A 230,686-nucleotide genomic window follows, 5' to 3' on the forward strand; every position below is an offset into this window, starting at 1 on the left:
GATGTTCAGCGTCTTTCTCGGTAGCGTCGGCTTTCCGGTTCTCTACACGCTCTCGCGTCACTACTGGCACGTCTCGCGGTGGTCGCTCCACGCTAAGCTCACACTCATCACCACGTCGATTCTTTTTGTCGCTGGCGCACTCGCCTTTCTTGCTCTCGAATTCAACAATCCGAGAACCTTCGGCGGAATGGATGCCGTAGATACGACCTTTCAGGCGTTCTTCCTCTCGGCGATGACCCGCTCTGGTGGTTTCTCCGTCGTCGACATCGGAGAACTCCACGGATCATCGCTCGTGGTCGGCTCCATGTTGATGTTCGTCGGTGGCGGGTCAGCCTCGACCGCAGGCGGTATCAAAGTCACGACCCTCGCGATCCTCGCCCTCGCGGTCTTCTCAGAGGCAAAAGGACGTCAGTCTGTCGAGGCATTCGGCCGCCGCATCCCGAGCGACGTGCAGCGTGTCGCGCTCTCCGTCGTCGCATGGGGAGCAACGATCGTTGCGCTTGCGACGATCACCATCGCTCAGATCACAATGGCGCCGATCGCCGAAGTGCTCTTCGACGTGATCTCAGCGTTCGGCACCGTGGGCCTGTCAACCGGGCTGACAGAAACTCTGCCGGATCCGGCGATTTACGTCATGGCACTGACAATCTTCATGGGACGCATTGGTACAGTGACACTCGCCGCAGCAGTTGCGGCATCCTCGCGTTCGCAGTTGTACTCCTTGCCGGTGGAAAGGCCAATCGTTGGTTGAACAGATCCGCAGCGATGCGCCCGTTCTTGTCGTAGGACTCGGTCGATTTGGTGCTGCGTGCGCCGGCGAACTCGATCGTCTCGACCGCGATGTGCTTGCCATCGATGGCAGCCTTGACCTCGTCCAGAAGTGGTCCGAGCGCGTCACTCACACGGTTCAAGCAGATGCCCGCAACATCGAGGCGCTGAAACAGATCGGTGCGCAAGACTTTCAGGTCGCTGTCGTGGCCGTCGGCTCATCGATCGAGGCATCCGTTCTCATCACAGCGAATCTCGTCGATCTCAAAGTTCCCCAGATTTGGGCCAAGGCAGTATCGCAATCGCACGGAAAGATCCTTGCGCGCGTCGGCGCCAACCATGTGATCTATCCCGAGCGTGAAGCCGGCGAGCGCGTCGCCCACCTCGTGAGCGGCCGAATGCTCGACTTCATTCGGTTTGACGATGATTTTGTACTCGCAAAGATGTACCCACCAAAGTTCATTCGCGGTGTAGGCCTCAACGAGTCCGGCGTGCGCACCAAGTACCACGTGACCGTCGTCGGTGTGAAGAGCCCAGGCCGACCCTTCCGCTATGCCGAAGCCGACACTGTCGTCACCAACCATGACTTGATCATCGTGTCGGGAACGAACAGCGACATCGAGCGGTTCTCGTCGCTCGACCGCTAGACGCCGGGCATTAACCGGCCGCGAGTTCTTTCGCTCGCGCAAGCGCCGCGTCGGTTGCCGCGCTGAAGGTCGCTGCGAGTTCAGCCTGCTGCAGCACGGCTACTGCACGCTCGGTCGTGCCCTTCGGGCTTGTGACCCTCCGGCGCAGTTCCGAAGGCTCGTCGCTGGACGCATCGAGAAGCGCTGTCGCACCCGAAAAAGTTCCTTCGACCATCAGGCGGGCCTGCTCTTCGGAGAAGCCTTTGCCCACAGCGGCTTTTGTCAGTTCTTCGATGAGCAAAAAGACGTATGCCGGCCCCGACCCGGAGATCGTCGAAAGAGCATCGATCTGCGATTCGGGGACTTCGATCACGGAGCCGACGGTGTCGAACAACGCGTGAACGAGAGCAGTGTCAGTTGCCGTAGCTTTTGTGCCGGCAGCAAGGCCCGTAACACCCTTACCCACGAGAGCGGGCGTGTTCGGCATCGAACGGAGCACAGCAATGTCAGCGCCAAGAATCTTCTCGAACGTTGCGATCGTGACGCCAGCGGCGAGGCTCACGACAATCGTCCCCGGGCGAAGCGATGAGGCAATTTCACGCAGGAGATCAGGCACCATCGCGGGCTTCACACCGATGAGCACGATGTCGGCCCCAACCGCGGCGCTCTGGTTTCCGTCCGGCCTGTGCTCGAGGGCAATGCTCGTCACCCCGGGTAAAGCGTCGAGTTCGTGTGCCTTCGCGGCAGAGCGATTTGTCACAGTGATGCCGCCGACAGCGAGACCGGATGCCGCAACTCCCCGCAATACCGCACCACCCATCGAGCCAGCACCGAGGATTGCAATGGGCGGCAGCGAGCGAGAAGCATCCGAATTCATGCAGCAATCCTATGGGCGAGCTCTCACATCACTGCAGTTCTAGCGAGGCGCGTGGCCGCACACGTCGCCACGTCAATAGACTCACGGTATGAGTGCTTCCGGCGGCGGTAAGGCGATCATCGCGGCGTTTCTTGCGAACATGGGCATCGCGATTGCCAAGTTCGCGGCATGGCTTGTTTCAGGTTCGGCGTCGATGCTCGCTGAAGGCATCCACTCCCTCGCCGACTCCGGCAACCAGCTGCTTCTGCTGTTCGGTGGACGACAGGCCAGAAAAGCCGCCGACGAAGAACACCCGTTCGGCTACGGGCGCGAGCGGTATGTCTACGCCTTCGTAGTTTCGATCATTCTTTTCTCCGTAGGTGGACTTTTTTCCATCTACGAGGGAATCGAAAAGCTGACGAATCCGCACGAACTCGAGAACGCGTGGGTTCCGCTCGTCGTGCTCGTGATCGCGATCGCGCTCGAATCTTTCTCGCTCCGCACCGCCGTTAAAGAGTCGAATCTCGTGCGCACCAAGGGCCAGTCGTGGGTGTCATTCGTGCGGCACGCGAAGGCTCCCGAACTCCCCGTTGTGCTTCTCGAAGATGTTGCAGCTCTCACCGGACTCGTTTTCGCCATGCTCGGAATCAGCCTGACCGTCATCACCGGCAACTCAACGTTCGATGCTGTCGGAACTCTCATGATCGGCACGCTGTTGATCCTCGTGGCGATCGTGCTCGGCGTCGAGACGAAAAGTCTGCTCGTCGGTGAAGGAGCCACCGCCGCCGACCGCGAACTGATTGTCGCCGCGATCAACTCGAGCCCCGAAATCAAGAAGCTCATCCATTTGAAGACGCTCTACCTCGGCCCCGACGAATTGATGGTTGCAGCAAAGGTTGGCTTCGCCTCCGACAAGACGCTCGGAATCGTCGCGTCAGACATCAACGCGGTCGAAGCTCGCATCCGCGAGGCTGTGCCGATAGCGCGAGTCATCTACGTCGAGCCCGACGTCTATCGAAACAACAAAGCGAACCCGCCCACCGAGGCGATCGTCATCCGTTCTGCCGACTAATCGGAGCACCCCGTGGAATACTGCCTTTTCGTCGAGCCCCAAGAGGGATTTTCTTACGACGACCAGCTCGCTTTTGCACAGGCGACCGAGGCGCAGGGGTTCGACGGATTCTTTCGCTCAGATCACTACATGCGGATGGCCCCGGGGTCGCCGCTGCCGGGTCCGACGGATGCCTGGACAACACTCGCGGGCCTCGCACGAGAGACCTCCCGCATCCGCCTCGGCACACTCGTTTCGTCGGTGACCTACCGCACGCCCGGTGTGTTCGCAGTTCAGGTCGCTCAGGTGGACGCCATGTCGGGCGGTCGCATCGAGATGGGGCTCGGCACCGGTTGGTTCGAGGCAGAGCACCGGGCCTACGGCATCCCGTTTCCGGAACGTCGCTTCGCGCTTCTTGAAGAGCAGCTCGAAGTGATCACGGGGCTCTGGCAAACCCCGATCGGCGAGAAGTACACGTTTGAGGGTGCGCACTATGCGCTGACCGATTCACCGGCACTGCCGAAGCCCGCGCAACAGCGTGTGCCGATCATCGTTGGCGGAGGCGGAAAATCACGCACACCGGCTATCGCCGCACGGTTCGCCACCGAGTTCAACATCGGTTTTCAGTCTGAATCTGTGATCGCCGAGAAATTCGCGGGTGTTCGCGCTGCATGCGAGCGGATCGAGCGTGACCCGAAATCTCTCAAACTCTCGGTCGCGCTGCCCACGCTTGCCGGTGAATCTGAGGCCGACATTGAACGTCGTGCCGCCACAATCGGCAAAGACCTCACCGAGTTTCGCGGCGACATCAACATTGTCGGTGGCGCCGAAGAGATCACGGCAAAGGTCGAGCGGTTGCGCGATCTCGGCGCCGAGCGGGTCTATTTTCAGCTGATGGACATGCGCGACCTCGACCAGGTCGCCTACCTCGGCAGCGAGGTTCTCCCCGCGCTCCCCAGGTAGCCCCTGAACCGATCAGGGCGAGCGGTGGGTAGACTCGGGCATCGCGCGAGCGGATTCCCCTTCCCCTGTCGAAACGATCGACGCAGCGCACAAATTGGCCACAGCACCGGCCATGTTCTTGGAGCGTCATGACTGCCATCACCCCAGCCCCGGATAACGCGTCGCGCTATCGCATCGAGCCGACGGTGTTTCAAGCGCTCAAGAGCCCACGGCTGCTCACACGAGAGGTCCTCGCTGGACTCGTCGTGGCCCTGGCTCTGATCCCCGAGGCCATCGCGTTCTCGATCATCGCTGGTGTCGACCCGCGCGTTGGTCTCTTCTCGTCATTCGTCATGGCTGTCGCTATCTCTTTCCTCGGCGGCCGGCCTGCGATGATCACCGCAGCCACCGGTGCCGTCGCACTCGTGATCGCTCCGGTGGTCGCCGATTATGGCATGGACTACTTGATCGCGACCGTGCTTCTCGGTGGACTCATCCAGATCGTGCTCGCCGTGCTTGGCGTCGCAAAACTGATGCGATTCATCCCTCGATCGGTGATGGTCGGTTTCGTCAACGCGCTCGCGATCTTGATCTTCACTTCTCAGGTGCCGCAGCTTCTCGGCGTGCCTTGGCTCGTTTACCCGCTCGTCGTCATCGGGCTGCTCGTGATGTACATCATGCCGAGGTTCACGAAGATCGTTCCGGCGCCGCTCGTGGCGATAGTGCTCCTCACGGGAGCCGTGATCGTGTTCGGCATCAATGTGCCGAACGTCGGCAGCCAGGGCGAGCTCCCGGACAGCCTCCCGGGCCTGTTCATCCCCAACGTCCCCCTGACGTGGGAGACGCTCCGTATCATCGCTCCGTATGCGCTTGCGATGGCGGCGGTGGGGCTCCTCGAGTCGCTCATGACGGCGAAGCTTGTCGATGACATCACCGACACACACTCGCGTAAGACCCGTGAGGCGTTCGGCCAGGGCGCGGCAAACATCCTCTCGGGCGCCTTCGGTGGCATGGGTGGGTGCGCCATGATCGGCCAGACCATGATCAACGTGAAGGCCTCGGGTGCGCGCACCCGTATATCGACCTTCCTCGCGGGCGTCTTCTTGCTGGTGCTGGTGCTGGCGCTCGGAGACATTGTCGCGATCATCCCCATGGCCGCCCTCGTCGCGGTAATGATCGTTGTTTCGGTCGGAACGTTCAACTGGCACAGCGTTCGCCCCGCAACGCTCCGTCGGATGCCGATCAGCGAAACGATCGTGATGGTCATCACCGTGGTTGCCACCGTTTGGACCCACAACCTCGCAATCGGCGTCGCCCTCGGCGTACTCGCCGCGATGGTGTTGTTCGCGCGTCGCGTTGCTCACCTCGTGTCGGTGACGCGGACACTCCCACAAGACGAGATCGTTCCCACCGCGGTGTACACGGTCAATGGCGAACTGTTCTTTGCATCCAGTAACGACCTCACGACGCAGTTCGCGTATGCCGAAGATCCCGAACGTATCGTTATCGACATGTCGGGCTCTCACATTTGGGATGCGTCAACGGTTGCTGCCCTCGATGCTGTCGTGACGAAATACGAGCATCACGGCAAGCGGGTCGTCATCGAAGGCATGAATGAGTCAACGAGTGCGTTCCATGACCGCCTCAGCGGCAACCTCGGCGAAGGCCACTGAAAATCGCCTAACGCTTGGGCGTGAAGAATGCGCGAAGCAGAGCGGATGCTTCAGCCTCGCTGACTCCGGCGATCACTTCAGCCCGCACCGGCAGCCGCCGGTCGCGCACGACGTCGTAGACCGATCCCGCAGCGCCCGCCTTCTCGTCCCACGCGCCGAACACAAGTCGAGAAACGCGAGACTGCAACACAGCCCCCGCGCACATGACGCACGGCTCGAGCGTGACGACGAGCGTGCACCCCTCGAGATTCCAGGTGCCGAGGTGCCGAGCCGCACGTCGAAGAGCGACGACCTCGGCGTGAGCGGTCGGGTCCCCCGTGGCCTCGCGCTCGTTGCGACCCTCGCCGATGATGTGGCCCAAGGCATCCGTCACAACCGCCCCGACCGGAACGTCTCCCGCGGAACTTGCTTCTTCGGCGAGCTCAAGAGCGCGCGCCATTGCGGCACGGTCTTCGGCGGGAGCAGCAATCGTCACAGTGCCAGCGTATGCCGTGCTCTAACCTGGAAACATGCGCTTGCACATCGCCGATCACCCCCTCATCACCCACAAGCTCACGGTGTTGCGCGATAAGCGCACCCCGTCACCTGTCTTTCGGCAGCTGACCGAAGAGCTTGTGACCCTCCTTGCATACGAAGCGACCCGATCGGTGCGCGTTGAGCCCATCGAGATCGAGACGCCGGTCGTCAAAACAACCGGCGTTGCGCTCAGTACACCTCGCCCGCTCGTTGTGCCGATCCTTCGCGCCGGTCTCGGCATGCTCGAGGGCATGGTGAAGCTTGTGCCGACGGCCGAGGTCGGTTTTCTCGGGATGGTGCGCGATGAAGAGACGTTCCAGCCGACCACATACGCGGAGCGCCTGCCCGACGACCTGAGTGATCGGCAGTGCTTCGTGCTCGACCCGATGCTTGCGACCGGTGGATCACTGGGCGCGGCAATCGAATTCCTCTTCAAGCGCGGCGCACAAGAGGTCACAGCTATCTGCCTTCTCGGAGCCCCCGAAGGTGTCGCCGCTATCGAGAAGCAGGTCGCCGGACGCGACGTCACTCTCGTTCTCGGCTCGCTCGATGAGCGTCTCAACGAGAAGGGCTACATCGTGCCCGGTCTCGGTGATGCGGGCGATCGCCTGTACGGCACGGTCTAGAGCGTTCGACTCGGGCAGCGCCGGTCAGCCAGCGCAAATCAGCAGTCGTCAATCAGAACCGACGAGCCTCGCGAAACCGCTCAGGCGAGTAACTCCGTCGGGTGTGCGCGGAAAGTCATCGAGCACTCCTGGCGAGTACACGAGGAAGGCGGCATGCTGCGCCCGTGAGATCGCGACGTTCAGCCGGTTCTGCAGCAGCAGAAACTCAAGGCCCCGCGGAGCATCTCGACCGCTCGACGCCGCAAGCGACACGATCGAGACGACTGCCTCCTGACCCTGAAATTTGTCGACAGTACCGACGCGCACACTCTCAAATCCGGCAGCGGCAAGCGCTTCTTCGACCATCACTTGCTGCGCGTTGTACGGCGTGACAACGATGATGTCGCGCTCTGTCAGCTCTCTGGGCGGAACACCGACAATCTCACCGTCTACTACAGCACTGTTTGTCCACTGGCGGCCGAGCAGATCACCCACGAGTCGAACTACCTCATCGGCTTCCTGGGGCGACTGAGTCGCATTTGCTGTGTGCGAAACGGCAATCGGGTGAAGTCCGGGCGCGATCCCCTCAAGCGAGCGTTCTGCAGTGAGCGGATGAGCCGCCAGTTTTCCGGCGTACGAAAGCCTCGAAACAACAGCTGAGACCTCAGGATGCATCCGCCATGTGCGCGCCAGAAAGTAACCACGGTCGGGCGCGATGACAGCTTCGCCCGCCATCACCCAGCCGAGTGCCGATGTGTCGACGGGCTGCGGGTGCGTGCCCTGGCTCACTTGCGGCAGTTGCTGTGGATCTCCCAACAGCAGCAGGCGAGCAGCCGAAACAGACACCGCGATGGTCGATGCGAGCGAAAATTGACCTGCTTCATCGATGACAAGCAGATCTAGGGAGCCGCGCGGCACTCGGGCTGGGTGGGCTAGATCCCACGCTGTGCCACCGATCACGTACCCACGCGATGCCCGCTCCGAGGTGAACGCAGCCACCCCGTTCTTTGCGATCGGTGTGAACGCCACCGACTGGGTGGGATCTTTCAGCGCTTTACCGACCAGGTGCGGCGGTACGCCCGCAGCAACGATCCGATCGAGCATGTGCTCAACGACCGCGTGCGACTGGGCAACAACCCCGATGCGGTAGCGATGCTTCGCGATGAGCTCAGCAATGACATGCGCGCCGACGTAGGTTTTGCCGGTACCGGGAGGCCCCTGCACGGCGAGATAGCTGTGATCAAGATCCAGGATGCTCCGCACAATCGCTGAGGCGTCATCTGTCTCGACGGGCGCGAGGCGTCCGGAACGCGTGCGGGGCGGCACGCGCCGGAAGATATCCGTTGCGGCGTCTTCTGGAAAACCAGGTGCCGCGTCGATCAAACGATCCGCCCACTCATCGATCGCTTTCTGCTGGTTGCCAGCCGGTGGCGGCGAGGCTGGCGTGATCGCAATCGGAAGCTCGGTCCAGGTGAAGCCGTCAATCGCAATTTCTTCGACGAGAGCGCCGTCATCGAGGACCTCAAGTATCTTCACCCGGTGATCTACGTGCACCCATCGAGGGGATGCGTGCACCGGAAAGGGCGCCGGCATCGCGTAGACAACCGACGGGCTCGATCCTTCACTCAATCGAGTGCCAGGGGCGGGTTCGCCGCGAAGTTCGAGGATGCGCCGATCGGCACGCTGCCCATCACCGCGATGCCAGTCGCGTCGCACTTCGCACCGCGTAGCGTCGAGCACGACGACATCCCGGGTGTCTTCCCACACCGATACCGGTTCGCGCAGGCGCAAAAAGTGGTTGGCCCAGAATGTCTTGGCTTCGCGCGGGTAGTAGTCGATCGCCGCGGACCCCAACCGGAGTGCTGCGATGTCGGCTTCGGCTTCGGCTTCGGCTTTGACAGCGAGCGCATCGCCCCTCGCTGTCAAAGCGAGCGCTCGCGGGGACGGTTCGTAAAACGAGTCCGTCGGTTCGATGTCGATAGACGGGTGAAGCCCCGCATCACGTGCCCGATCAACCAGCCAGTCACGCAGCCTTCTGGTGGACACGCAGTCGTAGCGGTTGTAATCGGCGAGGTCATCCAGGATTTCGCGCGAGCCTTCGGCATCGCCGCTTTCGGCGCGCACCCGAGCTTCGACGTATTTAACAATCGAATCGTCGCCGCGCTGAACTGTGCTTTCGCGCACCTCTTCGCCCATGTAGAGCGGCTCGAGCTTTTTGATGGAGTACGAGCGTGATCCGACCCGCACTGACCTCTTGACGATCGGGTAGAGATCCACAAAAACACCCTCGCGCAGCAGCTTGTCTACGTCGGCCTCGCGCACGCCATACCGCGCAGCCATCTGCAACAGGTGGGTCGGCTCGTAGGGCGCGTAGTGGTAGACATGCATGGCCGGGTACTCGGCGCGGCGGATCTCGATGAGGTCAAGGAAAGTCTCGAGAGCGCGTTTCTCTTCTGCGAACGAATGCGCCCAGAGCGCTGTGTACTCCTCGCGTGTGTCGACCCACCCGAACAGGTAGTCGATCCCCCAGAGCGTCGCTTGCTCCCCCGTCGGCTGCTCGGTGTAGAGCGGATCTCCCTCGAAGTCGAAGAAAAGATCACCATGGTCTGGACGCGGCAGCGCCCCAAGACCCCGCGGAAACACGACCTCGTATGTGGGCACGGCAGACGAAGACGCGTTTTCAGTAGCCGGATCAGGCACGCCCGCGGGTGAGGTGAGTTGCAGGCGTGCTTGAGTGACGAGCCCGTTGAAGGTGTCGGGGCTCATACCACTCGGTGGAACCGCGGCCGTCCCCAACTGGTCGATGGTCTCAATGCCTGCGGCGCGCAGCCGCTCCCGCTGCAGGGGCCTCATGCTCGCCACCAGCAGCAGGTCACGATGGGCCGTCACCTCGGCATCGCAGGTCGCACAGCGTCCGCAGGCGACAACGCCCAGCACTCCGCGCGAATCGCCCCATGCGATGGGCTCGCCCGCTGCTCCCGTCGACAAATCACGGTCTGCGACGAGCGACCGAAGGCGAGCCCGTCGCAGATAAAACATCGGCAGAAGATCGGATGCCTCGTGCACGCTGACGCTGCCATCACCCAGCAGCAGTTCTACGCGATCTGCGCGCGCCACGTCGAGGGAATCGAGCTGATCCAGGTAAGCCGCGAGCTGCATCAACGCCGTGACGCGCGCCTGGCGCGCAAGCTTCGTGTCTTGCACGATCCAGCGACCGTCGTCATCTCGCACGAGAAAGTCAGCAAAACCGACGAAATCAGACGTAGAAAACGCGGCCTGGTACAGCACTTTCGCGGCGGGGTCGGCGAGCGCTACCCGCGTTGCTTCTGCCGCTGCAGCGAGGCCCGCAGCATCCGTCGAGCGTGTTTCTGGGATCTCGACGACACCCTCGCCGTGCGACTCGCGGTAATTTTCGAGCACGCGCTGTTCGTGCAGAGTTCCGAGGCGGGCGGCACGCGCGAGCGTCGCGTCTTCGGGTTCGTCGACGCGTGGGACACGCTTGAGCTTTGCGTCGATAGCGCGGAGCCAAGCGAATTCGCACTCGGCCGACGCCTTCAGGTCGCTCGCGCTCCATACGATCCGCCGTTCCTGCTCGATGTAACGCATTGCTCCCTTTCGCTCCTTCGACCCTAACGAGCCCCGCCGACATCGCCCTGACCTGGCACACTGGTCGAGTGAGCCACAAACTGCCGTTCGAAAGCGCCTACCGTCATGGTTTCGCGCGCGTCGCGGCCAGCACGATCCCCATCGCCATTGCCGATCCCGCCACTAACGCGCAGACGGTACTAAAACAGGCACAGGCATTGCACGAGCAGGCAGTGGCTGTTGCGGTGTTTCCCGAACTTTGCCTGAGTGGCTATGCGATCGAAGATCTCGTTTTGCAGGATGCCGTTATCGACGCCGTTGAAGAAGCTCTGCTGACGATCGTCACCGCCTCCGAAGATCTGATGCCAATGCTCATCGTGGGCGCTCCGCTTCGCACCGGAAACCGACTTTCTAACTGCGCTGTTGTGATCCACCGTGGCGAAGTTCTCGGCGTCGCTCCCAAGTCTTACCTGCCGACATACCGCGAGTTCTACGAGCGTCGCTGGTACGCCGCGGGTGACGAAAGCGCAGTCGACTTCATCCGTATCGCTGGCATCGACGTGCCATTCGGATCGGACCTCATCTTCGAGGCTCTCGATGTGCCGGGTCTCACAGTGCACGCTGAAGTATGCGAAGACATGTGGGTGCCGGTGCCGCCGTCTTCGGCCGCAGCGCTCGCCGGCGCCACAGTGCTGGCAAACCTCTCGGGGAGCCCGATCACCATCGCGCGAGCTGAGGATCGCCGCCAACTCGTCCAGGCCCAGTCGCTTCGGTGCCTAGCGGCTTACGTCTACGCGGCCGCAGGCTCCGGTGAATCAACGAACGACGTCTCATGGGACGGCCAGACAATGATTTACGAGGGTGGAACCCTCCTCGCCGAGACCGAACGGTTTCCGGACGGCCCCCGCACGAGTATCGCTGACGTCGATCTCGATCGCCTCCGGCAAGATCGCGGCCGCCAAGGAACGTTCGACGACAACCGTCGCAGCATCGACCCGAAAGCGCGGACGATCTCTTTCAAGCTGAATCCGCCGGCACAGAACATTGGACTTCGGCGTGACGTCGCCCGGTTCCCGTTCGTGCCCAGCGACCCGGCTCGTCTCGCCCAGGATTGCTACGAAGCCTTCAATATTCAGGTCTCCGGTCTCGTGCAGCGCCTGCGAGCGATCGGAAACCCCAAGCCTGTCATCGGCGTGAGCGGCGGCCTCGACTCCACGCACGCTCTCCTCGTCGTCGCGCGTGCAATGGACCGGATGGGACGAGACCGGAGCGACATCCTCGCCTACACGATGCCGGGGTTTGCCACGAGCGACCACACGCGCTCGAATGCCATCGCCCTCGCCGAGGCGCTCGGGGCCACGATCGAAACGATCGATGTGCGACCGGCCGCAACAGAGCTTCTGCAGGGAATCGGCCACCCGGCAGCCAACGGTGAGCCGGTCTACGACGTGACATTCGAAAACGTGCAGGCCGGCATCCGGACCGACTTCCTTTTTCGGCTTGCGAACCGCAACGGCGGCATCGTCATCGGCACTTCCGATCTGTCCGAGCTCGCACTCGGGTGGGCGACCTACGGCGTCGGTGACCACATGAGCCACTACTCCGTAAACACGGGTGTTCCGAAGACTCTCATTCAGCACATCATCCGCTGGGTCATCGCCCATCGCGGTGGTGCTGACGATCCGTCAGAGCTCAGCGACAATGCCGTAGCCGTGCTGCAATCGGTGCTCGACACCGAGATAAGTCCTGAACTTATCCCTGCCGATGCTGACGGCAATGTGCAATCAACCGAAGACAGCATCGGTCCGTACGCGCTGCATGATTTCACGCTCTTTCATGTGCTCCGCTATGGATTCCGGCCCTCCAAAATCGCATTCCTCGCCGAGCATGCCTGGGCCGATGCTGAAACCGGGTCATGGCCCGCAGGTTTCCCAGACGACGAACACATCGCCTACGACCGTTCTGAGATCGTGACGTGGCTCCGGGTCTTTCTTCGCCGCTACTTCGGCTTCGCACAGTTCAAGCGAAGCGCGCTGCCGAACGGGCCGAAAGTCTCCGCCGCAGGTTCACTTTCGCCGCGAGGAGACTGGCGCGCACCATCCGATGGCAACCCTGGGGTGTGGCTCGAAGAGTTGGATGCGGCGCTCGCATCCTGAATTCGGTCACGGCGCGGGGTGCGAGTACGCAATCGTGATGAGAAAGCCGTTCCGCGACACGTCCGCGACGTTGTAGCGCGCCGGGCGATCGGGAATCCACCCACGATTTAGCCCCATGTCGAGACGAACGGCCTCGGGCCGAATGCGCGTGCCGCGCCCGTCGGCCGCGATGACTGCTTTCACGTGCACCCAGTGCCGCAAGAAGTCGGCTTCGCTTGAGCCGTCCCACAGGTGCGAATGACGGTGCATTTCTTGCGCTTCGAGCTTGTCGAGGTGAGTATCACGCAGATCAATCCCGAGCGTAATTCCGGGATCTGCCACGGCGACGATCGTGGCTGCACGAAACGACGTGGTTCGAATTTGAAGCGGCAGTTCGGCCCCATCAAGCTCAGCGAAAAGTTGCGTGTGATGACCGAAAACGGTGGGGGCTTCTCGTTCTACCCGCACGGCTTTGGCATCAATGCCCAAGCGATCCGACACGAGCTCCCGCGAAAGAAGGCGCCGACGATCGTGCTCACTCACGCGCGGATCCCACGCGAGGCGCGCATCGATTCCGCTGGGGGTGTCGAGAAGTACGGTTTCCATCAGTAATCCCTTCTGGGTGGCGACTGTCATGCTCTGCGGGTATCGGGTTTCCCGAATGCACCGCGTGATCCCAGCATCCTCCTTTCCGCCGCGCAGTGTTTCTCCAAGAGCCGTCAAAAGTCCCATGAGGAACCCGCAGTGCTGTGCGAGATCGATAATGGAGGCATGACGCGTATCGGCACCAGCAACCTCGACGCTCTTCCTCTCTGCCTCGGCGGCAACGTTTTCGGATGGACAGCTGATCGCGAGACATCCCTCGCCGTGCTCGATGAATTTCACGCCGGAGGCGGCACTTTCATCGACACCGCAGACGGTTACAGTGCGTGGGCGCCGGGGCACGTGGGTGGCGAAAGTGAGACGATCATCGGCGAGTGGTTGCAGAGCCGCACACCGAGCGATGTCGTCATCGCGACAAAAGTCGGGACGCATCCGGAATTCAAGGGACTTTCATCTGCGAACGTCCGCGCCGCTGCAGAAGCCTCGCTGAAAAGGCTCGGTATCGACACCATCGATCTGTACTACGCCCATTTCGACGACCCGGAAGTGCCGATGGCTGAGATCGTCGAGGCATTCGGTGCGCTTGTCACCGACGGCCTTGTGCGCAACATCGCGATTTCGAACATGTCACCCGAGCGCATTCGCGAATGGATGAATATCGCTCAGTCAACGGGTGCGGCGCTTCCAGTAGCGATCCAGCCGCACTATAACCTGGTGCACCGAAACGACGTGGAAGAGTCGATCATTCCTCTTGCAGAGGAGTACGGCATGAGCCTCGTGCCCTACTACGGCCTCGCTTCGGGGTTTCTCACCGGTAAGTTCCGCGACGCGGAAACGGCGGAAGCAACCGCGCGCGGTCGATCGTCGGCGAAGTACATCACTCCGCAGGGCCTCAAGATCATCGACACTCTAGAGCGCATCGGCGCCTCCCACGGTGTCTCCGTCGCGACCATCGCACTCGCTTGGCTACGGTCGCAGCCGACGGTCGTTGCCCCGATCGCGAGCGCATCACGGCCCTCGCAGGTCGCTGACCTGTTGGCGAGTGCGACAGTAAAACTCAGCGCAGACGAAGTCAGCGACCTCGACGCAGTGTCGTCGTGGACGCCGACGGCATAGCAGCAGACAACGTTAGAATCGCGAGATGACAACTCCGGGTCGAGATCCCAAATCACCATCGCCCGCGCGCATCGGCATCTGGGTTGTCGTTGGGGCGGTAGGTATCTACATGGTTGCATCCGGCGTCATCGGCATTATCAGCGGAGGCAGCTGATAATGAGACTGCTCGTCGCCGCGATGGACGTCGAAATGGTCGCGTTCACCGAACCCATCGACGGCTTCGACACGCTCGTGACGGGGCTTGGCAAGCTACAAGCAGCGGTCGGTCTCACAAAGGCCCTCAGCGCGCAGACGTACGAAGAAATCGTGGTCGTCGGAACCGCAGGTGCGTTGGACCCTGAGCTTGAGGCATCCGTGTACGAAGTCGTTTCTGCGCTTCAGCACGACGTAGCCGACCTCGATGGTGTCGTCGGCCAACACGTCGCGCTGCCGGCCACGGTCGGTTCCTCACGTGATGGGCTCACCATAGCCACGGGAGACCGATTCATCGACGACGCGGATACCGTAACTCACATTCGCGCGCTCGGGGCAAGCCTGGTCGATATGGAGACCTACGCCTACATGTGGACAGCCGAAAGTTTCGGCGTTCCCATCCGCGTATTCAAGGCCGTCTCAGACCGAGCTCAAGACGGAGCCACCGAGCTGTGGGATGTGACAGTGACGCGCTGCAGCGGCTGGCTCCGCGAGCGTATCCGCGTTGAGTACGGCGTCTAGGCGGTCTTCGCCGACTTTTTTCCGGCTTTTTTCGCGGCTTTTTTACTGCGCGAGCTGAGATCGATGGCCGCAATGACGAGCGCAATGGCGATACACACCGCGACAGCGATCATGCCGTAACCGTAGGCGTCGTGGTACACAACGATGTCGGCGGCGGTGTCGGTTTCGCGATAGATCGTTGCGTAAAACAGTGCGAGCGCGATCGCGCTGCCGACCGCTGTACCGATGCGCTGCCCCAACTGGCCGACCGAACCCGCCAATCCACCCTGTTTGACGGGGATGTCGGCCAGAGTAAGCGTCTGGTTTGGCGATATAACGAGCCCGCCGCCCATACCGCCGAAGAAGAGTGCGACCGCCATCATGTAGGGCGTCACTTCAGGAGCGGAGAAAAGCGCTGTGACGACGAGTGCCGCGACGCACAACAGCACGATCGCGAGCCCCCAGACGACAACGATGCGGCCGTACCGGGTCACGAGAGTGCCACCCACCCACGAGGCAACGGCGCTTGTGAGCGCAAAGCCGATAGTGACCATGCCAGCAAATACCGGCTCGATGTTCAGCCCGCCCTGCAAAAACAGCGTCGTCAGCAGGAACATCGCCGGAAGTGCGGAGAAATAGATCGCCTGCAGCATCGTTCCGTTTCGATACGACGAAATCCGGAAGAGGCCGAACGGAATCAGCGGCACCCGCCCCTGTCCCGCGTACCGGCGTTCCCAGGCGTAGAAGGCGCCCGCGAAGAGTACGAAGATGACGAGGAACCACCAGCGGCTGGGATTGTCGCTCGGCGAACCCGTTGTGAAAAGGAACGGCAGCATGAGAGCTACGATCGTGACTCCGAAGAGCACAACGCCGACCGGGTCAAGCTCAAGTTTTCGTTGCGAGCGCCCGCGCGTTGCAGGGAGCAGCCAAATCGCGAGAGCGATGGCGATGAGGCCGAGTGGTAGGTTCATCCAGAAGATCCAACGCCATCCGTCGGTTGCGCCACCGATAGCGATGAGGAAGCCACCGATCGTCGGGCCGAAGGCTGTTGCGACGCCGATCGTTGCTCCGAACAGGCCGAAGGCCCGCGCACGCTCTTTACCCTGGAAGAGCTGCTGGATGAGCCCCAAAACCTGGGGCATTTGGGTTCCGGCCGCCATGCCCTGGATGAGTCGAGCAATCAGGAGGGTCGTGGTGTCGGGTGCCATGGCGCACGCGACGCTCGCGAGCGTGAACACGGTGAGCCCGATAATGAACAGGCCACGTCGTGAGCGTTGGTCGCCGATCCGTCCCATCGGCACGAGAAAGAGCCCGAAGGTAAGCACATAGCCAGAAACAATGAGCTGAAGTTCGGTCGACCCAGCGCCTAACGCTGACTCAATCGAAGGCAAAGCGACGTTGACCTTCGAAAGGTCAAGAATCGTGATGGCGGCAACCGTCACGCACACCGCGAATGCCCGCCACTTCTGCGGGTCCGTTAGCTGAATGTTCTGGGTCGCGGGGTGGGCGCCGTCCGGCTTTCTCGCCATGCGTTCAGGAGGCCGAGTCGCCGCGCGCGAAAGCCGCGCGCAGCAAGAAGAACACGATCACGGCGACGACCGCGACAACAAGAAGCTTGAAGATGACCGCCAACACCGAAAACAGGATGTTAACGAGAATCCAAGCGATAGCGATAGCGGCGATAACGCCGACGACAGTCCATACAGTGCCTTTATTCACTGTCCTACCCTACGACCGCGAGTGGCTTCCCTGCCGGACTACGCTTGGGCCTTGCGCACTCGCCGTGACTATGATCTGCGCGGGAAGCTGTTCTTTCATCACCTCAACGTGACTGATGACGCCGACGGTTCGTCCCCCGGCGCGCAGCTCATCGAGAGTGCGCATCGCTGTCTCCAGCGTCTCCGAGTCGAGCGAGCCGAACCCTTCGTCGATGAAAAGCGTGTCAAGACGGATGCCGCCCGCTTGAGCTGTGACCACTTCGGCGAGGCCAAGAGCTAGCGCCAACGAAGCAAGAAACGTCTCGCCGCCGGAGAGAGACTGGGGTGGTCGCGCCTGACCAGTGTGGGCGTCGAGGATTTCTAGCCCGAGGCCCGATGCCGCGTTTCTGCGCGCGAGAGCATCGGTGTGCTGCAACCGGTAGCGCCCCGACGACATCGCCTGGAGTCGAAGATTTGCCGCGATCACGATGTCCTCGAGTTGAGCGGCGAGCACAAACGTCTCCAGCGTCATTCGGAGTGCGTTGGGCGCGCGACCAGCGACCGTGTTCGCGAGGCGGGCAATCACCGCATGCGCGGCTTCTGCCTCGGCGCGCTCAGCATGCAGCGCCGCGGCACGGGTCACGAGCACGCTCAGACGACTCGAAATTTCAGCCGCCGTTGCTGCCGCGGCAACGGCGGCTGTCCACAGCGTGATGGCGGCCGCTTCTGCCGCTTCCGCCGCGGGCACGTCGATAGCGAGGCCTGTAGCTGTAGCGAGAACTTCGTCGAGCTCGACAAGACGCTCGGTTTCGCGGCGCAGTGCAGAGTCGTACTCGGCAATCATTGAAGCTAGCCGTTCACGTTCCGTCCGAGGCCGAAGCGCAGCACTCGCCGCATCTTCCGAAACGAATCCAGCTTCGGCAACAGCGCTGTCACGGTCGCTCACAGCAACACCAGCCGCGCGCTCTTGCTCAGCCAGAAAAGCCGCAGATTCCGCGATATCCTTCGCGCGTTGTCGGCGCAACACGAGGGCATCGAGGCGTTCAGCAACAGTTTCGTAGTGCCCTCGCGCAGCCTCGACAGTCGCTGACGCAGCGGCCAGACGATCAGCCGCACGAGCGATGTCGATTTCAACATTGGCTCGTTGTTCCTGCAGGTGGATGAGTTCGGTACTGACTTCCGAGACGTCAGCCTCGGCGCTTTCACGCTCACTATGCGCGCGTGCAAGCGCCGCCACCGCTTCCTCGACTCGTGCAAGCTCGGCCTCAGCCTCGTGGAGGGAGATGGCGAGGTCGTCGACGCCGACACCGCCCGCGCGCGCAGACGCACGTGCGTGCGCTTCACGGGCAGACTTCGCACTATCACCGGCGCGCTGCTCAGCCTGCTGCGTCGTCGCCCGCCGCTCTTCAGCTGTCGCCACCATGTCATCGGTCACGGCCTCGCCTGCCACGGTGTGTGCCGGGTCCGGGTGAACGAGAGAGCCGCAAACCGGACAGGGGTCATTTTCGCTCAGACTCTCAGCAAGCTCTCCGGCGGCCCCCAGTAAGCGTCGCTGCAACAGCTCACCAACTGCACGACTCGCCTCCTGAGCGAGAGTGTTCGCCGCGACATAACCCGCATCAGCGGCCTCGGCTGCTCTAAGAAGCTCCTGGGCTTCTTGCGCAGCCAAAAGCCGATCGCGAACGTCGCCATCAGCTGCCCGCGCGGAAGACTCGAGCGCTGCGACCTTCGCGAGCTCACCCGCGGTTTTCGTGGCCTCGGCGACGCGCAGATTGGCGCCATCCCGTCGCACGATTGCCTTCGCTTCTGCTGCCGCGACAGCGGTGTGCTGATTCTTAAGCGCGTCTTGCTCGGTGAGAATTGTCCGAATCTGCCGCTCGACGGCGCGCGCCTCTTGCGCGAGTGCGATGTCGCCCGTGAGCGCATCGACGATTTCACGGGCACCGCGTTCATCAACCGGGCGCTCACCGACATTCGACCACGCATCCGCGGCCGACCGAGCCGTTTCACGCGCGAGAGTCACCCGCTCATGCGCATCGCGCACCAGCGTGAGAAGAGAGCGCAACGGCTCGGCACGCAGAGCATCACCGAGTTCGGTGCGTGCCCGCTCAGTGGCCGACGAGCGGTCACCAAGGTCCGCCAATATGCGCTCAGCGCGCACGCGCCGTTCTTGCGCGTCACGCAGGGTGGTGTGGATCTCACGGTGACGACTTGTCGCGTCGCGTTCGCGCTCCGCCGTTTTTGCGTCGTCCGCGCGAGCTGCAGCTCTTTTTTTAGCCTCGACTGCGGCCTTCGCCGCTATCTCAACACGAGCCTTCGCACTCGACGCGTCCCCCGCGCCAAGGTCCGAGAGAAGCTCATGTTCTGCGATCAACGACTCAACGTCGATGAGAAGGTCTTCCAAACGTTCCCCACCGCGCTGCAGCAGTCGTTCTGCGTCTTTCCTGCGCTGCTCGAGGATGCGCTCATAGTCTTCATAACTCTTCGTTCCGAAAAGCGTTCGAAGCAATCGCTGACGCTCGTCATTTTTCGCAAGAAGAAACTGTGAAAAGCGGCCCTGCGCGAGAAGGATGACCTGCAGAAACTGCTGTTGCGAGAGTCCAAGGATTTCATCCAGCGCGAGCCCGACATCACGCGGACCCGCAGCACGACCGATCCACTCGCCGTCAACCAATTCATCAAGCTGCGCCTCGGCACCCACGCGCGTTGTGCCAAGACCGCGCTTCTTCGGCCGGTCAAATTCCGGCATCCGGCTCACTCGCCAGCGTGCCTCACCGATCGTCAACTCGAGAGTTGCACTAGTGGGATCGTCCGGAGAACAGTGGTCGCTCCGCACTCGCTTGTCGCCGCTTTCATAGCGCGGCACTCCGCCGTAAAGCGCGAAGCAAACCCCGTCGAGGATGCTTGATTTTCCCGCGCCTGTTCGGCCGGTAATCAAAAAAATACCGTCATCAGAGAACGAGTCAAAGTCAATATCTTGCCGCGAAAGAAACGGGCCGAAGCCTTCAAGTTCAAGCCGGTGCAGCTTCATTTACTCGCCTCTGCTGCTGCCTGCTCACCCAGCGTGTTGCGCAGGATTTCGGATTCAGCATCCGACGCGCCCTCACCCTCGCGAACGTGGGAAAGAAAAGCATCGACGAGTTCTAGGTCGCTCCGCGCGGCGCGGACGCGACCCGAGTACGTCAGTTCACTTTTCTCTCTGGTCACCGCTGGCACGTGCGCGACGCTGGCACACCACTGAAAGCGCGACTGTAGCCGACGCATCGTGTCTGGTTGCGGGGCGGCATCGGTGTATTCGGCCGCTACCCACGACTGCTCGTCGGTGTTGAAACGCGCGTCGCCGAGCAACTCATCGAGGGGCGCACGAAGCGTCGTCAATCGCCGCGGCACAGCCAGCGGGAGCCACTCGACGGACGTTTCGCCGGCGGCATCCATTTCTACCAACCACGACCCACGCGGTTTGTCTGCTTCGCCAAAGCTGTAGTGCAGCGGAGCACCCGAATACCGCACCCGCGGCGACAGCTGCTGCCGCCCGTGAATATGGCCCAAGGCCGCGTAGTCGACGCCGTCGAACACAGAAAGCGGCACGACATCGAGCCCGCCCTGTTGAATGTCTCGCTCGACTCCCACGGTCGCCTCGACACCCGCGGTGAAGCAGTGCGATATCGCGACGGAGCGCCCGCCGCGCTGAGCGAGATCGGCTCGAACGAGGTTCATTGCGTGCGTGAGTGCTTGTTCGTGTGTCCGCACCTCCACGTCTGGCCAGAGATGGCGCACCAGAGCGGGTTCCAGAAACGGGATGCAATAGAACTGCACCGGCCCGTCAGCATCCTCAATTGTGATGGGCGAATCCACGAATGCCGGATCGGTGCGAACAGCGATCTCTTGACGCAGGAGCCGTGCTTGAAATCCGAGCCGAGCGGCGGAATCGTGATTTCCGCTCGTCATGACAACGCGGGCGCCGGCATCTGTGAGCGCCGCGAGAGTTTCAGTGAGAAGCTCATAACAGGATGCCGCCGGAGCCGCCGAGTCGAAAACGTCACCGGCAACGATCACAACATCGACGTGGCGCTCGCGCACTTGGTCCACCATCTCGAACAGCACTGCGCGAAGTGCGGCAAGCGTCGAGTGCCCATGAAAGGTGCGCCCGATGTGCCAGTCGGAGGTGTGGAGAATGCGCATATTCCCACGCTATGCCGCGGCGCCGACATTGCTGGCCAGGCATGCCACAGCGCTTCAGCTCTGCCACACACCCGTAACAAACCGGGCGTAGCCTGCGTCCATGAGTTTGCCCGAAGTGTGCGCCGTCTACATGCTGCGCCCCGCCGCAGGTGGCGGCACCGAGGTACTGCTCGGCCATAAGCGCACGGGTCTCGCGCTCGGCCGCGTTGTCGGCATCGGGGGAAAGATCGAACGCGGCGAAACCGTAGTCGAGGGCGCTGTCCGCGAGGTGCAGGAAGAAACTGAGCTGTTGGTCGAGGCATCCGACCTCGTGGCGGTTGGAGTGCTCGACTATCTCTTTCCGTCACAACCGACGTGGTCGCAGCGCTCGCATGTTTTCACATGCACGGTGTGGGACGGCGAACCGGTTGAGACCGAAGAAATTGTCCCGAGATGGTATTCGATCGACAACGTGCCGTTCGATCGCATGTGGGACGACGCCTGGCGCTGGTTGCCCGGAATATTGCGTGGCGAATCAGGACTCGACGCAATCTTCACGTTCGGCGATGACCTCGCCACAGTGGTCAACGAGGCGCCTCGCGCCGTGGCGTAAGCCGCGCTAGATCTTTACGCGTTGAGCGAGTTCTACGAGGAGCTCCTCAGTGAACGCCGTCCCGCTTTGTTCGAATCGCTGGCGGAGCACACCTTGGATTCGCTCGAGACTCTTGTCACCGACATCGGCGCGAGTCTGATCCACGATTCCGTCGATTCTCTCTTCGTCGGTCGATGTGTGCATGTCCATCGCTGGCTCGTTCTGCACGTTCCGCGGATCGACGGCCGGTTCGTTGTTATCGCTCATCGTGGGTTCCTGTCGTTTCTTCGCGCCAGAACGAGCTAGCGCACTGCGTTGTTATAAGCATGGCGCGTTTACAGCGCCCACCGGCCGCCCTTGACTGAGAAAGTTACCGAGGCTAGGAACGCTCAGCGGCTTCGCGTGGCGCAAGCACGCCTGCTCGCTCAGGGTGGGCGTCAAACCATTCGGCGACATACCAGCACACCGGGCTCACAGCACGAACTCCGGATGCCTCAACGTCAGTGACCGCGCGCTCGACTATGTCAGCCGCGTAGCCCTGACCCCGGAATGTCGGGATTGTGTAGGCCCGCGTCATAGCCAGGGTGTGCCCGTCGTCGCGGTAATCAAGCACGCTCACAAGGTCGTCGCCGCGGCGGAGCGTGTAGCGGGACTCATCGGGTTCATTCGTGAAAGTCATCGTCGTCACCCCGACAGGGTACGCCTGCCAGCTCACTGCTCGGGTCAATCACTCGGGAAGTGAGCAGGATGCGTGGTTTCACACCGACTGTGCACAGAAAACTGATTGATTTGACTCATACCGACACGATCGGTCATAATCGCGACATGACTGACTTCGCTCGTTCCCTGTCCGCCCTGGAGGCGAACGGAACAACCGGCATGATGATGCCGGTACGCGCTGTCATGTGTTGTCGAATGTGCCGCTGATTCGGTAATCCCCGATGGGCACACGCGCTTCTTCTGAACGAAGTGCTAAGCCCCCGAGCACCGAGAGCCATTTGGTTAACGGAGCTTGCACCCGGTCCCCACCCAAGACCGCGAACGATGACACACACTTGAACCTGTTACTGGCAGCATCGCCCAGGTTCCTTTCCGCAAGGACACGCACTCTCATGTCGAATACCGCCCTCCTCGAGCGCCCCACTACTCCTCCCCGCCCGAACCTTCGCGTCGTGACAGATTCTGATGTTGCCCCCGTGGCTCAGTCTCCGGCAGCGCCCTCCCGCGGCTTGCCCGCAGGCACCGCACCCCGCGGCTTCGCCCTCTACGTGGGCTTCGACGAGGTCAAGGCTGCGGCATCCGGGGTATCGCTCGGAACACTCGTAGAAGCTCTTCGCCGCACCCTCGGCGAACTTGCCCCCGACGCCGAAACCTACGCGACCGTAGCCCTTGCACCGGCGTCTGCCGGTGGGCGGAATGTTGATGTCGTTCGGCTGGCACTTCACGAACCCGCGGCGACCGCCCGCGCGAAAGAAGTGCCGGAAGAAATCGAAGACGATGCAACGACCGGTGTTGTCGTTGACATCTCGCGTAAGCGCGTGCTGATCGATGGAAGCTCCGCAGCATTCACCTTCAAAGAGTTCGAGTTGCTGCAGTACCTCGTGCTGCGCGAAGGCAGCACGATCGAACGCACCGAGTTGGTGTCGTCGCTGTGGAGCCAGGGCGATCTGGACGCGCCAGGCGAACGCACCATCGATGTGCATGTGCGACGGCTGCGCGCAAAACTCGGCCGTTACGAAGACATCGTGCGCACGGTTCGCGGCGTTGGCTACCGCTTCGACCGCCACGCCGACGTCGTCATTCGCTACGGCCACGGCACGCCGTCGCCCGACCGTTTCTAGAACTCCGGCACCTCTACAGTGCTGAGATCCTCGTGCGATGTCAGCAGGGCATCGTAGGGTGAGCGCATGAACCGCGACGCGCGGCCCCAGCATGGCGTGCCACTCGAGACCGAGTACCGTCCGCGGCATGCGCTCGACTTCCGCCGCACTGTGTTGTTTCTGCGCCGCGGCCACAACGACCCCACTATGACGGTGGATGGCCCTGTCGTCTGGCGCGCGAGCCGCACACCTTATGGGCTCGCAACGCTTGCGCTGCGCCAGTCCAGCGCCGGTGGAGTGAGGGCCGCAGCCTGGGGTGCGGGATCGGAATGGGCGCTCACGCAGCTACCGGCGCTCTGCGGTGCCGACGACGATGTCGACGAATTTGATGCCTCGCTGCATCCGCTCATCGCTCACGCCCACCATCAGAATCCGGGGCTCCGCCTCGCGCGCACTGACATCGTGTTCGACGCGCTCGCGTGCGCCATCTTCGAGCAGAAGGTCACCGCAATGCAAGCTTTTGGCGCGTGGCGCCGCATCGTCACCTGGTTCGGTGAGCGCGCACCCGGCCCAACTCCGCACCCGATGTTCGCTCCCCCAACGATCGAGGGTTGGCGCCATATCCCCTCGTGGGCCTGGCATCGGGCGGGCCTTGAGCCGCCCCAGTCACGCACCGTCGTAGAAGCGGCTCGCCGCGGCGATTCACTCGCGCGGGCATCCGCCGCTGTGCACACCGGGTCAGAGCGCGACCGCGTGCTCACGAGCGTTCGCGGAGTAGGCCTGTGGACTGCAGCGGAAACCCGCATTCGCTCGCTCGGCGATGCCGACGCCGTCAGTGTGGGCGACTACCACCTCGCGCACGAGGTCGGCAACGCGCTCACCGGTAGCCGCACTGATGACGACGGGATGCTCGAACTCCTTGCCCCATGGACAGGCCACCGTCAGCGGGTCATTCGCCTCATCGGGGCAAGCGGAATGCGCGAGCAGCGGCGCGGCCCAAAGCTACACCCGGAAGACCACCGCGCCAGATGAACGCGACCGCGTACGCTGTGACCATGGCAGCTTCAAAAACCGGTTGGCCCCGCGGCCGCTCAATGTGGATCCTCGGAACAGTCGTTCTGATCGTGGGTGGTGCGCTCATCGGCCTCGCGCTCGGAAACCTGTGGATCGGGCTTGTTTTGGGAGCTGTACTTTCGATCGGCTGGCTCATCGCCTACGAATCATGGCGTGGGCAGAACGTCGGTATTTACGACCGCGACGACAACGGCGCGCAGCTCTAACCACGGTTTCTCACCGCACAGGCTCTTGTGCGCCCGCGCTCTCAAGAGCACACTGTTTCCGTTGCGACAGCGACGACACACACATTGAGACGACGGGAACATCGATGCTCCTAAATCCGTACATCAACTTTCGCGATCAAGCGCGTGCAGCAATGGAGTTCTACCGCACTGTCTTTGGCGGGGAGCTCACCATCACGACCTTCGCCGATTTCAATTTCGCGCAAACCCCCGAAGACGAAAACCTGGTCATGCACGCACAGTTGACCACCGACGACGGTTTCACTCTCATGGCTTCCGACACACCGAGCCACATGGTGGCTGCAACTCCCGCCGGATTTGCCGTCTCGGTAAGCGCAGATGACGAAACAAAGCTCGAACACATCTGGAACGGACTAACTGCCGGCGGCACCATCGACGAGCCTTTCGAGACGCCTCCCTGGGGCGGCAGGTTTGGAATGCTCACCGATAAATTCGGAATCGAATGGATGCTCAGCGCCAACGCATCATCGGATGGTTCCTGATTCACATCTCTTCGTGAGTGTTGGGGTCGCCGCCCCACATGCGTCCACGCTCAAGGGCCGAGATGACGGCTACCTCGTCGTCGGTGAGCCTGAACCCGAAAATGTCGGCATTCTCGCGCTGACGCGATGGCGTCGCTGATTTCGGAATCGGTGTCGAGCCCAATTGCACATGCCAGCGCAGGACGACCTGCGTCGGTGTCACGCCGTGGGCTGCCGCCGCGTCAACGATGGGCTGCTCGCCGAGGAGTTCTCCACGCGTTGCGAGTGGGCTCCAGCTTTCGGTGCGGATGCCGTGCGCCCGGTGGTACGCGCGCAACTCGCCCTGCGGAAAGTAGGGGTGCAGCTCAACTTGGTTGACAGCCGGAGTAACGCCGGTCTCGTCGTCCAACCGATCGAGCATCTCGCTCGTGAAGTTTGACACTCCGATGCTTCGCACCCAGCCGCGACTTTGGGCTTCGATGAGGGCGCGCCAAGTGTCGACGTACTTGTCGACGCTCGGGTTGGGCCAGTGAATGAGGTGTAGGTCGATGGTCTCAATGCCCAGTCGCTCACGTGATCCATCGATGCTCGCGAGAGCCTCGTCGAAGCCGTGATCGCGTCCGGGGATCTTCGTCGCGATGAGAAGCTCCGACCGATCGACGCTGCTTCGGCGAACAGCCTCGCCCACTTCGCGTTCGTTCTTGTAGTTCACAGCGGTATCCAGAAGCCGATATCCCGCCTCGGTCGCCGAGACGATGGCGTCCACACCCTCCTCGCCGGTGAGCTTGTAGGTACCAAAGCCGATCTCAGGGAAAGAGAAGCCGTCGTTCAAAGTGAGAGTGGGAATCGTAGGCATGCCTTCATCCCATCACCTTTGGGGTCGTCGTGATCTGTCTCTACCGATAGCGTGGCTCACGTGACAGAATTCTCTCCGGCAGTGGCTGCCGCGCTCGACATACATGGCCTTTTCAAGAAATTTGGCGACAAGGTTGCGGTCGCCGGGATTGATCTCACCGTTCCCGTGGGTTCTTTTTACGGACTTGTCGGACCGAACGGTGCTGGCAAGACCACAACGCTCTCGATGGCAACGGGCCTACTGCGTCCCGACTCGGGCTCAGCAGTCATTCACGGTGTCGACGTGTGGGCCGACCCGGTTTCGGCGAAGGCAATGGTCGGAAACCTCGCCGATGGCGTGCGCCTGTTCGACAGATTGACCGGCGAGCAACTCATCACCTACACCGGGATGATGTTCGGGCTGAGCCGCGACGATATCGCGGCGCGCACGGCTGACCTCTTGCAGTTGATGGATCTGACCGCGGCTGCAGGGACTCCCGTAGTCGACTACTCGGCGGGCATGACGAAAAAGATCGCTTTGGCCTGCGCACTGATTCACGCACCACGCCTTCTGGTGCTCGACGAGCCGTTCGAGTCTGTCGACCCGGTCTCGGCGGCGAACATTGAAGATGTGCTCCGCAGTTATGCAACGACCGGCGGCACCGTCATCGTCTCAAGCCACTCAATGGATCTCGTACAGCGCATGTGCGACCACGTCGCCGTCATTGCCAACGGAACCGTACTCGCCGCGGGAACTGTCGACGACGTGCGCGGCGCTGGTTCACTGCAGGACCGCTTTATTGAGCTCGTCGGCGGTCGTCACCACTCTGAGGGGCCGTCATGGTTGCGACAGTCCTAAAGCTCCGTTACCGCATTCTCGGCAATACTCTCGCGTCGAGTCCCTGGCAGCTCATCGGCTTTATCGTCGGCTCGCTGTGGGCACTTTTCATTCTGCTGGGAGTGACCGCGGGTCTCATTGCGCTCAGTTTCACAAGCCTGGATGCCGTGCGCTCAGTGATCACCGCGGGCGGCGCGGTGCTGACACTCGGGTGGATTCTGGGCCCGATTTTTGTTTCCGGTCTCGATACGACTGTCGATGCTGGCCGACTCGCGCCGTTCCCGATCAGCACAAGACAGCTCATGGTGGCTCTGACCGCAGCAGGATTTGCGGGTGTTCCCGGAATCGCAACCACTCTCGGCGCCCTCGCAACCTTCGCCGCATGGTGGCGGTTTCCCGCTGCCGCTCTCGCGGCGATCGTGTGCGTTCCCCTCGGCGTGTTGGTCTGCGTCGTGGCGTCTCGCACTATGGGTGCGTTGGCCGCGGGGTCTGGCGGCAGTCGCCGAACGAAAGAACTCATCAGCATCGGCGCGTTTTTGCTGCTTGCGCTCGCGGGTCCGATTTTGGTCGGCATCCTTAATCTCGCTGATGCGGCCACTTCGACATCTTCCGGCGGGTTTGATCTCATCGCGCCAGTCATTTCTGGAATCTCCTGGACACCGATCGGTGCCGCGTGGGCGGTGCCCGGCGACCTGGCGGCCGGCGCGCTTTTGCCCGCACTCGTAAAGTTCGCCATTGCGCTCGCAAGCGTCGGCCTGCTCTGGTGGCTTTGGCAGCGAAGCCTCGCGGCATCCCTCGTTTCCCCACCGCGCTCCGCGACGAAAAAGTTGGCCATCGGATCCCTCGGGTGGTTCGGGCGATTCCCGAGTGGCGGTGCCGGCGCAACACTCGCGCGCAGCATCACGTCATGGACCCGCGACCCGCGCTACCTCAGGCAGCTTCTTGTCGTGCCGCTGATACCAGCACTGTTGCTCTTCTACTCATATGGCGACCTATCGAGCCCGTTCCTGACGTTTTCGGCCGTGCTTGTGGCCTTTCTCCTCGGATCGATCCCCTACACCGATGTCTCTTACGACGGCACAGCGTTTGCCGCCGTCTTGGCCGCCGGCGTCCGCGGGCGCGACGATCGTGCCGGCCGGATGCTGGGGGCAGCGTTCGTCGGAGTGCCGGCGATCATCGTGATCGCTGTCGCCACGATTGCGCTCAGCGGCAACTGGGCTCTTCTGCCGGCAATACTCGGCGCCAGCCTCGGCGCGCTGCTCACGGGGTATGGCATGTGTGCGGTCAGCTCCGCGATCCTTGTCGTCCCGGTCGCAGCTCCCGGCGACAACCCGTTCAAGAGAGTCCCGGGGCAGACGTTTCTGCAGGGCCTCGCCTACGTGGGTTTTTGGGCAGCATCCGGGGTCTTGTCGCTTCCCGCGTTTGCTCTCGCGGTCGCGGCCGCTGTCACCGGCAACGCACTGTTCGGTTGGGTAGCGCTCGGTGTCGGTGTCGTACTCGGCAGCGTTCTTTTTTGGATAGGTGTCGTCGTCGGCGGGCATGTCTATGACCGCAACGCTCCGAAGCTCCTCGAACGGTTGCACACCTTCAAGGGAATGTAACCGCGCGATATGTCGTTGTCGGCACGTATGACAACAGTAGGAATTATCGGAGCAGGAAACATCGGCGGCACTCTGGCGCAGGGACTCGTCGACCGCGGCTACGACGTCGTGATTGCGAACTCTCGCGGCCCCGAAACACTCAGTGAGCTCGTGGCGAAGCTCGGCTCGCACGCGCGTGCCGCGACCGCACAAGAAGCAGCAGAAGCTGCCGAATGGGCCATCGTCACGGTGCCGCTTAAAGCTCTCGAAGATGTACCTGTTGACGCTCTCGCGGGCAAGATCGTCGTCGACACGAACAACTACTACTGGGAGCGGGATGGCCGCATTGCCGAGCTCGAAGAGGGCCGGACGACCACCTCTGAGATGGTGCAGCGACACCTTGCCCAGTCGAAAGTTGTGAAGGGGTTCAACCACATCGCGGCGGGCACTATCCTCACCGATGGAACCCCCGCTGGCACCCCGGGGCGCCGGGCTCTCGTCGCCTCAAGCAACGACCCTGATGCCGTTGCTTTCATGACCGGCCTGTACGACCAGTTCGGGTTCGAGACGGTCGATGTTAGCCCGCTCTCCGAAAGCTGGCGCGCTGAGCGTGATCGCCCCGCGTACGTTATCCCCCAGAACGCCGAAGAGCTGAAGGCGAACCTCGCCCGCGCCGAGCGTTGAGCCTTACGGAACGAGCATCTCGAGAACCGCGATCACACCGTGGTCGCGGTTCGACGGCGCCCGGTAGCGTGCACGTTCGACGATGAGCGGATGCGCGTTGGCCATCGCAAATGAGTGGTCAGCGGCATCCATCATTTCAAGATCGTTGAGGTAGTCGCCGAACACCACGGTCTGCGCTGGTGTCACCCCGAGAACCTCTTGCAAGCGGCGGAGGGCATCGCCCTTGTTCACTCCCGCGTTCATGACATCAACCCAGTGCTCGCCTGAGACAACGACCTGGTGAGTGGCACGTAGGTGCTCAAGAGCCGGCGCCGTGGTCTCTTCGGCGTGGCCGAAGTCGAAGACCGCGATCTTCAACACGTCGTCGTGAACGTCGACGAGGTCTGGCACGACCTCGAGCCGTGCGTAATACTTTGACGCCTCAGACCGGAACGCCTCGTCGTCGCGTTCAATGTAGGCCGACTCCTTACCGCAGACCACGACGCCGATGTCATGCGGAGAATCGCGGAGGTGTCGCACGAGATCGTCCACGAAGGCGCGATCCATCGGTGCGCTGCTCACTTCATCTTCACCCCGAAGCACGAATGTGCCGTTCTCGGCGATGAAGACCATGCCGTCGCTGTGGCCTTCGAACTCGCGGCGAAGCGTGGCGTATTGCCGGCCACTCGCCGGAGCGAAAGCGATACCGCGATCGGCGAGCCTCGACAGCATCGGCCAGAGGCCCGGCGGCACGACACCGTTTTCGTCGAGAAGTGTGCCGTCCATATCGACGGCAACGAGCCGAATGTCGGGGGTTCGGGCGGCGAGCGCTTGAGCATCAGCGAGATAAGTCATCCCGTCTATTCTCTCGCCCTTCTCTCCTCTCACTGCCCCTCCGCCGAAACGCTGCTGTTCGGGGGTGACACGCCGGGTGCACCTCACTGTGAACGGAGCGTCGGGCGGGCGCAGCAGCGTTTTGGAGAATGACGGATGCTGGGGGCGACAGGTTTCGGGATAACCCGAAGCGGGGTTTCGGGATGCCTCGGCTGCCTGTCCGAGCGCGCGCCCCTAGCGTGGAGTCATGACCACAGAAACCCTCGCGGCGCCGCCACCGCCCGTTGCCCCCGCCCCTTCAGCACAGCAGCTGAACACTCCTGCCCGTGTGCTCGGAGCTATCGCTCAGCTGGCAGCGCTCGGCATCCTGGGTTCCGTCGCCTTCGGGGCTCTGGCCACCCTCCTGACACTCGGGTTGAGCCTGTTGCCAATACTCGGAATCGGTCTACTTTTCCTTCTCGGTTTTGTCTACGCACTCTTCGCCCTCGGCTGGCTCGAAACCGCACGGGTCAGCGGACTTTACTCGCTCGGCATCCCTCCGCTTTCTCGTCGGCGCCGCCAGAAGCCTGGTTTCAGCGGCTTCCTCCGGATGGTGTGGCACCAGTTCATTGACGTGGCGATGTGGCGAGCGGTCGCAAGCTTTGCAATTTCAGCGATCCTCGGCTTCGTCGTCTTGGCTCTCCTCAGCAGTGTCGGACACTCGACTGCCCTCGCGTTCGCTCCGCTCTACCGTGGCTCCGGCACGAGCTCCGACCTCTGGGGCAGCACTCTTACGATCGCGACCGAGTGGGCGCCGTTGGTGGGCATACTGATGGCGCTTGCGGCGCTTGCCGGCGTTATCGGCATCGCCATATTGCACGGCGTCATCGCGCGCGCTGTCGTGGTGCCGTCACTTGAAGCGCATTTTGCCGAGCAAGCTCGGACCTCGAGTGAGCAGCGAGCGGGCGCCATCCGTGCGTCAGAAGTCGAGCGCACGCGCATCGAGCGCGACCTGCACGACGGCGTTCAGCCACGGCTCGTTTCGATCGGCATGACCCTTGGCATGGCACAGCAAAAAATCGACGACGATCCCGAGGCCGCAAAAGCGCTCGTGAGCGAGGCCCACACCTCGACAAAGGCCGCGATTACCGACCTTCGACAGCTGGCTCGCGGCATCCACGCGTCTGTTCTTGATGACCGCGGCCTCGACGCTGCGCTCTCGGCCCTGGCTGGGCGATCGCATATCCCAGTGCACCTTGATGTGCGTCTCGACGGGCGCTGCAGCAAAAATGCCGAGGCCGCCGTGTACTTCGTCGTGGCCGAAACCCTCACCAATGCCGCGAAGCACTCGCGTGCAAGCGAAGCGCGAGTGGTAGTGCGCTTGCGTGACGCCGACGATATTGACGGCGCAGCTGGTCAAATGCTGTGGGCCCGCGTCGAAGACAACGGCATCGGTGGTGCACGCGTAGTGCCGGGAGGCGGCCTCGACGGAATCACAAACCGCGTGCTTGCCGCTGGCGGTACAGCCCGACTTGAGAGTCCGATCGGCGGACCAACGTCACTGGAGGTGAATGTGCCATGCGCATCTTGATCTGTGAAGACTCAGTGCTCCTCCGCGAGGGACTGGTGCGCCTGCTCGAAGATGCGGGTCACGACGTTGTAGCGGCCCTTCCCGATGCGACAGAACTCGATGTCGCAGTCACCGAGTCGACCCCTGACCTCTGCATCTTGGATGTGCGGCTTCCTCCGACATTCACCGATGAGGGCATTGGGGCAGCCGTCAGGATCCGCGCGGCGCGGCCTGCACTTCCGGTGCTTGTGCTGTCGCAATATGTCGAAGAGCGCTATGCGAGCGAACTCATCACGGGCTCGGGTGGAGCAATTGGATACCTCCTGAAAGACCGCGTCGCCGACGTCACAGAGTTTCTCGATTCGGTCGCTCGCATCGGTTCTGGCGCGACAGTGCTCGACCCCGAGGTCGTCGCACAACTGCTGTCGCGGCGCACGCGAGACGACAGGATACAGCGCCTCACCGACCGCGAACGCTCGGTGCTCGCCCTTATCGCTGAGGGGCGGTCGAATCACGCGATCGCTGCGGCACTTTTCGTCTCGGAAGCAAGCGTTGAGAAGTACATCACCGCAATCTTCCAAAAGCTCGGCCTCGAGCCAGACGAGTCCGGAAATCGGCGCGTGCTCGCAGCACTCGCGCACCTTGAACACGGCAACAACACACCCCAGACAGGAACTGTGAAATGAGTACCCCCACCACCACGTCAACGACCGGCAAAGCGGTCGCCATCGTGACGATCGTCTTCGGAGCACTGGTCATCGTTGCAACGGTTGTCAGCGCCGGGTTCTCGACGATCTTTTCCCCCGCTGCCGCATCGAATGCGACCTCGTCGCAGTCGATCGCAACCTCGGGCGTAACTGAGCTTGTCGCTGAGGCATCCGCGACAGAACTCACAGTGCGCTTCGCCGATGTGCGTGAAGCAACCCTCGACACCGAGGGTTCGGGTGCGGCGGGCTGGACCTTCGAACGCAACGGCAGCTCGTTGAAAGTTGAGTCACCCTCGCGCAGCGGAGTGTCGCTCTGGTTCTCCAGCGGAATCGGGAGCGCCACTCTCACGCTGCCGGAGAACATTTCGGGGCTCGACACCACCCTCACGTTGAACGCGGGAAGCCTGAACGCCGACGGTGATTTCGGAGACCTCGACCTGACGATGAACGCGGGATCGCTGACGGTGGCGGGTTCGGCCGAAACCGTCACAGCGGTTGTCAACGCCGGGAGCGCTGAGGTGAATGTGGCTGCGGCATCCGCTATTGATCTTTCGGTCAACGCTGGCGAGTTCGATGCTGAGTTCAGCGGTTCGGCTCCCGAAGATGTCACGCTCGCTGTGAGTGCCGGAAGCCTCACAGTCGGCCTCCCCGATGGCTCCTATGCGGTCAGCACTGACGTGTCGTTGGGTTCGCTCACCAACGAGCTCACGACAAGCCCGACGTCACGCAACCTGGTGTCGGTGACTCTTGAAGCCGGCAGCGTCGCGCTTCACCCGACAGACTGAGAGCCGGTTTTAATCCACTTCCCGGGACGCTGCTTCTCCGTACCGACACGCTGGGCTCTTACACCAGAGCCCAGCGTGTTCTGTGCTGAGAGCAGCGTTTCGGCAGGTGGTGTGGGTCGGGTCAGTGGTGTGGTGTGGGTCGGGTCAGTGGTGTGGTGCGGGTCAGTGGTGTGGGTCGGGTCGGTGGTGTGGGTCGGGTCGGTTGTGTGGGGCGGTGGGTGGTGTGGGTCGGGTAGAGAGGTCGAACGCCATCCGGTTCGCGCGGGGCTCCGAAGCACCAGAGAGCAACACCGGATGCCGTGATGCACACACGGGCAACAGCACAAGAAAGCAGCCACATGCAGGAGTCCTCCACGAAGCTTCGCGTTGAGGTAGACGCGCACCAAAACGTGACCGACCTTTTGGTTCAGCGCGCAGCCGATGCGCCCGAGCACGCAGCATTCGACGTGCCAGCAAGCAGTTCGGGCCTCTGGACTCAGGTGACGACCGCGCAGTTTCTCGCCGACGTCAGGGCGCTCGCGAAGGGACTCATCGCGAGCGGCATCGGTGCTGGCGAAGCTGTCGCCATCATGGCGCCATCCCGCTACGAGTGGGCAGTCGCCGACCTCGCGATTTGGTTTGCGGGCGGCGTCGTCGTTCCGATCTACGACACATCGTCGCAGGTACAGGTCTCGGCCATCGTCGCCGATGCCGACGTGCGACTTGCGGTTGCGGGGTCTCCCGGCCAGGCCGAGACGCTGCGCTCAGCCTTCGATGAAACTGGTGCCGGCACGCTCGGCATCTGGGCGATGGATGCCGCAGCCACAGGCAGCGAAACCGGCACTCTCGCGAAGCTCACAGCTCGCGGCAACCACATCAGCGACGCCGACCTCGAGCACCGTCGGCAATCTGCTGGCCTCGATGACACGGCTACGATCGTCTACACCTCCGGCACGACAGGCGAGCCGAAGGGCGCGGTTCTCACTCACCGCAACTTTCTCGGGCAGGTACTGAACATTGCCGCGGCCTACCGCGAAGTCGTGCACTCCGGGGGAAATACGATCATCTTCCTTCCGCTCGCTCATGTGCTGGCCCGGGGCCTGCAGCTGATCTGTCTGGCGAGTGGGATGCGCATCGCGCACATCTCGGATCCGAAAGCTGTCATCACGAACCTGTCGGTGCTGCGCCCTACTTTCTTGGTGGCCGTGCCCCGCGTGCTGCAAAAGATCCGCGCCGCGGCGTCAGCGAAAGCCGCGGGCGCTGGCCTCACTCGGGTGTGGGATGCGGCATCCGCTACTGCCGTCGAGTGGGGCAGCTACAGCGAACAGCACGAGAATGCTGATGCCGCGGGTGCGTCGGTCAGCCTGCGGCTTCGCCGCACCTTCTACAACGCCCTCTTCTTCACGCGCCTGCGCGCAGTCATGGGAGGGCGTGTCGACTACATACTCTCGGGCGGTGCCGCGCTCGAAGCCGAACTTTCGCTGTTCTTTCGAGGGATCGGCGTGCCCGTTATCGAGGGGTACGGCCTCACCGAGACCACGGCGCCACTCGCTGGCAACCTACCCGGGAATATCCGTTCGGGCACAGTCGGGCTGCCGCTCCCGGGCTCTACGATTCGCATCAGCGATGAGGGCGAAATTCTCGCGCGAGGTATCGGCGTCTTCGCTGGCTACCGGAACCCCCGCCACAACGATGATGCTTTTGTCGATGGATTTTTTCGCACCGGAGACCTCGGCGCTCTCGACGCGGACGGCCGTTTGATTCTTCGAGGTCGAGTGAAAGACGTCATCGTGACCTCTGGGGGCAAGACCATAGTGCCGATGCCGTGGGAAACGTCCGTCGAAAAAAGCCCGCTCGTCTCGCACGCGGTCATGGTCGGCGAGGGCAGATCTTTTCTGTCGGCGCTCATCATTCTCGACCCGGACGAAACCCGAGATTGGGCGCTCGCAGCCGGCTTCGCAATCGATGAGCCGCAGGGCGCTGATCTGGCCAGAGTGGTCGATGCGCGCCTTCGTGCCCACATTCAAGAAGTCGTAAACAGCGCAAACGTGCGCGTTGCGCGCAGCGAGCAGGTGCGCAAATTCACGCTGATCTCCACCGACCTCGGCGACAGTTCGCTCATCACCCCGACCCTCAAAATCAAGCGTCAAGTCATCCTCGAGCGCGGTGCTGACGCTGTCGAAGACCTTTACCGTTAATCCCAGAAAGTTTTGCCCATGGATAAGCAAAAACTCGTTTCCCTCGCCACCGTCATCGTGGCGGTCGTGATCGGAGCGCTTGTCGCATTCGCCGGCAGCCAGGGCGGTGCGACCGTCGCCGGTATCCCGCTGTTTGCCCTGGCCGTAGCTGCGGCGTTCCTCATCCAGGTGCTGGTCTATGTGCCCTCAGCTGCGCTCAAAACAGAGCGCTTTTTCGACCTCACTGGCAGCCTCACGTTCATCATCGTCTCGATTGGCATCGTGCTGATGGCACCGAGTGTTGACCTGCGCGGCGTCGTCCTCGCCCTGATGGTTGTAATCTGGGCGATTCGCCTCGGAAGCTTCCTATTTGTGCGCATCCATAAGTCCGGATCCGACGATCGATTCGACGAACTGAAGACCTCAAAAATCCGCTTCTTGCAGGTGTGGGTGCTTCAGGGGTTATGGGTAAGCCTCACCGCCGCTGCTGCGTGGATCGCGATGAGCAATGGCAGCAGTGGAGCGCCGATCGGTTGGGTTGGGGCTGTCGGTATCGCCATCTGGGCGCTCGGGCTGGCTATTGAGATCATCGCCGATGCGCAAAAGACGGCGTTCAAAGCCGACCCTGACAACGAAGGCTCGTTTATTCGTTCCGGACTATGGTCACGCTCACGGCATCCGAACTACTTCGGAGAGATCGTGCTGTGGGTCGGCGTCGCGATCGTTGCGGCCCCCGTGCTGAGCGGCTGGCAGTGGGTCGCGTTGATCTCACCGATCTTCGTCGTTCTTCTCCTCACGAAGGTGAGTGGTGTGCCGCTTCTTGAGGCCAAAGCCGACAAGCGGTGGGGCGGACAGCGTGCGTACGAGAACTACAAGAGCCGTACCCCCGTGCTGATCCCTCGGCTTTGGGCCTAGCCGGCATCCGCTGTTCTTTTTCTTCTTCTCCTCGCCGAAACGCTGCTCTTTCGCCCGACACACCGCGCCTTTCAGCGAGTCTGCGGGGTGTCGAGCGCCATGAGCAGCGTTTCGGCAAAAGAAGACAGGAGAAGACAGAAGAAAAGGAACAGCAGACAACAGGGCAGGATGCCTCGGCTAGGCGAGCAGAGTCTCTCCGATGTAGCCGCCCTTGGCGCAGCCGGGCGGAATGGCGAAGACCGCTGATCCGATCGGAGTTGTCCACTCGTTCAGCAGGTCGAGGTCAGACAGCCGCTGCTGAATCGGCGCGAATTGGCGGTCAACGTCGGCTTGGAATGCCACGAAGACCAGCCCAGAGTTCGACACTGTGGCATCGTCTGGGCGTTCGTCGTAGTTGTATCCACGCCGAAAGATGCGCTCAGCCTCGTTGTCACTGCGTGCTCGCCGCATGTGCGAGAACTCCGGAATCACCGGGAATCCGATCGATGTCTTCGCATCGAAGTCGGGCTCGTCATGCTCGGCGCTTCCGGTGAGCGGTGCGCCGTTCGACATATATCTGCCGACCGACTGTTCGCGACCGGTGCGGTCGAGTTTGTCCCACTTGTCGAGGTTCATTTGCGTGCGACGGATGACGGCGCTGGTACCTCCCGCAAGCCACCCTTCTTGGTTCCACACGACCCGATCAAACTCCGATGTACCCGGGCTCGGGTTGGCCGTGCCGTCGACCTGGCCGAACAGGTTCCGCATCGTCGTGCCTGGTGCCACCGAACCATATGCGCGGCGAAACCCACGCTGGGTCCAGCGCACAGTGGCAAAGCTTCGGGTGTCTTTCAACAGCATTCGGGTTGCGTGCGCGACGGTAAGCGCGTCATCCGATGCGATCTGCAGCAACAGATCACCATCGCCGTATTCGGGCTGCAATTGGTCGATGCTGAAGGACGGCAACGGCTTCAACCACGACGGCGCTGTGCCCTGTGCGCGAGAAACGAACTCTGGCCCGAACCCGAACGTCACGGTGAGGCGCGCAGGCGCAACAGCGAGTTCAGGCTCTGAGTCCGCGAGCGCCGATTCGCCCGCGGTGAGACGTGCCGCGTCATCGGTAAGCACGCGCATCATTCGGCGGAGCGCATCCCGATCGGTAGTCGCGAGCAGGTCGAGTCCGATGAACGCCGCGTGCGACTGGGCATCGGTGTCAATGCCGGCCTGGTGCGCGGAGTAGAACGGTACGACCTCTTCGCCATTGAGCGGAGCGGATGCCGCGGCATCCGATGGCTGCGGGGAGTTCAGTGCGTAATCGACGCCAATAGCTGCGGCCGCGCCGACGCCGGCGACAGCACCTCCGAAGAGGAACTGCCGCCGGGTTGCGCCGGCGCGACGCTTGGCGCCCTTGTCGGGCGCTGCCATTAGTTACCCATGTCCATGTCGGAGTCGGTACCCATGTCCATGTCGGAGTCTTCATAGTTCTCGTTGGCGCCGGAGTAGTCCTTCACGGGGGCCGTGAATTCGTAGGTCGAGTCATCCGAGAACGTCACCGTGAAGCTCACGTCGTCGCCCGCGACGAGCGGGTCGGTGAGATCCATGAGCATGAAGTGGTTCCCGCCTGGCTCGAGCGTGAAGGTACCGCCAGCGGGGATGACGAAACCGCCATCTTTTTCTTGCATAACCATGTCGCCCGAGTCGTTTTCGACAGTTTCGTGGAGCTGCAAGCTCGTGGAAGCGTCGGAGCTAATCGAAACGATCGTGGCGTCGGCGGTTCCTTCGTTGGTGAGTTCTCCGAATGCTGCCGACATTCCAGAATCGGCGGCCTTGACCCAGGCGTCCGAAATGGCGACGACGTCTCCAGCCGGAGCGGCTGACTCAGCAGTTGCAGTATCGCCGGTTGACGCGCAACCGGTGAGTGCGAGAGCTGCGGCCGCGAGCAAGAGTCCGAGGCGGGTAGCGGTGGTGGTGCGAGTGATCACAGATGTGCCTTTCAAAGTTTGTCCGACGGAGCAGCTGGCTCATCGTCGGTGCCGCCGGCGCGAGCGCGGCGGCGGAAGAAAAGGATGACGGCAAAGATCGCGACCGCTGCGGCCGCGCCGATGACGCCGATAACGATGGGGCGGAAGGCCCCGTCGTCTTCTGAAGTGACCTGAATGTTTGTTGTGGCCGCGGGAGTTGGCGTTTCCGAAGGGCTCGCCGAGGCGCGCACAAGCGGCGCGGCATCACCGATCGTGAACGGAATAACTCCCGAAATTGGGTGGCCGTCTGACGAGACGACCCGCCAACGCACTTCGTAACCGGCATCCGGCATGTCAGCTTGCAGACCGACGATGACGCTCTCACCCGAAATTTCGGGTTCACTCGCCACCCAGTCAGTGTCGTTTTCGTCTGCAACGATCACGACCGCACCCATTTCGAGCACGTCGGCCGAGAAGGTCAGCGTGATCTCGGTGGGCGCGGCATCCAACTGAGCATGGTACGCCGGACTGCTTTCTAACAATTCATCGTGAGCGGATGCCGGAACCGCTGTGGCGAGAATCACCACAGCACCTACCAACATGCCGGCCGCGAGGGTACGAATTTTGCGCATGACAAACCTCTCTTCGCGCCCGGACGACCGAGCGCTCACAACACGGATTCAGATCACGTGTGCAAGAGGAGGCCCGCGCCTGCGGACAGCAGCGAGATGAACGCGTTGAAACAGAACCGGTACTGTCGAGGCCGCACGTTGGCGGACAGTGGCGGGAGGCGCGAGGGGCGCGAGAACAACGACGACTCGCCGCTGCACCCACAGTACGATGTCGACCGCAAGGGCGCGCATCTGAGCAAACGTACGTTCGCCGCGGTAGAGAGCTGCGGTCGTGACGATGGCAGCGATCGCGTGCCAAACCCACATGGTGGAGTCACCGTGAACCATCGTGATCACGTCGCTGGTGCTCACCGTCACGACGGCTGCGGGCGCGCCCATGTCGTGGTTGTGGTGCGCGGTAGAGACCCCTGGCGCGAAGAGCCCAAGCACGAACAAGGTGTGGAAGAACAGTTGGCTGAGCGCGACTGCGACGCTCATGCGCACAAGCGAAAGCGCGCGACCGGCAAGAAATGTGCAGACGACGAACGAAAGCAGCCCCGGTACGGCGATTCCAGCCCATCCGGGCATAGTCCCGCCTCCTGCGATGTGCGAAAGCAGAGCAACGAATGTCGCGACGGAAGCCGCGATCGACCCACGCAGAAGGCGGGGAGCTCTGGACGAACGCACAGAACCATTGTTGCAGTTGTGTACGTCAGTGCGCGCCCGATGCGCACGCACGATGGGATGATCAGACCCATGGCGAGCACATTTGAGGTGGTGACGACGAGCTCGGCGACTGTTGAGGAGCTCTTCGAGATCTCACTGGACATCGATGCGCACCTCGCGTCGATGGCAGGATCCGGCGAACAAGCCGTCGCCGGTGTGACGAGCGGCAGCATTGGTCTCGGCGAGACCGTCACGTGGCGAGCTCGCCACTTCGGCATCTGGTTTCGCCTGACGACAAAGATCACCGCGCTCGACCGTCCGGCACGCTTTGTTGACGAGCAGGTACGTGGCCCATTCGGTTCATTCCGTCACGTGCATACTTTCGAACCGACTGCGAGCGGTACCCGGATGAGAGACACGCTCACCGTGGCCTCCCCCGTGTTCGGCGCTCTCATCGAACGCACGATCCTCGTGCCATACCTGCGGCGGCTCATTAGCCAGCGGAACGCTCATCTGCTCGCACACCTTGAGTCGAGGTAGGGGCCCGCTGCGCATTTACCCGCCAGCGCTGCTACTCGCGGCCGTCTTCGAGCGGGATGAGCATCGTGCGGAAGTCACCAGCCTCGGCATGCAGCTGCCAGATGCGGTCAGCGACATCATCGATGCCGTTCGGAAGCTGCAGCTTCGGAATGCCTCCCGGGATCACGAGCTGCGCAACACGGATGCCTTCATCTTTCAGCGCGTCATGAAGCATCTCGCCATAAGCGCTCTCGGCCGGAAACGCGACCGATGTGCCCGCAAAACCTGCCCGCGCCTTGACCGATGTTCCACCGTTGATCAAAATGATGCTGCCCTCGCCGGCATCCCGCATTCGGGGGAGCACGGTCTGTGCCGCGTGGATAAGCCCGAGCGCTGAGAAGCTCAACGCTTCGAGCGCGAGCTCTGGCGTGAGGTCGAGCACGGGCTTGAGGTAGTCGCGCGACGGGAGCGGGCTGTACTGCAGCGCCGTGACAGGGCCCAGTTCTGCTGCCGCACGCGCAAGGGCATCTTCGAGTGCGGAGGGCTCGAGCACGTCTGCGGCGTAACCGCGAGCAGTGAGTCCCTTCGCGCTCAGCTCGTCAGCAATCGCGTCGAGCTTTTCCTGGTCTCTCGAGATGAGAGCGATCGAAAAGCCCTCCCGGCCAAATCGCCGCGCGACAGCGGCTCCGAGTCCGGGTCCAGCTCCGACGATGGCGATAACAGACACAGTTCTCCTCGGGTTGATAACGTTGTTTCCGACCGTAGTGCGGCCGCGCTTTTGCTCCCTAGGGCTTGAGTTTCGGGTAATCCGTGTATCCCACGGCGCTGCTGCCGTAAAGAGTCGCCGGGTCGACCGGAGTTTCTTCCGCCCCCGACTTCCACCGATCGGCCAAGTCGGGGTTCGAGATCAGTGGGCGCCCCACCGCGACAGCGTCGGCTATCCCGTCGGCGATGAACGCTTCGGCATCCTCCCGGGTCGTGATCGCGCCAAATCCGGTGTTCACAACGAAGGCGCCTGCGAACTCTTGCCGTATCGACTGCACGAGGTCTCCCGCGGGCTCGGCATGCAAAATGCTGAGGTACGAAAGACCCAACGGGCGGATGCCTCGAACCAGTGCCAGATAGGTCGACTTCACATCGTCGGGGTCGGTCTCGACAATGTCTTGGATGTTGTGCGAGGGAGAGATACGGATGCCGACGCGGTCAGCGCCGATTTCAGCGACGACGGCCTCGGCAACTTCGATGACGAACTTCGCGCGTGCGTCGGGCGATCCGCCGTAACCGTCCGTACGCTGATTAGAGGACGGTGCGAGGAATTCGTGCAGGAGGTATCCGTTTGCCGCGTGGATCTCGACTCCGTCAAGGCCAGCTGCGACCGCACGACGAGCCGTCTCGACGAACTCTGCGCGCACTTCGGCGAGTTCGTCAGTCGTGAGCGCGTGAGGTGTGGGGAATGGCGTGCGTGATCCATCGGCCAGACGCACCTCACCGTTGATCGCAATCGCGGAAGGAGCAACGATGCGGTCAGTGTCGGTGATCTTCATGTGGGCAACGCGTCCGCCGTGCATCAGCTGCATGAAGACGCGACCGCCCTCGGCGTGCACCGCGGCAGCGACATCTGCCCACCCCTGTTGCTGGGCATTCGTCACGATTCCAGGCTGCCCCGGGTAGGCGCGAGATTCACTGCTCGTGAAAACTCCCTCGGTGATGATGAGACCAGCGCCCGCGCGCTGCGCGTAGTACTCGGCAACGATTGCGCCGGGAACGCCGTCTTCACCGGAGCGAGTGCGCGTCATGGGTGCCATGACGATGCGGTTGGGAAGAGTTAACGCTCCGAGGTCGAGAGGAGTGAAGAGCTGCACGTGAAAATCCGCCTATCTGCGAGTCGTGTGACCCACCCCAGAGACAAGGCGGAGGAGCGCGTTGGCATTCCCACCGCGGCGTGATCGACGCGTTCAGCAGCATCGTTGCGCGACGTGACGCGAGGTGAAAGCGCGCTCACTTGGCTCTACGGCGTCCCGCTGAGCGCGGTGGCGCTGCACGAAGGTGTTCGCCGACTCGTCCAAGGATTCGAGCGAGAGCCTCAGCATCCTCTTCGGTTAGCGGGGAGAACAGAAGCCCATGCACAGTCGCGATGTGTCCTGGAAAAACAGCCCTGAGGATGCCACGTCCAGCGTCCGTAATCGTGACGACGGTACTTCGCTCATCGTCAGGCGATGGATAGCGCGTAATGAGTCCGCGCTGCTCGAGCAATTGCGCCTGATACGTGACACCGCTCCGACTGTAGACAATCCCATCGGCGAGATCTGTCATGCGCTCGTGGCCCTCAGGCGTGTCGCCGAGTCGCGCCAATAGTTGGAACTGGACGTAGCTCAGTGCCCCGGCGTCGCGGAGTTGCTTCTCGACAGCCGGGCGGAGGAGCGCACCCACCTCGGTGAACGCGAAGTATGCAGCAAGTTGGGCCTGCGAAAGCGATTTGAGTTCTTTTGTCATGATTTTCATTCTATTCATTGCTTCGAGTTCGAAACACTGCTAATTTCTCAGCTATGCTTCAACTTCGAAGCATCTAATGAAAGGTAAAGATCATGAAGGCAGTTCAGTTCCACAAGGTGGGTGGTCCCGAAGTACTCGAATACGGCGACGTAGCGAAGCCGACCCCCGAAAGTAGCCAGGTGCGATTGCGAATCGCAGCATCGGCTTACAGCGCCGCCGATAACGGCATGCGAGCAGGCTTCCTCCCCATCCCGATCTCCCTCCCGCACATCCCCGGTTACGACGTATCCGGAACTGTCGACGCAATCGGCAATGATGTCTCTGGTGTGAAGATCGGTGATGAGGTCATCGCTTTTCTTCCGATGGAAGAAAATGGCGGCGCCGCCGAGTACGCCATCGCCCCCGCGGATGCCGTAGTTGCCGCGCCGAAAACAATTCCTCTTATCGACGCCGCAGGGCTCCCCTCTGTTGCGCTCACGGCCTGGCAGGCGCTTTTCGACGACGGAGAGCTTCAGGCGGGGCAACGCGTACTGATCGTCGGCGCAGGTGGCGTCGTCGGCAAATACGCTGTTCAACTGGCCGAGCGCCACGGAGTGAACGTGATTGCCACGGCGAGTCCGCGGAGCATCGACGCCGTGCGCGCCGCCGGGGCCACGCAGGTCATTGATCACACCACCACAAACCTCCTCGAGGCGATCGATGGAGATATCGACGTGCTCCTCAACCTGGCACCGCTCGACCCGGAACAGTTCGCGGCCTATGTGACAGTAGTGCGCGACGGCGGCATCGTTGTAAGCACAACCGCCTTCTTGGCAACCCCCAGCGACGAAAAACGGGGGGTGCGTGCAGCTACAGTTTTCGTGCGCCCGAATCGCGACCGCCTCGCCGAACTCGTGTCTCTCATTGATGACGGTGCGCTCACCATTGAAGCGACGAAACGCATCCCGCTACAAGAACTACCGGCTCTGCATGCCGAGGGAGCCGCTGGTCGAGTCGTCGGCAAAGTCGTCGTCACCAGCTGACGCAACCCTCATCCGGAAGTCGTAAAGGAAGCCGAATTCAACGCTCAGCCAAATCATCACAAAAAGATAACGGCGAAAGCTTCCCTTCTGTTATCTCTTCGTTATACAGTGATGTCAGGTCGTTGTTTTGCTGTGGCGGCGACCACATGTGATTGCAGGACACTCTTGGTGCAAAGGGACAAGGGCCGGCCGGAAGCCTCTCCGACCGGCCCTTCTGCATGTTCTGGCCTCGGTTGCTGATCTCGAAGTAATGTCGGAGGTTGGTGTCATGCTTTCGGTATGAGCATCGAACCTCTCAACGATCCTGCACCGGACGGCTATGGCCGCGCCGAGGCATCGGCATCGGCCTCGGTGTCGGTGACGGGTGTTGATCTGCAGGCTCTGAACGTGATGATCGATGGTCTTGCGCATGCGCGGCGTGCGGTTGCGGCGTATCAGGCGCTTGAGGCAACACTCATGGCGGCGACCGTTGATCTTGCCCGCGGCAGCTCGCACTCCGGGACTGCGGAATTGCCCATGCGAGAGGTGACAGCAGAAGTGGCTGCGGCGTTGCGCGTGAGCGACCGGACCGTGCAGGCCCAGTTCACCTCGGCGTTGACCCTCGTCGAAGATTTTCCCTCCACACACCGGGCGTTGCAGAGCGGGGAGATCAGCCGGTCGCACGCAAACGTGATCACAAGCGAGGGTGCGCTGATCACCGATGCCACGGTGCGCACACAATACGAAGACCTCGTTCTGGAGCGAGCCCGTGTGGAAACCTCGGGGCGACTGCGCGGTATCGCGAAAGCGATTGCCGAGAAGCTCACCCCGCAATCGTTGGCGGAGCGCCACCGGGACGCGTTGGGTGGGCGACTGGTGTGGGTGACAGATCTTGACGATGGGATGGCTGAGCTCTCCGCAATCGGTTCTGCGGTGCTCGTCCACGGGGTCTTCGACCGGTTGTGTCAGTTCGCCCGCACCACACTCGACGCCGAAAAAACCCTCAATGCAGCGAAAACTCCCGATGCCGAAACCCTCAATGCTGCGAAAGCTTTTGACGCGGAAACGACAACTGGACTTGAGAGTGACCGTGCACCGTTGCGGACAATCGATGAAGCACGCACGGATGCGTTCTTCGACCTGCTCCTCACCGGCGACGCGTGCGTACACGGTCAAGACGCATTCGAGGGGATCCGGGCACACGTGCAAGTCACCGTTCCCGCGATGACACTTGCGGGGGTTTCGGATGCTGCGGGCGACCTGGCGGGGTACGGGCCCGCCGATTGCGACACCCTGCGGGATCTTGCCGGCCGGACAGCCACCTGGGATCGGGTGTTGACGGATCCCGTATCGGGCGGGGTTGTTGCGGTGGAGACATACCGGCCGACGGCGGAAATGCGACGGTTTTTGCGGGTGCGGGATGAGCACTGCCGGTTTCCGGGATGCCGGATGGCACCGTGGCGGTCAGATATCGACGACACGATCGATGCCGCGCGGGGAGGTGCGACAGTGCACACGAACTTGGCGCACCTCTGCCGACGACACCACGTGTTGAAACACCAGACCACGTGGAGCGTGACCCAACTCGATTCGGGAAAACTCAAATGGGTCAGCCCGACCGGTCGGGCCTACATCGACACGCCCACACCGATGCTCCGATTCATCCCCGACCCAGACCCAGACCCAGACCCAGACCCAGACCCAGACCCAGACTCGGCACCTGATCCGCCACCGTTTTAGGGCACGGTTTCACGGGGTGAATCTTTGGGTTTGTTAAGAAACTTCGCCACACGGCACGATCTACGCGTGCTGCGTTATCTTTTCGTTATACAGTGATGTCAGGTCGTTGTTTGCTGTGGCGGCGACCAACATGTGATTGCAGGACACTCTTGGTGCATAAGGGACAAAGGGCCGATCAGAACTCATTCTGACCGGCCCTTTCTTATGCGCGAATTTGCGCCCCTATGCGCAGTCCGCGCCAGATCAGCTCGCCATGTGCGCTTCGCGCGGTGAGACATCCACCGAAACTCGCAGCTTCGACTTCTTCGCCTGGGTGAAAATCACGCCCTTCACCGGCGTCACGTCGGCGTAGTCGCGTCCCCACGCCACAGTGACGTGGCGGTCAGCAATCCACTGGTCATTCGTCGGGTCGATTGCCAGCCACTGGTCGCTGCCCGGCAACCACACCGACAACCAGGCGTGCGAGGCATCCGCTCCAACGATTCGCTCTTTGCCGGGCGGCGGCTGCGTTGCCAAATACCCGCTCACGTATCGTGCTGCCACGCGATGCGAACGCAAACAAGCGATCGCCAAATGTGCAAAGTCTTGGCAGACACCGGCTCGCTTCTCCAGCACATCCGGCACCGTACTTGTCACTGTCGTGGCGGTGCTGTCGTAGTCGAAGTCCGTGTAGATCCGATGCATGAGGTCGGTAACAGCCTCACCGATCGGCCTTCCGGGCATGAGCGACTCGGCCGCGTAATCGCTGGCTGCGGCAACCTGCTGCACTTTGGGGGATGCCATAGCGAAGTCTGCTGCCTGCCACGCTCCAGGAGTCGACGGCGAGACCAGCGGCCGCGAGTCTTCCCACGGTGCCGCGAGCGATTCCGCAGCGTACTGCGGCGGCTCAACACTCACCGACGTTGACGCTGCGATCGTCAGCGTGCGGTGGGGTGCCGTCACATGAAAGTAGGTCGCCGTGTTGCCATACGTATCGATGTGCTGACGCTGCTGACTCGCACCCGGGTCGATGTTCACTTCGTGGGAGGCCACGTGCTGCCACGGCAACACGCGCGGTGTCACGTGCGCGAAGCCAAGGCTGTTGCGAACGTCGTCGTCGTACGAGTAGATCGTCTGATGCGAAACGCGATACTTCACAGCCGCACCATCCGCTCTTCAATGAGCGACAGCGACGAGATCGGCTGCGGCAACGGATCGCTTTCGAAGTGCAGCTGCGCGATTGCGTCCGACAGCTGACGCAGCTCAAGACCCACGCTCTCGAGAAACTCCGCGAGGTGGGTTCGCTCGCCGTCAACCTGCTGCGACAGCGTCAAGATATCGATATCTGCGACCTCGTTCTCGAGGTCCTCGAGCAGTCGCTCCGGGCGGCTCGACCCGGTCGATGCGGGAAGCGCCGCCACATGCTCACGCACCGCCGCCAGCGCGAACGCCACCGACCGCGGGTTCTCGACATCCGTGATCAACAGCTCCAGCGCGCCGGCTACCCGGACAACCCCGCGGTTCCGACGCCGGTGAGTCACCGAACTTTCAGCGGCACGCAACGTTCCTTCGAATACTGCCCGCTCAGCGTCGGCGTCGCCCGTCACCACGGCGGTTGACGCCAAGAGCGACACAACCTGCAGCGCCCGTTCGACAAACCGCCCGATCTCGATCATGCGCCAGCCTGGATCGCGCACCATGTTGGCAGTCACACCCTGCAACGACAGGATGCCGGTGAGCATCCGCCCCGCAACATCCGGAATCTGTTGTGCGTGACGCGATCCACGGAGCGTTCGCGCAGCGCGATCCACAGTGCCGAAGACACGCCATGTGTCACCCGACAGCTGGTCACGCACTCCCTCGAGAGCATCGCGGAGCCCCTCGAGCGAGTGCGCTGCCGATCCTGGGCGCTTGCGCTCAAGCAACAACGCACGAAGTTCTTCGGCCGAGCTCTCCGAGTCGCGACCGGCAAGCGCCTCAATGGCGGAATGCAGGGCACTCACAGCTCGCCCTCCCGCAGCGCTCGTCGAATAATCGAGTTCTTCCGCATATGCCCGCGTCGTAATCACGAGGCGGAGCATGTCTTCGGCACGTTCCGCGTAGCGCCCAGCCCAGAACATGTCTTCGAGCGCGCGCGGCGCCAACATCGGCGTGGCAAGAGCGAGCTCGCGCGGCGGCGCGATCTCGAGGCCCTGATCCGGATCCTCCGGCGCACCTTTCAAGACCCACACGTCTTTCGTCACGGGCACTTCGCCCGCGTCTGCCGCGAGGGTTGCAAGACCCCCGATCAACGGCCGATAGACCGATCCGTCTCGAATCGTGAATGAACGCAGCATCACCTGACGAGGCACCGCACGACCGCCTGCCCGCTCGGCAGCACTCCACGCTGGAATCTGTGACAGCGGCAAGCGCTCGCGAGCCACGAACCGGTGCGGTGCAGCAAGAATCATCGCCCGAAGATCATCCGCCGACGCGTCGGCAAGCGTCGCAGTCCTGCCGTCGAGTTCGCGGATGTTGAGAGTCGGCGATCCAGCATCAGCCAACGTGCGTTCAAGCCCTTCTGGCTCACCGCACCACCACGCATCAACCGACGGCAACCGCAGTTGCTCACCCAAGAGTCGCTCGCTCACTGCTGGCAAAAACGGCATCAGCGCCGGGTTCTCCAGCACTCCCGCTCCGAGACCGTTCACGAGCTGTACGCGACCACGCGCGACCACCTCGACGAGACCTGCGACGCCAAGCTGCGAACCCGACCGCAACTGCAGCGGATCACACCACTCGGCATCCACTCGGCGGAGAATCACATCGACGCGTTCTTCGGGAGCCCGGCGCGGGTAGCCCGCGGGTTTCATCCATACCCAACCGTCACGCACGATCAGGTCACTCCCCTGTACAAGCGGGAAGCCCATCACGTTCGCAAGGAACGCCTGGTCGTAGGCCGTCTCCGAGTGTGTTCCGGGAGAAAGCACGACAACCCGCGGATCCGCGACGTCAGCGGGAGCGGACTGAAGAAGCGTCGACCGAAGTGCCGAGAAGTAGGGCTCCATACGGTGCAAGCCTGCTTCGCGATACATATCAGGCAGCACACGGGAGATGACACGACGATTTTCCATCGCAAAGCCGAGGCCCGAGGGCGCCTGCACGCGATCAGCGAGCACACGCCATTCCCCTTCGGCGTCTCGCCCAAGATCTGCGCCCGAGATGATCAATGGGTGCGGATCGGGAAACTCCGGCCGCACGAGCGGCCGCAAGAATCCGGAATGCCCGAAGATGACAGGGGACGGGATGATGCCTTCCGAGAGCATCCGCTGATCCCCGTAAATATCGCTCAGGAGCGCGCTCAACAACTCAGCTCGCTGCGCGAGCCCGACTTCGAGACGTGACCAGGTTGCGGCATCCAACACCAGAGGCATCGGGTCTAGGTTCCACGGCAACGATCCAGCTTCAGGATGCTCGTACGTCACGCCGTCGTCGGCCAGCAGTGAAGCGATCTCGTCTTCGATGCGGTGCAGTTCTTCGGCGGTGAGGTCGAACGCTACCTCGGCCATCGCTTTCCACGAAGGCCGCAGAGTGCCGTCGGGTGCGACAACCTCATCGAACCGCAGCTCGCCGGGTTCATTCCCCGGCATCGGGAGCGTCTGCGACGCTAAAGACGCGGCATAGTCACGAATAAGACTCATGCGCGCTGGCATCCGCTCAAGAACATTGGCACGGAACCACTCTGGCACGTGCGCAGGCACTCGGGCGGCCCTTTGACAGCTTTTGCGAGCGGGTTGTTCGCCCCGAACACCCTTGGGCGCAGATACTCTTGTCGGCATGACTGACCGACGCCTCGCTATCGCCGCGTGGGAGAGCCTGTTTCGCGCGCAGCACGAGGTTTTCGGCGAACTCAGCTCCGACTTCGCCGACTCGGCTCTCAGCCAACCCGAATACGACGTGCTTCTCACCGTCACGCGCAGCCCAGAAATGACCGCACGACTGCGTGACATTACATCCAACATGCTCGTCAGTCAGCCGAGCGTCTCTCGACTTGTCGACCGCATGGTGACGCGCGGACTCATCACCAAATGCGAGGATCCCGAAGACCGCCGCGGTGCTCTCGTGCACGCAACCGAGGATGGTGCAGCGCGATTCCGCAAGCTCGCCGCCGAACACGGGCGCTCGATCGCCGAACGGATGTCGCGTTTATGTGATGACGATCTGCAAACGCTCTTGGATTTGACGTCGAAGCTGCGCGATCGATCACCCGGGTAGCATGCCGGTGCGCGCGAGTTGCGCGTACCACTTACCGCTGTCTTTCAGCGTGCGTTCAAGACTCTGGAAGTCGACACGGACGATTCCAAACCGCTTTGCGTACCCAAAGCCCCATTCGAAGTTGTCGAGCAGCGACCACACGAAATACCCGCGCAGATCGACGCCACGATCAATCGCACGATGAGCGGCAGTGAAGTGGCGGCGCAGATAATCGAGTCGTTCGTCATCGTGTATTGAGCCATCGGATGACACCACGTCAGCGAACGCAGCGCCATTCTCAGTGACCATCAGAGGTTGATTCGGGAACTGTTCACCAAGCGAAACCAACAGCTCTTCGAGGCCGTCGGGAGCGATGTTCCACCCCATCTCGGTGTAGGGCCCGGGCTGTTCCATGAACTCGACGACAGTGTCGCTTCCTGGCCACGCTGTGCCGCCTGCGGCGCCCTTATGTCCGTCGTTTTGCTGGCGAGGAGAACTACCGTCCCACATCTGCACAGTCGCCGTCGAGTAGTAGTTCACGCCCAAGACATCAATGGGTTGGTTTATCGTCTTGAGATCACCATCGGCGACGAATGACCAATCGGTCACATCGGCCGTGTCTGCCATCAGATCTTCGGGGTACTCGCCTTTCAGTAGCGGGTGTGTGAACGCGCGATTTGCGAGTGCGTCTATTCGGCGCACCGCTTCGCCAGAATTCTCACCGACCCCACGCAGTACATGAAAATTGAGTGTGATCGAATAGTCCGGTGTTCCCGTGGAGGTGGCCCGCAAAGCCTGAACGGCACGCCCGTGCGCCAGGTTCAGGTGGTGCACCGCTGTCAACGCTGCGGCAGGCTCATGCCGACCGGGCGCATGCCCGCCCTGTCCATAACCGAGGTACGCCGAGCACCACGGCTCATTCAACGTGGTCCAGGTATGCACCCGGTCGCCTAGAGCTTCACCCATGATCGCGGCATATTCTTCGAAGGCGTCAGATGTCGCACGGTTCGCCCAGCCTCCTTCATCTTCGAGAGCCTGTGGAAGATCCCAGTGATAAAGGGTGGCGACGGGACGGATACCACGCTCTCGTAACCCGTCGACCAGGCGAGAATAGAAGTCGATTCCTTTCGCGTTGACCGCGCCGCGACCAGTGGGAACTACCCGAGGCCACGCAATTGAGAAACGATATGCCCCCAGCCCCATATCGGCCATGAGATCGAGGTCGCTCTCCCAGCGGTGATAGTGGTCACAAGCAACGTCACCGCTATCTCCGTTCCATACTTTTCCGGGTGTCTTACTGAAGGTGTCCCAGATCGAGGCCGCACGTCCATCTTCATTTGCCGCCCCTTCCACCTGATAAGCCGCAGTTGCCGACCCGAAGGTGAACCCGGGCGGAAACACAAGTCCGGAATCTCGGTAGTCGACGGCTCCCGTAATGGTTGCGTTCATCAGCGCGTCACCTCGTCCAGGTTTACCTTCAGCGTCTCGGTGCGCCCATCGGGCGTCGTGACACGTACAGTACGCTCGCCCTCTTTGCCGGAAAAGACACGCAATCTGAGTCCATCAAGGTAGTCGTAGTCGGGCCTGTCATCGCGCGCGCCCCACGGGATGACAGCGCCGGGACGTGCGTACAACGGGATGCTGGTGAAACTGTGCTTCTCGGTGCGCCAAGCACCACCGGTCACTTCCTCGCCCGTTAGCACGTTCGTCCAGATACCAGCGGGCAAATAGAAATTCACCTCCCCCTCCGTCGAGAAGACGGGTGCGACCAGTAGCTCAGATCCCAGCATGTACTGCCGGTCGAGATGATCCGCACTCGGATCGTTCGGAAACTCCAACTGCATTGGTCGCATGATCGGGGCCCCGGTTTCGGCTGCTTCGATCCCGAGCCGGTACAGGTAGGGCATCAAACGCATTTTCAAGCGTGTGAATACCCGCGTGACTTCTACCGCTTCCTCGTCGAATTGCCACGGCACCCGGTAGCTGCTCGAACCGTGGAAGCGAGAGTGACTCCCCAGTAACCCGAAAGCCGTCCAGCGCTTGTACACGGCGGCATCCGGAGTCCCTTCGAACCCGCCGATGTCGTGACTCCAATATGCGAAACCGCTGAAGGCAAGCGAAAGCCCCCCGCGGAGAGTTTCGGCCATCGAGACAAAGCTCGATGTACTGTCGCCACCCCAGTGCACCGGCATGGTCTGTCCACCAGCAGTTGCAGAACGCGCAAACAGCACTGCCTCGTTCGCACCCTTGGCCGCTGCGAGCACGTCGTACACGGCTTTGTTGTAGAGCTGAGCATATTGGTTGTGCATGCGCATCGGGTCGGACCCATCGGCCCACGTCACATCGGTCGGAATACGCTCACCGAAATCTGTTTTGAAGCAGTCGACACCTTGGTCTACCAAGGCACGCAGCTTGGACTGGTACCAGGCTGTCGCTTCTGGGTTCGTGAAATCTACTAGCCCCATTCCGGCTTGCCACATGTCCCACTGCCAGACCGAGCCGTCAGCTCTCGTTACCAAGTACCCGTGAGCGGCAGCTTCCGAGAACAACGGCGAGCGCTGTCCAATGTAGGGATTGATCCACACACAGACCTTGAGGTCTTTTTCATGCAGGCGCGCAAGCATTCCCGTCGGATCAGGAAAAACACGCGGGTCCCATTCGAAGTCACACCAATTGAACTCGCGCATCCAGAAGCAGTCGAAGTGGAAGACCGAAACTGGAAGCTCGCGAGTGGCCATCTCATCGATGAACGAGCTGACAGTCGCTTCGTCATAATCAGTCGTAAAACTCGTCGATAACCAAAGCCCATAAGACCACGCAGGAACGACGGGGGGCCGCCCCGTGAGCGAGGTGTAGCGCGCCAATACATCTTTCGGAGTGGGGCCCGCGAAAACGAAATACTCGAGCGCCTCCCCCTCCACCGAAAATTGCACTCGTTCGACGGCCTCAGAACCAATCTCGAAAGAAACGTGCCCGGTGTCGTTAACAAGCACGCCATAACCTCGGTTGGTCAGGTAAAACGGCACATTCTTGTAGGCCTGTTCACTGGAAGTTCCGCCGTCGGCGTTCCACACATCCACGGACTGACCGTTCTTCACGAGGGGGCCGAACCGCTCACCAAGACCGTAGACGAGTTCGCCGATACCAAGTTCGAGCTGCTCGTGTACGTAGGATGGCGCCAGCGCAACGTTGGCACCATCCCGCTGTGTACCCACCCGTCCGGGATCCACCTGAGCGTCGGGTGCAACCTGGATGTACCCCTCCGACTTGTGCCCGCTACCAGTGACCCGACGCCCGTCTACCTCGAAATCGAGCGACCACGGGCCGCTACGGCCCACACGCACGCTGAGAGATCCGGTCGAGAGAACCGCCGCGGTCTCATCGATCGATGTCTCGGCGACGCCGGTCACAGCGCCCGGGAGTTCAAAACCGCCGTGCCACTTACTTCCAGCATGATGAGTGACTCGCACCCGCACCACCCCCTCGGCCGGAGAGGAGAGTGTGGTGGTTAAAACGGGTCGATTCAACGTGTCGCCGCGTCCGTGGATGACCGCAGCGGGCGCGGTCACGACGAGACCGCTTCCGTCCGGCGTATCGTCCGTTGCCCACACGTCGTATGCCTCTTGCGCATAGAGGGCGGTGACGCCCGGACGTGTCTGCCAAAAACCATCGGTGAACTTCATTACTTGACCGCTCCTGCCGTGATGCCGCGCGTAAGAGTGCGCTGGAAGATGAGGAAGAAGATGAGTGTGGGGATGATGCCCAAAAGCGCTGACGCACTCGTGGTCGTGACGTCCATGAGCCGGTCGCCCTGAAGAACGCTAATCGCCACGGGCACCGTCTGGTTGGCATTGGATGCGAGAAAGGTCAGCGGAATGAGAAACTCGTTCCACGTCCAGATGAAGAAAAAGATGAGGAGAACCGACAGTGTCGGTCGACTGATCGGGAACACGACGCGCCACAGAATCTGCCAGCGTGTTGCCCCATCCAACGAGGCGGCCTCGAGTATTTCTTTCGGGAAAGTACCGAACACCGACGAAAGGAGGTAGGTGCCGAACGCAGCTTGGATCACGGTGAAAATAATGATCACCGACCAAATATTGTCGTAAAGACCTATTTCTTTGAACATGTAATACAACGGGAAGAGTAGGGCTTCCTGCGGCAGCAGGTTCGCCATCAGAAACAGCAAAACGATCCACGATCGCCCACGCACTCGGCCGATACCGATCGCGAAAGCATTAAGCAGTGAGATCAGCACCGCCAAGGCGGCTACCAAACTCGAGATGAAAATCGAGTTCCATAGTTTCTCTGGAAAATTTACTCGTTCCCAGAACGCCGTGAGGCCGCTCAAGTCGATGCTCTGCGGCAGCGCCAGCGGACCCGAGTTCGCGTAGTCAACGGGAGACTTGAAGGAGTTGACCAAGATCAGATAAAACGGTGCGATCACAAGGAGCGCACCGAGGGCGATGAGCGCCAGCACGAGCCAGTCCACCCCGCGCGGTTTACTCATCCCTCCTCGCCTGATCGAGCTTTTCTTTCCTCGTGTGACAATGGCGGTCGTTGCACTCATCACAGACCTGCCCTTTCCTTACGCTCTGCCGCGTTTTGCACGCGAATGAAGATGATCGAGACGATGACGACGACGATGGTTAAGACCGTCGCGATCGTCGCGCCGTATCCGACATCACGACGAGTGAAGAACTCGGTGTACGCGTAATACGCTGGCACCAGAGTCGCTCCAGCTGGTCCACCTTGAGTGATCACGTATACCGGGCCGAAGACCTTCAGCGCAGCGATCGTGCAGGTGAGCGTCACCACGAAAATCTCGGGACGAATGATGCTTACGGTGATCGCGCTGAACCGTTGGAGCCAGTTAGCGCCATCCAATTCTGCTGCTTCGTAAAGCTCTGGATCGACGCGCTGCAGCGCAGCCATGAATACGACAACCGGGTAGCCGATCTGGACCCAGACCAGCACCGCCATCAGCACGATCAGAGCCGAAGGCATCTGACCGAGCCAGTCGACCGGGCTGGCGCCGAAAAATCCAAGAATCTGGTTGAGCGCGCCGTCGTCACCTGGTCGGACAATCCAGCCGATCACGATTCCGGCGACTGCGACGGGAAGGATCTGGGGAAGGTAGTAGGTCGCGCGCAGAAAGCTGCCGAGTTTGCCGCTGTATTTGCGACCAATCACGTCGAATAGGGCCGCGGCAACGACCAGCCCGATCACAGTGGGCAGGACCACCATCGCCAGGACCATCCAAATTGAATTCGCGAACGAGACCCAAAAGTCTTCGTCTTCCACGAGGCGCTGCCAGTTCTCAAGGCCGATGAACTCTGGCGTGCCGACGCCTTTCCACGACGTGAACGTCAAAAAGATGTTCCACAGGAGGGGAACGAGAATAACCACGAACAACAGCGCGAATCCGGGCAGGAGGTATACCCAATAGCTGCCCGAGCTACCGGAGCGCTGCGGAATCGCGGGTTCGTCAGGATGGACCGTGGCATGGCGGCGCCGCCCGCGACGCTCCGTCGTAGTTGCTCGTGTGTCAGTCATAGCTACCCTCCTCGGAGGTGTGGGGGCGGAACGCACCGCCCCCACACCTGCACGATCAGTCGCGGTATTCCGCGGTTCCTTCCTCATACGCTTCGCCGAGATTGGCGTTCGTGGTTTCCGAATCTTGGACACCGGTCACGAGACCCTGTAGTTCCTGCACGATCACGTCGTAGAAGCCGGGGGCTGGCCAGTCGGGGTAGAACGAGAGCGCATCCATATCGAGCACGCCGTTGAACGTGTCGATGAGAGCCGCGCTCTTCTCGTCAGTGATATCCGCAGGATTTGCCGCGACTGGCAGGCCCCCGTTGTTGCCGATGATCGCCTGAATCTCAGGGCGCATCGTGATGTCGATGAACTCGTAGGCGAGTTCTTTATTGGAAGCATTTTCCGGTACGACCCAAAGGTTGCCCGAAGAGCCGAGCGACAACTCGGTGCCCGGGAAGGCTTGCAGCGTCCAGTCAAACTCAGCTTCATTTACAAACCGACCGAACCACCACGAGCCGGAAACGAAGATCGGCGATGTGCCGTTGATGAAGGAAACACCCGCGTCTTCGGCCTTGATCGAAGAAACGTCGCTCGCTATGTAGCCCTTGTCGACATATTCCTGCAGAGTGTCGGTGGCGTAAGTCATCTCGGGGCCCTGCCAGTCGACCGGGTTCTCGTAAAGCTGGTAGTCATTCACGAACTGACGGTCGCCCTTTGAGAGAGCGAGCTGGTACCAGATTTGGCCGAGCGGATACTCAGCGCCAGCCTCAGCTAAGGGGGTAACCCCGTCTGCCGCGAAGGCGTCGAGCACACTCACAAACTCGTCGTAGGTCGTGGGGACCTCAAGCCCCGCTTCCGCGAACACGTCGAGGTTGTAGTAGACCCCCACAAACTCGCCGTAGTTGGGAACGCCGAACCAGGTGTCACCACCCATGACACCATCGTCGGCGTACTTAGCAGTCGTCTGCAACGACGGTGCGAGCATGTCAGCCCACCCGTACTCTTCGACCGCGTCGTCGATGTCGGTGATCAGCCCGGTACTCGCGAGGAACCCGGCCGTGGCATTGCCCTTGTTGAATTCCATCAGATCGGGGGCGGCGCTCGTGTCGAGCACTTGGCTCGCCGTCTTCTGAATTTGCTCGAACGACTTTTCTTCGAATTCGACCGTCGCGCCGGTCTCCTCCTCGAAGACCTCGATCGCGCGTTCCCAGGCCAGCCCCATGGCACTGTCCGCGCTCTCGTAATGCCAGAGCCGCAGAACTTCCGGGTCGCTACCTCCGGATCCTGAGCATCCTGAGGCGACGAGACCGACGGCTGCGATGCTTGCGACCACCGCTCCGGTTCTCTTTGCTGTGTGGGTGAAACGTGCCATCTTTGGCACTCCTTTCCTAGTGACCGAGGCCGGTTTCGGCGGTTCGGGTTGCGGGGTGTTGGTAAGAAAGTTGTCGAAACGCTTCGATAGCGGGCGTCGCCCACATCCGCGCGCACATGGTGCTCGGTACGGTTTTAAGCGATTCGCGGCCCGACGGTGCCGCGAGGAGCGTATCGAGGCGGAATCAGCCGGAGCCCTGGTTCTGGTGGTTCATCACTCAAAGAAGAAAGAAGCAACTCAACAGCGAGCTCGCACGACTCCGCCGGCACCAGCGGGATCACATCGATCGGAAGTGGCAGCTCATCAATGTCGAACGATGCAGCCACCGAAATGAGCGAAATGTCGTAGGGAACCTGTACTTGCTGGTCGAGGAGCTCGCCAACCACGACACTCTGCGCTTCCTGTGTGCAGTGAAACATCAGCGCACTGACACCGGCCTTTTGGAGCTCCACAAGAGCTGCGCGAGTGCCCGTGCGGTCTGTCTGGATGTGTCCTGTGGTGCGAAATTCAATCTGCACTCCTCGTTCCGCGGCCCGCGCGAGTGCCGCAGAACGTACGCGCGGAGCGAAGTTCGATGTCTCGTACGCCGTTTCCGTCATGCCAAGGAGCCCAATGCGCGTGTGTCCAAGGTCGGCTAACCTGTCAACGGCTTCGCGCGCGGCAGACTCAAAATCGAGGTCGACGCAGAGTAGACCGTCGTGATCATCAGGAACACCGATGAAGACCGTCGGCGTCTTAATACTGCGAGCCAGCGCGACGCGGTCGTCATTAGGTGCAACGTCGAGCACGAGGATCCCGTCAGCGAGACCAGTCGACGCAACCCGGCTCATTCCGAGTCGAGCTTGCTCCTCGGTCAATAGCAATATGTCGTAGTCATGCCGACGTGCCGCGACCGCTGTGGCGAGCACGAAAGCCATGTGCGTAGGAATATGGGTGTCGCTGCGCATCGGCTCGGTAACAGCAAATATGTTCGTTCGGCGTCCGGCGAGCATCCGCGCGCTCGCGTTGGGACTGTACTCAAGGCGTGCGACTGCTGCCTCGATGCGCTGGCGAGTCTCGAGGGCAACGGATCGCTTACCGCTCAGGGCGTAAGAAACGGTACTTATCGACACGCCCGCTTCTCTGGCTACCTCGTTGATCGTGACCACGCTTACCCCGCTCGTCGTTGAGTTTCGAAGCGCTTCGCGAAACGCTTCGACATTGAATATAGAAGACGTCAGTGTCACACGCAACTAATTTGTGGTTCCATGCAACAAATTCTCACCTGAACCGCAATCCCTGCTCGTCGCGGACTACCCGCCGGGCGAATCGGGCGGGACCGCAACCGGATGTGGATATGAAAATGACGAAAGCCCCGGAAAAATCCGGGGCTTTCGTCATTCACTGTCTCAACACAGTGTGCGCCTCGAGGGACTCGAACCCCCAACCTTCTGATCCGTAGTCAGATGCTCTATCCATTGAGCTAGAGGCGCATGGCTTGTTTTGCACTTTTCAGCACCGCGCAAGCCGTCGTCCAGAATACCCCACACACGGCCGATCACACTAATCGAGGCCGGATAGCCTCGTGTGGAAGAGTAGTGCTACCTCGACCACGTCATACCTGGGGGTATACGAATGAATGCTCGGACATCAAAGGATGCTGCTCGCTCCGACAACGGATATTTCGGTCCCGGAAGCGCCACTTGGAAGGTCTACTCACACTCGGGTGCCTCACTCGGTGCCGTAGCGTCGGTACTGCTGCAGGCCCTCGACACGGGGATGCTCAACCACTTCGACCATGTCTCGGTCACATCCGAAAGCCCCGAAGCAGGCCAAGCGCGCTTCCAGCGCACGGGCGACTTCATCATGACCTGCGCCTTCGGCGACAAGGCGCACGTCGATGCAGCCACAGAACACGTTGATCGACTCCACGAGCGTGCCACCTGGACAAATCCCGAAACCGGTGACGTTGAGGTCGCCAAATGGCCCGAGTGGCAGCGGTGGACGATGTACACCTTTGTGTGGGGCTCACTCGAAGGTGCACTCAAGTTCGGCATGAAAATCAGCAAGGCCGATCAAGACAAGTTCGTAAAAGAGCAGCAGCTCATTGCCGAGAAGCTGCACGTGCCGGGGCCGCACCCCGAAACGAAGGAAGAGCTCGACGCCTTCATCGATGAGGGCAAGAAGACCAAAGCACTCAACTACCTCGGCGCTCAAGCAGCACTCGGGGTGCGCCACCCCGAAAAGGGTCGGAACCCATTCGCTAACTGGCTATCGCGCACTGTGCTCGACGGCATCCTGTCACTCCTCCCCCTGTGGGCTCGCCAGATCTATGGAGTTGAAAACCGCACCGAGCGCCGCCTTGCGCGCGCGCAGCGAATGACGGCGAAATTTCTCGCGATCGCGTCGAAGAACAAGTCGCTGCAAGATCTCGTGGATGCCGGCATCGACCACGCCACGGCGCACCCGTACCGCAAGGTGCGCGCGAAGGCGTAGCGACCGCTCAGCCCCGCAGCATTCTTCGGAGCGACACGGATGGGTCGGCGAGCACATCGCGATCAACCCGAACGCCTCGATCGATGATTCGACGAGCAGCGCGCACCGTCATCGGGTCATCGATGGAGGCAGCTCCCAAAAGCAGGTCTCCGTCGACCCGAAAAACGGCGGTACCCGCACGAATGATGTCTATCGCCGCCCCCGTCAGCCCAGCGTTCGCGAGGTCACCGACGACTTCGATGTGGTGACCGTAGCGGTCAGTCCAAAACCAAGGAGTTCCGCGCAGCGCTGGAGTTGTGCCCAGCAAGAGAGCTGCCGCGTCCATGCCGTCGAGCCGTGCGGCATCCCAATGGTCTGAAGCCTCAATTGATATGCCGAACGGCGCCACGAGCCGCTCGGCACCCGGCATCACACGGGGTGTCACGCCCACACCCACCACGACCAGATCTGCGGCCACGGTGCTGCCGTCGCCGAGGGCTACCTGCATTGGGGCGTTGTCATCATGAGCATCGCTCACAACGGCGTCGATCCGAGTGTGGCGCACCTCTACCCCCTGCTCGGAGTGCATCGCGTGCAACCAGCGTGCCAGGGTGTCGCCCAGCACGTGGCTACCCGGCACCTCGTGCGGGTCCACAAGCACCACACGCGATCCACTCTCGCGCAACGATGCCGCGGCCTCCGCGCCGATGAATCCGCCACCACCAACAACCACGGTGCTGTGCGCGCCCGCAACTGCGCGGATTGCCATCGCATCGTCGTAGCCGCGCAAGGTCATCACCCGCGGGTGGTCGCCGTAGCCGACAGGATGCTTCGGCTCGGCACCGACAGCCACCACAATTGCTTCAGCGGTCATCACGCGACCATCTGCGAGCAAAACAGTGTGTGCCGACGCGTCGACACTGACGACCTCAACCCCGACCACGACCTCCACGTTTAGCGCCGCCGCGCGTTCTTTCGTCAGCAGATCGAGTTCTCCTCGAGTGGCGCCTTCGACAAGAGCCCGCTTCGACAGCGGTGGATGATCGGTGCACGCGGGCGTCGCCTCAACGAGCGTTATCCCGCCGTGAAAACCGCCCTCACGGAGGCTTGTTGCTGTCGTGACTCCCGCGATGCCGCCACCGACGATGAGTACGTCACCGGGCTCTCGGATGCTCACGCCAAACGCGCGGGGTTGGGAACCAGCACGACGTCGTCGCCCTCCACCCGCACGCTGTGCGAAGCGACCCCGGTTGGGGCAGGCGCACTGAGCGCGTCACCGTCACCCAGACGAAAAGTCGCACCGTGAAGCGGGCATTCGACGCATCCGTCTTCAACCCAGCCGTCGGCCAGATCTGTTTTCTCATGAGTGCACGTGTTGTCGAGGGCGAAGTAGCTGTCGCCGTCATTGAACACGGCAATGTCATCGATCGTTCCGGTGAGCTCACGTAGGACCTTCAGGCCCGTGCCGTCTTCAATGTCGCCCACATGTGCAACAACAATCCCTGCCGCTGTCTTTGCATCCCCAGTGCCATCAGTCATGCGCTTCATGCTAGCTTTCCTCGCTAGCCTCCGACTGGCGGGCCGATTCCATGTGCCGCTTCCGGGCCGACAACCTCGGAAGATCAACAAGACGCAGGCTCTGCATTCGAGCCGCGCGCATTTTGCCGTAGTCAGGCTCGAGATCAGGACGCGCAGCTTCAATCCGAAGCGTGCTGTCAATGTTGCGCGACACCTCCGCCCACGCGGCTTCACGCGCTGCCTCGACGAGCTCAGCGAGTTCGGCATCGTCATCGGCTCGCTCACGCAGCGCCTTGGCGATCTTGAGCGACTGACGCCGTCGCCGCCGAAGATTACGCACATCGCGACTGCGATAGTCGTGAGTTCCGTCACTGTCGCTGAAGCGCCGACTGGCGAGCTTCTTCTCGCGGTGAGTACGATCAGCATCGGTCTCGGCTTCAACGGCGAGCGAAATAAGCGCCTCGCGAGCCTGCGGCTTGAAGTGCTCGATCTCGAAGTCTTCGCCGCCAGCGATCACCTCGACCAGAATGCGATTCTTCAGCAGCAGCCGCGTCGCTGCCGCAGCAATATAGAGGCCTTCTTCGACCACCTCGGTAAGCTTCGGGCGCTTTGCGGGTTCATCACGTGCACTGTTTGCCACTGCTGAACCCCCTACTTCGAGACTACCGGCCTCTCGCTCCCCCCGGTACTCACACGGGAGTTCTCGTGGCAACAACGAAAGCGGGGCGATGTTCGCGGCCCGTCGGAGACTCAGTCGCTCAGCTCTAGCAACCGGATTGCGCTTTCGCAACCCCCATCTTGGCCAAAAGCGTTGCTCGTATGTTCAAATAATATATTTCAGGAGAGGAGCACATCGTGGGATTCATCGATGACGCTAAAGAAACCGCCGAAACCGCCGGACGCAAAATGAAGGATGCCTTCGACGACGCGGCCGATCGTACCGGCGACAAAGTCGACGAAGCAAAAGCTGACGCCAACCTCAAAAAGGCTGAATCTGAAAAAGATTCGGTCGAAAAGCGCAACGAGATCAAAGAAGATCTTCGCGACAACTAGTCCCTCCAAGCTGCCTCACCCCAGGTGAGGCTATGCCCGGCTTTACGGCCGAGCGGCGAAGGCCCCGGTCCCCCAGCTGGGGCCTTCGTTTTCTCCTCATCACAACGGTGTATGGGCGCAACGGCCACTCAAAGCCCAGCGCGATCCCAAAGACCAAGAGCGAGTTATTTTGGCGAAACCCTGACAACGGAGATCTGACGTGAGCTCATCCCCGAACCGAATGATGGCGATTCTGGCTGGCGCCATCTATATTGTGGCGGGCCTTATGGGTTTCACAGCTACGGGTCACATCGGGTTCGCCGCGCCACAGGGCGGTGTCGTGCTCGGAATCTTTGATGTAAATCCACTTCAAAACATCGTGAATCTCATCGCTGGAGCAGTTCTCTTGCTCGCCGGGCTTGTTTCTGTGCTCGCCGCGAAGGTCACAAACTTCATCGCGGGTGCCGTTTACCTGGGCGTGGGGATTTGGGGATTCTTCGTCGACGGCACGCCGGCCAACGTTCTCGCGACAAACACACCCGGCCACCTCGTACACATAGTGACGGCACTTTTTCTCATCGCGATCGCGCTCAGCGCCGACAAGCGTGTGCGAGCCCTTCGCGATCCAGCGTGAACAACTAAACCGAAGCTATGCGCCACGATGCTTCGTGGCTCTCACCTGGTTCGATGACAACGAGCCCTGCGTCGTAACTATAAGAAGCGGCGTTGAACGCGTCTGGTGCGCACGTCATAGGTTCGACAGCGAGCCCGAGCCTGTTGCGCGGATTCGCACGTCCACCGGGAAGATCGGCGGTGTGCACCTGAACCCATGGGCACGCGGCATCCCACGTCATCTGCACTCCCGAACCAAACGGGTCGGTGACGACGACGGATGCCACACCCGCCTCATCGCGCGAAAGCTCAGTGAACGCGTGGTCTATCTCGGCGGTGCCAATCCGGCGGGCCACCCGGAAGTCGAACCTTTCGGCGTCGACCTCGACCGAAGCCAGATCCACCGGGCTCAAACGCGGCTCAGTCACCTCCAGCACCTGCGAAGCTGGCAGCTGGAGCGACCACGTGTCGAGCGCACCCGGGCCTGCAAGCAGGTACGGGTGCGGACCCGTACCCCACGGCACGGCTACGGTGTCGAGGTTCGTTGCAACGACGCGCTGCCTAAGGCCCGAGGCATCCAGAGTGAACTCCGTCGCGACGCGCACGCGCCACGGGAACCCGTCTTGCGGCTCGATGATGCCTACCAGAACCACATGATTGTTGCTCTTGTCGATTGGCTCGAAATCAAGCCATGACGCGAGCCCATGCAATGCGTGCGACCGTGTCGGTTCGGTCAACGGCACCTGATAGTCGACGCCGCCGAACGAGTACTGACCGTCGACGATGCGGTTTGGCCACGGCGCAAGCGTTGCTCCGCGATACCCGGGCCGCACCTCGTCGGCATCGAACGGCACAACAAGATCGCGACCGTCGACGGTGAGGCTCCGAAGTGACGCCCCAACACTTGAAATCGCAGCTTCGTAGTCGCCCGCACGCAGCACGTGCTGGGTGCCGGAACGTGGCGTTCGCGCCATAGTTAGATCCCCTGCGCGAGACGGTAGTAGGCAGCATTCCAGCGCAGTTCCTGCTGAAAGCCACGTACCGTCGTTTCGTTGTCGATAACGACAAGCTCGGTCTTGGCAATCTCGGCGAAGTCACGGAACACGTCAATACCAACGGCGGTAGTCATCACCGTGTGGTGTGCGGCGCCGGCTGCGAGCCAGCACGCGGTGCTCGTTGCGAAGTTGGGCTCGGGCTGCCACACCGCGCGACCCACGGGAAGCTTCGGCAGATCGGGCGATTCGACGTTTTCGACAACATTGGCGACGAGACGGAACCGGTCGCGCATGTCGCTCATGGCGACAACGAGCGCCGGGCCCGGGTCAGCTGTGAAGACAAGGCGCACCGGGTCTTCTTTTCCACCGATACCGAGCGGGTGAATTTCAAGTTTGGCCTTCTGGCTCGAAAGCGAGGGAGCCACTTCGAGCATGTGAGCGCCGAGGATTCTCTCGGCTCCGGGAACGAGATCGTAGGTGTAGTCCTCCATGAGGCTCGCACCTCCGGGAAGGCCCGAACCCATCACGTTCGCGATGCGCACGAGAATGGCCGTCTTCCAGTCACCCTCGGCACCGAAACCGTAGCCCTCTGCCATGAGGCGCTGCACCGCGAGACCCGGCAGCTGCTTGAGCGAGCCCAGGTCTTCGAACGACGTCGTGAAGGCGCCGAAGCCGCCCTCTTCGAGGAATGAACGCAGGCCCAGTTCGATAGCGGCACCGTCGCGCAGCGACTGGTGACGCTCGCCGCCCGGCAACAGCTCAGGCTGCACGTCGTAGAGCTCGGCATATTCCGCGACAAGCGCGTCGATGTCAGCGGATTCTGCCTGAGCGACGGCATCCGCCAACTCGTTGACGCCCCATGTGTTGACCTGCACACCGAAGCGCAGCTCGGCCTCGGTCTTGTCGCCCTCGGTCACCGCGACGTAGCGCATGTTGTCACCGAAGCGCGCGAGCTTGAGGCTGCGTGACGCCGCCCACCCGGCACTCGCGCGCTGCCAGTCTTCAACCTGCTGCAGCACGGCGGGATTCGACACGTGGCCGACAACAGTCTTCCGTGCAATGCCAAGGCGTGACTGGATGTAGCCGAATTCACGATCACCGTGAGCGGCCTGGTTGAGGTTCATGAAGTCGAAGTCGATCTCGCTCCACGGCAGCTCGACGTTCGCCTGCGTGTGCAGGTGCAACAGGGGCTTCCGAAGCGCGTCGAGGCCCGAGATCCACATCTTGGCCGGGCTGAACGTGTGCATCCACGCGATCACGCCGATGACGTTGTCGCGCGCGTTCACATCGAGAGCGAGACGACGGATGCTGTCCGCATCCTTCAAGACGGGCTGCCACACCACATTCACCGGAAGTCCGCTAAGACCCTCCGCAACAGCCTGAGACTGCTCAGCTACCTGACGAAGCGTCTCTTCGCCGTAGAGATTTTGGCTGCCAGTGACGAACCAGATCTCATAGCCGTCAAGGGATGTGGAAAGCGGAGTGCGACTCATTTGTCTTCCTTGTCTCGGGGGCGCATCGATGCGCCGACGCCGTCAATATGTTACCGGTCACATGGTTCGAACGCTACCTGTGGCGATCAGGATCGGTCGCGGCTCGCCGTCGAATCGCGCTCAATCAGCACGGGTACTTGCAAAGACGCCGACGCGGCAAGCCCCAAAACATCAGCCACACAGCGACTCGCCTCGGCGACAACGTCCACCCGGATAGTGGTCAACGCTGGGCGGTAGTAGGCGGCATCCGGGTTATCGTCAAAACCGATGATGCTGAGGTCCTCGGGCACTCGCACACCCGCCTCGCGCAAACCGGTGATGAGACCGAGAGCCATCTGATCGTTTGCCACGACGATCGCCGTGGGCCCATCGGAATGGCGGACTGCCGTCGCAACCTCAGCGGCGCACTCGGCGCCATCGGCTGCGGCCCAGTTTCCTCGCCACTCCCGAACACATGTGAGTCCGTGAGTGGCGAGGGCCGCTGTGAATCCCGCCGCTCGTGCCGACTCTTCGACCCAGCTAACCGGGCCCCCGAGCCGCGCGATACGGCGATGACCCAGCGACACCAGGTGTTCAACGGTGAGCGCTGCTGCGTCGTGCTGCACCTGTTGCCCCGCACCCCCGTGCAGCTCGACAACGGGGATGCCTGCGGCACGCTCTTCGAGCACGTGACGTGCTCCCGCGCGAAGTGCCACCAGAACAATGCCGTCAACGCCCTGCCCGAGCAAGTGGTTGAGCGCGTCATCGACCGACGCCTCGTCGGTCGCATCGGCGTAGGTCGTCGCAACCCACCGCCCGGCGGTGCGCGCCGCAGCCTCAACGGCCGCTATCCCTACCGCGGGGCCGTAAAGCGCTGTGTCAGATGCCACGATTCCGAGCGTTCGAGACTCACGAGTACCGAGAGCGCGCGCCGCGTTGTTCACTCGGTAGTTGAGCGTCGTCATCGCCCCGAGCACGCGCTGACGCGTCTCATCCCGAATGCTCGGATGATTGTTCAGCACCCGAGAGACTGTTTGCGCCGACACCCCCGCCACCGCCGCCACCTCGCGGACACCAACTTTTTGGCGGGCTGCCGGTGCGGTTTCGGGCGGTTGAGCGTCGGTCACGCGAGGGCTTCTACCGCCGCACGCTCGGCAGCAAGGCCAGCGCGGTAGCGCTCGAGATAGCGAGCAAAACCGGATACATCGTCAACGCTCGGCTCGACAACTGCGAACGCCGAGTCGCCGAACACTGCGCCCGACAGATAGTCCCCGAGTTCGCGCCCATCGGCCTTGACTGTGTATGCGGCCAGAACAGCGATACCCCAGGCACCACCTTCGCCTGCCGTCTCAGCGACAGCGACAGGAGCATCGATAGCGCCAGCAAGCATGCGCTGGGCAACACCCGCAGTTTTGAAGAGCCCACCGTGCGCGTACATCGCGTCAATCTTCACGCCTTCCTCAGCGAGAACGCGCATGCCGAGAGCGAGCGTCGCGAAGACACCGTAGATCTGGGCACGCATGAAGTTTGGCAGCGACAGCGTGCTGTCGGGGGTGCGGACAACCATCGGTCGCCCCTCCGAGAGGCCAGCGATCGGCTCGCCGGAGAGATGGTTGTAGGCGAGCAGTCCACCGGCGTCAGTTTCGCCGGAGAGCGCCTGAGTGAAGAGGGTTTCAAAAACGGCATCCGCGTCGAGCTTTTGACCCGACACTGACGCGAAGTCAGCAAAAAGGCGCACCCATGCCGAAAGCTCGCTTGCGCCGTTATTGCAGTGCACCATCGCGACGGGGTCCCCCGCGGGGGTCGTCACGACATCGAGTTCGTCGTGAACCTGGGTGAGCGAACGCTCCAAGACCACCATTGAGAAGATGCTGGTTCCGGCGCTCACGTTACCCGTGCGCGGGGCGACAGCGCACGTGGCGACCATGCCGGTTCCGGCATCTCCCTCGGGCGGGCAGAACGCAATCCCTGCCCGCAGCACTCCAGCGGGGTCGAGCAGCGCTGCACCTTCGCTCGTCAGGTTTCCGGCTTGTTCGCCCGCAACAAGAACGCTGGGCAGCACCTCCGAAAGACGGAACCCCGGGTGCCGGTCGGCAACGAGACTGTCGTAACTTTCACGAAGTTTGGCATCGTAAGTCTTTGTCGCGGGGTCAATAGGGAAGACTCCCGACGCGTCACCGACGCCGAGAACCTTGCTGCCCGTCAGACGCCAATGCACGTAACCCGCGAGCGTCGTGAGGGTGCGCACCTCAGCGACGTGTGCTTCTTCGTCACGCACAGCCTGATGCAAGTGTGCGATCGACCACCGCAGCGGGATATTGACGCCGAACAGATCGGTCAGCTCCGTCGCTGCCTGCCCAGTGCTGGTGTTTCGCCACGTACGAAATGGTGTGAGCAGGCGATCTTCAGCATCGAAGGCGAGGTAACCGTGCATCATCGCCGAGATGCCTATCGCGTCGAACGACTCGACAGTGACTCCGAAGCTTTCGCGGATGCTGGCACTCAGCGCCGAGTATGCGGCTTGCACCCCGCTCCACACGTCTTCGAGCGAGTAGGTCCAGGTGCGATCGACGAACTGGTTTTCCCATTCGTGACTGCCTGTCGCCACTACCTGCGTGGGGTCATCGGTCAGTACGAGGCACGCCTTGATGCGCGTCGAGCCAAGCTCGATCCCGAGCGACGTGCGCCCGGCCACGAGAGCATCCTTCAAAACGCTCATCGCATCGGCCACGTTTTCTGCTGACTGGTCACTCATAGAACCGCTCCGTCCTTGACCGCGCACCACCGCCCGGCATTACCATCCACACGGCCATTTCACCGCTGGCATAGATGTTACCGGTCACAAACCGAGTAATCGATCCCAGCTCGAGTTAGTCTCCGAACCCATGAGAGCTCTTCACACGGAGCCCCTCGTCAATGCGCTCGACGAAGCGTTTTGCTGCACCGAGATCTTCTCGACTGCCACCCAAGGCCGACAGCATCCGCTGTGCCAGATATTCGCGAATTTTGGCGCTTGTCTCGTGGGCAAGATCGGTGAGCTCGATGCGCACGAGACGCGAATCCGCGTCGTCGTGTCGGCGGACAACGAGACCGTGCGACTCGAGTCCGCGCAGCGCAACACTGAGATTGCTCCGCCGGAGCGCCGTTCCCTCGGCGATAGCACTCGGTGTCGTGCGCGGGTGCCGCTGGATCCACCGCAACGTCGTAATTTCAGTGCCCGTCAACGACACGATCCCCGGAACATGAGAGCCGCGCGGTTCGATCTCGCGACCGATCCGCAGGATCGTCTCGGCAAGCTCCGCGAGATCGTCATCGTTTGTGGCCACAGCGCCATGCTACGCGAACTTCCGTTATAGTTATGGTTACATAATCATTATTTACTCACGGGAGAACAATGTCTACGGCGACTGCCACGACCCTCACATCGCCGCCGGTAACAACTGCCTCGAAGGTGAGCGTTCCGGTACTTCTTGTGCTGGCGCTACTCTCGGCAATCGCCCCGTTCGCGACCGATCTGTACCTGCCTGCGTTCCCGGGGATGGTCGTCGATCTCGACACGACAGCAACCCTCGTGCAGTTCACGCTCACCGCGTTCCTCGTCGGCATCACGCTCGGGCAGCTCATCTTCGGCCCCCTCTCCGATCGATTCGGGCGGATGCCTCCACTCATCATCGGGTCGGTGCTCTGTGTCGCAGCATCCGTCGTGGCTGTGTTCGCGCCGACCGTCGGAGTCTTGATCATCGCGCGGCTCGTTCAGGGTCTCGGAGCGGCCGCCGGCATGGTGATCGGCCGGGCGATCATCTCGGACGTCAGTTCGGGCAAAGCTGCAGCACGCGCATTCAGTCTCATGATGATCGTCGGCGGCGTCGCACCCGTCATCGCCCCACTGGTGGGTGGCTTCTTGGTCGGACCGCTCGGCTGGCGCGGCATTCTCGCCGTCATCTTGGGCCTTTCGATCCTCATGCTCGTGGCCATCATCGTCGTCCTGAAAGAGTCTTTCCCGCAGCACGCCCGCCACCAGCGTCGCGCTCACATCAACGCTGGCAACTCGCCTTTCACAGAGCTGCGTACGCGGAAGTACATCGGCTTCACGGCGACTTTCGGATTCGCATTCGCCGTCATGATGGCCTATATCTCCGCGTCGCCGTTCGTCTACCAAGACATGATGGGAATGAGCGCCCTGCAGTACGCCATGTGCTTTGGCATGAACGCGTTGGCACTCGTCATCACGAGCGCGATCTCAGCGAAGCTTGCGGCCACCCGATCAGTGCAGGCTCTGCTTACGGGCGGCATCGCCGTACTCACCCTCGCGACGATCGCCTTCGCACTCGTTGCCGTGAGTGATGCTCCGGTGATTTGGCTCGCGGTGCCGCTGTTCGTCGCGGTCGCAAGTCTTGGATTCGTGCTCGGAAACGGCACATCGCTCGCACTTGAAACCGTCCCTCACGCTTCCGGCCTCGGGTCTGCTTTTCTTGGTGCGCTGCAGTTCGGCCTCGCGGCCGTCGTGTCACCGCTCGTCAGCCTCGGTGGCACGATGACGGTAACTCCGCTTGCGATCGTCATGATCACCTGCGCGGTTATCGCGAGCGTCTCGCTTCTGGTCGCTCGGCGAGGCGCTCCAGCGCGGCCGTGACTGTGACGCCGTTGGAGCCAGATCAACGACTGCGCTCACGGGCCGAAGCTCACGGGACGAAGAGGCTGCGCGCCGGTACTGAAGCGCGCAGCCTCTTTGTCGCTCATGGCGTTGGCATGCCGCCGTTGACGTTGATCGTCTCTCCGACGACGTAGCTCGATTCGGCCGATGCCAAGAACACATATGCCGGCGCGAGTTCGGCCGGCTGCCCCATTCGACCGAGCGCTGTCTCGGCGCCAAAGCTCTCGATCTTCTCCTGCGGCTGACCATCGGTCACCTGCAGCGGCGTCCAGATGGGCCCGGGAGCTACGGCATTCACACGAATACCTTTGGGTGCGAGCTGCTCAGCCAATGCCTTCGTGAACGCATTGATGGTCGCCTTCGTCGAGGCGTAATCGACCAGGATGCCAGCGGGCTTATACGCCTGCACGCTCGTCGTGTTGATAATCGTTGCGCCCGGAACAAGGTGCTTCAGCGCGGCTTTAGATATCCAGAACATCGCAAACACGTTCGTCGTAAATGTCGATTCGAACTGCTCGACGGTGAGGGCCTCGAGATCATCGTTCCACACCTGTTTTCCGGCATTGTTCACCAGTATGTCGAGGCCGCCGAGGCCTCTTGCGGCGTCCTCGACAAGCTTTTCGGCAAAAGTGTGATCCCGAATATCTCCCGGCAACAACACAGCAGTCCGCCCCGCGTCACGCACCAGCGTGGCGATCCGATCGGCATCCGCCTGCTCTTCTGGCAGATAGCTCAGCGCGACGTCGGCACCTTCTCGTGCGTAGGCGATTGCTATCGCCGCACCGATGCCAGAATCAGCGCCGGTGATGAGGGCCTTTCTGCCTGTCAATCGACCGGTACCTCGGTAGGTCTTCTCGCCGAGATCGGCGCGCGGCGAGAGCTCAGCGTCAAGTCCCGGTTCTTGCTGGTGCTGAGCCGACGGTTCGATGTCGTTGTAAAGCTCGACAGGATTAATAAACGTGTACTGGTCACGAATCATGGTGTCTCCTTCGTGGGCTAACAGATCCGGATCTCGCACTAAATGGTCGCGACAGAACCCGAATCGACGCGGTAGTTAGAACCGTTGACGAACGATGCGAGGTCAGAACACAAGAACGCGATCACGTTCGCGACCTCTGCCGGCTCTCCGCGCCGCTTCAGCTCCATGTAGGGCCGTTCCTCGTCGAGGAACGAGGTAATTGCTTGCGTGGGAGTCACGTCGAGTTGCTCGGCACGCTTTTTCATCATCGCGTCAGTCATCGGGGTGTGGATGAACGCCGGCGAGACAGCGTTCACAAGCAAACCTTCGAGCGCATAAGAGCGCGAAAGGCCCTTCGCCAAAGCGAGGATGCCCGCCTTCGCGGCGCAGTATGGCAACTCGTCGTCATAAGGCTGCACTGCGTCTTCTGAGGCCAGAAGGACGAGCCGACCCCAGCCACCGCGCCGAAGCATCGGCAGGAATTGACGGATGAGTCGAACCGGACCGATCAGGTCGGTTTCGATCGTCTTCGTCCAGCCTTCGTCAGTGATCTCATGAAAGAGCCCCTGCGCTCCAGTAACTCCCGCCGACTGCACCAAGATGTCGATGTCGCCAACGGCATCCGCCACCCTCTCATGCAGGTCCGCCAACGAGTCAACGCTCGTGATGTCGGCGGCGAACGCGAAGAGCCGGTCTTTGGGTGCCTTCAGAGTTTTCGCGGCCGTGTCGAGTTCGGCCTGGTCCATGTCGCTGATCACAACGGTGGCGCCTTCATCGAGAAGCAGCCGCGCTGTCTCCCATCCGATTCCAGAGTCGGCGCCGGTGATAAGGGCTGTTCGTCCTGCAATTCCGAGGTCCATGTCAGTTCCTTTCCATCATGCGGTTTTGGTGTGACGCTGCGCTCGATAGCTGGGGTGCTGTAGCGCCAAAAGTGTTCACCGGGTAGCCGTGACCGACGCCGTCAAGGCGAAAGATCGCGCCGCTAAGCGAGTGCGATTCAAGGTCGCCCTCGGTGAGGTTTTCGCGCGCCGTGCCAACGAAGAGCGTGCCGAGATCTGGGCCGCCGAAGGCCACCGAAGTAACCTGCGGTGCGGGGAGCGCAAACTCTTCCATCACAGCGGGGGTGCTGCCCTCGCCGCTCCACAGCACGGCCGCGGATTCGCCGTACAGACCATTGACAAACCCACCCTCGCGGCGGCGCACAAGGCCGTCCGACGTGCGCCCAACGAGATAGGGCTGAAGCTCCCCCAGGTCGCCAGCGGAGTTGTAGCTTGCTCGGTAGACAGTCTTCGTCGAAGTATCTGTGACAAACATGACATCGCCGCTGTCGCTCCACTCGAAGCCGTTGGCCACTCCGAATCCGCCCCGCAGCTCACGAAGGCTTCCGTCGGGCTCGATCGCAACCAGCGTTCCGTCGGGATCGCCGGTCGTCACGTCCATCGACCCCACAAGGAAGCGGCCGAACGGGTCCACTTTTCCTTCGTTGCAGCGGATGCCGTCGTGTGAATGCGTCACGTGCGCAATCGTCCGCTCGATCGTGCCGTCAGCGTCAAGAGCCACGACGCTGTCTTTGAGCGCAGCGACGTAACCACCGCCGAGCGCTGGTTGCACAGCCGAAACCGGCGGCGGCAACTGAACGACACGGTCATCGCGGCCGTCAACGTTTCCGTCGAGGCGACCGCGATGCATCGTGCCAGCCGAAATGTCGACCCACACCATCTCTTCGGTGCGCGCATCCCACCAGAGGCTCTCGACCAGGATTGCCGGCCCCGTCCGAAAAACAGTGTCAATGACCATCGGCCTTCCCCCCTGCTACTTCGCGAATGATGATGGCGGCGTTGATGAGCGCCAAGTGACTGAGTCCCTGGGGAAGATTTCCCCAAAAGCTGCCATCGCGCGCCGAGATCATCTCGGAGAACAGCCCGACATCGTTGCCGCGAGTGACGAGATCGTCCATGAGTTCAATTGCTTCGTCATATCGCCCGACGCATGCCAGCGCCCCCGCACGCCAGAACGCGCATGCAACGAACGTGTGTTCCTCACGATCGACACCGCTGTAGCGATAGAGAAGGCTCCCGTCTCCGAGCGCGCCCGTGATGGCGTCGATCGTCGACGACATCCGGTCGCCCCGATCGAACCCGCTGGGCGCGTGCAGCAGCACCGACGCGTCAAGGTCAGTGGTGTCGGGATGCATTGTGTACGCGCCCATGTCTTCTGACCAGCAGTTCTCTTCAATCCACAGACGGATGCGGTCGCGCTCCGTGGCCCAGCGATCGGCAGAACCGGCAACCTGGCCGATCTCAGCGAGGTGCACAGCGTCATTGAGCGCTTGCCAGCAGCCCATTTTCGACGATGTGTAGTGCGCTTCGTCAGGCAGTTCCCACATGCCCGCATCGCGATCGCGCCACAGATCGCACACCCGGTCAGCAATGACCGCCAGCATCCGACCGGTCTCGATATCGAGCACATTGCCGGCATCGACATACACCCGACATACCGAGAAGAGATCGCCGTATACGCCTAACTGCACCTGACCTTGGGCGGGATTGCCCGTCACAACCGGACCGATACCATTCCAGCCCGATACCTCGTGGGTGTGAGTGTCGCTAGGAACATCGCCGTTCAAGCTATAAAAAATATGAAGGTCGGGCCCAGACTCTCGAATCGAACGCAGCAGCCACGAAACCGCGGCATGAGTCTCTTCGCGAAGGCCGAAGTGCACGAGTGCGTTCGCGGTATACGCCAGGTCGCGCACCCAAGCGAAGCGGTAGTCCCAGTTCTTGCCCCCGGCGGGGTTCTCCGGCAACGAACTGGTGGCCGCGGCCGCGATTGCGCCAGTCGGACTGAAGATCAAAAGTTTGAGTGCCAGCGCGCTGCGCTGCACGTGTCGTGCCCATGGGCCGTCATACGAGAATTCCCGCGACCACGCGCGCCAGTTGGCGATCGTACGATCGACACCACGATCAGCGTCGTCGGCGTCCGGTATGTAAAGCGGCTCGCCACTTGTCGCAACTACTGCGATTACGTGGCGGGACTCCGCCTCGGCGGTGAACTCGCCGGTAAACGCGGGAGTCGGCTCCGCTGCCGCGTCATACTCCGCACGCGGTTCTGTTCGCGGTGTCGGGCCATGATTGCCACCGATCACGGCGAGCGAGACGTCACCGGCACGAATGATCTCGCCCTGCGGCGTGGATTGCACCCAGGGCGACACGGTGTGGAGCGCCGTGCCAACCTCCACTCGCCAACCGAACTCGACCTGACCCTCGACGCCATCGATGCGACGGACGAGTTGTGCCCAGGGCAACCGACCTGCGGCCCCCGTCACGAGCGCGTCGGTGATCTTCGCCCGGCCCGTGCCTGTCGTGAAGGTCGTCTCGAGCACGTTCGTGCGGTCGACGTACCGACGAGAAACCTCGAACGGGGCGATCGGGGCAAGCTCGATCGATCCGCCGGTTGCTTCGTCGAGGATCCGAGCAAACGCTGGCATCTCATTGAGATCAGGAGTCGGCATCCAATCAATTTGCGCGCGCGAGCCGATCAGCGCGACGGTGCGGCCATCACCAATCGCCGCGTACGCGCGCAGATCACTTTCAGAAGGGGCCGGCTCGCTTTTAGTCATCGCCGCAACGATATGCAGGCCAAAAGTAAGCGAGGTGGGGGTTGCGCTGACGACAAGTTTGATGCAGTGGCGCGCTGCAGCTGGAGTGACGCGGCGCGTCTGGAACTCGGTTACGACCGACGCATCGGAACGTGCGGAATTCCGTCTTCTGCGAACGCGGCCCCACTGATCACGAACCCGAAGCGGGCGTACCAGGGTGCGAGATGCTGCTGCGCATCGAGATCGATCGGCAGCCCCGGCCGACGTTCCCCGCACCGCGCGACCGCCCAGGTCATGAGATCCCCGGCGATCCCGCGGCCGCGATATGCGGCATCCGTCGCTACCCGCCCGATACGCATGGCATCGCCGTCGTCGAGAACACGGAGGGTCGCAGCAATTGCGCCAGTCTCGTCGTCGACAGCCCAGGCGAGTTCAGCACCGGGCTCAACGTCGCGCCCATCGAGGTCAGCGTAGGCAGCTTCTTGCTCGACGACGAACACGAGCATCCGCAGCCGGGCGATCGCGTACAGCGTTGACGATGGAATATTGGCTACGGCCCCGAATTGCAGTGTCACAGTCACACTTTTACGCTACCGGCGGGCGCCGACCGGCCAGGGGTGCACGCGCGGAAGCTTCAGACCTGGAAAGCTGGTGCGGAGCATCCTGAAAGGACATCACCCGATGACTTCATCTCTTTCCGCGGTCGTCCGCGAAGAAATCGAACGCGCACGCAAGGTCGTCGCTGACCTTCACGCCGAACTCCCACGGTGGGAGCTCGTTGTCTGGACAGCGGGCAACGTCTCACAGCGCGTAAAGGTTCCCGGCGGAGAAGACCTCTTCGTCATTAAGCCCTCCGGCGTCTCGTACGACGACCTCTCCGCCGAAGCTATGGTCGTGTGCGATCTTGACGGCAATCTCGTCGAGGGTGCGAAGGCCCCATCCTCTGACACTGCGGCACACGCATACGTCTACAAGCACATGCCCAACGTGGGCGGCGTCGTGCACACACACTCGACGTTCGCTACGGCGTGGGCGATGAACCAGGAAGCTATCCCTTGCACGCTCACGATGATGGCTGACGAATTCGGTGGACCGATCCCGATCGGCCCCTTTGCACTCATCGGTGATGACTCGATCGGGCGCGGCATCGTCGACACTCTTTCGGGCGGTCGGAGCCGCGCCGTCCTCATGGCAAACCACGGGCCTTTCACCATCGGCCGCGACGGCAAAGACGCTGTGAAAGCCGCCGTCATGGTCGAAGAAGTTGCGCGAGCTGTGCACAGCGCCCGCCAAATGGGTACCCCGGTTCCGATCGAAACCCACCTGATCGACTCACTCTGGGACCGATACCAGAACGTCTACGGTCAGGGCGGCTCCGAAACCGCTCCGCTCACCCTCTCGATCTAGCCGACCCCGGGCGGAGTGTGAAAAGGCTATGCCTTCGCTCAATCTGTTGTGCGCAATTTAGTTGCGTGCAATACTTTATAGATGAACGCGGTCGACAACATGGTGTGCTTTTCGCTGTACTCCGCCAGCCGCGCCACAACGCAGGCATACCGCAGGCTCCTCAAGCCATGGGACCTCACATATCCGCAGTACCTCGTGCTGGTGAGCCTCTGGTCGGAAGGCCCGCTTTCGGTGGGCGCCCTCGGCGAAACACTCGACCTCGACTCGGGAACCCTCTCGCCGCTCCTGCGCCGACTTGATTCCGTCGGACTCGTCATGCGAACCCGCGAAGCACCCGACGAAAGAGTTGTCACGGTCTCGCTCACTGAGCGCGGTCTCGCACTGCGTGACGAGATGAGCAGCCTCCCCTTACAGGTGGCCTCGTGCATGAACCTCACTCCGGCAGCTGCGACAGCGCTTTTGGGCACGCTGCAGAGCTACACCAACGGTATCCGCCAGCCCCACACACTTCCCATTTCCTGACGTATCTCCAACCGAAAGGCAGAATCATGGACGTTCTTTACACCGCAGAAGCACTCGCAACCGGCGGAGGCCGCAACGGCCACGTCACGACCGTCGACGGCATCATCAACTCCGACGTGCGCGTCCCCAAGGAGATGGGCGGCGAAGGCGGCGCACCGAACCCCGAGCTCTACTTCGCCGCGGGATACGCCGCGTGCTTCCACAGCGCCCTCCAGTCGGTAGCCCGCGCACAGAAGGTCACACTGAGCGACACGAGCGTCGGCTCGCGCGTACAGATCGGACCCAACGGCGAAGGTGGATTCCAGCTCGCTGTACAGCTCGAGGTCGTCATTCCCGACATGGAGCACGACAAGGCTCAGGCGCTCGCCGATGCTGCCCACCAGGTGTGCCCCTACTCCAACGCGACCCGCGGCAACATCGAAGTGACAGTAACCGTCGTTGAGGACTAATCCTCTGTAGGCAACTGCATCCACCCCGGATGCTGGGGGTCATGGCCGTGATGATGTCACAGCCGTGGCCCCCAGTTTTTTGAGGTCAGACTGCCGCGAGCGCCTGGTCGAGATCGGCAATCAGGTCGTCGATGTTCTCGATGCCGACAGACAACCGCACAACCTCTTCGGGGACCGCAAGCTCCGTTCCTCGCACCGACGCATGGGTCATCGCATCGGGGTAGTTGAGCAGCGACTCGACCCCGCCAAGCGACTCGGCGAGGGTGAACAGCCGCGTCGACTCAGCGAACTTTCGAGCCGCCACACCATCTGCGAGCGCGAGCGAGACGATTCCGCCGAATCCTGACATCTGGCGCGCGGCGAGTTCGTGCCCCGGGTGGGATTCGAGCCCCGGGTAGTAAACCCGAGCGACACGCTCGTCTGATTCGAGGAACGACGCGATCGCTCCCCCATTTTCGCTATGGCGCTGCATCCGAACCGCCAGCGTTTTGACGCCACGCGTTGTGAGCCACGCATCCATGGGACCAGACACCGCTCCCGCAGCGAACTGCAAGAACTTCGCCTGCTCGGCAAGAGCATCATCGTTGATGACGAGCGCTCCACCGACGACATCGGAGTGACCACCGAGGTACTTGGTCGTTGAGTGCACCACGACGTCAGCTCCGAGTGAGAGCGGCTGCTGCAGGGCGGGTGAGGCGAAGGTGTTATCCACGACGACGACAGCTCCGGCCGCGTGGCCGAGATCAGCGAGCCCGGCAATGTCGGTGATACGCAGCAACGGGTTGCTTGGCGTCTCGACCCACAACACCTTTGCCGGGCGCTCTTCGAGAGCCGCGCGGACAGCCTCGAGGTCGCTCATGTCCACGATGCGAAGCCCAATTCCCCATGGCGCCAGCACTCGAGCAAGCAAACGGTAGGTGCCGCCGTACACGTCGTTACTGAGCAGCACTTCATCTCCGGGCTGCAAAAGAGCGCGTAGTAGTGCATCTTCGGCGGCGAGGCCGGACGCAAATGATAGTGCGTGCGCACCTCCCTCGATCGCGGCAAGTTGCGTCTCGAGCGCTGAGCGCGTGGGATTGCCGCTGCGTCCGTACTCGTACCCGCCGCGAAGACCACCAATGCCGTCTTGTGCGTAGGTTGTCGAGAAGTGCACGGGCGGAATCACGGCACCGGTCGTAGGGTCAAATGCTTGGCCCGCGTGTACCGCGAGGCTTTCAAAACGTCGAGCTGCGGATGCCGTTTCTTCGCTCATGAGTGAGTCCCTGCCGTTGATGTTGGTTGAGTATCGCTGTCATATCCGCGTGCATTCATCCACGCGTCGTCAAAAATCTTGCTGAGATAGCCGCGGCCGTGATCGGGCAGCAGCACAACGACCACGGCATCGGCGGGGAGAGCACGAGCCTCGCGGAGTGCAGCGACGACTGCCATTCCGCTCGATCCGCCGACAAGGAGTCCCTCTTCCCGCGCGAGCCGACGTGTCATGGCGAAGGATTCGCTGTCGTCGACGCGGTGAAACTGATCGACGACGTGGCGGTTGTAGGCCTCCGGCCAGAAGTCTTCGCCAACGCCTTCGACGTCGTAGGTGTGAATGGGCCCGCCCGAGTAGATCGATCCCACAGGATCTGCTCCGATGATGCGCACCGCACCATCGGAGATTTTCTTCAGATAACCGCCCGCACCGCTGATCGTTCCGCCGGTGCCGACTCCGGCAACAAAATGGGTGAGCTTGCCGTCGGTGTCGCGCCAGATCTCGGGGCCGGTCGACTCGAAGTGGCTGCGTGGCCCCTGCATATTGCTGTACTGGTTGGGCTTGAACGCCCCGGGAATCGATGCCGCGAGGCTGTCGGAGACGCTGTAGTACGAACGTGGGTCATCTGGTTGCACCGAAGTGGGCGTGACAATGACCTCAGCGCCGTATGCGCGAAGCACTGCGCGCTTGTCTTCCGCCACCTTGTCGGGCACAACAAAAATGCATCGGTACCCCCGCTGTTGCGCAACGAGAGCGAGGCCAACCCCGGTGTTGCCGCTCGTCGGTTCCACGATGGTTCCGCCCGGCCGGAGCAGGCCATCTTCTTCGGCTGCGTCGAGAATATTGGCGGCGATGCGGTCTTTCGAAGAGCCACCGGGGTTGAAGTACTCGACCTTGGCAAGCACCGTTGCGCTGATGCCAGCGGTCACGCGGTTCAACCGCACGAGCGGGGTGTTTCCAACGAGGTCAGTGATGTTTTGCGCGTATCGCACGGAATGTCCTGAGGGGTGTGGCGCGAAAGAATGCGCGCATGGCTGATGTGGGTTGGGGGAGGGCGAAGCCTCTCAGCGACAACAACGACAGTTCAGCACGGGTGTGAGCGTAGCGGGTTAGCTTGCATTCAGCCAGTCCACTGGCGTGACACATCGGCGCTTGGCACGCCGGTGGCGACTAAAGTTATGTGTATGGGTCAGTTCACGCACGCAGCAGCTTCCGACGACGAGGGCCTCTCCGCATCCGCATCTCTCACCGGTTCGCTCAGCGCCGATGAATTCAAGGCAGTGTTTCGCGGACACCCGGGAGGTGTAGCCGTCATCACAGCCGACGCAGGCAATGGACCTGTCGCGCTGACGGCAACATCAGTTTCATCGGTCAGCGCCGAACCGCCGCTTTTGATCTTCTCAATTTCGTCACAGTCGTCAGCCGCACCCACGATTTCGGCTGCCGGAACCATCGTGGTGCACCTTCTCGACTCAGCCGATGTCGATGTCGCGCGTCTTGCTGCGACCAGTGGCGTCGATCGCTTCGCCGACACTACAGCGTGGTCACGCCTCACCTCAGGTGAGCCGGTGTACCACGGTGTGCGCGCTTGGGTTCGCTGCAGTGTCATCGATCGGATGGACGCCGGCGGCTCCACAGTCATTGCAGCTCACGCGCTCCAGGCGAGCATCGATCGCGATGTCGAGCCCGGCGCTCACGGTGATGCACTGGTTTACCACAATCGCACGTGGCATCGACTGGGCGACCACTCGCGCCTCACCTGAGTCGCGTTAAGCAAGCGCCGCTGAAAGGGTGCTCGCGCGATCTTCCGGCGGCTCGGGGATGACCTGCTCCAGGCTCACGGAGAGACCTCCGGAAGAGTTCGCAGACACCGCCAGCTCTTGCAAAAATGCCGAACTCAGCTTTTCAGCCTCAGCACCTTCGAAAACGAATCGCAGCGGGATCGAAGGCTGAATCCAAAGTGTGCTTCTGCCACCCGGCGAGGAATCCGAGTGCCGCCAAGAAAGAGTGAAGCTCTCTCCGCGACGAAGTTTTGTCGCGGCGACAACCTTGAGGTGCGCAAGAAGTCGGTCGGGAAAGTGAATGGGAGCCTCAGTGCTGCCGTAGTACAACGAACCCATCAAGGCTCCGATCTGTAGTTCAAACTAGCTTCTAGCTTAGCTAGTTATTAACCAGATCGAGTCTCGATACCTGGAACACGAAAAAGTGGGGTTTTCAACCCCTAGGACTGATGTCGCAATGGTCGTTAGCGTTATCGAATGCTGTACCTACTCGAGGGTGGACCCAGAGCAAAACAGCTCGTCGATGATTTACCGGTCAATTATCACGTCAACGCCCCGAACGAGACGCCAGAATGCGTCGAAGTTCTCGAAGGACTTGTCGCAGATGTTGCGCACTGGCGACCGGCATCCGATCGGCCATAGCGTCACGAACTTAGTTAACCCTCGCTCGCGTGTAGTCTCATTTCGTGGGAAAACTGATTTATACGTCGTCTGGACAGTCATTCGACATCGACGACCGCACACTCGCCCACTTGCGTGTGGTGTTCATGAACAAGCTGCGCCGTACGGAGCCTTTCATGCTCCACATCGCCAGCGGGGATGGCAGCGGATCAAGAAGTCTCTGGATTCACCCCGGCATCGCAATCGTCTTCCATTTCTACGGAAGTCGCCTTCCCGCCATGAATCGCCACTGGATTGACGCGCTCATGCACGAGGCGAGCGGAACGCAAGGGCTCACACTGCTCCCTGAGCCTGACGCCATTGCACAGGGTTCAGCTCGTTAAGTGCACTCCTGATCGACAGCATCGGCAACCTGAGCGAGAAACTGCGAAACCTTCTTCGCCTCGGAATCCGAAAGCTGTCGCACCATTTTGCGAATCTGCGCCGTAAGCGGGTCAATGTCGTCAGGGTCGGCGCCGCGATCAAACGGTACGACGAGTTTGCTGCGTCGATCCGCGGGATTTGGCGCAAAGGCGATCATGCTTCCCGAGTGAAGGCGGTCGAGCATTCCGGTAACGGACGCCGTTGACACCCCGAGATACTCGGCGATCAATGTGGGAGTGACATCTTCGCCTGCATCGGTGCGCTCAAGCACGAATCGCATGGCGGCTCGCGCGTTCTCACTCGGCCCGCAATCGGTCTGGCGCCGACGTGCCAGCCTCGACTCAGACAGTCGTAGGCGCTCTACTGAGCGCGCAGCGGCATCTAGCGCGGTCGTGTCGTCTGTGGTTGTCACATCGCCTCGATTCGGGTTCATCTGAGCTCAGTCAATCCCATTATAGTTAGGCAGCCTGACTACTTGCCCCATTTCGTGCAGGATCTAACTGAGTATTCGAAGCACTCGCGCCAGCGTCGCCTGGTCAGCCCGACTCACCTCGGCGAGCGCCTCCGCCTCCCGGCGCGCGAGCTCGCGCATCGCACCGTCGACGCGCTCGGCGCCTTCGGGGGTAATGGTGACAAGCACTCCCCTGCCATCGCGCGGGCTTGGTCGCCGCACGATGAGGTTTCGACCAGAAAGCTTGTCGAGTCGCGTTGTCATCGCAGCACTTCCAATCATCGTGGCTTCGATCAGCTGCGAAGGGCTGAGCTCTCCTTGCTCGTCGCGGCGAAGCGCCGCCAGAACGTCGAATTCCCACGAACGGAGACCTGCCGAAGCGAATGCTCGTGCCCGCAGCGCCGCAAGTCGGTGAGATGCACGACGAAGACGCGACATCACGTCCAAAGGCGTGAGATCAACGTCAGGGAGCAGACGCGACCACACGTCGATGAGTAGATCAACGTCATCATCACGATGCCCTGGGCTCTCCGTCATAGATGCGACGGTACCCCTTAACCGACGACCCAGCTCGACTGTCGCGCGCGTGACAATCGCGTGAATTGCACTCTGAAGGTCAGAGTGCAATACTGCACTTTATGATCGATAGTGCACCTTCACTTCGGGAGCAGCATATCTCCGCCACCGCACAGCGCCTTCGCGCCACCGCGCGGAAACACACAGCCACGGTTGGTCTCGCCGGGTTCACAATCGAAGAGCTGTGCGAGGAGGTCGGCGTTTCGCGCCGTACGTTCTTCAACTACTTCGCGTCGAAAGAAAACGCCGTCCTCGGGATCTCGTTGCGGAGCGACGTCAGCGACCTCGATGATGCCTACGTCGCGGGTGGTCCCACGGGGAATTTGATCCAAGATCTGGCCGAGTTGCAAGCAGTCCGCTGGGAACGCATGGATATGCACTCGAGTGAACTCGACAGCGTCGCTGCCGCTCTTGATCGCGAACCTGCGCTTCTGTCTTCTTTGCTCGATCTTGTGGCAAAGAGCGATCGGGACGACATCGCGCGCACTGAAGAGCGTGAGAAATTCTTCCCCGGGGACGAGCGGGCCGTCACAGCGGTGCGGCTCGTCGGTTCGCTCATGCGACCCACCGTCGCCGAGTATCTCTCGGGCGCCGACTACGACTTTCGCACTCTCCTGTTTGCACGCCTTGAGATCGCGCGCGAACTCCTCGCTGGCTAAGTACCTTTTCGAATGGATGACATGTCTCACGCAGCACCCGCGCCGATTTTGCTGACACAGCGGCGCATCTGGATAATTTTTAGCGCGCTGATCGCGGGAATGTTTCTCGCGAGCCTCGATCAAACGATTGTGAGCACTGCGCTTCCGACCATCGTTGGCGAACTCGGTGGCGTCGAGCACCAGGTGTGGATCACGACGGCGTACCTCCTCGCAACCACTATCGTGCTGCCGATCTATGGCAAGTTCGGCGACGTGCTCGGCCGGCGCCGGCTTTTCATCACTGCGATCGCGCTCTTCACACTCGCCTCGGTCGGCTGCGCGTTCGCGTCGAGCTTTTGGATGTTTGTCGTTTTCCGTGCACTCCAAGGGCTGGGCGGTGGCGGACTCATGATCCTGTCGCAGGCGATCATCGCGGATATCGTTCCGGCAAACGAACGCGGAAAGTACCTCGGCCCGCTCGGCGGCATCTTCGGCCTATCGGCCGTCGCCGGCCCTCTCCTCGGTGGCTTCTTTGTTGACCACCTCACCTGGCAGTGGGCCTTCTACATCAACATCCCGATCGGCATCGCAGCGCTCATTATCGCTGTCTTCGCGCTGAAGCTGCCGAACAAGAAAGCGACGAAGCCGATCGACATCCTCGGCGTACTCTTCCTGTCGCTCGCCACCACCTGCCTCATCTTCTTCACCGACTTTGGCGGCGATAATGCTCACGGCTGGGACGCGATCGAAACATGGGCATGGGGCGCAGGAATGGTCTTGGCGATCATCGCCTTCATCGCGGCGGAAGCTCGCGCGAAAGACCCCATCATTCCGCTCAGCCTGTTCCGCAACCCAATCTTCATCAACGCCACCGCAATCGGACTCGCGATCGGTATCGCGATGTTTGCGGCCATCGGATTCGTGCCGACCTTCCTCCAAATGTCAACCGGAACGTCAGCCGCAGTGTCCGGTCTCCTCCTGTTGCCGATGATCGTCGGGCTCATGGGAACATCGATCACCTCCGGTCTTCTCATCACCAAAACCGGCCGCTACCGCATCTACCCGATCGCAGGAACGGTCGTCACGGCAATATCTCTCGTCATGATGACGATGTTGACAGCGAGCACACCGATCTGGCTGATCTGCTTCTACCTTTTCCTGCTCGGCGCGGGCCTCGGCCTCATCTTGCAGGTCATCGTACTTGTTGCGCAGAACTCGGTTCCCGCGGCTCAAATCGGCACAGCTACGAGCACCAACAACTACTTCCGTGAGGTAGGAGCAGCGCTCGGCACAGCAGTGTTCGGCACGATTTTTACTACACGCCTCACTGAAAATCTCACTACGGTGTTCACTAACGCGGGCGCAACAGCGTCTCAAGCCGCGGATGCCACATCCACCATCAATCCTCAGGCGCTGAACGACCTGCCCGCGGCCGTCCGCGAGGGCATCGTCACGGCCTACGCCGATGCGCTGGCGCCGGTGTTCTGGTACCTCGTGCCGTTCATCGCTATTGCGTTTGTGCTCTCACTCTTCTTGAAGCAGATCCCGCTCTCGGAGCAAGCGGGCCTCGTCGCCCGCGGCGAAGCAATTGGCGGCGAGGATGCGGAACGCCTCGATGCGGAGCACCGAGCGACGACATCCACTCCCGACCGCGCTTCTACGGGGAAAAACCCGCGGAGTAGCACGTCGTCTCAGTAAGTCAACTCCCTGGCGCGCGACGCGAAATGAGCGCATAGTTCTTCGAAAGGGTTTGGGGAAACCCGCGTGATGAATCGAGGGAGATGAGCACGATGGCAGGCGGCGGAACGATATACGACACCGTACAGAGTGAAAACGCGGCAAGGTCTCGAAATGGCGGTGCCGACCGGTTCGCCCTTCGACGAGTCGACGATGGGCACTGGTCGATCGTTGACCGTAAATCACAAGTAGCAAATGACGTTCTTGCATATATCAGCGAGGTTGCCGACGAAGATTCCGTCACCGTCTCGTGGTGTTCGAGGGTACCGCTTCGCACTCGCTACGCCACGCTCGACGATGTTCTCACCGATCTCGTGGAGTGGTCCGAGCGATCCCCAGGTCACTCCAAGCCCAACCGCATCCCGAGCTACCCACCTCGGCGTTGACATCGCCGCCCGATCCCCGCTACTGCCGAACCCTCTGACATGATGAGCGCATGAAGAGGGAAGTTTCGAGCCGCATTGTCCTGGCGATTACCGCACCCGCCGACCTCGTATTCACAATCGCGGTGTCGGGCCATTCCGCGCCTGTAACCGAATCACTCGTTGCAACTCTCGACGGTCAGATGTTAGCGATCTCGGAGCTAGCCGACCTCCACGAAACGCGCCTGCACCGCGTACTTTCGGGCGTCGGCGAACTCGTCGTAGAGTACAGCGCAACGCTCGACGGTGAGGGTACGGCTGCTGCCGCGAGTGATACCGACCTTCTGACCTACGTACGGCCAAGCCGATACGCGGAGTCTGATGCGCTCGGCCCCACCGCCGCTGCCGAGTTCGCCGGAATTTCTGATCACCGTGAACTCCTCACAGCAGTCTCATCGTGGGTGGGCACGCGCCTCGCCTACGTGTCTGGCTCATCGCTTCCGACCGATGGAGCCGAGCGAACACTTCTCGCACGCAAAGGCGTCTGCCGCGACTACTCCCACCTGTCTGTTGCGCTCCTTCGCGCGCTCGGGGTTCCGGCACGACTCGTCGCGGTGTACGCACCCGGGCTCAGCCCCATGGATTTTCACGCCGTCGCCGAGGCGTGGGTGGGCGGTCAGTGGTGCGTCGTCGATGCGACGACCCTCGCTCCCCGCTCAAGTCTCGTGCGCATTGCGACCGGCCGGGATGCCGCCGACACGGCGTTCCTGAACGTGATATCTGGTCGCGCCGATCTCGTCAGCGTGACGGTGAGCGCCGTCGCAGATTCACTACCGACTGACGATCTGAGCCAGACCGTCAGTATTGCCTGAGCGCAGCACCCATACGTTCGATCGCTTCACGCAAGAGCGGACGCGGAAGCGCAAACACGAACCGAGTGTGCCCAATTGCCGCTTCACCACATGACGCGCCGTCAGTCATCGCGACATGAGCGTTCTCACGGAACCACTCTCCAAGATCGCCCGTGAGCCCGTAGTCGCGAAAATCAATCAAAGCGATGTAGGTACCCTCTGGGAGCGTCACCTTGGCCCGCGGGAGGTGCTCTGCGATGAGCTCCGCGAGGAGCCTGCGGTTGCCGTCGAGATAGTCAACGACGGTGTCGAGCCACTCGCTTCCAGCCGAATACGCCGCCGTATTGGCCAGCACGCCGAGCGTTGAAGTGCCGTGGCCCGCCCAGAAACCGAGTTCTTCCCACACTGCGGCATCCGCGTCGTTCGACAGGATTACCTGAGCGCATTTGAGCCCCGCCAGATTCCACGCCTTCGAGGCCGATGCCGCCGTAATTGTGTGAGCCGCGGCATCCGCTGACACCGACGCGTACGGTACGTGGTGCGCACCGCGGTAGATCAGGGGCGCGTGAATTTCGTCCGAGAAGACGCGGCCACCCTTTTCATGGACGACAGCGGCTGTCGCAAGGAGTTCCTCGCGCGTGAAAACAGTACCGAGGGGGTTGTGGGGATTGCAGAGCACGAGCAGACCGGCTCCGTCATCGAACGCGCGCGCAATACCGTCGAGGTCCATGACCATGCGACCGTCCACGTTGATACTCGGCACTTCGATCACCTCTCGCCCGAGCATCGGGGGCACCAAAAGAAACGGCATGTACGCGGGAGTCGGGACGATCACGGCTGAGCCGGGCTTGGTGAAAGTCTTGATTGCAAGCTCGAACGCTGCGATCACATCGGGCACGTGGTGTACCCGATCAGAAGCAACTTGCCACCCGTATTTGCTCGCGTACCAAGAAGCAGTCGCCGCTGAGAGGTCACTCGCGAGCTTCGTCGGCAGGTAGCCGGTGACGCCGGTGTCAATTGCAGTCTTGAGGGCGGTTGCGATCGGTGGCGCCATCCCGAAATCCATCTCTGCGACGAACGCGCCGATCGAATCGGGGAACATCGTCCACTTCATGCTTCCGTTGGCTCGGAGTTGAGACTCGGTGATGGCGTCAAAATCTGGAGTGGACATGACTCAATTCTCGCGCAGGATGTGTGCGACGCGGGTCGCGGTACTCTCAGATCACCATGGTCGAGAACATTCCCGCTTCCACGCCGAGGCGGCGTGGCCCTTACTCGAAGTCTGATGGGCGCCGCCGCGATATTCTCGCCGCAGCGACGCAGGTTTTCGGGGTGAATGGGTACCGCGCGGGTTCGCTGAAAGAAATTGCTGGGATCGTCGGCATGAATCCGACCTCACTTCTCCATTACTTCCCCACAAAAGATGCACTCTTGCAGGCAGTGCTCGATGAGCGCGACAAAGTTTCCGACGCAGTCGCAAGCGCTGCAGCCGGCGATCCCACTGATCCGGCGGATGTTCCTCGGGCATTTTTGCGGATTGCACAAAACAATCAAGATGTGCCCGGAATCATCGGGCTCTACACACTGCTGGCAGCAGAATCAGCGACCCCCGGGCATCCGACGCGCGAGTACTTCGTTGCTCGCTATCAGCGCGTGAGAGAGCAGTTTCGAGGTGTGTTCGCACGAATGGAAGATGCCGATTTACTCGCTCCGGGAGTCACCGCTGAATACGCTGCGGCATCGACTCTGGGGCTCTGGGACGGAATACAGATGCAGTGGATGATCGACCCGGATTCGATTGACGTCGTGGCTCACCTTCGCCGGCACCTCAGCATGATCACGGTCGTGGAACTCTAACACTGCGCGTCGGTGCCGCTCACTTCGAGTTCAAGAACGACATCAGCGAATCCCTCCGCTGACACTGTGACAGCGGCCTGTCCGACATCGCGCGGTCTGACAATGGCCAGCGCGCGCCCATCGAACGTACGCCAGGTGCGCGCATCGAAACGCTCTGTCGTCGCAGGGTTGGCGCTGCTCATTCCCACAAGAGTCGCCGCGCCCGACACAGTGACCGAAACCTCGCGGTCGGAATCGGTGACGAGCAAGCCGCTGGCGTCTCGTAGTTCAATTGCCACATGCGACAGATCCGAATCATCGTTTCGCAGGAAGTTGCGATCGGCACGGGCGGTGAGCATTGCGGCACCAGCTGTCGCGAGTTTCGTACGACCCACCTCGATCCCGTTTCGGTATGCCAGCGCTGTCAAGACTCCGGGGCGATACACGCTGTCGATGACAGCCATCATCGGCAGGGCCTCGCCAACTCGCGCACGACCAATCTCGGAGCCGTCGAGGAGGAGGGCTACTTCTTCAGCATCGGCGTACACCTCGACAGTGACTGGCTTTCCTTCGTAGCCAGACCACGTCCATGACGACACCGAATCGCTCCAGGCCCACAGCGACGGGCTCACGATCTCCACACCGAAATACTCCGGGCGTCGCACCGCGATGAAGGGCTCAGCCCGGAGGCCGTAGACGATCTCCCGGTAGTACGAGGCTGGGCGGCGCCACCCCGTGATGTCAAGGTCTCCGGACCACGCCGTGAGGTAGGGAAATTCCCGCTCGAGCTGGCCGGAGGCATCCGCATCATCGGCGTACATCCGCGACCCGATGCCGACTTCGCCCAAATAGTCCCACCCGGTCCACGAGAAGTCACCGATCACGTTCTTGTTCTCGAGGATCATCGGCCACAACCGCCCGATCTGCGACGGAAATGATTCGGAGCCGACGATCACGCGATGTGGGAACGCCTCGGCGTCGCCGCTGTAACGCGACTCGGCGTAGTTGAGACCCAACACATCGAGAACCGAGGAGGACTCTTCGATACGAGCCGTCGCCGAGCTGCTCTCGCTGATGGTGCTAAAAACGTTGCCGTCGGCCATCGCCGCGTTTACCCCGCCGAGCTGCTCAACTATCTCTGGCACCTCGTCAATGATTGCCAGCAGTGCATTGACACCGTTCGTAACAGGTCGGGTCGGGTCAAGCGCGCGAACATGCTCGGCCAGTCGGCGAGCCCAGCGGGCACCATGCGGCGTGCCGACCTCGGCGATCTCGTTCCCGATCGAGTACATGATCACGCTCGGGTGATTGCGATCCTTCGCAACCATCGATTCGAGGTCATCGGCCCACCACTGCGGAAACTCCGCGGCATAGTCATACGGCGTCTTGAACTTCGTCCACATGTCGAATGCTTCATCGAGCACCAGCATCCCCACACGGTCACACGCGTCGAGCATCGCCACCGACACTGGGTTGTGGGCGGCACGAATCGCATTGAATCCCGCTGCTTTCAAAAGTTCGACGCGGCGCTCTTCTGCGCGCCCAATCGCCGCCGCGCCCAACGCGCCGTTGTCGTGATGCACACACGCTCCACGCAGCAGAATTTTCTCGCCGTTGATCCGCATCCCTTTTCGCGGATCAACCGTGACAGTGCGGATGCCGAAGCTACTGCGCACCCCGCTTTCGCGCCCTTCGAGCGACACCTCGGCGGCGTACAGAGCGGGGTGGTCCGGTGACCACAACTCGGGGCTCGCCACATAGAACCGTTGCCGGACGACCGATTGCTCACCAGGCGCAAGCGTCACGGGTGTGACATCATGTTCGATCGCAACTTCCCCAGCGTTGAAGATCTCCGTGCGCACGCGCACTGTCTGAGTCGTCATGCCGGCGTTCGCCACCTCGGTGGCAGCGTCGACCACTGCCTGGTCTTCTTCAAGGCGCACTGTCGTGATGCTGATGCCATCGGGAACGACATGCACCGGCTCATCGACGTGCAGCACGACTGGGCGATGCAGACCCGCCCCCGAATACCAGCGCGAGTCTTCACCGGCGCGCACCTCGACACGGAGGCTGTTCCTCTTGCCGAAGGCGAGGAACGGCGTGAGGTCTACGAAGAATCGCGCGTAGCCATCCGCCCGATTTCCCGCAAATTCTTCGTTTACGAAGATTTGCGCGCGACGAAAAGCGCCCTGAAGCTCAAGTCGCACAAGGTGATCTGCCCACTCGAGAGGCACCTCAAACTCTTTGAGATAGGTGTACGCACCGCGTGGATAGTACGCACCAGCGCCGCGACCTGGGGCATCCGCTCGACGCTCTTCATCGCGCAGAGCGTCATGCGGCAAACGAACAGCGCTCATAGCTGCGTCGCCGTCGAAGGCACCAGCGAAAGGTCCAACAGGTTGGCGATAGGCCCAGTCGTCATTGAAGGGAAAAACGGTCATGAAGTGTGGCTCCGGGAGCTACTCGAGAAACAGCAGGTCTCATGACACGATACGCGAAAATCAAACGCGCATTCTATTTTGCCAGGAATGACTGCCAGTTAGCTCAGCCTCTCGAGCACGATCGCCATCCCCCGCCCACCGCCCACGTTGAGCTGGCGCTCGACGTCGATGCCCAATTCCCGCGCCGCTCATCGCTCTCGGTTTTCGCTACTGGGAGTCGGCATACAAACCGAAGGGCCTTGTGCGCTAGGGCAGCCCATGCTCCGCGGCCTGCAGGGGCTCAGGGGGTCGTGACGACGATGACGGTCATGCCCATTCCAGCTGGCGTCGGCATCCCACTCATCTTCAAGCAAATCGAAGACGGCGCTTTTATTTCGCATGTCCGAAAGATGCCATGCCCCCGTCCCACTTCGGCGAAGCGCTTCGGTGTCCACAGTCGCTGAAACCGCTGCACCCCCAGGTGCCCGAGCTTCGCTCGCAGCGGCCCCCTCGCGCGCCAACAATGGCTCCCCGCGCTAGTTGTTGCTTGGGGTTCAGGGCTGGCAGGCGATCCCATCAACTTCGCGATCACGATCGTCAATGCCTGACCCGACGACGCGGGATTTGCCGAAGAAGTAAGCGAGACCATTGCCACTTCCACCGACCAGTCCACGTCGCTCGCGATGGGAACACAACCCTCCGCGCAGTTGGGTTTGGAGTCGAGGGCTGCGTCGCACGCGCGGTTGGCGCCGCGACAATCGCGGAAGAGTTTGACAAGGTTGCAGCGCTCACGCGCGACATGTTCAGTCCACGCGGCGCCGTCCCACCACCGCTGCTGATCGATGTTACCCAGATCGGAAAACCATCCCGCAGCCTGCTGCACCATTGCGACGTACCCCCAAGATACGTAAACGCTCACCGCATCCGTGCAGAAACTGTCGCTCGCACTGGTCCGCTAGCGTTCGTCAAACTCGATAGAAGAGGATGCCGCAAGGAAAACGCTGGTATTCGACTCACTAATTGAGAACTTCGACCAGGGATTTTACTGCGGAGACGGAGGGATTTGAACCCTCGGACCCCTTAAAGGGGTCTCCACCTTAGCAGGGTGGTGCACTCGGCCGGACTATGCGACGTCTCCAGGCATCCGACGTTGAAGCGACGAACGCGCAGACTCAATGCTAACTGATGACGACCACCAATATCGACCGACACCTGTGAGCAGTCTCGCTAACGCACGTTTCCGTTCGAGCAAGTCTCTTCTGCGGCTGTCTGGCCCGCGATCGACGATGGCAGTGCCACCGAAGTCTCCGCCGGCGCCGGTGTTTCTGAGGCATCCGTTGCCGGGTCGCTCGCGTCATCGCTCGGAGTCTCATCCGTCGCACCGTCAGTCGGGTCGACAACGACGACACCGTCGCCCTGGCTCACTTCACCAGTGAGCTCGATCGCCTCGTTTGCATCGAGTGCGGCCCACAGCGCGTCGGCAGCATCGTGGTTCGGTACAACGCGGTTGCTGTTGTCCGGATCAGTGCCCGTTGGGTACTGCACGAAGACGATGTCTTCGAACGGCACGTTCTTTACCGCGAGGGCAATCTGAACAAGGGTAAGCGGGTTCGTCAGGCTCTCGCTGGGGGTGACGTTGTTGACGGCTGTCGTCGCGAGCTTGAACAGCGTCGTTGGATCAGACAGCACGTCTTCGCTCACAAGCTTTCGAGCGAGACGCGACATGTACTGCTGCTGGTTCGAGATACGGCCGAGGTCCCCACCGTCACCAACGCCGTGCCGGGTGCGCAAGAACTGCAATGCTTCGAGGCCCTGCAAGGTCACGTTGCCCGCCGGTAGATCGAGCCCGGTGTAACGGTCTTGGATGCCGTTGGCGACACAGACTTCGACACCGCCGATGGCGTCAGTGATGTTGATCACTCCGCCGAACGTCACTTTGGCCGCGAACTGAATATCTTGGCCGCTCAGTTCGGAAATCGTGCTCACGACGCACGAAAGACCACCGTACGAGTACGCAGAGTTGATCTGCTGCTTACTCATCGCCGACCACGTATATCCGGTCTCGGGATTGGTGCACGACGGAATCGGCACCATCAAGTCACGCGGAAAAGAAATGACCGTCACCCGACGTGGCTCGTCCGAAATATGCACGAGCAGATTCACGTCGTTGAGTTCAGCCGAGGAATCGGGTCCGTCGCAACGCTCGCCGAAGAGGTAGGCGAACTCTTCTTCGCACGCATCGGTGCCTGCAACGAAAAGATTCACGCCACCTTCGATCGCGCCGATGTCGGGGGGAACTGCATCCTGACCCTCGATCTCGACAGCACTAGCCGTGAAGCTTTGGGTCAAGTCATACGCTGTGTAAGCCGCCACGCCGAGTCCTGCGACGAGAACGGCTGCCATAGCCACGGCGATCACGATGAAGAACTGCGAAACAGGATGCGGTGACTTCAGCTTGCCGTGGCGCGCCACGGTGCTGCGGTCACCAGCGCTCGTCGGAGACTTCGGGCTCACCGGCGGGTCCTCTCACATCGTGCATCGGGCTCACTTCTCCCTCGCACGGAAAGCGGAGGGTGTGGGATTCGAACCCACGGGACATTGCTGCCCACTGGTTTTCAAGACCAGGTCCATCGGCCGCTCGGACAACCCTCCCGATGACACCGCTAGGCGGTATCTATCGAACAGTCGTCTAGTCTAGCCGACAGCACTGCCCCTTATTGTCCCCATGCTGGCTGTGGAGCGCCTGAACGGCGCTCGCAATACGTTCCGTCATGCCGCAAAGATGCCGACGGATGCCGAACAACGCGCCACTTCGTCGTCACTGAGATCGAGGCCAGCGGCCGCCGCGGAGTCCACAATCGACGTCGCACGGCGCGCGCCGGGGATCGGGATGACGTGCTCACCGAGTGCGAGTTCCCATGCCAGCACGACTCGCTGTGCGCTCACACCGTGGTCAGTGGCGACATCCTGGAAAACGCCGAAACGCTCCCCCACGCGTTGTGCACCACCGCCGGTGCCACCCAGCGGGCTCCAGGGCAAGAACGCAATCCCGTGCTTTTCACAGAACCTCAATTCGTCGATGCTGCCGGGATGACTCGGCGAAAACTGGTTCTGCACACTCGCCAGGTTTCCCTCTCCCAGCACTTGCTGTGCGATCTCGATCTCTTCCACACTCGCGTTGGAAATTCCCACAGCGCGAACGAGCCCCTCGTCGAGCAAGGTTTTGAGGTTCGACATCACATCGCCGTACACCATCCAGCGGTCTGGCCGGTGGTACTGATACAGATCGATCGCGTCGACGTTCAGGTTTCGGAGCGACTTCTCGACGGCGCTTCGAAGGTACTCCAACGAACCGTTGCGCCCCCACACCTCACCCTCGCTGCGGGTGATGCCACCCTTCGTGGCGACAGTGATCGCCGAAGCGTCACCAGACCAGGAGCGCAAGGCATCCGCGACGATAAGTTCGTTGTGGCCCATCTGGTCCCAGCTGGGTGCGTAGCAGTCCGCCGTGTCGATGAACGTCACTCCGGCATCGAGCGCCGCGTACACTGTCGCAACAGCGTCGTCGTGCGCCGGGATCTTTTTGTCATTGTTCATCGAGACCGGCATCGCGCCGAGTCCGATCGCCGAAACCTCACGGCCGGCAAGTGTACGAAACTTCATTGTCGTCTCCTTCGCTCGGCTCGAAGCGAGCCTCTGATTCGTGAGGTTCTAAAGCGCCCGCAGCACTGCCGCGACACCGCCATCGACCACTGAGGTCGTAACTTCGCCCGCCGCGTCGCGAACCTCTTGCGGACCCTGCGCCATAGCAACGGCACGGCCGCCGTGAGCCAACGCCCATGCGAACATGCCGAGGTCGTTGCGCCCATCGCCGATCACCAGGACGCGAGCGCCCGCAACGCCGCGCCACGTGCGCACCATTTCAAGCGCGGTTGATTTGTCGACACCCTGCGGCGCGATGTCGAGCCACGCCGTCCACCCCACGGCATAGGAGACGTGGTTGAGGCCGATACGTTCGATGAGTTCGATGAAGTCACGGTCGGTGTGCGTCGGCGAGACGACCACGACACGGCTGACAGGATGCGTGCCGAGCTGCTCGAACGGCACACGGTTGGCGCGCTCGAGGCTCCAGTCGTCAAGGTAATCCGTGTAGAGCCGTCGCCCATCGGGCAGCTCCACGAGATAGTGAGCTTCAGGTAGGTGCGTGCGAAGAAGATTCAGAACCGGAGTCGCGTCAAACGACTCGGTATGAAATCGCTCGTACGTGTCGATTGTGTCACCAGCACGCTTCATGATCGCAGCGCCGTTGGAACACACGACGTACTCGGGAAGAATCTGCAGCATCGAAAGGATGCTGTGCGTCCCCTCCCAGCTGCGCCCAGTGGCAAGCATCACTTCGTGACCTGCCGCGTGCGCTGCACCAACGGCTGCAACAACGTCGGGGCTCGGAGACTCGTCTTCGAGAATGACGGTGCCGTCAATATCAAGCGCGATCAACAGGGGCGCTGCGGCACGTGCTGTGGCACCGGTCACTCGATCGGCTCCATGACCTCGAGTCCACCGAGGTACGGACGCAGCGGCTCGGGCACAGTTACCGAGCCATCAGCTCGCTGGTGAGTTTCAAGAATTGCGACTATCCAGCGCGTTGTCGCGAGCGTGCCGTTGAGCGTTGCCGCTGGCTGAGTTTTGCCACCATCCTCTGGCCGGTATCGCGTCTCAAGGCGACGCGCCTGATACGTCGTGCAGTTACTCGTGCTCGTCAGTTCGCGGTAGGCACCTTGAGTGGGAACCCAGGCTTCTACGTCGTACTTACGCGCCGCCGACGACCCAAGGTCTCCTGCCGCAACGTCAATGACGCGGTACGACAGGCCTAGATCTTGCAGCATCTGCTCCTGCAGCGCCACTAAACGCAAGTGCTCTGCTTCGGCATTCTCCGGCGTCGTGTAGACAAACATCTCGAGCTTGTTGAACTGGTGCACGCGGATAATGCCGCGCGTGTCTTTGCCATAAGAACCGGCTTCGCTCCGGTAGCAGGTCGACCAGCCGGCGTAGCGCTTCGGTCCCTTGGCGAAGTCGATGATCTCGTCCATGTGGTAGCCAGCAAGCGGCACCTCGCTCGTGCCAACGAGGTAAAGATCTTCTTGATCGAGGTGATAAACCTCATCAGCGTGGTTACCCAAGAAGCCCGTGCCGCGCATGACCTCGGGGCGAACGAGCGTCGGCGGGATCATGGGAATGAAGCCGGCAACGAGAGCACGATCGAGGGCCATGCTCATCAATGCGAGTTCAAGACGCGCACCGATCCCCTTCAAGAAATAGAAACGACTCCCTGACACCTTCGTGCCACGTTCCATGTCAATCGCGTCGAGCATCTCACCGAGCTCGAGGTGATCGCGCGGCGCAAAGTCGAAGGTCGGCACTTCGCCGTGCGTGCGGAGCGTAATGAAGTTGGCTTCGCCACCCGCAGGAACACCCTCGATGACGATGTTTTCGATAGCGGCGAGCGCTTCGGTGGCAGCTTCTTCAGCCGCCGTGACCTCGCGCTGCAGAGCCTTAACGCTCTCACTCAGCTCTTTCGCCTGCGCAACGAGCGCGGCCTTCTCCTCTTTGGGCGCCTTCGCGACGAGTTTGCCGTGCGTATTTTGCGCGGCCCTCGCCTCCTCAAACGAAGTAATGGCAGCACGCCTGGCAGCATCGGCAGCGATCGCGGTGTCGACGGAGTCTGGCGACTCGCCTCGCGCCACCTGTGAACGCTTGACCAGCTCTGGATTCTCACGCAACAACACCGGATCGATCACGCGTCAAGTCTAGGCCGACAGCACGGGTCGGCCTCCCGTGCCGCGGCTATCGTGTGAACATGACAGCGGATGCCGCGGGCCAACGGCGAGCCGCCCTGATATACAACCCAATCAAAGTCGACCAAAAGCGCTTGCGTGAACAGGTGACGCACTACTGCGCAATGGCGGGTTGGCAGCATCCGTTGTTTCTCGAAACCACACTCGATGACATCGGTGACGGAGCTGCACGCAAAGCGCTCGACGGCCACATCGACCTCGTACTTGTTGCCGGCGGTGATGGCACCGTGCGCGCTGTCGCGCACGCGCTCGCCGAAACGGGTGTGCCACTGACGATCGTGCCAAGCGGCACCGGCAATCTGCTCGCCCGAAACCTCAACTTGCCACTTGATGATCCCGAAGCGATGATCCGGGCAAGCTTCGACGGCGATCAGCTGCCCATCGACATTGGTGTCGCGCGCATTGACCGCGCCGACGGCGAGACGGCAGAAGCTGGTTTTGTCGTCATGGCCGGAATGGGTCTCGACGCCGCGATGATCGCGAACACTCGGCCCCGCCTTAAAAAAACAGTGGGGTGGGTTGCTTATGTCGATGGCGCCGCACGATCGTTGCCGGGAGCGCGCCCGTTCCGTGCCATGTTTCAAGTCGGAGATGGGCGGCTGCATTCAGCAAAAGCGCAGAGCATTCTCGTCGCCAATTGTGGTGCGCTGCCGGCGGGAATCGCTCTCATGCCCGAAGCATCCCTCCGCGACGGAATGCTAGATGTCGCCGTCATCCAGCCGAGCGGCTGGTTCGGCTGGCTCGGCGTGTTTCGCAAAATCTGGTGGGACAACAGCGTGCTCCGCCGTTTTCACGCTGGGCGCCTCGTCCTGCGACACCGCCGCCGCTACTCTTCAGTGCACTTTTTTCAGGGCGGCATGGCAGAGATCGGTACAGCGCCAGCCCAACCCGTCGAACTCGATGGTGACGAGTTCGGACTCGCCACCGGGCTTCGTTGCCACGTCTTGCCGGGGGCACTTATCGCCGTCGTACCTCGCGGTCACAACACCGAGAAACTCTGACGGGTTAGCGTGAGCCGAGGTTGATCGAGCCGGTCTGTGGGTGCTCTCTCGGCATCCGATCACGGTCGTAGGTGACCTCACTGAAACCGTGCGGAACTGGGTGACCCTCTTCATCGACGCTGACAAAGACAATGCGTTCGATCGTGAGGATGCGTCGTCGCGTGATCATGTTGCGGACAACTGCGCGCATCGTCAGCGAGGTGCGGCCGAAGTGTGTCGCTACCAGGCCCATCTCAACGAGGTCGCCCTGAAGGGCGGAAGCCTCAAAGTTGATCTCGGAAATCAACTTTGTGACAACGCGATAATTTCCCAGCTGCAAAATAGCGTAGATCGCGGCTTCTTCGTCGATCCACTTCAGCAGGCTTCCGCCGAACAGCGAGCCATTCGCATTCAAATCCTCCGGACGAACCCACTTTCGCGTGTGAAAGTTGATGCCGTCTTCAGAAGGATGCCACTCGGAGTTTTTCTGTTGCGCTGCCACCCTCTCAGGGTAACCACCGTGGCTGAATGCGTGTGGTGCGCTAGCTCTGCGAGAAGGCGATGGCGAAGATCGCGATGAAAGCGATCACCGCCGACGCGACGGCCACCCAACCGATGATCACAGCTGCGAGAGCGATGCCGCGTCCGCCTTCACCGGTCCGCTTGATCTGCGAGAGGGCGATGTATCCGAAGATCAGGCCGAAGAGCGCTCCGAACCATACGAAGATGATCGAAAGGATCGCGAAGAGGTTGGTTGATTTAGGCTGAACGGCTGCTGTGTCGTTGGTCATGATCGAACAGTAGCGGTTAGCGCTCCTTCGTGGTGAATACGTCGTAACGTCGACGTATGACGAGTCCCTCGATCGTGTTGTTCCGCGACGATTTGCGCCTGGCCGACAACCCCGCGCTGCAGGCTGCAGTTGACCGTGACGCGCCCGTGATTGCTCTTTACGTGCTCGATGAGCAGTCACACGGCATCCGCCCGCTCGGAGGCGCAGCGCGGTGGTGGCTGCACCACAGCCTCTCGTCACTCGACGAGCGACTGCGAGAGCGCGGTGTGCAACTCGTCCTCCGCCAGGGGCCCGCAGCGCTCGTCGTCGGCGGAGTTGTGAGGGATGCTGGCGCCGGTGCCGTCTTCTGGAATCGGCGCTACGGGGGGCCAGAGCGAACTGTCGACACGGAACTGAAGACGGCACTTCGCGCAGACGGCGTAATCGCCGAGTCGTTCGCGGGCTCACTCCTTTTCGAACCATGGACCGTGCGCACCGGAAGCGACCGTCCGTACTCGGTTTTTACACCGTTTTGGAAGGCATGCCAGCAGCTGCCAGCGCCGCGCGCGCCGCTTCCTGAACCGACCGAACTCTCTGGCCTTCAGCATCAGCTCGCCTCTGACGACCTGGACGACTGGGGCCTCTTGCCGCAGCATCCTGATTGGGCGGGTGGCCTGCGGGATGCGTGGCAGCCGGGCGAACCTGCCGCGCGTGCACGTATGCAGGCATTTCTGCAGGAGGACATCGCCGACTACGACCGAACTCGCGATGAACCCGCGGCTGGCAACACCTCGCTACTTTCGGCCAGCCTGCGTTGGGGCGAAGTGAGCCCTTATACGGTGTGGCACGAGACGCTCGCCTCAGGTGCCGACGCCGGCAGATTCCTCTCCGAAATCGGGTGGCGCGAGTTTGCGTGGCACACGCTGTTTCACTTTCCGGATTTGGCAACGAAGAACTGGCGTTCCTCATTTGATGCGTTCCCGTGGCCTGATGCCGACGAGAACCAATTGGCGGCGTGGCAGCAGGGACGCACCGGCATCCGTCTGGTTGACGCCGGTATGCGCGAGCTCTGGCACACCGGCACGATGCACAACCGGGTTCGGATGGTCGTGGCATCTTTTCTCACCAAGAACCTCCTGATCGACTGGCACCGCGGCGAAGAGTGGTTTTGGGACACCCTCGTCGACGCCGACTCAGCGAGTAACCCGTTCAACTGGCAGTGGGTCGCAGGCTCCGGCGCGGATGCCTCCCCCTACTTCCGTATCTTCAATCCTGAGACGCAGGAAAAGAAGTTCGACCCGCACTCGGCCTACGTCCGCTCTTGGGTGCCAGAGCTCGACGACGCGAGCTACCCCGACCCCATCGTGGATCTCGCCGAAACCCGGCGCCGAGCGCTCGACGCCTATGAGTCGGTGAAGCGAGCGCGCTGAGAGGATCGCGAGAAGGAATGCTGAGCGCGGTGCGAGGGTTGCATTGAGGTATGACCACCTCAGCTGTTCCCGCCCTCTCCGTTCTCGATCTGGTTCCGGTTCGCTCGGGCCAAACGAGCGCGCAGGCGATCGCGGCGTCTCTGGGTGTTGTCGAGGCCGCCGACCGGCTCGGCTACCGCCGTTACTGGTTTGCCGAGCACCACAACATGCCAGCCGTCGCCTCCACGACGCCGCCGGTCCTGATCGCGGCCGCCGCCGCACGCACATCGCGGATTCGCGTCGGCTCAGGTGGCATCATGCTGCCGAACCACTCGCCTTTGATCGTCGCGGAACAGTTCGCCGCTCTCGAAGCGATCGCGCCGGGACGTATCGATCTCGGCATCGGGCGAGCCCCCGGCAGCGATCCCGTCATCACACAGCTTCTTCGCCAGTCAGGGACCACGAGTGACGTCGACAAGTTTCCTCAGCACGTGAGAGATATCTCGAGCCTCGTGAGCGCTCAAGGCGCCACGGTGCAGTTCTCGTCAGGTGGCACCTATTCAGTGCATGCCACTCCCGCAGCGACCAGCACCCCCGACGTCTGGCTACTCGGATCAAGCACATACTCAGCGCAGCTCGCGGCATCTCTCGGCTTGCCGTACGTCTTCGCGAATCACTTTTCGGGCGAGGGCGTCGAGCAAGCGCTCGACCTTTATCGCGCGCAGTATCAGCCGAGCGAAGAGCATCCCGAACCGCGGACTTTTCTCACGGCCAATGCCGTCGCGGCCGCGACACATGAAGAAGCAGAATTGCGCGCGCTCTCGCAGATTCGCATGATGGCTCGGTTGCGCGGCAACCGCCCGCTCGTGCCCATTGAAACTGTTGAGCAGTCTGTCGCCGCCGAAGCTGAGGATCACCTCGGTGAGCCGATGCGAGGGTGGGCGCGCACCCGCTGGTTCGTCGGAACCGGTGACGAAGTGGCATCCCGCCTCACGGCGTTCGCGACGAAATACGACGTCGAAGAGGTCATGATCTCACCCGTGACGGCAGCACGCGACGCTGAGTCGATGGATTCTTCAGACGCGCGAGTCGAAACGCTCGAACTGATCTCGGCGGCGCTTGCCGCATAAGCCGTTCAGCTTTCGGGTTCACCCGAAAGCAGTCCGCGCAACCAGTCACGCGCTTCGACGAACACCTCATCGGAGTAGCGGTCTGAGTAGCGAATAATCGCACGGTCTGCGCGTGGATATGACCCGAGGAAGATGACCTGCGGGCTGAAGCGTCGAAGTCCGAGGAGTGCATCGGCCATACGCTCGTCGGCAATGTGACCATCCGCATCGACCACGAATCGGTACCGGCCAAGCGCGTCGCCAATGGGTCGAGAAGCGAGCAGACTGAGGTTGATACCGCGCGTTGCAAACTGTTCGAGCATCTCCATGAGAGCGCCGGAGTACTCGGTGGGCAGCTCGACAATGAGCGACGTCTTGTCGGCTCCGGTCGGGGTCGGTGGCGCAACGGTTCGCGCGACGAGCACGAAGCGTGTGACGGCGTTGACGTTGTCGCCGATGTGTTCGGCCAATAGCTCAAGGTCGTGGTGTTCGAGAATTCCCGGGGGCGCAATAGCGGCATCGGCATCGCTCGTGCCGTCGATAATTCCCATCGCGCTTGCCACGTTGCTTGCCGCAGGAAGATGCGCGTGCTCGGGCATCTCGCGAGAAAGCCACCGCAAGCACTGCGCGTAAGCCACGGGGTGCGCCGCCACGAGTTTGACGTCAGCGAGCGTTGCGCCGGGCTTCGCCACGAGCACGAAGTCGACCGGCACCAGGTATTCGCCCACGATTCGTAGTCCCGGCATTGTGGCCAGGGCATCCTGCGCGGTTGAGACGCCGCCGTCGACGGAGTTCTCGATGGCGATCATGGCGGCGTCTGACCGGCCCTCAACAACGTCCGAGAGCGCTTCACCGACATTGTTGACGGGCTTCCAGACCTGCCCCCGCGCCTCAGGAACCTGCGCCAGCGCTGCCTCGGTAAAAGTACCGGCCGGGCCTAGGAAGCTGTAGATACGGCGCGTGGGAAAAACATCGGAAGAGACGGTGGTCACGGAGATTCAGCCTAGTCCCGGCCCCGCGTCCGTTTGCCCACGAGAAATGGGCGTTCACCTGAGCGTTGGGGGCAAATCTCGCGCTGCGGATGACCCGAGCGCCCGAACACGGCAGACTAAGGACCATGAGCCGCGCGGGACAGCTAGCTGAAGCATCCGATCTGATCGACATTGATGAACTCATTGCCGCCTACTACGACCTAAAGCCCGACGCCGGAGTTCCGGCGCAACGCGTGGCATTCGGCACGAGCGGTCATCGGGGGTCGAGTCTTTCGACAAGTTTCAATGAAGACCACATTCTCGCAACCACCCAGGCGATCGTTGACTATCGCACCGCGGCGGGAATTGCTGGCCCCCTCTTTTTGGGCCGCGACACGCACGGGTTGTCGCTTCCGGCCGAGCGAAGCGCCGTCGAAGTTCTCGTCGCCAACGGAATCGATGTGCGGGTCGACTCGCGCGATTCGTGGGTGCCGACGCCCGCACTGAGCCACGCCATCTTGACGTACAACAAGGACCGCGAAGCGGCAGATCCCGGTCGCGCTGACGGCATCGTGGTGACGCCGTCGCACAACCCGCCGCGCGATGGTGGCTTCAAGTACAACCCGCCGCACGGTGGCCCAGCCGACACTGACGCGACGTCATGGATCGCTGACCGCGCCAATGAGCTCATTGCTTCGGGCCTCGAGGGCGTCAAGCGCACCCGCTTCGCCGACCTCGACGCCGACGCACTCGGCAGCTACGACTTTCGCGGCGTCTACGTCGCAGACCTCGAGAACATCATCGACATCGAGGCAATCAAGAAGGCCGGCGTGCGGATCGGAGCCGACCCGCTGGGCGGCGCATCCGTCGAGTACTGGGCGCTCATCGCCGACGTCTACGGCATCGACCTCACCGTCGTGAATCCCGATGTTGACCCCACGTGGCGCTTCATGACGCTCGACTGGGACGAGAAGATCCGCATGGACCCGTCGTCGCCGTCGGCGATGGCGTCACTCGTTGCTCGCCGCAACGAATACGACATCCTCACGGGCAACGACGCTGACGCCGATCGCCACGGCATCGTTACCCCCGATGCCGGGCTCATGAACCCCAATCACTTCTTAGCGGTCGCGATCGACTACCTTTTCAGCCACCGCGAGAGCTGGCCAGCGGACGCCGCCATCGGCAAGACGCTTGTCTCATCGATGATCATCGACCGCGTCGCCGAGTCACTCGGCAAGACGCTGCTCGAAGTGCCGGTTGGCTTCAAATGGTTCGTGCCAGGTCTCCTCGACGGTTCCGTCGCGTTCGGCGGCGAAGAGTCGGCCGGTGCCTCATTCCTTCGCTTCGACGGCTCCGTCTGGACGACAGACAAAGACGGCATCCTGCTGTGCCTGCTCGCGGCGGAGATTTTGGCCGTGACCGAGAAAACGCCCTCTGAGCGGTACGCCGAGCTTGAGGCTGAGTTCGGTTCATCTGTCTATCAGCGCGTCGATGCTCCCGCGTCGCCGGCGCAAAAGGCGGCGCTTGCAAAGCTCTCCCCCGACGCCGTGACTACAACAACACTCGCGGGTGAAGAAATCACAGCGAAACTCTCACACGCGCCAGGTAACGGTGCGGCCATCGGAGGGCTGAAGGTGCAGACGGCGCACGCGTGGTTCGCTGCCCGCCCCTCAGGCACCGAGGACGTCTACAAGCTCTACGCCGAATCACTTCGCGGCGAAGAGCACCTGCGCGAGGTACAAGAAGAAGCCCGCGCTGTCGTCACCGAAGCACTCGGCGACGTGAGCTAAGCGAGAATCCAACACCGGCGACCAAAACGATGGCCGCCAACAGCGCAATGAAGCGAGGCGTTGCCGCGGTGCTCCCGGTAACGGCCAGCTCGCGGACCGATACGACCTGGACTGGTATCGAGACTGTCACGTTCGACTCCGCACCGATCAGAACGATGTGGTGGTCGCCGCGCACAGCGTCGGCCGGGATCGTGATACGCGTCGAAACAGCGCCAGACGAATCCGCGACGACGGCTGCCAGGAGTACGGGCGTCGAGTAGAGCCACACGTCGACCCGCTCACCGGGGCGGAACCCAGTCGCGCTCACGTCGATCTGCACGCCCGGTGCGGTTCGCTCAACCGATACAGAGCCGGTTGCATCTGGACTCGTTGCGGGAAGCGGTGGAGCTGTCGGATCTGAACCACCCGCCGCCGGCGCAGCAGGGGTCGCACTCGCAGTCGGCTCAGGTGTTGTGGTTGGCTCCGCGGTCGACTCAGGTGTTGCAGTCGGTGTTGGCTCAGGAGACTCTCCCGCGTCACCGTAGATCTGAACCTCCACAATGCCGGCGGCCCAGGCAGCCTCGTTTCCGTTGTGGTCGTTGATCACGCGGTTCACGTCCACTCGCACAAACCGGTATGAGCCTTCTAGCGCGTCGCTGGTGAAACCCACCTGACGGTTCGACGTGCGATCGGCGATGGTTGTCCAGTTCTCGCCATCGGTACTGCCCGAAAGCACGTACCCGCTGTAGCTCTCCGAGCCGTTGTGGCTGCGCCAGCTGATGTCGGCGCGACTCACGTCGTACTCGCTCTGGAGATCGACCTGCCACGAGTAGGTCGAGGTCGACCCGGGAAAGAAATAGTGACTGTTGTCGTACGGACTCGTCGTGTCGTCGATACCGTCGTTTGCTGCCGCCGCTGGAGAACCCAGCGTCTCGCCGTTCTCACTCGGAGTCGAATAGCCCGCAGAGAGCGAGCCCACAGGGTCAGACGATGATGGCTTACCCTGCGAGAGCAGCCCGGACGGGGTCTGCTCGATCTGCCCTGACGGCACATCGAGCGACCATTCATCGGTGTATTCCAGACCCAGCGTCTTCTGCACGGGATCAAGATCGAGCGGCAACCACACGTATGTCGATGTCGCGAGTGCTCCGGCTACCCAGCGGTCTCCCATATAGACAAGCGATGTACCGCCGTCACTTCGCGGCAGCGAGACAACGTATGCCGGTTGACTCTTAAATGTCGTGTTGTTGCCGAGATTATGGTTCTCCGACCACCCATTCGGGTCCGACAGATCGGATGTCGTCGCGTACTTGAGCTGGTTCGCGTACCAGCCCGACTGGCCCGACGTCACGAGGTAGTACGTGCCATCCACTTGAGTGATAGCGGCAGCTTCGCGGCTCTCCCCCGAGAACAACGGGTACGACTTCTCGAAGTCGGCATTCTCATAGTCGGCCGACAGCGGGTATACCCGCAGCTGCTCATGAGCTTCAGCTGAAATCAGCCACCCGTCACGGTCGCTGTCGACGTAGACGGTGAAGTCTCGAGATTGGTGACCGAGTGGGTCGTTTCCGGCGGTGCGGTAGGCAGCTTCGGCCGCAGCGAAGTCGGCGTACCGACCTTCTCCGATCGTCGCCTCGATCGCGTGCTGTTGCTCAAGGTCCCACACGTCCCCGGCACCCGGACGACCGTGATATTTCACTTCGTAGTCGCCATCGATAGTCGGGCTCGTGGCCACAACGACTTCAGACGCGGCATACGAGTCGGCAGTTTCCCAATGACCCCACAACACGAACGCGTCGGTTGTTTCGTTGAAGAGCAGCTTGGGACGCTCGACCTTGCACGATGCGGCTCCCCGCACGTTGCAATCGAGGCCAGACGCTTCGGGCACGAGTATTTGTGTGACGAACTGCCAATTGAGCAGGTCTTCTGAGCGGTAGAGATTTGTGCCGTTAAAGCTCGCTCCGTTGTGCGCCTTGTCTTCACCCACCCAGTAGTACGCGCCATCGTGCTCGAGAAATCCGCCACCGTGGGCCTGTATCGAGTTTCCTTCGGTGTCGAACCATGGTTGGCCAACCGGCACGCTCTCGTACTCACCGTCGACAGGCGCGATGGTGTAGTCCACGGTCGTGACAGCACTTGCGACACCGTCTCGGAACGCCAGAGCGCGAACGGTGGCTGAGCTATCGAGCAGAAAGGGATCCGAGTACCGCGTACCGCTCGTGCGGGTCGGCGCACTGCCGTCGAGGGTATAAAAAACCACGGCGTCATCGGCGGCGTTGATTGACACAGTCTGAGCCGATCCGTAGACAACGGTGGCGCTCGGAGACACGACAGGAGCCTCGACCGACGCCACCGCGAGGTCGAGCTCCTGCGCTCCGCGAGCGGCCGCGAGCCACGTCACTGATGCGCCCTGCCAGCCGACATTGGAGATGCGAACAGTCACCTCGCCCGCCGCGGCCTCAGAGAGTTCGAAGGTGCCGGCGACAGCGGACTCGCGGTGCGACGGCGAAACATCACCTGAAGCGCTTCGAACGACAGCGTGCTGCTCGTTGAGCGAGTCGATAACTGTCACGTCGATCTGACGATCGCTCGCGCTCCACCACTCATATAGGCCGAGAGCGAGCGTGTACTCGCCGGCATCGGGCAAATCTAGGGTGTACGTGATCGAGTTGCCGACGCCGTTGTAGCCGTAGTGCCCGTTCACACCTTTTGTTCCCGCGTCGGCGCGTGAACCGTCTTGACCGGCGTAACCCCAACTCGAGTCGGAGGCCTTCGGCTGATCAGGCACATCGTTGCGGAGGGCATCCCCCAGAAGGTTTTTCGCGCCATCGAACGCAGCAGAGGAGGCCACGGCGGAGTCGATGAAATAGACGGTGTCATCGGCAAGCGTTTCAACCGTGGCTGTGGCAGCTTCGTCGACCCCCGCGACGTCACCATAGATTGTGTACGACTTGTACGGCTGCGAGAAGGTCGTCCCGGCGAGATCCCACGACACAGCTGCCTGCGATGTGTCTCCGCTCGAGGTGGAGACGGCGACTTCAGCGGGCAACTCTGGCGAATCACCAGCGACAACTGCGAAGTTCAGCGGCTGATCGTTCAACGCTAACACTTCCGCGTGCGCGCCGGGAGCAACTGCCACGGCAGATGCACACACGAGCGCGAGCGTTACGAGCGTTGCAGGCACTCTGGTTCGTCGGACAGATGTGGTTCTCATACGTTCCTTCATTGGAGCGGGAGTGCGTTGAATTGCAGATGCTTACGCTGCGTCAGGTACGAGCGGGTGGGCCAAATCAGCCCACCCGCTCCGTTCGTTACTTCGTCGAGATGCCTGCGCGTCGCCGCACGCGGACGACGGCAATGAGTCCGCCGAGCGCGAGCAGCATGATCGCGAACGGCAGAACCGGCGCGACAACACCACCCGTCACGGCGAGGTCGCCCGCAGCGTTCACTCGCAGCGGGTTCCATCCGATGACAGCGCCAGAGGCATCCGTAACGACGATGCGGTGATCACCGGCGGGCACATCAGCCGGAATACGCACCGTGACCTCACCGGATGCCGAAACCACAACCGTGCCGAGATGGCGCGGAGTCGAGAACAACCACACATCCATGGAGTCGCCGGCATATTCTTCGCCGACGCGGATTGTCACGTTCTGTCCCGCCACGACCTCGGTCGGCGTGCCGATCTTTCCTCGCAACGCAGCAGTGAGAGCGTCTACCGAAGGCGCTGATGCCGCACCGGTCGATGGCAGGGACGGCGACGATGGGCTCGTCGTCGGCGCGGGCGCAGACGGCTCGGGCGCGGGCGTTGTCGGCTCAGGCGTCGGCTCAGGTGCCGCCTCCACCGTGACCGGCTCTGACATTGCCGTTGCCGATGTGAACCCTGCAGCGGATGCCGTCACACCAACGCGAAGCATCGCTCCGATGTCTTCGGAAGTCGCCATGTATGCGGCACCTGTCGCGTCGGAGATGTTTTCGCCGTCGCGTGTCCACTGATACGCGAGTTCGGCATCGTCGGGGTCGACCGTCGACACCGACGCGTTGAGTGTCGAACCAACGCGCGCGTCGCCCGCAATCGACCCAACCGCAAGGTCGACCGTGCGAGTGATGCCGACTGTGTACGAACGAACTGTGCCATCGGGCGCTGTCACGTCGACGCGACCCTGACCATCGGCATCCGCTGGCTGAACGACGCTCACGTTCGCATCGCCATCAACCGCCACAGCGCTCAGGACTGGCCATCGCGACCCGGTCGACTCGGCGGAGTACTCCAAGCGATCAGCTGCGAAGTCGGCTACGGCAACGCCATCGAGCGAGATGCGCGCGAGATCTGCGACACCAGACTCGGATGCCTGGAGACCGAAGATCTCCACTTCGGAGACGACCATGTGCGTTGCCGCTCGCGCCGTGAGCACTACTCGCACCTCGTCGGCCGCGACATCGCCGAGCGGAACATCGACGACCGGCGCACCGGTCTCGGGTGCAGCTACTGCAACCGAGTCGCCCTCGACCCACTCGCCGCCGTCAGTTCGGTGGTCGATTCGAAGCGTCTGTGCCCAGGTCGTTCCACCATCTCGGTAGAAGTGCACCTTCAGGTGACGCACCTGCGTCGTCTGCGCCAGCGTGTAGCTGAGCGTGTCTCGTGCGTTCTTCGTGCCCGATCGCCAGTTCGACCAGCCTTTGTCGGTGGTGAGCCCGTTCTTCGTGCGGTCGACACTGTACGAAGAGCTTTCAGTGAAGGTGGCCGATGCCGTGCTCGAAGGCGCAACGTTCGCTTCTTCAGCGGTCGTGACGATCACAGTGAGCGTTGCAGGCAGCCGAGGTGCTGTCGGATCGTTCGACTCTGCTGAACCCGGAACTGTCACAGTCCCCGTTTCGGCGAAGTTCGTATCGGCGAGACCTGTCCAGTCCCACTCGACATTCGCTTCGAACGTGGCACCGCCCGGTGTGAGCTCCGCCGGAACCGTCGTCGGGGCGCCCTGCTGCACCCGGTCGAGGGTTGCCCCAGCGTAGATCGTCAGCGACACCGGTCGCGTGCCGGTGTAAGAACCGATCTCAACTTTCGCTCGCGCCGAATCGAACGTTGCGCCGAACATGTCAACACCGTGACCTGAAATCGTGACAGTGCCAGGCGTCGACCAGTCAGCATCTTCTACATCCCATTCCACGGCGGCAGATCGCTCAACACCGCCGCGATAGGTGAGAGTAACAGTGCCCGGAAGCTCCGGAGCCTCACCCGTGATCGTGCTGACGTTCACCGGAACAGCCGACTGCACAGCAGTTGAGGCAAGCGTCCAGCGCTGGTTTCCACCGTTGTTCGATGTCCAGGTGCCAACTCCTGCGCCATCGGCTGAGCTTTGACCGTTCACATCGAGCACGCGTTCGGCCGTCGGGCTCAGCAACGAGTACGTCCGCCCGTCCGATGTGGAGGGGATCCACTGCATCGACTCATCCGCGGCGGCTGTTGCCTCATCGGTGCTCACAAGAGTCGTCGACGTGCCCGAAACGGCGAGGAACTGACCGTTTCCATTTTCGAGCGTGATGCGCTGGCGGTTGGTACCCGCTCCCGAAAGTGTGCGAACAGTCCACGCTTGCGCGCTGGCGGCATCCGGTGTCGTCGCTGACGACGCGATCTGAACTGCGTCGCCGTTGGCGGCGAGCGCCTTTCCACTCTGCACTCCAAGGAGCTGATATGTCTCGCCATCAGTGAAGGTCGAAACCTCGTCGGAAACGCCTGACACTCCATCGATCACGAATGTGGTGACTGATTTCGCGGGAACACTGACCGTGGCTGTCTTGGTGTTTGCATTGATCGCGACAGGGTTTGATGCAATAAGTGCATTCGCTGTCACGTCTTCCACCGGAGACTCCGTCGTGGTGATGGGCGTCACGGTCGCCCCGGAAGCGATGTCACCGAATCCGGAAAGATCGATCGTCACGGTGCGCGTTGCGGCCTCCGAGTTCACGTGCACGAGCGTTGCGCTCTCGCCGTCCGCGGCAACCGCGGCAGTCGTCTGCGCATCGTTCGTCGGAATCAGATGATCACCGGGGAGAATGTAGTGCGTGAAGTTTCGCACCGTGTTGTACTTCGCATTGGTCAACACTTCACACGACGGGTCGGGTTCGTTGTCAGCGATGCGACGTTCTGAGTCACCGTTGTCGTCGCAGTCGAAGTCGATGAGAACACTGCCCCAGTTGCTGTTCTCCGTTTTCTCCATGTTGTAAAGGTCTTCAACGGGCTGCCAGAACACCCATGCTTCTGGTTCGAGTTCTCTCAAGTCATCGACGATTCGGGATGCCATGCCAATACCGTTATCGATGTTGGTGAGGTTGAATCCGCCGGTGGTGTCCCAGTTGCCCTCGACCTCACTCATCCACAGCGGTTTGTCTGAGGCCTTCGCGATATCGCGCACAATCATGCGATCACTTGTCCCGTACGTGTGCACATTGAGCTGGTCGACACTGGCTTTCGACTCGTCGCTCCAGCCGTTCCAGTTGGTGACGAATGTCGAGGGATTGGTCTCGTCCATTGCTGAAATGCTGACGTCGGTGGACGTGTCGGGTTCAGCAAGTCGTGACGCCAGCGCTTGAATCATCTTGTTCTGCGCGCTCGGCCCGATGTGTGCGCCCTCTTGACGACTCGCACTCGTTGGCCACTGGCTTCCGTTCGGAATGCTTGTCGACCAGTAGTTGGTGTTGGGCTCGTTGAAGGGATCCAGCGTTTCGATGTCGATGCCGTAGGTCGACTCGAGGTGCTCAACAGCTGTCACGAGATATCCCGCGAAAGCGTCCATGTCTTCGGGAGCGAGCTGCTCACTCGAGCCGTTGTTAATTCCGCCCGAGGAATATCCGCTCTGGGTCAGAAAGTAGGGCGGTGAATTGCTGAATGCTTCCCACGTGATGCCCTCGTTTTTCAGCGCGTCGACCCACCACCGTTGGGTTGCGTCAGCGTCGAGGTTGTAGTGATCGGGGTTGTCGGCGTCCCAGGCAGCGGCATACCGCTCACGGTCGCCATACGTCGATGTGATTTCTCCCTCGTCATCGCTTTCGCCGAGGTCAGGATTCCACCAGCCCTCGACGGCGCCACCGGGTCGTAGATACGACGGCACGTCCGTCGCATTTCCGCCGCCGATGTTGTAGCGGGCGATATTGAGGTTGAGACCGTCCTCGCCGAAAACCTTCTCGAGCAGCTCCTGACGGACGTCCTCGGGGTAGCCACCGGTTGCGTTCGCGAACCACACGAGGCTCGTTCCCCACCCTTCGAATGCCTCCGCGGAGGCGTACGCGGGATTGGGCGTAATCGTCACGTCTGTGGCGGCTTCTGCGGCGATGGGGTTCGCAACCGCCGCGGCAAATCCGAGTGTTCCCGCGCTGAGCGTTCCGACGCACAGCAGGGAGAGGATTCGAGAGGACTTCATCGTCGTTCCGTTCCGGTCGCTTCTTCGCAACCATCGATACTTCAAGCAAACGACATGTTTACGTTAACATGTTGACGTCAACACTCATCATAGGATGAACACAGGATTCACCGCAATGATCAAAGCGGTGGCGCCGTGGCGAACACGGCGCGTTCGTCAACAACACACAACCTGCGAGGATGAACTCATGACTTGGCTTGTGACCGGCGGCGCCGGCTATATCGGTGCACACATTGTTCGCGCACTCACCGCGGCGGGCCTTCAACCGGTTGTGATCGACGATCTTTCCAGCGGGCATGCGTCCTTCGTGCCCGATGACGTTCCATTCGTGAACGGCTCGATTCTCGATCTGGCGCTGATGGAAAAAACGCTGCGCGATAACAGTGTCGAGGGCGTCATCCACGTCGCGGGCTTCAAATACGCAGGCGTTTCCGTCAACCGCCCGCTCCACACGTACGCCCAGAATGTCGAGGGCACTCGCGTCGTTCTCGAGGCAACGGCGAACGTCGGAGTGAGCAATCTGGTGTTCTCCTCGAGCGCTGCCGTCTACGGCACCCCCGACGTCGATCTGGTGACAGAAGATCTACCGAAACGCCCGGCTTCACCGTACGGAGAATCGAAGCTGATTGGTGAATGGATGCTGCGCGATCAGGGCATTGCGACTGCACGTACCGAGAGCCCGCTTCGCCACACGTCGCTGCGCTACTTCAACGTCGTCGGCTCGATCGATACGAGCATCTACGACTCGAGTCCTCACAACCTATTTCCCCTGGTGTTCGAAGCACTCATCGAGGGACGCACGCCCCGCATCAACGGAGACGACTACAACACCCCCGACGGCACCAACGTGCGTGACTACGTGCACGTCGCTGACATCGCCGCAGCGCACGTTGAGGCGGCAAAGCTCCTCATCTCGGAATCACCGATCGAAGCTGCCTACAACCTTGGTTCGCAAAATGGCCTGTCGGTGCGCGAAATCATGGATGCCATGGCTCGAGTGACAGGTATCGACTTCACCCCGGAGATCGCTCCTCGCCGCGCTGGAGATCCCGATCGAATCGTGGCAACCGGAGAACTCGCAGCGCGCGACCTCGACTGGAGGAACCGCCACAGCGTCGACGACATGGTGCGAAGCGGCTGGGAAGCGCGCCGGGCCGCCAACTAGCCGGTCAGACGCGCGGCGGTGCCGTACTTGCGCGCACGACAAGTTCCGTCGGAACGAGAGCGCGCACGTCGCTCACACCACCTTCGATCTCTTCGATGAGGGCCGTGAGCGCTTCGATGCCGACCCGATCGAAGTGCTGACGCACCGTCGTCAAGGGTGGAAAGTGGTTCGCGGAGTCGGCCATGTCATCGAAACCCACCACGCTCACGTCTGCGGGAATGCGCCGCCCTGCTTCGTAGATAGCGCGAGAGAGCCCCACAGCCATCTGATCGTTGGCACTGAAGACCGCCGTCACGAGAGGGTCGGACGCGAGCGACAGACCGAGCCGATAGCCAGAGTCGCTCGTCCAGTCCCCCACTGCCATGTCGGGAACGGGGGCCCCAGCCGCCTCAAGCGTTGCTCGCCACGACTGAGCGCGGCGTTCCGCCGAATACGACCCCTTCGGACCTGAAACGTGATGCACGGTGCGGTGACCAAGTTCCAGCAGGTGCTCGGTCGCAAGTCGCGCACCCTGCGCTTGGTCGGTATCGACCACCGGATATTCGTAGTGCGCGCTTGAGTCGAGAACGACAACGGGGAGTCCGGAGGGAAGTTCGAGGTCGGCACCGTTGAGCCGGTGCGCTTCGATGAGAATGATCACGCCATCAACCGCTTGTTCTCGCAGTCGATCGAATGCGCCAGACACGTCGGATTGCGTCGCTGAAGACAGCGGCATCAGGGTAAGCGAATACCCCGAACGTGCAGCCTCGGACGCCACTGCATCAAGGGTTCGCGTGTTGCCATAAGACGAAAGCGAGAACATGATGACGCCGATGCTCTGAAACCGTCCCGAGCGGAGCGCCCGCGCGGCACTGTTGGGCCGGTAGCCAAGCTTTTGCATCGCTTGAACCACTCGGGAGCGCGTTTCGGGGTCGACGTTGGTGCGACCATTGGCCACGCGAGACACTGTCTGGCCCGACACTCCCGCTTCGCGGGCAACGTCAGCCATTGAGGGGTCGCGACGGCGCTCGGGCCGGCCGAGACCGATCTCGACATGCTGCGCATCCGTCATGGAAACTCCCGTCATGTTGACGTTGACATGCTACCCACAATCGGGTTATGTTGACGTAAACATCCCGCTCACGGGAAAATCACCCCAGAAAAGGCAACATCGGCCAATGACGACCACAGCAGCAGCGCCACCCGTCGTGGCGCCCCCCCGGCGCAAGCGGTCGCGCATCGAACAGCGCGGCTGGCTTTTCGTCGCTCCGTTCGCAATCGTATTCGCGCTCGTCTTCCTCGCTCCCCTCATCTACTCCCTGTGGTTGAGCCTGTTCCGCGACCAGTTGGTCGGCGGAAACGCGTTCGTCGGATTCGATAACTACATCGCCGCATTTACGGATCCCAAGTTCTGGGACGGTTTCGTGCGGGTTCTCGGCTTCCTCGTCGTGCAGGTGCCGATCATGCTCTTGCTTGCTCTCGGTGCAGCCCTCGCGATCGACAGCGCACGGCTGCGCGCAAAAAGCTTCAACCGCATCATCATCTTCTTGCCGTACGCCGTTCCCGCCGTCGTCGCCGTCCTCATGTGGGGTTACATCTACGGCGACCAGTTCGGTCTTGCCGGCAACATCAATGATTTGCTCGGATCGACTTTCCTTGCCCCGCTGTCCTCGCAGTGGATCATGCTGTCGATTGGAAACATCGTCACGTGGGAATTCGTCGGCTACAACATGCTGATTTTCTATTCCTCGCTCAAGACGATCCCCGGTGACCTCTACGAAGCGGCATCTATCGATGGCGCGGGCGACTGGCGCACGATCTTCTCGATCAAGCTTCCCGCTCTCCGCGGATCTCTCGTGATCGCGACGATCTTCTCGATTATCGGGAGCTTCCAACTCTTCAACGAGCCCAACATTCTGAAGCCGCTGGCCACAAATGTGATCTCGACGTACTTCACCCCGAACATGTACGCGTACAACCTGTCCTTCGCGGGTCAGCAGTACAACTACGCCGCAACCGTCGCGATCATCATGGGCGTTATTACCGCGATCATCGCCTATGTCGTGCAGTTGCGCGGCTCACGACAGGAGGTGTGACGATGGCCGCGCCCGCTTTCGCCCACACATCGAAATCAAAATCGGCACGCTCACGCAAGTCGAACATCCTCATGATCGTCATGGGCGTGTACCTGCTGTACACACTCGTGCCGCTGTTCTGGTTGGTCATCAACTCATCGAAGACACAGACTGATCTGTTCTCGACCTTCGGCCTCTGGTTCGGTAACGACTTCGCCCTCTGGGACAACATCGTCCAGACGCTGACATACAACGACGGCATCTTCGTTCGTTGGCTCGGCAACACCCTGCTCTACGTCGTCGTCGGTGCCGGTGGCGCGACCCTGCTCGCGACAATGGCCGGATACGGACTCGCTAAGTACAACTTCCGAGGACGCAAGGCTGTCTTCGCCGTCATTCTTGGCGCGATCGCCGTGCCCGGGACAGCACTCGCGGTTCCCACCTTCTTGTTGTTCAGTCAGATGGGACTCACGAACACCCCGTGGGCCATCATCATCCCGTCACTCATCAGCCCCTTCGGCCTTTACCTGATCTGGGTCTACGCGAGCGATTCGATTCCGACCGAGATTCTCGAAGCCGCACGAATGGATGGTGCCGGTGAATTCCGTACCTTCTTCACCATTTCGTTCCGGATGCTCGTTCCTGGCATCGTCACGGTGGCGCTCTTCGCGGTCGTTGCGACGTGGAACAACTACTTCCTCCCCTTGATCATGCTGAGTGATCCCAACTGGTACCCACTGACGGTGGGTCTGAACCAGTGGAACGCGCAAGCAACAGGTGTCAGTGCTCAGCCGATCTACAACCTCGTGCTCACCGGCTCGCTGTTGTCGATCATCCCTATCGTCGCCGCGTTCCTCGTACTGCAGCGGTTCTGGCAGTCGGGCCTGAGCGCCGGAGGCGTCAAGCAGTGATCTGAGGGGGCACTGCATGACTACGCCCGCCCCTCATCCCCCGGAGCGTCCTGCCCCGGAATCCACAACAACGAAGTGAAGGAAAATCCATGATTCTCATGCGAAAGAATTCGGCGCTGCGTCGCGTCGCATTCGTCGTGGCGGCAACAGCGTTGGCCGGCACGACCCTGGCTGCATGCTCGTCAGACGGCGGCAGCACCGGCGGCAGCGGCAGCGCTGGCGACCTCCAGGCAGCACTCGACGCCGGTGGCGAAATCACGTACTGGTCCTGGACCCCCTCCGGCGAGGCACAGGTTGCCGCGTTCGAAAAGGCATACCCGAACGTCACTGTAAACCTGGTCAACGCGGGAACCAACACCGACGAGTACACCAAGCTGCAGAACGCGATCAAGGCAGGCTCGGGAGCGCCCGACGTCGTACAGATCGAGTACTACGCCTTCCCGCAGTTCGCACTCTCCGACTCACTCCTCGACCTGTCGCAGTACGGCATGGACGACCTCGAAGGCGACTACACCGCCTCGACGTGGGGTTCGGTCAACATCAACGGTGGCCTTTACGGTCTTCCCCAGGACTCCGGCCCCATGGCGATGTTCTACAACCAGTCGGTCTTCGATGAGTACGACCTGACCGTGCCCACCACATGGGACGAGTACATCGCAACGGCTGAAGCCCTCACGACTGCTGACCCGAGCAAGCACATCACGTCCGACACAGGCGACTCCGGCTTCGCGACCAGCATGATCTGGCAGGCGGGTGGCCACCCGTTCGACGTGCAGGACACTGACATCACGATCGCTCTCGCTGACGAGGGTTCGACGCAGTGGGCTGACATGTGGAACCAACTGCTCGAAAATGGCCTCCTCTCGAACACTCCCAGCTGGACTGACGAGTGGTACCAAGGACTCGGCGACGGATCGATCGCGACCCTGATCACTGGTGCATGGATGCCTGGCGTTCTCGAGTCGTCGGTTGCAAACGCCACCGGTGACTGGCGCGTTGCCCCCATCCCGACCTACGACGGCACTGCAGCCACCGCAGAAAACGGTGGCGGTGGCCAGGCAGTCACCAGCCAGAGCGAGAACCCTGCCCTCGCGGCAGCGTTCCTGAAGTGGCTGAACAACGATCCCGAGAGCCTCTCGATCTTCGCCGAGAGCGGCGGATTCCCGTCAACGACGTCGACCCTCGAGTCGGATGACTTCCTCAACTACGAATCTGACTACTTCGGTGGCCAGAAGATCAACGAAGTGCTCGTCGACGCTACGAAGAACGTTGTCGAAGGCTGGCAGTACCTGCCTTACCAGGTCTACGCCAACAGCATCTTCAGCGACACCGTCGGCCAGGCATACGCCAACGAAAGCGACATCAACGCTGGACTCGCTAACTGGCAAGACCAGCTCGTGCAGTATGGCAACGACCAGGGCTTCAGCGTCAACAAGTAAGTCCTTGTAAGCGAAGGGCGGGTCGAATCGAGTGCTGATCCGACTCGCCCTTCCGCTTGCCCCCTCCTTAGAACCAAGAAAGACCTCATGACTTCCACGACGCGCATCACAGTGCCAGTTTCTGACGTCGGCGCCCAGATCTCCCCCCGCCTGTTCGGTACCTTCGTCGAGCACATGGGTCGCTGCGTCTACGACGGCATCTACGAGCCCGGTCACCCCGAAGCAGATGAACGTGGCTTCCGGCGCGACGTTCTCGCGCTGGTGCGCGAGCTCGGCGCAACCGTCGTGCGCTACCCCGGCGGCAACTTCGTGTCGGGCTACCGATGGGAAGACGGCGTTGGGCCACGCGAAAATCGTCCAGTGCGACTGGACGCCGCATGGCACAGCACCGAATCGAACCAGGTGGGTCTGCACGAGTTTTCTGAGTGGGCAGCAGACGCCGGCCTCGAAGTCATGGAAGCTGTAAACCTCGGCACTCGAGGCGTCGCGGAAGCCGCTGACCTCCTCGAATACACGAACCACCCGAGCGGCACGGCGCTGAGCCAGCAGCGTATCGACAACGGCCGGGCGGAGCCCTTCGGCATCCGCCTCTGGTGCCTCGGCAACGAGATGGATGGCCCGTGGCAGATCGGCCACAAGACCGCTGACGAGTACGGCCGGCTTGCTGCCGAAACCGCCCGCATGATGCGATTCATCGATCCAGAAATCGAACTCGTAGCCGCGGGTAGCTCCAACCACGAGATGCCGACGTTCGGCGAGTGGGAGCGCACGGTACTCCGCCACACAGCGGGCCTTGTCGATCACATCTCGGTACACGCCTACTACGAAGAAGCGCCCGGCGACCCCGCCAGCTTCCTCGCGTCCGGGGTCGGCCTCAGCCGCTACCTCGACGATGTCGCCAAAATCATCGAAGACGTGCGCGCTGAGTTCAACATCGAAAAGCCCATCGGCATCAGCGTCGATGAGTGGAACGTCTGGAACCAGACACGCTGGAACGAGGTCGACAAGCCACGCGCCTTCACGGGTGACTGGCCGGTTGCCCCACGTCTCATCGAAGATGACTACACGGTTACTGACGCTGTCGTCGTCGGGTCGCTCCTCATCACTCTGCTCAAGCACGCTGAGCACGTGTCGATGGCGAACCTTGCCCAACTTGTCAATGTCATCGCCCCGATTCGCACCGAGCCCGGCGGGCCAGCGTGGCGACAGACCACGTTCTTCCCGTTTCAGCTGACGGCTGCCGCCGCTCGCGGAAACGTCATCGCCCTCGATGTGCAGTCCCCCCGCATCACGACAGCACGCTTTGGGGAGGTCGATGCCGTCGACGCGGTGGCAACAATCGACGGCGACGACGTCGCGCTGTTTTTCGTGCACCGCTCTCTTGATGAGGCCACAACAGTGACTGTCGCCGTACCGAGCAGGCTCGACGGCCTCGAAGCGCTCGTCATCTCGACCCCAGACGGTGCCGACCGTCACGCCGTCAACGGCGCAGACCGCCAGCCCGTGGGCCCGGCATCCTTGCCTATCGCTGTCGAGATCGATGACGCGGGCATCTCGCACCTCACACTCACTCTTCCCCCGCTTGCCTGGGCGCGTGTCACTGCACGCCTGGCCGCATAACCACCGCATTTGAAACCGAGACAACTATCGTGAGTTCTTTCACCATCGGCGAAACCGATTTCCTCCTCGACGGCGCCCCTTACCAAGTCATCGCCGGCGCGCTTCACTACTTCCGTGTGCACCCGGACCAGTGGGCGGACCGCATCCACAAGGCCAAGCTCATGGGTTTGAACACGATTGAGACCTATGTTGCATGGAACGCCCACGAGCCGGTGCGCGGCCAATGGGATGCCACTGACTGGAACGATCTCGGTCGATTCCTTGACCTCGTGGCAGCTGAAGGCATGCACGCGATCGTGCGCCCTGGCCCCTATATCTGTGCGGAGTGGCACAACGGCGGGCTTCCGGTGTGGCTCACGAGCACACCCGAAATTGGCCTCCGACGCAGCGAGCCGCAATACATCGACGCGCTCTCGACCTACATTCGTCGCGTGTACGAAATCGTCGCGCCGCGCCAGATCGACCGCGGTGGCAACGTCATCCTCGTGCAGATCGAGAACGAGTACGGCGCCTACGGCAATGACAAAGAGTATTTGCGGACCCTCACAGCGCTCACTCGCGAGTGCGACATCACGGTGCCGCTCACAACCGTCGACCAGCCCGAAGATCAGATGCTCGAAGACGGTAGCCTGCCAGAGCTCCACCTCACGGGTTCTTTCGGTTCACGCTCGGCCGAGCGCATGAAGACGCTTCGCGCACACCAACCCACGGGCCCACTCATGTGTTCGGAATTCTGGGACGGTTGGTTCGACTGGTGGGGCGGCATGCACCACACGACGGATGCCGCAGCCTCCGCCGCAGACCTCGACACGCTGCTTGCCGCGGGTGCGTCGGTGAATATCTACATGTTCCACGGTGGCACGAACTACGGCACAACGAACGGCGCAAACGACAAGGGTCGCTACGCCCCCATCGTCACGTCGTACGACTACGACGCACCACTCGATGAGACCGGCGCACCCACCGAGAAGTTCTTCGCGTTCCGTGACGTCATCGCGCGCTATGCGCCAGTGCCCGACGAAATACCGGCCGCTCGGGTGAGTGCACCGGCGTTCGAGGCTGCACTCTCCTCACAGCGCGCGGTCTTCACAGGCCCCGTCGCCGGAGAGCCGAGTGACACCCCGTCATCTTTCGAAGACCACAGCCACCTCGGCCCGCTCATGCGGTACGAAATCGCCCTGCCCTCGGCCGCTTTCGACGCAAGCGGCACAGCGCTACTCGCATTCGAAGAGGTGCGCGATATGGCGTGGGTCTTCGTCGACACGAAGTTCTGCGGTCGTCTCTCACGCGCACTTCATGAGCGCGCTCTCCGAATCCCCGTCGGCACTCGGCTTACTGTGCTCGTTGAAGACCAGGGTCGAGTGAACTACGCGAGCAGGCTCGGCGAGCCCAAAGGTCTCATTGGCGCACCTACACTCGGTGGCGTTACGCTCACCGGGTGGATGAGCGCTCCGCTCGACGTGCCAGCCCTTGCGGCGTCCGCGGCTTCCGGGGCAACCGGTGGATTCGGGCCGGTGTCGGCATCCGGGTCGTTCGAACTCGAAGCGGCAACAGATCTGTTTCTTGACACCGACCCGTGGGGCAAGGGCTTCGCGTTTGTGAACGGGTTCTTTCTGGGCCGGTACTGGCGAAGTGGTCCGCAGCGGACGCTGTACGTCCCCGCATCCGCTCTCCGTGCTGGGTCAAACGAGATCTCCATCGTCGAACTCGAACAGCTCAGTACGCCGGTGGCTCGATTCGTTGCCGACCCTGACCTCGGCCACCTCGAGGAGTAACTAGCGCAGGCGACGAGCCGGGGCCGTGCTCGCTCGCGCAGTGAGAAGCGCGGGCACGAGAAAGCGGGCAGCGGTCGCGGGGCTGCTTTCGATGTCGCCGACGAGCGCTCCGACCGCTCGTTCCCCGAGTTGATCGAAGTGTTGGCGCACGCTCGTGAGCGGCGGTCGATAGTTGGCGGCGTCTTCGACGTCGTCGAAGCCGATCACGCTGACGTCTTCGGGAACGCTTAGTCCGCGCTCCCCCAGCGCTCTGAGAGCCCCGAGCGCCATCTGATCGTTCGCGACAAAAAAGGCTGTGGGGGCACTCGCTTCGAGAATGCGAAGCGCAGCCGTGTATCCGGATGCCGCTTTCCACGTGCCACGCTCAAGCGGACCCGGTTCGAGCTCAGCTTCGGCTAACACTGCCCGCCATCCGCGTTCACGTTCCGCCGCAGCATAAGAGTCAGCAGGACCTGCGATGTGCGCAATCGTCTCGTGGCCGAGTTCACGGAGATATGTGGTCGCGGCGCGGGCACCACCGAAGTGATCGGTCTCGATCACTGTATAGCGCGCGTCGGGGGGCGAATCAACGACCACGAGGCGGAGCCCCTGCGGAAGCACTGCTTCGTGGGCAAGGGCAGAAGCCTCGTTTAGGACGAGCGCACCATCGACGCCCTGGTCGCGCAACCGGCCGAGAGCAGACCCGACACTCTCGTTTCCGATGGAAACGAGAGCAACGGCATAACCGCGCGTCGAAGCCGCATCGTTCACCGCCTCGAGCATGAGCGAATTTCCGACGGTCGCGAGAGTCGATACGACGACACCGATCGTGTGTGTGCGCCCGGTGCGGAGCGCACGAGCTGCGCGGTGCATCCGATACCCGAGCTCTTCCATCGCGGACTCAACACGTAGACGTGTTGCCGGATCGACGCGCGGGCTGCCGTTGACGACACGTGACACAGTTTGCGCTGAGACTCCGGCGGCCGCCGCGACGTCTGCCATCGACACGTTTCGTTCGCTCACTTTTTCCTCACTTCGCGACCAAATTCGTCATCGTGTGCGTTTGCATGTTGTCGATAACACGGTTGATTGCTAGCGTGTTATCGTGACCAAAAACGAGCCTACCGCGCAGCCCCTCGGCGCCGGAGTCATCAAGCGTTCAACTCGCCTTGCCGACGGCCGAGACCTCTTTTACTACGACGACGCGAACACCACGCTCGCCGCCGAGCGTGCAATCGACACGCGAAACCTCGCCGCGCGCCCAGAGACCGCAACGATGCGCCTCGACGTACTCACGGGCGACTGGATTTCGATCGCTGCCGCTCGCCAGAATCGCGCTTTTTTGCCGCCAGCCGAGCTCGACCCACTTTCACCCCAATCGCCGACAAATCCCTCCGAAATTCCCTCGACGTACGACGTCGCAGTGTTCGAGAACAAGTCGCCGTCATTCGGCCCCGCCCTCGCTGCCGCCTTCGGCGACGCACCGGCTGCGATCGATGCACCGCAGGGCGTCGACGACCTCAACACCATCGACCTCGGACGCACCCGCACATCCGTCGGTCGCTGCGAAGTGGTGTGCTTCAGCCCAGAGCATTCTGGTTCCTTCGGCACGCAGACAGTGACACGCGCCCGCACCGTGATCGAAGCGTGGGCCGATCGCACGGCAACGCTGTCTGCCATGCCCGGCATCGAGCAGGTCTTCCCGTTCGAAAACCGTGGTCAAGAGATCGGCGTGACGCTCCCCCACCCGCACGGCCAGATCTACTCGTACCCGTATGTCACGCCTCGCACGCAGCGACTGCTGTCCTCGATCGAACGCGGCGGAAAAGATCTCTTCGCGCGCATTCTCGACTTCGAACAGGCCTCAGAGCGTGTGCTGCTGCGCGGCGAGCACTGGACGGCATTCGTACCGTTCGCGGCCCGCTGGCCACTTGAGATACACCTCCTGCCACACCGTCACGTTGCCGACTTCGCGGAGACCACGGACGCCGAACGAGACGAACTCGCACCGATGTATCTGCGGCTTCTCCGCGGCATCGATGCACTCTATGAGACACCTACCCCCTACATCGCCGCATGGCACCAGGCGCCCGTCAACATCGGTCGCGAAAGCATCCGCATGCACCTCGAAATCACGTCGCCGCGTCGCGCGGCGGACAAGCTGAAATACCTCGCCGGCTCCGAGTCGGCAATGGGCGCCTGGATCGGAGACATCCCACCCGAGTCTGCTGCTGAGCGCCTGCGCACAGCCATTGAAGGAGTAACCGTATGACCGCCATCGCCGCCGCGCAAGAGCTTTTTGTTCAGATCGTAGGGCGTGACCCCGAGGGCGTATGGTCATCGCCTGGGCGTGCCAACCTCATCGGTGAACACACTGACTACAACGACGGCTTCGTGCTGCCGTTCGCGATCGCGCAGCGCACCGATGCCGCCCTGGGGCTGCGCGATGATCGGCGAATTCGTGTGTCATCGACGTTCACCGATGGTGTCGTCGAGATAGGCCTCGACGACCTCGACGATCTGTTCCCCTCGCACCACGACCGGGTTCCCGAGTGGGCGACGTACCCGCTCGGCGTTGCGTGGGCGATTCTTCAGACGACGGATACCCCCACGAGCGCTGTTTCGGGGTTCGACCTGGCCATCGCCTCAGAGGTACCTGTCGGCGGCGGCCTCTCGTCATCGGCGGCGATCGAAGGTGCGGTTTCGAGCGCGCTTAACGACGTGTGGGGTCTCGGTCTGACGGCCGTTGAGCTCGCCAAGGTCGGTCGCAAAGCTGAGAATGAAGCAGTCGGCGCCCCCACCGGCATCATGGATCAGATGGCATCGATGCTCGGGCAGCCCGACGCAGCAATATTTTTGGATTGCCGTTCGCTCGAAACCCAGATCATCAACCTGGGCCTTGAGCCAGCGGGCCTGGAGCTTCTCGTCATCGACACCAAGGTGCAGCACTCTCACTCCACGGGTGGTTACCGAGAGCGTCGCGAGTCGTGCGAAAAGGGTGCCGCGATCATGGGCGTTCCCGCGCTTCGTGATCTTACGATCGACGATCTCACGCGCGCCGAAAAGCTGATGGATGACGTGACATTTCGCCGTGTGCGACACATTGTTACCGAGAACCAGCGGGTTCTCGACACCGTGGCAACTCTTGCGGCATCCGGGCCACTTGCGATCGGCGACCTCCTGCTTGCCTCACACGCGTCAATGCGCGATGACTTCGAGATCTCCATTGCAGAACTCGACACCGCTGTTGAGGCATCCGTTGCCGCGGGTGCTGTCGGCGCGCGGATGACCGGTGGCGGTTTCGGCGGGGCGGCAATTGCACTCGTGCATGCCGACGATGCTGTTTCGGTAGCCGAGGCGGTAGAAAAGGCATTCGCGGATGCCGGATTCACAGCGCCGCATGTCTTCCCCGTGTACCCATCGCAGGGAGCGCGCCGCGACTGGTGAGTCTCAGCCGGCGCGCTGACGCTACATCACGTCACGTTCGAACAGCTCCATCCCTGAGGTGTCATACGCCGCCTCAGGAAAGTAGTGAATGGCGTAGCCGAGGCCGCGCTTCTCGCGTTCAGCGAGACGCTCGGCGACCTGTTCCGTGGTACCGAAACCGTCGGATTCGCGGTAATCCTGCTCGATCTGCGACGCTCGCTCTTCACCGACGTGCGGCAAGAGACGCGCTTTCACAGCTGCCAGCCGATCGTTCGCTTCGGCTTCTGTCGCACCGACGATTGTGTTGAAGTTCATTGAGCGCACGATTTCGCTGTCGTCGCGTCCGATGTCAGCACAGTGTCGACGCAACACTTCGCTCTTGTGGTCAAACTCGTCGAGAGTGCCCGCAAAGTTGGTGTAGCCGGCGTATTTTGCCGCGATTTTCAGTGTTACCTTCTCGCCGCCGCCCGCGATCCACATGGGGATTCCGCCCTGCTGCACCGGAAGCGGGCGGACGATCGCGCCATCAACCTGATAGTGCTTGCCATCAAGAGTAGCTTTTCCCGTGCTCCACGCCTGGCTCATGATCTCAACGCCTTCTCGCAGCATCGCAAGGCGGTCGCCGATCGCCGGAAATCCATAACCATAAGCGCGCCACTCGTGCTCGTACCAGCCACCGCCGATACCCATTTCAACGCGGCCGCCCGACACGTGGTCGACAGTTGCAGCGACCTTTGCGAGCATGGCTGGGTTTCGGTATCCCATGCAGGTACACATCTGGCCGAGACGGATGCGGGAGGTCGATGCGGCGAACGCCGACATCAGCGTCCACGCTTCGTGGGTTGCCTCATCGCTTGCGACCGGAACAGTGTGGAAGTGGTCATAGACCCACAGCGATTCCCATGCCCCGGCATCGGCTCGCTCCGCGAGTCCACGCATAGCGGACCACTGATCCTGATCATTGATGTCGACGAGGTCGAAGCGCCAGCCCTGGGGGATAAATATTCCGTATCGCATGGCGTCAGCCTAGGACGCGGTGGCGGGGTAGTCGATGGCATATCGCTGCATCGTCACGCCACCCGGGTACACGGCTTGTTCGAGCAGGTTCAGCTTGATGGGCTCATCGTGCGCGTCGAAGACTGGCCGCCCGCGACCGAGGATGACGGGGTGCGTGAACAGCAGCAGCTCGTCGAGCAGGCCCGCGTGGAGGAGTTGGGTCGCGAGATCCGCGCCGCCGACACCGATGTCCCCCGTTGATTCGGCCCGGAGCGTGGCGAGGCGTTCCATCGCGTTCTCCGCGATGATCTGGGTGTTGTACCCGGCAGTCGTGCGGGACCTCGAGACAAGAGTCTTCGGCGTCGAGGTCCAGATCTCCCCGTACTCACGGGCGAAGTGCGGCTGAGAGGCGTCGTCTCGTGCGGCCGGCCAATACTGCTCCATGGTCTCGTATACCTTTCGGCCTTGCACCATGTGAGTGAGGTCAGCCGCTCGGGCGTTGAAGACAAGGTGGATGGCCTCATCGATACTCATCCAGTCGCCAGATCCCGCTTCGTCAAGGTCCCGCTCAATCTTGAGATCAACCGAAACATTCATCCAATAGACGAATCGTGCGGACATGATCGGCCTCCCGGCGTCGTTGCGAATTATCCAACAACTACTCGGCTCCAGTCACCGGTGTCAAGAACTTCAGCAATCGGGCGAGGAGGCACCCTCATCAGAGTGCACTCGCGCGTGGCGGAGCCGTGCACTCATAATCGCGACAGCTTCGGCGCTCGTGTCGACGAGCACAGCGTGTCGCCCGAGCACTGCGGCAGCAGCGCCCGTCGTGCCGCTACCGGCAAACAGATCGAGCACCCGATCTCCTGGTCGACTCGACGCCTGCACGATTCGACGAAGAATGCCCTCGGGCTTCTGCGTGGGGTAACCGGTCTTCTCGTGCCCCTTGGTCGGCACGATCGTGTGCCACCAGACGTCGGTGGGGAGCTTGCCGCGCGCGGCCTTTTCAGGTGTGACGAGGCCCGGAGCCATATACGGTTCACGGTCAACGGCATCCGAATCGAACCAGTAACGCGTCGGATTCTTGACGTATACGAGGATCGTCTCGTGCTTCGTTGGCCACCGCCGCTTGGTTTTGGCGCCGTAGTCGTAGGCCCAGACGAGTTCGTTCAAGAAGTTGTCGCGACCGAATAGCGCATCCATGAGCACTTTGGCATAGTGCGATTCGCGATAGTCCAGGTGCAGATAGAGAGTGCCGTCATCGGCGAGCAGCCGCCAGCTCTCGATGAGGCGCGGCTCCAGGAAACCCCAGTAGTCGTCGAAGGTGTCGTCGTATGTGCGCAGATCTCCCCGCAAGCGCTGATACGAGCGTCCGCGAAACCCCGCGTAGAGCACGGCTGTCGCGGGGGCAGAATCCCGCGCAACAGTTGGCGGGCGCGACCTGGTGCGCCCGGTATTGAATGGCGGGTCGAGATAGATGAGAGTAAATGACTCGCTCGCAAGCGAGCGTGCGACCTCAAGGCTGTCGGCGTGATAGATGTCGACATCGCCCAGAGCAGAAAGACTCACGGAACGCGATTGAGCCACGCGTCGGTGGCGAACTTCGCCTCGACGAGCGCTTCAGCCTCGGCATATTCCTCTTCGGTGATATGCCCGTTCGTTGCGCCGTATCGAGTCGTGAACGTGTCGATAAAGCGCTGAATGATCTCGTCTCGCGGCAGGCCGGTCTGGCGCCGCAAGGGGTCGACACGCTTGGCGGCGGAAACTGTGCCCTTGTCACTGAGCTTTTCGCGGCCGATGCGGAGTACCTCCGTCATGATCTGGCCGTCCATGTCGTAGCTGAGCGTCGCATGGTGCAAAACTCCACCGTTTGCGAGCCGCTTTTGCGCGGCACCACCGATCTTGCCTTCGGGGCCGGCGATGTCGTTAAGCGGTTGGTACGAAGCGTCGATTCCGAGCGAACGAAGCGCCTCAAGCACCCAGTCGTCGAGGAACGCGTACGAGTCGGCGAAGGTCATTCCCGACACGAGGGATGCCGGTACGTACAGGGAATAGGTCACGATCGAGTTCGCGCCCATCATCATCGCCCCGCCTCCCGAGATGCGGCGGACGACGTCAAAACCGTGGCTCTTAGCTCCTTCGGGGTCGACTTCGTTACGAAGCGACTGGAAAGACCCGATCACGACAGCAGACTCATTCCACTCCCACAACCGCAGTGTCGGATTGCGGCGGCCATCTCCGACACGGTTCGTCAAGACCTCATCAAGAGCCAAATTCATTCGGGGAGATACCGGCCGGTCGTGCACGACCTCCCAGTCGAAATCGGCCCAGCCAGGTGCCACCACAAGCGCTCGGCGCACAGCCGTCGCGACCGATTCGGGAGTGAAGCCCAAGAGCTGAGCGCCCGCGGGAAGCGCGGCGCGCACCGCGGCCGCGATCGTTGGCACATCGGACGTGTCGGGAAGCCCTGTGACGGCGGCATCGATATCGGCGAGCGCATCGTCGGGTTCAAGAAAGAAATCACCGGCGAGGTGGAACTGAGAAATGACGCCGTCGGTTACTTCGAGGTCGACGACGACGAGCTTGCCACCAGGCACCTTGTATTCACCGTGCATGGCTCCAGCCTAGGCGTGTGCTCAGGCGTTGCGAGCGGGGAAGCGCATATCGAGCCACGCCCGGAGATCGGCGCGCACCTCGCCCTGTGTCTTGTCGTTGAAAATCTCATGTCGCGTCTCGGGGTAGACGAGGGTCGTGATGTCGGTGAGCTTCGAGCGCTCACGGTACGCAGCTGCGAGTTTGTGCACACTACGCGGGCCGCCGACGGTGTCATCGCGACCGACCATCAAAAGCAGGGGGATGTTGCGTCCCAGATTCTTTCTGGGGCGACCGAGCATCCGCGCGGCTTCCCGCATCCCGAACAGCTTCGCGAGGGGCGTCGTTGTCGTCAGCGGATCGTCAAGGAAGTCTTGTTGCACGTCGATGTCGGTCGAAAGCCACTCCACGCCGTTGGCGTCGCTTCCCGCCCAGGGCGCATTGAGGTCGCCCGAGTTGAGGCTTCCGGGCCAGAGCAGCGCCGACCCCGACAGCACGAGACCGTCGTACGCACCGGGGTGCGAATTCACCAGTATCTGCGCCAAGAACGATCCCCAGGAATGCCCCAAAAGTATGAGCGGCAGATCGGGGGTATCGGTGCGAATGATCTCGGTGAGTTGCCATTCGGCGTTGACCGCCGCGCGGTGTCCACCGACCCCGAGCCGCCCGAGTTTGCTCATATCGCCGTCGTGTTGACGGATGCCGGTGCGCCCGTGCCCGCGGTGATCGTCTGCGTAGACGATGAACCCGTCGGCGGTGAGAGCGGAAATCACGCTGCTGTAGCGACCAGCATGCTCACCGACACCGTGCAGAAGTTGCACGACTCCACGGGGCGTTGTCGCAGCGGGATAAACGTCGTAGACGATCGCAACTCCGTGCGCGTCGATGAACTCGGGCATGCCGACGAGCCTAGATGCCGGGTTGGCAATCAGTGGGACGAGGAGTAACGTTCCGCGTGTCAGATATTGCTAGAAAAGCGAGATACTTTCATGGTTGATTCTCATGGCTGATTTTGAACGCCGCCGCTGGGCCGGGCTGATCTTCATCAGCGTCGCCGTTTCACTCATCATCGTGGACTCGACGATCGTCAATGTCGCGGTACCCTCGATCGTCACGGATCTGGGAATCTCCTCGACCCAAGTGCAGTGGGTCCAAGAGGCCTACACCCTCGTCTTCGCCTCTCTCCTCCTGCTGTTCGGCAGCTTTGCCGACCGTTTCGGCCGACGACGGATGCTTTTGGTGGGGATCGTGATCTTCGCGGCTTCATCGGTGTTCGCAGCCCTTGCGCCCACCGGCGATCTCTTGATCCTCGCTCGTCTCGTGCAGGGCATCGGCGGCGCAATGATCCTCCCCACGACACTGTCTCTCATCAACGCCACATTCCGGGGCCGTGAACGCGGTATCGCGTTCGCCATCTGGGGTTCGACAATCGGCGGAATGGCCGCGCTCGGACCTCTCCTCGGCGGATGGCTGACGACCTACTTCTCGTGGCGCTGGGCTTTCGGGATCAACGTCCCGCTCGGAATCATCGTGTTTATCGGCATCCTTCTCACCATTCGAGAGTCGAAAGAACACCGAGCAGGAAACCTCGATTTTGTGGGTGCGGGGCTTTCAGTTGCACTCTTCGGAACGCTGGTATTCGGACTTATCGAAGGCCGCACCTACGGGTGGTGGACAGCCAAAGAGGCGTTCGAGATCGGTGGCTTCTCCTGGCCATTTGCGCTCTCGCCCGTGCCGGTCGCTTTCGCGATAACCGCACTTTCCCTCGTCGGCTTCATCGCGTGGGGACTCCACCGGCGCCGTGTGGGTAAATCCTCACTCATCGAGTTTTCGCTCTTTCGGATCTCATCGTTCACGAACGGCAATATCGCTGCCCTCGTGGTGGCTCTCGGTGAGTTCGGCATCATTTTGTCACTGCCACTGTGGCTGCAGTTCGTCTTGGGGTTCGACGCGCTCGGCACGGGCCTCATACTGCTCGCACTCGCCGTCGGATCATTCTTTGCGAGCGGAATCGCGGGGGCGACAAGTGGTCGAGTGCGCCCCGTCGCGCTCGTGCGGGCGGGTATCGCCGCCGAGATCATCGGCGTTGTAGGGGTTGCGCTCGTCATTCGACCCGACGCGCAGTGGGGTTGGCTACTGCCTGCGCTCTTCGTATACGGCATGGGAGTGGGCCTTGCCACCGCGCAACTCACCGGCGTGATCTTGCAAGACGTCCCGGTGGAACTCTCCGGCCAAGGCTCAGGTACGCAGTCGACAGCACGGCAGGTCGGCTCAGCCCTCGGCATCGCAATCCTTGGCACGGTGCTGTTCACAAGCACCGCCGGCATCCTGTCGACGTCACTTGACGATCAGGGGCTCTCCGCGTCACAGCGCGACCAGGTGGTGTCAGCCGTCGTAGACAGCGCGGGATCAGCCATCTCGGGACTTGGATCGTCCGGCCAGACTGCCGCGACAGCGGATGCCGCCAAGTCGGCGTTCTCTGATGGCACCCGTTTCGCCGCCTATACGGCGGCAGGATTCCTCGTGGTCGGGCTCGGTGCAACGTTTGCACTGGGTCGGGGCGAAACAGCGTCTCGCCGTGAAGATGCTCCAGAAGAGGCAGACACAGGTATTAGTTAGGCAAGCTAATGAGCTATGCTAACTAATTGTGTCGCACCGCTCCATCCCCCAATCCGCATCGCTTGTCGACCTCAGTACCGAAGCCTCGGAACTGAGGATGGCGACGTTTCGGCTCGCTCGGCGCCTACGCGCACAGCGAGCTGTTGACACCCTGAGCGACGGCCAGTACACGGTACTCGCGGCGCTCAAGCACTTCGGAGCACACACTCTCGGCGAACTTGCGGAACGGGAACGCGTCACCCCACCGTCGATGAATCGCACCGTCAATTGCCTCGCCGACGCTGGATATATCGCTCGGACGACCGACGACACCGACCGACGGAAGACCAATATCGACCTCACGCCGACAGGCCGCGCCCTTGTCGAGGAAACCACCCGACGTCGAGATGCCTGGCTTGAAGGCGCGCTCGCGAACCTCACCGCCGAACAGCGCGAGGTCGTCGCTCGGGCAGCGAGCATCCTCCGCGAGGTAGCAAGCCAATGAGGGGAATGTTCCGCTCACTGGGTATCTACAACTATCGGCTCTGGTTTATTGGCGCTCTTGTCTCCAATATCGGCGGTTGGATGCAGTCGACTGCTCAAGACTGGGTGGTGCTCACTGAGCTGACCGACAACAATGCCGCAGCTATGGGCGTCACCATGGCGCTTCAATTCGGTCCGCCCCTTCTGCTCGTGAGCATCACGGGTTGGGCAGCTGATCGCTTTGATCGCAGGCATCTCCTGTTCGCCACGCAGTCAGCATTGCTTCTGCTCGCCATCGGTGCCGGCGTCATGCTCCTCACTCATGTCATGACGCTGCCGTTCATGTTCTGCTTCGCGCTCGCCTTCGGAATCGTCACGGCCTTCGATGCTCCGGCACGGCAAGCGTTCGTTTCAGATGTCGTGGCAAAAGAAAATGCGTCGAATGCTGTCGCACTGAACTCGGCATCCTTCAACACCGCGCGTCTGATCGGGCCGGCCGTTGGCGGCATCCTGATCGTCGCGATCGGAACGGGGTGGGTGTTCATTGTCAATGCCGTGACGTTCTTCGCGATGCTCTTAGCCCTCCGGCTGATGCACGCACGGGACCTCGTGCCGCGCGCTCGCGCAACAGGTCCTCGAAAACTCGCGGATGGCTTCCGATATGTTGCGCGACGCCCCGACCTTGTCGTGACGTTCATCATGGTTTTCCTACTCGGAGCCTTTGGGATGAATTTTCCGATCTTCGCATCGACCATGGCACTGGAATTCGGCCAGGGCGCAGATGGCTATGGCGTCTTGAGTTCGATTCTTGCGATCGGCTCACTCGCCGGGGCGCTCCTGTCTGCGCGACGAGAAAAGGCCCGCATGCGGGTAGTGATGTGGGCTGCCGGAGGATTCGGTATCGCCTCCCTTGTTTCGTCGTTCATGCCGACGTATTTTGCGTACGCTCTCGTGCTCGTCTTCGTGGGGTTCTTCACCGTCACAATGCTCACGACCGCTAACGGCTACGTGCAGACGACGACCGATCCGGCTCTTCGTGGGCGAGTCCTCGCGCTCTATATGGCGGTCATCATGGGCGCGACCCCAATAGGTGCCCCGATTGCGGGGTGGATCGCTGAAGAGTTCGGCCCTCGCGTTGCCATTGTCGTTGGTGGCGTTGCAGGCGTCCTCGCGTTTGCAGTCGGCGCGGTGTGGTTGATGATGTCGGGGCGGGTGCATCGCCATGAGCAATTGAGATTTCGCCTGCGCCTCGATGAGACGAGGCCATTGCACGTCGTCACACCCGGTCCGGAGGAGTTCAGCGACGCCGTCGCCAGCACGACGCCGATTCGCATCCCGGGACCGTCGCCGCGCTAATTACGCGCCAGCGGCGTGAGCGTCGAGCGCAATCTCGAGCGATTCCATGTCGAACCCCGAAACGAATCCGCGAAAAAACTCTTTGAGCGCTTCGGCCATGTCGACGATATTTCGGTCGAGCAGCCACTGGACCTGCAGGCCGTCCATCATCGCGAGCGTTGCGACCGCGGCCCGTGCGGGGTCGACCCCGGCACCAAGCCTGCCCTCTTGCTGAAGCCGCTCGAAAGCCAGCATCACCTGGCCGCGCGTGTACTCGTAGCGGTTGATGAAGTACTCGTGTGCTGGATGCCGAGGCGACGTTGCCTCGGCCGAAAGCACGCAGTACAGCTCCACCACCCCTGGCACCGATGCGTTGTACGCGGCAAGCGCGACCAACCCGCGAAGACCAATGACGCCATCGGGCGCATCGAAATCGACGAGCTCGAGCGAACGCTCATCGCGCCGGTCGAGAACAGCGAGGAGGAGTGCGCTTTTACTCTTGAAGTGATGGAGGAGCCCGGCTTCGCTCATACCCACACGCTGCGCAACCTCGCGCAGTGATCCCGCGCGATACCCCGACCCAGCGAACACTTCCAGGGCGGCATCCAAAATCGCCTCGCGTTTGGCCTCCGTCTTCGCATACTCACCGCGTAGTTTGCGCGCGGGCGCTGCATCTGTGGTGTCCGTCATCGCATCACCGTATCTCGCCCGATGGAACCGCTACCAGCACCACGCGAACAACCCTTCCGCATCCTTTTTATAACGAAACCCGAGTAGGCGCTAGTTTTTTGCCATGAAAACCTAGTGTTCGCTCGTATTTGATGTTAGCGTCTCGATTCGAGAGGCGATCCATTGGGGTATCGCCCAGACGAAGGGACCAAGGATGTTCCGTTGGAAGGCCACAGCAGCCGTCCTCGCAATAGCCGCTCTCACGCTCTCCGGATGCGCATCGAGTGGTTCCGACTCCAGCAATGGAGACGGCGCAAAAGGCGAGACTCTTACGCTCGGTGCAATCACTGAGCCCCTCACCCTCGACCCGGCGGGTGCGGAATGGGGAAACCGATCCCCCTACTACCAGGCGATGTACGACACGCTCTTGCGCGCAACACCCGAAGGCACGATCGATCCGTGGCTCGCTACGGAATGGTCATACAACGACGACAACACCGAGTTGACGATGACGATCCGCGATGACGTCACGTTCAGCGACGGCTCAGCCCTCGATGCGGAGGTCGTCGTAGAGAACCTCCAGCGCTTCAAAGACGGCACCTCACCCGACGCTTCGTACTTCGCGTATGTCGATTCGTTCGCAGCCCCCGACGCGACAACCGTCGTCATCACGCTTACCGAGGCTGATCCGGCCCTGTTGAGCTACCTCACCCGTGACGCAGGCTTGATCGCATCTAGCGACGCCATCGCATCGGGCGATCTCGCGACGAACCCTGTCGGTTCGGGTCCGTACATCTATGACGCTTCGTCGTCGGTGTCTGGCACGAGCTACGTCTACACCGCGAACCCCGACTACTGGAACCCCGACGTACAGCACTACAACAAGCTTGTCATCAACGTGCTGGCAGATGCGACAGCTTCGCTCAACGCCATCAAGGCAGGCGAGGCGAACGTCGTCAAGGTCAGCAGCAACGACAACCTGGCCGAGATCGAGGCCGCAGGCTGGACAATCAACTCAAACGAACTCGACTTCGCAGGCCTGTTGCTGCTTGATCGTTCCGGAGAGATGAACGAGGCGCTCGGCGACGTCCGCGTACGTCAGGCGATCAACTACGCCTTCGATCGTGAGGGCTTGCTCGAAGGCCTCGAAGGTGGCAACGGAACCGTCACAGAGCAGGTCTTCCCAGCCTCCTCCGCGGCGTACAACGAAGACCTCGACACGTACTACGACTACGACCCCGACAAGGCGCGCGAGCTGCTTGCCGAGGCGGGATACGCCGACGGTTTCACTCTCTCGATGCCGAGTTCCACAATCCTCGGCTCGACCGTTTACACGCTTGTCGAGCAGCAGCTCGCCGACATCGGAATCACCGCTGAGTACACGGAGCCAGGCTCGAACTTCATTTCCGATCTGATCGCGCCGAAGTACCCCGCGTCGTACATGACGCTGGAGCAGAACCCGGACTGGCAGCTCATTCAGTTCATGGTCTCGCCCAGCGCGATCTTCAACCCGTTCCACAGCGAGAGCGATGAGCTCAACACGCTCATTGCGCAGTTCCAGGCTGGTGACGAGGCAGCTCAGGATGATGCCGCGTCACAAATCAACGAGTATCTCGTCGAGAACGCCTGGTTTGCACCGTGGTACCGCGTGCAGGGCAACGTCCCGTCCGACGCGAACACGACAGTCGAGATGCTTCCGACGAACGCCTACCCGGCGATCTACGACATCTACCCGACCGAGTGATGTATTCCTGGCCCGGCTTCGCTCCACGCGTCGCCGGGCCAGGACCCATCTGACAGGGAATTGCCAATGCTCAGCTTCATCTTCCGCCGCCTCGTCGCGGGCATCTTCTTGGTGTTCGCTGTCTCCGTCGTCGCCTTCTTCCTGCTGTACGCAGGTGGCGGCGACATCGCACGGCGCATCCTCGGGCAAAATGCCACCGAGGAGACTGTCGCGCTCAAAGCGCAACAGCTCGGACTCGATCAGCCGTTGATTACACAGTTCTGGAACTGGATCTCGCACGCCGTCACCGGTGATTTCGGGGTCTCATGGTTCTCGAGCCAGCCCGTCACAACGAGCCTCTCGAGCCGCCTGGTAGTGACTCTGACCCTGGTCATCGGAACGACCATCGTCGCCGCTATCGTGTCCGTCATCCTCGGCGTCCTTGCCGCCCGACGTGGCGGCTGGATCGACGCGGTGGTGCAGTTCGTCGCGGTCATCGGTTTCGCAATTCCCGGATTCCTCATAGCCCTCTACCTCGTGCTGTGGTTCGCCGTCGGACTCGGGTGGTTCAAGGCCACCGGCTTCATCCCGATCACGACATCGTTCACCGGATGGCTCTCCTCAATCACACTTCCCATCGCGGCACTATCGCTCAGCGCTATTGCAGCCGTCGCGCAGCAAATCCGCGGATCGGTCAGTGATGCCCTCTCGCGGGACTACGTACGCACCCTTCGCGCCCGCGGTCTCGGCATGAACCGGGTGGTTTACCGCCATGTGCTCCGAAACGCCGGCGGACCCGCGCTCGCCGTGCTTGCTGTGCAGTTTGTCGGCCTCCTCGGCGGTGCCGTTGTCATCGAGCAGGTATTCGCACTGCCGGGCATCGGACAGCTCACGGTCTCCGCGACAAGCTCCGGCGACATCCCCGTCGTCATGGGCGTCGTCGTCGCTACCGCGATCATCGTCGTCATCGTCAATCTCCTCATCGACCTCGCGCAGGCCGCTCTCAACCCGAAGGTGAGACTGTCATGACCGCCATCGAAACTCCCCAAACTGCTCCCACGAGCGGCTCAGGGCAGACCAAGCTTGTCAAGCGGCTGCTCCGGAGACCCCTTACGCTCGCGTCGCTCATCGTGCTGGGGATCGTCGCGCTCACCGCGATCGTCGGGCCCTGGATCGCGCCGTACGATCCCAACCTCGCATCGCTGCAGCTGATTCTTCAACCGCCGAGCGCGGAGCACGTGCTGGGCACCGACAGCGCCGGTCGAGATGTTCTCTCCCGACTGCTCGCGGCAACTCAAGTCAGCGTGGGCGCCGCCCTTTTGGCGCTGGTCACCTCACTCGTCATCGGAGTCGTGTCCGGTCTGATCGCCGGCTATTTCCATGGCTGGTTCGACAGCGTGTCCTCGTGGACGACGTCGCTCCTGATGGCTCTCCCTGGAATCGTCGTGCTGCTGGCGGTTCAGGCCGTCGTCGGACCGTCGGTGTGGATTGCGATGCTCGTGTTCGGTGTTTTGATCTCGCCCGCCTACTTCCGGCTCGTCTACGCCTCCGTCAACGCGGTTCGCGAAGAGCTCTATGTCGATGCAGCTCGCGTCGCCGGCCTCAGCGACATGCGCATCATCGGTCGTCACGTGCTGTCGGTCGTGCGAGCGCCGATCATCATCCAATCCGCGATCGTGGCTGGCATCACCATCGCCATCCAGGCGGGTCTTGAGTTCTTGGGACTCGGCGATCTCTCGGTTCCCACGTGGGGGCAGATGCTCAACGACGCCTTCAAGAACATCTACAAAGAGCCGACACTCATGCTGTGGCCGTCCTTGGCCATCGCCGTCACCTCAATCGCTCTGACGTTGCTTGCAAACGGCATGCGCGATGAGCTCGAGCGCACCATCCCGGTCCGCCGTCGCCGTCGTCGTGCCGTGACGGGAGCGACGACCTCGATCGCGGCCGTCACGACATCCATCTCGACCTCCGGTGGCGACGCACCCATCGAAGACTCCGGGCCGATTCCGGTCGTGGGCGAAACCATCGTGCACCCGGACAACGAGTTTGCGGGCATCGAGACGCTCCTCAGCATCAAAGACCTACGAGTGAGCTACGACCAATCCGATCGCTCTGTCGTCGAGGTTGTCCACGGAGTTTCTCTCGACATCCACCGCGGAGAAGTGCACGGGCTCGTTGGCGAGTCCGGTTCGGGAAAGACGCAGACCGCATTCTCGGTTCTCGGTCTGCTGCCACGCGGCGGGCATGTCGCTGGCGGCACGATCGACTACCAGGGCGTGTCGCTGACGTCTGCCGGTGAAAAAGAGTACGCCGGCATCCGAGGCACTCGAATCGGTTACATTCCGCAAGAACCGATGTCGAATCTCGATCAGGCGTTCACGATCGGCCAGCATCTCGTCGAGCCGCTGCGCGTGCGGTTGGGAATGTCGAAGAAGGATGCCACGGAGCGGGCACTATCGCTGCTGGATCGCGTCGGCATCCCGAATCCGAAACGCACATTCGACGCGTACCCGTTCGAGGTCTCGGGCGGTATGGCACAGCGTGTGCTCATCGCCGGAGCTGTCTCGACCGACCCCGACCTGATCATCGCCGACGAACCCACGACTGCGCTCGATGTGACAGTGCAAGCCGAGGTGCTGGACTTGCTGCGCGATCTGCAGCAAGAAAAGGGCATGGCCATGTTGCTGGTCACCCACAACTTCGGCGTGGTCGCCGACCTCTGTGACCGAGTCACCGTGATGCAGCAGGGGCTGTTCGTCGAATCGGGTCCGGTGCGCACGATTCTGCGGACGCCCAGCCATCCGTACACACAGTCGTTGTTGGGCGCGATCCTCGACGAAGGACCCGCGCGTCCGGCCTACACCGCACCTCAGGAAGGGGCCCAGTCATGACTTCACCGTTGCTGGACGTCAAAGATCTTGTCGTCGAATATCCCGGAAAAGGCTTTCGCGGGTCACCATTCCGCGCCCTGAAGGGCGTATCTCTCGACATTCGTCCCGGCGAGACCGTCGGCCTCGTCGGAGAGTCCGGGTCAGGCAAGACGACGCTCGGAAGAGCGCTGCTGGGGCTGGCTCCCGTCACCGAAGGAACAGTCAACTACGCCGGCCGCGACATCGGCCACCTCCGCCGAAACGAACGCCGCGCGCTTTCGAGCGAGATACAGGTGGTCTTCCAAGATCCCTACTCTTCGCTCAACCCCTCGATGACAATCGAGCAGATTCTTTCGGAACCTCTCACGGTTCGAAATGAGAGTAAGCAGCAGGCCCGAGCGAAGGTACGAGACCTGCTCGACCGCGTGGGCCTCCCGGACGGCGCACGCAGTCGCCTCGCGCGCGAATTCTCCGGTGGGCAGCGGCAACGCATAGCGATCGCACGTGCGCTTGCGCTGGATCCGAAGCTGATCGTCTGCGATGAGCCGGTATCGGCGCTCGACCTGTCGACCCAAGCGCGCGTGCTCGATTTGTTCATCGAGATTCAAGAGCGCACTGGCGTCGCCTACCTCTTCATCACGCACGACCTCGCCGTTGTGCGTCACATCAGCCACCGCGTATCCGTGATGTACCGCGGCGAGATCGTCGAGACCGGAGAGGGCGAGCAAGTCACGTCGCACCCGACACATCCGTACACCCAACGACTATTCATGGCAGCTCCCCTGCCAGATCCCGACAAGCAAGAGGCGCGCCGAATCGCTCGCGCCGAATTACGCGCCAACGAAGCAGGAGAAGCAGCATGACCGAATCGACCGACCACCTCCGGCCGCTTCTCGAAAAGCTGAGCCTTGAGACGAAGGCCGCGCTGGTTCAGGGTGCCGACTTCTGGACGACGGTGCCGGTTCCGGAAATCGGGCTGCGCGCAATGACTCTGTCGGACGGCCCCGCTGGCGTCCGAGGACCCCGCTGGGACGAGCGTGAACCGTCACTCAATATGCCCTCCGGCTCCGCGCTGGCGGCGGCATGGAGCACAGATCTCGCGTATCGCTACGGAGCCGCAGCGGCCTCGGAGGCGCGGCGCAAAGACGTCGACGTCGTACTCGGCCCGACGATCAACCTGCACCGTTCCCCTCTGGGCGGGCGCCACTTCGAGTGCTTCAGCGAGGATCCCGAGTTGAGCGCCGAGCTCGCCGCTGCGTACGTCCGCGGCCTGCAAGACAACGGTGTCGCAGCGACACCGAAGCACTACATCGCCAACGACAGCGAGACCGACCGGTTCACGGTTGACGTCGATGTCGACGAACGTTCGCTCCGCGAGCTCTACCTCGCACCATTCGAGCGAGCTGTCGACGCTGGCGCATGGGCAATCATGAGCTCTTACAACTCGGTCGACGGTGTCACGATGACCGAAAACGATCTGCTCGAGACTCCACTGAACAGCGAGTGGGGCTTCGATGGCGTCGTCATCAGCGACTGGACAGCGGTGCGTTCGCTGGCCTCGGTCGCGGCATCTCAAGACCTCGCGATGCCGGGCCCCGCACCCGCATGGGCTGGCCTCGTCGAGGCCGTCCGCGATGGTCGGGTGAATGAGGGCGACCTCGACCGTAAGGTGCTGCGGATGCTTTTGCTCGCCGAGCGCGTCGGTGCACTCGGCGACACACCCGCTGTCTTGCCGTCTGCACTCGATGGGCTCGCCCTTGTGCGAGAGGCCGCGATCGAAGGCACAGTGCTCCTGTCGAACGATGGCGTGCTTCCGTTGAGCGCGGCAGCGCTCTCGTCGGTTGCGATCATCGGCCACAATGCGCGCGATGCCCGCACCCAGGGCGGCGGCAGCGCAACCGTCATCCCCGAGCAGATCGTGACGCCTCTTGACGGCATCCGTGCCGCACTCCCGAACGCCGAGATCACGTATGAGATCGGTGCGGTCGTACAGGAGGGTGTTGCAGAGATACCGCTCGAGCAGCTCACCAACCCCGTTACTGGAGAACCGGGCTTGCGCATCGCATTCCAGGATGCCGCGGGAAGCGAACTGTTCAGCGAAGATCGCCGCTCATCCGCCCTGGTGTGGTTCGGCGGCGATGCTCCGATCTCAGCGACAAGCACCCTCGTCGCTGAAGCCGATGTGACGACGGTGGAGTCGGGCGACCTCTTGCTGGGGTTTGCTGGCGCGAATCCCGCTCGCCTCTATGTTGACGGCGAGCTGGTCCTTGACGATGCTCCGATACTCGAAGGAACCGACCTCGGGGCGGCGTTCCTCAATCCCCCCTCGATCACAGTTCCGGTCGCTTTCGAGGCGGGCCGCGCTCGTCGGGTACGCCTGGAAATGCGATTGGATGCCGAAGGTCCCCTCGCGGGTGCGGTATCGGTCACTCTCGGTGTGGCCCCCGAAGACACCGATGCAGACGCCCTCATCGCGCGCGCGGCAGCGTCCGCCGCTGCGGCCGACGTTGCCATCGTCGTCGTCGGCACGAATTCGAAAGTCGAGTCAGAAGGGTTCGACCGCGAAAACCTCGACCTCCCCGGGCGCCAAGATGATCTGGTGCGCGCCGTGGTCGCGGCAAACCCCCGGACAATCGTGGTTGTCAACGCCGGTTCACCCGTCGTGCTGCCGTGGGCAAACGACGTGGCAGCCATCGTTCAGGGCTACTTCGGTGGCCAAGAGTTCGGCAACGCATTGGCCGACGTGCTCACGGGATCCGCCGAGCCCGGTGGCCGACTCCCTACGACGTGGCCTGCAGCCCTCGAGGATGTGCCGGTTACCGAAGTGTCTCCCACCGATGGAATGCTTCACTACACCGAAGGCATCCACATCGGCTATCGCGCGTGGGCGAAGGCTTCCGCGACGCCGGCCTTCCCCTTCGGCCACGGACTCGGTTACACGACGTGGTCGTGGGGCGCGGCACACCGCGTCGAGGGTACAGCGGTCGACACTCTCGAAGTGGTGCTGGCGAACACCGGCACACGGGTGGGAAAGCAGGTCGTTCAGGTCTACGCACAGCGCAAAGACTCCGCGATCGATCGACCCGAATTGTGGTTGGTCGGCTTCGCCGTCGTACACGCCGAACCCGGTCAGACAGTCACCGCGACAGTCGAGTTACCCTCGCGCCGCTTTGCGCACTGGGCAGATGGCTGGCAGCTTGAATCTGGCGCCTTCACTCTGTGCGCCGGAGCATCGGCCGCGGATCTTCCGCTTTCACTGGAATGGACGCCATCTGCATGAATACCCTCGCTGGAGCGCTCGAAGGATATGCCGACGATCGTCTCGGTGAAGTCGTCGAGCGCCTCAGCGCGTATTTGGCGGCTGACCCCGATCTGTCCTTTCAGGCGGCGGCATTCCACAGCGGTGAGCGCGTGCTCGACGTCTGGGGCGGCCCTCACCTGAGCGGCGACTCGATCACGGTCCCGTACTCGGTCACGAAGAACACGATCGGGCTCTCGATCGGGCTTCTCCTCGAGCGCGGCGACATCGAACTCGACGAGTACGTGAGTACGTACTGGCCCGAGTTCGCGGCAAAGGGCAAGGCGCGCATCACAGTGCGGCAACTTCTCTCCCACCAGGCGGGGCTCCCCCAGGCAACGCCATCACTCACCTGGGCGGAGTTGCTCGATGATCACGCCGCGGCAACACGGCTCGCGGATTCGCGACCGCTCTGGCATCCAGGCTCAGCCTTCGGATACCACGCAGTCACGATCGGCAACTTGGCTGCCGAGCTCGTTTTTCGCGTCACCGGCCGCACCCTGCGTGATTTCTACGAACAAGACATCCGCGCGCCCTACGACGTCGACTTCTATCTCGGGCTTCCTCCCGAGCACTATGCGCGGCGCGTGCCTCTGCTGCCGATGATCCGACCCGTGTCCGACGCCTCCGTCAGCACACCCACCCAGCTCGGACTACTCGCCTGGTCGACACCCGGCTCGGCCGTCGACCTCGGGAACGATGAGGTGAGCTGGCGATTCGGCCACCCGGCTGGATCCGGAACCGGGACAGCGCGCGGTCTCGCCGGCCTGCTGGCATCCGCCGTCACCGGTCGCGATGGCACTGCCCCATTCCTCTCGGCCGACACCGTTTCAGTGCTGTCGCAGCAACAGGTTCACGGCACTGACGAAGTACTGGGGCTCACTGATCGCGCTCACTCGATCGTCTTTCAGAAGCCGACAGCAGTCCACAACTTCGGTGGACCGCGTGCGTTCGGTCACGACGGCGCTATGGGCGCGCTCGCCTGCGTAGATCCCGATACCGGCATCGCGTTCGCGTGGACGATCGTGCGAGGTGCTTGGCCTGGTGGCGCGGATCCGCGCGCACTCGCGCTCGCGCGGGATCTCGGCACCCTTCTGGCCCACTAACCGGAAAGTCATCAATGAGTAACCTCCCAAACCCGGTGCTGAACGGCTTCCACCCCGACCCGAGCATCGTTAAAGTCGGCGGCTGGTATTACCTCGCTACGTCGACATTCGAGTATCTTCCCGGCATCCCGATTCACCGTTCGCGTGACTTCGTCAACTGGGAGCTGATCGGCCATGTCGGCACGCGGCCCGGTCAACTCGGCGTTGAGACAGTACCCACCGGAGGTGGCGCGTGGGCGCCGACGATCCGTTACCACGGCGACCAGTTCCACCTCGTCATCACTGATGCCATGGGCCGTGGCATGCTGCATTTCACCTCCGATGAAGCAGCTGGCCCGTGGAGTGACGGCGACCTCCTGCTGACCGAAGACGGCTCGCAAAGCCTGTTCGGAATCGACCCGGATATCGCTTGGGATGCCGATGGCACCTGCTACGTCACGTTTTCTGGCCTCCTACTCTCCGGCGACCTCAATCCGAATGCGCCGACGCATCTCGGCATTCAGCAGGTCGTGGTCGACCTTGAATCCCACCGGGCAGCCGAGGAGCCACGCTCGCTCTGGTCGGGCACGGGGCTCATGTTCCCCGAAGCACCGCACCTCTATGACATCGATGGCAGCTGGTATCTGATGCTCGCCGAAGGTGGCACCGAGCGCGGGCACGCGATCAGTATCGCGCGCGGAGATTCACCGGCCGGCCCATTCGAAGGCACCCCGGCAAACCCACTGGTCTCGGCGCGCTCCACGCCGCGACCGATCCAGAACACGGGACACGGCGACCTTGTCGAGGGCGTCGACGGCGGGTGGCTCTGTGTGCTTCTGGGAGTGCGGCCACGCAGCGGCACCCGAGCATTCTCAGCTCTTGGCCGCGAGACCTTCGTCACACCGGTTACCTGGTCTGATGGCTGGCCAGCCATCTCACCTGTCGAGTTGAATCCACGCCCCGGCACGAGCATCGACATCTCGTTCGAGGGCCCTCTCGATGCGGAGTGGATCGCGGTTCGCCGTTTTCCCACCGATGTGGCCAGGGTGCAGAACGGCCGCCTCGTACTGACCGCCGATGGCTCGACTCTCGCGGATGCGAGGCCGGCGTTCGTCGGACGGCGTCAGGAACACCTCACCAACGAGGTCACTGTCCACCTCGATGTCTCCGCCGGAGTCGGCGGGCTCGCCGTCCGGTACGACGAACAGTTCCGTCTCGAGATCGAGGCCGGCACCGGTGAAGTCGTGGCGCGTGCGTTCATCGGCGGTCTCTACCAGCAGTGGCAGTATCCGTTCGCTGGCACCGAACTGAAGCTCCACCTCGCTTCCCGCAAGCCACCCCGAGGCACCGGAATCGTGACGACGAGCGACGTTTTCCACCTCGCCGCCACCGTTGACGGAGAGCGTCGTGAACTGGCCGAAGTCGACGGACGTTTCCTGTCATCCGAGGTCACCGAGTCGTTCACTGGACGAGTCATCGGTGTCTACGCGGTCGAGGGCGAAATCGCGGTGGAGCGCTGGATCTCCGAGGGGAACGACGATTGATTTCTCACGCACACATCACGCAGCTTCGGGCTGAACTCCGCGAGGGTCTTGTCGCGACGGCGACACCACGGCTGAGCTGGCAGGTGGAGTCCGCCGCAGACGGTTGGATTCAAGCGTCAGCTGATCTGACGGACGGCCGGGAAACGATCACCCTCGAGGGCCGCGACAGCGTGCTTGTCGCATGGCCTTTTGCCGCACTGTCTCCCGGAGAGGTACGGGAAATACGCGTTCGTGCGCGGTCAACAGCTAACGCCGAAACTGACTGGAGCGCTCCGTTGCTTGTCGAGCCCGGCTTCATGTCGGAGGGCGAATGGATCGCTCAACCAATCGGCCTCCGCTCTCCTGACCGCCCGGCGCAACCCTTTGTTGCGCGCACTCGATTTACCCTCGATCGCCCGATATCCCACGCAACACTGTTCTGGACAGCACTGGGCGTTGCCGAACCGGAAGTCAACGGGAAAGCAGTTTCAGAAGACGTGCTGTCACCGGGCTGGACCGCGTATCGAGACCGACTTGTGCACGAAAGCGTCGACGTTACTCATCTCGTCATCGACGGCGAAAATGAACTCAGCGCGACGGTTGCCGGTGCCTGGTACACCGAGAAGTACGGGTTTTACGAGTTCGCCGACCGTCTCTACGGCACACAACCGTCGTTCTTCGCGCAACTCCGGGTGACCTACGAAGACGGTGACATTTCTACCGTCGCCGCAACCGGAGACGGGTGGGAAGCAGCCGGCGACGGCACGATCATCGACAGCGGCATCTACGCGGGTGAACATCAAGACCTCCGGCGCACGGCATCAGCATGGGCCCCCGCTCGCGTAGGCGTCGCGTCACAGCCCGGCTACGAGAATATCCCCGTGCCTGAGGCACGCATTGCACCGCCAGTGCGTCGCATCGAGACACTGCCAGTTGCTGAGATTCTGGCGAGCCCTTCCGGCGGCACTATTCTCGACTTCGGTCAAAACCTCGTGGGGCGCTTGCGTGTGAAGATCCGCGGCGAAGCGGGTCAACGAGTGGTGATGCGTCACGCCGAAGTTCTCGAGCACGGCGAGCTCAGCATCCGGCCCCTGCGGAATGCGAAAGCAACGGCCTCGTTCGACCTGTCGGGCGAAGAAGACACCCTTGAGTCACGGTTCTCGTTCTATGGATTTCGCTACGCCGAGATCACGGGCGTCAACGTCAGCCCTTCGAATGTCGAAGCGGTCGTGCTTCACACGGACATGACACGAACCGGGTGGTTCACGGCATCCGATTCGATGCTCGAACGCCTCCACGAAAATGTGGTGTGGGGAATGCGCGGCAACTTTTTGTCGATCCCCACCGACTGCCCGCAGCGTGACGAACGCCTCGGGTGGACCGGCGACATTCAGGTGTTCGCCCCGACCGCCGCTTTCCTCTATGACTGCGATGCCTTCCTCGTGTCGTGGTTACGCGACCTCACACACGAGCAAAATCGAACTGATGATGGGTCGGTGCCGTTGGTGATTCCCGCGGCACTCCCCTCGTTTGGAGGTGGCGGGCCCACCGCCGTGTGGGGGGATGCTGCGACGGTGGTTCCGACCGTGCTCTATGAGCGATTCGGCGATGTGGGTGCGATCGAAGCCCAATACCCGAGCATGAAAACCTGGGTGGATTCCGCTCTCGCAAGCGTTGACGACCGGGGACTGTGGGCTGGCAAGATGCAGCTTGGCGACTGGCTCGACCCCTCTGCCCCGCCCGACAAGCCAGGGCAGGCCAAGGTTGATGGCGACATCGTCGCAACCGCCTACCTTGCACGCTCGCTTGGGCAGGTCGCGAACGCAGCAGCGCTTCTCGGCAACTCGGCGGATGTGACGACCTACGCGGCGCTGGCAGAGCGCACTCGGTGTGCTTTCGTTGCGGAGTATGTGACTCCAGCGGGGCGAATGATGAGTGATGCTCCGACCGCCTACGCCCTGGCCCTCGAGTTCGACCTCGTGACCGATTCGGTCGTACGACAAGCGCTGGCAGATCGGCTGGCAGCTCTTGTGCGCGAGGGTGGCTATCGCATCGCTACCGGTTTCGTCGGCACACCGCTCGTGACCGACGCGCTGGCGCACAACGGCCATACTGCCGTCGCTGAGCGGCTCTTGCTGCAGACGGAGTGCCCCTCGTGGCTTTACCCGATCACTATGGGTGCCACGACGGTGTGGGAGCGATGGGATTCCCTCCTGCCCGGCGGGTCCGTTAACCCCGGCGAGATGACCTCGTTCAACCACTACGCTCTCGGCGCGGTGGCCGACTGGCTGCATCGCACGGTGGCGGGCCTCGCGCCGGCGGCACCGGGCTACCGCACTCTGCGCATCGCTCCGCGCCCGCTGGCGGCGCTCGACCACGCGTCTGCGCGCCATGGCACACCGTACGGAGAGGCATCCGTGGCGTGGCAGCGCGAGGGCAGCGAGATCGTCGTCTCAGCGGCTGTGCCCGCCAATGCGACGGCAATAGTCGACCTGCCCGGCGAAGCAGAGTTCGCGGTGGGCTCGGGGCATTACGAGTGGCGCTTTGCCGCGGCATCCGAAGTCCCGCGCCAGCAGCTCCCCGGGCTACAAGCTTCGCTCGCCGCTGTCATCGACGACCCACGCGCGTATCGTGCGCTTCTCGACACTGTGGCAACGTTCGATGCCGACCGCGCAGAAGCCGTGCGGGCCGACACTGTCTGGGCGAACGGACGTGTCGTTGCCTCGGCCTTGATGTTCAGCCCACCGCCACTCCTCGACGCCGTCGACGCCGCCATCCGCTCCGCCACCGCCTGATCCCGCCCCGCCCCGCGAAGGGTCGCAACACGCCGAATTGATACCGCGCGGCACATGCCATAGCGGCATGTTGCGACCCTTCGCGAGCAGGTTTGGGGGGCTTAAAGGCGCACCGTCAGGATCACGCGCTGATACGACTTGAGCGGATGCGGGGCGTCATCTTCGGCCTCGGCGATGATGTGGATGGTGTCACCGGGTGTGGCCGTTGTGGGAACGGCGATAGTCGCGGCCTCCCCGCCGGGCGACACGGCGACGGCGCCAGCGACCGTGCTCGCTGCGGCGTCGTGCCACCAGCGCACGGTGACGGCATCGCCGTCAGGGTCGCTCGTGTAGGCCCGGAGCTCCACGCGCTCCCCGGGTGAAACGTCAATGTCACGCCGGTCGACGTGCAGCGTGGGATGGTGATTCACTTCTTCGAAGCTGCCGCTCACTGACCATCGCAGTCGTGCTGCGAAGTCAGTTTGGGCATCGGCGAACCAGCGCATCACCGAGGTCTCATCGCCGCGGCCCCCGAAAGCGCTGTCGGCGATCGCCCAGGTGTCGGCACCGTCGTCGGTCCGTGCGGCGTATCCGCCCCAGCCGCCATAGCTCGGATGCTCATGACCTCGAAGCCCGGGAACGATGAGGTTCAGCATGTTCGTGCTGTCACCCTCCGAAATCCACTCCCCCGCCTTTTGCGGGTCGATCCACACCTGATATCCCGCTGCACGCAGTTCGTCGGCCGAGAGTCCGGAGAGGTGAAAGTAGTCAGTGAGGTCTCCCGGCACCATCTGGCGACCATCGCCCCACACGCGGTAGAGAGCGCCCAGCGGCCCGACGCGCGTGACGTTTTCTCGCAGCCAATCCGCTGAGATCAGCGACGCGTCCGGTGCGGGTAAAACTGTGCGGATCATGTAACCCCACCCAGCTGTGGCGACCTCGATCACCCGGATGTCGGGCCAGTGCGGCGCGATGTAGTCGTCGTACGAGGCATCCTGTGAGGCGAACTTCGTGATGATGGCCTTCGCTGACACGGCTGCGTGCACCGCGGGCCATTCGTCCGTTGCTGCGAAACGTTCTTCGATCGACATCAACGCACGCGCAACAGTGCTCGGGCCAGCCCACATCTGCAGGTGAACCGGATCTGTTCGCTCATCGAGGAGCACGTCGGCAATCAGCTGCGATCCCGGCGTCTCAGAACTCGTGTCGCCTTCGAAATCCACGTTGCCCTCGCGCACGACCGCACGAAGGGCGGCAGGGGTCGGATATCGAGGATCGTGCACAACAAGGTTGCCGTAAACCTCCGCGTACGCATCGACCGCATCCTCGATGAAGCGCTCACCCGGTGCCCACCGCCAGGAAGTCTGCGGCTCGGAGTACTCGCGATCGGCTCGGAAGAAGGGCGTGTGCTGACCATCGCCACGCCAATGAAATTGACTGCTCGCGTAGACGAGACCGGCGACCTCGACGTCGTTGCTGTACAGCAGAAAGCGGATCATCGAGTTGAGGTCGTCGAGCTCCGGGTCGGCCGTGACGATGGTGCGGGGCCGCATCGATGCTTCGACTCTCTTCTCGCTCACGCCGCACCCTCGGCATGCCAGCGACTGAATTCCGCCAGTTTGAGATAAAAGTCTTCGAACATCAGTCGCGTGTCGACCCACGTATAAACACGCATCGGACGCGCACCCGGAACCGCGCTGTAGCCACCATCGTCGTCGAGTGCCGGTGTCGATCGCTCAACATGCTGGCTCGATGCGGAGTCGGGCTCGAATATCGACTGCAGCGCTGTCAGCAGCACGAGCGGTGAATCGCCGAGCGCGTATGTTTCCGAGGCACCTGAGGCGTGAATGCCGACCATCCCGACAACGCGTGCGATTTCGTCGTACATATATCGCCCGAGGGGCCCTGTGGCGGCTACGCGCAGTCGAAGCTCGGCATCCGAGACGAGACACTGGCGATACACATCGCGAGGCACCTGCCATATCGTCAACGATGAGTCGTTGAAAACAACCTGTCCCGCAACGACATCGATCAGCAGGTTGTATTCGATGGGCATCGCACCTGGCGGCGGAGCTGCAAGCTCTTCATGTTCGCCTCCGCCGATCCAGACGAGGGTCAGTCGATCAGCGATGCGCGGCTCGATCAAGTACGCCGAGGCAATATCGGTGAGCCCGCCACCCGCAACATAGAACAGGGGAGATTGGACATCGTCACGGAGCGCTTCGGCGATAATCGCGTCGACAGCCGGCGAGTGCTGCGGGGTTTCTCGGTCGAGGAGCGCGTGGTTCGAGCCGGTGTAGATGGCATCAGCCGAGTCGAGCCCCATGCGGGCAAAAACGCCCTTGACTACCGCTGCAGCATTGTCAGCCGTGTGCGCACTTGAGTCGAACACGTCGCCCGGCCGAAGGTGCGAGGCCACCACCGCTCGGATGTCGACGCTCGGCGAGAGCACGTGGTGGACGATCTGAATGAGGTCGTCGGGGTCGCCCGAGAAGTCGTTATCGATGATCACCCGTGCGCGCGGGCCCGCTGATGGCTGGATGGCCTGCCAGGGGGATTCGCCCAGCTGCCACCTACGAGTCGACGCGGCGATCTGCAGGCTGTCGGATTCGGGGATGGTGGTCATCTATGACCCCTTCTCAGGCTCGGGTGAAGTCACCCCAGGTTACCATTGGTGCACCGGTTGACCAATTGTTGCCCTGCCTGGTAGTCGCTGCATCCGCGCGCCGGTTAGATCGCTGTCGCCTGGATCTCTTCGATGCTGACCCAAATCTCGTCCGGGATCTCGATGGCCATGAGCTCATTGAGCTCGTGAAGGCGACGCTCGGTCTTGATTCCGACGACGGTGGAATCAACCAGCGGCGAGCGCAACGAAAAGTGAAGCGCAACTGCCGCGAGCGGCACACCGTGAGCGGCACAGACCTCTTCCATCTTCACGACTCGGCCGAGAAGTTCCGCAGACGGCTCGCGGTAGGCATAGGTGGATGCCGCAGCTGAACCCTTCGCCAGAATTCCGCTGCCAAACGGGGCAGCATTGAACACCGTCATTCCGCGGGCACGCGCGTCTTCGAACAGCGGCGTAGCGCTCCGGTCAACGAGAGTGAAGCAATTGTGACTGAGGACGGCGTCGAAAACCCCGGTACCGATGTATTCGGTCATTTCGTCGATCGGGTAGGTGGCGATGCCGATCGCTCCGACGACACCGGCATCCCGAAGCTCAATCAGCCCCTCGACAGCGCCGCCCGGCGCCATGGCCTCAGATACTGTCACAGCGTACGGGTCATGAAAATGCAGCAGTGGCAGTGTGTCGACACCGAGCCGCGCGCAGCTTTCCTCGAATGAACGCAGCACTCGATCACGGTCGAACGCGCGAGTTTCGGGATCCTCATCGACCTTGGTCACGACGTGTGGCTCAGCATCCGCGCCCACGCGCTGGAGTGCGAGCCCGAGCACAGCCTCGGAACGGCCCTCGGAATAGTTGTTCGATGTATCGACGTAGGTGTGCGCGGACTCGAACAGGGCTACCGCAGAATCGACGGCAGCCTGCTCTTCGGGGCTACCGGGTTCAGTCCCACGTCCAAGTCCTGAGGTGCCGAGCGTTACTGGACTTGGTGCGATCTTCACGTGCTGCCTCCGTTGAGAGTCGGTGGTACGCGGATAGCCGAAGCGGCATGCGTCCCCACAATTTAGCCCACCTCACAGAACGCCTCCACGCGCAACGATGCCCGGCAGATCCCCCTTCGGATCTACCGGGCATCGAACCTGAGACGCTATGCGCCCTTCGTGGCAAGCTTTTCAGCGACCACCTCGGCGGGGGCTTCTCCAGCGGCTGCGACCTCGACACGGTGCGCCCGCACCTCATCGAACGACGTGCCGTAATAGGAGGCTTCCATGAGCGTTTTCATGTCAGCGAGCATCGGCATCCGTGGGTTTGCCGGTGCGCACTGGTCTTCGTAGGCCGCCATCGCCAGGGCATCCAGCTGACCGATGAATTCGGTCTCAGAAACACCCTGCGCCTGGAACGAGCTTTCGATACCAATCGCGTCGCGAAGAGCTTCGACAGCACGGGCATAAGATTCCACACCCTCTTCAGGAGTGGATGCCTTCAACCCGAGGTGTCGTGCGATCTCTTGGAACCGCTCCGGAGCGATGTAGCGCTCGTACTTGGGCCAGCTCGTGAGCTTGGTGGGGATACGGCCGTTGTAGCGGATGACGTGGGGCAGATAGACAGCGTTGGTGCGCCCGTGGATCAGGTGGAACCTGGATCCAGTGACGTGGGCCATCGCGTGCACGATCCCCAGGAATGCGTTTCCGAATGCCATTCCCGCAATTGATGCCGCGTTGTGCATCTTTTCGCGAGCAAGCATGTCGGCGGGGTCGGTGCTGCCAGACTTTGCCTTGGCGCTGCGCTCGATGTGTTCGAAGATCAGCTTGATCGCATGAAGGGCCAATCCGTCGGTGTAGTCGTTGGCGTACACCGACACGTACGCCTCGGTGGCGTGCGTCAGGGCATCGAACCCAGCGTCAGCGACAACGTTCGCGGGCAGCGCCGACGTGAGCGCCGGGTCGATGATCGCAACCGATGGGGTCAGCGCGTAGTCGGCCAGGGGGTACTTCTTGCCGGTTTCGTCGTCGGTGATCACAGCGAAGGGTGTCATTTCAGAACCGGTACCCGACGTGGTGGGGATGCAGACGAGCTGCGCCATCTTGCCGAGGTCGGGGAACTTGAAGGCGCGCTTACGCACATCGAAGAACTTCTCGCGCATGTCCGAGAACTGCACTTCGGGGTTTTCGTAGAGCAGCCACATGACCTTGGCGGCATCCATCGGCGACCCACCACCGAGGGCGATGATCGTGTCAGGCTTGAATTCCCGCATCTCTGCAGCACCCGCGACAACGCTGGATAGCTTCGGTTCGGGCAGCACCCGGTCGATAATCTGCAGGTGCACGCGGTTGGGGCGGCGGTTCAGAACGTCAATCACCTTGTCGACGAAACCGAGCTTCGTCATCGTGGCGTCGGTGACGATCGTGACGCGGTCAACGCCCTTCATGTCGATGAGGTAGCGAATCGCGTTGGGCTCGAAATAGGTCTTGGCCGGCACCTTGAACCACTGCAGGTTGTTGTTGCGGCGTCCGACGCGCTTGACGTTCAGGAGGTTGACTGCAGAGATGTTGTTCGACACCGAGTTGTGACCGTATGAACCACAACCGAGGGTCAACGACGGCATGAAGGCGTTGTAGATATCGCCGATTCCGCCGAGCGCCGAGGGTGCGTTTTCGATAATACGAACAGCCTTGACGCGCTTTGCGAACTCCGCGATGACCGCCTGGTCGTTGCTGTGGATCGCGCCCGAGTGGCCAAGGCCGTCGAAGTTGACCATCTGCTCCGAGAGGGTGATTCCTTCTTCGGCATTCTTGGCCCGGAGGATTGCGAGCACGGGGGCAAGCTTTTCGCGAGTGAGTGGTTCGCTGGGCCCCACCTCGGCAACGTCCACCATGAGGAGCGACGTGTCTTCCGGAACGGTGAAGCCCGCCTGCTGCGCGATCCACATCGGTGTCTGACCAACAACTGCCGCGTTGAGCTTGGCGTCGCCACAGTTCTTCGCATTGGCCTTCACTCCGAAAATGAACTCTTCAAGCTGGCGCTTTTCTTCAGCATTCACGACGTAGGCGTGCAACCGAACGAACTCTGCCATCGCCTCTTCGGCGATCGGCGCATCGAGGATGACGGCCTGCTCAGACGCGCAGACCATGCCGTTGTCGAACGACTTCGACAGCACGACGTCGTTTACAGCGCGACCGATCTTGGCGGTGCGTTCAATGAATGCTGGTACGTTTCCGGCACCGACGCCGAGGGCCGGTTTGCCACAGGAATATGCAGCACGAACCATCGCGTTGCCGCCCGTCGCGAGGATGAGGGCAACTCCGGGGTGGTTCATGAGCTCGTTCGATGCGGCGAGAGACGGCTCTTCGATCCACTGGATGCAGTTGACCGGGGCTCCCGCGGCAACGGCTGCGTCGCGCACAATCTTCGCGGCGGCAGCGGAGCACTTCTGTGCTGCCGGGTGGAACCCGAAAACGATGGGGTTCCGTGTCTTCAACGCGATGAGCGCCTTGAAGATCGCAGTCGAGGTGGGGTTCGTCACCGGGGTGAGCGCACACACGACGCCGACCGGGTCTGCGATCTCGGTAATGCCGGTGATCTCGTCTGTCGAGATGACGCCGACTGTGCGCTGCTTGATGATCGAGTGGGTAACGTGCTCGCACGCAAAGATGTTCTTTACTGCTTTGTCTTCGAAGAGACCGCGACCGGTCTCGGCTACCGCAAGCTCTGCAAGCTCGCCGTGGTGACTGAGAGCTGCGACCGAAGCTTTACGCACGATGAAGTCGATCTGCTCTTGAGTGGAGGACGCGTATTCATCAAGCGCAATCTGTGCGCGCGCGACGAGTGCATCGATGCTGCCGGACATGAGAGCCTCCTACCCGGTGCGGACCCACTGCCCGCTCCTTGTTCCCATGACCATCGTGCCTAATGTGGTCTGACCACACTAGGGACCATGGTCCCGCCGTGATCCCAAATTTCTCCAACGCGCGACTTGCCCGTTTTTGTGGGTGCTGGCGAGCCAACACCCACAAAAACGGGCAAGTCAGCGGCGAGATGAGGGTGCGGGCGCGAGGGGCGAGCGTGGGGCTAGGGGGTGCGGGCGGCAGCGGAGAGGCGGGCGGATGCCGTGGCCATGTGTACCGCCATGGCAGACGCGGCGGCATCCTCATCGCCGCCGGCGACTGCCCGGTAGATCGCATCGTGCTCATCGATAGCGCTCGCAACTTCTGCTGCGTCATGAACCGCCCGATCCGCATAAACCTGCAGGAGCGAGCGCACGACGTGCAGCATGTCGATCAACGCCGCGTTGCCTGCTGCGGCGGCGAGTGCGTGGTGAAACTCGAGATCTGCTTTCGCGAACGCGCGGAGATCCGCAACGCTCTCGCGCATACGCTCCACATGCAGCGACAGTAACTCCAGTGCGGATGGCTCCGCACGACCGGCCGCCAAGCGGGCGACGTAGATTTCAAGACCAGAGCGCAACTCGAGCAGCTCCGCAGTGTTGCGCTCGCCGATCAGCAAGCCCCAGCGGAGCGTCTGCGGAAGCAGTTCGCTTGCCGTGCCCCTCAGATACGTTCCCGACCCCGGGCGAACGTCAACGATGCCGATGATTTCCAGGGCGGCAAGGGCCTCGCGCACGGCAGATCGGCCCACTCCGAGAGTTGTCGCCAACTGGCGCTCGGGCGGAAGCCGCGTACCTGGCTCAATCGAACCGCTCGTGAAGAGATCGAGCAGGCGGCGCGCGACCTCCGAGACGGGTGTGCCCGCGGGCAGCGTGCCAAGTGACGCGGCGATCTCGTTTGAACGCTCATCAGGGTACGCGGGCATGCGAACAACTTACCCGCCCGCCTCCCCCTCCATGACAAAACACAGTCGCACGCTGGTCAACCGGATGCTTGCAATTGGTCAACCGGTTTGGCACACTTAACGCAACCCTGCACGTACCCCAGCGCCCGAGGAGCCGCGATGACGCGACTATGGAACGATCCCGCAGACTTTGCCGACGAGATGATCGAGGGCTTCGTCGCCGCCAACGAGCGCTACGTTCGACGCGTCACGGGTGGAGTCGTGCGAAGCACCGTCTCGCCAGTGGGCCAGGTTGCCGTCGTTGTCGGCGGCGGCTCGGGCCACTACCCCGCGTTCGGCGGTTTGGTCGGACAGGGCCTCGCGCACGGTGCCGCTATGGGAAACCTCTTTGCCTCCCCCAGCACGCAGCAGGTGTACTCGGTCGCGAAAGCCGCAAACAACGGCGGCGGAGTTTTCCTGAGCTACGGAAACTACGCCGGAGATGTCCTCAACTTCGACGCAGCACAAGAGCGGCTGCGAGACGACGGTATCGACTGCGAAAGCCTTGCCGTAACCGACGACATTTTCAGCGCAGGCCGCGAAGAGCTCCACAAGCGTCGCGGCATCACGGGCGACCTCACGGTCTTTCGTATCGCAGCGGCAGCGGCCGAAGCGGGCGCTGATCTCACCGAGGTGACCCGGCTCGCGGGTCTCGCCAACGGTCGAACTCGTTCGTTCGGTGTGGCCTTCAGCGGTTGCACATTGCCGGGCGCAGATCATGCCCTCTTTAGCGTCCCCGAAGGGCGAATGGCGGTTGGCCTCGGCATCCATGGCGAACCCGGTATCGACGAAACCGGCATCCCCACAGCCGACGAGCTCGCCGAGCTGTTGGTCTCGCGGCTGCTCGAAGAAGTGCCCCACGGCATCGAGATCGCAGGCGCCCGTGTCGTGCCGATTCTCAACGGCCTCGGCTCGCTCAAATACGAGGAAATGTTCGTTGTCTACCGGCGCATCGCGCAATTGCTCACCGAGGCGGGAATCGACATCGTCGATCCGCACGTCGGCGAGTACTGCACGAGCTTCGACATGGCCGGCACCTCACTCACTCTCTTCTGGCTCGACGATGAGCTCGAGTCGCTGTGGGATACCCCCGTCGACACTCCGGCCTACCGCCGCGGTTCGGTTGTGCCCGCAGAACGAGCGGATGCCACCACCTCCACGACAGCAGCGCTCACCGACGTACCGCCCACCGACGCCGCATCCCGCGAGGTGGCATCCACTGTGCAGGCCGTACTCAACGTCATCGAAACCACTGTCGATCTGCACGTCGACGAACTCGGACGGCTCGACTCGATCGCGGGCGACGGCGACCACGGCATCGGCATGCAGCGGGGGTCACGCGCGGCGAAAGCCGCGGGAACCGCAGCGTTTGCCGCGGGAGCGGGGGCCGAAACAGTGCTCGCTCAGGCAGCGGATGCCTGGTCGGACCGTGCCGGCGGCACATCGGGAGCCCTCTGGGGGCTCATCCTCGGTCAGGTCGCACTTCGCCTCGAAGACACGGGGCGCCCAGCTCCAGAAGCTGTCGCCTTGGGAGTTGCGGCAGCAGCGAAAAGCGTTATGAGCTACGGCAAGGCCGAACTCGGCGACAAGACCATGGTCGATGTGCTCGTGCCGTTCTCTGAGGCCCTCGCGCGCAGCATCGACGGCGAAGAAACCCTGGCCGATGCCTGGAGCGCAGCAGCAACCGTCGCGACAACAGCGGCGGCGGCCACCGCCGACCTCATGCCCCGCATGGGCCGCGCTCGTGCCCACGGAAAAAACAGCGTCGGCACACCCGACCCGGGAGCGTACTCACTCGCGCTCATCGTCAACGCGATCTCAACAGTTCTGTCAGCAGCACCAGCCGACAGCACGCTCGAAAGGACTCACTCATGACTGAAGCCACCCCCCTCCGCATTGTCATCGGCTGCGATGACGCCGGCTTCGACTACAAGGAGATCCTCAAAGCCGACCTTCTCACCAACGCTGGCGTTGCCTCCGTCGTCGATGTGGGCGTCAACGCCGACGGCCACACGCCGTACCCCAGGGTCGCAATCGCGGCTGCCGAGCAGGTCGCCGCCGGCACGGCCGACCGGGCTCTCCTCATCTGCGGCACGGGGCTCGGCGTGGCAATCGCTGCGAACAAAGTTTCCGGCATCCGCGCTGTCACGGCGCACGACTCATTCTCAGTCGAACGCGGCGTGCTCTCGAACGATGCGCAGGTACTCACGATGGGACAGCGTGTTGTGGGCATCGAGCTCGCTCGGCGGCTCGTGCGCGAATGGTTGACGTACCGCTTCGACCCGACGTCGGCAAGCGCTGAAAAAGTTGCCGTCATCGGCGAATACGAGACCACCGGGTCGTGCTGATGGGCAAAGTGACCGTTGGCGTCAGCCTTAAGACTTACTTCGGACGAGCCGAAGCCGTGGCCTGGTTCGAGCAGGTAGCCGAGCGGGTTCGACTCCACGACGCTGTTCGCTCTGGAGCGGTTGAAGTCTTCGTCATTCCCACTTACCTGCAGATCGACGACGCCGTCCGAACGTTTGCCGACACTCCGATCAAGATCGGCGCTCAGGATGTCTCGGAGTATCCGCCGGGCGCATTCACCGGCGAGATCTCTGCCAGCGAGCTGGTCGAATCCGGCGTCGCGGTTGCCGAGATCGGTCACGCCGAGCGACGACGCCTTTTTGCCGAATCTGAGGCCGTCGTGACAGCCAAAACAACAGCCGCGCTTGCTGAAGGCATCACCCCGGTGCTGTGCCTCGGTGAAACCGCGCACATGAGCCCAACGGATGCCGCGGCCACAACCGTTGCGCAGCTGCATTCCGCGATCGCCGAGTCCGCCGCTGGCGCACTCATCGTGGCATATGAACCGGTGTGGGCAATTGGTGCTCCGGAGCCTGCCCCGGCGCACCACATTGCCGCCGTCACGGCGGCACTTCGCGCCGCGGTAGATGCGCTCGACAACCGTCGTGGAAGTGCAGTGATCTACGGCGGCTCAGCGGGGCCCGGTCTCTTGACAGCACTCGATGGTGCCGCCGACGGGCTTTTTCTCGGACGATTCGCTCACGACCCCGATGCCTTCGTCGCTGTTCTCGATGAAGCAGCGTCGCTCGCCGCCGCACGGAGCACGTCATGATCGGGCTCGGCACCTATGCCTTCTTCTGGCAGCACTCTGAGCGGGCGGGCACTCCGCTCTCGCTCGCCGGAGCCTTCGCCGCAACGCGCGACCTCGGTGTCGACCTCTTTCAAATCTGCGACTATGCACCGCTCGACACCATGAGCGACGCTGAGCTTTCGGATGCCGCAGCTGCCGCTCGCCACCTCGGGCTCACGATCGAGCTCGGCACAAAAGGTGTCGAGCCGCAGCACCTTCGACGGTATCTGGAGCTTGCCGAAGTGTTCGACGCACAGCTCGTGCGGAGCATGCTCTATAGCCCGACGTCTCGCCCTACCCTCGCTGAGGCCGAAGCGCAGCTGCGATCGGTCGTCGGCGAGTACGAGGCATCCGGAGTCACCCTCGCCCTTGAAACGTATGAGCAGGTTGCGACCCGAGATCTCATCGGGTTGGTCGAGAACGTCGCTAGCGACAGCGTGGGAATTTGCCTCGACCCCGGCAACATCGTCGCGCGCCTTGAGCACCCCCGCGACTGCGTCGAGCAGACGGCGGCGCTCGTGAAAAACGTGCACGCCAAAGACTTCGCCTTCGCGCGGCAAGACGGCTGGGTGGGTTTTACCTATTCCGGAGCACCCATGGGCGCGGGGCTCCACGACTACCCTCACCTGCTTGAAAAGGTCCGGCCGCGCGAGCGCGGCATCAACGAAATCGTCGAGCACTGGCTCCCCTGGCAGGGCGACGCCGAAACCACAGTTCACACCGAGCGGGAATGGACCCGCACCACAGTCGACTATTTGAGGAGCACGACATGACCACTACAAGCGATACCTACACGATCGCCGTTCTCGGCGCGGGCGGAAAAATGGGAATGCGAGTGTCGAACAACCTCGCTCGTACCGATCACAGCGTCTTCTACGTGGAGAACTCCCCCGCCGGCCAGCAGCGCACAACGGATGCCGGCCGCTCGCTGACCGACGCCGCCACAGCTGTTGCCGACGCCGACATCGTGGTCTTCGCCGTCCCCGACCTCGCACTCTCCCCGGTGACAGCCGAGATCGTTCCGCTGATGAAACACGGTGCGATCGTGTTGACCCTCGACCCGGCCGCCGCCTACGCGGGTCTTCTGACCACGCGCGATGGCATCATTCAGGCAGTCGCGCACCCCTGCCACCCCTCGATCTTTCTGCAGCGCCAGACACCCGAAGAGTGGGCCGACACATTCGGTGGCATCGCCGCCCCGCAAGACGCGATCGCTGCGATCGAGAGCGATGACGCCGCGAAGCAGGCCATCGTCGAGGCAACCGTCCGCGCCATCTACGCGCCGATCATCGACGTGCACTGGGTGACGATCAAGCAGCTCGCCCAGCTGGAGCCGACCCTCGTTGAGACTGTCGCCTGCATGATCGGGTCACTTCTGAACGAAGCGCTCGATGAAGCGATCAACACCATGGGAGTTCCGGAGGCGGCGGCGCGCAGCATCCTGTACGGCCACACTCAGGTCGCTCTCGCGAACGGACTCCGCGGCGACAATCCCTTCAGCGACGCGTGCCTCATCGCGATGGACTACGGTCGCGAGAGCATCATCAAAGATGATTGGAAGAAGATTTTCCGTGACGACGAGCTCGATAAGAACCTCGCGCGGATGCTTCACCTCGACACCATCGAGAGGTAGATCATGAGCAGACTCATGGGCAAGACCGCACTCGTTACGGGTGCGGGAACCGGGATCGGGTACGCCGTCGCTACGCGATTCGCCGCCGAGGGTGCGCGCGTCATCATTGCCGACCGTGACGAAGCAGCGGCTGCCGCCGCCGTCGAGGCTCTCGGCGCTGACGTCGCAAAAGCTGCCATCGTCGATATTTCTGACGAAGCATCCGTCGAACGCGGCTTCGCAGAACTCATCGCTGCGGGGTGGACCCCCGATGTCGTCGTTGCCAACGCGGGAGTGCAGCTCTTCGGGCACGACGCGAAGATCGGCGACCTCGATCTCGCTGTCTGGCAGCGCACTGTCGACATCAACCTGACCGGCACATTCCTCACCGTCAAGCACGCTGTGCGTGCGATGAAAGACGCGAACGGCGGATCGATCATTCTCACCGGAAGCCCCACCGGGCTCAACGGCGAGGGCCAGGATTTCACCGCCTACAGCGCGACGAAGGCCGGGATTCATGGTCTGGCACGCACAGTAGCTGCGGCCTATGCACGCGATGGCATACGGGTGAACACTGTCGTGCCGGGTTACACCGAAACGACGCTTGTGACGGCGATTACCTCCGACCCCGAAGCGCGCGCAGCCATCGTCGGTCGCATTCCGATGGGCCGCGCTGGCACACCCCACGATGTCGAAGGCATCATGGTGTTTCTTGCGAGCGACGACTCCGCATTCGCGACCGGCGCGCTTTTCGCCGTCGATGGCGGCATGACGACGCTGTAACCGAATCGCCCCATATGACACTCGATGCATGGAACTCTTCCCACGCGCCGACGCTGCTCTGGCAGTCCGGCGCGTGGCAAGTGCACCTGCGCGACGACGAATTCGCCGACATCAGCTATGACGGTCGGCCGGTACTCCGAAGCATCCGTGCTGTTGCGCGTGACCGTGACTGGAACACCGCGGGGTGGGTCATCAACTCCGTATCGACGACGCCCGAAGTGCTCACGCTGAGACTGCGCACTCAGGATTTCGGTGCTGATCTGTCCGGAGACGTGCGTGTCCGGGCATCGGATCGCGCACTCACTGTCGAATTCGACGCGTTATCAGCCGTGGAGTGGGAAACCAATCGCACCGGCCTGGTGGTGCTGCATCCGCCGCTTCTCGCCGGAGCAGCGTTGCAGGCAACGCACCCCGACGGTTCTACGTCGGTGAGCAGCTTTCCGGTCGAGATCAGCGCGCACCAGCCGGTCTTCGACATCGCTGGCCTCGCGTGGCAACACGCGGGTCTCGGGGTTCACGTGGCGTTTTCGGGTGACGTCTTTGAGATGGAAGATCAGCGCAACTGGACGGATGCCTCGTTCAAGACATACAGCAGACCGCTTTCGTTGCCTTTCCCCTACCGACTCAAGCCCGACTCGCGCGTCTCGCAGTCGGTCACGGTCACCGTCTCACCACTGCCCGATGCTTCTCCCGGGGCGAGGTCACCCGTCGCGCAGATCCGGCTCGACGCGGCCGGTGCACCTTTTCCCGCTGTGGGGGTGTCCGCCGCTACCGGTCCAGACCCGGCTCCCGCGCTCGAACCGATTGGCTCTGAGCTTCTCGTCGAGCTCGATCTTGCGACCGCCAATTGGCGCAGCGCTCTCGAACGCGCGCTCGCGCAGCCACTCGCACTCGATGTGCGTCTCGTGCTCGACACTGCGAACCCCACAGCCGTTCATTCCGCGGTCGCACTGCTCCCGAGCCAGCGACTTGTGCGAATCGGCGCATTCCAGCGCACCGGCGACTCCCGACATGTGACCGACGCTCGCGCCGACGCGCTTCTTCGGGATGCGCTCGCAGCCCACGGCCTGAGAACACCAGTCGTCGGCGGTTCACGCTCGCATTACACGGAGCTGAACCGTGAGGGCCATCGCCTCCCGCGCGACCTCGATGGGCTCGCCGTCACGTTCACGCCACTCTTCCATTCACTCGGAACCGAGCAACTCGTCGAATCAGTCGCAATGCAACGTCTGATCGCGGAAGCGGCCGTCGCATATATTGCTGATACCCCCGTCCACATCGGGCCCATCGCGCTTCGCCCGCGATTCAACGACGTGGCGACTGCGCCGGAGCCCGCTCCGTCTCGCGCAGACCTCGCCGAGGGGTACGGTGCTGAATTCACCGGCAGCGTCGACCCCCGCCAGAGCGCGCCACAGCTCGGTGCCTGGCTGATCGCAAGTGCTGCGGCACTCGCGATTCCGGGCGTTGCATCGCTCAGTTATTTCGAAGAGTGGGGGCCACGAGGCATCCGCTCGTCAGCCGGGGAGCCAACACCCGCCTTCGATGCAATCAACGCCGTCGCTGGGCTTGCAGGATCGCCGCTCCTTTCTGGCACGAGCCCAGACGGACTGGTGTGGGCTGTCGGTGCACTCGCTGACAGCCAGACCTCAACAGTGCTCGTTGCCAATCTCGACACCGTGGCGCGCGACATCGACGTGACAACCTCGACGGGTGTCGAGCGCGTGCTCGTTGCACCTTTCGCCTGGCAGTTCCTGTCGGGAGCCTCAACAGCTTTCACAAACCCGCTGCCGAATTCTCCCGAGGAGCACTGATGCTTGATCGTTGGATACCCCTGCTTGAAGATCACATCCGCACCAACTGCGAACAGATGACACGGGAACCATCCGGAATCCTCACCCACCCGTACACCGTGCCCTCGAGCCCGGAGTCGCCCTACTACTCGATGGCACTGTGGGACTGGGACTCGTGGTTTATCAGCGTCGTGCTCGGACAGGTCGAAGCAGACACTGGGCGTGCCGGGCACTTTGGCGCGTACGAAGAGGGCGTCATCCGCAATTTCCTCGAGCACACCGACACCGATGGCGTCATGCCTATTCTGCTGAAGCCTGAGGGCCCTGTGCTGCACGGCGACCCGTCGCGGGGCGCCGGATTTTCAGAAAACATGCACAAACCGGTGCTCGCGCAGCAGGCAGCGTTGCTCGCCCGCCGCCGTGGCAGTGCCGAATGGCTGCGCGACGATATGCCGGCCCTCGGCGCCTTTGTTTCTCGCTACCTCGAGAGCCACGTGCATGCCGAAACCGGATTGGCCTACTGGCAAACGGATTTCGCCATCGGCGTCGACAACGACCCGTCGGCCTACTATCGACCGGCAAAGAGCACGGCGTCGATCTATCTCAACAGCCTGCTCTACCGCGAACTCCTCGCGTATGGCTATCTCCTCGAAGAGCTAGATCAGGTCTCGGAGGCAAACATCTGGCGAGGCCACGCGCAAAATCTCGCGGATGCCGTCAACGAACACTGCTGGGACGAGCGCGACGGCACCTACTACAGCGTCGATCTCAATCTCCGCCCGATCGATGCCGAAGACTGGCTGCACCGTGGCGCACCACGCACGTGGTCTTCGATGATTATGCGGATCGACAACTGGTCAAGCTTTCTGCCGCTGTGGGCAGGGTTCGTGTCTCAAGAGCGCGCAGAGTGCATGGTCAATCGATATCTTGAGCCCGAAACGTTCCACGCCCAGTTCGGAGTGCGCACGCTTTCCAAGCTGGAGAAAATGTACAACCTGCGCGCCTCCAATAATCCGTCCAATTGGCTCGGCCCCGTGTGGGGAGTGAGCAACTATCTCGTGTTTCGCGGGCTGCAAAAGTACGGATTCGAAAGAGAAGCGCGCGATCTGGCGCAAAAGACGGTGCGACTTTTCGGCCAGGATCTGGAGACCAACGGGTCGCTTCACGAGTTCTACAACCCCGACACCGGTGAGCCGATCATGACGAAGGGCTTTCAGAATTGGAACTTCCTCGTGCTGAACATGACGGCGTACCTCGAGGGTCGCACCATGGTCACTGAGTTCTAACTAGATCGACCCAATACCGGCCGAACTCGCACGAACCATCAGATCAGGCTCGAGAACCCGGTGGATATCCTCCACTGGACGGCGCTCAATCATGTCAAAAAGCAAGTCCATCACCGCAGTACCGAAACCCTGATGACGCCCCCGCACACTCGTGAGAGGAATGAGCGACGCCTCGGCAAACTCGTTGTCGTCATACCCGACGACGGCCATTTCTCGTGGCACGTGCACCCCACCCGTCGCCACTGCGTTCAAGATACCGAGCGCCAACAGGTCGTTCACTGCGAACACTCCATCGGGCCGCTGCGCAGCGTGACGCTGCAAGAGAGCTTCTCCGACCTCGTGCCCGCCCCGAACTGTTCGGTCGGGCATGTTGATGACCTCGAGTGTGGTTCCGGATCCCCGTGCGACTTCGCTCGCGCCGGCAAGACGCGCCGAGACCTGCGGAATACCGAGCGGTCCTCCCACGAAGGCGACGTGACGACATCCGATGTCGAGCAAATGCTGCATGGCCTGACGCCCGCCCGAGACATCGTCGATTGACACCGAGGGCTGGTCGAGCGAAGCAGCACGTTGACCGATCAAGACTGAGGGAGTCCCCCGCCTACGCACCTGAGCAAGCCGCTCCTCAATCGGTTCGTGCGAGGATACGAGCAATCCGCGAACCTGATGCTGTTCGAAAACCTGGATATATGCGTCTTCTCGCTCGCGGCTGCGATGTGAATTTCCGATAAAAACCGATACGCCACGGTCTGATGCGCGCAGCTCGACGCTCTCCGCGATCTCGGCGAAATGGGGGTTACTCACGTCTGGAGCGATGTAGCCGATAACGGTGCTGACGCCGAGTCGAAGCTGACGACCCGCGTTGCTCGGCACAAAACCGAGCGACTCGATTGCCTGCTGAATGCGTTGCGCCTTATCAGCAGAAACCTTGTCCGGGTGGTTGAGGAAGTTCGACACCGTGCCAACAGCGACGTCGGCACGATCGGCCACATCACGAATTCCAACTCTGCCCATTATTTTTACTCGTCCCCTTCGGCGATTGAACAGAACTGTACCCGATCAATCCGCACGCAACGACCCTTTTCGGAACGTTTCAATATTTCGAACGTGGCATGAAGCCGTGACGAAAATTTTCGCCGATTGCCAGCGTGAGAGGAGAAAAGTCACGATCAGATCACCAGGCTTGACAGTCGCCAAATATCTCGCTTACGATCCATACTTGAAACGTCTCAATGACGACAAACGTCTCAATGAAGACACCCGCACTTTTCAAGGAGGAATTGTGATCACAGCATCTAAGCGGAACTTTACGAAGCCGCTTTTCAGTACTCTGGCAATCGCCGGAGTGAGCGCCCTCGTTTTGACGGGTTGCTCTGGCGGCAATGGCGGCGACGGCGGCGGAGACGCGACTGGAGCTGACCACGAAATGCTCGACTACGTCATCAACTCAGAGAACACGACGACAGAGCCCATTCTCGATGCTCTCGCCAACAATCAGTGCCAGGCTGAAAACGAGGCGCAACCGCTCGAGATCAGCGGCATTCCGCAGGCAGAAATCGACGCCCAGATGCAGCTTCTTGCGAGCCAAGGAGGCCTCCCCTCCATGTTCGCTGCCGGTGGAAACCCCGCGGAAGGCGAAAAGCTCTGGGACGCGGGAGTGATTCTGGATCTCGATGAGGCGATGACAGAACTCGGTGTTCGCGACAAGGTGAGCGATGCCGCCGTTTCGACGATCGAAAAGCTGTACGGCGGCGAGTTCAACTTCCTGCCGTTCCAGTACAACATCGAAGGATTCTTCTACAACACGCAGATCTTCGAAGAGAACGGCTGGGAAGTTCCCGAAACGTGGAGCGATTTGATGACAGTCGCTGGGGAAGCGGATGCAGCTGGCGTCACGCCGTTCGCAGCATCCGGGGAACAGGGCTGGCCGCTGACGCGACTCGTGAGTGGCTACCTTTTCCGATCGCTCGGCCCTGACGCGATGCAAAAGATCGCCGATGGTGACGCGAAGCTCACTGACCCCGAATACGTCGAGGCCGCAGCACAGATCGCTGAAATCGGCGACATGGGCTACTTCGGCGACAACGTCGCATCCCTCGACTACGACGCGGCGACCAACGAGTTCCTCACGGGCAACGCGGCGATGATCTACATGGGCAGCTGGCTGCTGGGAAACATCAACAGCGACAGCAACCAGATCGGCACTGAGAACGTCGGCTTCATGCGCTTCCCCGCGGTCGAAGGTGGCGCAGGCAGCATCGACGAGTACCCATCGAACGTGGGGCTCCCGTCTACATTCAGCAAAGATGCCTATGGCCCGAAGACTGCGGACTGGCTGAAGTGCATCACTGAAAACTTCGGTAACGAGGCCATCGAGCAGGGTCAGATCACCGGATTCGTTTCCGACGTCGAGGTGGATCTTCCCGTCATCTCCGAAACCATCAAGGACGAGATCGAGGGCGCCACCGACAGCGTGCTGTGGTTTGAAGCACTCTTCAACGCAAAGGCAAGCTCGATTTCTTCAACCAACGCGGCGCTTCTTGCCACGGGACAGATGACGCCAGACGAGTTCATGACTCTCGTCCAGGACGCACTCGATAACCCGTAACCATCGCGCACTTCTGGCGGGGCCGCCATCCATGTCGGCCCCGCCAGAAAGCATCCGCGCCCAGGGGCGCATTCTTTTCTCTTCTCCCCCCGAACGCGAAAGCCCATCTCATGAAGTCGATTCTCGGAGATCGCAAGGCGATCATGCTGCTGCTCACGCCAGCGCTGGTCGTGTACACCCTCATCATTCTCGTGCCCGTCGTCTGGTCATTCGTGCTGACTTTCTTCGACGGCAGCGCGCTCGGAGGATTTCAGTTCGCGGGAGTTTCAAACTTCGAGCGACTGTTCACCGACCCGTACATCGCAGACGCTTTCTGGTTCACGGTGAAATATGCAGTTCTCGTAACGCTGTTCCAGGTCGTCTTCGGCTACGGCCTTGCTTTGCTTTACAACTTCGTCCTCCGCAAGTCGTCGGTACTCGTTCGCACCCTCGTGTTCTTTCCGGTGGTCCTGCCGACAGTGGCAGTGTCGTTGCTGTACCAAAAACTGTTTCAATCAGCACCGAACGACGGACTCGTCAATGAGCTCTTGGTCAACGTAGGCCTGAGTGGCGTCGACTGGCTCGGGTCGGGAACGACAGCATTTGTCGTCATCGTCATCATGGATGTCTGGCGTTCCATGGGCTTCTACGGAGTTCTCGTATTTTCCGGGCTTCTCGACATTCCGGACGAGATCATCGAGTCGGCGCGCATCGACGGTGCACGCGGCTTCGGGCTCTTTCGCTTCATCGTGCTGCCGATGTCGCTTCCGATCCTCTACGCGTCATTCATCTTCAGTATCAACGGCACGATCAAGGTTTTCGATTCGGTATACGCCCTCACACTCGGCGGACCCGGTAGCTCGACCACGCCGCTCACGCTGTACATGTATCGCACGGCGTTCCAGTACAGCGACTATGGCTACGGTTCGACGATAGCTCTGCTGCTGACGGTCATGTGTCTCGCAGTCACCCTGCTGATCTTCCGTTCATCGCGACGCGATAACACCATCTGAGGTTTCGAGAATGACTACTACCGCCACGACAGTCGCCGTTCACACCCAACGGTCCTTTTCTCCCGCGCCCCACGGCGTGAGAGAAAAGAGCATCCGCTTTTTGAAAAAGCTCCCCACCTGGTTTGCGATCGCATTCCTCATCCTCATCACTGCCTACCCGCTGTTTTGGATGTTCATCAACTCCCTGAAGTCGAACTCAGACTTCTTGAACAACCCCTCTTACACCCTCCCGACGGTGTGGGAATGGGGCAACTACATCAACGCGTGGGAAACGGGAAACCTCGCGACGACGATCACTAACTCGATCATCGTCACCTTTCCCTCGCTCCTCCTGATCGTTCTCCTGGGCGCAGCGGCCGGATACGCTCTCGAAGTCCTCGTCTTCAAAGGCCGAGGTGGCGTGCTCCTGCTGTTCCTTGCAGGCGTCATGATCCCGATGCAGATGATCATCCTGCCGCTTTTCACGATGTTCTTCGAGATCGGCATCACCGGCACCTACCTCCCGTTGATACTCATCTATACGGCCAGCGGCTTGCCGCTTACTGTGTTCATGATGGCGACGTATTTCCGCGCGATACCTCGTGAGATCTTTGAAGCAGCAGCTCTCGACGGGGCATCGATGACTCGAGCCTTCTTCTCGATCGGCCTACCGATGATGCGAAATGCCGTCTTGACGGTTGCGATCGTGCAGTTCTTCCTCATCTGGAACGACCTGCTCATCGCGCTCATCTTCGCCGGCCAGCGAAAACTCAACACCATTCAGGTCGGGCTGCTCAACTTCTCCGGAGAATATGGCGCCATCAACTACGGGCCGCTCTTCGCCGCGATCTGCATTACGGTGGGCGGAATTCTCATTCTGTACCTCTTCTTGAACCAGAAGATCATGAAGGGCTTGTCAGCTGGGGCGGTCAAGGGATGAGCGAAGTCACTTCTCCTCTCACGGTGGGAGTGACCGGAAGTTCGGGCAAGCTCGGGCGTGCAACCGTGGCGCGGCTTCGTGGCGCAGGGCACGAAGTCATCGGTTTCGATCTCGCAGGTTCGCCCGGACCCGGCTTCACTCGCGTGGACCTCGCAGACTACGGGCAAACACTGGACGCGTTGTTGGGAGTCACTGCTCGACATGGGGGCGTTGACGCGCTTGTGCACCTTGCGGCGATTCCCGTCAACGGTCTCGTGCCTGACGTCACAACGTTCACGAGCAATGTGACGGCCACCTTTCACACATTTTTCGCCGCCCACCGAGTGGGCATTCGCAAGATCGTGTACGCCTCCAGCATCACGGCGATGGGCTTTCCGTTCGACGAAGCGCCACCGTCTCTCCCGGTCGATGAGACTTTCACTCGCGCGCACAATACTTACGGGCTTGGGAAAGTCGCAGAAGAAGCGATTGCGGCTCAGCTTGTCGGCTGGGCCGGCGACGCGTCGATTACCGCGCTGCGTTTCACGAACGTCGTCGACGAATCGGAGTACGACACGTTCGCTCGCGCCGACGATGTGACCTATCGACGTGACCTCCTTGGCAGCTGGATCGATGCGCGCGATGGCGCCGAGGCTGTCGCTCTCGCTCTCGAAAAGGCGCAACCGGGCTTCGACGCCTTCAACGTCGCGGCGCCGGAATCCGGCCTGCGAATTCCCTCTCGGGAACTCGCCGAAACCTGGTTTCCCGGCACTCCGTTGGCTGAAGATCTCGGTCGATTCGAATCGCTCATGTCGACACGAAAGATCCAGGAGCTCTGGGGCTTTCGAGCGCAACATGACTGGCGTTGACGCCGTTCAGCTCTTCCTCTTTTCCACTACCGACGTGTGCATCGCGACGTCGTGAATATTCCAAGGAGTGTCCAATGATGGTCACCGTCTCCGCCCCCCGCATCGAACACCACCGCGATCCGCTCGGTATCGGAGAGTCGCGACCGCGCCTTTCTTGGACCATCACCGATGCGCCAACCGGTTGGGTGCAAGAGTCGTATGCGATCGAGCTGACCGACGGCGAGGGTCGCACTGAACGCATCGAGGTCACCAGCGGCGACCAAGTACTCGCGCCGTGGCCTACCGTCGCGCTCGAGTCGCGCCAGCGGGTAGCTGTGCAGATCCGAGTGAAAGGTACCGACGGCGAGTGGTCGGATGCCTCGGTTCCCACGGCCGTCGAAACCGGGCTTCTCATGCCATCTGACTGGCAAGCGAAGCCGGTCGGCGCGCCCTGGCCCGAAGACGCCGACTCGGATGACCGCAGACCACCGCTGGTCCGGCGCGAGTTCGTGGCCGGTGACGGCCTCGTTCGGGCGCGTCTCTACGCGAGTGCTCATGGGTTGTATGAAGCAGAAATCAACGGTGCCCGCGTCGGCCTCGACGCGCTTTCACCGGGATGGAGTGTGTACCGGAAGCGACTGCGCTACTACACGTACGACGTTACTGATCTGATTCAATCCGGCACGAATGCCATCGGCGCCTGGCTCGGCGATGGCTGGTACCGCGGCAGATTGGGTTGGCGCGGCGGGTTCCGGAACCTCTTCGGAAGCGACCTTTCATTCATCGGCCAATTGGAACTCATCTACGCTGACGGACGCCGCGAAACGATCGCAACCGACGACACATGGGTTGCGCACGAAAGCCCGATCGTTCGCACTGGTATCTATGACGGCGAAGACTACGACGCCCGTGCCGAGCATCTCGGGTGGTCGCGTGCTGGTTTTGACGACGCTGGTTGGCAACCCGTCGCGGTTTCCGAACGCGACCCGGCGACGCTGGTTGCACCGACCGCACCCCCCGTGCGGTGCACTCAAGAGGTACAGCCGATTGCTGTGCTGATCTCTCCCACGGGTGCCCACATTCTCGACTTCGGCCAAAACGTTGTCGGGCGGGTACGAATTCGGGTGACAGGGCCAGCGGGCGCGAAAGTGCGCATTCGCACATCTGAAGTGCTCCAGGACGGCGATATCTACACGCGCCCACTTCGTGAGGCGCGCTCGACAGACAACTACATCCTCGCCGGTCGCGCCGAAGGTGAAGAATGGGAACCGCGCTTCACCTTCCACGGTTTCCGCTATGTCGAAATCGATGGCTGGCCCGGAGATCTCGCTGCTTCGGTCGCCAACGGCGACCTCGTCGCGCGGGTTTACCACACAGATCTCGAGCGCACCGGGTGGTTCGACTCCTCTGACGCCCGCGTCAATCAATTGCACGAAAACATCGTGTGGGGCATGCGCGGAAATTTCGTTGACCTGCCCACTGACTGCCCGCAGCGCGATGAACGCGTGGGCTGGACGGGTGACATCCAGGTGTTCGGCCCGACGGCATCCTTCCTCTACGACGTGTCGGGAATGCTCGGGGGGTGGCTGCGCGATGTCGCGACCGAGCAGCTCCCTGATGGCACGATCCCTTGGTACGTGCCGGTCATTCCTGCGCACGAAATGTGGACGCCGATCAAACCGGGCGCCGCGTGGGGGGACGTCGCAACATTCTTGCCGTGGACGCTGTATGAGAGGTTCGGTGACCGCGGCATTGTGGCGGCTCAGTTCGATAGCGCGAAGCGCTGGGTCGATCTTGTGGAAAGCCTCGCCGGCCCCGATCGCCTCTGGAACGAAGGCTTCCAGCTCGGCGACTGGCTAGACCCTGCTGCACCCCCGCAAGATCCAGCCGATGCTCGCACCGATCGCTACCTCGTGGCGACTGCCTACTTTGCACGGTCGGCACGGCTACTTTCGCATATGGCAGCGGTCCTCGATCGCACGGAGGATGCCGAGCGATACGCGGCGTTGGCCGACGAAGTGTCTGCTGCTTTCGTTCGGGCTTACGTGTCGCCCGACGGGCGGATGACAAGTGACGCACAAACCGCCTACGCACTCGCGCTGAAATTCGAACTTCTCAGCGACCCGGCACAGCGCGCGGCCGCGGGCTCTCGCCTGTCTGATCTCGTTCACGAAGCTGGCAACCGGATAGCAACCGGATTTGTTGGTACCCCGCTCCTGCCAGATGCCCTCACGATGAGCGGCCACCGCGACACGGCATACGATCTTCTCCTCGAAGAGGAATGCCCTTCGTGGCTTTACCAGATCAACATGGGCGCGACCACGATCTGGGAGCGTTGGGATGCCATGCTGCCGGACGGCACCGTCCATCCGGGCACAATGACGTCGTTCAATCACTATGCGCTCGGCGCCGTCGGCGACTGGTTGCACCGCGAAGTCGCGGGGCTTTCTGCGGTTGAGCCCGGCTACCGTACTATCCGTTTCGCGCCGCGCCCCGGTGGGGGCTTTACCTACGCCGCCGCGACGCACACGACCCCATACGGTGAAACAAGCATCGAGTGGGAGCTTGAATTCAACCAGCTACGCGTGCGCGTGAGCGTGCCGGTAGGAACACATGCGGTGCTCGATCTGGTGGGTCAAGAGCCCGAGACCGTCGGCCACGGTGAGCACGAACGCGTTGTAGCGATCGAGGGAGCATGATGATAAAACCGGTACGCATCGCATTTATTCACACCGGAGCTGTCGTGATAGCTCCGGTTATCGAACGGGCAGGGCGCGCCCTCCCCGACGCAACGTTCATCAACTATCTCGACGACCGCATCGTGGCCGACCTGCGCGATGACGCCCGCGCTGAGTCCGTTCCACTCCGGGTGAATGATCTTGTGCAGGCCGCCAAGCGAGCCGGTGCCGAGTACGTCGTGCTCACATGCTCGTCAATATCTGAGCTCGCAGCGCCGCTGACGGCAGAGGCTGGCATTCCTGTGCTTCGAATCGATGAGGCGATGGCCGATAAAGCCGTCGCGAGCGGCCAGCGCATTACCGTGCTCGCCACTCTTGCGACCACGTGCGAACCGACCGTCAGACTGTTGCGTGAGCGCGCAGCGCTCACCGGCGCCGCTCCCACGATCTCGTCGGAGGTCATCGACGGCGCGTTCGCCGCAGTGGCATCGGGCGATCGGGCAACACACGATGAGCTCGTGGCATCCGCTGTCGACCGCGTCGCCGCTCACTCAGATGTTGTCGTACTGGCACAGGCTTCGATGGCCTCTGCTGCTGCCTCCGCTCGCACAGCAGTGCCGGTGCTCACAAGCATCGAGGCGGGCATCGAGCGCCTGCGTTCCACAGTGTCGGAAGAGGGCACATCATGACGACGTTAACGCCGCTTCGAGCGCGCGATGCCCGGTGGTCCTCGGGGTTTTGGGGCGACATTACCCGCCGCACACGTGAGATCACAGTTCCCTCGATGGGCGCAATGCTCAGCGACCCCGATGTGAGCCCAGGGCTGACAAACTTCCTCGTGGCCGCGGGCATGGAAGAGGGCACTCACACCGGGCCGCCGTTTATGGATGGCGACTTTTACAAGTGGCTCGAATCCGCCATTTCCGAGCTCGAGGTAAACCCCGCCCCCGAAGCCCTCACCCGCATCGAGATGCTCGCGCAGCTCATCGCGTCGGTGCAGCGCGAAGACGGCTATGTGCACACGCCCACCGCGATTGCGACCCGCAACAACGAAGATGTCGTGGCACTTGCCGACAGGTTCAATTTCGAGACTTATAACCTCGGCCACCTCATTACGACGGGGGTCCGCCACTTCGAAGTAACGGGAAGCACGACGCTGCTCGACGTTGCCAAGGGTGCAGCGCGCTTTCTCGAAATGCTCGCGACGACGAAACCGCGTGAACTCGCGCGGAGCGCCATCTGCCCCTCGCACTATATGGCTGTCATCGAGTTGTACCGTGCCACCGGCGACGAGCAGTATCTGCGGCTCGCCGAAGCATTCCTCACCGTGCGCGACGAGTTCGATGAGGGCGGCGACGACAATCAAGATCGCCTGCCCGTGCGCGAGCAAAAGGTCGTCGCCGGGCATGCGGTACGCGCCAATTATCTGTATGCCGGTCTCGCCGACCTCGTAGCTGAAACCGGCGATGGCGAGCTTCACGACGTACTCGATTCGCTCTGGCGCGACGTCGTCGACACCAAGCTCTATGTCACCGGCGGATGCGGCGCACTCTACGACGGCGCATCACCAGACGGCGCCCCCCAACAAGAACAGATCAGCCGCGTACACCAGGCATACGGCCGGGCGTTCCAGCTGCCGCACACAACAGCGCACAACGAGTCATGCGCCAATATCGGCATGATCTTCTGGAGCGAGCGGATGCTGGCGCTCACTCCCGACGCCCGCTACGCCGACGTGATCGAGCTAGTTTCTTTCAACGCACTGTTGGCGAGCATCAACCTCGCAGGCGACGCCTACTTCTATACGAATCCGCTCCGCCAGGTGCGAGATCTTCCTTTCGAGCTCCGGCGCGCCGGCGACACCGCCCTTCATCCGGTTCCCGCGCCGCCGCCGTCCGACGAGCGGCTGCGAGAAAAGTACCTCAGTTGCTTTTGCTGTCCCCCAAATATCGCCCGCACCCTCGCCCGCTTCCACGAGCGCGCAGCGTCGGTGTCAGCAGACAGCATCTATGTGCACCAGTACGGTGGCAGCAGTATTCGGGCCGAGCTTTCAGACGGGAGGATGCTGGCGCTCTCCGAGGAGTCCGACTACCCGTGGGACGGGCGAATTGAGTTCACCGTCTCGGCGGCGGCCGGGATCGTTCCACTCCAGCTGCGAATCCCCGGGTGGTCGCGTGGCGCGTCTCTTGAGGTCAATGGCGAAGCCGTCACCGTGACCGACCCCGGCACATACGCACGCATCGAGCGGGAATGGTCTGAGGGCGACAAGATCGTCCTCAATCTTCCGATGCCGGTACGGATGATTCGCGGTCATCGTCTCGCCGAAGAACTGACGAACCAGGTCACCGTGCAGCGGGGTCCGGTCGTGTATTGCCTAGAAAGCCCAGAGCTCGATTCGTCGATACTGCTTGAACAGATAGCCCTTCGTCGGGGCGCGGCACTTGTGCCGGTAGACACCGACATCGCTGGGCACCGGGTGGTGGCGATTGAGGCAGACGCGGTGGTGCTACCGGCGGTCGACGATCGGCTCTACAGCGATCTTGATGATGCACCGGTGGGCGCGGCATCCGTGCGGTTGATCCCCTACTACGCGTGGGGAAACCGCGGGCCGTCCGAAATGTCGGTGTGGCTGCCGGTGGTGTGGTGACATGACCGATAGCTCTGTGTTCGCAACCTACGAAATCGAGACGTCGCTGCCGCTCCAGTACGCGGCAGAAGTCCTCGCCGGCGAGCAGTCCACGGGAACCTTCGTGCGAGTCGAGCGTGAGTCCGACGAGGTACGCGCTCGTTTCGCCGCTCAGGTCGAACGCCTCGAGGAGGTACCGCTCACGGGGGCGTCGGCTCTTCCCGGCGCGATTGGCGATCCCGCCGAGCGTCGACGCGCGCGTGTCACTCTGCGTTTTCCGCTCGACAACTTTGGCCCATCGATCCCGAATCTTCTTGCCGCAGTTGCCGGCAACCTGTTCGAGATCAAAGAGCTCGCCGCGATCAAGCTCGTCGACCTCGAACTGCCATCCGCGTTTGCTGAACGCTACGCGGGGCCGCAGTTCGGCGTCGCTGGCACACGGCGCCTGATGTCGCGTCCTGACGGGACGATGATCGGCACCATCATCAAGCCGAGCATTGGACTTGCACCGCACGAGCTCGCCGAGGTCGTGAGCGAGCTTGCGACAGCCGGCATCGACTTCATCAAAGACGACGAGCTTCAGGGCAACGGCCCCACGGCACCACTCGCCGAGCGCGTCAAAGCTGTCATGCCGGTACTCGAGCGGCATGCGGATCAGACGGGCGTGAAGCCCATGTATGCGTTCAACATCACGGATGACATCGATCGGCTAGAAGCCAATCACGACCTCGTTGTTGCCGCCGGCGGCACATGCATCATGGTCTGCATCAACATGGTCGGGCTTTCCGGCATGGAGTACATTCGGCGGCGAGCGCAGGTTCCGATTCACGGACACCGAGCGATGTTCGGGTCGATCTCGCGCTCCGATCAGCTCGGTATCGGCTTTGCCGCGTGGCAAAAACTCGCACGGCTTTCGGGCGCTGATCATTTGCACACCAACGGAATCTCGAACAAGTTCTATGAATCAGATGCCGAAGTGCTCGCAGCGATCGAAGCCGTTCGCACACCTCTTCTTGGGTTAACACCGACGGTCCCCGTGCTCTCATCTGGGCAGTGGGGCGGGCTCGCGCATGCCACCCACGACGCAGTGGGTTCGACAGACTTACTCGTGCTCGCAGGCGGCGGAATCCACGGACATCCCGATGGTGCCGAGGCCGGCGTCCGCAGTATGCGCGATGCGTGGGCATCAGCCGCCCGCGGCGAGACCGTCGGAGATGCGCTGAGGTCCTCGCCCGCGCTTCGTCGCGCTGTCGAGCAGTTCGGGCCCGCGCGTGAGTAAAATTCGTGCCACGTTCTACGGCGACGACTTCACCGGAAGCGTCGACGCGTTACTCCAGTTTGCCCGTCGCGGTTGGAGCGGGCGGCTGTTCGTGGGAATCCCTTCCGAGCGTCGACTTCGAGATGCCGCAGGCGCTTGCGACGTCGTGGGTATCGCCGGGATTGCGCGTTCGCTGTCGAATGCCGATCTCGACGCTGAAGTGCGGCCAGCTCTCACCGCGCTCGCGGCGACCGGCGCCCCCATCGTGCAATACAAAGCGTGTTCGACGGCTGACTCGTCACCTACGGTCGGCAGCATCGGGCGTGCCATCGAGATCGGTCGCGAGGTCGTCGGCGCGGGCGTTGTCCCGGTGCTTTTCGCACAGCCCGACTTTGGCCGCTTCACCGCGTTCTCCCATCACTTCGCTGCAGAACGCGGCACGGTGTATCGCCTCGATCGACAGCCGACGATGTCGACTCATCCATCGACCCCGATGACCGAGTCCGACCTCACTCTCCACCTCAGAGCGCAGACCTCGCTGCCCGTATCCGCCCTCACTCTCACCGACTACTCATCCAGCACCACGATCGCCGCGCACTTGCAGGATCGACCCGACCACGCTGTGGTTCTCGACGCGCTCACGAACGAACACCTCGACATGCTCGGCGTGGCCATTCGGTCCCTGCCCACGCCGGTGTTCGCGGTCGGGTCTGGCGGCCTCAGCACGGCAATCGCGGGGCACTCGAACCCCGAGGCTCCCGCCCTCCCCACAAAGACCGCCGCAACCGGGCCGGTCCTGGCGGTCTCCGGGAGTCGCTCCTCGCAGACACGGCGACAGATGGATGCCGCAGCCCACGCCGGCTGGCTCGTAATACCCATGCCGGTAGATGCCGCCACGCGCAGCGATGCCCTTGCCAAGATCGACCGCGCACTGTCGTCGGGGCGAAGTGTCGCGCTCTCCTCCGACGACCTCACGCTGCCGACGCACGCGTCGGAAGTACTCGATCTGCTAGCCGAGACAGCCAGCGCCGTAATTGCGCACGCCGTGTCGGTGGGAGCATGCCGTCGCTTCATTGTCTGCGGCGGAGATACTTCGAGCCGTGTCACGACGCTCCTCGGCATCGACTCACTGTCGATTGTCGCGTGCCCCCGCGGCAACATCGTGTTGTTGCGCGCTCACGCACAATCGACTGCGATCGACGGAATCGAGCTGCTCCTCAAAGGCGGTCAGGTCGGTGATGTCGACCTGTTCGACGATATCCGGGCGGGGAAGAGCGAAGGAAACGCATGACGATCGCAGCCGCCGTTGCCGACCCCTCCCGCGTACTCACCCGAGCAATTGATCGCGTGGCCTACGCGAGCGATGCCTCGCACTATCTGTTCACGCCTCGCAGCGTCGTCATCGCGAAAGACGCGGCAGAAGTGGGCCGCATCCTGCTCGCTGCCACCCGAGCGCAGACTCCCGTCACCTTCCGCTCGGGGGGAACAAGCCTTTCGGGGCAGGCCTCAACAGACCAAGTACTCATTGACGTACGCCGAAGTTTTCGACGCATCGACATTCTCGACAATGGCCTGCGGGTGAGGGTAGAGCCCGGAGCGACAGTGCGTCAGGTCAACGCGCGCTTGGCACGTTTCGGGCGAAAGTTGGGGCCTGACCCTGCGAGCGATATTGCGTGCACGATCGGCGGTGTCGTCAACAACAATTCGAGCGGCATGGCCTGCGGCACTCTCGAAAATACCTACCGCACGCTTGACTCACTCGTCTTCGTGCTGCCTTCGGGGACACGCGTCGATACCGCCGCCCCCGACGCCGATAGCGCGCTCGCCACCGCCGAGCCCGAACTCGTTGCTGGTTTGGAACGACTTCTGCGTCGTGTTCGGTCCAACCCCGCGTCGGTCTCGTTGATCGAGCGTTCGTTTTCGATGAAGAACACGATGGGCTACGGCATCAATTCGTTTCTCGACTTTGATTCACCGGCCGACCTGCTCGCGCACCTGATTATCGGCAGCGAAGGCACGCTGGCGTTCGTCGCCGAAGCGACCTATCGCACGGTGCCGCTTTACCCGCACACCGCGACGGGGCTTGCGATCTTCCCCGATCTCGAGTCGGCAACGTCTGCCCTGCCCGATCTTGTGGCAACTGGAGCGGCGACTCTTGAACTGATGGACTCGACGAGTATTCGCGTGGGTCAAGGGTTTGCCGATGCACCCACCGCAATCAAGAATTTACAGGTCGCCGACCACGCGGCGTTGCTCGTCGAGTTTCAGGCGAACGACGCCGAAACGTGCACTGAGCGCGCGCACGCGGGAGCCGACGTACTCGCGCGTGCGAATCTCGTCGCACCCGTCGCGCTGACGACAGACACCGTCGATCGCGCCGCCGCGTGGAAGCTCCGAAAAGGGCTCTACGCTTCGGTCGCCGGAGCGAGACCGTCTGGCACAACGGCACTCCTCGAAGACATCGTTGTGCCCGTCTCGAAGCTTGCCGCGACGTGTGGTTCGCTGCAGGAAATGTTCGCCCAGTACGCATATCGCGACAGTGTGATCTTCGGCCATGCAAAAGACGGCAACATCCACTTCATGCTGACCGACGGCTTTACCACCGACGCGCAGCTGACAAACCTCGCGGGGTTCACCGACGACCTCGTGGACCTCGTTCTCGCAGCGGGCGGAAACCTCAAGGCCGAGCACGGCACTGGGCGGGCAATGGCGCCGTACGTTCGGCGTCAGTACGGCGCCGAACTCTACGACGTGATGTGCGAGCTCAAGAGACTGTGTGACCCGGCGAACATCCTGAACCCTGGTGTCATCATCGATGACGACCCCGGAGCGCATCTCGCCCATATCAAAGCGCCGGTATTGATCGAGGTCGAGGCAGATCGCTGCGTCGAATGCGGCTATTGCGAGCCGGTGTGCCCGAGCAAGGATCTCACCCTCACCCCGCGGCAGCGCATAGTTACGCGCCGCGCGATGGCCCGAGCCGAGGCATCCGGAGATCATGCTTTTGTGCGAGAGCTCGAGGACGACTACGACTACGCGGGCGTTGAGACGTGCGCGGTCGATGGAATGTGCCAGACGGCGTGCCCTGTGCTCATCAACACCGGCGATCTCGTCAAACGGCTGCGTCGCGAGCAGAAAGCGCCGGCTAAAGACTTGGCCTGGACAGCCGCCGCGCACGTGTGGGGTAGCGCGACACGCGGGGGCGCTCTCGCGCTCTCGGTCGCAAGCCGGGTTCCCGCGACAGCGATCACGAGCGTCACCGATCTCGGCCGCACGGTGCTCGGCACTGACACTGTGCCGCGTTTCGACGGCGGATTGCCGGGCGGCGGCCCCGCTCGACGCGCTCTTCGACCCAGCATCGGGGCGGGCAACATCGTCGGGGTGTTCGTTCCGGCGTGCGTCAACAGCATGTTTGGCGCCGAAGGGGACGGAATCGGCGTGACAGCGGCGTTCACCCGACTCGTCGAGCGCGCAGGTGTGAGCCTGCTCGTACCCGAAGGCGTTGAATCGCTCTGCTGCGGCACACCGTGGAGCTCGAAAGGCATGGCTGCCGGACACGAAGTGATGCGTGAACGGGTTATTTTGGCCATGCGTGAAGCGACTCGTGGCGGAGAGCTTCCGTTCGTCACCGACGCTTCCAGCTGCACAGAGGGCTTTGCGCAGATCCTGAAAGATGCCGGCATCGAGACCGAAGATGCTGTCGCCTTCACAGAACGGGTGCTGCTTCCGCGCCTCGATGTCGCAGCGCCGACGCTCAATACCCTCGCGCTTCATCCGACGTGTTCTTCAACACAGCTCGGTATAGATCCGGCGCTTCGAACGATCGCCGAGCGCGTAGCAGAACGAGTCGAGGTGCCGGATTCGTGGGGCTGCTGTGCCTTCGCGGGTGACCGGGGGATGCTGCATCCTGAACTGACGGCGTCTGCCACCGCAGCAGAAGCACGAGACGTCCGCGCCCTGAAAGCTGAAGCGCACGCCTCGTGCAACCGCACCTGCGAGATCGGGATGACGCGTGCCACCGGCACGCCTTACCGCCACATCCTTGAGCTCCTCGAAAAAGCCACCCGCCCGTAACGCTCTGTCGCTATTGCACTACGTTTTGCGCCGCTATCGCAGCGAGGAACGCGTTCGTGTATGAAAGCGATCGAGTGCCCTGCGGCACCGAGTTACAGATCGGTGATGCCCACGCGTTCGCGGGCGAACACGGCACATCGCGGTCCAGCGACCAGAAGTGGATGCCAGCCAAACCGTTCGAGATCGCGTAGTCCACGACCGTGTCGACGTCGTCGAGGGTGAATACTTCATCGCGCACGTCGTTCATACCGATCATCGGTGTGAGCTCGATCTTGTCGAGCGGGATACCGAAGCTGTGCTGAAGATTGACCGCGCCCTGAATAGCTGACGCACCCATGTCGCAGGTGGCTCCCGCGAGGACACAATTGACCGCGTTGGCCGCGCCAAAGTCCATCACCATGAGGTTGATCGTGTAGTTTTCAAGGCCCGATGCCAGCACTGCGTTCACTGTCGCCGCACCTGTTGAGTTGAGTCCGCCATAGCTACCGTTGCTCGCCGCGAGGGTCGCAAGAGTAAACGAAAAACGCAGTCCGGGGTACGTGTCTTCTACGCCGGCGGCCGCGTTAGCCAGGTTGGCGATATCCGTCACCGACTGGCCAGCTTCGATGTCGAAATCAATACCGATCAGGTTCTCAGATGCGTAGCGATCAATGAACGTCGACAGTCCGGCCGCGGTTTCACAGTGGAAAGCACCTGCGGCACCACCGGTCGAAATGATGTAGTCGACGTCGGCGTCATCCAACGCAGACACATTCGCCGCAGCGAACGCTGAGCCCGCAACACCGCCCCAGTTTTCTGAACCGCACTCGCCAGTTGCGAAAGAAAGCGTCACGGTGTCAAGCGCCGTGGCATCGCTCTTCAAGACACCGCCCGTGCCAACGAGAGGCTGCGCCGTGCCCGTCACGAGAGTGCGCACCGTGTTGGTGTTCCAGTTCATGTTGATGGTTGCGTCTTTGTAGGCGCTGAACACGAAGTCCGGAGAGATGCCTGGCTTGGGATCTGGCTGATCCGTCGGGGTCGGCTGAGGTGTGGGCACGTTTGTGGGCGTCGGATCAGGCGTCGGGTTGGGGGTGGACGTCGGCGTCGGATCAGGCGTGGGGTTGCTACCGCACGAGCTCTGCTTCGTCCACGGTTGGCCGGTACCGGTTGCGCCGCTGTGCGTTCGCGGGTCATCGCCCCGGGTCCACCAGTTGGCGCGGTACGTCGAGCCGTCTTTGACCGCCACATCACCACCGAAGTACGTTTTCTCAGCGCTCCACGCAACGCCACACGTCGGATCAGGGATCGGATCGGATGTCGGCTCTGGCGCCGGCGTCGGCGTCGGCGTCGGCGTCGGAGCAACCGTCGGTTGCGGTGTCGGCACCGGCGTGGGATCCGGCGTGGGGGTAGAACCACACGTCCCGCTGATCGTCCATGGCTGCCCGGTGCCGGTGCCGCCGTTGAAGTTTGCAGGGTCGTTCCCCTGCGTCCACCAATTGGCGCGGTACTCGACGCCGCCCTTACTGACAGTGTCGCCGCCGGTGTATGCGCGGGAGGCGCTCCATTCTGTCGTACACAACTCACTTGCCGAGGCACTTTCCGCAGATGGGGGGGTGGCGACAAGCGCAGACATTATGACCGCGCTGAAGGCGGCAGCTGCGATGAACTGCCCTGCGCGTGTTCGAATTTTCATGACATTTCCCGTTCCGGTTAGACCGGGAGCAGACAACGAGATCCTCGCCATCCCAAGCAGGCGCCTCTCGCACTCCCAATCGACTCACCCTCGCCGACAAGATCGCGACGATTAGGCGTGATCGTAGCCAAGCTGGGCAAACACTCGGTGGCGCGCGTGCGCGAAGTGTTCGCTCACGGCCCATACACGTCTCACTTGCCCGTTTTTGTGGGTTCTTTCGCGCCGCCACCCACAAAATCGGGCAAGTCGGCGGCTGGGCACGTGCCCACCGGGAACGGGCCCGCAAAACGCGGTGCTCTACACTTCCGACAGGCGCCGAACTGTGCTCCCGGAGAGAAATAGGTTGTTATGGCGGTGAGTGTGAAAGACGTCGCAGCCGCGGCATCCGTCTCGGTTGGCACAGTGTCGAACGTGCTCAACCGCCCCGAAAAGGTCTCACCCGAAGTCGTCGAGCGCGTTATGCAAGCGATCAACCAACTCGGCTTCGTGCGAAACGACGCCGCCCGCCAACTGCGGGCGGGCAGGTCTCGCAGCATCGGGCTCGTTGTACTCGATGTCTCGAACCCCTTCTTCGCTGATGTCGCCCGAGGTGCAGAAAATCAAGCCGCAGCATCGGGTCTCACGGTGCTCGTGGGCAACAGCGATGAAAACGCCGAGCGCGAGCGCGCCTATCTCGAGCTTTTTCGGGAACAGCGCGTCAACGGCGTACTCATTACGCCCACCGACGATCAACTCGCCGATCTTCGGACACTGCGAGACGCGGGAGTTCCCGTTGTGCTTGTCGACCGCGATGGTGGCGACGAATTCTGCTCTGTGACTGTCGATGACGTCGAAGGCGGGGCGCTTGCGGCGGCTCACCTGCTCGAATCGGGCCGACGCCGATTGCTCTTTCTTGCCGGACCCCTCGGCGTGCCGCAGGTTGCTGAGCGACTCGAGGGTGCACGCCGAGCTGTCGCCGAGTACCCGGATGCCACGCTCGAGATCGTCGAGATGCCAGCTTTGACGGTTCTACAGGGCCGCGCCGCGGGCGAACAGCTTGTCGCGCGCTCAGCGGGCGACCGCCCCGATGCTGTCTTCGCCGCCAACGACCTGCTCGCCGTCGGCGTGCTGCAGGCATTTACGCTGCTCTCCCAGGTGCGCGTGCCCGAAGACATTGCACTCATCGGCTACGACGACATCGATTTCGCGGCAGCGACTGTTGTGCCGCTGAGCTCTATTCGCCAGCCCGCTCGGCTTCTCGGCGCAACTGCCGTCGATCTGCTCCTTTCTCAGTCAGAGGGCACGTCAGCGGGCTCAGTGCCGCAGCACGTGCGCTTTCAACCGGAGCTCGTGGTGCGGGCGTCTTCCGGCGGCACGAACTAGCGGCACCCGCGTGACGCAGGGTTGCATGGTTGACCGTCGTCAGGTACATTATGAAACGATTCACAGCGTACCAAAATGATTCACCTTCGACGAAGGAGTTACTCGATGACGAGTGCCAAGCAGCCTTCACGCGTGTGCTTTCAGTTGCAGATCGATCCGGCACGCCTCGACGAATACCTCGCCCGCCACAGCCCGGTATGGCCCGAAATGCTCGCCGAGATTGCAGCATCCGGCCGGCGCAACTACTCGCTTTTTCTCGGCGCTGGCGCGACCCTCATCGGCTATTACGAAACCGATGACGATGCGGCAGCTCAGGCCTACCTTGCAGCGTCTCCTATCGCCGCGCGGTGGGAAGCCGAGATGGCCCGATTCTTCGTTGGCCTACATGGCCGCCCCGACCAGGCCGCAACCCCGCTTACCGAAGTTTTCAATCTTCACGATCAGCTGACGGCATCCGCTACGAACGAGAGCACGACACCATGAGTATTTTGACGTCCGACATCCAAGCCGCCCTCGCGGGCCAAAGCATCGAGCTCCCCAGCTGGGCGTTCGGCAACTCCGGTACGCGCTTCAAAGTATTCGCGACCGAGGGCACCCCACGCACCCCGCAAGAAAAGATCGCGGATGCCGCAGAGGTCAACCGTGTAACAGCGCTTGCCCCGTCGGTCGCGCTCCACATTCCGTGGGACAAGGTCGATGACTACGCCGCCCTCCGCCGCTACGCGGAAGACCTCGGCGTGAGCCTCGGAACCATCAACTCGAACACGTTCCAAGACGACGACTACAAGTTCGGCGCCCTGACACATGCGGACGACCGCATCCGCCGGAAGGCAATCGCTCACCACATCGAGTGCATCGACATCATGGGAGCTACCGGCTCGCGCGACCTCAAGATCTGGCTCGCGGAGGGCTCGAATTACCCGGGCCAGGCCGACATGCGTGCCCGCCAGGACCGCCTGCACGACTCCCTCACCGAAATCTACGCGGCGCTCGGCGAAGACCAGCGCCTCGTGCTCGAGTACAAGTTCTTCGAACCGTCGTTCTACCACACCGATGTTCCCGACTGGGGTACGTCGTACGTGCAGGTGGCGGCGCTCGGCGACAAGGCGCTCGTGTGCCTCGACACTGGGCACCACGCACCGGGCACGAACATCGAGTTCATCGTGATGCAGCTCCTTCGCCTCGGCAAGCTCGGTTCGTTCGATTTCAACTCTCGTTTCTACGCCGACGACGACCTGATTGTGGGCGCCGCCGACCCGTTCCAGCTGTTCCGCATCATTTTCGAGGTCATTCGTGGTCGCGGACTCAACAACCCCGATGTCGCTTTCATGCTCGACCAGTGCCACAACATCGAGAAGAAGATTCCGGGTCAGATTCGCTCGGTGCTCAACGTGCAAGAGATGACGGCGCGCGCACTACTCGTCGACGGTGACGCTCTCGCTGCAGCGCAGGCCGCGAACGATGTACTTGCGGCCAACGCCGTGTTCATGGATGCCTTCTCAACCGACGTGCGGCCAGCACTCGCCGAGTGGCGCGAATCGCGCGGTCTTCCCGCAGATCCGATGGCAGCGTTTGCAGCCAGCGGCTACCAAGAGAAGATCGAAGCTGAACGCGTCGGCGGCACACAGGCCGGTTGGGGCGCGTAGGCATCATGGCAGTTCCCTTCGCCGCGGCCGATGGGCTGGTGCGGGTATATCCCGCAGACGCACCCACCGGGGCTGGCCTCGTTTGGGCGCACGGCGGTGGTTTCGCCCACGGCGACCTCGACATGCCCGAAGCTCATGCTGTCGCTGAGACGCTCGCGGCAACGGGAACAACTGTCATCTCCGTCGACTACCGGCTGGTCGGCCCCGGATGCCGCTACCCGGCGCCGTCCGATGACATCGTGACCGCGTGGTCATGGGCGGTGTCGAACGCACCCACGCTCGGAATCGAAGTGGGAAAACTTGCTATCGGCGGAGCAAGCGCCGGCGCGAACCTCGTGACTGGTGCAACGCTTCGCCTTCTCCACGACGGCGCTCCGGTACGCGCAGCCCTTGCCGTCTTGGCCTACCCAACCCTGCTCGCCGTACAGCCGGCGCCGGGTGCTGATCTTCGCGCTGCGCTCGACGCTGACCCGGTCGCTGATCGGTTCGACCGGACCGTCGTCCGCGAAATGTACGAAGGCTTCGTTGGCGGCCCCGTCGATGAAGCCCCGCTATATGTCGTTCCCGGCATAGCGCTGCCCGAAGAAGTGATGGGCTTCCCGCCGACCCTCATGATCAACGGCGATGTTGACGAACTGCGAGTGTCGGGCGAAGTGTTCGCTGCGACCCTGCAGCGCGCGGGCGTTTCCGTTGACGTTTCGAGCGAGCCGGGCACGACCCACGGTCACCTCAACCGGCCCGCCGAGACTGCGGCATCCGCTTCTCTTACCCGTATTGCCGCAGCTCTTGCGGCGCTCCCCGATTTTCTCCCCCGAACTGAAACCACGAAGGACATGTCATGACCAACCCGGCAGCTGCTGACCTCATCGCGCGGAGTAATCGTCTGGGCGCTGACCCGAAGACCACCAACTACGCCGGCGGCAACACATCGGCCAAGGGCATCGCGACCGACCCGGTGACGGGTCAAGATGTCGAACTCATGTGGGTGAAGGGTTCGGGCGGCGACCTGGGCACCCTCACCGAAAAGGGCCTCGCGGTGCTGCGACTTGACCGCATGCGCGCCCTTGTCGACGTTTACCCGGGCCTCGACCGCGAAGACGAAATGGTTGCGGCCTTCGACTACTGCCTGCACGGCAAGGGCGGTGCGGCGCCCTCGATCGATACTGCGATGCACGGTCTTGTTGATGCAGCACACGTCGATCACCTGCACCCCGATGCGGGCATCGCGATCGCGACGGCCGCCGATGGCCCAGCTCTCACGGAAAAGATCTTTGGCGAGAAGGTCGTGTGGGTGCCGTGGCGTCGGCCCGGGTTCCAGCTCGGTCTCGACATCGCCGAAATCAAGGCACAGAACCCGGAGGCCCTCGGATGCATTCTCGGCGGCCACGGCATTACCGCGTGGGGCGACAGCTCAGACGAAGCCGAGACCAACTCGCTCTGGATCATCGATACCGCAACGGCATATATCGCTGAGCACGGCAAAGCGCAGCCGTTCGGCGGGGTTGTCACAGGCTTCGAGGCTTTGACCGAGGCCGACCGTCGTACACGCGCTGCAGCTCTTGCCCCCACCATCCGTGGACTCGCCTCGACCGACAAGCCGATGGTCGGCCACTTCACCGACAGCGACGTTGTGCTCGACTTTCTCGCGAGCGAAAAGCTCGCTCAGCTTTCGGCTCTCGGCACGAGCTGCCCCGATCATTTCCTCCGCACGAAGGTCAAGCCGATGGTGCTCGATCTTCCGGCGAGCGCGACGATCGACGAGCAGATCGCGCGGTTGAAAGAGCTGCATGAGGCGTACCGCGCCGACTACCAGGCCTACTACGACGCCCACGCGACAGCCGATTCGCCCGCCATCCGTGGTGCTGACCCGCTCATTGTGCTCGTGCCTGGTGTCGGCATGTTCTCGTACGGTGCCAACAAGCAGACCGCTCGCGTTGCGGGCGAGTTCTACGTCAACGCCATCAACGTCATGCGCGGCGCCGAGGCGCTCTCGACCTATGCGCCCATCTCCGATGCCGAGAAGTTCCGCATCGAATATTGGGCTCTCGAAGAGGCAAAGCTGCAGCGGATGCCGAAGCCCAAGTCCCACCAGGGGCGCATCGCGTTCGTGACAGGCGCCGCCAGCGGTATCGGTAAGGCCATCGCCACTCGCCTGGCGGCCGAAGGCGCGTGTGTCGTTGTCGCAGACCTCGACCTCGAAAAGGCACAGGCCGTGGCATCCGAACTCGGCGGCAGCGATGTCGCGATCGGCGTCGCCGCGAACGTTGCCGACGCCGACGGTGTGCAGGCGGCCATTGACGCAACGGTGCTCGCCTTCGGCGGCATCGACCTCGTCGTCAACAACGCTGGGCTCTCGCTGTCTAAACCGCTGCTTGAAACCACAGAGAAAGACTGGGACCTGCAGCATGACGTGATGGCCAAGGGTTCGTTCCTCGTCTCGCGTGCGGCGGCGAAAGCACTCATCGAGCAGGGCATGGGCGGCGACGTCATCTACATCTCGTCGAAGAACTCGGTGTTCGCCGGTCCCAACAACATCGCCTACTCGGCAACCAAGGCTGACCAGGCGCACCAGGTGCGCCTGCTCGCTGTTGAGCTCGGTGCCTACGGTGTGCGCGTCAACGGCATCAACCCCGATGGCGTTGTACGCGGATCCGGAATCTTCGCCGCCGGCTGGGGCGCCAACCGCGCCGCGACCTACGGCGTCAACGAAGAAGACCTCGGTCAGTACTACGCCAACCGCACGATCTTGAAGCGCGAAGTCGTGCCCGAGAACGTCGCCGATGCTGTCTTCGTGCTGACGGGCCCCGAGCTGACTCGCACAACGGGCCTCCACATTCCCGTCGACTCCGGCGTTGCCGCCGCGTTCCTCCGATGAGCCGTGACGCGGCCGCCGGCGCTGTTGCCGCGGTAGATCTCGGCGCAACCAGCGGCCGCGTCATCGTGGGGCACGTCGGGGCAGACACACTCGATATGACACAGGTCGCCAGATTCCCGAACGACCCCGTGCGCACCTCCGACGGGTTGCACTGGAACATTCTCGGGCTCTACGGAGCGGCCACTGCCGGGCTCCGAGAAGCGTTCCGGGTCGCGCCGGAAATCACCAGCATCGGCATCGATTCATGGGCAGTCGACTACGGGTTGCTCCGCGATGGGCGCATGCTCGGCGACCCCTTCCACTACCGCGATGAGCGCACCGCGGCGGGCGTCGATGCCGTACACGCGCTCCTGCCGCACAGTGAACTGTTCGAGCGCAACGGCCTGCAGTTCCTGCCCTTCAACACGCTCTATCAGCTCGCGGCGGAGCCATCGGAACTGCTGAACTTCGCCGACACAGCTTTGCTGATTCCCGACCTCCTCGGGTTTTGGCTCACGGGTGTCGCGCGCGCCGAAGTGACGAACGCTTCAACGACGGGCCTGCTGCGCGCGCTCGACCGTCACTGGGACGACGCCCTCATTGCGCGGCTCGGTCTGCCCCGGGGCATTCTTCCGCCCCTCATCGCACCGGGTGAGACGCTGGGCGCGCTGCTGCCCGAAGTCGCGGCAGCGCTCGGCGCCCGGCCAGACGCTGCTGTGACCGCGATCGGATCGCACGACACGGCATCCGCTGTGGTTGCTGTACCGATGCAAGCGGATGCCGCGGCCTACATCTCGTGCGGAACCTGGGGTCTCGTCGGGGTCGAGGTGGCGCGCCCAGTGCTCACACCGGAAGCGCTCGCTGCAAACTTCACGAACGAAGGCGGCGTGGACGGTCGAGTGCGACTACTTCACAACGTGATGGGACTGTGGGTGCTCAGCGAGGCAGTTCGCACGTGGGAGCGCGCCGGCCACACGATCGATCTGCCGACCCTGCTCGACTCGGCTGAAGAGGTGTCGGGCCCGATCCCCGTCTTCGACGTCAACGACCCGCGTTTTCTCGCGCCGGGCGACATGCCCGGCCGGATCGATCAGTGGTTCGCGGAGCACGACACAACACCTCCTCGCACGCGCGCCGAGTATGCGCGCAGCATCGTCGAATCGCTCGCGCAGGCTTTCGCCGACGCGGCACTCGAGGCGGGCCGCCTCGGCGGCGTTGACGTGCGAACAATTCATATCGTCGGTGGCGGGTCACTCAACGAACTGCTGTGCCAGCGGACTGCTGACCGCGCGGGAATGCCTGTGCTTGCAGGCCCCGTCGAGGCAACAGCGCTCGGAAATGTGCTTGTGCAGGCGCGCGCAGCCGGAATCATCAGCGGTTCGCTCGAGTCTTTGCGCGACCTCGTCGCACGCACTCACGCACCACGAAGGTTCGCGCCACGCACCTCATGATCATCCCTTGCTGACACTGGTCGTCACTTCCGTCGGGTTGGCGAACAGGTCAAGGACGGGGCAGTGTGCGTCAACAACCGCACGTAGTTCCTCGTAGCGCTCGAGCGACTCCGATCCGGAAAGTTCGATTGCCACCCGCACGGCGCTGAAACCCGCGCGCACCGAATCGTCCTTGCCGAAAAGGCGGGCGGCATCCAAGTCACCCTCGGCCGTCACATCGATGTCGTCAAACGGAATGCCAAGGGCGTGGGAGTACAGGCGAAAGACGACAACCTGACACGCAGCGATCGCGCCGAGTGCAATCTCGACGGGGCTTGCGGCTGCGTCGTCACCTGCGAGCGCCGTGGGCTCGTCAATTGAGAACTCGTGCGCACCAGCGCGCACGCGCGTTGCGACGGAACCCTCACCGGTGCCACGCACGCGGTAGGTCAAGTGGGCAGAAGTGCGGTCAGCGTCGATGCGGTTTCCCCACGCGGATGCTGCGGCATCGAGGCGGCGGGCACGCTCATCGGAGTCGAAGGACGTGTTCGAAGTTCGCGGGTCTGTGTCTGAAGTGAGAATCGTCATGCGGTGAACCTAGACGCCCCCCGACATCGGCGCACTCATGCAGTAACACAGGGTCGCACGCCGATACATGACGTCACTTTCTGACACGTAACGTCATCGAAAGCTCACCCCTACGATGGGCATATGCCCACACGCCGGCGCCACACGGGCGCGCTAGTGATCGCCCTACGGGTCGCCGACATCGCGGTGCAAGTCCTACTCATCGCTATTGGTTCGCTCTTCTTGTTGGGGGATGCCAGCGCCGAGGCCGTTGTCGGATGGCTCTTCCTGTGGTGTTCCGTTGGCAGCATCTATTGGGTGGCGACTGTCGCAATTTCTGCCTGGACGGTGGAGCATCCTGTACCCCGCGAAAGCACAGTTGCTGATGCGCTCGACCAGTGGCCTGCGGTGCGATGGATTACGACAATCGCCAACCTGACGGCGAGCTCAATGGGTCTCTGGGCGGCCGCGGTGCTCATTCTGTTCCGCGATGATCCGGACTGGGCTGGCACGGTCAAGGTCGTCGCCGTATGGGCGATGTTGCTCTCGTGGGCGCTCTTCCACTGGGGTTTTACTCGCGTCTACCAGCGTCGCTATAACGCGGCGATCGAAAAGCCCCTGCGTTTTCCGGCAACGGAGCATCCTCGCCTCGTCGACTTCTTGTACTTCTCGTTCACGTGCGGCACGGCATTTTCGGTGTCCGATGTCGAGGTGCGCACGACGTCGATGCGTTGGATCGTCATGTGGCACACGGTGATCGGCTTCTTCCTCAACGCGCTCATCATCGTGCTCGCGGTCAACACAATCATCAGCTGACCCTCCCCCGTTTACCCTCCCCCCGGCAGCCATCCCGGTCGCATCCCTTTCCGTGCCCGATGTCTCACTTATTCAGCAACGCGGACGCGTTTAGCTGAATAAGTGAGACATCGGTAAGCCGGGTGTCCAGCGGGGAGGGCCGCTGGGCCTACGCTTCGCGGGTGATCGTGACGTTCACGTTGAGTCCGCCCTTGAACGTTCCGCCGTAGACGCCTCGGAGCGGTGGCACGTCGTTGTAGTCGCGTGCGCGGCCGACCAGCACGTGGCGGTCGCCGATCTCGATGTTGTTGGTCGGGTCGAAGCCCTGCCATTCGCCGGAGAACCACTCCACCCACGCGTGCGATTCGCCCTCGACGGCAACTCCAACCTCGGCTTGAGGCTTCGGGTGGAGGTATCCCGAGACATATCGGGCCGGAACGCCGACGGCGCGGAGAGCTCCGATCACGATGTGCGCGAGGTCCTGGCACACACCTTTCCGGGCCTCCCACGCTTCAGCGCCCGTAGAGTGCACACCGGTGACGCCCGTGACGTACTCGACGGCATCCCCGATCGCCATCGCGATGTCGTGAGCTGCACGACTCGGGTCGGTGTGGCGCGCGGCAATCGACTTAGCGATCTCGACGACCTCGGGGTGCGGCGCCGTGCGCGCACTCTGCACCATCTGTTCGACAGTTTCGATTGTCCGTGCGGCCTCGCGCTTCAAACGGTCCCACGAAATGTCGGAGTGTTCGATCGGCCGGGGCCGCACTTCAACGAGCGACCGTGCGGTGATCTTCAAATCGGTGTGACGCGAAAGTACATCGAAGGCCGATACTCTCGTGCCGAAGTAATCAACGTAGGAATTGACCGATGTCGAGGGCTCAATATCAAGCGAAGAACTCAGCACGAACTGACTGTCGGTGGTACCCGGCAGCATCCGCGCTTCGTTATACGACGCCGATACCTCGCCCTGATACGAGAACCCGGTTTCGTGTTCGATCCTGAGACGCTTCATGAAATCTCTCCCATCCAGCTGGGTTCGGCTTGCGTGGGGAAGAACCTGCCTCGAATAGCTTCAGATGCCTCGCGCGTCACTGTCTGCACGCGGAGCATTTCTCCCGGGAGGTCATCGAGAATCTCGCTGACAGGCCGGTACTCAAGGTCGTTGCGGATACGTCCGAGGGCCCGCTGCACCTGGTTAGAGTGACCAACACGGTCAGCCCGCGGATCGATCGCCCTCATGCACTCCTCGGCTTGGGCAATCGAGTAAATGATCGATCGAGGGAAGAGCCGATCAAGGAGCAAGAACTCCGCGGCGTTCTGCGCACTCGGCATGCCCCGGTAGGTGCGAAGGTACGGCTCGTACGCTGCGCAGGAGCGAAGAATCGTGGTCCATGACGGGCCCGAGACTTCGGTCAGTGAGCGCGTTGCCAAAAGGCGTGCCGTCATGTCAGCACGCTCGATACTGCGGCCGAGAGTGAAGAACTGCCACGCTTCGTCGCGGCTCGTCGACGAATCAACGATGCCAACGGCGAGCGCTGTGCGTTCACGCACCCACTGGAAGAAGTCGTGGACTTTGTCGGTGGAGAGGCGCCGCGGCATCCGCGCGTTGTTGGTGTTGAGGCACTCCCAGAGCTCGGTCGACACGATCTCGCGAGCGCGCCGCGCGTTCTCTCTGGCCGCTGTCATCGAGTAGACGATGCTCGAAGAGTTAGTGCGATCAACCGCCAGAAGATCGAGCACATCTTGGCGCGTCACTTTTTTCAGCCCAGCCGGTGGCTTTGACCCCATGACTGTCAGCAAAGAACGGCACGCTGTGTCTTCATCGATCCACTGGTCTTCGAGCAGCAGCTGAAGGTGCACATCAAGGATGCGGGCAGTGCCATCGCTGCGCTCGATGTAGCGACCGATCCAGAACAGGGATTCTGCGATGCGGCTCAGCATGACTCACCGTCCTTCGATCGCGACTGCTGTTGCTGCTGTTGCTCAACCTGCGGGCGATCGCCCTCCTTAGGCGAGTGCGAGACGCCAGGCCCCGCTTCGGGCGCTTTCGGATCCCGTTCGGACGCGAGCATGTCTTCCGTGATGACTGAGATCGCCTCGGTCATCCCCGATGCCTGGTCGGCGACGAGTTCTGCCATGCCGTGGCCTGGGCCATATTCGACGTGGCCGGGAGCCGCGCCGCCGACGACCCAGGTATCTTTCGATCCGCCGCCCTGGCTCGAGTTGACGACCAGCTGGCCCTCGGGGAGCGCGACACGGGTGAGACCGCCGGGCAGCACCCAGATGTCATCACCGTCGTTGACAGCGAAGGGGCGCAAGTCGGCGTGACGGGGTTGCATCCCATCTTCGACGAGCGTAGGGATTGTCGAAAGCATGACGACTGGTTGCGCGATCCACCCGCGGGGATCAGCAATGAGACGCTTTCGTAGTTCGTCGAGTTCTGAGGGCGAGGCGTCGGGACCGACAACCAGACCCTTGCCGCCGGAACCGTCAACAGGTTTCACGACGAGCTCGTCGAGCCGGTCAAGAACCTCTTCGAGTGCACCCGGGTCTTCAAGGCGCCAGGTATCGACGATGGGGATGATCGGCTCTTCCGACAGGTAATAGCGGATGAGATCGGGGGTGTAGGTATAGAGCAGCTTGTCGTCAGCGACGCCGTTACCCACCGCGTTGGCGATCGTGACGTTGCCGAGGCGAGCGGCAAGCATGAGGCCGGGGGCCCCGAGCATCGAGTCGGCGCGGAACTGGAGCGGATCGAGGAAGTCGTCATCGACCCGGCGATAGATCACGTCAACCCGGCGGGGGCCTCGGGTTGTGCGCATGAAGACTTTGCCGCCCATGCAGAAAAGGTCGCGACCCTCGACGAGTTCTACGCCCATGAGGCGTGCGAGCAGTGTGTGCTCGAAGTAAGCCGAGTTGTAGACGCCCGGGGTGAGGACGACGATATTGGGGTCTTCGATGCCCGAAGGCGCCGAAGCGCGAAGCGACGCGAGCAACTTGTTCGGGTACTCGCCCACTGGGCGCACCGCCATCGAAACAAAGAGCTCTGGGAGAGTTTGCGCCATCACTCGGCGGTTGGATATGACGTAGCTGACGCCTGACGGCACCCGCACGTTGTCTTCAAGCACGCGCATTTTGCCATGCTCGTCACGAATCAGGTCGATGCCTGACACCTGAATGCGCACACCATTAGCGGAGTGGATGCCGTAGGCCTGCCGGTAGAAATACTGGGATGACGCGACGAGCTGCGCGGGGATCACACCGTCACGCACGCAGTTCTGACGCCCGTAAATATCGTCGAGGAACGCTTCCAACGCACGAACGCGCTGCTTGATACCGCGCTCGACTTCTGCCCACTCGTCATAGGCGATAACGCGCGGCACTGCGTCGAGCGGGAACGGCCGTTCCTCACCAGCAAAATCGAATGTCACACCCTGTGCGAGATACGAACTGGCCAGAGCTTCGGTGCGCCCCCGCAACTCTTCCTGAGTCATGCGTGCCAGCGCTTGATGCAGCTCTTTATAGGCGTGCCGTGAGCCGTCGAGAGATGCCGAGCGGGGAGGGCCCCCGAACATCTCATCGAAGGCGGGCAGGCCTTCAGCCGTCTTTCGTTGCGAGGCTTTGGATCCGTACCCGTCGAATAGGTCTCCCATGGGTACACCCTAGCCGGGGCAGTGTTGCCACAATGTTTCCACAGGAAAGGGTTGACATTCCGCGGCCCGATAACGATTTGCGACACGTAGGCTTCGTTTGTGAACTCACGCCCTAGAGCCCAGGCCGCAGCATCCGGAGTTGTCGCAGTCGTCTTCGGAGTGGGCCTCGGCGAGCTCGTCGCCGGCATCCTGATTCCGGCATCGAGCCCGGTCGCAGTCGTCGGTGGCGCTCTCATCGACGGTGCGCCGGCGTGGGCGAAAGACACCGCAATTACGCTCTTCGGCACTGCCGACAAGGTCGCGTTGGTCATCGGCATCCTGATCGTTCTGCTTTTCGTGGGCGCAGGTATTGGTCTTCTCGAACGCTGGCGCTCGCCGGTGGGCCGAATTGCTGCTGTGGCCCTCGGCATTGTCGGCATCATCGCTGCAATCACCAGAGCGGGCGCCAGCGGGCTCTCGTGGCTGCCGGCTGCTGTCGCCGGCGGCGCCGCAGCACTCGCGGTAGGCATCCTCGTGCGGCGCTTTGCCGCTCGCGCCGACGACGAGGTGGCCGCCAAAACGGGGTCGAACCGCCGTGACTTCTTGGTCTGGAGCGGGGCGGCAACGCTCATCGGTATCGCAACTGCTGCCGGAGGAACCGCGCTCCGTGTCAGTAGCCAAGCGGCAGATGCGGCTCGTCGAGCACTGAAGCTGCCCGCTGCCGCGGTGAAGGCGGCGCCGATCCCTGCCGGGGCCGAGCTTTCGATCGGGGGCCTTCCGCCCGTCGTCACGCCGAACGCTGACTTTTACCGGATCGATACCGCGCTCATCGTGCCCGATGTCGCCGTCGCCGACTGGAGCCTTCGCATACACGGGCTCGTCGACAATGAAGTTACCCTCACGTGGGACGAACTCGTCGCGCTTCCGCTCGAAGAGAGCGTGACGACGCTGATGTGCGTCTCAAACGAAGTGGGCGGATCCCTCGTCGGCAACGCGTTGTGGCTCGGGTACCCGCTGCGCGAACTACTTGCGAAAGCCGGGCCCCAGGCGGGCGCCGACATGGTGTTGTCGACGTCGATCGATGGGTTTACGGCATCCAGCCCGCTCGAAGCCCTCACTGACGATCGAAACGCGATCCTCGCCGTCGGCATGAACGGTGAGCCCCTCCCAGCCGAGCATGGCTTTCCGGTGCGCATGGTCGTTCCCGGCCTCTACGGCTATGTCTCCGCGACGAAATGGGTCGTCGATCTCGAGGTGACAAGATTTGCGGATGCCACGGCCTACTGGACCGACCGCGGGTGGTCTGAGCGTGGCCCGATCAAGATCGCATCGCGCATCAACGTGCCGCAGTCGGGAAACAATGTGGCCGCCGGAGACGCCGTGATCGCGGGCTTTGCCTGGCAACAGCACACCGGAATTTCGGCTGTCGAAGTTCAGATCGACGACGGCCCCTGGCAGCAGGCGACTCTTGCCACAGCTATCTCGGACGACACCTGGGTGCAGTGGAGCATGCCGTGGTCCGCGAAAGCTGGCGATCACAGCATCCGCTGTCGCGCAACGAACGCCAACGGTGAAGTGCAGACCGAGCAGGAAGCCCCACCCGCGCCCGACGGCTCAAGCGGCTGGGACCGAATCAGCGTCACCGTGCGCTAGCGCTGCGCGCCGGCCGGAGGAGATCTGCCGAGCGGCGGAGATTTGCGCGCAATCCGCACTCCCCCCGGCAGATCCCCTCCCGCTGGCCGACCGTAGCGGGCGGGCAGGCGCGAGCCCGAGTTACTCGGCCTCGAGAACGAGCTTCAGCTGCTCGATGGCCCAATCGATCTCGGTGCCACGGATGACGAGCGGCGGCGCGATGCGAATCGTCTGGCCGTGCGTGTCTTTCACGAGCACGCCACGGTGGACGAGCCGCTCAGCGATCTCGCGACCAGTGCCGCGAGCGGGGTCGATATCGATGCCCGCCCACAGGCCCGCAACGCGGACGGCAGTCACGCCGTCACCAACGAGAGCCTCAAGGCGCTCCGAAAGGTGCTCGCCCAGAGCGCGCGAACGGTCTTGGAACTCACCTGTTGCGAGCATCTCAACAACGCGCTCGCCCACGGCCGCAGCAAGCGGGTTTCCGCCGAAGGTTGAGCCGTGCTCGCCCGGCTTGATGACACCCAAGATGTCGCTGTTGGCGACAACGGCTGACAGCGGCATGATGCCGCCGCCGAGTGCCTTGCCGAGCAGGTAGACGTCAGGCACAACGCCGTCACGGTCGCACGCGAACGTCTCGCCGACGCGGCCAAGCCCCGACTGAATCTCATCGGCGATGAAGAGCACACCACGGTCGGTGCAGATGTCACGCACTGCCTGCAGGTAGCCCTTGGGTGGCAGGATGACTCCCGCTTCGCCCTGGATGGGCTCGATCAAGACCGCGGCCGTATTTTCGTCGATCGCAGCGTCGATCGCGGCGGCGTCGCCGAAGGGCACCGAGCGGAAGCCCGGCGCAAAAGGCCCGAACCCGTCGCGTGCGGATTCGTCGTCGCTGAAGCCGACGATCGTGGTTGTGCGGCCGTGGAAGTTTCCATGAGCGACAACGATGTTCGCGGCATCCGTCTTGACGCCTTTGACGCGGTATGCCCACGCACGCGCCACCTTGATGCCGGTCTCGACTGCTTCGGCGCCGGTGTTCATCGGCAGGACGAGGTCTTTCTTACACAGATCGGCAAGAGCACTCGCGAAGGCGCCGAGTCGGTCATTGTGAAAAGCGCGGCTCGTGAGCGTCAGGCGGCCAAGCTGCTCGGTGGCCGCAGCAACGATCGCCGGATGCAGGTGGCCAAAGTTCAACGCCGAGTATGCCGACAGTAGGTCGAGGTATCGCTTTCCTTCGACGTCAGTGACCCACACGCCTTCGCCGCGAGCAATTACGACGGGCAGCGGCGAGTAGTTGCGCGCGAGGTGTGCGTCTTCGCCCGCGATGATGCGGATGGTCTGGGTATCGAGAGTGGGGCTGGTCATGAGCGTCCTCTTAGTTCCAGGGTGCAGCACTTGATTCCACCGCCGCCGAGCAGCAGCTCGGACAAATCAATGAGCACCGGGTTGTATCCGCGCTCGCGCAGTTGCGCTTCGAATCCCTTCGCGCGGGGGGAGATAAAGACGTTGTATCCGTCGCTTGCAGAGTTGAGTCCGAAAACGTCGCCGTCGGCCTCCGAGACGAGGATCGCGTCCGGGTAGCGCTCCTCCAAGATCGCGCGGGATGCCGCGTCGAAAGCCAACGGAAGGTACGCGATGTTGGCGTGGTCGACGCCGCCTTCGCCCTGTATCGGGTCAAGCACCGCGATGGCGGTGTCGAGGTGATAGAAGCGCGGGTCGGTGAGGGTGAGGCTCACGACCTCGCGGTCGAAGATGGTGGCAAGCTCGCCGTGGCTGGTGCCGTCGGAACGGAATCCGGTGCCGGCAAGGATCGTGTCGCCGACGAGGAGGAAGTCGCCCTCGCCCTCGTTGACCTCGACCGGGGGTACGACGTCGTAGCCGTACTGCGCGAACCAATCCATGAACGGCTGCGCCTCGCCCTGGCGCTCGTCCACGCGAAATTTCACGCCGTACGCGGTGCCGTTGATGATGAACCCGCCGTTTGCGGTGTACACCATGTCGGGGAGGCCATCGATCGGGTCGATGAGGTGCACATCGTGTCCGAGAGCGACATACGCGTCGTACAGTGTCTGCCACTGCGCAACAGCCTTGGCGGTGTCGGTCGGGTTCGACGGCTCCATCCACGGGTTGATGCTGTAGCTCACCGTGAAGTGCTCGGGACGGCACATGAGATAAGAACGCTTGTGCGCGATGCGCGTGGGGGTGCTGGACATTCTGCTCCTTCAGGAAGGTGGCGGACGCTGTCCCTGGGCCCGGCGGAGCTGAATAAGAGTGGAGCTGAATAAAGCCAACGACCGGGCACGCCGGGTCTCATTGTCGCACGTGCGTCTCCGAGTTGTCTTGCGCGCGTGCGACCGTCGTCCTAGCTAAAGAGCCGCTGCAGGTACGCGTTGTCGAAGCGACCGTCCGGGTCGTATTTTGCGCGGAGTGTGGCGAAGGCATCCCACCGCGGATAGCGTTCGCGAACGGCCGCGCCTTCGAGCGTGAAGACCTTACCCCAGTGCGGCCGCGCCGAGAGAGGAAGAGCAGCTTCGATGTCAGTCAAAAGCGTCCGAACGGATGCCTCATCCCGATGCCACGTGAAGTGAAAGCACACCGAATCCCGTCCGAATGCCCCGCTCAGCCACAGGGTGTCTGCCGCGACGGTTCGCACTTCGCAGACGTGCAGGAGCGGCGCGATGCGGGGCGCCATCGCACGAAGCGCGGCGATTGCTTCGATGGCATCCGCTCGATCGACGATGTATTCGCTCTGCAGTTCGTCGCCGACCGACGGTGTGAAGTCGAGCCGAAAGTGCGGCAGACGGTCGTACCACGGCCCCGGGATCCCGATCTGGGTCGTCGTGGGAGTCGAGTCAATCTCGGGAATCGGATGCCGCGAGCTCTCCGCCTCGACTGCCCCGATGAAACCGAGGTCGGGGCGGGCGCGATCGACACGAGACTTCACCCACACGTTGTCGACATCATCCGCGCTTTGCCACGTCGTGAAGATGCTGACGCTGTCTCCGGCAGAAGTCACATCCTCGAGCGCTGCAGCGATAGCATCCCATCGCCCACCGTCGAACACTCGCTGCGCGATGTCGTAGGTCGGTTCAACAGCGAGCTCGAGGTGGGTCACGATGCCGAGCGCGCCGAGCGCCACAACCGCGCCGTCGAAGTCGTCGTCACCGCGTTCTAAGCGCACGCGCTCACCGCTGGCGGTGAGCATTTCGAGCGCCCGCACCTGGTTTGCGAGCGAACCGATTCGGTCGCCCGAGCCGTGGGTTCCCGTTTGCACCGCACCACCCGCAGAAATATGCGGCAAGGAGGCGAGATTGGTCAGGGCCGAACCGTCGGCGTGGAGCGCTTCGACGAAATCACCGTATCGCAGGCCCGCTGACACTCGGGCTACGCCATCAGCGACCTCGACGGTGCGCGGCATACCCGCGAGCGATACGAGCACGTCCTCGGTATCCGCGAGGTCATTGAAGGAGTGCCTGCTACCAAGCGCGCGCACGCGGCCCGATCCCGTGATCACCCCGATGAGTTCTGCCTCACTCGCTGGCATTTCGACGTTCGTCGTCGAATACGTCACGTTCCCCGCCCAGTTGCGCTGTGTGCCTGCCCGTTCACTCGTCATGCGTTCACTCCACCACACCCGCTCCCGTGGTGACGACAGCGGATGCCGTTATCCCAGCGCCAGGGCCGTCCACGACACCGGCGGCAGAGTCACCGTCAGTGCGTTTTCGGATATCCGCGCCGTATCGTTTGGCTGCGGCGCGACCCGAGTGGGCTCATCGAGTGTGTTCTTGGCGTACACGTCACTGTCAGTGAGCGTGTGCGATTCCTGTAGCGCGACATCTCCGAGCGCACTGATGTCGACCGTCACGTCGATGCTCTCGCTGGTGCTGCGGTTGACGAGAAAAACGGCGCTTGCACCGTCCGCTGGGTCGTGCGTGGCGACGGCATCCACGAGCGGCACTTCCCCGTACTGTTTCGTCCTATAGGTCGGCGCATCGAGTTTCAACTGCAAAGCATCGCCGCGCGCGAGGCGTGACGTGAGTGAGAAGGGATAGAACGTCGTCTGCCGCCATGCCGGACCGCCGGGCTCTGTCATGATCGGTGCGATCACGTTGACGAGCTGAGCGAGCGAAGCGCTGGCGACGCGGTCGGCGTGCTTCAACAACGAGATCATGAGGTTGCCGAACACGACAGCGTCGGCCACTGAATACACGTCCTCGAGAATGCGAGGCGCAACAGGCCAGTTGTCGATTCCTTCGATCTTGTCGACGCCGTGGTAACGCTCGATATACCAGACGTTCCACTCATCGAACGAGATATCGATCTGTTTGTCGCTACCCTTGACCGCTTTGACGTGGTCTGCGGTCGCAACGACAGTCTCGATGAATTTGTCCATATCAACGGCGGAAGCAAGAAAGCTGTCGAGATCTCCCTCGCGTTCTTCGTAATACGCGTGGCACGAAATCATGTCAACGTCGTCATAGGTGTGGTTGAGAACCACGCGCTCCCACTCACCGAATGTCGGCATGTGCGCACTTGAGGACCCGCATACTACGAGCTCGATCGACGGATCCAATTGGCGAAGTCCTTTCGCCGTGCGTGCAGCGACCTTGCCGTAGTCTTCCGCGTTGCGGTGGCCAAGCTGCCAGGGCCCATCCATCTCGTTTCCGAGGCACCACACCTTTACGTCGAACGGTTCTTCGCGACCGTTGTCGATGCGCCGCTGGGACAGTGTCGTACCCGATGGGATGTTGGAATACTCCAGCAGATCGATAGCCTCCAGCGTGCCGCGGGTTCCAAGGTTCACGGCCATCATGAGGTCGCTCCCCACTTTCTCGAGCCACGACGAAAACTCATGCAACCCCACCTCGTTCGTCTCCGTGGAGTGCCACGCGAGATCAAGTCGACGAGCCCGGTCTTCAACCGGCCCCACGCTGTCTTCCCAGCGAAAACCAGAGACGAAATTGCCTCCGGGGTAGCGAATCATCGATACACCAAGCTCCTTGACGAGCTCGATGACGTCGGTACGGAACCCGTCGGCGTCAGCGGACGGGTGACCAGGTTCGTAGATTCCGTCGTAGATATGACGACCAAGGTGTTCGACGAATCCGCCGAACAAGCGGCGACGGATAGCGCCGATTGAAAAATGCGGGTCGACTGTCACGTGTGCGGATGGCATAGCTGTGCTTTCTTTCTGAGGGACCAAGGTTGATTTGACGGCTTTATTTGACGGCGCCGATTGCCAAGCCGCCCTGCCAGTAGCGCTGGAGGAACAGGAACGACAGCAGCAACGGCACGACGGAGATGAATGCACCCGAGGTGATGAGATTCCACACCTGCTCGCCGCCAGCGCCTGCGTTTGAGAGGGCAAGCCACCGGTTGAGGCCTACCGTTACTGGCAGGAGATTAGGGTCGGTGAGAACTGCGAGCGGAAGGAAGAAGTTGTTCCAGGTCGTGACAACGGCCAAAAGCAACACCGTGACGATGGCAGGCCTGAGCAACGGCACCACAATGGTGCGGAACGTGCGCCACTCGCCAGCTCCATCTATGCGTGCCGCCTCCATGAGCTCGTCTGGAATTGCATCTTGCGCGTATACCCGCATGAGGTAAACGCCAAAGGGGTTAAGAAGCGACGGCAAGATCACCGCCCACGGGGTGTTGATCAGCCCGTATTGGCTCAACAGCATGAAAGTCGGGATCACGAGAGCAGTCAACGGCACCATTACCGACCCGAGAATCATTCCGAAGACGAAGCCGCGCCCTTTGAAGGAGTACTTCGCAAAGCCGTAGCCCGCCAGTACCGCCACGATGGTCGCCCCCACGCCTCCGGCGAACGCGTAGAGGAAGGAGTTGCCGAGCCACCGCCAGTAGATTCCGCCCTGATGCTCGAACAAGCCCGCGATATTCGCGAAGAAACTCATCGGGTCGTCGAACCAAAAGGCGGGGCTCGAGAACAACCCACCCGTGCTCTTCGTCGACGCGACGAGAAGCCACCAAATGGGGATGACGAAGTACAACGAAAGGATGATGAGGAGGACGTGCGACCCGATACGACGCTGGCCGTGCGGCCGACCCGCCCCGCGGTTGCGGCGCGATGGCATGCCGGTAACAGTCGTGTGTGGCGCGTGGTCGGTAGAGCTCTGCGCAGGAGCAGACATCACTTCAATCCGTTCTGCTTGCGGGTGAGGAACAAAAATCCAAACGACCCAATGAACACGAGAATGCCGAGAGAGAAGGCGATTGTTGACGCGTAGTTGAACTGGCTATAGCTAAACGCCAGCGCATACGCGTACATATTGGGGGTGTAGTCGGGAGGAAGCGCGCCGGACGCAATGCTTCGAAGTACCGTCGGCTCGGTGAAGAACTGCAGCGTTCCGATGAGAGCGAACGTGATCACCATCGTCATCGACGACGAGATCATGGGGATCTTGATGCGCGTCGCGATTTGCCAGCCAGTTGCACCGTCGATACGAGCTGCCTCGTAGAGCGCTGGATCGATCGCGCGGAGCGCGGCATAGATCACGATCATGTAGTAACCGGCCCACTGCCACGTGACGATGTTCACAAGACTGTAGAAAATCGAATCCGATGAAAGAAAGTTCGGCGCATCCATTCCGAATATGCCGAAAATCGTCCCGGCTGGCCCGAACCGTGGGCTGTACAAAAAGCTCCACATCAGCGCTCCGATAACAACCGGAATCGCGTACGGCGCGAAGATCAACAGCCGAGAAACTTTTGCCAGTCGCGTCGCGAGCGTGTCGAGCACGAGCGCTGCGACGAGTGCGACAAGCAGCTGAGCGGGAATCATGACGATCCCGTAAAGGGCTACCCGCCCCATACCGCCGAGAAAGAGCGGATCGGTGAATGCCTTCACATAGTTGTCGACACCGACGAACTTCGTCCCCGTGGCCAACGTCGAGCTGAAAAGGCTCATCCCGAATGCGTACGCCAGCGGAAAAACGAGAAATGCGGCAAAAATAATGAGGAATGGCGTTATGAAAAGCCAACCAACACGTTGACGTTTTTGAATACCACTGACACGCCGTTCGCGGGGAGCTGCAGTGCCGAGGGTCGCTGCGGAAGTCATGCGATTCTCATTTCGATATCACGGTCGCGGGTCGGGGGGTGGGCCGGGCGTACCCGACCCACCCCTCGCTCAATTAGTCAGCTCAAAACCCTGATCAGTGGCGTATTGATCGAGCGTCGACTGGAGATCGTCCAGCGCTGCGCTGGGATCTTTCTCGTTGTCGACGACGACCGAGGTCACTTCTTCTTGAAGCTGGTCGTACGCGTAGTTCTGGAATGGACTGAAGGTAAACCCGCTGTATCCAGCAGCCGCCGGGAGAAAGACATCCTTGTTAATTTGCTGTCCGCCGAAGAATGGATACTCGAGGTTTGCAAAATAGTCGGATTCGAGAATCGGAGTCCACAGCGGGAAGAGCGCTGCCTGCTCGATACCGATCTTCCATGCTTCTTCAGTTCCGAAGATCTCTTTAGCGACAGTGGCCGCCGCTTCGGGATCGGATGCTTGCGAGGTCACAGCGAACGTCGAACCACCCCAGTTGATCTGCACCGGATTGTCTGCATCCCACTGCGGTACGGGCGCCGCGCGCCATTCGGCACCTTCGTCGGAACCCTCAAGACCCTGAAGGTAGCCAGGCCCCCAGGCCGCTGCGACGTAAATCGCATAGGTGCCGTCGACGAGCTTCGTGTTGTAGTCAGCAGTGAAGGCTTCGTCAGTTGCGACCAGCCCAGCCTCAGCGAGATCGTTCCAGTACGAAAGGACGTCCTTCGACCCCTGGTCGTTGACGTCGATGCCAACTTCCAACGGGCTTGCGCTGTCGTAGGTGAATGGCACCGAGCCTGCCTGCGCGAACAAAGCTTGAGTGAAAGCACGACCGTTGGGCGGGAAGTTCGCCAGCACACCCGGCGCACCTGCGTCTTTCAGCGCCTGCGCAGCAGCAGCGAACTCGTCCCAGGTCGTGGGTACTGCAATGCCGTACTCATCGAGAATGTCCTGACGGTAGAGCATGCCCATTGGTCCGCCGTCTACGGGAATTGCGTACACCGCGTCGCCGCTAGAAACGTCTTTCCACGCACCCTCGGTGTAGTCGCCCTTTACGTCACCCGCACCGTACTCGGTGAGGTCGACAAGCGCGTCACGGATCGAAAAGCTCGAAAGCACCTCAGCTTCAAGCATGATGACATCGGGTGCGCCGCTGCCGGATTCGATGGACGTCGAGAACTTGGTGTATTCATCGTTCCCCTGACCGGCGTTCGTCCAACAGACTTGAACATCGTCGTGCGTTTCGTTGAACAGATCGACGACGTCTTCAAATGCCGGGTACCAAGCCCATACCGAAACTTGCGTGGCATCGGCATTTACGATTTCGTTCGTGCAGGACGCGGCAGCTTCGCCGGCCGAACACCCCGTTAGTGCTGCAGCGGCGATGGCTGTAACGCCGACGCCTGCAAATAGCCTCTTCATGGCTGTGTGTTTCCTCTCATGATGTGGACTCCAGTGTCTGACAGAGATGAGAGCGCTGGCTTTGCGCGAATGCTATTGCTAAGCCTGCACTTCTACAACGTTGGAGAAATGAACCTTGAGGAGATCATCCGACACCGAAGCGCGCCTTGTCAAGACACAGGAGCTTTTTCGTCTAAGCGTTTTTCTGCGGCGCCGATTCGCGGATGCGAAGGGCATACGGCGCGAACTGACGCAGCGCACCGGGATCGGCTGACTCACCGTTCAGTCGGCGCTGCAGGGTCGTCACCGCTGTGCGAGCAATCCAGTCACGTCCGGGGTCGACAGTGGTAAGAGAAGGAATTGAGTACTGCGCCTCATCGAGGTCGTCATAACCCACCACAACAACGTCGTCGGGAACATGACGTCCGGTCTCTTGGAGAGCTCGCATCGCCCCGAGCGCGAGTGTGTCGTTGAGCCCGATCACGGCATCGAATTTCGCTCCGTCGGCGAGGAGTTGCCGCATGCTACGGGCGCCGTTGGCACGGTGCCAGAGCGTTGTGTAAGCGACGATGTCATCGTCGAAGGCAATGCCTGCCGCGTCCAGCGCTTCGCGATAGCCTCGCAGCCGCAGACCCGCAGACCCGACAATTTCGCCCTTGTGCGCGCCAACGACAGCGATCCGACGCCGGCCTTGCGCGATGAGAAATTCGGTTGCTTCCCGCGTCGAATCCACGTTGTGCATGGTGATGTGGTCCACCGGGCCGTCGAATATTCGCTCTCCGAGAAGCACGAGTGGATAACTCACACTGAGATTATCTACATCGTCTTGCCCCATACCGAGCGGGCTGAAGATGAGCCCGTCCGTCAGCTTGAGGCGTGGGCTGCGAAGCATTTCGATCTCGCGAGAGCGATCACCGCCGGTTTGCTCCACGAGCACGACGAGGCCAGCTCGCTCAGCTTCGTGGATCACTGCGGCTGCCAACTCGCCGAAGTAGCTCAGCGAAAGATCCGGCACGGCCAAGGTGATCGCGCCGGTTCGGCCTGAACGCAGATTGCGTGCGGTCTGATTCGGCGTGTACGACAGTTCGGCAATAGCTGATTCGACTCGTTCGCGCGTTGCCGGACGTATATGCGGGTAGCCGTTTATGACGTTCGACACCGTTTTGATCGACACTCCCGCGATGCGGGCCACATCATGCAGCGTTGCCGACACAGCCACCACCACTTCCTCGCCCGAGCATGACGCTCACCCTACATCGCTCACAGGCCGGGCCATCTCCGCCGCCTCGCGATCTTCCTGTCGTGCAAATTCCGCAAAACGATCCGCAATTGGGTTCCGCCGGCGCGCAAGTCCTTGTTCGGTCTCGACGAGATCATAAAGGCCCATCGTGAGCAGGTGGGCCTCGCGAGGAAGTTGCGAATGACGATATGTCCATTCATACATATCGAAGAGCGGCCACCAGGTATAGCCGACGATATCGAGCCCGTCGTCGCGCAAATCTCGCACGGCTTGCACAGATGAGTCGAGCCACTCGAGCCGTGTCGGAATGTCGTCCGTCACGCACGTTTCAGCGACCATCACAGGTGCCCCGTACCGTGACGCGTACTGGCGCAGCATCTCAGCGAGCCCCGCGACGCCGTCGTCGCGCGTTGGGCGCGGGTCGGCAAACCCCCCGGAGTGATGAATTCCCGTTTCAAAGAGTTCGGTCGAGTGTCGTGGATAGTAGTTGACGCCCATGACATCGGGTTTGACCTGGTTCTCGAAGAACCAGGCAAAGTCTTCGTCGGAAGCTCCGTGTGAGCGAAGAAGATCAACCAGGGCGTGCCCATCTCCCACTGCACCGGTTACGAGATCCTCCACGAGAAAAGCTTGGTGAGTAAGACGTCGAGCAGTGTCCCGGTGCTCCGGCGCGTCGACGTCGCCGCGATAGCGCATCGATGCGTCGACATGAACGAACGTCGCGGCGGTGCCGAGCTGTTCCACAATCGCGTGCTGAGTGCGAACGAATCCGCGCGCAACGGCCAGGGAGAGAGCGACGAGCCCACTTTCACCTCGGCCGTAAGGCGGCCAGTAGCCGTACTCACCACAAAAGAGGGCGTGGATCATCGGCTCGTTGACCGGCGTATAGTCCGTTGCTACTGTCGCGTATCTCTCGGCCGCACGAGACGCATACTCGGAAACGAACTCCGGAAAATCGGGATGCAAGAACTCATTTTCGAGCCACGTCGGAGTGCCGTAGTGAAGCAGATCGACGATTGGGCGCAACCCGATTTCACCGAAACGCTCCATTACCCGATCGCACCACGACCAGTCCCACCGACCCTTTTGGGGGTTCACTATGTGCCAGGGAATCCCCCACCGCATGAAATCAGACCCGACAGCACACGCAAGGTCCAGGTCGTCACGCCAGCGCAGGTCGTGTTCGGTCAGCACATACTCATCGATTGGCCGTTCGCTCGAAGACGATTGGGGTACGAATGTGTTCTCAACGCCGACGCCGAAATGCAAGCGTCCATCGCGATACCAAGGCTCTCTCACCTATTTCATTCCCGTCGCAGCAACGCTTTCGATGAATCGGCGCTGTATGAGCAAAAACATCAGCGCGAGCGGGAGAACCGCTATGAGCGATCCCGCCATCATCACGCCCTGGGGGATGATGCCCCCGGGGCCCGTCAGCAGGGTCAGCCCCGAGGTAATCGTCCCCATCTCCGCATCCGTAGTGAACACGAGCGGCCACAGCAGGTCGTTCCAGTTGTTGACAAAGGTGAAGATGCCGATGGTCAACAGAGCTGGCACAGCATTCGTGAGCACGACGCTCCGGAAAATGCGGAATTCGCTCGCGCCGTCGATTCGTGCCGCGTTATCGAGGTCACGAGGCAACGAGAGAAAGAACTGGCGCAGAAAGAAGATTCCGAAGGCATCCGCTGCGCGTGGCGCAATCAACCCCGCGAAGCTGTTGACCCACCCCAGGTCTGCGACGAGCTGGTAAACGGGGATGAGCGTCGCTTGAAACGGAATCATCAAACTCGCGATGATCGCTATCAGAAGCAACCGACTCCCGCGGAAATTCAGCCTTGCGAGCGCATATGCCGCGAGCGAGTCAAAAACGAGGGCGAACAGTGTCACTCCCCCGGCGAAAACGAAACTGTTGAAAATTAAACGCGCGAACGGTAGCTCGGTGAAGATGCGTGCAAAGTTGTCGAGCGTCCAATCTTGCGGCACGAGCGTCGGAGGGAACGCGTTGACCTCGGCGACGGGCTTGAAAGCTGTAAACAAGATGATCAATAGCGGCAAGAGCAGAACAAGAGAGGATGCGACGGCGACGATCAGCAGCAGCGCGCTCGTTATTCGTCGGCGGGTTCGATGTGCGCGGTTGTCCCGCCCCTCATCAGGCGCAACAACGGGTGCTGATTCGCGAGGGGAAGCTGTGATGGTCATTGCATGTCCTGCTCACGCCGAGAGAAGAAGAGGAACTGGGCAAGGCTCAGAACCAGAGTTACGAGCAGCAGCACATAGGAAAGCGCAGATGCGAAACCGAGCTCGAGCTTTCGGAAGCCCGCGTCGTAGATCTCCATAACGATGGTTTGCGTCGATTCGTATGGTCCACCCCCGGTCATGACGTAGATCTGATCGAACGCTTGAAGCGCTGCAATCATCGCGACGATGACCACAAAAGCGACGGTGTTGCTGAGCATCGGCATCGTAATGTGCCGAAATCGCTGCCACGCGGAGGCGCCATCGACCCGCGCAGCTTCATAGAGGCTCGTGGGGATGTCTTGCAGCCCGGCGAGAAAGATCACCATGTAGAAGCCGAAGCTCTTCCATACGGCGACAAGCACGACTGTTGGCATCGCGAGCGCGGGGTCTTGTAGCACGTTTCCGAGCTGAATACCGAGGCCGCGCAGCCAATAGTTGAGTAGTCCAATCTGTGGGTCTAGTAGGTAAGACCACGCGAAAGCTGCGACGGCGAGCGAGACGACGAACGGCAAAAAGAGCGCCGTCCGAAACGCGCCGCGCCACGGCAGGGCCGGGTTGTTTAGCAGGAGTGCGAATGCCAAAGCGATGACAATCGCAGCCGGAGTGAACAAGACCGCGTATAGGGCGGTGTTCCCCATAGCGTTAACGACGCCGCTGTCGGTAAATACTCGAACGTAGTTGTCGAGGCCGACCCACTCTTCGTTGCCAAAGCCGCTGGCGTCGGTGAAGGAAAGACGAAGTGCCGAAAGCATTGGCCACGCGACGAACAGTCCAAGGATGGCTATCGCCGGGGCGAGAAAAGCCACGACTGTCAGCCGGTATCGCGCCGACTGATGGGGCGATACCCCGCCCCGCCCGCCGAGCGGCGCGGGCGGCCGATATCGACGCGATGAGCGCCGAACGACATTCGCTTGGGTGGTCATGGTGCTTCAGCTCCAAAAGGCAGGTGACAAAACAGAAACAGACACGTGAAGAAACGCGGGGGAGGCCCGGCGTGGGCGACCCTCCCCCGCGTCGGTCTAATTGACTGCTTCTTGAATTTCGCTTTGCGCGGTACCTAGCAAGTCATCGATGTCTCCGCCTGCGACGGATTTCTGCGTGAGGGTATCAACCGCGGTCAGAACGTCGACGCTGTTCACCACTCCGGGCAGGAGGGCGCGGCCTGTGGACGAAATCTCGCTCAAAGCAACAACGACCGGGTTGGCGGCTACATCAGAAACCGGGATGTCCGTGCGAAGCGGGGGCCAGCCTGAGCCGAGCGACCAGTCGACCGCGACGTCTTTCTGCAGGAAGTACGAGAAGAACGCCTCAGCACCCTTCACCTGCGCATCGTCTGCCTGCGTTGTGACAGCCATTGCGATGCCGATCGCAGATGCCGCCTGCTCGGCTGGGCCGGCAGGAATCGCTGCGATTGCGTAATCGATGTCGTTCGCTTCAGCGATAGAGGCCATCCATGGCCCACCGACGTGCATCGCCGCCTTTCCGGCGCTGAAGAGTTCGTCAGCGCCGATGCCATCGAGACCCGTCGGCGAGATTTTCTTGTCTGCGACCGCTGACGTCCAGTATTCGAGCGTTGCGGCGTTCTCGGGCGAATCAATGACGGCCTCGGTGCCGTCGACGACGATTTCCCCGCCCCCGCTAACGAAGAGGCTCGGCCAAAGACCGTTGGCCACCGTTGCATGGTCGGGGAGTGCGACGCCGTACTGCTCTGGGGTGCCGTCTCCGTCTTCATCGACAGTGAGGGTCGAGGCTACATCGACCCATTCGTCCCATGTCGTTGGGAACTCGTTGATCCCCGCTGACTCGAAAAGTGTCTTGTTGTAGAAGACGGCAAGTGGTACGAAACCGGCAGGAACACCATAGGGCTTCCCATCGACGGTGACCATATCGACTGCCTGCGGAACAACTTCCGCTGTGTTGCTCTCTGGTGAGGAGTAGAAATCCGTCAGATCGACGAACGCACCGCGGTCTGCGTAAACCGGCAGGCGTTCGCCCGGCATCGCGACGACGTCCGGACCTTCATCGGATGACAGAGCCGGCAGCAGCGTGTCGTCGATCACAGCCCAGGTCTTGACCTCGGTCTCCACCACATACTCGTCCTGAGAAGAGTTGAAATCATCGACGATCGTCGCCAACACGTCGCCGTCGGCCTCTGTGTAGCCGTGCCAGAACGTAATCGTGGTGGGCCCCTCGGGCGCGGCTGCATCTTCGGAACAGCCAGTAAGTGCAAGTGCGGCAACGGCGATCATTCCCGCGGCTGCGAACGCTTTCTTCTTCATCATCTTTGATGCCTTCCATGTGACTGCGATGTCGTGACCGAACGGGCTTCCGGCCTTATTGTTTACAACGCTGTAAGTAAACGTTGTAACAAGAGTGTGATGCTCACTTCCGTTGCTGTCAACCCCCGGAAATTACTGGGTGGTGACAGACGACTCGCGGGAAACGAGCGCGCAGTCGATGAGGATCTCGGCAGGCGCGTCATCGACGTCTCCCCGCACACGCCTCAGCAAGAGTTCGACAGCGGCCGCGGCTATCGCGGATCGGTCGGGGTCAATCGTGGAGAGCGCGGGCTGCGAATAGCGGGTTTCATCAAGATCGTCGAACCCGATGAGCGCGACGTCATCAGGAACTCGGAGGCCGCTCTCCCGCAAGACGCGGAGCGCGCCGAGCGCCAGCGAGTCGTTGAATGCCACGATCCCGTCGAACTGCACACCGCTATCCAAAACACTGCGCATCGCATCTGCACCATCGATACGGTGCCATCTGTCTACGGGGACGACGAGCTTCTCATCGAGATGAATCCCCGCTTCATTGAGTGCAGTTTCGTAGCCGCGCAGGCGCAATCCGGCAGTACCCGCTGCTTCGCCGGGATGTGCGCCAAAGGCGAGAATACGCCGACACCCACCGGCGATGAGGTGCTCAGTAGCGGCGGTCGCACCTTCTACATTTCGCATCGATACGTGGTCGTGGGTTGAGTGAAAAATGCGTTCACCGAGAAGAACAACGGGCATTGCAAGTTCATCGAGAAGTGCAGCATCCTGCGTTCCCAGTGACACGACACAGTGCAAAATCCCGTCGACGCCGTATCTGTTCGCGCCACGGAGCGCCGATAGTTCACCCTCGCCCGTCATGTCGAACTGATCGATGAGCACCGAATAGCCATGGGAGCGCGCGGCCCTCATGACGTCATCGGCAAGCTCGGCAAAGTAAGGATTGCGAAGGCTTGGAACGATGAGTGCGATCAGGTCGCTGCGGCCCGATCGCAGGCTTCGGGCGGCACGGTTCGGACGATACTGCAGGGCCTCGATCGCAGCTTCCACCCGTTCGCGGGTTGGTGCGCTGATGTGTGGATGGGCGTGGATCACGTTCGACACTGTCTTAATTGATACGCCGGCAGCTTTCGCGACATCGTGCAGCGTTGACGCCATGTTCCCCCCTCGATTACAAGAACTCGGCCGTTTTCGAACACTACAACGTTGCAACCGGAATCCTTCCGAACGCTGGCGTCGTCGAGCACATTTGCTTGACGACGCACAGTGCATCGCTTATTGTCGTCTCGTTGATACAACGTTGTAATAATTTGCGATTGACGAACGAACAAAAAGCATTAGCGAAGGATGCTGCGCCAGCGTGGGCGCGCACCTCCTTTCGCCTCATCTCGAGGATCTGAAAGGTAAGCAAATGGCCAACCCACCCAGTAAGCGCAGATATCGATTCCGTCTAGCGGCCCTAGTCGCAAGCATCGCGCTTGTCGCAGGCTCGCTCGCTGCGGGAAGCGCAGCAGTCGGCGTCACTTCCGGCAACGGAGCGCTGGTTTTCGCTCCGGCCGCCGGATCTTCCTTCAACCCAGAAGGCGGATCCCCCGCGGGGACGACCTACGCGAAAATCATCGTCTTGAAAAAGAGCGGGTCCTCAAATGGCACGCAACTCGTCACTTTCGACCAGCTGATTTTGAAGAACGGCGTGCAGGTTTATCCGATTTATCGAAGCACGAATGACGGATCATCGTGGACAAAAGTCGCTGAGGTGAACCCGAGCGCGACATTTCCTACCCTCACGCGTACCGCACAGCCGTTTCTCTACGAGGTCACCGAAACAACCGGCGGCCTGACAGCCGGAACAATCCTGTTAGCGGGAATGGTCATGCCGGAAGATCGCTCGACCAGCAGGCTCGTGGTGTATAAAAGCACGAATCAAGGATCTAGCTGGAGTTACCTGAGCACGATCGATACCGGCGGTCCAGCGATTTACGACCCGAGCCCCAGCTCCACGACGTCAACTGTTTGGGAACCATCGCTGGCTATTGACGGCTCGGGCGGATTGGTCGCGTACTACTCAGACGAGCGCCAAAAGAGCAATGGAGTGCTGCAGGCAGTGTCGTATCGGCGCTCCACGGACGGTGGGCAGACTTGGGGATCATTGGTGAACGTCTCGGCGCCCACAAACCAAAGTGATCGCCCGGGCATGATTACCGTCACAAAGCTGCCAACGGGCAGGTACCTTGCGACCTTCGAGGTTGTCAATCGACCAAGCCAAAGCAACAACACCGCTCCTGTCTATTACAAGACGTCAAACGACGGCCTGAATTGGGGCTCTACAACCAGTATCGGAAGCCCCATCACGCTGTCCGACGGCCGCGGAATCGGGTCTTCCCCCTATGTGAAGTGGGTGCCGAGCGGTGGCCCGAAGGGCATGGTCGTGGTCGCCTCTAAATGGTCCCTCACTTCTTCCGGGGACATCGATGGCGGACAGAACTTCTACGTCAATTACAACCTTGGCGAGGGCCCGTGGGAACGCCTCCCGATGGCGGTTACCTACGATGCGTCCGATTCGCAGGGCGGAAATTTCAGCGGATTCGCGCAGGGAATCGACGTGGGCGTCGACGGAAGAACGCTCTATCAAGCGACCAACGTCGAGAACACATCAACCAACCTGAACGACGTACGCGTCGGGTCAGTACCGCTCGACGCGCAGCAATACGAAGCTGAAAACGCAGGCACCAATGACGTTTCCGTCGTGACCGACCCGCAGGCATCCGGGGGCCAGAAGATCGGCAACATCAACAACAGCGGGAGCTACGTAGAGTTCACGGTGAAGGTGCCGTCGGCCGGCTCGTACACGCTCAATGTCAGATACGACAACGGGTACGGCGCAACCGCGACGCACAACGTGAGCGTCAACGGCGGCTCATCCAGTGGTGTTAGTTATCCGCCGACCGTCGACTGGGGACGATTCGGCTGGGCTCAGAAGAACGTGACCCTCGCTGCGGGAAACAACACTCTCCGTTTCACAAAGGCAACGAACTTCGCCGAGATCGACGTGGTTCATCTGTACCGTTCATCGTCTCTTGACCCTCAGTTTCAGATAGTGAATCGCAACAGCGGAAAGCTGCTCGAAGTGCTCGGCGCTCTGACCACAGACGGCGCGCCCATCGGTCAATGGGGCCCGTCCGGCCATCCGACACAGCGGTGGGCGATCCAGACGAGCGGGTCCACTTCAAAACTCACCAACGTCAACAGCGGCAAGCTTCTGGAAATCCCCGGGGCTGCTACCGCCGACGGCGTCGATGCAGCGCAATGGGGACCCACCGGCAGTTCAACACAGAACTGGGTCGCTCAGACGTCTGGGGGTTGGTGGACGTTCGCCAACGGAAACAGCGGCAAGGTGCTCGAGATCGATGGTTGCTCAGCGTCGGACGGTGCCGTCGCGCAACAATGGCCAACGAATGGTTTCTCCTGCCAGCAATGGAAATTGGTGAAAGAGGGCATCCAGTAGCGAGCATCCTCCACCGAGGGGTCGCAACACGCCGCACGCCGTTGCGACGCCACGGCGCACTGCGGCATGTTGCGACCCTTCGCGGTGCAGGCCCAGGGGCGGGGCGTCGGCGTGTGGCGACGTGTTACGAAGGGGGCGGTAGAAATCGGCACGCGACTGCGCAGCGTGGGAGAATGAACGGGCCCGAAAGGAGCGTGTGTGACTGCCTCTGCCGCAACCATTGAGAACACTGCAACCCTCGAAAATTCCGTCATCTTCGATGGGGATGCCGTGCGCATCCTCGATCGCCGCACGTTCCCGGCCGAGGTCGCTTGGGTGGTCGCTGAAACTCCCACCGAGGTTGCGACAGCCATCCGCGACATGGTGACGCAGAGCTCGGGTCCGCTCTTTGCCGCGTGCGCGGGCATGGCACTCGCCGCCACGCAGTCCCGCGCGCTCGATCTGCCACAGGCCCAGGCGAATCTTGCCGCCGCCGGCCACGCACTCGCGACAGCGCGCCCAACCAACGCGCACCCGCGCGATGCTGTCGAACGCATTCTTGCGGCTTCATCGTCCGCGACATCCACTTCTGAGATCGTCGATCTCGTCGTCGCCGAAGCGGATGCCGTCGCACGCGACTACCGCCAAGCGAGCCTCCGCCTTGGGCGCGCCGTACTTTCGCAGCTGCCCGAAAACCCGCGCGTTCTCACGCACTGCTGGATGGATGGCTACCTCTTCGGCGTCGTCGCCGCGGCTCGCGAGCAGGGCCGCACCATTGAGTGGGTTGCGACAGAGACACGCCCCTATCTCCAGGGTGCTCGTCTCACCGCGCACTCACTGCGGGAGCTCGACCAGAAGGTCACACTCATCACCGACAGCATGGCCGCGGCAGCCCTTTCGTCGCGGCAAGGTGTCGGCTTCGGCCCGATCGATGCCGTCCTCACTGCGGCCGACCGTGTTTCGATGGATGGCTGCGTCGTCAACAAGGTCGGCACACTCGGTATCGCCGCCGCCGCGCACGCGTGCAACGTTCCGTATTACGCGCTCGTCGAAGCCCCCGATCCGCATGCCCCCACCGGCGCCGACATTGTGATCGAGGTTCGTGATGCGGCCGAGGTTCTCGAAGTGCTCGGCCATCGCACGGCGAGCCAGCTCGTCACGGATGCCTGGTACCCAGCTTTCGACCTCACGCCAGCGCATCTCGTGACAAAAATCGTCACGTCGCACGGGGTTTTCGATCCCACACGCGTCGCCGACCACTTCACCGCCGACCCCGACGCGTACGCTGCGCCCGGGCGACTTCGTTAGGACCCCATGACCACTCCCGTCACCATCACAGCCGACGTTGTCGTCGTCGATCTGGAAGGAACGACAAGCGCCGCGGGCTTCATCCTCGGCGACCTGTATGACTATGCACGGCCGCGCCTTGAAGAAGTGCTCTCGCGTGCGGATGAGAACCCTACGGTGAAGGCTGCGCGCGCCCAAGCGATCGCCGAGACGGGTCTCGAAGACAACTCGACGAATGCTGCAGTGGCCGACGCGCTGCGCCAGCTCATGGCATCCGATGTGAAATCCACGCCGCTGAAGACACTGCAGGGAATCATTTGGGCGGAAGGTTTCGCCCAGGGAGCCATCACATCGCACTTCTTCGACGATGTTCCGCCACGACTGCGCTCCTGGAGCGCGGCAGGAACGCGCCTCGCCGTCTACTCGTCGGGTTCGGTCGCATCGCAACAACCGTGGTTTCGGCATGCACCGCAGGGAGATCTTTCGCCCCTCGTTGAGAACTGGTTCGACACTGTGAACGCGGGCCCAAAGAAGAGCGCAGCGTCGTACGAGAAGATCGCGGCCGCCCTCCAAACCCCGCCCGAGCGTCTGCTTTTTCTGACTGACCACCCGGAAGAAGTCACAGCAGCTCTCGCCGCAGGCTGGCAGGTTATCGCTCTCGATCGAGACGGCGAACCCTGGGCGGGAGCCGATTTTGCGGCCCCCGCTGTTTCTTCGTTCGATGAGATCGAGCTCACAGCATGAGCGCTCTCGAAACCGTACGCATCCGCGAAGCCGGCGCAACGCTCGCCGCCGAAGCCGCTCGTTTCTCCGGCTACGGCTGGATGCGTGGCACCTCGGGCAACCTTTCGCTCGTGCTCGACCGTGACCCGCTCGTGCTCGCCGTCACAGCGTCGGGCCTCGACAAGTCCGAGCTCACCGACACTGACATTGTGTTGATCGACGGCGACGGCGTGAGTATCGACGGCGACGACCCGCGTCCACCATCAGCCGAGGCCGGGCTTCACGCTCACATTGCCGCACGCACGGGAGCCGGCGCCGTGTTCCACGTGCACGCATTCGATGCCGTGATTGCCGGCCACCGGTGGCCCGGTGGCATCGAACTGCGCGATATGGAGATGCTGAAGGGCATCGGCCACAGTGCGCATGACGAAACCGTCTGGATTCCGGTGATCGAAAACGACCAAGACATGACTGTCGAGGCCGACCACTTCGACAGGGTTTACGTTCCCGCAACCGCGGAGGTCCCAGAGGTTCCGGTACTCATCGTCGCGAATCACGGTATGTACGCGTGGGGCGCGGATGCCGCCGAAGCTCGCCGCCACCTCGAAATCGCGGAGTGGCTCGTGCGGTTCACGGTCGCAACTCGTTAAACACCTCGCAACTCGTTAACCGCCTCGCTCCCCCTCATTCTCGATTTGCGCTTAAGATAGTTGACTTAGGACAACGAGATCGGCTGCGACGACGCTCCCCCCTCGTGATGGTCCACTTCACGAACCGTTCGAGGACCGATGTCAAGCACCACATCAAGTACTGTGCCCGCGCCCGCGGCTCAGGCCGTCATGACCCACCGGATGATCCTCCTTGTGATCTTCGGCCTCATGGCCGGCATGTTTCTGTCAGCTCTCGATCAGACGATCGTCAGCACCGCTATCCGCACGATCGGTGATGACCTCAACGGTCTCAGCGAGCAGGCTTGGGTCACGACCGCCTATCTGATCGTCTCGACGATTTCGACGCTGCTCTACGGCAAGCTCTCCGACATTTTCGGGCGCCGGCCGTTGTTCATCTTCGCCATTGTCGTCTTCATCATCGGTTCGGTTTTGGCGAGCTTTTCGACCTCGATGGTCGAGCTTGCAGGTTTCCGTGCGATTCAGGGCCTCGGCGCTGGTGGATTGATGTCGATGCCGCTCGCGATCATGGGCGACATTCTTGCGCCGCGTGAACGCGCGAAGTACCAGGGTTACTTCCTCGCCGTCTTCGGTATCTCAAGCGTCATCGGCCCGCTCGTCGGCGGCCTCTTCGCGGGTGCCGATCAGATTCTGTGGATCGCCGGATGGCGCTGGGTATTCCTCATCAATGTGCCGATCGGGCTCGCTGCCCTCGCCATTGTCTGGCGCTTCTTGCACATTCCCCGCGGTGCGAAGCGGGCTGTCCGCATCGACTGGTGGGGCGCTGCAACCGTCATCCTCGCCCTGGTTCCCCTCTTGCTCGTTGCCGAGCAGGGACGCGAGTGGGGTTGGGGATCTCCCCTGGCGATCGCTTGCTACGCCATCGGTGTCGCCGGCCTGATTGCTTTCGTCATTACCGAGACGCTCATGAAAGATGATGCACTCATCCCGCTGAAGCTGTTCCGGTCTTCGACCTTCTCGATGGCCACCATCATCGGTGTGTTCGTTGGCTTCGGAATGTTCGGGGCCATGCTCACGCTGCCGCTCTACCTGCAGCTCGTCACGGGTGCGACACCAACCGAGAGCGGTTTCCAGCTCCTGCCGATGATCCTCGGGCTCATGATCGCGTCGATCGTGAGCGGCCAGATCATTTCTCGCACCGGGCGCTACCGAATCTTCCCCCTCGTCGGCACCGTCTTCATGGCGGGCGGTTATCTGATGCTGACCAACATGACCTACGACGGGTCGTACTGGTTCATCGCCGGCGCGATGCTGCTGATCGGTCTTGGACTCGGTCAGCTCATGCAGACGCTCACGATCGCGAGCCAGAACTCGGTCAACGCCCGCGATATGGGTGTCGCCACCAGCGCATCGACGTTCTTCCGCCAGATCGGTGGCACGCTCGGTACGGCGATCTTGCTCTCGTTGATGTTCACCGTGCTGCCAGCTAACGTGCAGACCTCGCTTTCTGACGAGGCGACGCTCACCTCCTCGCTTGATGCAGCACTGGACCCGGCAGTGTCTTCGGCACCGGCGAACGCTGCCATCATGACGCAGATCTACACCCCGATCACGACGAGCATCACCGACGCCACGACAACCCAGATCGAGTCGAGCATCACGAGTGCGCAGGATGCCGCAACTCAGGCCGTCGCCGATCAGGTGGCTGCGGGCACTATTCCTGCCGCCGGGCAAGCTGCCGCAACAACTGCGGCAGTGGCAGCGGCGACGCAGGCTGCCGCTACCCAGATCGAAGCTCAAATCCCCGTGGCGCAGATTGCCGCTGACGGTACTGTGACCCTCGACTTCTCGAATGCCGACGACCGCGCCGCCTTTGTGGATTCGGTCGTTCCCACGGTTGAAGAGCAGTTCTCGGGTTCGAGTGAAGAGTCGTCGGTCGGTGGCAGCACCCTCGATGACACGTCGTTCCTGAACGGTGCTGACGCGCGTCTGACGAAGCCGTTCCTCGTCGGATTCAACGCGTCGACAGTGACGATCTACTGGGTGGCATTGGGTGTCGTCATGCTGGCGCTTGTGCTCGCGCTGTTCTTCCGCGCACCTCCGCTGCGCGCAAAGTCAGCGATCCAAGAGGCTGCCGACGACGAAGCTGCGCTGGCTGCCGAAGCTGAGCTCGCCGCGGCAGGGTCGGGCGCGATGGTTGCGCCGAACATCGAATCCGAACGCGAACCGCAAGCCGAACGCCGCTAACCGCGACACGCGGGCTCTCAGCCGATGATTACACTCTTGGTCAGGTCGCCGAGGGCCCGCGTTGACGCGCCGGTGAGGCGAGCGATTCCGATGGCACGAGCCGCGCGAAGGGCGAGGCGCACTGCTTCTGCCCGTTCTACCTCGGCGAGCGTCTCGATGTCGGCGACCTTTGAAAAGCCGACGAGACGGCGGACGGTTTTGGCGGCGGCGTAGATCGCGGCATCCGAGCGGATGCTCTCAAGCACCTGCTCGCGCACGTCGTCACCGTATACACGGGGGTCGACGCGCTCGGGCCACCGCCGCGCGAACTCAGCTTCGAATGCGGCAACGAGTTCGAGCGGAAGCTCGAGCAACGTGGCGGCGTCGCCTGAGCGACCGAGGACTTTGGCCCGTGCCGCAGCAAGAATCAGGTTCGCCCACACAGCGCCGAGGTCGAAGCCGGTCGGGCCGTAGGTTCCGAACTCGGAATCGAATGCCCGCACCGACTCACCGTCGGCCCGAACGAATACCGATCCGGTGTGTAGGTCACCGTGCAGAAGACTCTGCGTGCTCTCTTGAAAGCGCAGCTTTGCAAGACCGATTTCTCGCACAAAAGCGCGGTCGGCACGAAGTTCTTGCACATCGATGTCGTTGGCCGGAAGCCACCCGTTGTGTTCGTGATCGACGTAGGGCTCCGTGAAGACCAAGTCTTCGGTGATTTCGCTGAGCTCGGGGTTCGCCGCCTCCGCAACCAACCTTCGACGGTCGGGCCCGGCAGTACCGAACACACTCGTGGCAAAGCTCACAGCGCCGACATAGGTGCCGAGCTGCGCTGCCGCGTACGGGTGTATGCGGCCAGCGTTGAGTTCCGAACGCCACACAGCGTGGTCGCTCAGGTCTTCGATCGAAAGAGCAACGGATGCCTCATCAAAGCCGTAAAGCGCCGGCACATGTGCCGGGTCGACGGCTTCGTGGGCCGCAAGTACAACCGCTTCGCGCTTGGTACGGGCGCGCGTGAGCGGCCACGACGGGTCAACGCGCACGTGCGGGAGGGACTGTTTGACGACGACTCCGGCGCCCTCGGCGTCGCGCACAATGAACACCAGGTTGAGGTTTCCGTCGCCGACCTCGGTCACCGAAACGATTGAATCCGGGTCAACCGGGCCCGAAAGCTCCGGGTGCTGCTGCAAAAATTCCGGGACCGTGCCCGTGGCGAGCTGTTCAGTGCTCATGATGCTGTCGTGCTCCCCGCGCTAATCGTTGTTGCTCGGCGCCGGAACGTAAAGCTGAACAGCAGCGCTACGAGCAGAACGATTCCCTTGCCGAAATCTTGAATGTAGTAGGGCAACCCCATCATCGAAAAGCCGGTGACCATGACGGCGATGAGCACGGCGCCAAGAGCCGTACCCCATGCGTTCGGGCGACCGATTCCCAGTACTGAAACGCCGACAAGCGCGACAGCCACCGCGTCGAGAAGCAGTGAGTTTCCGGCCGAGACATCGCCCTGACCGATTCGGGCGGCGAGCAGGAGGCCTGCAACCGAGGCCAGGATGCCACAGCCGATGTAGGCGGCAGCGCGATACGCGCGCACCTTGATTCCGGCGAGACGTGCAGCGTGCGGGTTAGACCCGACAGCCGAAAGTGCCCGGCCCCACCGTGTGCGATCGAGGATGAACCAGACAAGCGCCGTGAGGGCCACGAAAAGAATCACCGGAACGGAAACTGGGCCGATCATGCCTCGGTCAAACCACAGAAAGTCTTCGGTGAATCGGCCGGGTGCTGTGGTGCCGTCAGCGAGCGTCATCTGCGAAGAAATTGATTTGCCGTCGACGATGATCAGCTTCAATCCAACGACAGTGAACATCACCGCGAGTGTTGCCAAGAGGTCTGGAATTTTCGCAAACACGATGAGCACCGCGTTGAGAGCTCCAATAAGCGCACCCGAAAGGAGCACGACACCTACTGCGACGCCACCGACTTGACCGGCGACAACGAGCGTCCAGGCAGCGATCGATACCGCGAAACCGGCGTTTGCCCCCACCGAGAGGTCAAGGCCACCGACGGTCATGGCGAGCGTGACTCCGAGGCCGGCGATCCCGACCGGCGCAATGTACTTCAGCATCCCGAAGACGTTGTCAACGGTGCGAAAGTTCGGCTCGGTGATCATAAAGAAAGCGATCAGCGCCACCGTCACGGCGACGAAGCCCCATTTGGCTACACCGTCGAGCACGCGCTCACCGATGGGGCGGGAAGATACGACCGTCAGAGTGGTCATGCGGTCTCCTTGCTGTGACCAGAATCATCGAGCAGCGCGTTCACAATATCGGCGCGACCGAGGACTCCGGCGGGAGTGTCGAGGGCGATGCGCCCCGCGACAAGAACAATGATGCGGTCTGCGACGTCGAGAATTTCATCGACGTCGCTGGAAAGGACGACAACACCAGCGCCAGTTTCGGCCTGCCGCCGCGCAGCCTCACCGATCGTGCGGCGAGCGCCGATGTCGACGCCGCGGAAGGGTTCGTCGAGCAGTGCGAGCCGCGGTGAAGTACGGAGCCAACGCCCAACGATCACCTTTTGCTGATTGCCGCCCGAGAGGTCATCAAGCGATGTGTCGGCCGACGTTGCCACGACGCCGAAGCCCACGATCACTTCGCTTCCGAGCTCGCGTTCACGGCCCGTGCGCACAACACCGAGTCGATTCGCGACCGCCGAAAGCACCGGAAGACCAACGGTCCGTGAGATCGACCACCCGGGCTGAATACCGTCGCGTTGGCGATCTTCCGGAACGAGCACGACACGCTTGGCGATCGCGTGCGCGGGTGTTTTCGGGGCGAAGCGCTCGGCGTCGAGCGTCATCGAAGCGCCAGCGGCGGGGCGGGCCCCCGCAATCGTTTCGGCAAGTTCGCTCTTACCCGCACCAAGAAGACCCAGGATGCCGGTGACCTGTCCCGCGTGCACGGTCAATGACAGCGCGGGCGCTCCGGCGACGAGGCGTGCACCGTCGATGTGCAGTACCGGGTCGCCCGGAGGCAACGGGTTCTCGATGTGCTGCTGAAGCTCCGCCGGTACGCCGAGCATCGCGGCGAGCGCCGCCTGCCAATCAAACGGACGAGGAGCATCGAGCACGAGCGCTCCATCTCGCAGCACAACGATGCGGTCGGCAAGTCGCTCGATCTCACCGAAGCGGTGGCTGACGAAAAGTATCGCGAGGCCCTCGTCGCGAAGTGTGCGGAGCACGTCGAAGAGACGATCGGCTTCGGCGGCTGTGAGAGCTGATGTCGGCTCGTCGAGAATCAGTACGCTCGGCGACTGGCGAAGTGCTCGAGCGAGAATCAGCAGTTGCGCATCCGACGTGCCGAGGCGTGCGGCATCCGCTCGCAGTACTTCGTCCGACCAGTCGAGACTCAAACGAGCGAGCGCTGAACGCGCCGCCTTCTCTGTCTCGCGACGACGGGCAAGGTGGTGCCCACCAGCGGCGAGGTCAGTGAGCACAAGGTTGTCGGCGACGGAAAGCCCCGACACGATGCCATCCGAGATCCGCTGGTGCACAGTCTCGATCCCGGCGCGGCGGGCGTGAGCGGGACTCGAGATGCGTTCTGCGACGACTCCCGCCGCTGTGCCTTCCACAGACGTACCCACCGCGATATCGCCGGTGTAGTGCGGGTTCGCACCAGACAGCGCACCGATGAGAGTCGACTTGCCGGCGCCGTTGGTGCCGAGTAGCGCTGTGATCGAGCCACTGTGAAGGTCGAGAGAGATGTCTTCGAGCACGCGGTTCGAGCCGAACCGCACGCCAACGCCACTGAGGCGAACGACCGGGTGGTCATTCGCCTCAGCGACGTTCGAAAGCATGCTCACGACGATACTGCGGGCAGCCAATCAGCGACGACGACGTCATCGAGAAGCAGCGACGGTTCGGCATCGCGCAGCTGCGACACGTTGGTGATGTCGTTCTCGAGCAAGAAGTCCTGGGTCACGGTGATGGCCGGGAACTGCACGTCGGTCTCGTCGAGTTCACCAGCAAGTGAAAGCGCAAGAGCACGCACGACCGCGGCGCCAATTGCTGCGGGGTCGGTTGCGCTTGTGGCAACCCACGGGCTGCCATCGGCGATCATGACCTCAATGTCGGCGTTGGAGATGTCGATGCCGTAGACCTTGACGGAATCCTGCAGGTTGTTCTGGATGACGGCCTGTACGACACCCTTCGTGATCTCGTCGTACGGAGCGAAGATCGCCTGCGTGTCGGGGTACTGCTTCAGAGCAGCGTCGACGAGCGGAATGTTGTCGGTCGCGGTCGATTCGGTGACCTCGCCGACGAAGAACTGCTCGTTGAGGTCGTTGTCGGTGACGTATTCGTCCCAGACGGCCTTCCGTCGATCGAGCGGCGCGAAGCCTTCGGCGCTGACGAGCCCGACGTTCGCACCCTCTCCCACATCGGCAATGAGCTGGTCGAGCACGCCGGAAGCCATCGAGGCATCCGACTGCGACGTAACAATGACACCGTCGGTGTCTTCGAGCGCAAGGTCGTAGACGATGACCGGGATGCCGGCATCCACTGCGTCGCGGATGCGGGGCTCGAGAGTGTCGGTCTGCCCGTGGTCGATGATGATCGCGTCGGGATTCGACGCGATGGCCTGCTCGAGGTCAGATGCCTGCTTGGCGTTGTCGTTGCGAGCATCGGTGACGGTCAAGTCGATGTTGATGGCGGCGGCCTGTGCGTTGGCTCCCGCGGTCCATGCGGTGAAGTAGTCGCCCGCACCGGACTGCTGCACGAGTGCCACCTCAACGGGGTCGCCGTTGAACGGCTCGTGCAGATCAGCGACCGGCACGGTCGTTGCTGACGCGGCATCCGTCGACGTGGTCTGCTGCGCACAGCCGGTGAGCACGAGCGCTGCGGCCGCGGCTGCGGCGCCGAAGCCGAGCCAGCGACGCGCTGTGAGTCGAGAGGTCATGACGGGTTCCATTCGGGTTGCTGTGGGTGCCCGGGTGCACGTGGGCTCTAAAGAGTAGAACTTGCGCGCGCACTTTGCACCAAAAAAGCGTTGCGGATTGTTACGACGGACCGTCGCATATGACGCTTCGAAGTGCGCCCGGGGAAAACGAGGTACAGAATCGACAGAGAGCTTTTGCGCGAAAGGAACTCATATGACCCTCTTGACGGTCTGGAACGAAACCGACCCCGCTTCCCCTGTACTCGAGACGATCGACGACGCGGAGATTGGTGCGGCGCTCGCTGAGCTTGGGGCGCGGTATTCCCACTGGGAGATCAAGGACTTCGCCGACGACGCGAGCCTTGAGGAGATTCTCGCGCTCTATTCGGCCGAGGTTGAGTCCGTCAAGCAGAGCGAGGGTTACACCCTCGTTGACATCGTGGGACTTTCCCCCGCGCAGGAGAACTACGACGAGGTGAAAGGTCCGTCGCGTGCGAAGTTCCTTTCCGAGCACCGCCACGACGACGACGAAGACCGTTTCTTCGCAAAGGGCGCCGGCGTCTTCTACCTCCACGTCAACGAGAAGGTCTACGCGCTCTACTGCGAGCCCGGTGACCTCGTCTCGGTGCCGGCAAACACCACACACTGGTTCGACATGGGCACGTCTCCCGAGTTCACCTCGATTCGGTTCTTCCACGATGACGATGGCTGGGTAGGCCACTTCACGGGCAACCCGATCGCCGAAACTTTCGCGACCTTCGACCAGCTGCACGCCCGCCGTGCCGAACTCGCGACCGTCTGAGGCTCGGCTGCCTGAGTCTCAGCCCGCGGTACTTCGGTACGCCGCCTTCACCGCGGGCGGCGTTGGCGGAAACCCGGCCGGCATCGTGTTCGATGCTGAATCTCTCAGTGACGCCGCGATGCAGCAGATCGCGACTGACGTGGATTACGCCGAGACCGCGTTTATCTCCGCGAGCCGTAGTGCAGAACTCACGATTCGATACTTCTCGCCGGTCGCCGAGGTACCGTTCTGCGGGCACGCGACGATAGCGACCGCTGTCGCGATGGTCGAACGCGGGCTGACGGCTCCTGGCGAGGTGACGTGTCACACGCGCGTAGGTGATGTCGTCATCCAGACGACGGTGGCCGATTCGCGGGTTCGTGCCTCGTTCACGAGCGTGCCGCCGTCTGTGGCGAAGTTCCCGTCAAAATCTCTTCAGCGCGTACTCGAAGCTATCGGGCTCACCGAGAGCGATCTTGACGAGCGGATGCCTCCCGCCATCCCGAATGCGGGTAGTCCGCATCCGACAATCGTGATTGCCGATCGTGCGGTCTTCGACAGCTTCACCTTCGACCCGCGCGTGGTCCGTTCTCTGATGGACGCCGAGGGGTGGCCCGCAACGATTACCGTGCTGCACGCGCCCGAGGCAGGCGAAGTGTGGGCCCGGAACATCTTTCCCGTCGGTCGCATCACGGAAGATCCGGCGACGGGGTCAGCCGCGGCTGCCACCGGCGCGTATCTTCGCGCTTTCGGCCTCGTGAGCCCGCCTGCGACGATCACCATTCATCAGGGCGAGCACGTGGGTAGGCCGAGCGTCCTGACGGTGACGATTCCACCTGATGGCGGCATTACGGTCGCCGGGATGGCATCAGAAATCTCGGAGTAGTGAAGGCTCAGCCGAAGCGGTGACTAACGGCCCATGAGCGCGGAGAGAAGACGCTCATTCGAGTCGTGCCACTCCTGCGCGTCGCTCTCTGCCCAAAGTTCGGCGAGCTCGCTATCGGCGGAGGCGGCAACGGTAACGGCGCGTTCTGCGTCTTTCACGAGGCGGCCAGACGGCTTGCGCGCACGGCTGACGAACCCCGCAACGCTCTCGGTGTACACATCGGACTGTGTTGGCCGCCCCAGTCCGTGCGCCACGACCTCTGCCGCAGCAATCGCAATCGCGGCTGTGTCGGCATCAAGTGGATCCTCGCTTTGCAGTGCCTCCCGAAGAGCATCCCGCACCACGTTCCATCGCTTCTGCTCGTCGAGTTCCCACGCGAAATCGGCCGCGACATCATTGCCGAACGGCTCCCCACTCCATGTACCCATGAACAGAGATTAGAGGATCAGGCAAGCCCTGCGAATCTAGCCCGCGCGAGGAAAGCCCCTAGATCACGCTATTAAAGGTGTTGTCGGGTGTTCCGAACCGATGGGCAGTGATCGCAATCGCCTGTTCGTGCAGGAACGGGAGGAGCTCGATGCGACCTGCCGTTGTGACTTCGTTGGCGTAGATCGCGACGTCGATGTTGCCCGAGAGAGTCTCGGCGAGCGTTCGGTGTGCCAAGGTTGCGGCATCCGTTTCTCCGATGATGCGCACGCGCTCGGGGGCAGATCCGGCGATGCGCTCCAGCCACTCGGCTTCGGTCTCCACGAAGACCGAAATGCCGTTGTCGTCGAGCACGCGACGCACCCGCGGCGGAAGGCCCGCCGAGGCGCTCAGTGAGAACGCCGAGCCCGCGCGTAGGCCGGCAAGCACAACGCGCAGCACCTCTTGCAAGCTCGCACCTTCGATGGCGCGAAGCGCGACCTGCACGGGGCGATAGCGGAAGAGGTTTCGCTCGACCCCGAGGCGTGACACGTCTTTGACCTGACCGAATTCGCGGTTCCACGCGACAGCATCGGAGAGTGCGCCGCGGCGGAGCCACTCGAACTCTTCATAGCCGAGAGCGGGCTGGGCAGCCTCGATCAGGTCGGTGATACGCGAGTCGAGGCCGCGAAGATGCAGCGTCGTTGAGGGCGCACCCGAGTTCGATGCTCGCCACGAGCCGAGCCCGATCAGGTAGTTGGGGCCACCGGCTTTCGTGCCGGCACCGACCGATGAGCGCTTCCATCCGCCGAAGGGCTGACGCTGCACGATGGCACCCGTGATACCACGGTTGACGTAGAGGTTTCCGGCTTGCACACGGCCGAGCCACTGCTCGAGCTCATCGGGGTTCTGAGTGTAAAGACCGGCGGTGAGTCCGTAGGCCACAGCGTTTTGCAGTTCGATCGCCTCAGCGAGCGTGGCTGCGTGCATAACCCCAAGCACCGGGCCGAAGAACTCTTCGCGGTGGAAGCGTGAACGCGGTTGCACTCCGACGCGGATGCCCGGGTTCCACAGGCGCCCGGCGTATTCGGGAACGTCGTCGCGCGTCGTCGGCTTGATGAGCCACCGCTCCCCGTCGTCGAGTTCTGACAGCGCCCAAGCGAGCTTGCCCCGCGGAGCCTCGATGACGGGCCCGACTTCGGCGCGCGTTTCCCACGGCGGCCCGATGTGCAGCGACTGCGTTGCATCGACGAGCTGGCGCGCGAACCGTTTCGACCGGCCAACCGAGCCGACGAGAATGACGAGGGATGCCGCCGAGCACTTTTGCCCGGCGTGTCCGAACGCGCTTTTCACAACGTCGGATGCCGCAAGGTCCAGGTCTGCCGAAGGCATGACGATCATGGAGTTCTTGCCGCTGGTCTCGGCGAGCAGTGGCAGATCGTGGCGCCACGAGCGGAAGAGTTCCGCGGTCTCAGAGCCACCGGTGAGGATGACGCGATCGACGGCCGGGTGTGAGACGAGCTGCTGGCCGAGCCCGTCTTCGTCGAGGTCGACGAGCGCCAGCAGGTCGCGGGGTACGCCCGCATCCCACAACGCTTCGGCGATGACAGCCGCGCAGCGGCGCGCTTGAGGTGCCGGCTTGAAGACGACTCCCGAGCCTGCCGCGAGAGCTGCGAGCACGCCCCCGGCGGGGATAGCGAGCGGAAAGTTCCAGGGTGGCGTGACGACGATGACGCGCGACGGCACGAAGACGGCCCCGCTCACGCGATCAAGTTCGCGCGCTGTGGCGGCGTAGTAGCGGGCGAAGTCGATTGCTTCGCTCACTTCGACATCGCCTTCGGCGAGCACCTTGCCGGTTTCGGATGCCGCGACCTCGATGAGCTGAGCGCGACGTTCTTCGAGCTTGTCAGCGGCGCGCAGCAGCACGGCAGCGCGATCGGCTGCGGGCATCGCACCCCAGGTGCCGGCGGCATCCTTTACTCCAGAGATTACGGCTTCAAGGTCGGATGCCTCGCCCACATATGCCGCAGCAATCGTGTCGTCGCCGAGCGTCGATGTTTTCATGCCGTCGAAGATTTCGCGCGCCCAGTCGCGGGTCGACGACAGCGCCGGGTCGGAGTCGGCACTGTTCGCAAAGCCGGGTGCTCCCACCGCACGTGTGCCGCTCTCACGCATCGAGAACACTGCGGTTTCGACGAACTCTTCGCCGCCGAACAGCATCGCGTGGGCTGCCGGGTCGAACGCGTCCGTTGCACCGTCTTCGGCACCGCGGGCAATACCGAGCACCGCCTGAGTGAGGCCGCCCGTCTCTTGAGTTGCGGGGTCTACCGGGTCTCGAAGAAGCCGCGGCTCTTCATCGGACGCGGCTTCGGTAGCGGTCGAGGCGCGTCTATTGGCGGTTCGTCGAGCGCCTACGAGAAGAGCGGGGTCTGCTGCGCGCTCGACCGACGCGAGAAAGCGGTCGCGCTCGCGCGTGAGGAGTTCGGGGTTGGTATCGATGTCGAAGGCGGCGGAGAGGAAGTTCTCGCTCGATGCGCTCTCTTCGAGGCGGCGCACAAGGTAGCTGATGGCCACGTCGAATTCGTCGGGGGCGACGACCGGTACATAGAGCAGTACCTGGCCGACGTCTGCCGAGACGGTTTCCATCTGGGCCTGAGCCATGCCGAGCAGCATTTCGAAGTCGACGGCGTCGCGAACGCCTTGTTCGCCCGCAAGTAGCCATGCATAAGCGATGTCGAACAGGTTGTGGCCCGCAACGCCCAGGCGCACGGCGCGGGTGTGCTTGGGCCGAAGCGCCCATTCGAGGCAGCGCAGGTAGTTGGCGTCGGAATCGACCTTCGCGGAGTAGGTGGCGGGCTCCCACCCGTGCATGACGGCATCCACTCGTTCCATCGCAAGGTTCGCGCCCTTGACGAGGCGCACCTTGATAGGGGCGCCACCCGCGTCGACACGTGAGCGTGCCCACGCTGTGAGTTGTTGAAGCGCGGGAAGAGCATCGGGCAGGTAGGCCTGCAGCACGATGCCGGCTTCAAGGTCGGTGAAGCGCTCATCTTCGAGTAGTCGGGTGAAGACAGCGATCGTCAAGTCGAGATCGCGGTACTCCTCCATGTCGAGGTTGATGAAGGTCGGCGTTGACGCGGGGCCGCCCTTGGGGAGTGCGCTCACGTAGAGGGGTGTCAGCCGCTCGACGACGCTGTCCACGACGTCGTCGAACGCCCACATCGAGATGTGGCTCGCGATGGCCGAGACCTTGACCGACACGTAGTCGACGTCGGGTCGACGAATGAGAGCATGGATGCCGTCGAGTCGCCGTTTTGCTTCGTTTTCGCCGAGCACAGCTTCGCCGAGCAGGTTGACGTTCAGTCGGTGACCGCGGCCGCGAAGAGTCGTGAGAGCCGGTCCCAGCTTGTCGGGGCGCGCGTCGACGATGAGGTGGCCGACCATCTCGCGGAGCACTCGGCGGGCGATCGGCACGACGGGGCTCGGCATGATTGGCGCCATCGCACCGCCCACGTGCACGGCGCCGCGGAGGTGCCACGGCAAAAAGTCAGGCACGAGGGGTGCGATGCGACGAAGCTGGGTCGCTGCTGCCGTCAAACTCTCTGGCCTCATGACGCCGTCGACGAATCCGACGGTGAAGGGCAGTCCCTGCGGGTCGCGCAGCACGTCGGCAAGCCGTTGAGCCGAAGCGTCGGTCTCGATTCCCGAGGATGCGCGCACCCAGCGTTCAGCTAGGGCGATGGCTCGTTCGGCAAGCTCTTCGTTCGCGGCGAAATCGGCGTGATCGTTGGGCATGCGCTCAGCCTAAGGGTCGGGCGGCGGAGCGGGCGGAAGACCGGGCCGGTGCAATGCGGCGCATTAGCTCCAGTCGCTGGGAGCGGGCGCTTTCGTGGGTGGCAGAGCGGATGCTGCGGCCCAGTCGTGCATCCAGTCGGCAACGTCGGGAACACCCTCCGGCATGCCGACTGCGGCGAAGAACTCATCGTGCGGCACAGTGCCGCCCGTGCGGCGGAGCATCCGTGCGCGAATGATGGCGCGGGCGTAGATTTCACCGTCGATCACGGCCCGGTGTTCGAGGTACATGCTCTTGTCGTCGTGGCCGATGAAGCGGCTTTCGAGATCGAACCGCTGCCAGAGCTCGAGGGACTTTCGGAACGTGATGGTTTCGCTCGCGACAACGGCGTACCAGCCGCGCTCGCGCATCTCATCGAACAGCCCGGTGCGCACCATGAGGTCCCAGCGGCCGAGGTCGAACAGCGACAGGTAACGGCCGTTGTTCATATGGCGCAGCACGTCGATGTCTGTCGGCAACGTGCGCAGCGTGATTCGGCCAACTGCGGTGGCGACGAGTGTGCCTTCGCGCTTGCGTTTCGCTCGGGCACGGCGGATGACCAACAGGGTGCGCCAGATCACATTCACGAGGAGCGATCGTATCTATCGGCACCTGATTTCCACATCTCGTTGTGGAAATGCTCTAAATGCCGACGTTTGTTTTCTTCAGCGCCGCACAGAAGCTGTCACTGCACGGAGCAGTTCCTCGGGATGATTGAGCAGTTCTCTGCTCTGCGGCTCAACGATGAAGCGTTCGAGCAACCGCTGCGCGGCAGCGACACTGGCGCGCCAATAGCCACCGACGTGGTGTCGCCCGATATCGAGCAGGACCTCGTCTCCGCGCGAAACAATCGTCACAGACCCGTCGTCGGGGTCCAAGTGAATACTCTCGCCACTCGAAAAGGCGACTGCCCATGACGCGACACCGACGGCAAGCGCCGGAAACCGAAATCGAGAAGTCGGCAGATCGATCGTGGCGCCTTCGATCTCGTTCCACGCAAAGAACTGCGGCGGGGCCGCGTGGGCGCGGTAGTTCATACCAGCCGGAGTGAGAAGAAGGTGTTTCCTCCCGGGGTCGCCCAGAATGAGGCCCTCGGGCGAAGTAGACAGTGGGCCGAATCGCGTCATCGCCATCGACGCTAGTGCAGGTATCTCCGGGCAGGCCTCGGGCATTGCACGCGGTGCGTGACAGGATGTCGAGATGGTTAGTGTTGTCCGCCTCATCCGCTCTGATTCCCTCAGTGATGTTGCCCAATATGCATACGGCGCGAGCGTCGAGAGCGGTGCTCGCCTAATCTTTCTCGCCGGCGCCTGCCCGCTCGAAATGGACGGCTCAACCGCAGCGGTCGGCGACTACGCAGGACAGGCAGCAAAGTGCGTCGAGACACTCGCAGAGGCACTTCGAGCAGCGGATGCGACGATGAGCGACGTTGTCAGCACTCGCGTACTCGTAGCTTCTTCGCGACAAGAGGACCTCGTCGCGGCGTGGGAGGTTGTTCGCGATGCGTTCGGCGATCACGATGTGCCCAGTACTCTCACGGGCGTAACCGTCCTCGGCTACGACGACCAACTCGTCGAAATCGAGGCAGTTGCAGCGGTTCCAGACGAGCGCGAGGGTATGTGAAGCGCGGCAAGAATCCCGCTGCCATCACTGCACCCGGCGCTGTAGCCGATCTCGAAGTTGCGGCGGCGAGGTGGTCGGCGCTCGCCACCGACCCGTAGCATCCCACCAGTACGGGCCTCGCACCTCGGGAACGCCCGCGTTCATGCGTATCTTCCAGCCGACGCTGTCGATCGTGCGGTGGTGGAACCAACAGAGCAGCACCCCGTTGTCAGTGTGAGTTGCTCCACCCCGTGCATGCTCGGTGACGTGGTGGATTTCGCACCACGATGAGCGCACGCGGCAGCCGGGGATGATGCATCCGCCGTCGCGGAGCGCAATCGCTCGACGCTGATGGTGCGCAAAAACTCTGTCGCTCGTCTCGATCTGCCGAATGCGACCGCGCGCATCGGTCACGATGCGCTGTACAGCGCCCGTGCACGCGATGTGGCGCGCGACGTCGAGCGTGACGGGCTCAGCGATGCCCTCGACGTGCGCCTGCCCGTGGCCGGATGCGATGTCTTCGCCTCGCACCGAGACGACAAGCGTGGGCGCAGCGCCCCCGAGCGTCGGAAGCTCACCCGACGCCGCTGCCACTGTGAGCGCTGTCGCGAGGGCATCGTGCCGCTTTTGCACAGCTGTGCGGCGATCAGCGTCGGCCCCATTGGGAAAGTCAGTTGGCTCATCGGTAGTCGGCGCGAAGAACGGCCCCGATACTGCCTCGCTATCGGCGACGCTACCCGCGACCTTGGGGTTCAGCACGCTGTCAAAGATCTGCTGCAGCTGACCGGCAACCTCGGCGAGCAAATTGCCGCGCAGCGGAACGACGCCGTCACGCGCAACACCGAGAGTCACACCGCGCTTTCTCATCGCCACGACTTCGCGCGGCTCAGCACCATCTTGGTCGAGATACCTCGCCCACACCGTCGCCTGACCGCGCAGGTCATCGGCGCACGCGGGCGGTGCACCATCGACGCCGTCACCACGAGCCGACGCAGCAAGCTCTTCATCGGCGGCAAGATGGGCAGCGCGCCCCGCTGTCGACACAACGCGAGCGAGCGGCCCAGTGACCGCGACGAGTCCATCGATTCCCACGTCTCCGGCCGCAAGCGCCGAGCGCATCGCAGGAAACTCCGCCGGCAGCACCTCACCCGAAGCGACAGCTACCGGTTCAGCAACGGCGCGGGCACCCTGTACGAGGGCGGTCGCTGCCCGCGACGACACCCGGGTCGAGCGCTGCAGGAGCTCGGCGACCGAACGGCATCCGAGATCCGTCGTCATGCGCTCGCTCACAGCAGCTGAGCTGGAACGCTCATTGGCCTGAGCCGTCGCCTCGACCATGAGGGCCTCGGCGTGACGCGCGACCTGCGCTGCGCGTTGGAGCACGGCGACAACCTCGGCATCGGTCGCGGCGGAAAGCGCTCGTGAGCCGAAAGCTTCGGCGCTCACCTGACCGAGCTGAGCCTCGATCTCGCCGAGCGCAACGCACACGTCACCGGCTGAAGCACCGGTTCCGTCTGCGAAAGCTGTCTCGGTCATGGCTTTATTGTGACGGGGGCTTCCGACATTGCCCCGCCACCGAAATATGCTCTTCACCTGGGGAAAAGCCTGTGGATAACCGCCCCGAGTGCCCGCCCGTGGAGAAGAGGGCGACACACGCGAACTCGCCGATTTCCACCCGTTCATAGGGTTGACGTAGAGTCTGGCCATGGAAGCCGAACTGACTGCAGACGTCATCGTGCGGCCCGTGCGTGATGTTGACGCTGAGGCCCTTGGCCGCGTTCACGCCACGTGCTGGCACGAAACCTACGACCACCTCATCAGCAAGGCCGCTCTCGAGCGGATCTCCACCCGCCGACTCGGCGAACTGTGGACGCACTGGGCAAGTCAGGGTGATGATTTTCGCATGAGCGCCGCGCTCGTAAATGGCGAAATTGTCGGCTTCGTCGGCTCGGGACCTGCACGCGACAAAGACGCTCCGCGCAACCGCGAGCTGTACTTCATCTATCTGCTTGACGAGTGGCATGGCACCGGAATCGGCCAGCAGCTCTTCGATGCCGCCATCGAAGACGGCGAAGAGGCGTACCTCTGGGTCGCCGAAGACAACCCGCGCGCGCACCGCTTCTATGTGCGAAACGGATTCTCTCTCGACGGCGCGAACCACACGGAGCCTTTCCTCGGTGAGACGCTCACCGAGGTGCGTTTCGTCCGCTGACGTGCTGACAGTTTGGGCCCTCGACGGTATCGGCGAGGTGCACGACGGCGACGACCTCGTAGCTCTTCTCGCTGACGCTGCCGGGGGTGATCTGCAAGACGGTGACATTCTCGTGGTGACCTCGAAGATCGTCTCCAAAGCCGAGGGCAGATTCGTGACGGCATCCGATCGCGAAGATGCGATCACCGCCGAAACCGTGCGAGTCGTCGCAACGCGCACCACCCCCGCGGGGCACACGACGCGCATCGTGGAGAACCGCCTCGGCATCATTGGCGCTGCCGCCGGCGTCGACGCCTCGAATACTCCCGAGGGCACCGTACTGTTGCTTCCCGTAGATCCGGATGCCTCGGCTCGAGCCATCGCGACGGGTCTGCGCCAGCGCACCGGTGCCACCGTTGGCGTCATCATCTCGGATACTCTCGGGCGAGCCTGGCGTGAAGGGCAGACCGACACGGCCATCGGGGCTGCCGGGGTGCATGTCTTCGAAGACATGCGAGGCAAGACCGACGCCGAGGGTCGCCCGCTATCGGTGACGATGCCGTGCGTTGCAGACGAGATCGCTGCCGCCGGGGATCTCGTCAAGGGCAAAGCTGCGCGACTGCCGGTCGCTGTGGTGCGTGGTCGCGCTGACCTCGTCGGCGACCTCGATCTGCCAGGGGCACGTTCGATTATCAGGCCCGCAGAGCGTGACTTCTTTCACCTCGGCGCCGAGGAATCGTGGCAACAGGGCTACGCCGCAGCGCTAGCTGAACGATAATCACAGTGGAGCCATCGCTACGACTAGGAGTGAACATGAGTGTTGAGCGGCATCATAAGCACCTCGGTGACGACGTGGAGAAGCAGGCTCCGGGCGAAGAAACGATTCTGGGCGCCGCGGGAGATGAGTTTCCCCCAGGGGGAGGCGTCGCGGGCTCGTTCGGTCAAGAATTCCCCGGTGCCGATCCGTACGCGGGCATTCCGGTCGACGAACTGGGTCTCCCTCCGCTGACTGAAGCTGAGCAAGAGGCCGTGGAGCTCGAGGCAGCCCGACTCGCCGAAGATCCAGACGCGCGCCGCAACCTCTGAGCTGCCGCGCGGGCATTGCCTTCGCGAACGGCCTCGGCGGCGCGCGGCACCACTGCTCAAGATTTGCCTCGAGAGATATCTGGGCAGTTGCGGGCCATGCAGCATTTCGCAGGGATGCGGAAAGACTACAAAGACGAGTCTCTCACTCGATTGCCGATGACGAACCAGCGACCGATACAGCGCCGAAAAGCGCCCCGCGGGTACAACATCACGGTCATGACGGTGGCTGTCCAGAGCACGGCCCTCGGGTTGATCGTGGGCACCGCCACGAGTGAGCACGCCCTGATTTTCGTTGCTCAGATTTTCGTTGCTGGCCTACTCGCGACCTAGCACCCTCGCATAAAGAAGCGAAGTCGCGCGACGCAGTAGCCCGTGATGCGTTCGACCGGTGCTGCGAATGCGCCTCGGCGTTACGAGGGACGCGAAGCTACCGCCCCTTGACCGTCCCAAACAATCGCGCGATCGGCGCCAACACAAGCGGCCGCGACGCGATCCACCCGGCGGCAATAACGAGCATCGATGCCGCGAAGATCCAGAACCCGGCCCAGTTGACGACGTCTTGCGCCGCATACATGTGGTTGAGGTTCCGCAGCGCACCGGTCGCGAACACGAGCGCCACGTGCACAATGATGAAGAACACGAAGTAGAGCATCACCGGAAAGTGCACGGCCCGCGCCCACTCCACCGGATACAGCCGGTTGAGACGCACGGCGTTCTTCGGCCAAATGCCGCTCATACGAACACCCGTAATGGTCGCAAGAGGTGCCGCGACGAACACTGTCGTGAAGTACGCAAGCTGCTGCAGGCTGTTGTAGTTCACCCAACCGTTCTCGGTGGGCCAGTCGAGCGAAACGTACTGGAGCGCCGCCGAAATCGCGTTCGGAAAGACATCCCAACTTGTCGGCACGATGCGCATCCACTGGCCGGTGAAAAGCAGCAGTGCAACGAAGATCACGCCATTAACCAGCCACAGAATGTCGAGGGACTGGTGGTACCAGAGCGTCAAACTGATGCGACGCTTCTTGTTGCCGCGCGGCGACCAGAACGCCGCGGGACGCTTCTCGCTTCGCACCTGCAGGCCCGTGCGAATAATCAGCACGATGAAGAAGGTATTGAAGAAGTGTTGCCAACCAACCCACGCGGGTAGCCCCACGGGTGCCGTCTCGGGCAGCGGGTACTCGCCGGGGTACGTCTGCAAGAAGTCGCGCAACGCGTCGAGAGAGACCAGCCAGCGCGTCGCGAGCACGAGCATCGCCGCGGCAAAAAGCAGCGACCCTCCCCCAACGACAACGGCACCGACCCACTGCAGTCGAGTAAATGGGCCGTACCGTTTTGCCTCTGGCTTGGGCTCTGGACGCGGCACGAGAGCAGCCCGACCGGGGAAAA

Annotated in this window: 202 protein-coding genes and 3 tRNA genes (2 of these 205 only partly in view); 103 read left to right on the plus strand and 102 right to left on the minus strand. The window is 62.1% G+C overall.

The annotated features are described in order from the left end of the window. A protein-coding gene (locus FHS06_RS00290; RefSeq protein WP_167043900.1) for a TrkH family potassium uptake protein crosses the window boundary here: on the plus strand, positions 1-751 show its 3' portion. It extends 689 nt beyond the left edge of the window; the window shows 751 of its 1,440 coding nt (coding positions 690-1,440); the start codon falls outside the window, past its left edge; its stop codon occupies positions 749-751. Beyond that, complete coding sequence (locus FHS06_RS00295; RefSeq protein ID WP_167043903.1) at positions 744-1,415, plus strand: potassium channel family protein; 672 nt, start codon at positions 744-746, stop codon at positions 1,413-1,415. Before FHS06_RS00290 ends, FHS06_RS00295 begins: the two co-directional genes overlap by 8 nt. 10 nt (positions 1,416-1,425) lie before the next feature. On the opposite strand, the gene proC is transcribed toward FHS06_RS00295, so the two are convergent. Further along, positions 1,426-2,271 carry a pyrroline-5-carboxylate reductase gene (proC, locus tag FHS06_RS00300; protein WP_167043906.1) on the minus strand — a complete coding sequence of 282 codons (846 nt, stop codon included), beginning with the start codon at positions 2,269-2,271 and terminating at the stop codon, positions 1,426-1,428. Between the two features lie 88 nt (positions 2,272-2,359). Between proC and FHS06_RS00305 the strand changes: the two genes are divergently transcribed. The 3 genes from FHS06_RS00305 to FHS06_RS00315 all read left to right on the plus strand — a co-directional run bounded on the left by FHS06_RS00305 (position 2,360) and on the right by FHS06_RS00315 (position 5,916). After that, positions 2,360-3,322, plus strand: coding sequence for a cation diffusion facilitator family transporter (locus tag FHS06_RS00305; protein ID WP_167043909.1), 963 nt, complete (start codon positions 2,360-2,362; stop codon positions 3,320-3,322). A 12-nt stretch (positions 3,323-3,334) separates the two neighbouring features. Next, entirely contained in the window at positions 3,335-4,264 is a 930-nt protein-coding gene (locus FHS06_RS00310) for an LLM class F420-dependent oxidoreductase (RefSeq protein WP_167043912.1), read from the plus strand. 128 nt (positions 4,265-4,392) lie between these two features. Continuing rightward, complete coding sequence (locus FHS06_RS00315) at positions 4,393-5,916, plus strand: SulP family inorganic anion transporter (protein ID WP_167043915.1); 1,524 nt, start codon at positions 4,393-4,395, stop codon at positions 5,914-5,916. Positions 5,917-5,923: 7 nt separating this feature from the next. Here FHS06_RS00315 and FHS06_RS00320 read toward each other — a convergent pair whose 3' ends face one another. Continuing rightward, positions 5,924-6,391 carry a nucleoside deaminase gene (locus FHS06_RS00320; RefSeq protein WP_310734772.1) on the minus strand — a complete coding sequence of 156 codons (468 nt, stop codon included), beginning with the start codon at positions 6,389-6,391 and terminating at the stop codon, positions 5,924-5,926. A 34-nt stretch (positions 6,392-6,425) separates the two neighbouring features. On the opposite strand from FHS06_RS00320, the gene upp reads away from it, so the two are divergent. Next, the gene (gene upp, locus FHS06_RS00325; RefSeq protein ID WP_167043918.1) at positions 6,426-7,058 is read left to right on the plus strand and encodes a uracil phosphoribosyltransferase; all 633 of its coding nucleotides are present in this window, start codon (positions 6,426-6,428) and stop codon (positions 7,056-7,058) included. A gap of 48 nt (positions 7,059-7,106) precedes the next feature. Here upp and FHS06_RS00330 read toward each other — a convergent pair whose 3' ends face one another. After that, positions 7,107-10,643 (minus strand): TM0106 family RecB-like putative nuclease, encoded by a 3,537-nt coding sequence (locus FHS06_RS00330; protein WP_167043921.1) that lies wholly within the window; start codon positions 10,641-10,643, stop codon positions 7,107-7,109. 68 nt (positions 10,644-10,711) lie between these two features. On the opposite strand from FHS06_RS00330, the gene FHS06_RS00335 reads away from it, so the two are divergent. Next, on the plus strand, positions 10,712-12,778 hold the full coding sequence (locus FHS06_RS00335) for an NAD(+) synthase (RefSeq protein ID WP_167043924.1): 2,067 nt from the start codon (positions 10,712-10,714) through the stop codon (positions 12,776-12,778). A gap of 6 nt (positions 12,779-12,784) precedes the next feature. On the opposite strand, the gene FHS06_RS00340 is transcribed toward FHS06_RS00335, so the two are convergent. Then, entirely contained in the window at positions 12,785-13,363 is a 579-nt protein-coding gene (locus tag FHS06_RS00340; protein WP_182486471.1) for a hypothetical protein, read from the minus strand. 165 nt (positions 13,364-13,528) lie between these two features. Between FHS06_RS00340 and FHS06_RS00345 the strand changes: the two genes are divergently transcribed. Genes FHS06_RS00345 through FHS06_RS00350 form a run of 3 tightly spaced genes read left to right on the plus strand, consistent with a single transcriptional unit; the run spans position 13,529 to position 15,190 of the window. Then, complete coding sequence (locus FHS06_RS00345; protein ID WP_167043930.1) at positions 13,529-14,476, plus strand: aldo/keto reductase; 948 nt, start codon at positions 13,529-13,531, stop codon at positions 14,474-14,476. A gap of 25 nt (positions 14,477-14,501) precedes the next feature. Further along, positions 14,502-14,630: a hypothetical protein gene (locus tag FHS06_RS14085; RefSeq protein WP_259392797.1), complete on the plus strand. Its 129-nt coding sequence runs from the start codon at positions 14,502-14,504 to the stop codon at positions 14,628-14,630. 2 nt (positions 14,631-14,632) lie between these two features. Then, positions 14,633-15,190, plus strand: coding sequence for a phosphorylase family protein (locus FHS06_RS00350; protein ID WP_167043933.1), 558 nt, complete (start codon positions 14,633-14,635; stop codon positions 15,188-15,190). On the opposite strand, the gene FHS06_RS00355 is transcribed toward FHS06_RS00350, so the two are convergent. The 4 genes from FHS06_RS00355 to FHS06_RS00370 are packed head-to-tail and all read right to left on the minus strand — an operon-like array spanning position 15,187 to position 21,048. Next, positions 15,187-16,698 carry an MFS transporter gene (locus FHS06_RS00355; RefSeq protein ID WP_182486470.1) on the minus strand — a complete coding sequence of 504 codons (1,512 nt, stop codon included), beginning with the start codon at positions 16,696-16,698 and terminating at the stop codon, positions 15,187-15,189. The two genes, FHS06_RS00350 and FHS06_RS00355, sit on opposite strands and share 4 nt — an antisense overlap. 4 nt (positions 16,699-16,702) lie before the next feature. Beyond that, on the minus strand, positions 16,703-16,888 hold the full coding sequence (locus tag FHS06_RS00360; protein ID WP_167043936.1) for a hypothetical protein: 186 nt from the start codon (positions 16,886-16,888) through the stop codon (positions 16,703-16,705). Positions 16,889-16,897: 9 nt separating this feature from the next. Further along, positions 16,898-19,897, minus strand: coding sequence for an AAA family ATPase (locus FHS06_RS00365; protein ID WP_167043939.1), 3,000 nt, complete (start codon positions 19,895-19,897; stop codon positions 16,898-16,900). Continuing rightward, on the minus strand, positions 19,894-21,048 hold the full coding sequence (locus FHS06_RS00370; RefSeq protein WP_167043942.1) for an exonuclease SbcCD subunit D: 1,155 nt from the start codon (positions 21,046-21,048) through the stop codon (positions 19,894-19,896). The genes FHS06_RS00365 and FHS06_RS00370 overlap by 4 nt, the downstream gene beginning before the upstream one ends. A gap of 100 nt (positions 21,049-21,148) precedes the next feature. Between FHS06_RS00370 and FHS06_RS00375 the strand changes: the two genes are divergently transcribed. Beyond that, positions 21,149-21,640 carry an 8-oxo-dGTP diphosphatase gene (locus FHS06_RS00375; protein ID WP_167043945.1) on the plus strand — a complete coding sequence of 164 codons (492 nt, stop codon included), beginning with the start codon at positions 21,149-21,151 and terminating at the stop codon, positions 21,638-21,640. A gap of 6 nt (positions 21,641-21,646) precedes the next feature. Here the strand turns inward: FHS06_RS00375 and FHS06_RS00380 are convergent, their stop codons facing one another. Both FHS06_RS00380 and FHS06_RS00385 read right to left on the minus strand, forming a co-directional pair. Beyond that, positions 21,647-21,886 (minus strand): hypothetical protein, encoded by a 240-nt coding sequence (locus tag FHS06_RS00380; protein ID WP_167043949.1) that lies wholly within the window; start codon positions 21,884-21,886, stop codon positions 21,647-21,649. A gap of 112 nt (positions 21,887-21,998) precedes the next feature. Then, positions 21,999-22,298, minus strand: a complete 300-nt coding sequence (locus tag FHS06_RS00385; RefSeq protein ID WP_167047671.1) for a GNAT family N-acetyltransferase — start codon at positions 22,296-22,298, stop codon at positions 21,999-22,001. Positions 22,299-22,731: 433 nt separating this feature from the next. Here FHS06_RS00385 and FHS06_RS00390 point away from each other — a divergent pair, with 433 nt between their 5' ends. The 4 genes from FHS06_RS00390 (at position 22,732) to FHS06_RS00405 (ending at position 25,240) form a co-directional block, all read left to right on the plus strand. Continuing rightward, entirely contained in the window at positions 22,732-23,460 is a 729-nt protein-coding gene (locus FHS06_RS00390; protein WP_167043952.1) for a winged helix-turn-helix domain-containing protein, read from the plus strand. 66 nt (positions 23,461-23,526) lie between these two features. Further along, on the plus strand, positions 23,527-24,471 hold the full coding sequence (locus tag FHS06_RS00395; protein ID WP_182486469.1) for a DNA-3-methyladenine glycosylase family protein: 945 nt from the start codon (positions 23,527-23,529) through the stop codon (positions 24,469-24,471). A gap of 23 nt (positions 24,472-24,494) precedes the next feature. Beyond that, the gene (locus FHS06_RS00400; protein ID WP_165141352.1) at positions 24,495-24,719 is read left to right on the plus strand and encodes a hypothetical protein; all 225 of its coding nucleotides are present in this window, start codon (positions 24,495-24,497) and stop codon (positions 24,717-24,719) included. 104 nt (positions 24,720-24,823) lie between these two features. Next, on the plus strand, positions 24,824-25,240 hold the full coding sequence (locus tag FHS06_RS00405; RefSeq protein ID WP_167043955.1) for a VOC family protein: 417 nt from the start codon (positions 24,824-24,826) through the stop codon (positions 25,238-25,240). Position 25,241: 1 nt separating this feature from the next. Here FHS06_RS00405 and FHS06_RS00410 read toward each other — a convergent pair whose 3' ends face one another. Then, a complete protein-coding gene (locus FHS06_RS00410) occupies positions 25,242-26,075 on the minus strand; it encodes an aldo/keto reductase (protein WP_167043958.1) in 834 nt (277 codons plus the stop codon). Positions 26,076-26,135: 60 nt separating this feature from the next. Here FHS06_RS00410 and FHS06_RS00415 point away from each other — a divergent pair, with 60 nt between their 5' ends. The 3 genes from FHS06_RS00415 to FHS06_RS00425 are packed head-to-tail and all read left to right on the plus strand — an operon-like array spanning position 26,136 to position 29,155. Beyond that, positions 26,136-26,912 carry an ABC transporter ATP-binding protein gene (locus FHS06_RS00415; protein ID WP_182486468.1) on the plus strand — a complete coding sequence of 259 codons (777 nt, stop codon included), beginning with the start codon at positions 26,136-26,138 and terminating at the stop codon, positions 26,910-26,912. Next, entirely contained in the window at positions 26,894-28,492 is a 1,599-nt protein-coding gene (locus FHS06_RS00420) for a hypothetical protein (protein ID WP_167043961.1), read from the plus strand. Before FHS06_RS00415 ends, FHS06_RS00420 begins: the two co-directional genes overlap by 19 nt. 27 nt (positions 28,493-28,519) lie before the next feature. After that, entirely contained in the window at positions 28,520-29,155 is a 636-nt protein-coding gene (locus FHS06_RS00425) for an NADPH-dependent F420 reductase (protein ID WP_167043965.1), read from the plus strand. A 3-nt stretch (positions 29,156-29,158) separates the two neighbouring features. Here FHS06_RS00425 and FHS06_RS00430 read toward each other — a convergent pair whose 3' ends face one another. Further along, the gene (locus FHS06_RS00430) at positions 29,159-29,989 is read right to left on the minus strand and encodes a Cof-type HAD-IIB family hydrolase (protein WP_167043968.1); all 831 of its coding nucleotides are present in this window, start codon (positions 29,987-29,989) and stop codon (positions 29,159-29,161) included. A gap of 226 nt (positions 29,990-30,215) precedes the next feature. Between FHS06_RS00430 and FHS06_RS00435 the strand changes: the two genes are divergently transcribed. The 5 genes from FHS06_RS00435 (at position 30,216) to FHS06_RS00455 (ending at position 36,080) form a co-directional block, all read left to right on the plus strand. Then, positions 30,216-31,538 carry a sensor histidine kinase gene (locus FHS06_RS00435; protein ID WP_167043970.1) on the plus strand — a complete coding sequence of 441 codons (1,323 nt, stop codon included), beginning with the start codon at positions 30,216-30,218 and terminating at the stop codon, positions 31,536-31,538. Then, positions 31,526-32,203, plus strand: a complete 678-nt coding sequence (locus FHS06_RS00440; RefSeq protein ID WP_167043973.1) for a response regulator — start codon at positions 31,526-31,528, stop codon at positions 32,201-32,203. Before FHS06_RS00435 ends, FHS06_RS00440 begins: the two co-directional genes overlap by 13 nt. After that, entirely contained in the window at positions 32,200-33,009 is an 810-nt protein-coding gene (locus FHS06_RS00445) for a DUF4097 family beta strand repeat-containing protein (protein ID WP_167043976.1), read from the plus strand. Before FHS06_RS00440 ends, FHS06_RS00445 begins: the two co-directional genes overlap by 4 nt. Before the next feature lie 338 nt (positions 33,010-33,347). Then, the gene (locus tag FHS06_RS00450) at positions 33,348-35,186 is read left to right on the plus strand and encodes an AMP-dependent synthetase/ligase (protein ID WP_167043978.1); all 1,839 of its coding nucleotides are present in this window, start codon (positions 33,348-33,350) and stop codon (positions 35,184-35,186) included. A gap of 18 nt (positions 35,187-35,204) precedes the next feature. Beyond that, positions 35,205-36,080 carry a DUF1295 domain-containing protein gene (locus FHS06_RS00455; RefSeq protein WP_167043981.1) on the plus strand — a complete coding sequence of 292 codons (876 nt, stop codon included), beginning with the start codon at positions 35,205-35,207 and terminating at the stop codon, positions 36,078-36,080. A 177-nt stretch (positions 36,081-36,257) separates the two neighbouring features. On the opposite strand, the gene FHS06_RS00460 is transcribed toward FHS06_RS00455, so the two are convergent. The 4 genes from FHS06_RS00460 to FHS06_RS00475 are packed head-to-tail and all read right to left on the minus strand — an operon-like array spanning position 36,258 to position 39,219. Further along, positions 36,258-37,484 (minus strand): Dyp-type peroxidase, encoded by a 1,227-nt coding sequence (locus tag FHS06_RS00460; RefSeq protein ID WP_167043984.1) that lies wholly within the window; start codon positions 37,482-37,484, stop codon positions 36,258-36,260. Then, on the minus strand, positions 37,484-38,041 hold the full coding sequence (locus FHS06_RS00465; RefSeq protein WP_167043987.1) for a copper chaperone PCu(A)C: 558 nt from the start codon (positions 38,039-38,041) through the stop codon (positions 37,484-37,486). Before FHS06_RS00465 ends, FHS06_RS00460 begins: the two co-directional genes overlap by 1 nt. Before the next feature lie 11 nt (positions 38,042-38,052). Beyond that, complete coding sequence (locus FHS06_RS00470; protein WP_243845228.1) at positions 38,053-38,652, minus strand: copper resistance CopC family protein; 600 nt, start codon at positions 38,650-38,652, stop codon at positions 38,053-38,055. 48 nt (positions 38,653-38,700) lie between these two features. After that, positions 38,701-39,219 (minus strand): hypothetical protein, encoded by a 519-nt coding sequence (locus FHS06_RS00475; RefSeq protein WP_182486467.1) that lies wholly within the window; start codon positions 39,217-39,219, stop codon positions 38,701-38,703. 168 nt (positions 39,220-39,387) lie between these two features. On the opposite strand from FHS06_RS00475, the gene FHS06_RS00480 reads away from it, so the two are divergent. Next, complete coding sequence (locus FHS06_RS00480) at positions 39,388-39,837, plus strand: SRPBCC family protein (protein ID WP_167043990.1); 450 nt, start codon at positions 39,388-39,390, stop codon at positions 39,835-39,837. Positions 39,838-39,868: 31 nt separating this feature from the next. Here the strand turns inward: FHS06_RS00480 and FHS06_RS00485 are convergent, their stop codons facing one another. The 3 genes from FHS06_RS00485 to FHS06_RS00495 all read right to left on the minus strand — a co-directional run bounded on the left by FHS06_RS00485 (position 39,869) and on the right by FHS06_RS00495 (position 42,309). Next, a complete protein-coding gene (locus FHS06_RS00485) occupies positions 39,869-40,543 on the minus strand; it encodes an SDR family NAD(P)-dependent oxidoreductase (RefSeq protein WP_167043993.1) in 675 nt (224 codons plus the stop codon). A 58-nt stretch (positions 40,544-40,601) separates the two neighbouring features. Continuing rightward, positions 40,602-41,678, minus strand: a complete 1,077-nt coding sequence (locus FHS06_RS00490; RefSeq protein WP_167043996.1) for an alkene reductase — start codon at positions 41,676-41,678, stop codon at positions 40,602-40,604. 136 nt (positions 41,679-41,814) lie between these two features. Continuing rightward, positions 41,815-42,309: a MarR family winged helix-turn-helix transcriptional regulator gene (locus FHS06_RS00495; protein WP_167043999.1), complete on the minus strand. Its 495-nt coding sequence runs from the start codon at positions 42,307-42,309 to the stop codon at positions 41,815-41,817. A gap of 92 nt (positions 42,310-42,401) precedes the next feature. Here FHS06_RS00495 and FHS06_RS00500 point away from each other — a divergent pair, with 92 nt between their 5' ends. Together FHS06_RS00500 and FHS06_RS00505 are read left to right on the plus strand one after the other, a co-directional pair. Next, the gene (locus FHS06_RS00500; protein ID WP_167044001.1) at positions 42,402-43,331 is read left to right on the plus strand and encodes an NADP-dependent oxidoreductase; all 930 of its coding nucleotides are present in this window, start codon (positions 42,402-42,404) and stop codon (positions 43,329-43,331) included. A gap of 279 nt (positions 43,332-43,610) precedes the next feature. Continuing rightward, the gene (locus tag FHS06_RS00505; protein ID WP_167044004.1) at positions 43,611-45,050 is read left to right on the plus strand and encodes an HNH endonuclease signature motif containing protein; all 1,440 of its coding nucleotides are present in this window, start codon (positions 43,611-43,613) and stop codon (positions 45,048-45,050) included. A gap of 243 nt (positions 45,051-45,293) precedes the next feature. Here FHS06_RS00505 and FHS06_RS14260 read toward each other — a convergent pair whose 3' ends face one another. Both FHS06_RS14260 and FHS06_RS00515 read right to left on the minus strand, forming a co-directional pair. Continuing rightward, the gene (locus FHS06_RS14260; RefSeq protein WP_167044007.1) at positions 45,294-46,187 is read right to left on the minus strand and encodes a transglutaminase family protein; all 894 of its coding nucleotides are present in this window, start codon (positions 46,185-46,187) and stop codon (positions 45,294-45,296) included. Further along, positions 46,184-48,757, minus strand: coding sequence for a circularly permuted type 2 ATP-grasp protein (locus FHS06_RS00515; RefSeq protein ID WP_310734771.1), 2,574 nt, complete (start codon positions 48,755-48,757; stop codon positions 46,184-46,186). Before FHS06_RS00515 ends, FHS06_RS14260 begins: the two co-directional genes overlap by 4 nt. An 88-nt stretch (positions 48,758-48,845) precedes the next feature. Between FHS06_RS00515 and FHS06_RS00520 the strand changes: the two genes are divergently transcribed. Then, complete coding sequence (locus tag FHS06_RS00520; protein ID WP_167044010.1) at positions 48,846-49,283, plus strand: MarR family winged helix-turn-helix transcriptional regulator; 438 nt, start codon at positions 48,846-48,848, stop codon at positions 49,281-49,283. Here the strand turns inward: FHS06_RS00520 and FHS06_RS00525 are convergent. The 7 genes from FHS06_RS00525 to FHS06_RS00555 all read right to left on the minus strand — a co-directional run bounded on the left by FHS06_RS00525 (position 49,272) and on the right by FHS06_RS00555 (position 57,647). Continuing rightward, positions 49,272-50,711: a glycoside hydrolase family 1 protein gene (locus FHS06_RS00525; protein WP_167044013.1), complete on the minus strand. Its 1,440-nt coding sequence runs from the start codon at positions 50,709-50,711 to the stop codon at positions 49,272-49,274. The genes FHS06_RS00520 and FHS06_RS00525 overlap by 12 nt on opposite strands. Beyond that, positions 50,711-52,945 carry an alpha-xylosidase gene (gene yicI, locus FHS06_RS00530; RefSeq protein WP_167044016.1) on the minus strand — a complete coding sequence of 745 codons (2,235 nt, stop codon included), beginning with the start codon at positions 52,943-52,945 and terminating at the stop codon, positions 50,711-50,713. Before yicI ends, FHS06_RS00525 begins: the two co-directional genes overlap by 1 nt. Then, on the minus strand, positions 52,945-53,832 hold the full coding sequence (locus FHS06_RS00535) for a carbohydrate ABC transporter permease (RefSeq protein ID WP_167047686.1): 888 nt from the start codon (positions 53,830-53,832) through the stop codon (positions 52,945-52,947). The genes yicI and FHS06_RS00535 overlap by 1 nt, the downstream gene beginning before the upstream one ends. Further along, entirely contained in the window at positions 53,832-54,818 is a 987-nt protein-coding gene (locus tag FHS06_RS00540) for a carbohydrate ABC transporter permease (protein WP_167044019.1), read from the minus strand. Before FHS06_RS00540 ends, FHS06_RS00535 begins: the two co-directional genes overlap by 1 nt. A gap of 55 nt (positions 54,819-54,873) precedes the next feature. Then, complete coding sequence (locus tag FHS06_RS00545; protein WP_167044022.1) at positions 54,874-56,175, minus strand: ABC transporter substrate-binding protein; 1,302 nt, start codon at positions 56,173-56,175, stop codon at positions 54,874-54,876. Between the two features lie 134 nt (positions 56,176-56,309). Continuing rightward, on the minus strand, positions 56,310-57,401 hold the full coding sequence (locus FHS06_RS00550) for a LacI family DNA-binding transcriptional regulator (RefSeq protein ID WP_310734769.1): 1,092 nt from the start codon (positions 57,399-57,401) through the stop codon (positions 56,310-56,312). A gap of 173 nt (positions 57,402-57,574) precedes the next feature. Continuing rightward, a tRNA-Arg gene (locus FHS06_RS00555) sits at positions 57,575-57,647 on the minus strand. A 142-nt stretch (positions 57,648-57,789) separates the two neighbouring features. Between FHS06_RS00555 and FHS06_RS00560 the strand changes: the two genes are divergently transcribed. Beyond that, the gene (locus FHS06_RS00560; RefSeq protein WP_167044025.1) at positions 57,790-58,650 is read left to right on the plus strand and encodes an oxygenase MpaB family protein; all 861 of its coding nucleotides are present in this window, start codon (positions 57,790-57,792) and stop codon (positions 58,648-58,650) included. A 7-nt stretch (positions 58,651-58,657) separates the two neighbouring features. On the opposite strand, the gene FHS06_RS14265 is transcribed toward FHS06_RS00560, so the two are convergent. From FHS06_RS14265 to FHS06_RS00575, 3 genes are read right to left on the minus strand one after another with little or no spacing between them, the layout of a single operon-like run. Next, on the minus strand, positions 58,658-59,806 hold the full coding sequence (locus FHS06_RS14265; protein WP_167044028.1) for an FAD-dependent oxidoreductase: 1,149 nt from the start codon (positions 59,804-59,806) through the stop codon (positions 58,658-58,660). Then, entirely contained in the window at positions 59,803-60,168 is a 366-nt protein-coding gene (locus FHS06_RS00570; protein ID WP_167044031.1) for a Rieske (2Fe-2S) protein, read from the minus strand. The genes FHS06_RS14265 and FHS06_RS00570 overlap by 4 nt, the downstream gene beginning before the upstream one ends. A gap of 10 nt (positions 60,169-60,178) precedes the next feature. Next, on the minus strand, positions 60,179-60,787 hold the full coding sequence (locus FHS06_RS00575; RefSeq protein WP_167044035.1) for an asparagine synthase: 609 nt from the start codon (positions 60,785-60,787) through the stop codon (positions 60,179-60,181). A 215-nt stretch (positions 60,788-61,002) separates the two neighbouring features. Between FHS06_RS00575 and FHS06_RS00580 the strand changes: the two genes are divergently transcribed. Together FHS06_RS00580 and FHS06_RS00585 are read left to right on the plus strand one after the other, a co-directional pair. Further along, on the plus strand, positions 61,003-61,200 hold the full coding sequence (locus FHS06_RS00580; RefSeq protein ID WP_167044038.1) for a hypothetical protein: 198 nt from the start codon (positions 61,003-61,005) through the stop codon (positions 61,198-61,200). A 199-nt stretch (positions 61,201-61,399) separates the two neighbouring features. Beyond that, positions 61,400-61,813 carry a DUF4383 domain-containing protein gene (locus FHS06_RS00585; RefSeq protein WP_167044041.1) on the plus strand — a complete coding sequence of 138 codons (414 nt, stop codon included), beginning with the start codon at positions 61,400-61,402 and terminating at the stop codon, positions 61,811-61,813. A gap of 4 nt (positions 61,814-61,817) precedes the next feature. On the opposite strand, the gene FHS06_RS00590 is transcribed toward FHS06_RS00585, so the two are convergent. The 5 genes from FHS06_RS00590 to FHS06_RS00610 all read right to left on the minus strand — a co-directional run bounded on the left by FHS06_RS00590 (position 61,818) and on the right by FHS06_RS00610 (position 67,584). Continuing rightward, on the minus strand, positions 61,818-62,765 hold the full coding sequence (locus FHS06_RS00590; RefSeq protein ID WP_167044044.1) for an aldose 1-epimerase family protein: 948 nt from the start codon (positions 62,763-62,765) through the stop codon (positions 61,818-61,820). Between the two features lie 2 nt (positions 62,766-62,767). Then, on the minus strand, positions 62,768-64,279 hold the full coding sequence (gene araA, locus FHS06_RS00595; protein ID WP_167044047.1) for an L-arabinose isomerase: 1,512 nt from the start codon (positions 64,277-64,279) through the stop codon (positions 62,768-62,770). An 86-nt stretch (positions 64,280-64,365) separates the two neighbouring features. Continuing rightward, entirely contained in the window at positions 64,366-65,385 is a 1,020-nt protein-coding gene (locus FHS06_RS00600) for a LacI family DNA-binding transcriptional regulator (RefSeq protein WP_167044050.1), read from the minus strand. After that, positions 65,382-67,013: a xylulokinase gene (locus FHS06_RS00605; RefSeq protein WP_243845229.1), complete on the minus strand. Its 1,632-nt coding sequence runs from the start codon at positions 67,011-67,013 to the stop codon at positions 65,382-65,384. Before FHS06_RS00605 ends, FHS06_RS00600 begins: the two co-directional genes overlap by 4 nt. 115 nt (positions 67,014-67,128) lie before the next feature. After that, positions 67,129-67,584, minus strand: a complete 456-nt coding sequence (locus FHS06_RS00610) for a MarR family winged helix-turn-helix transcriptional regulator (RefSeq protein WP_167044053.1) — start codon at positions 67,582-67,584, stop codon at positions 67,129-67,131. Between the two features lie 68 nt (positions 67,585-67,652). Here FHS06_RS00610 and FHS06_RS00615 point away from each other — a divergent pair, with 68 nt between their 5' ends. Continuing rightward, positions 67,653-68,891: a multidrug effflux MFS transporter gene (locus FHS06_RS00615; protein ID WP_167044056.1), complete on the plus strand. Its 1,239-nt coding sequence runs from the start codon at positions 67,653-67,655 to the stop codon at positions 68,889-68,891. Positions 68,892-68,994: 103 nt separating this feature from the next. Here the strand turns inward: FHS06_RS00615 and FHS06_RS00620 are convergent, their stop codons facing one another. The 5 genes from FHS06_RS00620 to FHS06_RS00640 all read right to left on the minus strand — a co-directional run bounded on the left by FHS06_RS00620 (position 68,995) and on the right by FHS06_RS00640 (position 74,049). Further along, positions 68,995-69,891, minus strand: coding sequence for an SDR family oxidoreductase (locus tag FHS06_RS00620; RefSeq protein WP_167044059.1), 897 nt, complete (start codon positions 69,889-69,891; stop codon positions 68,995-68,997). Positions 69,892-69,929: 38 nt separating this feature from the next. Continuing rightward, positions 69,930-70,730, minus strand: a complete 801-nt coding sequence (locus tag FHS06_RS00625) for an SDR family NAD(P)-dependent oxidoreductase (protein WP_167044062.1) — start codon at positions 70,728-70,730, stop codon at positions 69,930-69,932. 1 nt (position 70,731) lies between these two features. Then, positions 70,732-71,667 carry an SMP-30/gluconolactonase/LRE family protein gene (locus FHS06_RS00630; protein ID WP_167044066.1) on the minus strand — a complete coding sequence of 312 codons (936 nt, stop codon included), beginning with the start codon at positions 71,665-71,667 and terminating at the stop codon, positions 70,732-70,734. Beyond that, positions 71,657-73,489 (minus strand): glycoside hydrolase family 15 protein, encoded by a 1,833-nt coding sequence (locus FHS06_RS00635; protein ID WP_167044068.1) that lies wholly within the window; start codon positions 73,487-73,489, stop codon positions 71,657-71,659. The genes FHS06_RS00630 and FHS06_RS00635 overlap by 11 nt, the downstream gene beginning before the upstream one ends. A 110-nt stretch (positions 73,490-73,599) precedes the next feature. Further along, complete coding sequence (locus tag FHS06_RS00640) at positions 73,600-74,049, minus strand: GNAT family N-acetyltransferase (RefSeq protein ID WP_310734768.1); 450 nt, start codon at positions 74,047-74,049, stop codon at positions 73,600-73,602. Between the two features lie 100 nt (positions 74,050-74,149). Between FHS06_RS00640 and FHS06_RS00645 the strand changes: the two genes are divergently transcribed. The 3 genes from FHS06_RS00645 (at position 74,150) to FHS06_RS00655 (ending at position 75,846) form a co-directional block, all read left to right on the plus strand. After that, complete coding sequence (locus FHS06_RS00645; protein WP_167044072.1) at positions 74,150-74,875, plus strand: L-ribulose-5-phosphate 4-epimerase; 726 nt, start codon at positions 74,150-74,152, stop codon at positions 74,873-74,875. Between the two features lie 81 nt (positions 74,876-74,956). Next, on the plus strand, positions 74,957-75,397 hold the full coding sequence (locus FHS06_RS00650; protein ID WP_182486466.1) for a MarR family winged helix-turn-helix transcriptional regulator: 441 nt from the start codon (positions 74,957-74,959) through the stop codon (positions 75,395-75,397). Between the two features lie 26 nt (positions 75,398-75,423). Further along, complete coding sequence (locus FHS06_RS00655) at positions 75,424-75,846, plus strand: organic hydroperoxide resistance protein (protein ID WP_167044075.1); 423 nt, start codon at positions 75,424-75,426, stop codon at positions 75,844-75,846. A gap of 85 nt (positions 75,847-75,931) precedes the next feature. Here FHS06_RS00655 and FHS06_RS00660 read toward each other — a convergent pair whose 3' ends face one another. Then, positions 75,932-77,098 (minus strand): cystathionine gamma-synthase, encoded by a 1,167-nt coding sequence (locus tag FHS06_RS00660; RefSeq protein ID WP_167044078.1) that lies wholly within the window; start codon positions 77,096-77,098, stop codon positions 75,932-75,934. Then, positions 77,095-78,087 carry a pyridoxal-phosphate dependent enzyme gene (locus FHS06_RS00665; RefSeq protein ID WP_167044081.1) on the minus strand — a complete coding sequence of 331 codons (993 nt, stop codon included), beginning with the start codon at positions 78,085-78,087 and terminating at the stop codon, positions 77,095-77,097. Before FHS06_RS00665 ends, FHS06_RS00660 begins: the two co-directional genes overlap by 4 nt. 192 nt (positions 78,088-78,279) lie before the next feature. Between FHS06_RS00665 and FHS06_RS00670 the strand changes: the two genes are divergently transcribed. Beyond that, on the plus strand, positions 78,280-78,858 hold the full coding sequence (locus tag FHS06_RS00670; protein ID WP_167044084.1) for a flavin reductase family protein: 579 nt from the start codon (positions 78,280-78,282) through the stop codon (positions 78,856-78,858). A 6-nt stretch (positions 78,859-78,864) separates the two neighbouring features. Here FHS06_RS00670 and FHS06_RS00675 read toward each other — a convergent pair whose 3' ends face one another. Beyond that, on the minus strand, positions 78,865-79,215 hold the full coding sequence (locus FHS06_RS00675; protein WP_167044087.1) for a DUF7882 family protein: 351 nt from the start codon (positions 79,213-79,215) through the stop codon (positions 78,865-78,867). Between the two features lie 138 nt (positions 79,216-79,353). Between FHS06_RS00675 and FHS06_RS00680 the strand changes: the two genes are divergently transcribed. Beyond that, positions 79,354-79,518: a hypothetical protein gene (locus tag FHS06_RS00680; RefSeq protein ID WP_167044090.1), complete on the plus strand. Its 165-nt coding sequence runs from the start codon at positions 79,354-79,356 to the stop codon at positions 79,516-79,518. A gap of 44 nt (positions 79,519-79,562) precedes the next feature. Next, positions 79,563-79,880, plus strand: a complete 318-nt coding sequence (locus FHS06_RS00685; protein ID WP_167044093.1) for a DUF7882 family protein — start codon at positions 79,563-79,565, stop codon at positions 79,878-79,880. Here the strand turns inward: FHS06_RS00685 and FHS06_RS00690 are convergent. Next, complete coding sequence (locus tag FHS06_RS00690; protein ID WP_167044103.1) at positions 79,877-80,332, minus strand: MarR family transcriptional regulator; 456 nt, start codon at positions 80,330-80,332, stop codon at positions 79,877-79,879. The two genes, FHS06_RS00685 and FHS06_RS00690, sit on opposite strands and share 4 nt — an antisense overlap. A gap of 84 nt (positions 80,333-80,416) precedes the next feature. Further along, complete coding sequence (locus FHS06_RS00695) at positions 80,417-80,908, minus strand: MarR family winged helix-turn-helix transcriptional regulator (RefSeq protein ID WP_167044105.1); 492 nt, start codon at positions 80,906-80,908, stop codon at positions 80,417-80,419. Positions 80,909-81,009: 101 nt separating this feature from the next. Here FHS06_RS00695 and FHS06_RS00700 point away from each other — a divergent pair, with 101 nt between their 5' ends. The 4 genes from FHS06_RS00700 to FHS06_RS00715 all read left to right on the plus strand — a co-directional run bounded on the left by FHS06_RS00700 (position 81,010) and on the right by FHS06_RS00715 (position 84,556). Next, positions 81,010-81,606, plus strand: coding sequence for a TetR/AcrR family transcriptional regulator (locus FHS06_RS00700; RefSeq protein WP_167044108.1), 597 nt, complete (start codon positions 81,010-81,012; stop codon positions 81,604-81,606). 21 nt (positions 81,607-81,627) lie between these two features. After that, positions 81,628-83,283 carry an MDR family MFS transporter gene (locus FHS06_RS00705; RefSeq protein ID WP_167044110.1) on the plus strand — a complete coding sequence of 552 codons (1,656 nt, stop codon included), beginning with the start codon at positions 81,628-81,630 and terminating at the stop codon, positions 83,281-83,283. Between the two features lie 83 nt (positions 83,284-83,366). Next, positions 83,367-83,708, plus strand: a complete 342-nt coding sequence (locus FHS06_RS00710) for a hypothetical protein (protein WP_167044113.1) — start codon at positions 83,367-83,369, stop codon at positions 83,706-83,708. A gap of 50 nt (positions 83,709-83,758) precedes the next feature. Continuing rightward, positions 83,759-84,556, plus strand: a complete 798-nt coding sequence (locus FHS06_RS00715) for a transglutaminase-like domain-containing protein (protein ID WP_167044115.1) — start codon at positions 83,759-83,761, stop codon at positions 84,554-84,556. Here the strand turns inward: FHS06_RS00715 and FHS06_RS00720 are convergent. After that, positions 84,543-85,706, minus strand: a complete 1,164-nt coding sequence (locus FHS06_RS00720; protein WP_167044117.1) for a MalY/PatB family protein — start codon at positions 85,704-85,706, stop codon at positions 84,543-84,545. The two genes, FHS06_RS00715 and FHS06_RS00720, sit on opposite strands and share 14 nt — an antisense overlap. 56 nt (positions 85,707-85,762) lie before the next feature. On the opposite strand from FHS06_RS00720, the gene FHS06_RS00725 reads away from it, so the two are divergent. After that, positions 85,763-86,392, plus strand: coding sequence for a TetR/AcrR family transcriptional regulator (locus FHS06_RS00725; RefSeq protein WP_167044120.1), 630 nt, complete (start codon positions 85,763-85,765; stop codon positions 86,390-86,392). Here FHS06_RS00725 and FHS06_RS00730 read toward each other — a convergent pair. From FHS06_RS00730 to serS, 8 genes are all read right to left on the minus strand, one after another. After that, positions 86,389-88,812: a glycoside hydrolase family 2 TIM barrel-domain containing protein gene (locus FHS06_RS00730; protein ID WP_167044122.1), complete on the minus strand. Its 2,424-nt coding sequence runs from the start codon at positions 88,810-88,812 to the stop codon at positions 86,389-86,391. The two genes, FHS06_RS00725 and FHS06_RS00730, sit on opposite strands and share 4 nt — an antisense overlap. A gap of 280 nt (positions 88,813-89,092) precedes the next feature. Next, positions 89,093-89,677, minus strand: a complete 585-nt coding sequence (locus FHS06_RS13860; protein WP_182486464.1) for a DUF2510 domain-containing protein — start codon at positions 89,675-89,677, stop codon at positions 89,093-89,095. 162 nt (positions 89,678-89,839) lie between these two features. Next, positions 89,840-89,929, minus strand: a tRNA-Ser gene (locus FHS06_RS00740). 89 nt (positions 89,930-90,018) lie between these two features. After that, a complete protein-coding gene (locus FHS06_RS00745) occupies positions 90,019-91,305 on the minus strand; it encodes an LCP family protein (RefSeq protein ID WP_310734767.1) in 1,287 nt (428 codons plus the stop codon). 53 nt (positions 91,306-91,358) lie between these two features. After that, positions 91,359-91,443, minus strand: a tRNA-Ser gene (locus FHS06_RS00750). A gap of 117 nt (positions 91,444-91,560) precedes the next feature. Beyond that, complete coding sequence (locus tag FHS06_RS00755) at positions 91,561-92,454, minus strand: aldo/keto reductase (protein WP_167044125.1); 894 nt, start codon at positions 92,452-92,454, stop codon at positions 91,561-91,563. A gap of 48 nt (positions 92,455-92,502) precedes the next feature. Beyond that, positions 92,503-93,324, minus strand: a complete 822-nt coding sequence (locus FHS06_RS00760; protein ID WP_167044127.1) for an HAD family hydrolase — start codon at positions 93,322-93,324, stop codon at positions 92,503-92,505. Beyond that, complete coding sequence (serS, locus tag FHS06_RS00765; protein ID WP_167044130.1) at positions 93,321-94,589, minus strand: serine--tRNA ligase; 1,269 nt, start codon at positions 94,587-94,589, stop codon at positions 93,321-93,323. Before serS ends, FHS06_RS00760 begins: the two co-directional genes overlap by 4 nt. A gap of 59 nt (positions 94,590-94,648) precedes the next feature. Here serS and FHS06_RS00770 point away from each other — a divergent pair, with 59 nt between their 5' ends. Beyond that, on the plus strand, positions 94,649-95,647 hold the full coding sequence (locus FHS06_RS00770) for a diacylglycerol/lipid kinase family protein (RefSeq protein ID WP_167044132.1): 999 nt from the start codon (positions 94,649-94,651) through the stop codon (positions 95,645-95,647). A 4-nt stretch (positions 95,648-95,651) separates the two neighbouring features. Here FHS06_RS00770 and FHS06_RS00775 read toward each other — a convergent pair whose 3' ends face one another. Together FHS06_RS00775 and FHS06_RS00780 are read right to left on the minus strand one after the other, a co-directional pair. After that, positions 95,652-96,128, minus strand: coding sequence for an acyl-CoA thioesterase (locus tag FHS06_RS00775; protein WP_310734766.1), 477 nt, complete (start codon positions 96,126-96,128; stop codon positions 95,652-95,654). 40 nt (positions 96,129-96,168) lie between these two features. Continuing rightward, a complete protein-coding gene (locus FHS06_RS00780; RefSeq protein WP_167044134.1) occupies positions 96,169-96,417 on the minus strand; it encodes a DUF4190 domain-containing protein in 249 nt (82 codons plus the stop codon). A gap of 56 nt (positions 96,418-96,473) precedes the next feature. On the opposite strand from FHS06_RS00780, the gene FHS06_RS00785 reads away from it, so the two are divergent. Then, entirely contained in the window at positions 96,474-97,826 is a 1,353-nt protein-coding gene (locus FHS06_RS00785) for a cryptochrome/photolyase family protein (protein ID WP_167044137.1), read from the plus strand. Positions 97,827-97,876: 50 nt separating this feature from the next. Further along, positions 97,877-98,935, plus strand: a complete 1,059-nt coding sequence (locus FHS06_RS00790) for an LLM class flavin-dependent oxidoreductase (RefSeq protein ID WP_167044139.1) — start codon at positions 97,877-97,879, stop codon at positions 98,933-98,935. Between the two features lie 5 nt (positions 98,936-98,940). Here FHS06_RS00790 and pheA read toward each other — a convergent pair whose 3' ends face one another. Beyond that, positions 98,941-99,906, minus strand: a complete 966-nt coding sequence (pheA, locus tag FHS06_RS00795; protein WP_167044142.1) for a prephenate dehydratase — start codon at positions 99,904-99,906, stop codon at positions 98,941-98,943. A 125-nt stretch (positions 99,907-100,031) separates the two neighbouring features. Here pheA and pgm point away from each other — a divergent pair, with 125 nt between their 5' ends. After that, a complete protein-coding gene (gene pgm / locus FHS06_RS00800) occupies positions 100,032-101,678 on the plus strand; it encodes a phosphoglucomutase (alpha-D-glucose-1,6-bisphosphate-dependent) (RefSeq protein WP_167044145.1) in 1,647 nt (548 codons plus the stop codon). On the opposite strand, the gene FHS06_RS00805 is transcribed toward pgm, so the two are convergent. Next, the gene (locus tag FHS06_RS00805; protein WP_167044148.1) at positions 101,650-104,871 is read right to left on the minus strand and encodes a chitobiase/beta-hexosaminidase C-terminal domain-containing protein; all 3,222 of its coding nucleotides are present in this window, start codon (positions 104,869-104,871) and stop codon (positions 101,650-101,652) included. The two genes, pgm and FHS06_RS00805, sit on opposite strands and share 29 nt — an antisense overlap. A 97-nt stretch (positions 104,872-104,968) precedes the next feature. Beyond that, positions 104,969-109,075: an RICIN domain-containing protein gene (locus FHS06_RS00810; protein ID WP_182486463.1), complete on the minus strand. Its 4,107-nt coding sequence runs from the start codon at positions 109,073-109,075 to the stop codon at positions 104,969-104,971. Positions 109,076-109,262: 187 nt separating this feature from the next. Between FHS06_RS00810 and galE the strand changes: the two genes are divergently transcribed. Further along, positions 109,263-110,240, plus strand: a complete 978-nt coding sequence (galE, locus tag FHS06_RS00815; protein ID WP_167044151.1) for a UDP-glucose 4-epimerase GalE — start codon at positions 109,263-109,265, stop codon at positions 110,238-110,240. A gap of 4 nt (positions 110,241-110,244) precedes the next feature. Here galE and FHS06_RS00820 read toward each other — a convergent pair whose 3' ends face one another. Continuing rightward, positions 110,245-111,228: a LacI family DNA-binding transcriptional regulator gene (locus FHS06_RS00820; protein ID WP_167047707.1), complete on the minus strand. Its 984-nt coding sequence runs from the start codon at positions 111,226-111,228 to the stop codon at positions 110,245-110,247. Between the two features lie 169 nt (positions 111,229-111,397). Between FHS06_RS00820 and FHS06_RS00825 the strand changes: the two genes are divergently transcribed. From FHS06_RS00825 to FHS06_RS00845, 5 genes are all read left to right on the plus strand, one after another. Further along, positions 111,398-112,315, plus strand: coding sequence for a carbohydrate ABC transporter permease (locus tag FHS06_RS00825; protein ID WP_167044154.1), 918 nt, complete (start codon positions 111,398-111,400; stop codon positions 112,313-112,315). 2 nt (positions 112,316-112,317) lie between these two features. Then, positions 112,318-113,205 (plus strand): carbohydrate ABC transporter permease, encoded by an 888-nt coding sequence (locus FHS06_RS00830; protein WP_167044157.1) that lies wholly within the window; start codon positions 112,318-112,320, stop codon positions 113,203-113,205. A 98-nt stretch (positions 113,206-113,303) separates the two neighbouring features. Continuing rightward, positions 113,304-114,644 carry an ABC transporter substrate-binding protein gene (locus FHS06_RS00835; RefSeq protein ID WP_167047710.1) on the plus strand — a complete coding sequence of 447 codons (1,341 nt, stop codon included), beginning with the start codon at positions 113,304-113,306 and terminating at the stop codon, positions 114,642-114,644. An 87-nt stretch (positions 114,645-114,731) separates the two neighbouring features. Beyond that, positions 114,732-116,264 (plus strand): arabinosylfuranosidase ArfA, encoded by a 1,533-nt coding sequence (arfA, locus tag FHS06_RS00840; protein WP_167044160.1) that lies wholly within the window; start codon positions 114,732-114,734, stop codon positions 116,262-116,264. A gap of 29 nt (positions 116,265-116,293) precedes the next feature. Further along, positions 116,294-118,039: a beta-galactosidase gene (locus FHS06_RS00845; RefSeq protein ID WP_167044163.1), complete on the plus strand. Its 1,746-nt coding sequence runs from the start codon at positions 116,294-116,296 to the stop codon at positions 118,037-118,039. On the opposite strand, the gene FHS06_RS00850 is transcribed toward FHS06_RS00845, so the two are convergent. Continuing rightward, positions 118,040-119,041 carry a LacI family DNA-binding transcriptional regulator gene (locus FHS06_RS00850; protein ID WP_310734765.1) on the minus strand — a complete coding sequence of 334 codons (1,002 nt, stop codon included), beginning with the start codon at positions 119,039-119,041 and terminating at the stop codon, positions 118,040-118,042. It abuts the gene before it with no gap. An 82-nt stretch (positions 119,042-119,123) separates the two neighbouring features. On the opposite strand from FHS06_RS00850, the gene galT reads away from it, so the two are divergent. Together galT and galK are read left to right on the plus strand one after the other, a co-directional pair. Then, positions 119,124-120,290 (plus strand): galactose-1-phosphate uridylyltransferase, encoded by a 1,167-nt coding sequence (gene galT / locus FHS06_RS00855; protein ID WP_182486462.1) that lies wholly within the window; start codon positions 119,124-119,126, stop codon positions 120,288-120,290. Next, on the plus strand, positions 120,287-121,465 hold the full coding sequence (gene galK / locus FHS06_RS00860) for a galactokinase (protein ID WP_167044166.1): 1,179 nt from the start codon (positions 120,287-120,289) through the stop codon (positions 121,463-121,465). The genes galT and galK overlap by 4 nt, the downstream gene beginning before the upstream one ends. A 21-nt stretch (positions 121,466-121,486) precedes the next feature. Here galK and FHS06_RS00865 read toward each other — a convergent pair whose 3' ends face one another. From FHS06_RS00865 to FHS06_RS00885, 5 genes are all read right to left on the minus strand, one after another. After that, a complete protein-coding gene (locus tag FHS06_RS00865; RefSeq protein ID WP_167044169.1) occupies positions 121,487-122,461 on the minus strand; it encodes an LLM class F420-dependent oxidoreductase in 975 nt (324 codons plus the stop codon). A gap of 9 nt (positions 122,462-122,470) precedes the next feature. After that, positions 122,471-123,061 carry a dihydrofolate reductase family protein gene (locus FHS06_RS00870; protein WP_167044172.1) on the minus strand — a complete coding sequence of 197 codons (591 nt, stop codon included), beginning with the start codon at positions 123,059-123,061 and terminating at the stop codon, positions 122,471-122,473. A gap of 69 nt (positions 123,062-123,130) precedes the next feature. Further along, complete coding sequence (locus FHS06_RS00875; RefSeq protein ID WP_310734764.1) at positions 123,131-124,009, minus strand: DNA-methyltransferase; 879 nt, start codon at positions 124,007-124,009, stop codon at positions 123,131-123,133. Then, positions 124,006-125,055, minus strand: a complete 1,050-nt coding sequence (gene lplAB / locus FHS06_RS00880; RefSeq protein ID WP_167044178.1) for a lipoate-protein ligase LplAB — start codon at positions 125,053-125,055, stop codon at positions 124,006-124,008. Before lplAB ends, FHS06_RS00875 begins: the two co-directional genes overlap by 4 nt. Positions 125,056-125,076: 21 nt before the next feature. Beyond that, on the minus strand, positions 125,077-125,931 hold the full coding sequence (locus FHS06_RS00885) for an alpha/beta hydrolase (RefSeq protein WP_167044181.1): 855 nt from the start codon (positions 125,929-125,931) through the stop codon (positions 125,077-125,079). Between the two features lie 103 nt (positions 125,932-126,034). Between FHS06_RS00885 and FHS06_RS00890 the strand changes: the two genes are divergently transcribed. From FHS06_RS00890 to FHS06_RS00900, 3 genes are all read left to right on the plus strand, one after another. Beyond that, positions 126,035-127,651 (plus strand): DHA2 family efflux MFS transporter permease subunit, encoded by a 1,617-nt coding sequence (locus tag FHS06_RS00890; RefSeq protein ID WP_167044184.1) that lies wholly within the window; start codon positions 126,035-126,037, stop codon positions 127,649-127,651. Between the two features lie 97 nt (positions 127,652-127,748). After that, positions 127,749-128,135, plus strand: a complete 387-nt coding sequence (locus FHS06_RS00895; RefSeq protein ID WP_167044187.1) for a MarR family winged helix-turn-helix transcriptional regulator — start codon at positions 127,749-127,751, stop codon at positions 128,133-128,135. A gap of 5 nt (positions 128,136-128,140) precedes the next feature. Next, positions 128,141-129,469, plus strand: a complete 1,329-nt coding sequence (locus FHS06_RS00900) for an MFS transporter (protein WP_167044189.1) — start codon at positions 128,141-128,143, stop codon at positions 129,467-129,469. On the opposite strand, the gene FHS06_RS00905 is transcribed toward FHS06_RS00900, so the two are convergent. Further along, positions 129,470-130,138, minus strand: a complete 669-nt coding sequence (locus FHS06_RS00905) for a TetR/AcrR family transcriptional regulator (RefSeq protein ID WP_167044192.1) — start codon at positions 130,136-130,138, stop codon at positions 129,470-129,472. It abuts the gene before it with no gap. 193 nt (positions 130,139-130,331) lie between these two features. Between FHS06_RS00905 and FHS06_RS00910 the strand changes: the two genes are divergently transcribed. The 8 genes from FHS06_RS00910 (at position 130,332) to FHS06_RS00945 (ending at position 143,414) form a co-directional block, all read left to right on the plus strand. After that, on the plus strand, positions 130,332-131,861 hold the full coding sequence (locus tag FHS06_RS00910) for an ABC transporter substrate-binding protein (protein WP_167044195.1): 1,530 nt from the start codon (positions 130,332-130,334) through the stop codon (positions 131,859-131,861). Between the two features lie 66 nt (positions 131,862-131,927). Further along, positions 131,928-132,869 carry an ABC transporter permease gene (locus FHS06_RS00915; RefSeq protein WP_167044198.1) on the plus strand — a complete coding sequence of 314 codons (942 nt, stop codon included), beginning with the start codon at positions 131,928-131,930 and terminating at the stop codon, positions 132,867-132,869. Next, complete coding sequence (locus FHS06_RS00920; protein WP_167044201.1) at positions 132,866-134,734, plus strand: dipeptide/oligopeptide/nickel ABC transporter permease/ATP-binding protein; 1,869 nt, start codon at positions 132,866-132,868, stop codon at positions 134,732-134,734. The genes FHS06_RS00915 and FHS06_RS00920 overlap by 4 nt, the downstream gene beginning before the upstream one ends. Then, positions 134,731-135,576 carry an ATP-binding cassette domain-containing protein gene (locus FHS06_RS00925; protein WP_167044204.1) on the plus strand — a complete coding sequence of 282 codons (846 nt, stop codon included), beginning with the start codon at positions 134,731-134,733 and terminating at the stop codon, positions 135,574-135,576. The genes FHS06_RS00920 and FHS06_RS00925 overlap by 4 nt, the downstream gene beginning before the upstream one ends. Beyond that, positions 135,573-137,993: a beta-glucosidase H gene (locus FHS06_RS00930; protein ID WP_167044207.1), complete on the plus strand. Its 2,421-nt coding sequence runs from the start codon at positions 135,573-135,575 to the stop codon at positions 137,991-137,993. Before FHS06_RS00925 ends, FHS06_RS00930 begins: the two co-directional genes overlap by 4 nt. Further along, positions 137,990-139,117 (plus strand): serine hydrolase domain-containing protein, encoded by a 1,128-nt coding sequence (locus tag FHS06_RS00935; RefSeq protein ID WP_167044210.1) that lies wholly within the window; start codon positions 137,990-137,992, stop codon positions 139,115-139,117. Before FHS06_RS00930 ends, FHS06_RS00935 begins: the two co-directional genes overlap by 4 nt. Before the next feature lie 14 nt (positions 139,118-139,131). Further along, on the plus strand, positions 139,132-140,640 hold the full coding sequence (locus tag FHS06_RS00940; RefSeq protein ID WP_167044213.1) for a glycoside hydrolase family 43 protein: 1,509 nt from the start codon (positions 139,132-139,134) through the stop codon (positions 140,638-140,640). After that, positions 140,637-143,414, plus strand: coding sequence for an alpha-L-rhamnosidase (locus FHS06_RS00945; protein ID WP_208387854.1), 2,778 nt, complete (start codon positions 140,637-140,639; stop codon positions 143,412-143,414). Before FHS06_RS00940 ends, FHS06_RS00945 begins: the two co-directional genes overlap by 4 nt. A 101-nt stretch (positions 143,415-143,515) precedes the next feature. Here FHS06_RS00945 and FHS06_RS00950 read toward each other — a convergent pair whose 3' ends face one another. From FHS06_RS00950 to FHS06_RS00970, 5 genes are all read right to left on the minus strand, one after another. Continuing rightward, on the minus strand, positions 143,516-144,973 hold the full coding sequence (locus FHS06_RS00950; protein ID WP_167044216.1) for a DUF1593 domain-containing protein: 1,458 nt from the start codon (positions 144,971-144,973) through the stop codon (positions 143,516-143,518). Then, positions 144,970-146,019 carry a nucleoside hydrolase gene (locus FHS06_RS00955; protein ID WP_167044219.1) on the minus strand — a complete coding sequence of 350 codons (1,050 nt, stop codon included), beginning with the start codon at positions 146,017-146,019 and terminating at the stop codon, positions 144,970-144,972. The genes FHS06_RS00950 and FHS06_RS00955 overlap by 4 nt, the downstream gene beginning before the upstream one ends. Before the next feature lie 104 nt (positions 146,020-146,123). Next, on the minus strand, positions 146,124-147,017 hold the full coding sequence (locus FHS06_RS00960; RefSeq protein WP_167044221.1) for an aldo/keto reductase: 894 nt from the start codon (positions 147,015-147,017) through the stop codon (positions 146,124-146,126). 146 nt (positions 147,018-147,163) lie between these two features. After that, positions 147,164-149,863, minus strand: coding sequence for a bifunctional acetaldehyde-CoA/alcohol dehydrogenase (adhE, locus tag FHS06_RS00965; protein WP_167044223.1), 2,700 nt, complete (start codon positions 149,861-149,863; stop codon positions 147,164-147,166). A gap of 221 nt (positions 149,864-150,084) precedes the next feature. Further along, a complete protein-coding gene (locus tag FHS06_RS00970) occupies positions 150,085-150,825 on the minus strand; it encodes a FadR/GntR family transcriptional regulator (protein WP_167044226.1) in 741 nt (246 codons plus the stop codon). A gap of 138 nt (positions 150,826-150,963) precedes the next feature. Between FHS06_RS00970 and FHS06_RS00975 the strand changes: the two genes are divergently transcribed. The 8 genes from FHS06_RS00975 to FHS06_RS01010 are packed head-to-tail and all read left to right on the plus strand — an operon-like array spanning position 150,964 to position 159,450. Next, entirely contained in the window at positions 150,964-152,718 is a 1,755-nt protein-coding gene (locus FHS06_RS00975; RefSeq protein ID WP_167044228.1) for a dihydroxyacetone kinase family protein, read from the plus strand. Beyond that, on the plus strand, positions 152,715-153,191 hold the full coding sequence (locus tag FHS06_RS00980; protein WP_167044231.1) for a ribose-5-phosphate isomerase: 477 nt from the start codon (positions 152,715-152,717) through the stop codon (positions 153,189-153,191). Before FHS06_RS00975 ends, FHS06_RS00980 begins: the two co-directional genes overlap by 4 nt. Continuing rightward, on the plus strand, positions 153,191-153,961 hold the full coding sequence (locus FHS06_RS00985) for a triose-phosphate isomerase family protein (protein ID WP_167044245.1): 771 nt from the start codon (positions 153,191-153,193) through the stop codon (positions 153,959-153,961). Before FHS06_RS00980 ends, FHS06_RS00985 begins: the two co-directional genes overlap by 1 nt. After that, positions 153,958-154,752 carry a sugar phosphate isomerase/epimerase family protein gene (locus FHS06_RS00990; RefSeq protein WP_167044248.1) on the plus strand — a complete coding sequence of 265 codons (795 nt, stop codon included), beginning with the start codon at positions 153,958-153,960 and terminating at the stop codon, positions 154,750-154,752. The genes FHS06_RS00985 and FHS06_RS00990 overlap by 4 nt, the downstream gene beginning before the upstream one ends. Next, positions 154,749-155,612 carry a phosphogluconate dehydrogenase C-terminal domain-containing protein gene (locus tag FHS06_RS00995; RefSeq protein ID WP_167044251.1) on the plus strand — a complete coding sequence of 288 codons (864 nt, stop codon included), beginning with the start codon at positions 154,749-154,751 and terminating at the stop codon, positions 155,610-155,612. The genes FHS06_RS00990 and FHS06_RS00995 overlap by 4 nt, the downstream gene beginning before the upstream one ends. A 3-nt stretch (positions 155,613-155,615) precedes the next feature. After that, complete coding sequence (locus FHS06_RS01000; protein ID WP_167044254.1) at positions 155,616-156,374, plus strand: SDR family NAD(P)-dependent oxidoreductase; 759 nt, start codon at positions 155,616-155,618, stop codon at positions 156,372-156,374. Between the two features lie 14 nt (positions 156,375-156,388). Continuing rightward, a complete protein-coding gene (locus FHS06_RS01005; protein ID WP_182486461.1) occupies positions 156,389-158,185 on the plus strand; it encodes a D-apionate lactonase family protein in 1,797 nt (598 codons plus the stop codon). Then, a complete protein-coding gene (locus FHS06_RS01010; RefSeq protein WP_167044257.1) occupies positions 158,185-159,450 on the plus strand; it encodes an MGH1-like glycoside hydrolase domain-containing protein in 1,266 nt (421 codons plus the stop codon). Before FHS06_RS01005 ends, FHS06_RS01010 begins: the two co-directional genes overlap by 1 nt. Here FHS06_RS01010 and FHS06_RS01015 read toward each other — a convergent pair whose 3' ends face one another. Continuing rightward, the gene (locus FHS06_RS01015) at positions 159,451-160,464 is read right to left on the minus strand and encodes a LacI family DNA-binding transcriptional regulator (RefSeq protein ID WP_243845230.1); all 1,014 of its coding nucleotides are present in this window, start codon (positions 160,462-160,464) and stop codon (positions 159,451-159,453) included. 205 nt (positions 160,465-160,669) lie between these two features. Between FHS06_RS01015 and FHS06_RS01020 the strand changes: the two genes are divergently transcribed. From FHS06_RS01020 to FHS06_RS01065, 10 genes are all read left to right on the plus strand, one after another. Continuing rightward, positions 160,670-162,058 (plus strand): ABC transporter substrate-binding protein, encoded by a 1,389-nt coding sequence (locus tag FHS06_RS01020; RefSeq protein ID WP_243845231.1) that lies wholly within the window; start codon positions 160,670-160,672, stop codon positions 162,056-162,058. A 110-nt stretch (positions 162,059-162,168) separates the two neighbouring features. Then, positions 162,169-163,050, plus strand: a complete 882-nt coding sequence (locus FHS06_RS01025; protein WP_167044266.1) for a carbohydrate ABC transporter permease — start codon at positions 162,169-162,171, stop codon at positions 163,048-163,050. A 10-nt stretch (positions 163,051-163,060) separates the two neighbouring features. After that, positions 163,061-163,969, plus strand: a complete 909-nt coding sequence (locus tag FHS06_RS01030) for a carbohydrate ABC transporter permease (protein WP_167044269.1) — start codon at positions 163,061-163,063, stop codon at positions 163,967-163,969. Beyond that, on the plus strand, positions 163,966-164,817 hold the full coding sequence (locus FHS06_RS01035) for an NAD-dependent epimerase/dehydratase family protein (RefSeq protein WP_167044272.1): 852 nt from the start codon (positions 163,966-163,968) through the stop codon (positions 164,815-164,817). The genes FHS06_RS01030 and FHS06_RS01035 overlap by 4 nt, the downstream gene beginning before the upstream one ends. A 74-nt stretch (positions 164,818-164,891) precedes the next feature. Then, positions 164,892-167,495 (plus strand): alpha-L-rhamnosidase, encoded by a 2,604-nt coding sequence (locus FHS06_RS01040; RefSeq protein WP_167044275.1) that lies wholly within the window; start codon positions 164,892-164,894, stop codon positions 167,493-167,495. Further along, the gene (locus FHS06_RS01045; RefSeq protein ID WP_243845232.1) at positions 167,492-168,163 is read left to right on the plus strand and encodes an aspartate/glutamate racemase family protein; all 672 of its coding nucleotides are present in this window, start codon (positions 167,492-167,494) and stop codon (positions 168,161-168,163) included. The genes FHS06_RS01040 and FHS06_RS01045 overlap by 4 nt, the downstream gene beginning before the upstream one ends. Continuing rightward, entirely contained in the window at positions 168,160-170,121 is a 1,962-nt protein-coding gene (locus FHS06_RS01050) for a glycoside hydrolase family 127 protein (RefSeq protein ID WP_167044279.1), read from the plus strand. The genes FHS06_RS01045 and FHS06_RS01050 overlap by 4 nt, the downstream gene beginning before the upstream one ends. Position 170,122: 1 nt before the next feature. Then, on the plus strand, positions 170,123-171,379 hold the full coding sequence (locus FHS06_RS01055) for a RuBisCO large subunit C-terminal-like domain-containing protein (protein ID WP_167044282.1): 1,257 nt from the start codon (positions 170,123-170,125) through the stop codon (positions 171,377-171,379). Further along, a complete protein-coding gene (locus tag FHS06_RS01060) occupies positions 171,372-172,649 on the plus strand; it encodes a four-carbon acid sugar kinase family protein (RefSeq protein ID WP_167044285.1) in 1,278 nt (425 codons plus the stop codon). Before FHS06_RS01055 ends, FHS06_RS01060 begins: the two co-directional genes overlap by 8 nt. Continuing rightward, on the plus strand, positions 172,646-175,432 hold the full coding sequence (locus FHS06_RS01065) for an FAD-binding and (Fe-S)-binding domain-containing protein (RefSeq protein ID WP_167044289.1): 2,787 nt from the start codon (positions 172,646-172,648) through the stop codon (positions 175,430-175,432). The genes FHS06_RS01060 and FHS06_RS01065 overlap by 4 nt, the downstream gene beginning before the upstream one ends. Positions 175,433-175,442: 10 nt before the next feature. Here the strand turns inward: FHS06_RS01065 and FHS06_RS13765 are convergent, their stop codons facing one another. Then, positions 175,443-177,104: a carbohydrate-binding protein gene (locus tag FHS06_RS13765; protein WP_208387855.1), complete on the minus strand. Its 1,662-nt coding sequence runs from the start codon at positions 177,102-177,104 to the stop codon at positions 175,443-175,445. A gap of 348 nt (positions 177,105-177,452) precedes the next feature. Here FHS06_RS13765 and FHS06_RS01085 point away from each other — a divergent pair, with 348 nt between their 5' ends. The 6 genes from FHS06_RS01085 to FHS06_RS01110 all read left to right on the plus strand — a co-directional run bounded on the left by FHS06_RS01085 (position 177,453) and on the right by FHS06_RS01110 (position 184,417). Beyond that, on the plus strand, positions 177,453-178,466 hold the full coding sequence (locus tag FHS06_RS01085; protein ID WP_167044293.1) for a LacI family DNA-binding transcriptional regulator: 1,014 nt from the start codon (positions 177,453-177,455) through the stop codon (positions 178,464-178,466). Positions 178,467-178,571: 105 nt separating this feature from the next. Further along, positions 178,572-178,949 carry an L-rhamnose mutarotase gene (locus tag FHS06_RS01090; RefSeq protein WP_167044296.1) on the plus strand — a complete coding sequence of 126 codons (378 nt, stop codon included), beginning with the start codon at positions 178,572-178,574 and terminating at the stop codon, positions 178,947-178,949. Then, positions 178,946-180,112, plus strand: coding sequence for an L-rhamnose isomerase (gene rhaI / locus FHS06_RS01095; protein WP_167044299.1), 1,167 nt, complete (start codon positions 178,946-178,948; stop codon positions 180,110-180,112). The genes FHS06_RS01090 and rhaI overlap by 4 nt, the downstream gene beginning before the upstream one ends. A gap of 5 nt (positions 180,113-180,117) precedes the next feature. Next, a complete protein-coding gene (locus FHS06_RS01100) occupies positions 180,118-180,954 on the plus strand; it encodes an alpha/beta hydrolase (protein WP_167044302.1) in 837 nt (278 codons plus the stop codon). Continuing rightward, on the plus strand, positions 180,951-182,987 hold the full coding sequence (locus FHS06_RS01105; protein WP_167044305.1) for a bifunctional aldolase/short-chain dehydrogenase: 2,037 nt from the start codon (positions 180,951-180,953) through the stop codon (positions 182,985-182,987). Before FHS06_RS01100 ends, FHS06_RS01105 begins: the two co-directional genes overlap by 4 nt. Next, positions 182,984-184,417: a rhamnulokinase gene (locus FHS06_RS01110; protein WP_167044308.1), complete on the plus strand. Its 1,434-nt coding sequence runs from the start codon at positions 182,984-182,986 to the stop codon at positions 184,415-184,417. Before FHS06_RS01105 ends, FHS06_RS01110 begins: the two co-directional genes overlap by 4 nt. Here the strand turns inward: FHS06_RS01110 and FHS06_RS01115 are convergent, their stop codons facing one another. After that, positions 184,418-184,984 (minus strand): OsmC family protein, encoded by a 567-nt coding sequence (locus FHS06_RS01115; protein WP_167044311.1) that lies wholly within the window; start codon positions 184,982-184,984, stop codon positions 184,418-184,420. Between the two features lie 123 nt (positions 184,985-185,107). On the opposite strand from FHS06_RS01115, the gene FHS06_RS01120 reads away from it, so the two are divergent. After that, entirely contained in the window at positions 185,108-185,779 is a 672-nt protein-coding gene (locus FHS06_RS01120) for a DUF1345 domain-containing protein (protein WP_167044314.1), read from the plus strand. Between the two features lie 148 nt (positions 185,780-185,927). On the opposite strand, the gene FHS06_RS01125 is transcribed toward FHS06_RS01120, so the two are convergent. The 3 genes from FHS06_RS01125 to FHS06_RS01135 are packed head-to-tail and all read right to left on the minus strand — an operon-like array spanning position 185,928 to position 189,414. After that, positions 185,928-186,773 (minus strand): transglutaminase family protein, encoded by an 846-nt coding sequence (locus tag FHS06_RS01125; RefSeq protein ID WP_167044317.1) that lies wholly within the window; start codon positions 186,771-186,773, stop codon positions 185,928-185,930. Next, positions 186,770-187,702 (minus strand): alpha-E domain-containing protein, encoded by a 933-nt coding sequence (locus tag FHS06_RS01130; RefSeq protein WP_167044320.1) that lies wholly within the window; start codon positions 187,700-187,702, stop codon positions 186,770-186,772. Before FHS06_RS01130 ends, FHS06_RS01125 begins: the two co-directional genes overlap by 4 nt. Then, entirely contained in the window at positions 187,696-189,414 is a 1,719-nt protein-coding gene (locus tag FHS06_RS01135) for a circularly permuted type 2 ATP-grasp protein (protein ID WP_167044323.1), read from the minus strand. Before FHS06_RS01135 ends, FHS06_RS01130 begins: the two co-directional genes overlap by 7 nt. 99 nt (positions 189,415-189,513) lie before the next feature. Here FHS06_RS01135 and FHS06_RS01140 point away from each other — a divergent pair, with 99 nt between their 5' ends. Further along, complete coding sequence (locus FHS06_RS01140; RefSeq protein ID WP_167044326.1) at positions 189,514-191,046, plus strand: molybdopterin-dependent oxidoreductase; 1,533 nt, start codon at positions 189,514-189,516, stop codon at positions 191,044-191,046. Positions 191,047-191,166: 120 nt separating this feature from the next. Here the strand turns inward: FHS06_RS01140 and rocD are convergent, their stop codons facing one another. The 13 genes from rocD to FHS06_RS01205 all read right to left on the minus strand — a co-directional run bounded on the left by rocD (position 191,167) and on the right by FHS06_RS01205 (position 206,395). Further along, positions 191,167-192,390 carry an ornithine--oxo-acid transaminase gene (gene rocD / locus FHS06_RS01145; protein WP_167044330.1) on the minus strand — a complete coding sequence of 408 codons (1,224 nt, stop codon included), beginning with the start codon at positions 192,388-192,390 and terminating at the stop codon, positions 191,167-191,169. Next, positions 192,387-193,238 (minus strand): dimethylargininase, encoded by an 852-nt coding sequence (gene ddaH / locus FHS06_RS01150; RefSeq protein WP_167044333.1) that lies wholly within the window; start codon positions 193,236-193,238, stop codon positions 192,387-192,389. The genes rocD and ddaH overlap by 4 nt, the downstream gene beginning before the upstream one ends. Positions 193,239-193,387: 149 nt before the next feature. Continuing rightward, on the minus strand, positions 193,388-194,641 hold the full coding sequence (locus FHS06_RS01155; protein WP_167044336.1) for a D-arabinono-1,4-lactone oxidase: 1,254 nt from the start codon (positions 194,639-194,641) through the stop codon (positions 193,388-193,390). 48 nt (positions 194,642-194,689) lie between these two features. Continuing rightward, positions 194,690-196,201 carry an arabinosylfuranosidase ArfA gene (arfA, locus tag FHS06_RS01160; RefSeq protein ID WP_167044339.1) on the minus strand — a complete coding sequence of 504 codons (1,512 nt, stop codon included), beginning with the start codon at positions 196,199-196,201 and terminating at the stop codon, positions 194,690-194,692. A gap of 43 nt (positions 196,202-196,244) precedes the next feature. Beyond that, a complete protein-coding gene (locus tag FHS06_RS01165; protein WP_167044343.1) occupies positions 196,245-197,180 on the minus strand; it encodes a carbohydrate ABC transporter permease in 936 nt (311 codons plus the stop codon). After that, positions 197,180-198,109 carry a carbohydrate ABC transporter permease gene (locus FHS06_RS01170; RefSeq protein ID WP_167044346.1) on the minus strand — a complete coding sequence of 310 codons (930 nt, stop codon included), beginning with the start codon at positions 198,107-198,109 and terminating at the stop codon, positions 197,180-197,182. Before FHS06_RS01170 ends, FHS06_RS01165 begins: the two co-directional genes overlap by 1 nt. 69 nt (positions 198,110-198,178) lie before the next feature. Beyond that, positions 198,179-199,510 (minus strand): ABC transporter substrate-binding protein, encoded by a 1,332-nt coding sequence (locus FHS06_RS01175; RefSeq protein WP_167044349.1) that lies wholly within the window; start codon positions 199,508-199,510, stop codon positions 198,179-198,181. A 172-nt stretch (positions 199,511-199,682) separates the two neighbouring features. Continuing rightward, positions 199,683-200,708, minus strand: coding sequence for a LacI family DNA-binding transcriptional regulator (locus tag FHS06_RS01180; RefSeq protein ID WP_310734763.1), 1,026 nt, complete (start codon positions 200,706-200,708; stop codon positions 199,683-199,685). Positions 200,709-200,735: 27 nt separating this feature from the next. Next, on the minus strand, positions 200,736-202,028 hold the full coding sequence (locus FHS06_RS01185; RefSeq protein ID WP_167044352.1) for a family 1 glycosylhydrolase: 1,293 nt from the start codon (positions 202,026-202,028) through the stop codon (positions 200,736-200,738). Next, positions 202,029-202,928 (minus strand): carbohydrate ABC transporter permease, encoded by a 900-nt coding sequence (locus FHS06_RS01190; RefSeq protein ID WP_167044355.1) that lies wholly within the window; start codon positions 202,926-202,928, stop codon positions 202,029-202,031. Further along, a complete protein-coding gene (locus tag FHS06_RS01195; RefSeq protein WP_167044358.1) occupies positions 202,925-203,890 on the minus strand; it encodes a carbohydrate ABC transporter permease in 966 nt (321 codons plus the stop codon). Before FHS06_RS01195 ends, FHS06_RS01190 begins: the two co-directional genes overlap by 4 nt. Before the next feature lie 96 nt (positions 203,891-203,986). After that, positions 203,987-205,249 (minus strand): ABC transporter substrate-binding protein, encoded by a 1,263-nt coding sequence (locus tag FHS06_RS01200; RefSeq protein ID WP_243845233.1) that lies wholly within the window; start codon positions 205,247-205,249, stop codon positions 203,987-203,989. 129 nt (positions 205,250-205,378) lie between these two features. Continuing rightward, a complete protein-coding gene (locus tag FHS06_RS01205; RefSeq protein ID WP_167044361.1) occupies positions 205,379-206,395 on the minus strand; it encodes a LacI family DNA-binding transcriptional regulator in 1,017 nt (338 codons plus the stop codon). A gap of 253 nt (positions 206,396-206,648) precedes the next feature. Here FHS06_RS01205 and FHS06_RS01210 point away from each other — a divergent pair, with 253 nt between their 5' ends. The 5 genes from FHS06_RS01210 (at position 206,649) to FHS06_RS01230 (ending at position 213,607) form a co-directional block, all read left to right on the plus strand. After that, positions 206,649-208,742, plus strand: coding sequence for an RICIN domain-containing protein (locus FHS06_RS01210; protein ID WP_167044364.1), 2,094 nt, complete (start codon positions 206,649-206,651; stop codon positions 208,740-208,742). Positions 208,743-208,940: 198 nt separating this feature from the next. Continuing rightward, positions 208,941-210,029, plus strand: a complete 1,089-nt coding sequence (locus tag FHS06_RS01215; RefSeq protein ID WP_208387856.1) for a translation initiation factor eIF-2B alpha/beta/delta subunit family protein — start codon at positions 208,941-208,943, stop codon at positions 210,027-210,029. A gap of 6 nt (positions 210,030-210,035) precedes the next feature. Next, positions 210,036-210,752: an acireductone synthase gene (gene mtnC / locus FHS06_RS01220; protein WP_167044367.1), complete on the plus strand. Its 717-nt coding sequence runs from the start codon at positions 210,036-210,038 to the stop codon at positions 210,750-210,752. Next, on the plus strand, positions 210,749-211,381 hold the full coding sequence (mtnB, locus tag FHS06_RS01225; RefSeq protein ID WP_167044371.1) for a methylthioribulose 1-phosphate dehydratase: 633 nt from the start codon (positions 210,749-210,751) through the stop codon (positions 211,379-211,381). The genes mtnC and mtnB overlap by 4 nt, the downstream gene beginning before the upstream one ends. A gap of 138 nt (positions 211,382-211,519) precedes the next feature. After that, positions 211,520-213,607, plus strand: a complete 2,088-nt coding sequence (locus FHS06_RS01230; RefSeq protein WP_167044374.1) for an MDR family MFS transporter — start codon at positions 211,520-211,522, stop codon at positions 213,605-213,607. 17 nt (positions 213,608-213,624) lie between these two features. On the opposite strand, the gene mtnK is transcribed toward FHS06_RS01230, so the two are convergent. From mtnK to FHS06_RS01250, 4 genes are read right to left on the minus strand one after another with little or no spacing between them, the layout of a single operon-like run. Beyond that, positions 213,625-214,818 carry an S-methyl-5-thioribose kinase gene (gene mtnK / locus FHS06_RS01235; RefSeq protein ID WP_167044377.1) on the minus strand — a complete coding sequence of 398 codons (1,194 nt, stop codon included), beginning with the start codon at positions 214,816-214,818 and terminating at the stop codon, positions 213,625-213,627. Further along, positions 214,815-215,861: an ABC transporter permease gene (locus FHS06_RS01240; protein ID WP_167044380.1), complete on the minus strand. Its 1,047-nt coding sequence runs from the start codon at positions 215,859-215,861 to the stop codon at positions 214,815-214,817. Before FHS06_RS01240 ends, mtnK begins: the two co-directional genes overlap by 4 nt. Then, complete coding sequence (locus FHS06_RS01245; protein WP_167044383.1) at positions 215,858-217,438, minus strand: sugar ABC transporter ATP-binding protein; 1,581 nt, start codon at positions 217,436-217,438, stop codon at positions 215,858-215,860. The genes FHS06_RS01240 and FHS06_RS01245 overlap by 4 nt, the downstream gene beginning before the upstream one ends. 2 nt (positions 217,439-217,440) lie before the next feature. Further along, entirely contained in the window at positions 217,441-218,538 is a 1,098-nt protein-coding gene (locus tag FHS06_RS01250; RefSeq protein ID WP_167044386.1) for a substrate-binding domain-containing protein, read from the minus strand. Positions 218,539-218,731: 193 nt separating this feature from the next. On the opposite strand from FHS06_RS01250, the gene FHS06_RS01255 reads away from it, so the two are divergent. Together FHS06_RS01255 and FHS06_RS01260 are read left to right on the plus strand one after the other, a co-directional pair. After that, the gene (locus FHS06_RS01255; RefSeq protein ID WP_167044389.1) at positions 218,732-219,319 is read left to right on the plus strand and encodes a 1,2-dihydroxy-3-keto-5-methylthiopentene dioxygenase; all 588 of its coding nucleotides are present in this window, start codon (positions 218,732-218,734) and stop codon (positions 219,317-219,319) included. Beyond that, the gene (locus FHS06_RS01260) at positions 219,297-220,184 is read left to right on the plus strand and encodes a PhzF family phenazine biosynthesis protein (protein WP_310734762.1); all 888 of its coding nucleotides are present in this window, start codon (positions 219,297-219,299) and stop codon (positions 220,182-220,184) included. Before FHS06_RS01255 ends, FHS06_RS01260 begins: the two co-directional genes overlap by 23 nt. A gap of 23 nt (positions 220,185-220,207) precedes the next feature. On the opposite strand, the gene FHS06_RS01265 is transcribed toward FHS06_RS01260, so the two are convergent. The 4 genes from FHS06_RS01265 to FHS06_RS01280 all read right to left on the minus strand — a co-directional run bounded on the left by FHS06_RS01265 (position 220,208) and on the right by FHS06_RS01280 (position 225,548). Further along, entirely contained in the window at positions 220,208-220,612 is a 405-nt protein-coding gene (locus FHS06_RS01265) for a DUF4259 domain-containing protein (RefSeq protein WP_167044392.1), read from the minus strand. 58 nt (positions 220,613-220,670) lie between these two features. Continuing rightward, positions 220,671-224,384 carry a proline dehydrogenase family protein gene (locus FHS06_RS01270; RefSeq protein ID WP_167044394.1) on the minus strand — a complete coding sequence of 1,238 codons (3,714 nt, stop codon included), beginning with the start codon at positions 224,382-224,384 and terminating at the stop codon, positions 220,671-220,673. Positions 224,385-224,447: 63 nt separating this feature from the next. Further along, on the minus strand, positions 224,448-225,008 hold the full coding sequence (locus FHS06_RS01275) for an acyl-CoA thioesterase (protein WP_167044397.1): 561 nt from the start codon (positions 225,006-225,008) through the stop codon (positions 224,448-224,450). Between the two features lie 78 nt (positions 225,009-225,086). Further along, a complete protein-coding gene (locus FHS06_RS01280; RefSeq protein ID WP_167044400.1) occupies positions 225,087-225,548 on the minus strand; it encodes a hypothetical protein in 462 nt (153 codons plus the stop codon). A gap of 73 nt (positions 225,549-225,621) precedes the next feature. Between FHS06_RS01280 and FHS06_RS01285 the strand changes: the two genes are divergently transcribed. After that, complete coding sequence (locus FHS06_RS01285; protein ID WP_167044403.1) at positions 225,622-226,044, plus strand: RidA family protein; 423 nt, start codon at positions 225,622-225,624, stop codon at positions 226,042-226,044. A gap of 24 nt (positions 226,045-226,068) precedes the next feature. On the opposite strand, the gene FHS06_RS01290 is transcribed toward FHS06_RS01285, so the two are convergent. Next, positions 226,069-227,559 carry an HNH endonuclease signature motif containing protein gene (locus FHS06_RS01290; protein WP_167044406.1) on the minus strand — a complete coding sequence of 497 codons (1,491 nt, stop codon included), beginning with the start codon at positions 227,557-227,559 and terminating at the stop codon, positions 226,069-226,071. Positions 227,560-227,728: 169 nt separating this feature from the next. On the opposite strand from FHS06_RS01290, the gene FHS06_RS01295 reads away from it, so the two are divergent. From FHS06_RS01295 to FHS06_RS01310, 4 genes are all read left to right on the plus strand, one after another. Continuing rightward, a complete protein-coding gene (locus FHS06_RS01295) occupies positions 227,729-228,235 on the plus strand; it encodes a GNAT family N-acetyltransferase (RefSeq protein ID WP_165141084.1) in 507 nt (168 codons plus the stop codon). 1 nt (position 228,236) lies between these two features. Then, entirely contained in the window at positions 228,237-228,992 is a 756-nt protein-coding gene (gene cofE, locus FHS06_RS01300; protein ID WP_310734761.1) for a coenzyme F420-0:L-glutamate ligase, read from the plus strand. A 35-nt stretch (positions 228,993-229,027) separates the two neighbouring features. Then, the gene (locus FHS06_RS01305; RefSeq protein ID WP_167044411.1) at positions 229,028-229,300 is read left to right on the plus strand and encodes a hypothetical protein; all 273 of its coding nucleotides are present in this window, start codon (positions 229,028-229,030) and stop codon (positions 229,298-229,300) included. Between the two features lie 96 nt (positions 229,301-229,396). Continuing rightward, positions 229,397-229,630, plus strand: coding sequence for a hypothetical protein (locus FHS06_RS01310; protein WP_167044413.1), 234 nt, complete (start codon positions 229,397-229,399; stop codon positions 229,628-229,630). Between the two features lie 97 nt (positions 229,631-229,727). On the opposite strand, the gene FHS06_RS01315 is transcribed toward FHS06_RS01310, so the two are convergent. Further along, on the minus strand, positions 229,728-230,686 hold the 3' portion of the coding sequence (locus FHS06_RS01315; protein WP_167044416.1) for a cytochrome b/b6 domain-containing protein. It continues 400 nt past the right edge of the window; 959 of the gene's 1,359 nt are visible here — the last part of the coding sequence; its start codon lies beyond the right edge, outside the window; it ends in the stop codon at positions 229,728-229,730.

The sequence above is a fragment of the Microbacterium halimionae genome (assembly GCF_011761265.1).
In the GTDB taxonomy this organism is placed as follows: Bacteria; Actinomycetota; Actinomycetes; order Actinomycetales; family Microbacteriaceae; genus Microbacterium; species Microbacterium halimionae.

What these genes read in the sequence shown, in the direction of transcription:
- FHS06_RS00655 (WP_167044075.1), top strand. Translation starts at nt 75,424, where the DNA reads ATGGACGTTCTTTACACCGCAGAAGCACTCGCAACCGGCGGAGGCCGC.
- FHS06_RS00725 (WP_167044120.1), top strand. Translation starts at nt 85,763, where the DNA reads ATGGTCGAGAACATTCCCGCTTCCACGCCGAGGCGGCGTGGCCCTTAC.
- FHS06_RS00545 (WP_167044022.1), bottom strand. Translation starts at nt 56,175, where the DNA reads ATGGCACGTTTCACCCACACAGCAAAGAGAACCGGAGCGGTGGTCGCA.
- FHS06_RS00385 (WP_167047671.1), bottom strand. Translation starts at nt 22,298, where the DNA reads ATGACTTTCACGAATGAACCCGATGAGTCCCGCTACACGCTCCGCCGC.
- FHS06_RS01265 (WP_167044392.1), bottom strand. Translation starts at nt 220,612, where the DNA reads ATGGGTACATGGAGTGGGGAGCCGTTCGGCAATGATGTCGCGGCCGAT.
- arfA (WP_167044160.1), top strand. Translation starts at nt 114,732, where the DNA reads ATGACTTCCACGACGCGCATCACAGTGCCAGTTTCTGACGTCGGCGCC.
- FHS06_RS01245 (WP_167044383.1), bottom strand. Translation starts at nt 217,438, where the DNA reads ATGCTTTCGAACGTCGCTGAGGCGAATGACCACCCGGTCGTTCGCCTC.
- FHS06_RS00910 (WP_167044195.1), top strand. Translation starts at nt 130,332, where the DNA reads ATGTTCCGTTGGAAGGCCACAGCAGCCGTCCTCGCAATAGCCGCTCTC.
- FHS06_RS00975 (WP_167044228.1), top strand. Translation starts at nt 150,964, where the DNA reads ATGACGCGACTATGGAACGATCCCGCAGACTTTGCCGACGAGATGATC.
- FHS06_RS00930 (WP_167044207.1), top strand. Translation starts at nt 135,573, where the DNA reads ATGACCGAATCGACCGACCACCTCCGGCCGCTTCTCGAAAAGCTGAGC.
- FHS06_RS01085 (WP_167044293.1), top strand. Translation starts at nt 177,453, where the DNA reads ATGGCGGTGAGTGTGAAAGACGTCGCAGCCGCGGCATCCGTCTCGGTT.
- adhE (WP_167044223.1), bottom strand. Translation starts at nt 149,863, where the DNA reads ATGTCCGGCAGCATCGATGCACTCGTCGCGCGCGCACAGATTGCGCTT.
- FHS06_RS01205 (WP_167044361.1), bottom strand. Translation starts at nt 206,395, where the DNA reads ATGGCGTCAACGCTGCACGATGTCGCGAAAGCTGCCGGCGTATCAATT.
- pgm (WP_167044145.1), top strand. Translation starts at nt 100,032, where the DNA reads ATGAGCCGCGCGGGACAGCTAGCTGAAGCATCCGATCTGATCGACATT.
- FHS06_RS00495 (WP_167043999.1), bottom strand. Translation starts at nt 42,309, where the DNA reads ATGACAAAAGAACTCAAATCGCTTTCGCAGGCCCAACTTGCTGCATAC.
- FHS06_RS00670 (WP_167044084.1), top strand. Translation starts at nt 78,280, where the DNA reads ATGGGTCAGTTCACGCACGCAGCAGCTTCCGACGACGAGGGCCTCTCC.
- FHS06_RS01000 (WP_167044254.1), top strand. Translation starts at nt 155,616, where the DNA reads ATGAGCAGACTCATGGGCAAGACCGCACTCGTTACGGGTGCGGGAACC.
- FHS06_RS00605 (WP_243845229.1), bottom strand. Translation starts at nt 67,013, where the DNA reads ATGAGTGACCAGTCAGCAGAAAACGTGGCCGATGCGATGAGCGTTTTG.
- FHS06_RS01310 (WP_167044413.1), top strand. Translation starts at nt 229,397, where the DNA reads ATGCAGCATTTCGCAGGGATGCGGAAAGACTACAAAGACGAGTCTCTC.
- FHS06_RS00650 (WP_182486466.1), top strand. Translation starts at nt 74,957, where the DNA reads ATGAACGCGGTCGACAACATGGTGTGCTTTTCGCTGTACTCCGCCAGC.
- FHS06_RS00680 (WP_167044090.1), top strand. Translation starts at nt 79,354, where the DNA reads ATGCTGTACCTACTCGAGGGTGGACCCAGAGCAAAACAGCTCGTCGAT.
- FHS06_RS00990 (WP_167044248.1), top strand. Translation starts at nt 153,958, where the DNA reads ATGATCGGGCTCGGCACCTATGCCTTCTTCTGGCAGCACTCTGAGCGG.
- FHS06_RS00645 (WP_167044072.1), top strand. Translation starts at nt 74,150, where the DNA reads ATGACTTCATCTCTTTCCGCGGTCGTCCGCGAAGAAATCGAACGCGCA.
- mtnK (WP_167044377.1), bottom strand. Translation starts at nt 214,818, where the DNA reads ATGAGCACTGAACAGCTCGCCACGGGCACGGTCCCGGAATTTTTGCAG.
- FHS06_RS00520 (WP_167044010.1), top strand. Translation starts at nt 48,846, where the DNA reads ATGACTGACCGACGCCTCGCTATCGCCGCGTGGGAGAGCCTGTTTCGC.
- FHS06_RS00710 (WP_167044113.1), top strand. Translation starts at nt 83,367, where the DNA reads ATGAGCACGATGGCAGGCGGCGGAACGATATACGACACCGTACAGAGT.
- FHS06_RS00780 (WP_167044134.1), bottom strand. Translation starts at nt 96,417, where the DNA reads ATGACCAACGACACAGCAGCCGTTCAGCCTAAATCAACCAACCTCTTC.
- FHS06_RS00900 (WP_167044189.1), top strand. Translation starts at nt 128,141, where the DNA reads ATGTTCCGCTCACTGGGTATCTACAACTATCGGCTCTGGTTTATTGGC.
- FHS06_RS00425 (WP_167043965.1), top strand. Translation starts at nt 28,520, where the DNA reads ATGACAACAGTAGGAATTATCGGAGCAGGAAACATCGGCGGCACTCTG.
- FHS06_RS01200 (WP_243845233.1), bottom strand. Translation starts at nt 205,249, where the DNA reads ATGATGAAGAAGAAAGCGTTCGCAGCCGCGGGAATGATCGCCGTTGCC.
- FHS06_RS00540 (WP_167044019.1), bottom strand. Translation starts at nt 54,818, where the DNA reads ATGACTGACACACGAGCAACTACGACGGAGCGTCGCGGGCGGCGCCGC.
- FHS06_RS00935 (WP_167044210.1), top strand. Translation starts at nt 137,990, where the DNA reads ATGAATACCCTCGCTGGAGCGCTCGAAGGATATGCCGACGATCGTCTC.
- FHS06_RS01065 (WP_167044289.1), top strand. Translation starts at nt 172,646, where the DNA reads ATGACGATCGCAGCCGCCGTTGCCGACCCCTCCCGCGTACTCACCCGA.
- FHS06_RS00870 (WP_167044172.1), bottom strand. Translation starts at nt 123,061, where the DNA reads ATGTCCGCACGATTCGTCTATTGGATGAATGTTTCGGTTGATCTCAAG.
- FHS06_RS00305 (WP_167043909.1), top strand. Translation starts at nt 2,360, where the DNA reads ATGAGTGCTTCCGGCGGCGGTAAGGCGATCATCGCGGCGTTTCTTGCG.
- FHS06_RS01190 (WP_167044355.1), bottom strand. Translation starts at nt 202,928, where the DNA reads ATGACCATCACAGCTTCCCCTCGCGAATCAGCACCCGTTGTTGCGCCT.
- FHS06_RS01005 (WP_182486461.1), top strand. Translation starts at nt 156,389, where the DNA reads ATGACACTCGATGCATGGAACTCTTCCCACGCGCCGACGCTGCTCTGG.
- FHS06_RS00365 (WP_167043939.1), bottom strand. Translation starts at nt 19,897, where the DNA reads ATGAAGCTGCACCGGCTTGAACTTGAAGGCTTCGGCCCGTTTCTTTCG.
- FHS06_RS00620 (WP_167044059.1), bottom strand. Translation starts at nt 69,891, where the DNA reads ATGATTCGTGACCAGTACACGTTTATTAATCCTGTCGAGCTTTACAAC.
- FHS06_RS00625 (WP_167044062.1), bottom strand. Translation starts at nt 70,730, where the DNA reads ATGGACCTCGGAATTGCAGGACGAACAGCCCTTATCACCGGCGCCGAC.
- FHS06_RS01155 (WP_167044336.1), bottom strand. Translation starts at nt 194,641, where the DNA reads ATGACGAGTGAACGGGCAGGCACACAGCGCAACTGGGCGGGGAACGTG.
- FHS06_RS01305 (WP_167044411.1), top strand. Translation starts at nt 229,028, where the DNA reads ATGAGTGTTGAGCGGCATCATAAGCACCTCGGTGACGACGTGGAGAAG.
- FHS06_RS00590 (WP_167044044.1), bottom strand. Translation starts at nt 62,765, where the DNA reads ATGGCGCGAACGCCACGTTCCGGCACCCAGCACGTGCTGCGTGCGGGC.
- galE (WP_167044151.1), top strand. Translation starts at nt 109,263, where the DNA reads ATGACTTGGCTTGTGACCGGCGGCGCCGGCTATATCGGTGCACACATT.
- upp (WP_167043918.1), top strand. Translation starts at nt 6,426, where the DNA reads ATGCGCTTGCACATCGCCGATCACCCCCTCATCACCCACAAGCTCACG.
- FHS06_RS00400 (WP_165141352.1), top strand. Translation starts at nt 24,495, where the DNA reads ATGGCAGCTTCAAAAACCGGTTGGCCCCGCGGCCGCTCAATGTGGATC.
- FHS06_RS01040 (WP_167044275.1), top strand. Translation starts at nt 164,892, where the DNA reads ATGATGGTCACCGTCTCCGCCCCCCGCATCGAACACCACCGCGATCCG.
- FHS06_RS01105 (WP_167044305.1), top strand. Translation starts at nt 180,951, where the DNA reads ATGACCAACCCGGCAGCTGCTGACCTCATCGCGCGGAGTAATCGTCTG.
- FHS06_RS00435 (WP_167043970.1), top strand. Translation starts at nt 30,216, where the DNA reads ATGACCACAGAAACCCTCGCGGCGCCGCCACCGCCCGTTGCCCCCGCC.
- FHS06_RS00995 (WP_167044251.1), top strand. Translation starts at nt 154,749, where the DNA reads ATGACCACTACAAGCGATACCTACACGATCGCCGTTCTCGGCGCGGGC.
- FHS06_RS00830 (WP_167044157.1), top strand. Translation starts at nt 112,318, where the DNA reads ATGGCCGCGCCCGCTTTCGCCCACACATCGAAATCAAAATCGGCACGC.
- FHS06_RS00330 (WP_167043921.1), bottom strand. Translation starts at nt 10,643, where the DNA reads ATGCGTTACATCGAGCAGGAACGGCGGATCGTATGGAGCGCGAGCGAC.
- FHS06_RS00315 (WP_167043915.1), top strand. Translation starts at nt 4,393, where the DNA reads ATGACTGCCATCACCCCAGCCCCGGATAACGCGTCGCGCTATCGCATC.
- FHS06_RS00500 (WP_167044001.1), top strand. Translation starts at nt 42,402, where the DNA reads ATGAAGGCAGTTCAGTTCCACAAGGTGGGTGGTCCCGAAGTACTCGAA.
- FHS06_RS00890 (WP_167044184.1), top strand. Translation starts at nt 126,035, where the DNA reads ATGGCTGATTTTGAACGCCGCCGCTGGGCCGGGCTGATCTTCATCAGC.
- FHS06_RS00865 (WP_167044169.1), bottom strand. Translation starts at nt 122,461, where the DNA reads ATGCGATACGGAATATTTATCCCCCAGGGCTGGCGCTTCGACCTCGTC.
- FHS06_RS01090 (WP_167044296.1), top strand. Translation starts at nt 178,572, where the DNA reads ATGACGAGTGCCAAGCAGCCTTCACGCGTGTGCTTTCAGTTGCAGATC.
- FHS06_RS00770 (WP_167044132.1), top strand. Translation starts at nt 94,649, where the DNA reads ATGACAGCGGATGCCGCGGGCCAACGGCGAGCCGCCCTGATATACAAC.
- FHS06_RS00470 (WP_243845228.1), bottom strand. Translation starts at nt 38,652, where the DNA reads ATGCGCAAAATTCGTACCCTCGCGGCCGGCATGTTGGTAGGTGCTGTG.
- FHS06_RS01250 (WP_167044386.1), bottom strand. Translation starts at nt 218,538, where the DNA reads ATGACCTCTCGACTCACAGCGCGTCGCTGGCTCGGCTTCGGCGCCGCA.
- FHS06_RS00695 (WP_167044105.1), bottom strand. Translation starts at nt 80,908, where the DNA reads ATGACGGAGAGCCCAGGGCATCGTGATGATGACGTTGATCTACTCATC.
- FHS06_RS14085 (WP_259392797.1), top strand. Translation starts at nt 14,502, where the DNA reads ATGACAACTCCGGGTCGAGATCCCAAATCACCATCGCCCGCGCGCATC.
- FHS06_RS00410 (WP_167043958.1), bottom strand. Translation starts at nt 26,075, where the DNA reads ATGCCTACGATTCCCACTCTCACTTTGAACGACGGCTTCTCTTTCCCT.
- FHS06_RS00700 (WP_167044108.1), top strand. Translation starts at nt 81,010, where the DNA reads ATGATCGATAGTGCACCTTCACTTCGGGAGCAGCATATCTCCGCCACC.
- FHS06_RS01010 (WP_167044257.1), top strand. Translation starts at nt 158,185, where the DNA reads ATGCTTGATCGTTGGATACCCCTGCTTGAAGATCACATCCGCACCAAC.
- arfA (WP_167044339.1), bottom strand. Translation starts at nt 196,201, where the DNA reads ATGCCATCCGCACACGTGACAGTCGACCCGCATTTTTCAATCGGCGCT.
- FHS06_RS01255 (WP_167044389.1), top strand. Translation starts at nt 218,732, where the DNA reads ATGACCCTCTTGACGGTCTGGAACGAAACCGACCCCGCTTCCCCTGTA.
- FHS06_RS13860 (WP_182486464.1), bottom strand. Translation starts at nt 89,677, where the DNA reads ATGGTGCAGCAGGCTGCGGGATGGTTTTCCGATCTGGGTAACATCGAT.
- proC (WP_167043906.1), bottom strand. Translation starts at nt 2,271, where the DNA reads ATGAATTCGGATGCTTCTCGCTCGCTGCCGCCCATTGCAATCCTCGGT.
- FHS06_RS01270 (WP_167044394.1), bottom strand. Translation starts at nt 224,384, where the DNA reads ATGCCCAACGATCACGCCGATTTCGCCGCGAACGAAGAGCTTGCCGAA.
- yicI (WP_167044016.1), bottom strand. Translation starts at nt 52,945, where the DNA reads ATGAAGTTCACCGATGGTTTTTGGCAGACACGTCCGGGCGTCACCGCC.
- FHS06_RS00920 (WP_167044201.1), top strand. Translation starts at nt 132,866, where the DNA reads ATGACCGCCATCGAAACTCCCCAAACTGCTCCCACGAGCGGCTCAGGG.
- FHS06_RS01055 (WP_167044282.1), top strand. Translation starts at nt 170,123, where the DNA reads ATGACCGATAGCTCTGTGTTCGCAACCTACGAAATCGAGACGTCGCTG.
- FHS06_RS01110 (WP_167044308.1), top strand. Translation starts at nt 182,984, where the DNA reads ATGAGCCGTGACGCGGCCGCCGGCGCTGTTGCCGCGGTAGATCTCGGC.
- FHS06_RS00455 (WP_167043981.1), top strand. Translation starts at nt 35,205, where the DNA reads ATGGATAAGCAAAAACTCGTTTCCCTCGCCACCGTCATCGTGGCGGTC.
- FHS06_RS00825 (WP_167044154.1), top strand. Translation starts at nt 111,398, where the DNA reads ATGACGACCACAGCAGCAGCGCCACCCGTCGTGGCGCCCCCCCGGCGC.
- FHS06_RS01130 (WP_167044320.1), bottom strand. Translation starts at nt 187,702, where the DNA reads ATGCTGAGCCGCATCGCAGAATCCCTGTTCTGGATCGGTCGCTACATC.
- rhaI (WP_167044299.1), top strand. Translation starts at nt 178,946, where the DNA reads ATGAGTATTTTGACGTCCGACATCCAAGCCGCCCTCGCGGGCCAAAGC.
- FHS06_RS01240 (WP_167044380.1), bottom strand. Translation starts at nt 215,861, where the DNA reads ATGACCACTCTGACGGTCGTATCTTCCCGCCCCATCGGTGAGCGCGTG.
- FHS06_RS00790 (WP_167044139.1), top strand. Translation starts at nt 97,877, where the DNA reads ATGACCACCTCAGCTGTTCCCGCCCTCTCCGTTCTCGATCTGGTTCCG.
- FHS06_RS01030 (WP_167044269.1), top strand. Translation starts at nt 163,061, where the DNA reads ATGACTACTACCGCCACGACAGTCGCCGTTCACACCCAACGGTCCTTT.
- FHS06_RS00370 (WP_167043942.1), bottom strand. Translation starts at nt 21,048, where the DNA reads ATGCGCATTCTCCACACCTCCGACTGGCACATCGGGCGCACCTTTCAT.
- FHS06_RS00420 (WP_167043961.1), top strand. Translation starts at nt 26,894, where the DNA reads ATGGTTGCGACAGTCCTAAAGCTCCGTTACCGCATTCTCGGCAATACT.
- FHS06_RS00440 (WP_167043973.1), top strand. Translation starts at nt 31,526, where the DNA reads ATGCGCATCTTGATCTGTGAAGACTCAGTGCTCCTCCGCGAGGGACTG.
- FHS06_RS00660 (WP_167044078.1), bottom strand. Translation starts at nt 77,098, where the DNA reads ATGAGCGAAGAAACGGCATCCGCAGCTCGACGTTTTGAAAGCCTCGCG.
- FHS06_RS00375 (WP_167043945.1), top strand. Translation starts at nt 21,149, where the DNA reads ATGAGTTTGCCCGAAGTGTGCGCCGTCTACATGCTGCGCCCCGCCGCA.
- FHS06_RS00355 (WP_182486470.1), bottom strand. Translation starts at nt 16,698, where the DNA reads ATGGCGAGAAAGCCGGACGGCGCCCACCCCGCGACCCAGAACATTCAG.
- FHS06_RS00350 (WP_167043933.1), top strand. Translation starts at nt 14,633, where the DNA reads ATGAGACTGCTCGTCGCCGCGATGGACGTCGAAATGGTCGCGTTCACC.
- FHS06_RS00340 (WP_182486471.1), bottom strand. Translation starts at nt 13,363, where the DNA reads ATGGAAACCGTACTTCTCGACACCCCCAGCGGAATCGATGCGCGCCTC.
- FHS06_RS00475 (WP_182486467.1), bottom strand. Translation starts at nt 39,219, where the DNA reads ATGCCCGGATGGGCTGGAATCGCCGTACCGGGGCTGCTTTCGTTCGTC.
- FHS06_RS00525 (WP_167044013.1), bottom strand. Translation starts at nt 50,711, where the DNA reads ATGAACGCAACCATTACGGGAGCCGTCGACTACCGAGATTCCGGACTT.
- FHS06_RS01025 (WP_167044266.1), top strand. Translation starts at nt 162,169, where the DNA reads ATGAAGTCGATTCTCGGAGATCGCAAGGCGATCATGCTGCTGCTCACG.
- FHS06_RS01210 (WP_167044364.1), top strand. Translation starts at nt 206,649, where the DNA reads ATGGCCAACCCACCCAGTAAGCGCAGATATCGATTCCGTCTAGCGGCC.
- FHS06_RS00405 (WP_167043955.1), top strand. Translation starts at nt 24,824, where the DNA reads ATGCTCCTAAATCCGTACATCAACTTTCGCGATCAAGCGCGTGCAGCA.
- FHS06_RS01280 (WP_167044400.1), bottom strand. Translation starts at nt 225,548, where the DNA reads ATGACGCGATTCGGCCCACTGTCTACTTCGCCCGAGGGCCTCATTCTG.
- FHS06_RS00505 (WP_167044004.1), top strand. Translation starts at nt 43,611, where the DNA reads ATGAGCATCGAACCTCTCAACGATCCTGCACCGGACGGCTATGGCCGC.
- FHS06_RS01295 (WP_165141084.1), top strand. Translation starts at nt 227,729, where the DNA reads ATGGAAGCCGAACTGACTGCAGACGTCATCGTGCGGCCCGTGCGTGAT.
- mtnC (WP_167044367.1), top strand. Translation starts at nt 210,036, where the DNA reads ATGACCACTCCCGTCACCATCACAGCCGACGTTGTCGTCGTCGATCTG.
- lplAB (WP_167044178.1), bottom strand. Translation starts at nt 125,055, where the DNA reads ATGCACGGTGAATACAAGGTGCCTGGTGGCAAGCTCGTCGTCGTCGAC.
- FHS06_RS00480 (WP_167043990.1), top strand. Translation starts at nt 39,388, where the DNA reads ATGGCGAGCACATTTGAGGTGGTGACGACGAGCTCGGCGACTGTTGAG.
- FHS06_RS00730 (WP_167044122.1), bottom strand. Translation starts at nt 88,812, where the DNA reads ATGACCGTTTTTCCCTTCAATGACGACTGGGCCTATCGCCAACCTGTT.
- FHS06_RS00980 (WP_167044231.1), top strand. Translation starts at nt 152,715, where the DNA reads ATGACTGAAGCCACCCCCCTCCGCATTGTCATCGGCTGCGATGACGCC.
- FHS06_RS00820 (WP_167047707.1), bottom strand. Translation starts at nt 111,228, where the DNA reads ATGGCTGACGTTGCCCGCGAAGCGGGAGTGTCGGGCCAGACAGTGTCT.
- FHS06_RS01045 (WP_243845232.1), top strand. Translation starts at nt 167,492, where the DNA reads ATGATGATAAAACCGGTACGCATCGCATTTATTCACACCGGAGCTGTC.
- FHS06_RS00345 (WP_167043930.1), top strand. Translation starts at nt 13,529, where the DNA reads ATGACGCGTATCGGCACCAGCAACCTCGACGCTCTTCCTCTCTGCCTC.
- FHS06_RS00570 (WP_167044031.1), bottom strand. Translation starts at nt 60,168, where the DNA reads ATGACTGATGGCACTGGGGATGCAAAGACAGCGGCAGGGATTGTTGTT.
- FHS06_RS00705 (WP_167044110.1), top strand. Translation starts at nt 81,628, where the DNA reads ATGTCTCACGCAGCACCCGCGCCGATTTTGCTGACACAGCGGCGCATC.
- galK (WP_167044166.1), top strand. Translation starts at nt 120,287, where the DNA reads ATGACCGCCATCGCCGCCGCGCAAGAGCTTTTTGTTCAGATCGTAGGG.
- FHS06_RS00835 (WP_167047710.1), top strand. Translation starts at nt 113,304, where the DNA reads ATGCGAAAGAATTCGGCGCTGCGTCGCGTCGCATTCGTCGTGGCGGCA.
- FHS06_RS00925 (WP_167044204.1), top strand. Translation starts at nt 134,731, where the DNA reads ATGACTTCACCGTTGCTGGACGTCAAAGATCTTGTCGTCGAATATCCC.
- FHS06_RS01165 (WP_167044343.1), bottom strand. Translation starts at nt 197,180, where the DNA reads ATGTCTGCTCCTGCGCAGAGCTCTACCGACCACGCGCCACACACGACT.
- FHS06_RS00615 (WP_167044056.1), top strand. Translation starts at nt 67,653, where the DNA reads ATGTCTACGGCGACTGCCACGACCCTCACATCGCCGCCGGTAACAACT.
- FHS06_RS00915 (WP_167044198.1), top strand. Translation starts at nt 131,928, where the DNA reads ATGCTCAGCTTCATCTTCCGCCGCCTCGTCGCGGGCATCTTCTTGGTG.
- FHS06_RS00905 (WP_167044192.1), bottom strand. Translation starts at nt 130,138, where the DNA reads ATGACGGACACCACAGATGCAGCGCCCGCGCGCAAACTACGCGGTGAG.
- rocD (WP_167044330.1), bottom strand. Translation starts at nt 192,390, where the DNA reads ATGACCAGCCCCACTCTCGATACCCAGACCATCCGCATCATCGCGGGC.
- FHS06_RS00675 (WP_167044087.1), bottom strand. Translation starts at nt 79,215, where the DNA reads ATGGGTTCGTTGTACTACGGCAGCACTGAGGCTCCCATTCACTTTCCC.
- FHS06_RS01285 (WP_167044403.1), top strand. Translation starts at nt 225,622, where the DNA reads ATGGTTAGTGTTGTCCGCCTCATCCGCTCTGATTCCCTCAGTGATGTT.
- FHS06_RS00785 (WP_167044137.1), top strand. Translation starts at nt 96,474, where the DNA reads ATGACGAGTCCCTCGATCGTGTTGTTCCGCGACGATTTGCGCCTGGCC.
- FHS06_RS00430 (WP_167043968.1), bottom strand. Translation starts at nt 29,989, where the DNA reads ATGACTTATCTCGCTGATGCTCAAGCGCTCGCCGCCCGAACCCCCGAC.
- araA (WP_167044047.1), bottom strand. Translation starts at nt 64,279, where the DNA reads ATGAGTCGCACTCCGCTTTCCACATCCCTTGACGGCTATGAGATCTGG.
- FHS06_RS01135 (WP_167044323.1), bottom strand. Translation starts at nt 189,414, where the DNA reads ATGGGAGACCTATTCGACGGGTACGGATCCAAAGCCTCGCAACGAAAG.
- FHS06_RS00715 (WP_167044115.1), top strand. Translation starts at nt 83,759, where the DNA reads ATGAAGAGGGAAGTTTCGAGCCGCATTGTCCTGGCGATTACCGCACCC.
- FHS06_RS01170 (WP_167044346.1), bottom strand. Translation starts at nt 198,109, where the DNA reads ATGACTTCCGCAGCGACCCTCGGCACTGCAGCTCCCCGCGAACGGCGT.
- FHS06_RS00985 (WP_167044245.1), top strand. Translation starts at nt 153,191, where the DNA reads ATGGGCAAAGTGACCGTTGGCGTCAGCCTTAAGACTTACTTCGGACGA.
- mtnB (WP_167044371.1), top strand. Translation starts at nt 210,749, where the DNA reads ATGAGCGCTCTCGAAACCGTACGCATCCGCGAAGCCGGCGCAACGCTC.
- FHS06_RS00395 (WP_182486469.1), top strand. Translation starts at nt 23,527, where the DNA reads ATGAACCGCGACGCGCGGCCCCAGCATGGCGTGCCACTCGAGACCGAG.
- FHS06_RS00970 (WP_167044226.1), bottom strand. Translation starts at nt 150,825, where the DNA reads ATGCCCGCGTACCCTGATGAGCGTTCAAACGAGATCGCCGCGTCACTT.
- FHS06_RS01125 (WP_167044317.1), bottom strand. Translation starts at nt 186,773, where the DNA reads ATGAAGCGTCTCAGGATCGAACACGAAACCGGGTTCTCGTATCAGGGC.
- FHS06_RS01290 (WP_167044406.1), bottom strand. Translation starts at nt 227,559, where the DNA reads ATGACCGAGACAGCTTTCGCAGACGGAACCGGTGCTTCAGCCGGTGAC.
- FHS06_RS00940 (WP_167044213.1), top strand. Translation starts at nt 139,132, where the DNA reads ATGAGTAACCTCCCAAACCCGGTGCTGAACGGCTTCCACCCCGACCCG.
- FHS06_RS00460 (WP_167043984.1), bottom strand. Translation starts at nt 37,484, where the DNA reads ATGGCAGCGCCCGACAAGGGCGCCAAGCGTCGCGCCGGCGCAACCCGG.
- FHS06_RS00895 (WP_167044187.1), top strand. Translation starts at nt 127,749, where the DNA reads ATGGCGACGTTTCGGCTCGCTCGGCGCCTACGCGCACAGCGAGCTGTT.
- FHS06_RS00955 (WP_167044219.1), bottom strand. Translation starts at nt 146,019, where the DNA reads ATGACCACCATCCCCGAATCCGACAGCCTGCAGATCGCCGCGTCGACT.
- FHS06_RS01100 (WP_167044302.1), top strand. Translation starts at nt 180,118, where the DNA reads ATGGCAGTTCCCTTCGCCGCGGCCGATGGGCTGGTGCGGGTATATCCC.
- FHS06_RS00810 (WP_182486463.1), bottom strand. Translation starts at nt 109,075, where the DNA reads ATGAAGTCCTCTCGAATCCTCTCCCTGCTGTGCGTCGGAACGCTCAGC.
- FHS06_RS00635 (WP_167044068.1), bottom strand. Translation starts at nt 73,489, where the DNA reads ATGACTAAAAGCGAGCCGGCCCCTTCTGAAAGTGATCTGCGCGCGTAC.
- FHS06_RS01230 (WP_167044374.1), top strand. Translation starts at nt 211,520, where the DNA reads ATGTCAAGCACCACATCAAGTACTGTGCCCGCGCCCGCGGCTCAGGCC.
- FHS06_RS00805 (WP_167044148.1), bottom strand. Translation starts at nt 104,871, where the DNA reads ATGAGAACCACATCTGTCCGACGAACCAGAGTGCCTGCAACGCTCGTA.
- FHS06_RS01195 (WP_167044358.1), bottom strand. Translation starts at nt 203,890, where the DNA reads ATGACCACCCAAGCGAATGTCGTTCGGCGCTCATCGCGTCGATATCGG.
- FHS06_RS00380 (WP_167043949.1), bottom strand. Translation starts at nt 21,886, where the DNA reads ATGAGCGATAACAACGAACCGGCCGTCGATCCGCGGAACGTGCAGAAC.
- FHS06_RS00755 (WP_167044125.1), bottom strand. Translation starts at nt 92,454, where the DNA reads ATGAAGTTTCGTACACTTGCCGGCCGTGAGGTTTCGGCGATCGGACTC.
- FHS06_RS01050 (WP_167044279.1), top strand. Translation starts at nt 168,160, where the DNA reads ATGACGACGTTAACGCCGCTTCGAGCGCGCGATGCCCGGTGGTCCTCG.
- FHS06_RS01120 (WP_167044314.1), top strand. Translation starts at nt 185,108, where the DNA reads ATGCCCACACGCCGGCGCCACACGGGCGCGCTAGTGATCGCCCTACGG.
- ddaH (WP_167044333.1), bottom strand. Translation starts at nt 193,238, where the DNA reads ATGTCCAGCACCCCCACGCGCATCGCGCACAAGCGTTCTTATCTCATG.
- FHS06_RS00560 (WP_167044025.1), top strand. Translation starts at nt 57,790, where the DNA reads ATGAATGCTCGGACATCAAAGGATGCTGCTCGCTCCGACAACGGATAT.
- FHS06_RS01115 (WP_167044311.1), bottom strand. Translation starts at nt 184,984, where the DNA reads ATGACGATTCTCACTTCAGACACAGACCCGCGAACTTCGAACACGTCC.
- FHS06_RS00390 (WP_167043952.1), top strand. Translation starts at nt 22,732, where the DNA reads ATGTCGAATACCGCCCTCCTCGAGCGCCCCACTACTCCTCCCCGCCCG.
- FHS06_RS01015 (WP_243845230.1), bottom strand. Translation starts at nt 160,464, where the DNA reads ATGGGCAGAGTTGGAATTCGTGATGTGGCCGATCGTGCCGACGTCGCT.
- FHS06_RS00630 (WP_167044066.1), bottom strand. Translation starts at nt 71,667, where the DNA reads ATGGTCATTGACACTGTTTTTCGGACGGGGCCGGCAATCCTGGTCGAG.
- FHS06_RS13765 (WP_208387855.1), bottom strand. Translation starts at nt 177,104, where the DNA reads ATGAAAATTCGAACACGCGCAGGGCAGTTCATCGCAGCTGCCGCCTTC.
- FHS06_RS00720 (WP_167044117.1), bottom strand. Translation starts at nt 85,706, where the DNA reads ATGTCCACTCCAGATTTTGACGCCATCACCGAGTCTCAACTCCGAGCC.
- FHS06_RS00450 (WP_167043978.1), top strand. Translation starts at nt 33,348, where the DNA reads ATGCAGGAGTCCTCCACGAAGCTTCGCGTTGAGGTAGACGCGCACCAA.
- FHS06_RS01175 (WP_167044349.1), bottom strand. Translation starts at nt 199,510, where the DNA reads ATGAAGAGGCTATTTGCAGGCGTCGGCGTTACAGCCATCGCCGCTGCA.
- FHS06_RS01035 (WP_167044272.1), top strand. Translation starts at nt 163,966, where the DNA reads ATGAGCGAAGTCACTTCTCCTCTCACGGTGGGAGTGACCGGAAGTTCG.
- FHS06_RS00885 (WP_167044181.1), bottom strand. Translation starts at nt 125,931, where the DNA reads ATGCCCGAGTTCATCGACGCGCACGGAGTTGCGATCGTCTACGACGTT.
- FHS06_RS00535 (WP_167047686.1), bottom strand. Translation starts at nt 53,832, where the DNA reads ATGAGTGCAACGACCGCCATTGTCACACGAGGAAAGAAAAGCTCGATC.
- FHS06_RS00445 (WP_167043976.1), top strand. Translation starts at nt 32,200, where the DNA reads ATGAGTACCCCCACCACCACGTCAACGACCGGCAAAGCGGTCGCCATC.